This window comes from Streptomyces sp. NBC_01304 (assembly GCF_035975855.1).
Lineage (GTDB): Bacteria > Actinomycetota > Actinomycetes > Streptomycetales > Streptomycetaceae > Streptomyces.
This window is the reverse complement of record NZ_CP109055.1, coordinates 9,682,126-9,906,287: the sequence shown is the minus strand read 5'-3', so window position 1 is coordinate 9,906,287 and position 224,162 is coordinate 9,682,126. Positions and strand designations below refer to the sequence as shown.

The 224,162-nt window shown below is 71.5% G+C and carries 213 protein-coding genes and 1 pseudogene (1 of these 214 running past the window's edge); 104 read left to right on the top strand and 110 right to left on the bottom strand.

Annotation, left to right across the window (positions count from 1 at the left end):
• Window positions 1-197: 197 nt before the first annotated feature.
• Window positions 198-635 (top strand): hypothetical protein, encoded by a 438-nt coding sequence (locus tag OG430_RS44200; protein ID WP_327358323.1) that lies wholly within the window; start codon window positions 198-200, stop codon window positions 633-635.
• Window positions 636-659: 24 nt separating this feature from the next.
• Here the strand turns inward: OG430_RS44200 and OG430_RS44195 are convergent, their stop codons facing one another.
• The 3 genes from OG430_RS44195 to OG430_RS44185 form a co-directional block, all read right to left on the bottom strand.
• Complete coding sequence (locus OG430_RS44195) at window positions 660-2,339, bottom strand: alpha,alpha-phosphotrehalase (RefSeq protein WP_327358322.1); 1,680 nt, start codon at window positions 2,337-2,339, stop codon at window positions 660-662.
• Window positions 2,336-3,799 carry a PTS trehalose transporter subunit IIBC gene (gene treB / locus OG430_RS44190; protein ID WP_327358321.1) on the bottom strand — a complete coding sequence of 488 codons (1,464 nt, stop codon included), beginning with the start codon at window positions 3,797-3,799 and terminating at the stop codon, window positions 2,336-2,338. Before treB ends, OG430_RS44195 begins: the two co-directional genes overlap by 4 nt.
• Window positions 3,800-3,947: 148 nt before the next feature.
• Entirely contained in the window at window positions 3,948-4,790 is an 843-nt protein-coding gene (locus OG430_RS44185; protein ID WP_327358320.1) for a helix-turn-helix transcriptional regulator, read from the bottom strand.
• A gap of 313 nt (window positions 4,791-5,103) precedes the next feature.
• On the opposite strand from OG430_RS44185, the gene OG430_RS44180 reads away from it, so the two are divergent.
• A complete protein-coding gene (locus OG430_RS44180; protein ID WP_327358319.1) occupies window positions 5,104-6,048 on the top strand; it encodes an SDR family oxidoreductase in 945 nt (314 codons plus the stop codon).
• On the opposite strand, the gene OG430_RS44175 is transcribed toward OG430_RS44180, so the two are convergent.
• Entirely contained in the window at window positions 5,961-6,587 is a 627-nt protein-coding gene (locus OG430_RS44175; protein WP_327358318.1) for a helix-turn-helix domain-containing protein, read from the bottom strand. The two genes, OG430_RS44180 and OG430_RS44175, sit on opposite strands and share 88 nt — an antisense overlap.
• Window positions 6,588-6,684: 97 nt before the next feature.
• Between OG430_RS44175 and OG430_RS44170 the strand changes: the two genes are divergently transcribed.
• Window positions 6,685-7,845: a pyridoxal phosphate-dependent aminotransferase gene (locus OG430_RS44170; protein WP_327358317.1), complete on the top strand. Its 1,161-nt coding sequence runs from the start codon at window positions 6,685-6,687 to the stop codon at window positions 7,843-7,845.
• Between the two features lie 119 nt (window positions 7,846-7,964).
• On the opposite strand, the gene OG430_RS44165 is transcribed toward OG430_RS44170, so the two are convergent.
• Window positions 7,965-8,288: a protease inhibitor I42 family protein gene (locus OG430_RS44165; protein WP_327358316.1), complete on the bottom strand. Its 324-nt coding sequence runs from the start codon at window positions 8,286-8,288 to the stop codon at window positions 7,965-7,967.
• Between the two features lie 158 nt (window positions 8,289-8,446).
• Here OG430_RS44165 and OG430_RS44160 point away from each other — a divergent pair, with 158 nt between their 5' ends.
• Together OG430_RS44160 and OG430_RS44155 are read left to right on the top strand one after the other, a co-directional pair.
• Complete coding sequence (locus OG430_RS44160) at window positions 8,447-10,753, top strand: C1 family peptidase (RefSeq protein WP_327358315.1); 2,307 nt, start codon at window positions 8,447-8,449, stop codon at window positions 10,751-10,753.
• A gap of 393 nt (window positions 10,754-11,146) precedes the next feature.
• Window positions 11,147-12,007 carry an SDR family oxidoreductase gene (locus OG430_RS44155; RefSeq protein WP_327358314.1) on the top strand — a complete coding sequence of 287 codons (861 nt, stop codon included), beginning with the start codon at window positions 11,147-11,149 and terminating at the stop codon, window positions 12,005-12,007.
• A gap of 97 nt (window positions 12,008-12,104) precedes the next feature.
• Here the strand turns inward: OG430_RS44155 and OG430_RS44150 are convergent, their stop codons facing one another.
• The 5 genes from OG430_RS44150 to OG430_RS44130 form a co-directional block, all read right to left on the bottom strand.
• Window positions 12,105-12,869, bottom strand: a complete 765-nt coding sequence (locus OG430_RS44150; protein WP_327358313.1) for a maleylpyruvate isomerase family mycothiol-dependent enzyme — start codon at window positions 12,867-12,869, stop codon at window positions 12,105-12,107.
• 198 nt (window positions 12,870-13,067) lie between these two features.
• Entirely contained in the window at window positions 13,068-13,340 is a 273-nt protein-coding gene (locus OG430_RS44145) for a hypothetical protein (RefSeq protein WP_327358312.1), read from the bottom strand.
• A 27-nt stretch (window positions 13,341-13,367) separates the two neighbouring features.
• Window positions 13,368-14,315, bottom strand: a complete 948-nt coding sequence (locus OG430_RS44140) for a hypothetical protein (protein WP_327358311.1) — start codon at window positions 14,313-14,315, stop codon at window positions 13,368-13,370.
• Window positions 14,316-14,664: 349 nt separating this feature from the next.
• Entirely contained in the window at window positions 14,665-15,033 is a 369-nt protein-coding gene (locus tag OG430_RS44135; protein WP_327358310.1) for a VOC family protein, read from the bottom strand.
• Window positions 15,034-15,301: 268 nt separating this feature from the next.
• A complete protein-coding gene (locus OG430_RS44130; RefSeq protein ID WP_327358308.1) occupies window positions 15,302-15,610 on the bottom strand; it encodes a hypothetical protein in 309 nt (102 codons plus the stop codon).
• 379 nt (window positions 15,611-15,989) lie between these two features.
• Here OG430_RS44130 and OG430_RS44125 point away from each other — a divergent pair, with 379 nt between their 5' ends.
• From OG430_RS44125 to OG430_RS44105, 5 genes are all read left to right on the top strand, one after another.
• Window positions 15,990-16,268 (top strand): hypothetical protein, encoded by a 279-nt coding sequence (locus OG430_RS44125; protein ID WP_327358307.1) that lies wholly within the window; start codon window positions 15,990-15,992, stop codon window positions 16,266-16,268.
• A 417-nt stretch (window positions 16,269-16,685) separates the two neighbouring features.
• Window positions 16,686-17,633 (top strand): aminoglycoside phosphotransferase family protein, encoded by a 948-nt coding sequence (locus OG430_RS44120; RefSeq protein WP_327358306.1) that lies wholly within the window; start codon window positions 16,686-16,688, stop codon window positions 17,631-17,633.
• The gene (locus tag OG430_RS44115) at window positions 17,630-18,097 is read left to right on the top strand and encodes an NUDIX domain-containing protein (protein ID WP_327358305.1); all 468 of its coding nucleotides are present in this window, start codon (window positions 17,630-17,632) and stop codon (window positions 18,095-18,097) included. Before OG430_RS44120 ends, OG430_RS44115 begins: the two co-directional genes overlap by 4 nt.
• A gap of 23 nt (window positions 18,098-18,120) precedes the next feature.
• Window positions 18,121-20,085 carry an ABC transporter ATP-binding protein gene (locus OG430_RS44110; RefSeq protein WP_327359471.1) on the top strand — a complete coding sequence of 655 codons (1,965 nt, stop codon included), beginning with the start codon at window positions 18,121-18,123 and terminating at the stop codon, window positions 20,083-20,085.
• A gap of 136 nt (window positions 20,086-20,221) precedes the next feature.
• On the top strand, window positions 20,222-21,736 hold the full coding sequence (locus OG430_RS44105; RefSeq protein ID WP_327358304.1) for a methyltransferase domain-containing protein: 1,515 nt from the start codon (window positions 20,222-20,224) through the stop codon (window positions 21,734-21,736).
• A 159-nt stretch (window positions 21,737-21,895) separates the two neighbouring features.
• Here OG430_RS44105 and OG430_RS44100 read toward each other — a convergent pair whose 3' ends face one another.
• Window positions 21,896-22,696 (bottom strand): ABC transporter ATP-binding protein, encoded by an 801-nt coding sequence (locus tag OG430_RS44100; RefSeq protein ID WP_327358303.1) that lies wholly within the window; start codon window positions 22,694-22,696, stop codon window positions 21,896-21,898.
• Between the two features lie 2 nt (window positions 22,697-22,698).
• Window positions 22,699-24,516, bottom strand: coding sequence for a 2-isopropylmalate synthase (gene leuA / locus OG430_RS44095; RefSeq protein ID WP_327358302.1), 1,818 nt, complete (start codon window positions 24,514-24,516; stop codon window positions 22,699-22,701).
• 191 nt (window positions 24,517-24,707) lie between these two features.
• On the opposite strand from leuA, the gene OG430_RS44090 reads away from it, so the two are divergent.
• Window positions 24,708-25,397 (top strand): FadR/GntR family transcriptional regulator, encoded by a 690-nt coding sequence (locus OG430_RS44090; RefSeq protein WP_327358301.1) that lies wholly within the window; start codon window positions 24,708-24,710, stop codon window positions 25,395-25,397.
• 32 nt (window positions 25,398-25,429) lie between these two features.
• Here the strand turns inward: OG430_RS44090 and OG430_RS44085 are convergent, their stop codons facing one another.
• Complete coding sequence (locus tag OG430_RS44085) at window positions 25,430-26,164, bottom strand: SDR family oxidoreductase (RefSeq protein WP_327358300.1); 735 nt, start codon at window positions 26,162-26,164, stop codon at window positions 25,430-25,432.
• 234 nt (window positions 26,165-26,398) lie between these two features.
• On the opposite strand from OG430_RS44085, the gene OG430_RS44080 reads away from it, so the two are divergent.
• On the top strand, window positions 26,399-27,085 hold the full coding sequence (locus OG430_RS44080) for a DUF899 domain-containing protein (protein WP_327358299.1): 687 nt from the start codon (window positions 26,399-26,401) through the stop codon (window positions 27,083-27,085).
• 332 nt (window positions 27,086-27,417) lie between these two features.
• On the opposite strand, the gene OG430_RS44075 is transcribed toward OG430_RS44080, so the two are convergent.
• Complete coding sequence (locus OG430_RS44075) at window positions 27,418-27,591, bottom strand: hypothetical protein (protein WP_327358298.1); 174 nt, start codon at window positions 27,589-27,591, stop codon at window positions 27,418-27,420.
• On the opposite strand from OG430_RS44075, the gene OG430_RS44070 reads away from it, so the two are divergent.
• The 6 genes from OG430_RS44070 (at window position 27,563) to OG430_RS44045 (ending at window position 33,953) form a co-directional block, all read left to right on the top strand.
• Entirely contained in the window at window positions 27,563-28,690 is a 1,128-nt protein-coding gene (locus OG430_RS44070; protein ID WP_327358297.1) for an MFS transporter, read from the top strand. The two genes, OG430_RS44075 and OG430_RS44070, sit on opposite strands and share 29 nt — an antisense overlap.
• 117 nt (window positions 28,691-28,807) lie before the next feature.
• Complete coding sequence (locus OG430_RS44065; protein ID WP_327358296.1) at window positions 28,808-29,428, top strand: hypothetical protein; 621 nt, start codon at window positions 28,808-28,810, stop codon at window positions 29,426-29,428.
• Window positions 29,429-29,526: 98 nt separating this feature from the next.
• Window positions 29,527-29,997: a GNAT family N-acetyltransferase gene (locus tag OG430_RS44060; protein ID WP_327358295.1), complete on the top strand. Its 471-nt coding sequence runs from the start codon at window positions 29,527-29,529 to the stop codon at window positions 29,995-29,997.
• 180 nt (window positions 29,998-30,177) lie between these two features.
• Complete coding sequence (locus OG430_RS44055) at window positions 30,178-32,043, top strand: membrane-associated oxidoreductase (protein WP_327358294.1); 1,866 nt, start codon at window positions 30,178-30,180, stop codon at window positions 32,041-32,043.
• A gap of 69 nt (window positions 32,044-32,112) precedes the next feature.
• A complete protein-coding gene (locus OG430_RS44050) occupies window positions 32,113-32,778 on the top strand; it encodes a response regulator transcription factor (protein WP_327358293.1) in 666 nt (221 codons plus the stop codon).
• The gene (locus OG430_RS44045) at window positions 32,775-33,953 is read left to right on the top strand and encodes a sensor histidine kinase (protein WP_327358292.1); all 1,179 of its coding nucleotides are present in this window, start codon (window positions 32,775-32,777) and stop codon (window positions 33,951-33,953) included. The genes OG430_RS44050 and OG430_RS44045 overlap by 4 nt, the downstream gene beginning before the upstream one ends.
• A 221-nt stretch (window positions 33,954-34,174) precedes the next feature.
• Here OG430_RS44045 and OG430_RS44040 read toward each other — a convergent pair whose 3' ends face one another.
• Entirely contained in the window at window positions 34,175-34,453 is a 279-nt protein-coding gene (locus OG430_RS44040) for a hypothetical protein (protein WP_327358291.1), read from the bottom strand.
• Window positions 34,454-34,789: 336 nt separating this feature from the next.
• Here OG430_RS44040 and OG430_RS44035 point away from each other — a divergent pair, with 336 nt between their 5' ends.
• Complete coding sequence (locus OG430_RS44035; protein ID WP_327358290.1) at window positions 34,790-35,068, top strand: hypothetical protein; 279 nt, start codon at window positions 34,790-34,792, stop codon at window positions 35,066-35,068.
• Window positions 35,069-35,168: 100 nt separating this feature from the next.
• Here the strand turns inward: OG430_RS44035 and OG430_RS44030 are convergent, their stop codons facing one another.
• The 3 genes from OG430_RS44030 to OG430_RS44020 all read right to left on the bottom strand — a co-directional run bounded on the left by OG430_RS44030 (window position 35,169) and on the right by OG430_RS44020 (window position 38,365).
• The gene (locus OG430_RS44030) at window positions 35,169-36,089 is read right to left on the bottom strand and encodes a carbohydrate ABC transporter permease (RefSeq protein WP_327358289.1); all 921 of its coding nucleotides are present in this window, start codon (window positions 36,087-36,089) and stop codon (window positions 35,169-35,171) included.
• Complete coding sequence (locus tag OG430_RS44025; protein WP_327358288.1) at window positions 36,086-37,000, bottom strand: carbohydrate ABC transporter permease; 915 nt, start codon at window positions 36,998-37,000, stop codon at window positions 36,086-36,088. Before OG430_RS44025 ends, OG430_RS44030 begins: the two co-directional genes overlap by 4 nt.
• 72 nt (window positions 37,001-37,072) lie before the next feature.
• The gene (locus tag OG430_RS44020; protein WP_327358287.1) at window positions 37,073-38,365 is read right to left on the bottom strand and encodes an ABC transporter substrate-binding protein; all 1,293 of its coding nucleotides are present in this window, start codon (window positions 38,363-38,365) and stop codon (window positions 37,073-37,075) included.
• A gap of 266 nt (window positions 38,366-38,631) precedes the next feature.
• Here OG430_RS44020 and OG430_RS44015 point away from each other — a divergent pair, with 266 nt between their 5' ends.
• On the top strand, window positions 38,632-40,662 hold the full coding sequence (locus OG430_RS44015) for an NPCBM/NEW2 domain-containing protein (RefSeq protein ID WP_327358286.1): 2,031 nt from the start codon (window positions 38,632-38,634) through the stop codon (window positions 40,660-40,662).
• A gap of 28 nt (window positions 40,663-40,690) precedes the next feature.
• Here OG430_RS44015 and OG430_RS44010 read toward each other — a convergent pair whose 3' ends face one another.
• Window positions 40,691-41,650 (bottom strand): ROK family protein, encoded by a 960-nt coding sequence (locus OG430_RS44010; protein WP_327358285.1) that lies wholly within the window; start codon window positions 41,648-41,650, stop codon window positions 40,691-40,693.
• A gap of 178 nt (window positions 41,651-41,828) precedes the next feature.
• Here OG430_RS44010 and OG430_RS44005 point away from each other — a divergent pair, with 178 nt between their 5' ends.
• Entirely contained in the window at window positions 41,829-42,893 is a 1,065-nt protein-coding gene (locus tag OG430_RS44005) for a LacI family DNA-binding transcriptional regulator (protein ID WP_442816772.1), read from the top strand.
• A 187-nt stretch (window positions 42,894-43,080) separates the two neighbouring features.
• Window positions 43,081-44,268 carry a serine hydrolase domain-containing protein gene (locus OG430_RS44000; protein ID WP_327358284.1) on the top strand — a complete coding sequence of 396 codons (1,188 nt, stop codon included), beginning with the start codon at window positions 43,081-43,083 and terminating at the stop codon, window positions 44,266-44,268.
• A gap of 30 nt (window positions 44,269-44,298) precedes the next feature.
• Here the strand turns inward: OG430_RS44000 and OG430_RS43995 are convergent, their stop codons facing one another.
• The 7 genes from OG430_RS43995 to OG430_RS43965 all read right to left on the bottom strand — a co-directional run bounded on the left by OG430_RS43995 (window position 44,299) and on the right by OG430_RS43965 (window position 51,161).
• Window positions 44,299-44,664, bottom strand: a complete 366-nt coding sequence (locus OG430_RS43995; protein WP_327358283.1) for an iron chaperone — start codon at window positions 44,662-44,664, stop codon at window positions 44,299-44,301.
• Window positions 44,665-44,684: 20 nt separating this feature from the next.
• Window positions 44,685-46,424 (bottom strand): serine/threonine-protein kinase, encoded by a 1,740-nt coding sequence (locus OG430_RS43990; protein WP_327358282.1) that lies wholly within the window; start codon window positions 46,422-46,424, stop codon window positions 44,685-44,687.
• Window positions 46,425-46,539: 115 nt separating this feature from the next.
• The gene (locus OG430_RS43985) at window positions 46,540-47,835 is read right to left on the bottom strand and encodes a DUF6986 family protein (RefSeq protein WP_327358281.1); all 1,296 of its coding nucleotides are present in this window, start codon (window positions 47,833-47,835) and stop codon (window positions 46,540-46,542) included.
• Between the two features lie 184 nt (window positions 47,836-48,019).
• Window positions 48,020-48,982 (bottom strand): electron transfer flavoprotein subunit alpha/FixB family protein, encoded by a 963-nt coding sequence (locus OG430_RS43980; RefSeq protein WP_327358280.1) that lies wholly within the window; start codon window positions 48,980-48,982, stop codon window positions 48,020-48,022.
• 60 nt (window positions 48,983-49,042) lie between these two features.
• Window positions 49,043-49,828, bottom strand: coding sequence for an electron transfer flavoprotein subunit beta/FixA family protein (locus OG430_RS43975; protein WP_327358279.1), 786 nt, complete (start codon window positions 49,826-49,828; stop codon window positions 49,043-49,045).
• A 196-nt stretch (window positions 49,829-50,024) separates the two neighbouring features.
• On the bottom strand, window positions 50,025-50,543 hold the full coding sequence (locus OG430_RS43970; RefSeq protein ID WP_327358278.1) for a flavin reductase family protein: 519 nt from the start codon (window positions 50,541-50,543) through the stop codon (window positions 50,025-50,027).
• Between the two features lie 210 nt (window positions 50,544-50,753).
• Complete coding sequence (locus OG430_RS43965; protein ID WP_327358277.1) at window positions 50,754-51,161, bottom strand: thioredoxin family protein; 408 nt, start codon at window positions 51,159-51,161, stop codon at window positions 50,754-50,756.
• A 75-nt stretch (window positions 51,162-51,236) separates the two neighbouring features.
• Here OG430_RS43965 and OG430_RS43960 point away from each other — a divergent pair, with 75 nt between their 5' ends.
• Both OG430_RS43960 and OG430_RS43955 read left to right on the top strand, forming a co-directional pair.
• Window positions 51,237-51,674: a DUF4395 domain-containing protein gene (locus OG430_RS43960; protein ID WP_327358276.1), complete on the top strand. Its 438-nt coding sequence runs from the start codon at window positions 51,237-51,239 to the stop codon at window positions 51,672-51,674.
• 192 nt (window positions 51,675-51,866) lie between these two features.
• On the top strand, window positions 51,867-52,595 hold the full coding sequence (locus OG430_RS43955; RefSeq protein WP_327358275.1) for a lysophospholipid acyltransferase family protein: 729 nt from the start codon (window positions 51,867-51,869) through the stop codon (window positions 52,593-52,595).
• A gap of 15 nt (window positions 52,596-52,610) precedes the next feature.
• Here OG430_RS43955 and OG430_RS43950 read toward each other — a convergent pair whose 3' ends face one another.
• The 7 genes from OG430_RS43950 to OG430_RS43920 form a co-directional block, all read right to left on the bottom strand.
• Window positions 52,611-53,312, bottom strand: coding sequence for a B3/B4 domain-containing protein (locus OG430_RS43950; RefSeq protein WP_327358274.1), 702 nt, complete (start codon window positions 53,310-53,312; stop codon window positions 52,611-52,613).
• A gap of 13 nt (window positions 53,313-53,325) precedes the next feature.
• Window positions 53,326-53,922 carry a transglutaminase-like domain-containing protein gene (locus OG430_RS43945; protein WP_327358273.1) on the bottom strand — a complete coding sequence of 199 codons (597 nt, stop codon included), beginning with the start codon at window positions 53,920-53,922 and terminating at the stop codon, window positions 53,326-53,328.
• Between the two features lie 86 nt (window positions 53,923-54,008).
• Window positions 54,009-55,094: a threonine aldolase family protein gene (locus OG430_RS43940; protein ID WP_327359469.1), complete on the bottom strand. Its 1,086-nt coding sequence runs from the start codon at window positions 55,092-55,094 to the stop codon at window positions 54,009-54,011.
• A gap of 5 nt (window positions 55,095-55,099) precedes the next feature.
• Entirely contained in the window at window positions 55,100-55,900 is an 801-nt protein-coding gene (locus OG430_RS43935; protein ID WP_327358272.1) for an SDR family oxidoreductase, read from the bottom strand.
• Window positions 55,897-57,297 carry a DUF6421 family protein gene (locus OG430_RS43930; RefSeq protein ID WP_327358271.1) on the bottom strand — a complete coding sequence of 467 codons (1,401 nt, stop codon included), beginning with the start codon at window positions 57,295-57,297 and terminating at the stop codon, window positions 55,897-55,899. Before OG430_RS43930 ends, OG430_RS43935 begins: the two co-directional genes overlap by 4 nt.
• Window positions 57,298-57,378: 81 nt before the next feature.
• On the bottom strand, window positions 57,379-58,338 hold the full coding sequence (locus OG430_RS43925) for an alpha/beta hydrolase fold domain-containing protein (RefSeq protein ID WP_442816771.1): 960 nt from the start codon (window positions 58,336-58,338) through the stop codon (window positions 57,379-57,381).
• Window positions 58,339-58,532: 194 nt separating this feature from the next.
• Window positions 58,533-59,708, bottom strand: a complete 1,176-nt coding sequence (locus OG430_RS43920) for an LLM class flavin-dependent oxidoreductase (protein ID WP_327358269.1) — start codon at window positions 59,706-59,708, stop codon at window positions 58,533-58,535.
• 155 nt (window positions 59,709-59,863) lie between these two features.
• Here OG430_RS43920 and OG430_RS43915 point away from each other — a divergent pair, with 155 nt between their 5' ends.
• The 3 genes from OG430_RS43915 to OG430_RS43905 all read left to right on the top strand — a co-directional run bounded on the left by OG430_RS43915 (window position 59,864) and on the right by OG430_RS43905 (window position 61,700).
• Window positions 59,864-60,466 (top strand): PadR family transcriptional regulator, encoded by a 603-nt coding sequence (locus tag OG430_RS43915; RefSeq protein ID WP_327358268.1) that lies wholly within the window; start codon window positions 59,864-59,866, stop codon window positions 60,464-60,466.
• 342 nt (window positions 60,467-60,808) lie between these two features.
• Complete coding sequence (locus tag OG430_RS43910; protein ID WP_327358267.1) at window positions 60,809-60,931, top strand: hypothetical protein; 123 nt, start codon at window positions 60,809-60,811, stop codon at window positions 60,929-60,931.
• Window positions 60,932-61,016: 85 nt separating this feature from the next.
• Window positions 61,017-61,700: a glycerophosphodiester phosphodiesterase gene (locus OG430_RS43905; protein WP_327358266.1), complete on the top strand. Its 684-nt coding sequence runs from the start codon at window positions 61,017-61,019 to the stop codon at window positions 61,698-61,700.
• 6 nt (window positions 61,701-61,706) lie between these two features.
• Here the strand turns inward: OG430_RS43905 and OG430_RS43900 are convergent, their stop codons facing one another.
• Complete coding sequence (locus OG430_RS43900) at window positions 61,707-62,318, bottom strand: GNAT family N-acetyltransferase (RefSeq protein WP_327358265.1); 612 nt, start codon at window positions 62,316-62,318, stop codon at window positions 61,707-61,709.
• Window positions 62,319-62,367: 49 nt separating this feature from the next.
• Between OG430_RS43900 and OG430_RS43895 the strand changes: the two genes are divergently transcribed.
• Both OG430_RS43895 and OG430_RS43890 read left to right on the top strand, forming a co-directional pair.
• Window positions 62,368-62,754, top strand: coding sequence for a VOC family protein (locus OG430_RS43895; protein ID WP_327358264.1), 387 nt, complete (start codon window positions 62,368-62,370; stop codon window positions 62,752-62,754).
• 136 nt (window positions 62,755-62,890) lie between these two features.
• Window positions 62,891-64,198, top strand: coding sequence for a cytochrome P450 (locus OG430_RS43890; RefSeq protein ID WP_442816665.1), 1,308 nt, complete (start codon window positions 62,891-62,893; stop codon window positions 64,196-64,198).
• A gap of 99 nt (window positions 64,199-64,297) precedes the next feature.
• On the opposite strand, the gene OG430_RS43885 is transcribed toward OG430_RS43890, so the two are convergent.
• The 7 genes from OG430_RS43885 to OG430_RS43855 all read right to left on the bottom strand — a co-directional run bounded on the left by OG430_RS43885 (window position 64,298) and on the right by OG430_RS43855 (window position 72,299).
• Window positions 64,298-65,134 carry an ABC transporter ATP-binding protein gene (locus OG430_RS43885; protein WP_327358262.1) on the bottom strand — a complete coding sequence of 279 codons (837 nt, stop codon included), beginning with the start codon at window positions 65,132-65,134 and terminating at the stop codon, window positions 64,298-64,300.
• Between the two features lie 240 nt (window positions 65,135-65,374).
• Complete coding sequence (locus OG430_RS43880) at window positions 65,375-66,724, bottom strand: ABC transporter ATP-binding protein (protein WP_327358261.1); 1,350 nt, start codon at window positions 66,722-66,724, stop codon at window positions 65,375-65,377.
• A 94-nt stretch (window positions 66,725-66,818) separates the two neighbouring features.
• Entirely contained in the window at window positions 66,819-67,694 is an 876-nt protein-coding gene (locus OG430_RS43875) for an ABC transporter permease (protein WP_327358260.1), read from the bottom strand.
• Window positions 67,691-68,641 carry an ABC transporter permease gene (locus OG430_RS43870; RefSeq protein ID WP_327358259.1) on the bottom strand — a complete coding sequence of 317 codons (951 nt, stop codon included), beginning with the start codon at window positions 68,639-68,641 and terminating at the stop codon, window positions 67,691-67,693. The genes OG430_RS43875 and OG430_RS43870 overlap by 4 nt, the downstream gene beginning before the upstream one ends.
• Entirely contained in the window at window positions 68,641-70,269 is a 1,629-nt protein-coding gene (locus OG430_RS43865; RefSeq protein WP_327358258.1) for an ABC transporter substrate-binding protein, read from the bottom strand. Before OG430_RS43865 ends, OG430_RS43870 begins: the two co-directional genes overlap by 1 nt.
• 12 nt (window positions 70,270-70,281) lie before the next feature.
• On the bottom strand, window positions 70,282-71,262 hold the full coding sequence (locus OG430_RS43860) for a nitrilase-related carbon-nitrogen hydrolase (protein WP_327358257.1): 981 nt from the start codon (window positions 71,260-71,262) through the stop codon (window positions 70,282-70,284).
• A gap of 5 nt (window positions 71,263-71,267) precedes the next feature.
• Window positions 71,268-72,299 (bottom strand): agmatine deiminase family protein, encoded by a 1,032-nt coding sequence (locus OG430_RS43855; protein ID WP_327358256.1) that lies wholly within the window; start codon window positions 72,297-72,299, stop codon window positions 71,268-71,270.
• Window positions 72,300-72,504: 205 nt separating this feature from the next.
• Here OG430_RS43855 and OG430_RS43850 point away from each other — a divergent pair, with 205 nt between their 5' ends.
• A complete protein-coding gene (locus OG430_RS43850; protein WP_327358255.1) occupies window positions 72,505-73,080 on the top strand; it encodes a TetR/AcrR family transcriptional regulator in 576 nt (191 codons plus the stop codon).
• Between the two features lie 104 nt (window positions 73,081-73,184).
• Here OG430_RS43850 and OG430_RS43845 read toward each other — a convergent pair whose 3' ends face one another.
• Window positions 73,185-73,484 (bottom strand): hypothetical protein, encoded by a 300-nt coding sequence (locus tag OG430_RS43845; RefSeq protein ID WP_327358254.1) that lies wholly within the window; start codon window positions 73,482-73,484, stop codon window positions 73,185-73,187.
• 140 nt (window positions 73,485-73,624) lie between these two features.
• Window positions 73,625-74,188 (bottom strand): DUF5134 domain-containing protein, encoded by a 564-nt coding sequence (locus OG430_RS43840; protein ID WP_327358253.1) that lies wholly within the window; start codon window positions 74,186-74,188, stop codon window positions 73,625-73,627.
• A gap of 205 nt (window positions 74,189-74,393) precedes the next feature.
• Here OG430_RS43840 and OG430_RS43835 point away from each other — a divergent pair, with 205 nt between their 5' ends.
• The 6 genes and pseudogenes from OG430_RS43835 to OG430_RS43810 all read left to right on the top strand — a co-directional run bounded on the left by OG430_RS43835 (window position 74,394) and on the right by OG430_RS43810 (window position 78,409).
• Entirely contained in the window at window positions 74,394-75,329 is a 936-nt protein-coding gene (locus OG430_RS43835; protein WP_327358252.1) for a M56 family metallopeptidase, read from the top strand.
• Window positions 75,330-75,467: 138 nt separating this feature from the next.
• A pseudogene (locus OG430_RS43830) lies at window positions 75,468-76,136 on the top strand (phosphatase PAP2 family protein); the annotation flags it as partial.
• A 188-nt stretch (window positions 76,137-76,324) separates the two neighbouring features.
• Window positions 76,325-77,020: an HAD family hydrolase gene (locus OG430_RS43825; protein WP_327359468.1), complete on the top strand. Its 696-nt coding sequence runs from the start codon at window positions 76,325-76,327 to the stop codon at window positions 77,018-77,020.
• A gap of 39 nt (window positions 77,021-77,059) precedes the next feature.
• A complete protein-coding gene (locus OG430_RS43820; protein ID WP_327358250.1) occupies window positions 77,060-77,371 on the top strand; it encodes a hypothetical protein in 312 nt (103 codons plus the stop codon).
• Window positions 77,372-77,471: 100 nt separating this feature from the next.
• Window positions 77,472-77,654, top strand: a complete 183-nt coding sequence (locus OG430_RS43815; RefSeq protein WP_327358249.1) for a hypothetical protein — start codon at window positions 77,472-77,474, stop codon at window positions 77,652-77,654.
• Between the two features lie 107 nt (window positions 77,655-77,761).
• Window positions 77,762-78,409, top strand: coding sequence for a hypothetical protein (locus tag OG430_RS43810; protein ID WP_327358248.1), 648 nt, complete (start codon window positions 77,762-77,764; stop codon window positions 78,407-78,409).
• Between the two features lie 103 nt (window positions 78,410-78,512).
• Here the strand turns inward: OG430_RS43810 and OG430_RS43805 are convergent, their stop codons facing one another.
• Window positions 78,513-78,788 carry a hypothetical protein gene (locus OG430_RS43805; RefSeq protein WP_327358247.1) on the bottom strand — a complete coding sequence of 92 codons (276 nt, stop codon included), beginning with the start codon at window positions 78,786-78,788 and terminating at the stop codon, window positions 78,513-78,515.
• A 90-nt stretch (window positions 78,789-78,878) separates the two neighbouring features.
• Between OG430_RS43805 and OG430_RS43800 the strand changes: the two genes are divergently transcribed.
• The gene (locus OG430_RS43800) at window positions 78,879-79,439 is read left to right on the top strand and encodes a hypothetical protein (RefSeq protein ID WP_327358246.1); all 561 of its coding nucleotides are present in this window, start codon (window positions 78,879-78,881) and stop codon (window positions 79,437-79,439) included.
• A 7-nt stretch (window positions 79,440-79,446) separates the two neighbouring features.
• On the opposite strand, the gene OG430_RS43795 is transcribed toward OG430_RS43800, so the two are convergent.
• Entirely contained in the window at window positions 79,447-80,088 is a 642-nt protein-coding gene (locus tag OG430_RS43795; protein ID WP_327358245.1) for an RBBP9/YdeN family alpha/beta hydrolase, read from the bottom strand.
• Window positions 80,089-80,270: 182 nt separating this feature from the next.
• Between OG430_RS43795 and OG430_RS43790 the strand changes: the two genes are divergently transcribed.
• Window positions 80,271-81,251 (top strand): LysR family transcriptional regulator, encoded by a 981-nt coding sequence (locus OG430_RS43790; protein ID WP_327358244.1) that lies wholly within the window; start codon window positions 80,271-80,273, stop codon window positions 81,249-81,251.
• Here OG430_RS43790 and OG430_RS43785 read toward each other — a convergent pair.
• Entirely contained in the window at window positions 81,227-81,901 is a 675-nt protein-coding gene (locus OG430_RS43785; protein WP_327358243.1) for a class I SAM-dependent methyltransferase, read from the bottom strand. The genes OG430_RS43790 and OG430_RS43785 overlap by 25 nt on opposite strands.
• Window positions 81,902-81,968: 67 nt before the next feature.
• Here OG430_RS43785 and OG430_RS43780 point away from each other — a divergent pair, with 67 nt between their 5' ends.
• Window positions 81,969-82,922 (top strand): D-alanyl-D-alanine carboxypeptidase family protein, encoded by a 954-nt coding sequence (locus OG430_RS43780; RefSeq protein WP_327358241.1) that lies wholly within the window; start codon window positions 81,969-81,971, stop codon window positions 82,920-82,922.
• Between the two features lie 421 nt (window positions 82,923-83,343).
• Here OG430_RS43780 and OG430_RS43775 read toward each other — a convergent pair whose 3' ends face one another.
• Window positions 83,344-83,838 (bottom strand): DUF4188 domain-containing protein, encoded by a 495-nt coding sequence (locus OG430_RS43775; RefSeq protein WP_327359467.1) that lies wholly within the window; start codon window positions 83,836-83,838, stop codon window positions 83,344-83,346.
• 193 nt (window positions 83,839-84,031) lie between these two features.
• Between OG430_RS43775 and OG430_RS43770 the strand changes: the two genes are divergently transcribed.
• Entirely contained in the window at window positions 84,032-84,676 is a 645-nt protein-coding gene (locus OG430_RS43770) for a MerR family transcriptional regulator (protein ID WP_327358240.1), read from the top strand.
• Between the two features lie 54 nt (window positions 84,677-84,730).
• Here OG430_RS43770 and OG430_RS43765 read toward each other — a convergent pair whose 3' ends face one another.
• The gene (locus tag OG430_RS43765; RefSeq protein ID WP_327358239.1) at window positions 84,731-85,189 is read right to left on the bottom strand and encodes a GNAT family N-acetyltransferase; all 459 of its coding nucleotides are present in this window, start codon (window positions 85,187-85,189) and stop codon (window positions 84,731-84,733) included.
• 80 nt (window positions 85,190-85,269) lie between these two features.
• Here OG430_RS43765 and OG430_RS43760 point away from each other — a divergent pair, with 80 nt between their 5' ends.
• The 3 genes from OG430_RS43760 (at window position 85,270) to OG430_RS43750 (ending at window position 87,756) form a co-directional block, all read left to right on the top strand.
• Window positions 85,270-86,133, top strand: a complete 864-nt coding sequence (locus tag OG430_RS43760) for an alpha/beta fold hydrolase (protein ID WP_327358238.1) — start codon at window positions 85,270-85,272, stop codon at window positions 86,131-86,133.
• 64 nt (window positions 86,134-86,197) lie between these two features.
• On the top strand, window positions 86,198-87,277 hold the full coding sequence (locus OG430_RS43755) for an NAD(P)H-dependent amine dehydrogenase family protein (protein ID WP_327358237.1): 1,080 nt from the start codon (window positions 86,198-86,200) through the stop codon (window positions 87,275-87,277).
• Entirely contained in the window at window positions 87,274-87,756 is a 483-nt protein-coding gene (locus OG430_RS43750; protein WP_327358236.1) for a carboxymuconolactone decarboxylase family protein, read from the top strand. The genes OG430_RS43755 and OG430_RS43750 overlap by 4 nt, the downstream gene beginning before the upstream one ends.
• Window positions 87,757-87,958: 202 nt before the next feature.
• Here OG430_RS43750 and OG430_RS43745 read toward each other — a convergent pair whose 3' ends face one another.
• Window positions 87,959-89,611 carry a GMC oxidoreductase gene (locus OG430_RS43745; RefSeq protein ID WP_327358235.1) on the bottom strand — a complete coding sequence of 551 codons (1,653 nt, stop codon included), beginning with the start codon at window positions 89,609-89,611 and terminating at the stop codon, window positions 87,959-87,961.
• A gap of 168 nt (window positions 89,612-89,779) precedes the next feature.
• Between OG430_RS43745 and OG430_RS43740 the strand changes: the two genes are divergently transcribed.
• Complete coding sequence (locus OG430_RS43740) at window positions 89,780-90,769, top strand: sigma-70 family RNA polymerase sigma factor (protein ID WP_442816664.1); 990 nt, start codon at window positions 89,780-89,782, stop codon at window positions 90,767-90,769.
• A gap of 84 nt (window positions 90,770-90,853) precedes the next feature.
• Window positions 90,854-91,510, top strand: coding sequence for a CatB-related O-acetyltransferase (locus OG430_RS43735; RefSeq protein WP_442816663.1), 657 nt, complete (start codon window positions 90,854-90,856; stop codon window positions 91,508-91,510).
• A 113-nt stretch (window positions 91,511-91,623) separates the two neighbouring features.
• On the opposite strand, the gene OG430_RS43730 is transcribed toward OG430_RS43735, so the two are convergent.
• The 6 genes from OG430_RS43730 to OG430_RS43705 form a co-directional block, all read right to left on the bottom strand.
• Window positions 91,624-92,859, bottom strand: a complete 1,236-nt coding sequence (locus OG430_RS43730) for a cytochrome P450 (protein ID WP_327358233.1) — start codon at window positions 92,857-92,859, stop codon at window positions 91,624-91,626.
• 560 nt (window positions 92,860-93,419) lie between these two features.
• A complete protein-coding gene (locus OG430_RS43725; RefSeq protein ID WP_327358232.1) occupies window positions 93,420-95,117 on the bottom strand; it encodes a PucR family transcriptional regulator in 1,698 nt (565 codons plus the stop codon).
• Window positions 95,118-95,279: 162 nt separating this feature from the next.
• The gene (gene menC / locus OG430_RS43720; RefSeq protein ID WP_327358231.1) at window positions 95,280-96,386 is read right to left on the bottom strand and encodes an o-succinylbenzoate synthase; all 1,107 of its coding nucleotides are present in this window, start codon (window positions 96,384-96,386) and stop codon (window positions 95,280-95,282) included.
• Window positions 96,383-97,255, bottom strand: coding sequence for a GNAT family N-acetyltransferase (locus tag OG430_RS43715; protein WP_327358230.1), 873 nt, complete (start codon window positions 97,253-97,255; stop codon window positions 96,383-96,385). Before OG430_RS43715 ends, menC begins: the two co-directional genes overlap by 4 nt.
• Window positions 97,252-98,340, bottom strand: coding sequence for a M20/M25/M40 family metallo-hydrolase (locus OG430_RS43710; RefSeq protein WP_327359465.1), 1,089 nt, complete (start codon window positions 98,338-98,340; stop codon window positions 97,252-97,254). The genes OG430_RS43715 and OG430_RS43710 overlap by 4 nt, the downstream gene beginning before the upstream one ends.
• A gap of 120 nt (window positions 98,341-98,460) precedes the next feature.
• On the bottom strand, window positions 98,461-101,781 hold the full coding sequence (locus OG430_RS43705; RefSeq protein WP_327358229.1) for a serine hydrolase: 3,321 nt from the start codon (window positions 101,779-101,781) through the stop codon (window positions 98,461-98,463).
• Between the two features lie 435 nt (window positions 101,782-102,216).
• On the opposite strand from OG430_RS43705, the gene OG430_RS43700 reads away from it, so the two are divergent.
• Window positions 102,217-102,945: an alpha-isopropylmalate synthase regulatory domain-containing protein gene (locus tag OG430_RS43700; RefSeq protein ID WP_327358228.1), complete on the top strand. Its 729-nt coding sequence runs from the start codon at window positions 102,217-102,219 to the stop codon at window positions 102,943-102,945.
• Window positions 102,946-103,101: 156 nt separating this feature from the next.
• Complete coding sequence (locus OG430_RS43695; RefSeq protein WP_327358227.1) at window positions 103,102-105,021, top strand: TerD family protein; 1,920 nt, start codon at window positions 103,102-103,104, stop codon at window positions 105,019-105,021.
• A gap of 53 nt (window positions 105,022-105,074) precedes the next feature.
• Here the strand turns inward: OG430_RS43695 and OG430_RS43690 are convergent, their stop codons facing one another.
• Both OG430_RS43690 and OG430_RS43685 read right to left on the bottom strand, forming a co-directional pair.
• Window positions 105,075-105,551 (bottom strand): hypothetical protein, encoded by a 477-nt coding sequence (locus tag OG430_RS43690; RefSeq protein ID WP_327358226.1) that lies wholly within the window; start codon window positions 105,549-105,551, stop codon window positions 105,075-105,077.
• 79 nt (window positions 105,552-105,630) lie between these two features.
• Window positions 105,631-106,410 (bottom strand): GntR family transcriptional regulator, encoded by a 780-nt coding sequence (locus OG430_RS43685; RefSeq protein ID WP_327358225.1) that lies wholly within the window; start codon window positions 106,408-106,410, stop codon window positions 105,631-105,633.
• A 314-nt stretch (window positions 106,411-106,724) separates the two neighbouring features.
• Here OG430_RS43685 and OG430_RS43680 point away from each other — a divergent pair, with 314 nt between their 5' ends.
• On the top strand, window positions 106,725-107,984 hold the full coding sequence (locus tag OG430_RS43680; RefSeq protein WP_327358224.1) for a PTS transporter subunit EIIC: 1,260 nt from the start codon (window positions 106,725-106,727) through the stop codon (window positions 107,982-107,984).
• A 208-nt stretch (window positions 107,985-108,192) separates the two neighbouring features.
• Window positions 108,193-108,741: a hypothetical protein gene (locus tag OG430_RS43675; RefSeq protein ID WP_327358223.1), complete on the top strand. Its 549-nt coding sequence runs from the start codon at window positions 108,193-108,195 to the stop codon at window positions 108,739-108,741.
• Here the strand turns inward: OG430_RS43675 and OG430_RS43670 are convergent.
• On the bottom strand, window positions 108,716-109,276 hold the full coding sequence (locus tag OG430_RS43670; RefSeq protein WP_327358222.1) for an HIT family protein: 561 nt from the start codon (window positions 109,274-109,276) through the stop codon (window positions 108,716-108,718). The two genes, OG430_RS43675 and OG430_RS43670, sit on opposite strands and share 26 nt — an antisense overlap.
• A 134-nt stretch (window positions 109,277-109,410) precedes the next feature.
• On the opposite strand from OG430_RS43670, the gene OG430_RS43665 reads away from it, so the two are divergent.
• Together OG430_RS43665 and OG430_RS43660 are read left to right on the top strand one after the other, a co-directional pair.
• Window positions 109,411-110,019, top strand: a complete 609-nt coding sequence (locus OG430_RS43665; protein ID WP_327358221.1) for a Type-2Aa cytolytic delta-endotoxin — start codon at window positions 109,411-109,413, stop codon at window positions 110,017-110,019.
• Between the two features lie 19 nt (window positions 110,020-110,038).
• A complete protein-coding gene (locus tag OG430_RS43660) occupies window positions 110,039-110,695 on the top strand; it encodes a M15 family metallopeptidase (RefSeq protein ID WP_327358220.1) in 657 nt (218 codons plus the stop codon).
• 37 nt (window positions 110,696-110,732) lie between these two features.
• Here OG430_RS43660 and OG430_RS43655 read toward each other — a convergent pair whose 3' ends face one another.
• Window positions 110,733-112,220: an MFS transporter gene (locus OG430_RS43655; RefSeq protein WP_327358219.1), complete on the bottom strand. Its 1,488-nt coding sequence runs from the start codon at window positions 112,218-112,220 to the stop codon at window positions 110,733-110,735.
• 208 nt (window positions 112,221-112,428) lie between these two features.
• Here OG430_RS43655 and OG430_RS43650 point away from each other — a divergent pair, with 208 nt between their 5' ends.
• Window positions 112,429-113,406 carry an Lrp/AsnC family transcriptional regulator gene (locus OG430_RS43650; protein ID WP_327358218.1) on the top strand — a complete coding sequence of 326 codons (978 nt, stop codon included), beginning with the start codon at window positions 112,429-112,431 and terminating at the stop codon, window positions 113,404-113,406.
• 3 nt (window positions 113,407-113,409) lie between these two features.
• On the opposite strand, the gene OG430_RS43645 is transcribed toward OG430_RS43650, so the two are convergent.
• From OG430_RS43645 to OG430_RS43635, 3 genes are all read right to left on the bottom strand, one after another.
• Window positions 113,410-115,035, bottom strand: coding sequence for a helix-turn-helix domain-containing protein (locus OG430_RS43645; protein ID WP_327358217.1), 1,626 nt, complete (start codon window positions 115,033-115,035; stop codon window positions 113,410-113,412).
• Between the two features lie 115 nt (window positions 115,036-115,150).
• The gene (locus OG430_RS43640) at window positions 115,151-115,363 is read right to left on the bottom strand and encodes a hypothetical protein (protein ID WP_327358216.1); all 213 of its coding nucleotides are present in this window, start codon (window positions 115,361-115,363) and stop codon (window positions 115,151-115,153) included.
• 98 nt (window positions 115,364-115,461) lie between these two features.
• Window positions 115,462-115,950, bottom strand: coding sequence for a glutathione peroxidase (locus OG430_RS43635; RefSeq protein WP_327358215.1), 489 nt, complete (start codon window positions 115,948-115,950; stop codon window positions 115,462-115,464).
• 95 nt (window positions 115,951-116,045) lie between these two features.
• On the opposite strand from OG430_RS43635, the gene OG430_RS43630 reads away from it, so the two are divergent.
• Both OG430_RS43630 and OG430_RS43625 read left to right on the top strand, forming a co-directional pair.
• Window positions 116,046-116,816, top strand: a complete 771-nt coding sequence (locus tag OG430_RS43630) for a GNAT family N-acetyltransferase (RefSeq protein ID WP_327359464.1) — start codon at window positions 116,046-116,048, stop codon at window positions 116,814-116,816.
• 131 nt (window positions 116,817-116,947) lie between these two features.
• Window positions 116,948-118,204, top strand: coding sequence for a M20 metallopeptidase family protein (locus OG430_RS43625; RefSeq protein WP_327358214.1), 1,257 nt, complete (start codon window positions 116,948-116,950; stop codon window positions 118,202-118,204).
• Window positions 118,205-118,241: 37 nt separating this feature from the next.
• On the opposite strand, the gene OG430_RS43620 is transcribed toward OG430_RS43625, so the two are convergent.
• Window positions 118,242-118,592 carry a DUF190 domain-containing protein gene (locus OG430_RS43620; protein ID WP_327358213.1) on the bottom strand — a complete coding sequence of 117 codons (351 nt, stop codon included), beginning with the start codon at window positions 118,590-118,592 and terminating at the stop codon, window positions 118,242-118,244.
• A gap of 196 nt (window positions 118,593-118,788) precedes the next feature.
• On the opposite strand from OG430_RS43620, the gene OG430_RS43615 reads away from it, so the two are divergent.
• Window positions 118,789-119,772, top strand: coding sequence for an aldo/keto reductase (locus OG430_RS43615; RefSeq protein ID WP_327358212.1), 984 nt, complete (start codon window positions 118,789-118,791; stop codon window positions 119,770-119,772).
• 73 nt (window positions 119,773-119,845) lie between these two features.
• On the opposite strand, the gene OG430_RS43610 is transcribed toward OG430_RS43615, so the two are convergent.
• Window positions 119,846-121,075 carry an acyl-CoA dehydrogenase family protein gene (locus OG430_RS43610; protein WP_327358211.1) on the bottom strand — a complete coding sequence of 410 codons (1,230 nt, stop codon included), beginning with the start codon at window positions 121,073-121,075 and terminating at the stop codon, window positions 119,846-119,848.
• 170 nt (window positions 121,076-121,245) lie between these two features.
• On the opposite strand from OG430_RS43610, the gene OG430_RS43605 reads away from it, so the two are divergent.
• Window positions 121,246-121,899, top strand: coding sequence for a TetR family transcriptional regulator (locus OG430_RS43605; protein ID WP_327358210.1), 654 nt, complete (start codon window positions 121,246-121,248; stop codon window positions 121,897-121,899).
• 74 nt (window positions 121,900-121,973) lie between these two features.
• On the opposite strand, the gene def is transcribed toward OG430_RS43605, so the two are convergent.
• Window positions 121,974-122,564, bottom strand: a complete 591-nt coding sequence (def, locus tag OG430_RS43600; protein WP_327358209.1) for a peptide deformylase — start codon at window positions 122,562-122,564, stop codon at window positions 121,974-121,976.
• Between the two features lie 138 nt (window positions 122,565-122,702).
• Here def and OG430_RS43595 point away from each other — a divergent pair, with 138 nt between their 5' ends.
• The 4 genes from OG430_RS43595 (at window position 122,703) to OG430_RS43580 (ending at window position 126,958) form a co-directional block, all read left to right on the top strand.
• Entirely contained in the window at window positions 122,703-123,950 is a 1,248-nt protein-coding gene (locus tag OG430_RS43595) for a Mur ligase family protein (RefSeq protein ID WP_327358208.1), read from the top strand.
• Window positions 123,951-123,982: 32 nt separating this feature from the next.
• Window positions 123,983-124,711: a type 1 glutamine amidotransferase gene (locus OG430_RS43590; protein ID WP_327358207.1), complete on the top strand. Its 729-nt coding sequence runs from the start codon at window positions 123,983-123,985 to the stop codon at window positions 124,709-124,711.
• A gap of 158 nt (window positions 124,712-124,869) precedes the next feature.
• Complete coding sequence (locus tag OG430_RS43585; protein WP_327358206.1) at window positions 124,870-125,895, top strand: 6-phosphofructokinase; 1,026 nt, start codon at window positions 124,870-124,872, stop codon at window positions 125,893-125,895.
• A 103-nt stretch (window positions 125,896-125,998) separates the two neighbouring features.
• On the top strand, window positions 125,999-126,958 hold the full coding sequence (locus OG430_RS43580) for a cytochrome c oxidase assembly protein (RefSeq protein ID WP_327358205.1): 960 nt from the start codon (window positions 125,999-126,001) through the stop codon (window positions 126,956-126,958).
• 61 nt (window positions 126,959-127,019) lie between these two features.
• On the opposite strand, the gene OG430_RS43575 is transcribed toward OG430_RS43580, so the two are convergent.
• The 6 genes from OG430_RS43575 to OG430_RS43550 form a co-directional block, all read right to left on the bottom strand.
• Entirely contained in the window at window positions 127,020-127,178 is a 159-nt protein-coding gene (locus tag OG430_RS43575) for a hypothetical protein (RefSeq protein WP_327358204.1), read from the bottom strand.
• A 131-nt stretch (window positions 127,179-127,309) separates the two neighbouring features.
• Window positions 127,310-127,708, bottom strand: coding sequence for an SSI family serine proteinase inhibitor (locus OG430_RS43570; RefSeq protein WP_327358203.1), 399 nt, complete (start codon window positions 127,706-127,708; stop codon window positions 127,310-127,312).
• A 905-nt stretch (window positions 127,709-128,613) separates the two neighbouring features.
• Window positions 128,614-129,579 (bottom strand): ABC transporter ATP-binding protein, encoded by a 966-nt coding sequence (locus tag OG430_RS43565; RefSeq protein WP_327358202.1) that lies wholly within the window; start codon window positions 129,577-129,579, stop codon window positions 128,614-128,616.
• Entirely contained in the window at window positions 129,576-132,305 is a 2,730-nt protein-coding gene (locus tag OG430_RS43560) for an ABC transporter permease (protein WP_327358201.1), read from the bottom strand. The genes OG430_RS43565 and OG430_RS43560 overlap by 4 nt, the downstream gene beginning before the upstream one ends.
• Window positions 132,302-135,643 (bottom strand): ABC transporter permease, encoded by a 3,342-nt coding sequence (locus OG430_RS43555; RefSeq protein WP_327358200.1) that lies wholly within the window; start codon window positions 135,641-135,643, stop codon window positions 132,302-132,304. Before OG430_RS43555 ends, OG430_RS43560 begins: the two co-directional genes overlap by 4 nt.
• 197 nt (window positions 135,644-135,840) lie before the next feature.
• A complete protein-coding gene (locus tag OG430_RS43550) occupies window positions 135,841-136,581 on the bottom strand; it encodes an ABC transporter ATP-binding protein (RefSeq protein WP_327358199.1) in 741 nt (246 codons plus the stop codon).
• Window positions 136,582-136,836: 255 nt separating this feature from the next.
• Here OG430_RS43550 and OG430_RS43545 point away from each other — a divergent pair, with 255 nt between their 5' ends.
• The 3 genes from OG430_RS43545 to OG430_RS43535 all read left to right on the top strand — a co-directional run bounded on the left by OG430_RS43545 (window position 136,837) and on the right by OG430_RS43535 (window position 139,203).
• Window positions 136,837-137,562, top strand: coding sequence for a lysophospholipid acyltransferase family protein (locus OG430_RS43545; RefSeq protein ID WP_327358198.1), 726 nt, complete (start codon window positions 136,837-136,839; stop codon window positions 137,560-137,562).
• Window positions 137,563-137,624: 62 nt separating this feature from the next.
• The gene (locus OG430_RS43540) at window positions 137,625-138,674 is read left to right on the top strand and encodes an NAD-dependent epimerase/dehydratase family protein (protein ID WP_327358197.1); all 1,050 of its coding nucleotides are present in this window, start codon (window positions 137,625-137,627) and stop codon (window positions 138,672-138,674) included.
• Between the two features lie 55 nt (window positions 138,675-138,729).
• Window positions 138,730-139,203 (top strand): YbaK/EbsC family protein, encoded by a 474-nt coding sequence (locus OG430_RS43535; protein ID WP_327358196.1) that lies wholly within the window; start codon window positions 138,730-138,732, stop codon window positions 139,201-139,203.
• Window positions 139,204-139,314: 111 nt separating this feature from the next.
• Here the strand turns inward: OG430_RS43535 and OG430_RS43530 are convergent, their stop codons facing one another.
• The 9 genes from OG430_RS43530 to OG430_RS43490 all read right to left on the bottom strand — a co-directional run bounded on the left by OG430_RS43530 (window position 139,315) and on the right by OG430_RS43490 (window position 148,314).
• Complete coding sequence (locus OG430_RS43530; RefSeq protein WP_327359463.1) at window positions 139,315-140,880, bottom strand: alpha/beta hydrolase; 1,566 nt, start codon at window positions 140,878-140,880, stop codon at window positions 139,315-139,317.
• Between the two features lie 203 nt (window positions 140,881-141,083).
• Window positions 141,084-142,691 carry an FMN-binding glutamate synthase family protein gene (locus OG430_RS43525; protein ID WP_327359462.1) on the bottom strand — a complete coding sequence of 536 codons (1,608 nt, stop codon included), beginning with the start codon at window positions 142,689-142,691 and terminating at the stop codon, window positions 141,084-141,086.
• A 165-nt stretch (window positions 142,692-142,856) separates the two neighbouring features.
• The gene (locus OG430_RS43520; protein WP_327358195.1) at window positions 142,857-143,663 is read right to left on the bottom strand and encodes an urease accessory protein UreD; all 807 of its coding nucleotides are present in this window, start codon (window positions 143,661-143,663) and stop codon (window positions 142,857-142,859) included.
• Window positions 143,660-144,346 (bottom strand): urease accessory protein UreG, encoded by a 687-nt coding sequence (ureG, locus tag OG430_RS43515; RefSeq protein ID WP_327358194.1) that lies wholly within the window; start codon window positions 144,344-144,346, stop codon window positions 143,660-143,662. Before ureG ends, OG430_RS43520 begins: the two co-directional genes overlap by 4 nt.
• An 82-nt stretch (window positions 144,347-144,428) precedes the next feature.
• Window positions 144,429-145,103, bottom strand: coding sequence for an urease accessory protein UreF (locus OG430_RS43510; protein WP_327358193.1), 675 nt, complete (start codon window positions 145,101-145,103; stop codon window positions 144,429-144,431).
• 107 nt (window positions 145,104-145,210) lie between these two features.
• The gene (locus OG430_RS43505) at window positions 145,211-146,932 is read right to left on the bottom strand and encodes an urease subunit alpha (RefSeq protein WP_327358192.1); all 1,722 of its coding nucleotides are present in this window, start codon (window positions 146,930-146,932) and stop codon (window positions 145,211-145,213) included.
• A complete protein-coding gene (locus OG430_RS43500) occupies window positions 146,925-147,236 on the bottom strand; it encodes an urease subunit beta (protein ID WP_327358191.1) in 312 nt (103 codons plus the stop codon). Before OG430_RS43500 ends, OG430_RS43505 begins: the two co-directional genes overlap by 8 nt.
• A 16-nt stretch (window positions 147,237-147,252) precedes the next feature.
• On the bottom strand, window positions 147,253-147,555 hold the full coding sequence (locus OG430_RS43495; protein WP_327359461.1) for an urease subunit gamma: 303 nt from the start codon (window positions 147,553-147,555) through the stop codon (window positions 147,253-147,255).
• 132 nt (window positions 147,556-147,687) lie between these two features.
• On the bottom strand, window positions 147,688-148,314 hold the full coding sequence (locus OG430_RS43490; RefSeq protein WP_327358190.1) for a TetR/AcrR family transcriptional regulator: 627 nt from the start codon (window positions 148,312-148,314) through the stop codon (window positions 147,688-147,690).
• 134 nt (window positions 148,315-148,448) lie between these two features.
• On the opposite strand from OG430_RS43490, the gene OG430_RS43485 reads away from it, so the two are divergent.
• Window positions 148,449-149,498 (top strand): ABC transporter permease, encoded by a 1,050-nt coding sequence (locus OG430_RS43485; protein WP_327358189.1) that lies wholly within the window; start codon window positions 148,449-148,451, stop codon window positions 149,496-149,498.
• 165 nt (window positions 149,499-149,663) lie between these two features.
• Here OG430_RS43485 and OG430_RS43480 read toward each other — a convergent pair whose 3' ends face one another.
• Window positions 149,664-149,945: a type II toxin-antitoxin system Phd/YefM family antitoxin gene (locus OG430_RS43480; protein WP_327358188.1), complete on the bottom strand. Its 282-nt coding sequence runs from the start codon at window positions 149,943-149,945 to the stop codon at window positions 149,664-149,666.
• A gap of 70 nt (window positions 149,946-150,015) precedes the next feature.
• Between OG430_RS43480 and OG430_RS43475 the strand changes: the two genes are divergently transcribed.
• The 4 genes from OG430_RS43475 (at window position 150,016) to OG430_RS43460 (ending at window position 152,520) form a co-directional block, all read left to right on the top strand.
• Window positions 150,016-150,675, top strand: a complete 660-nt coding sequence (locus OG430_RS43475) for an ATP-dependent Clp protease proteolytic subunit (protein WP_327358187.1) — start codon at window positions 150,016-150,018, stop codon at window positions 150,673-150,675.
• Window positions 150,676-150,682: 7 nt separating this feature from the next.
• Entirely contained in the window at window positions 150,683-150,991 is a 309-nt protein-coding gene (locus tag OG430_RS43470; RefSeq protein ID WP_327358186.1) for a hypothetical protein, read from the top strand.
• Between the two features lie 565 nt (window positions 150,992-151,556).
• Window positions 151,557-152,030 (top strand): C40 family peptidase, encoded by a 474-nt coding sequence (locus tag OG430_RS43465; protein WP_327358185.1) that lies wholly within the window; start codon window positions 151,557-151,559, stop codon window positions 152,028-152,030.
• A 97-nt stretch (window positions 152,031-152,127) separates the two neighbouring features.
• Window positions 152,128-152,520: a VOC family protein gene (locus OG430_RS43460; protein WP_327358184.1), complete on the top strand. Its 393-nt coding sequence runs from the start codon at window positions 152,128-152,130 to the stop codon at window positions 152,518-152,520.
• Window positions 152,521-152,554: 34 nt separating this feature from the next.
• On the opposite strand, the gene OG430_RS43455 is transcribed toward OG430_RS43460, so the two are convergent.
• On the bottom strand, window positions 152,555-153,184 hold the full coding sequence (locus tag OG430_RS43455; protein ID WP_327358183.1) for a LysE family translocator: 630 nt from the start codon (window positions 153,182-153,184) through the stop codon (window positions 152,555-152,557).
• A 73-nt stretch (window positions 153,185-153,257) separates the two neighbouring features.
• Here OG430_RS43455 and OG430_RS43450 point away from each other — a divergent pair, with 73 nt between their 5' ends.
• On the top strand, window positions 153,258-154,172 hold the full coding sequence (locus OG430_RS43450; RefSeq protein ID WP_327358182.1) for a LysR family transcriptional regulator: 915 nt from the start codon (window positions 153,258-153,260) through the stop codon (window positions 154,170-154,172).
• Between the two features lie 389 nt (window positions 154,173-154,561).
• Here OG430_RS43450 and OG430_RS43445 read toward each other — a convergent pair whose 3' ends face one another.
• The gene (locus OG430_RS43445; protein ID WP_327358181.1) at window positions 154,562-154,993 is read right to left on the bottom strand and encodes an ATP-binding protein; all 432 of its coding nucleotides are present in this window, start codon (window positions 154,991-154,993) and stop codon (window positions 154,562-154,564) included.
• Window positions 154,994-155,291: 298 nt separating this feature from the next.
• On the opposite strand from OG430_RS43445, the gene OG430_RS43440 reads away from it, so the two are divergent.
• Together OG430_RS43440 and OG430_RS43435 are read left to right on the top strand one after the other, a co-directional pair.
• Window positions 155,292-156,164, top strand: coding sequence for a helix-turn-helix domain-containing protein (locus OG430_RS43440; RefSeq protein WP_327358180.1), 873 nt, complete (start codon window positions 155,292-155,294; stop codon window positions 156,162-156,164).
• A gap of 9 nt (window positions 156,165-156,173) precedes the next feature.
• Window positions 156,174-156,443, top strand: coding sequence for a DUF397 domain-containing protein (locus tag OG430_RS43435; RefSeq protein ID WP_327358179.1), 270 nt, complete (start codon window positions 156,174-156,176; stop codon window positions 156,441-156,443).
• 59 nt (window positions 156,444-156,502) lie between these two features.
• On the opposite strand, the gene OG430_RS43430 is transcribed toward OG430_RS43435, so the two are convergent.
• A complete protein-coding gene (locus OG430_RS43430; protein ID WP_327358178.1) occupies window positions 156,503-157,666 on the bottom strand; it encodes an 8-amino-7-oxononanoate synthase in 1,164 nt (387 codons plus the stop codon).
• A 172-nt stretch (window positions 157,667-157,838) separates the two neighbouring features.
• On the opposite strand from OG430_RS43430, the gene bioB reads away from it, so the two are divergent.
• The 5 genes from bioB to OG430_RS43405 all read left to right on the top strand — a co-directional run bounded on the left by bioB (window position 157,839) and on the right by OG430_RS43405 (window position 162,477).
• Window positions 157,839-159,098 (top strand): biotin synthase BioB, encoded by a 1,260-nt coding sequence (bioB, locus tag OG430_RS43425; protein WP_327358177.1) that lies wholly within the window; start codon window positions 157,839-157,841, stop codon window positions 159,096-159,098.
• Window positions 159,091-160,404, top strand: a complete 1,314-nt coding sequence (locus tag OG430_RS43420) for an adenosylmethionine--8-amino-7-oxononanoate transaminase (RefSeq protein ID WP_327358176.1) — start codon at window positions 159,091-159,093, stop codon at window positions 160,402-160,404. Before bioB ends, OG430_RS43420 begins: the two co-directional genes overlap by 8 nt.
• 157 nt (window positions 160,405-160,561) lie before the next feature.
• Entirely contained in the window at window positions 160,562-161,269 is a 708-nt protein-coding gene (bioD, locus tag OG430_RS43415) for a dethiobiotin synthase (RefSeq protein WP_327358175.1), read from the top strand.
• 98 nt (window positions 161,270-161,367) lie between these two features.
• Complete coding sequence (locus OG430_RS43410) at window positions 161,368-161,712, top strand: VOC family protein (protein WP_327358174.1); 345 nt, start codon at window positions 161,368-161,370, stop codon at window positions 161,710-161,712.
• 69 nt (window positions 161,713-161,781) lie between these two features.
• On the top strand, window positions 161,782-162,477 hold the full coding sequence (locus OG430_RS43405) for a class I SAM-dependent methyltransferase (protein WP_327358173.1): 696 nt from the start codon (window positions 161,782-161,784) through the stop codon (window positions 162,475-162,477).
• A 22-nt stretch (window positions 162,478-162,499) separates the two neighbouring features.
• Here OG430_RS43405 and OG430_RS43400 read toward each other — a convergent pair whose 3' ends face one another.
• Together OG430_RS43400 and OG430_RS43395 are read right to left on the bottom strand one after the other, a co-directional pair.
• Window positions 162,500-162,838, bottom strand: a complete 339-nt coding sequence (locus tag OG430_RS43400; RefSeq protein WP_442816770.1) for a fic family toxin-antitoxin system, toxin component — start codon at window positions 162,836-162,838, stop codon at window positions 162,500-162,502.
• Window positions 162,839-162,867: 29 nt separating this feature from the next.
• On the bottom strand, window positions 162,868-163,149 hold the full coding sequence (locus tag OG430_RS43395) for a toxin-antitoxin system HicB family antitoxin (protein ID WP_327358171.1): 282 nt from the start codon (window positions 163,147-163,149) through the stop codon (window positions 162,868-162,870).
• A gap of 178 nt (window positions 163,150-163,327) precedes the next feature.
• Between OG430_RS43395 and OG430_RS43390 the strand changes: the two genes are divergently transcribed.
• Both OG430_RS43390 and OG430_RS43385 read left to right on the top strand, forming a co-directional pair.
• Window positions 163,328-164,248, top strand: a complete 921-nt coding sequence (locus OG430_RS43390) for an ABC transporter ATP-binding protein (RefSeq protein ID WP_327358170.1) — start codon at window positions 163,328-163,330, stop codon at window positions 164,246-164,248.
• A gap of 7 nt (window positions 164,249-164,255) precedes the next feature.
• Window positions 164,256-166,820, top strand: coding sequence for an ABC transporter permease (locus OG430_RS43385; RefSeq protein WP_327358169.1), 2,565 nt, complete (start codon window positions 164,256-164,258; stop codon window positions 166,818-166,820).
• A gap of 101 nt (window positions 166,821-166,921) precedes the next feature.
• Here the strand turns inward: OG430_RS43385 and OG430_RS43380 are convergent, their stop codons facing one another.
• Window positions 166,922-168,829 (bottom strand): serine/threonine-protein kinase, encoded by a 1,908-nt coding sequence (locus OG430_RS43380; protein ID WP_327358168.1) that lies wholly within the window; start codon window positions 168,827-168,829, stop codon window positions 166,922-166,924.
• A 163-nt stretch (window positions 168,830-168,992) separates the two neighbouring features.
• Between OG430_RS43380 and OG430_RS43375 the strand changes: the two genes are divergently transcribed.
• The 5 genes from OG430_RS43375 (at window position 168,993) to abc-f (ending at window position 174,658) form a co-directional block, all read left to right on the top strand.
• On the top strand, window positions 168,993-169,883 hold the full coding sequence (locus OG430_RS43375) for an LLM class F420-dependent oxidoreductase (protein WP_327358167.1): 891 nt from the start codon (window positions 168,993-168,995) through the stop codon (window positions 169,881-169,883).
• A 75-nt stretch (window positions 169,884-169,958) separates the two neighbouring features.
• Window positions 169,959-170,384: a GNAT family N-acetyltransferase gene (locus OG430_RS43370; protein WP_327358166.1), complete on the top strand. Its 426-nt coding sequence runs from the start codon at window positions 169,959-169,961 to the stop codon at window positions 170,382-170,384.
• 197 nt (window positions 170,385-170,581) lie between these two features.
• Window positions 170,582-172,003, top strand: a complete 1,422-nt coding sequence (locus OG430_RS43365) for a hemolysin family protein (protein ID WP_327358165.1) — start codon at window positions 170,582-170,584, stop codon at window positions 172,001-172,003.
• Window positions 172,000-173,013: a hemolysin family protein gene (locus OG430_RS43360; RefSeq protein WP_327358164.1), complete on the top strand. Its 1,014-nt coding sequence runs from the start codon at window positions 172,000-172,002 to the stop codon at window positions 173,011-173,013. The genes OG430_RS43365 and OG430_RS43360 overlap by 4 nt, the downstream gene beginning before the upstream one ends.
• Window positions 172,979-174,658, top strand: coding sequence for a ribosomal protection-like ABC-F family protein (abc-f, locus tag OG430_RS43355; protein WP_327358163.1), 1,680 nt, complete (start codon window positions 172,979-172,981; stop codon window positions 174,656-174,658). Before OG430_RS43360 ends, abc-f begins: the two co-directional genes overlap by 35 nt.
• Here the strand turns inward: abc-f and OG430_RS43350 are convergent.
• From OG430_RS43350 to OG430_RS43320, 7 genes are all read right to left on the bottom strand, one after another.
• Window positions 174,655-174,900, bottom strand: coding sequence for a holin (locus OG430_RS43350; RefSeq protein WP_327358162.1), 246 nt, complete (start codon window positions 174,898-174,900; stop codon window positions 174,655-174,657). The genes abc-f and OG430_RS43350 overlap by 4 nt on opposite strands.
• Window positions 174,901-175,209: 309 nt before the next feature.
• Window positions 175,210-175,767, bottom strand: a complete 558-nt coding sequence (gene mug, locus OG430_RS43345; RefSeq protein ID WP_327359460.1) for a G/U mismatch-specific DNA glycosylase — start codon at window positions 175,765-175,767, stop codon at window positions 175,210-175,212.
• On the bottom strand, window positions 175,764-177,200 hold the full coding sequence (gene purB / locus OG430_RS43340) for an adenylosuccinate lyase (RefSeq protein WP_327358161.1): 1,437 nt from the start codon (window positions 177,198-177,200) through the stop codon (window positions 175,764-175,766). The genes mug and purB overlap by 4 nt, the downstream gene beginning before the upstream one ends.
• 206 nt (window positions 177,201-177,406) lie before the next feature.
• Complete coding sequence (locus OG430_RS43335; RefSeq protein ID WP_327358160.1) at window positions 177,407-178,234, bottom strand: SGNH/GDSL hydrolase family protein; 828 nt, start codon at window positions 178,232-178,234, stop codon at window positions 177,407-177,409.
• A gap of 41 nt (window positions 178,235-178,275) precedes the next feature.
• Window positions 178,276-178,719: a hypothetical protein gene (locus OG430_RS43330; RefSeq protein ID WP_327358159.1), complete on the bottom strand. Its 444-nt coding sequence runs from the start codon at window positions 178,717-178,719 to the stop codon at window positions 178,276-178,278.
• Between the two features lie 97 nt (window positions 178,720-178,816).
• Entirely contained in the window at window positions 178,817-179,554 is a 738-nt protein-coding gene (locus OG430_RS43325) for an ABC transporter permease (protein WP_327358158.1), read from the bottom strand.
• Between the two features lies 1 nt (window position 179,555).
• Window positions 179,556-180,518 carry an ABC transporter ATP-binding protein gene (locus tag OG430_RS43320; RefSeq protein ID WP_327358157.1) on the bottom strand — a complete coding sequence of 321 codons (963 nt, stop codon included), beginning with the start codon at window positions 180,516-180,518 and terminating at the stop codon, window positions 179,556-179,558.
• A gap of 107 nt (window positions 180,519-180,625) precedes the next feature.
• Here OG430_RS43320 and OG430_RS43315 point away from each other — a divergent pair, with 107 nt between their 5' ends.
• The 3 genes from OG430_RS43315 (at window position 180,626) to OG430_RS43305 (ending at window position 183,882) form a co-directional block, all read left to right on the top strand.
• Complete coding sequence (locus tag OG430_RS43315; RefSeq protein ID WP_442816662.1) at window positions 180,626-181,891, top strand: sensor histidine kinase; 1,266 nt, start codon at window positions 180,626-180,628, stop codon at window positions 181,889-181,891.
• Window positions 181,892-181,905: 14 nt separating this feature from the next.
• Complete coding sequence (locus OG430_RS43310; protein WP_327358156.1) at window positions 181,906-182,556, top strand: response regulator transcription factor; 651 nt, start codon at window positions 181,906-181,908, stop codon at window positions 182,554-182,556.
• Between the two features lie 168 nt (window positions 182,557-182,724).
• Window positions 182,725-183,882, top strand: a complete 1,158-nt coding sequence (locus OG430_RS43305; protein ID WP_327358155.1) for an ROK family transcriptional regulator — start codon at window positions 182,725-182,727, stop codon at window positions 183,880-183,882.
• Between the two features lie 308 nt (window positions 183,883-184,190).
• Here the strand turns inward: OG430_RS43305 and OG430_RS43300 are convergent, their stop codons facing one another.
• Window positions 184,191-184,949 (bottom strand): GntR family transcriptional regulator, encoded by a 759-nt coding sequence (locus tag OG430_RS43300; RefSeq protein ID WP_327358154.1) that lies wholly within the window; start codon window positions 184,947-184,949, stop codon window positions 184,191-184,193.
• A 455-nt stretch (window positions 184,950-185,404) separates the two neighbouring features.
• Window positions 185,405-186,289 (bottom strand): RNA polymerase sigma-70 factor, encoded by an 885-nt coding sequence (locus OG430_RS43295; protein ID WP_327358153.1) that lies wholly within the window; start codon window positions 186,287-186,289, stop codon window positions 185,405-185,407.
• A gap of 115 nt (window positions 186,290-186,404) precedes the next feature.
• Between OG430_RS43295 and OG430_RS43290 the strand changes: the two genes are divergently transcribed.
• The 4 genes from OG430_RS43290 (at window position 186,405) to OG430_RS43275 (ending at window position 191,314) form a co-directional block, all read left to right on the top strand.
• Complete coding sequence (locus tag OG430_RS43290) at window positions 186,405-187,058, top strand: NADPH-dependent F420 reductase (RefSeq protein WP_327358152.1); 654 nt, start codon at window positions 186,405-186,407, stop codon at window positions 187,056-187,058.
• A 148-nt stretch (window positions 187,059-187,206) separates the two neighbouring features.
• The gene (locus tag OG430_RS43285; protein WP_327358151.1) at window positions 187,207-188,046 is read left to right on the top strand and encodes an alpha/beta fold hydrolase; all 840 of its coding nucleotides are present in this window, start codon (window positions 187,207-187,209) and stop codon (window positions 188,044-188,046) included.
• Between the two features lie 200 nt (window positions 188,047-188,246).
• Complete coding sequence (locus tag OG430_RS43280; RefSeq protein ID WP_327358150.1) at window positions 188,247-189,833, top strand: alkaline phosphatase D family protein; 1,587 nt, start codon at window positions 188,247-188,249, stop codon at window positions 189,831-189,833.
• A gap of 98 nt (window positions 189,834-189,931) precedes the next feature.
• A complete protein-coding gene (locus tag OG430_RS43275; RefSeq protein ID WP_327358149.1) occupies window positions 189,932-191,314 on the top strand; it encodes a GNAT family N-acetyltransferase in 1,383 nt (460 codons plus the stop codon).
• Between the two features lie 60 nt (window positions 191,315-191,374).
• Here OG430_RS43275 and OG430_RS43270 read toward each other — a convergent pair whose 3' ends face one another.
• Window positions 191,375-192,616, bottom strand: a complete 1,242-nt coding sequence (locus OG430_RS43270; protein WP_327358148.1) for a trans-sulfuration enzyme family protein — start codon at window positions 192,614-192,616, stop codon at window positions 191,375-191,377.
• A 59-nt stretch (window positions 192,617-192,675) separates the two neighbouring features.
• Here OG430_RS43270 and OG430_RS43265 point away from each other — a divergent pair, with 59 nt between their 5' ends.
• Both OG430_RS43265 and OG430_RS43260 read left to right on the top strand, forming a co-directional pair.
• Window positions 192,676-193,200, top strand: a complete 525-nt coding sequence (locus OG430_RS43265; RefSeq protein ID WP_327358147.1) for an Lrp/AsnC family transcriptional regulator — start codon at window positions 192,676-192,678, stop codon at window positions 193,198-193,200.
• Between the two features lie 41 nt (window positions 193,201-193,241).
• Window positions 193,242-194,939 carry a DUF885 domain-containing protein gene (locus OG430_RS43260; protein ID WP_327358146.1) on the top strand — a complete coding sequence of 566 codons (1,698 nt, stop codon included), beginning with the start codon at window positions 193,242-193,244 and terminating at the stop codon, window positions 194,937-194,939.
• Between the two features lie 89 nt (window positions 194,940-195,028).
• On the opposite strand, the gene OG430_RS43255 is transcribed toward OG430_RS43260, so the two are convergent.
• Window positions 195,029-195,391 (bottom strand): ArsR/SmtB family transcription factor, encoded by a 363-nt coding sequence (locus OG430_RS43255; RefSeq protein WP_327358145.1) that lies wholly within the window; start codon window positions 195,389-195,391, stop codon window positions 195,029-195,031.
• A gap of 97 nt (window positions 195,392-195,488) precedes the next feature.
• Between OG430_RS43255 and OG430_RS43250 the strand changes: the two genes are divergently transcribed.
• Complete coding sequence (locus tag OG430_RS43250) at window positions 195,489-196,469, top strand: quinone oxidoreductase family protein (RefSeq protein ID WP_327358144.1); 981 nt, start codon at window positions 195,489-195,491, stop codon at window positions 196,467-196,469.
• Window positions 196,470-196,474: 5 nt separating this feature from the next.
• Complete coding sequence (locus OG430_RS43245) at window positions 196,475-197,452, top strand: 2-dehydropantoate 2-reductase (RefSeq protein ID WP_327358143.1); 978 nt, start codon at window positions 196,475-196,477, stop codon at window positions 197,450-197,452.
• A gap of 22 nt (window positions 197,453-197,474) precedes the next feature.
• Here OG430_RS43245 and OG430_RS43240 read toward each other — a convergent pair whose 3' ends face one another.
• Genes OG430_RS43240 through OG430_RS43230 form a run of 3 tightly spaced genes read right to left on the bottom strand, consistent with a single transcriptional unit; the run spans window position 197,475 to window position 200,073 of the window.
• Window positions 197,475-198,320, bottom strand: coding sequence for an SDR family oxidoreductase (locus tag OG430_RS43240; RefSeq protein WP_327358142.1), 846 nt, complete (start codon window positions 198,318-198,320; stop codon window positions 197,475-197,477).
• 10 nt (window positions 198,321-198,330) lie between these two features.
• Complete coding sequence (locus OG430_RS43235; RefSeq protein ID WP_327358141.1) at window positions 198,331-199,167, bottom strand: MOSC domain-containing protein; 837 nt, start codon at window positions 199,165-199,167, stop codon at window positions 198,331-198,333.
• A gap of 9 nt (window positions 199,168-199,176) precedes the next feature.
• Entirely contained in the window at window positions 199,177-200,073 is an 897-nt protein-coding gene (locus OG430_RS43230) for a bile acid:sodium symporter family protein (protein ID WP_327358140.1), read from the bottom strand.
• Window positions 200,074-200,276: 203 nt separating this feature from the next.
• Here OG430_RS43230 and OG430_RS43225 point away from each other — a divergent pair, with 203 nt between their 5' ends.
• Together OG430_RS43225 and OG430_RS43220 are read left to right on the top strand one after the other, a co-directional pair.
• The gene (locus OG430_RS43225; protein WP_327358139.1) at window positions 200,277-201,110 is read left to right on the top strand and encodes an ABC transporter ATP-binding protein; all 834 of its coding nucleotides are present in this window, start codon (window positions 200,277-200,279) and stop codon (window positions 201,108-201,110) included.
• A gap of 3 nt (window positions 201,111-201,113) precedes the next feature.
• Window positions 201,114-202,454: an FtsX-like permease family protein gene (locus OG430_RS43220; protein ID WP_327358138.1), complete on the top strand. Its 1,341-nt coding sequence runs from the start codon at window positions 201,114-201,116 to the stop codon at window positions 202,452-202,454.
• Between the two features lie 96 nt (window positions 202,455-202,550).
• On the opposite strand, the gene OG430_RS43215 is transcribed toward OG430_RS43220, so the two are convergent.
• Entirely contained in the window at window positions 202,551-203,045 is a 495-nt protein-coding gene (locus OG430_RS43215) for a rhodanese-like domain-containing protein (protein ID WP_327358137.1), read from the bottom strand.
• Between the two features lie 94 nt (window positions 203,046-203,139).
• Between OG430_RS43215 and OG430_RS43210 the strand changes: the two genes are divergently transcribed.
• Complete coding sequence (locus OG430_RS43210; protein ID WP_327358136.1) at window positions 203,140-203,586, top strand: Lrp/AsnC family transcriptional regulator; 447 nt, start codon at window positions 203,140-203,142, stop codon at window positions 203,584-203,586.
• Between the two features lie 4 nt (window positions 203,587-203,590).
• Here the strand turns inward: OG430_RS43210 and OG430_RS43205 are convergent, their stop codons facing one another.
• From OG430_RS43205 to OG430_RS43195, 3 genes are all read right to left on the bottom strand, one after another.
• Complete coding sequence (locus tag OG430_RS43205; RefSeq protein WP_327358135.1) at window positions 203,591-204,361, bottom strand: hypothetical protein; 771 nt, start codon at window positions 204,359-204,361, stop codon at window positions 203,591-203,593.
• Window positions 204,362-204,561: 200 nt separating this feature from the next.
• Window positions 204,562-207,561, bottom strand: coding sequence for an SMC family ATPase (locus OG430_RS43200; RefSeq protein ID WP_327358134.1), 3,000 nt, complete (start codon window positions 207,559-207,561; stop codon window positions 204,562-204,564).
• Window positions 207,558-208,724 (bottom strand): exonuclease SbcCD subunit D, encoded by a 1,167-nt coding sequence (locus OG430_RS43195; RefSeq protein WP_327358133.1) that lies wholly within the window; start codon window positions 208,722-208,724, stop codon window positions 207,558-207,560. Before OG430_RS43195 ends, OG430_RS43200 begins: the two co-directional genes overlap by 4 nt.
• A 147-nt stretch (window positions 208,725-208,871) precedes the next feature.
• Here OG430_RS43195 and OG430_RS43190 point away from each other — a divergent pair, with 147 nt between their 5' ends.
• A complete protein-coding gene (locus OG430_RS43190; RefSeq protein WP_327358132.1) occupies window positions 208,872-209,621 on the top strand; it encodes a hypothetical protein in 750 nt (249 codons plus the stop codon).
• Window positions 209,622-209,624: 3 nt separating this feature from the next.
• On the opposite strand, the gene OG430_RS43185 is transcribed toward OG430_RS43190, so the two are convergent.
• Together OG430_RS43185 and OG430_RS43180 are read right to left on the bottom strand one after the other, a co-directional pair.
• Window positions 209,625-210,251 carry a YigZ family protein gene (locus tag OG430_RS43185; protein WP_327358131.1) on the bottom strand — a complete coding sequence of 209 codons (627 nt, stop codon included), beginning with the start codon at window positions 210,249-210,251 and terminating at the stop codon, window positions 209,625-209,627.
• Between the two features lie 37 nt (window positions 210,252-210,288).
• Window positions 210,289-211,779, bottom strand: coding sequence for an MFS transporter (locus tag OG430_RS43180; RefSeq protein WP_327358130.1), 1,491 nt, complete (start codon window positions 211,777-211,779; stop codon window positions 210,289-210,291).
• 68 nt (window positions 211,780-211,847) lie between these two features.
• On the opposite strand from OG430_RS43180, the gene OG430_RS43175 reads away from it, so the two are divergent.
• Together OG430_RS43175 and fusA are read left to right on the top strand one after the other, a co-directional pair.
• Window positions 211,848-212,489, top strand: a complete 642-nt coding sequence (locus OG430_RS43175; RefSeq protein ID WP_327358129.1) for a TetR/AcrR family transcriptional regulator — start codon at window positions 211,848-211,850, stop codon at window positions 212,487-212,489.
• Between the two features lie 570 nt (window positions 212,490-213,059).
• Window positions 213,060-215,156 (top strand): elongation factor G, encoded by a 2,097-nt coding sequence (gene fusA / locus OG430_RS43170; RefSeq protein WP_327358128.1) that lies wholly within the window; start codon window positions 213,060-213,062, stop codon window positions 215,154-215,156.
• A gap of 25 nt (window positions 215,157-215,181) precedes the next feature.
• Here fusA and OG430_RS43165 read toward each other — a convergent pair whose 3' ends face one another.
• Genes OG430_RS43165 through OG430_RS43155 form a run of 3 tightly spaced genes read right to left on the bottom strand, consistent with a single transcriptional unit; the run spans window position 215,182 to window position 218,585 of the window.
• Window positions 215,182-216,402, bottom strand: a complete 1,221-nt coding sequence (locus OG430_RS43165; protein ID WP_327358127.1) for a damage-control phosphatase ARMT1 family protein — start codon at window positions 216,400-216,402, stop codon at window positions 215,182-215,184.
• Window positions 216,403-216,433: 31 nt separating this feature from the next.
• On the bottom strand, window positions 216,434-217,162 hold the full coding sequence (locus tag OG430_RS43160) for a transporter substrate-binding domain-containing protein (RefSeq protein WP_327358126.1): 729 nt from the start codon (window positions 217,160-217,162) through the stop codon (window positions 216,434-216,436).
• Between the two features lie 10 nt (window positions 217,163-217,172).
• Window positions 217,173-218,585, bottom strand: coding sequence for a glutamate decarboxylase (locus OG430_RS43155; RefSeq protein WP_327358125.1), 1,413 nt, complete (start codon window positions 218,583-218,585; stop codon window positions 217,173-217,175).
• Between the two features lie 168 nt (window positions 218,586-218,753).
• Here OG430_RS43155 and OG430_RS43150 point away from each other — a divergent pair, with 168 nt between their 5' ends.
• The 4 genes in view from OG430_RS43150 to OG430_RS43135 are tightly spaced (at most 53 nt apart) and all read left to right on the top strand, a layout consistent with a single transcriptional unit that may run on beyond the window.
• Complete coding sequence (locus tag OG430_RS43150; RefSeq protein WP_327358124.1) at window positions 218,754-219,161, top strand: CoA-binding protein; 408 nt, start codon at window positions 218,754-218,756, stop codon at window positions 219,159-219,161.
• Between the two features lie 53 nt (window positions 219,162-219,214).
• Entirely contained in the window at window positions 219,215-221,503 is a 2,289-nt protein-coding gene (locus OG430_RS43145; RefSeq protein WP_327358123.1) for an ATP-binding protein, read from the top strand.
• Complete coding sequence (locus tag OG430_RS43140; RefSeq protein WP_327358122.1) at window positions 221,500-223,785, top strand: WD40 repeat domain-containing protein; 2,286 nt, start codon at window positions 221,500-221,502, stop codon at window positions 223,783-223,785. Before OG430_RS43145 ends, OG430_RS43140 begins: the two co-directional genes overlap by 4 nt.
• Window positions 223,785-224,162, top strand: partial view of a serine peptidase gene (locus tag OG430_RS43135; protein ID WP_327358121.1) — the 5' end (the start) only. The gene runs 588 nt beyond the window's last position; the window shows 378 of its 966 coding nt (coding positions 1-378); it begins with the start codon at window positions 223,785-223,787; the stop codon falls past the right edge of the window. The genes OG430_RS43140 and OG430_RS43135 overlap by 1 nt, the downstream gene beginning before the upstream one ends.

Below are 224,162 nucleotides of genomic sequence, written 5' to 3'. Positions count from 1 at the left end.
CCTGTGCGGCGCAGGGTGTTTGAGGCGTTCGTGGCAGAAGGTGCGCGCCGGGGCGGATGCCGGGGGCGGCGTCCACGCGTGCGCCCATCCGTGCGCGGGGTGTGCGCTCCCCATGGGCGGGTTCGGCGTACGCGCCGGTGGCGGTATGTCTGAAGGCGACGTCGTTCGGCGAACGTGTCTCGCGAAGGAGTACCGCTATGGCAACCGTGGACTCGGGTCGGCTGTGCGCCATCGTCAAGATCTTGGACCAGGCGAGCATGCACCTTCGCCTGGCAACGCGCGAGCAGACAACCGCCGCGCAGTCGGGGCGGGTCGCCGCCGCGCTGCCTCCGGACCCGACCGCCTGCACGATCGCGTCCCTGCTCGGCATCTCCGAGACCGCGGCCGCCTGTGTGCGGCGTGCCCTGGTCCACCTGAGCGACGGCGAGCAGCAGCGTGCCGTCGAAGCGCTGCGGTCGGTCGGCACCCACGCGCAATGGCGAGCTGCGGCCCAGACGGCGACAGGGCGCATGCTGCCGCACCGCGTGACCACGGCGGTGCGGCTGATGCGCGGCATCAGGGGGCTGTTCACCGTGGAGACGGAGCAGGCGCTGGGCCGGGTGCTCGACCCGGCAGGTCATGCACTGGGCTGGTAAGTGACCGGCCGGGCCGCTCGCGCCTCAGGCGCTGCGCACCCACATTCCCGCCTGGTAGGGCCGCAGCGTCCCGGACGTCGGCGTACCCATGGAACGCGGGTAGTTGGTGAGCAGCTGCTGCCAGCCGCCGCCGTCCAGCTCGGCCGGCCGCTCCCACGGGCAGGGTCGGTCGGAGAAGTTGGCGACTACCAGGAGCTCGTGCGTGCCGTGGCGGCGTACGTACGCCCACAGCTTCGGGTCGTCGGGGGCCAGGTCCGTGTAATCGCCGTGGACCAGTACGTCCAGCTCCTTGCGCAGGGCGATCAGGCGCTTGTACGTGTGGAAGACGGAGTCCTCGTCCTTGCGGGCCGAAGTCGCGTTCACAAGAGCAGAGTTGGCCGCCGTACGCAGCCAGGGCGTGCCGGAGGTGAAGCCCGCGTTCGCCGTGTCGTCCCACTGCATCGGTGCCCGGCTGTTGTCCCGGGACTTCGCCGCCAGCACGTCGAGGATGTGCGTCTCGTCGAGCCCGGCCTCGCGCCACTCCTCGTACAGGTTGAGCGACTCGACGTCCCGGTAGTCGGCGATCGAGCGGTAGTCCGGGTTCGTCATGCCGAACTCCTCGCCCTGATAGACGTACGGAGTGCCCTGCATGCCGTGCAACACGATGGCCAGCATCTTCGCGCTCGGCGTGTGCAGTGCGCTGTCGCCCGCGCCGAAGCGGGAGACGATGCGCGGCTGGTCGTGGTTGCACCAGAACAGCGCGTTCCAGGCCTGCCCGTGCATGCCCTGCTGCCAGTGCGCGAACAGGCGCTTGAGCTCGATCAGGTCGGGCGGGGCGACCGTCCACTTGTCGCCGCCCGGGTAATCGACCTTCAGGTGATGGAAGTTGAAGGTCATGGACAACTCGCCGCCCGAGGCATCCGCGTACCGGCGGCAGTGGTCGAGGGTCGTGGACGACATCTCTCCGACGCTCATCAGGCCGTGGGGGCGCAGCACCTCGCGGCTCAATTCCCGCAGGTACGTGTGGACTTCGGGGCCGTCCGTGTAGAACTCCCGGCCGTCCGTGCCCGGCGCGTCCGGCAGGCCCGGCGTCTTGGAGATGAGGTTGACCACGTCCAGGCGTACGCCGTCCACGCCCTTGCGGGCCCAGAAGTGGACGACGTCCTGCGCGGCCGAACGCACCCTGGGGTTCGACCAGTTGAGGTCCGCCTGCTCCGGCGCGAAGAGGTGCAGGTAGTACTCGCCGGACTTGGGCTCGTAACTCCAGGCGCTGCCGCCGAACTTGGAGCGCCAGTTGTTCGGCGGGCCGCCGTCCGCGGCCGGCGCGCGCCAGATGTAGAAGTCGCGGTACGGGCCGTCCGCGTCCTCGACGGCCGAGCGGAACCACAGGTGCGCGGTGGAGGTGTGGTTGAACACCATGTCCATCACGAGCTTCATACCGCGCGCGTGCAGGGCGCTCACCAGGTCGTCGAAGTCGGCCATGGAGCCGTACGCCGGGTCGATCGCGCAGTAGTCGGAGACGTCGTAGCCGTTGTCGACCTGGGGCGAGCGGTAGACGGGGGTGAGCCAGACCGCGTCCACGCCGAGTTCGGCCAGATGGTCCAGGCGGCGGATCACGCCGCGCAGGTCGCCGGTGCCCGAACCCGTCGTGTCCTGGAAGGACTTGGGGTAGATCTGGTAGACGGTGCCGCTCTGCCACCAGGCGGTCGTGGTGGGGGTCGTCATGCGCTCGCCCCCTCGGCCTCGGCGAGCGCCTCACGGGCCGCGGCGCGGCGGGAGAACACCAGGGTGAGGGCGAGCGGCACGGCGATCGCGACCGCCATGGCCAGGGAGTACACCGCCCAGTACTCGTGCTTGATGGAGAGGATGCCGGGCAGTCCGCCCACCCCGATGCCGTTGGCCATCACTCCGGCGATCCCGCAGATCAGGGCCGCGCACGCGGAGCCGATCATCGCGGCGAGCATCGGGTACTTGAAGCGCAGGTTCACGCCGTACATCGCGGGCTCGGTCACACCCAGGTACGCGGACACGGCAGCCGGCACGGCCAGTTCGCGGGTCTTCCCGCGCTTGGCCACGACGATCATGCCGACGACTGCGGAGGCCTGAGCGATGTTGGACAGGGCGATCAGCGGCCAGATCGGGGTGCCGCCGATGTCCTGCATCAGCTGCAGGTCGACCGCGTTGGTGGTGTGGTGGATGCCGGTGATGACGAGCGGCGCGTAGAAGAAGCCGAAGATCACCGCGCCGATGGGTGCGAAGCCGCCGGTCAGCATCGCCTTGGCGCCGTTGCCGACGAGGTCGCCGAGCTCACGGCCGAGCGGGCCGAGCACGACGTGGGCGAGCAGCACGGTCGTCACGAGCGCGACGAACGGCACGACCACCTGGTACAGCGCGTTGGGCACGATCTTCTTCAGCCTGAGCTCGATGAACGCGAGCGTCAGACCGGCTAGCACGGCCGGGATGACCTGTGCCTGGTAGCCGACCATGGGGATCTGCGCGAAGCCGAAGTCCCAGACCTTGGGCGTCTCCTGGCCGATCGCGTACGCGTTCATCAGCTGCGGTGAGACGAGCGTGATGCCGAGGACGATGCCGAGGATCTCGGTGCCGCCCATCTTCTTCACGGTCGCCCAGCACACGCCGACCGGCAGGAAGTGGAAGATCGCCTCACCGAGCAGCCAGAGGAAGTCGTACGTCCCCTGCCAGAACTGGCTGGACTCCGCGAGGGTCTGGTCGCCGAACTTGATGTCGCCGATGACATTGCGGGCGCCGAGGATCAGACCGCCGGTGATGATCGCGAAGAGGAGGGGCACGAAGATCTCGGCGAGGTGCGAGATGCCGCGCTCCCACCACTTCATGTTCGCGCGGGCCGCCTTCTTGGCCTCCTCCTTGGAGCCGGCGGACTGGTCGCCGAGGAGCGCGGTGAGCTCCTTGTGGAAGTCCTCGACCTCGCTGCCGATGACGACCTGGAACTGTCCGCCCTGGTTGAAGGATCCCTTCACCGAGGGCAGCTTGCCGATCTTCTCGGTGTCGGCGAGCGACGGGTCGTTGAGGACGAACCGCAGCCGGGTGAGGCAGTGGCTGACCGTGGCGACGTTCGAGGCCCCGCCGACCAGCTCGACCAGCTCGCGCATCTGCGCGGTGACATCCGCTGCCGGGGCCGAGGCACCCTGCTCCGCTACTGCCATCGCTCCACCCTTGTCCTCTCCTACAGGCACACAGAGGGCTCGGATAAGCCCTGCGTAAAGCCTTGAGTAGGCAGGGGGTGAAGCGGGGAGGGCGATGGTCCTGAGTTGGCGGGTACTTGGTCGCGAAAAGGGGTGCGGGCGTGGCAGCTCAGCGCAGCGCCTGCGTGCCCACGACGGACAGCAGCTGCAGCTTTTCGTGGCTCTCGCTGCCGGGGACGGCGGTGTAGACGAGCAGGTGGTGCGACTGGCTCGGTTCGAGCAGTGTCTGGCAGGTCAGCTCCAGCGCGCCGACTTCGGGGTGGACGAAGTGCTTGACCTCGTGGGGGCGGATGCCGACCTCGTGGTCGTTCCACACCTGGCGGAACTCTTCGCTCTGCGACAGGAGCAGGTCGGCGAGGTGCGCGGCGCGGGAATCCGGGCCGCGCAGCGTGACCACGCCCCGTAGACCCGAGGCGAACATGCGGGTGAGGAAGGGGTGTTCGTCGGGGGCATAGAGCTGTCGCGTCGCCGGGTCGGTGAACCACCGGTAGCCGAGGCTGCGGGCCGGGCCGCTGTAGGCGGTCAGGTCGCCGGTGAGCGCGACGCCGAGCTCGGTCTGCCGCAGCGTCTCGCCGAGTTCCGTGACGATCTCCGCGGGGGTGTCGTGCAGGCGGTCGAAGATGCGCAGCAGGCCGGGGCTGATGTGCTCGCCGGCCGCGCCCCGCGCGGGCGGGTTGTGTCCGGCGAGCCGGAACAGGTGGTCACGCTCGTCAAGGGAGAGATGGAGTCCCTGCGCGATCGAGGCGATCATCTGCTCGGACGGCTGGGGTCCGCGCTCCCGTTCCAGGCGCGCGTAGTAGTCGGTCGACATGTGGCACAGCGCGGCCACTTCCTCCCGCCGCAGGCCGCTCGTCCGGCGGCGTCGGCCGCGCGGGAGGCCGACGTCCTCGGGTTGCAGCGACTCCCGGCGCCGCCGGAGGAACTCCGCCAGACCCGTCCGGTCGATCACCACGGGTGCCTCCTTCGTCGCTGTCTGGTGCCGGCCTCATTCCTACCGCCCGCCGCGCCACGTATCCACGCCCTACCGATCCCCCCTTGCCGAGCGTGTCGCTGTACCGGCAGGCGACGGCCGACCGGTGATCCTTCGAGAGCTCCACGGCAGGCTCCCACCTCCCCCGACCTCGCCCTACACGGCTCCGGCTCCGGCTCCGGCTCCGGCTCCGGCAGCAACGACGGATTCGGTATCAGGGGATCGAGCGGCCCTGGATAGCACCGCCGGCCTCCACGACGGTGGAGGCAAAGACACCGCCACGAGGAGTGCCCCCATGCCACGCCGCCCCATCGACATCACCGTCCCCGACCTGTCCGGCAAGCGCGCCGTCGTCACCGGAGGGAGCGACGGCATCGGCCTCGGACTCGCCACGCGCCTTGCCGCGGCAGGGGCCGAAGTTCTGCTGCCGGTACGCAATCCGCGCAAGGGCGAGGCGGCCATCGCCAAGATCAGGCAGGCGCACCCCACCGCGAACGTGTCGCTGCGCGAGCTCGACCTGTCGTCGCTCGACTCCGTCGCGGCACTCGGCGAGGCCCTGCGTGCGGAGGGGCAGCCGATCCGCATCCTCATCAACAACGCCGGCGTGATGACCCCGCCCGACCGGCAGACGACCGTCGACGGGTACGAGCTTCAGTTCGGCACCAACCACCTCGGCCACTTCGCCCTCGTGGGCCACCTGCTGCCACTGCTGCGCTCCGGCCACGCACGCGTGACCTCCCAGATCAGCGTCTCGGCGAACCAGAACTCCGTCAACTGGCAGGACCTGAACTGGGAACGCTCCTACAAGGGCAGCCACGCCTACAGCCAGTCGAAGATCGCGTTCGGGCTCTTCGGCCTCGAACTCGACCGGCGCAGCCAGGCACACGGCTGGGGCATCACGAGCAACCTCTCCCACCCCGGAGTCGCCCCCACGAGCCTGCTCGCCGCGCGCCCCGAGATCGGCCGCGACCGGGACACCCTCGGCGTGCGGCTCATCCGCGGCCTGTCCGCGCGCGGCATCCTGCTCGGCACCGTCGAGTCGGCGAAACTCCCGGCTCTGTACGCCGCGACGGCTGCCGACGCCTTGGGCGCCCGCCTCTACGGGCCGAACGGCCCCGGACATCTGGGCGGCCCGCCTGCCGAGCAGAAGCTCTACTCCCGCCTGCGCAGCGCCGAGGACGCCCGGCGCGTCTGGGAAGTCTCCGAAGAGCTCTCGAAGGTCTCCTTCCCCAACGGCTGAGGTGGCTGTGGCGGTGCGACGCGTGCCGGATGGCGCACGGTGAGGACGGCCTCGACGGCACCGGAGACCGCGCCATAGGTGTGCGGGATGTCGGCGCGCCAGTGGGCGTGTTCGCCCGGGCCCGCCTCGACCGGGGCCGAGGCCGCGCCGACGCGTGCGGTGCCGGACAGGACGATGAGGTGCTCCTCGGTACCCGGCAGGTGGGCATCCGATTCCTGGACGGCACCGGCCCGGATGCGTATGCGGTAGATCTCGGTGACGGCGGCCGGATCCTCGTACCGCTCGACGAGGACCGCGTCCACGGCGCGGCCGGACAGTGGTGCTCGCGTCGGCTCGGGCCCGATCACGGCGCTGAGCGGTGCGCCGAGCCCCGTCGCGAGCGCGTAGAGCGTCTCCAGTGTGGCGTTGCGGCGCCCCGCTTCCAGCTCGGAGAGCGTGCCCTTGCCGACGCCGGACCGGCGTGCCAGCTCGGACAGGGAGAGGCCGCGCTCCACGCGCAGTTCACGCAACCGGCTACCCACCTGCTGGGCCAGGTTCACATCTCCCGCTCTCCGTAAGGATGTTGGCGATTTCGGGTTCCGCCCCTAGTGTTCCACGAACGGAACGTTCTGTTTACGGAACAAGGTGAGGACCCTCATGACCGTGTCACGCCTGCAGCACATCCCCGGCATCGGAGTGGACCTCGTGGGGGCTGCCGCCGATGCCGCTCACGACCCCGACATGCTGCGGCTGGAGAATCTCGACACCGACCTGCGGCCACCGCAGATCGCCCTCGACATCACGCGCCGGGCGATCGACGACGACGCCACGAACAGCTACCTGCCCTTCCAGGGCCGGCACGACCTGCGCGAAGCCGCCGCCGCCCATGTCGGCCGGATCGCCGGCCGCGACTACGACCCGGCAGCGGGCTGCGCCATCGTCGCGGGCGGCCTCAACGGCGTACTGAACACGCTGCTCGCCACCGTCGAGCCGGGGCAGGAAGTGGTGCTCGGCGACCCGGTCTACGCCGGACTCGTCAACCGCGTCCGACTCGCGGGCGGTGTCCCGAGGCATGTGCCCTGCCGTCCGACCCCCGAGGGCTGGCGCACCGATCCGGCCGAACTGGCCGCCGCCGTGGGCCCCGACACCGCCGCGGTCCTGGTGATGTCCCCAGCCATGCCCACCGGCGACCTGCTCGGCCATGCGCACTGGGACGCCTTGGCGCCTGCGGTGGCCGAGCACGGCTGCTGGGTGATCTACGACGCGGCCATGGAGCGCATCCGCTTCGACGGGAAGGCCCCGGAGCATCCGGCCGCGCATCCCCAACTGGCCGACCACACCATCACGGTGGGCTCCGCGTCCAAGGAACTGCGGCTCATCGGCTGGCGGGTCGGCTGGGTCGTCGGTCCGCCGCGCATCATGGCCGACATCACGCTGGTCGGCATGGCCAACGTGGTCGCCCCCGTGGGCATAGCCCAACAGGCCGTGGCCGCCGCCCTCGACGCCCCCGAGGCGGACGCAGACGTGGCCGCGGCCACCGATACCTGGCGGCGGCGCTGCGACCTGGTCCTGTCGGAGCTGGCCGACTACCCGTGCCTGCGGCCGCACGGCGGCTGGTCGCTTCTCCTCGACACCGCCGCCCTGGGCCTCTCCCCCGCCGAGGCATCGGAGCGGCTGTTCCGGTACGGGAAGGTCGCGGCGACCCCGATGACCGGCTGGGGCCCACAGGGCCGCGACCACCTGCGGCTGGTCTTCGCGAACGAGCCCGCCGAACGCCTCGCCGGACTGCGGGAACGCGTCGCGGCCGCCTTCGGCTGAACGCCGAGGGCGAATCCCGTCTGCTCGATTCGGAGCGTGATGGCGATGTGCGGCCGGTTCGCTCGCGCGAGCAAGAAGGTCACAATGCGCCGGTCCTGCCCTCGCCCAGAGCCGCAACCTCAACTCACCAGCACAGCAAGCGCAAACCGCGCGACGGGCGCGCTCGCGTCCCGCCCCGGTCGGCACAGCTGGAGATCGAGGTTCGCGCGGCCGGCGGCGTACGCCCGGAAGGTGAACGTGCGTGCTCCGGCGGCGCCCGGCGCGGTGGTGTCGCCCGGCGAGAACTGGCCCCCTTGCCCGGCGAGTACGTCCGAGGCACCGGGGGCGAGCAGCCACAGGTGGCCGGTCGTGGGGTTCTCCCGCAGTGTCACCACCACCAAGTCCCCCACCTGTACGCGGATTTCACGGCCGTGGTCGCTCTCGGTGCAGGTCACCTGTGGCACAGCGTCCTCCTCACCCCGGGCAGGCCCAATAGCACGGACCGGCACCGGACTTGAGGCCTCTTTCCGGTCATTGCCGTGCAAGGGCTGGTCGACTCGGACACAGCGGAGCAAAGTGACCACTCTCAATGGCGGCCCGTCCGGCTTCTCGGGGGAACAGAATGGCACCGCAACCGCAGCACGTGGAAGAGATCCAGCAGGCCATCGCCCGCAACAACGCCGACTGGCAGGCCGAAAGCAATCCACTGACCCGGCTGCCGCTCGAAGAGCAGCGCCGCCGCCTGGGCTTCGTCCCCGGCCCCAACGACCCGTCGCTGGCCGAACGCGAAGCGGTGGCCCTGCGCAATCAGCCGGGCCCGGGAGGTCCGGAGTCCGCCGCCTTGGGCGTGCCCGGCGCGTACGACCTGCGCGACGTGGACGGCCAGAACTACATCACGCCCGTCCGCAACCAGGGCAACTGCGGCTCGTGCGTGGCCTTCGGGACGCTCGCCGCCGCCGAGGGCACCTTGCGGGTGGCGCTGAAGAACCCGGACCTGGAGATCGACTACTCCGAGGCGCACCTCTTCTACTGCCACGCGCGCAGGGAAGGCCGCAACTGCGACAACGGCTGGTGGGTGGACCGCGCGCTCGAGGCCATCAAGAACTCCGGTGTCGTGGACGAGAACTGCTATCCGTACACGGGGGGCGACCAGAACTGCTCCAACCTCTCCGACAGCGCTCCGTCCCGGCTCACCTACATCGAGAACTGGCGCCGCTACGTCACCCCGGCCTCCATGAAGATCTGGCTGGCCGGTGAAGGGCCGCTGATCGCCTGCTTCACGGTCTACGAGGACTTCATGTACTACGGCGGGGGCGTGTACCGGCACGTGTGGGGCGAGCGGCTCGGCGGGCACTGCGTGTGTGTCGTCGGCTACGACGACGAGGGCGGCTATTGGATCTGCAAGAACAGCTGGGGCGAGGACCGGGGCGAGAGCGGGTTCTACCGCATCGGCTACGGCGAGGTCGGCATCGACGCCGAGATGTGGACCGTCGAGGGCATCCGCAGTCCCTTCGCGGTGCGCGACGCCGCCTTCGTGTCGCAGTCCGTGCCCACGGCGATGACGCCCGGACAGCCGTACGACGTCGCCGTCACGCTGCGCAACACCGGCATCCAGACCTGGACGCCGGGCCACAACTACCGCCTGGGCTCGCAGAATCCGCAGGACAACACGGTCTGGGGGCCCGGCCGCGTCGACGTACCGCAACAGGTGCCGACGTGGGGCGAGGCGACCTTCGCGTTCCGCGTCACGGCACCCGCGCAGCTGCCCGCCCACCATCAGTGGCGCATGGTGCAGGACGCCGTCGAGTGGTTCGGCGAGTTCACTCCGGACGTCCTGGTGGAGGCGGCCGGCGTGACCGTGCGCTACGGCTCCACGCTGCGCGTGCGGCACGTCGTGACGTGGGCCAATCTGCACTCCCACCCCCATCCGTACGGTCACCCGGGCTCGTCGGGGCAGCAGCAGGTCACCTGCTACGACGGGGCCGACGACAACGACCTGTGGATCGTGAAGGGTCCCGACGGGGCACCGCCGGACCACCGCGTCGGACAGCAGGTCGCACACGGCGACCTGGTGCGCCTGGAGCACGCGGCCACCCGCCGCAACCTGCACAGCCACGCCGGCATCCCCTCCCCCGTCACCGGGCAGCAGGAGGTCACCTGTTTCGGCGAGGCCGGGCAGGGCGACGGCAACGACACCTGGCGGGTGGAGATCGAGGGCGGCGGCACCTGGCAGGCGGGCCGGCAGATGCGCCTGATCCACGTCCCGACCGAGCACGCCCTCCACTCCCACCAGGGCTACTCGCATCCGGACTGGACGATGGGCCAGCAGGAGGTCACCTGCTTCGGCGAACGCGACGCCAACGACCTGTGGTTCGCCTCCGACTTCCGGGCGCGCGACGCGCGATTCGTCTCTCAGCTGGTGCCCACCACCATGGTGCGCGGCCAGGGCTATGACGTGAGCGTGACGATGTGCAATGTCGGCACCGAGACCTGGACGGCGGCCGGCGCCTACCGGCTGGGCTCGCAGAGTCCGCAGGACAACACGGTGTGGGGCCTCGGCCGCGTCGAACTGCCCCGCCCGGTCGCCCCCGGCGAGCAGGTCACCGTCCCGTTCCACGTGACCGCGCCCGCCACCACGGGCGTCACCCACTTCCAGTGGCGGATGCTGCGCGAGGGCGTCGAGTGGTTCGGCGCGCTCTCGGCGCACACGGCCGTACGCGTCTACACGACGCTGGAGGAGACGACGGTCCCCGATGCCACCGGCCTCGGCCGCAGCGCGGCAGGCAACGCGATCCGCTCCGCGGACCTCGTGCCCCACTTCAGCGGCGCCCAGGGAGCCCGGGTCGAGGTATGGAGCCAGGACCCGGAGCCCGGGGCCCAGGTACGGCGGGGCAGCACGGTGACGCTGAGGATGGTTCGCAGCGACTAGGGCCTGTCCGGCGGATCTTCGCGGACTAGCCCGCGGCGTCTGGTGCGTGCTCTCGGCGTGCGCCCGGATCGCCCTCGTACTGGACGTACTTGGGTGATTCGGGCGTGCGGCGAGAGGGCGTGCCAGGCGTCGTGGGCCCGCGAAGATCCGCCGGACAGGCCCTAGTACAACGGCATGGAATCGATCAATACGTCGGCAGGGAGTGGTTCATCCGCGTCAAGATGACCCTCTTCCGGACATTCACGGCAGCCTTTACAGTGCGAGCGCCATGTCGGCGCGGACTCTTCGCTGCGCGAACACCCCTGCTCAGCAAGGGAATTACGGGTTCCGCCGGAGTCATGCCGCAGTCACGCCTCAATGCACCATCGCCATGAGAGCGAGAGGACAACAGTCGTGATTCTTGTTACGGGTGCCACCGGCACCGTCGGTTCCTTACTCGTCTCCGCCCTCCGGGCCCAGGACCGGCAGGTCCGTGCCCTCGTCCGCAATCCCGCCAAGGCACCGGACTCTTGGGATGCGGGCGTGCAACTCGCCACCGCCGACTTCGAGGACCCCAAGTCGCTGGACGCGGCGGTCGACGGGGTCGAAGCCGTCTACGTACTGTGTGGCACCCATCCACAGATGGCCGAGTACGAGCGCCACGTGTTCGATGCCGTCATACGTTCCGGCGCCGGCCCCAAGGTGGTCCTGCACTCAGTCGTCGGCGTCGACCAGGGCCCGCCCAACGGCCGCTTCGCGGTGGCCCATGTGACGGCCTTCGACCATCTGAAGTCCTCGGGTGTCGCCGACTGGACGGTGCTCGCGCCGGGCACGTACTTCCAGAACCTCATCTCCCTTGCCTCTTCCATCAAGGCCGGTGTGCTCGCCGTGCCCGGCGGCGACGGGGCCGTCTCGTACGTGGACGGCAGCGACATCGCCGACGTGGCCGCGCACGTCCTGACCACCGACGGCCACAGCGGCCAGGTCTACACACTCACCGGCCCCGAGGCCGTCACCCACGCACAGATCGCGGCCGGTCTGGGCAAGGCGGCAGGCCACGAGGTCAGCTATCGCGATGTGGCGCCCGAACAGGTCCGCGAGGGGATGCTCGGCGCGGGCGTCGACGCCTGGACGGTCGACGGACTCCTGGAGCTCTACGAGATCTACCGGGCCGGCCACGCCTCCCGCGTCTCCGACGCCGTCCCCCGCCTGCTCGGCCGCCCGGCCCGGGGCCTCGACGACTTCGCCACCGCGCACAGCGCCGTCTTCCGCTGACCGGCGACCGGCCGTGCCGTCCCTCGTCGGCATCGTCGGCCTCGGCGGCGCGGCCGACGTGCGGCCGGTGTTCGCCGGGGAGTTGTGCGTCAGCAGTTCACTGGCTCGCCACGACGATGCAGCGCCGCAGCTCCTCGATCGCCTCGGCGGCGCCCACCACCGTCACGCCGGACGGCTCGCCTGCCGCTTCCCGGTTCCACGCCCAGCGCAGCACGTCCGCCGGCGAGCCGCTCACCGTCACGTCCGGGGCTGCGTCGCCGGGCCCGTCCTCGACGGTGAACAGGCCCGGGCCTGTGCGTATCCGCCACGCCGCTTCGGCGGCACGGATCGTGTACGTACGGCCGGGCGACGCTCCCAGAATGTCGGTGAAGTAGTCGCCCCACTCGGCGACGCTGTACGCCACGAAGACCTTGAACAGCTCGTCGATGCCGTCGACGGCGAGATCGGCCGGCACCGGCGCGACCGGCTCCCCGGTGCCGAGCTCCGCGTCGATCCGGTGGATGACCGTCTCCTGGGCCATCCGCCGGATCCAGAACCCGACGGTCGGGTCCGGGGTGTACCAGGACCCGGCCGGGTCCTGCGGTTTGCGGGCAGCGAACTCCGCGATCAGCCCGGCGTACGTACGGTCGAGCAGCGCGAGCGGTTCCTCGTCCGCCAGTTCCCGCGGCGGCCACGGGTCGGGCTCGGCGCCGTCGCGCATCGACAGGGTCTTGTGCAGATACACCTGGCCCACGTGGCGGGCCAGGTCGCCGACGGTCCAGCCAGGACAACTCGGCACCGGGGCCGTGAGGTTCGTGGCGGCGACGGCCCGCAGGCGGGCGAAGTCTGCGGCGAGGCAGTCGAGGTGGCGCGAGTTCTCCATGCCGCAGAGTTCAGCACGTGCGACCGGTCATCGTCTCCCCGATTTGGCGTACGTTTCCCGAAGCGCGGCCACGCAACAACGCCGAATTACCCGCCCTGCGGCACGCGACCGGACGGTCGGCACCTTCGTACGGCAAGGCACCGACCGTCCATCACACGGGAGTTGCCGACGGAAGTCGTCAGTCGGCGTGCGGTGCGGTCACCGCTCCGACCGGGACGTCACGGCGTACCGAAGGGCGTGCGCTCCGGTGGCCGCACCCGTGAGCCACAGCGCGGCGCTCGACCAGGCCGCGGCCGGCTCCGCGTGCTGCGTCACGGCGAGGATGCCCACGACGACCGCGGCGACGGCCCCGATGCCCAGCGCGACCGGGTCGCGCCGCAGCGGCAGAACCGGCCGCCCCGCCACCATGAGGGCGAGGGCCGAGAGGAGGACCGCTGCGGCTCCGGAGTACACGAACCACATACCGTTCATTGCCAAGTGCCTTTCCGCGCCGAGCGGTTACTTGCAGTATCCGCCGGAGTACTGGTCGGGCAGGAACAGACCTGCCGCAAACTTGATCTTGATGCACCGCTTGGCGTTCTTCGCCTTGACGGCCGTCGTCGTGATGGCGGCGGCGTGCGCGGAGACGTACACGTTCAGGCCGGGCGGCAGGGCCCAGGTGCCCATGGCCGCGAGCGCACCGTTGTCCGCGATCTTCTTGGTCTCGCCCTTGCTGAAGTACGCGGTACCGGTCACGATCCCCCAGGTGAACTTGGGGTCGGCAACGACCGGGAAGGCCGTGCCTTCGTTCGCCTCGACGGTCTGGACGATGCCGTCCCCGTCGAGGCGGTAACTCGTCTCCACGGGCTTGCCGTTGGCGTCCTTGGCCCAGGGCGCCTCGACGGTGCCGACGGTGACGCGCACGCCCTCGTCGACCTCCCGGGTGATCTCGTAGCCCCCGCGGCCGTCCTCGGACAGGTCGGCGCCGTCGGGCAGGTGGACGGTGAAGCGGTGGGTGGTGGGGGCGGCCTGGTCCTTGAGGGTGACCAGGGTGCGCGCACCGCCGTCGACGGTGGGCTGGATCGCGAGGTCGGTGGACCGGCCCGCGTCGGGGTAGACGACGGTGCCCGAACCCGCCTTGACCGCCCGCACGCCGTCCGTCACCGGGAGACCGAAGCCGAGCCGGGAGCCGTCCTTCGCGCCGGCCGTCAAAGTGCCGTCGGCCTGCTCCGGGGCAGTGACGGTCACGGCGCCACCGGGCGTCTGGATCACGGACTTCGCAGGGGTGCCGGCCGCCGGGGCCGAGGGTGCTATGTCCCCGGTGCCGGTGGCCCTCTCGACGATGTCAGCGGCCGCGGCGGCGGATCCACCGTCGGCGGGGGCCGCGGAGGCCCCGGTGGTGGCGAGGCCGAGGGTGAGGCCGGCCATGGCGGTCGCGGTGGCGATCCGGATGGTCTTGTGGTGCACGTAAACTCTTCCCTTGCGTGATACGCCAGGGGGTTGAGGCACTCATCGACGCGGCACGGCCGGAGGCGTGGAAACTTACGGCCCCCCGTCGGCCTCTTCCCCCTGTATGAACTCTCCTCATTCCGACGCCGGTTGATCACCCCGGGCCGGATGTATGGGACGTTATCGGACTGATCCACTTCTGTTCAAAGTTGAACCCTGTGTCCATGATCACCATTGATGGTGGTTTCGTTCCGCTTGCTCACGCTTCGGAATGACGGTTACGCAGCGTCAATTGCCTTCGATCCAGCGACAGAGCGGCAACCGCACGGCTCGCGCCGCACGCGCCGATGACGGCCCCGGCACGGCGTCACCGGACCGGGATCGGCTGAGTGAGGTTCACCGGATTGCCGTCGGGGTCCTGGATGTGGGCGACGCGCTGTCCCCACGGCATGTCGTTGGCGCCGCCGCCGACCGAGCCGCCCAGCGCCTCCACCCGGCCGAGCGTCTCGTCGACGTCGTCGACACCGATGCTGAGCAGGATCCGCGACACCGCCCCGGTCCCCGCGTCCGCCTTGGCCACCAGCCCGAGATCGGTGTCACCGATGCGCAAGCCGACGTAGAAGGCCGGGCCTTCCTCCGGCACCCGGAAGATCTCCTCCGCGCCGAACAATTTCGTGTAGAAGCCGAGCAGAACGTCGTGGTCGGCGGTCACGATCACTGGCTGGATGGTGGACATGGCACTCCTGTCGCGAACGGTCGTGTCGCTGGGTAGACCGGTCGAGGACGGTGAACTCATCGGCAGGACCACGCCGCCGGACGAATTGAAGCGGCGAGGAGAGCAAGTGGCCCATCCGATCAGGGCTGTTGATGTCCATCCGCTGGCGGCCCTGACCAGCTCTGTCGTCGTCTCCATCGGCGTATTGCCCTGTGCACGGTCAGCTCGCTCCATGATCCCCAGCGATGGGTGCTTCCAGCGGCCCCTACGTCGATCATGTGGCGCGTGATCACCCGGGCAGATCCTCGGTGACGCGCTCGCCCGTCACCTTCAGCCGAAGCTCAGCGCGTCGAGCCAACACGACACAGACCCCGGAGCCGGCCACGGCAGCAATCATGACCGCGTGCCACCACAGTTCAATCACGCGCACCACCGTGCCGTCTTTAAGAACACACGTCGCGTGCGGAGGGAACCAGCCTTCCTCCCAGCGGCCTGCGATCGGCCTCGCCGAATCGTCCGACAGCGTGCCGAGGGCACACATCTCGTCCATTTCGCTGGGGATCATCAAAGCGAGAGCGGCCAAGGCGTAGAAAACCATTGCGGCAACGAACAACAGTCCCGCGGCCGTCCACAGCCGGACTATCCGTCTCTCCACTGCACGACTCATTGACACCCCATCCCGCAGCCCGGATCGCTGCGCCGCCAGGTCAAGTTCCGCCGCCCCGAGTGAGAAGCTACATCGCCATGTACATGAGATGCTCCGGGTCTGGAGTGACGCTGTGGAATGGACAACTCTCGTTGCCACGCTGCTGGGTGCCGCGATCGCGATGAGCACCGCGCTCTTCGTGGAGATCCGTAAGGACCGGCGCGACACCGAGTCCGAGTGACTGAGAACGCGACGTGAGATATACGCCGACTACCTCACCGTGCTCTCCCAGGCGAGGTGGGAGCTCTCAGGGGTCGCGGGCAACCGCGACTTGGCAGACGCAGCTCGCCGCGCTGCGGCCAATGAGATCTTCGCGCGCTGCTACCAGATACGGCACCGCCTCGAGCTCTACTCCCCCGGCAGCGTGTCAGGGCCGGCGCTGACCTACTTCCGCACCCTTCGCGCCTTCCGCAACGCCATCCGCGACGGGCTGCGTGACGACGAACCCGACTCCGACCGTTACGACGCCCATGTGCGGGCGGCCAAAGAAGAGTTCGGACGGTGTCGCGATGCGATGCGGGCCGACATCAATCCGCATGGACCATCCTGAATCCGACGTCGGCCCTCGCCGGCAACCGGCGCACTCACCCACCCTCACCGCGTTCACCGCGTTCGCTGCCCCGTCTCCGCAATCCCCCATTGGGCGTACCCAAACCCACATGAGTGATCGAACGCAGCATCACGGCACGGCACCCGCAGCCACATCAAGGGCCACCGCCCTATTCGAAATCCGGTTCTAGATTTCGCCCCCGCGCACCCGTGACGGTGACAGGAAAGACCCCGTTACCCGATCACCTGTCCGCATCGCGCCCCGAGGAGCACCACACATGTACCGCTTGCATCGCCCTGCGCTCGTTCATCCTGCGTTCGAAAATGTCGCTCCTCGCTCGCGTACCTCCGCTCGCCCTGCTCACGTCTGCACCGGGTTCTTCGCCGACGGGTCCCGACCGGATACGAGGTACCTGGCATGACCGAATTCGGGAGCCTTCCCTCGCCACTGGACCGCTGGGTGGCATCGGTCCTGGGGCCGATCCACGTCGTACGCGATGCCTCCCACGCGCGGACGAACTCACAGGTATGGGAGGTGGGAAACCGCACCGTCCGCCACTTCGTGAAGGTGGCGCCTCAACCGGTCCTCTACACCCGCGAAACGCGCGCCTACCGCGAGGCCGTCCCCCGACTCGGCTACGCCAACGCCCCCTCTCTACGGGAGAGTTCGGCCGATCACCTCGCCCTGATCCTCACCGCCGTGGACGGGGAACCCCTCGACAACGAGACCTCAGACGAGATCTCGCCCGCCCGCCGCCGTGCCGCCCACGAACAGGCCGGCCGACTCCTGCGCCGCTTGCACGACGCGCTGCCCCACCACCGGGCCGAAGCCGACCCCGACCCCGTTCCCGGCACCAGCACCAGCACCGGCACCAGCACCAGCACCAGCACCAGCACCGTGAACGCCGCCGAGGCCACGGTCAGCAGCCTCGAGCAGCACATCACCGCAGCCGGCACCCAGCTCCCCACCCCCGAAGCGGACCTGCTCCGCCGCATCGTCAGCACCCTCCCCACCCTGGGCCCGCTCCCCGCCGGGCTTCGCCACGGTGACTTCCGGGAGCGCAACATGCTCTGGAACGGACATCGTTGTGCGCTGATCGATTTCGAGCGCAGCACCCCCGGGCCGCTCGCGGCCGACTTCGTGCACCTCGCCACCGACGTATGGCCGGAGCACCCCGAACTGCGGGCCGCGCTGTTCGCCGGATATGGACGCCGCCTCACCGCCCGCGAGGAACAGGCACTCCTGGCGTTCACCGCGGCGGACGCGGCCGGCGCCCTCGCCCACGGCCCGCGTCTCGGCGACGCGTGCGTGACGGCTCGCGGGCGGCGCACCGTTCAGCGGCTGACCGAGGAGGGGAGGCGATGAGCATGGACCCTCACCTGCTGATCGCGGACGTCGCCCAGGTTCTGCTGCGCCCGAGCGGAGCCGCGCTGTGCGTACGCCGCAAGCCCGATGCGGAGCTTGCGCCGGGGCAGTTGACCGTAGTGGGCGGCCACCTCCAGGCCGGCGAACCACTTGACCGCGCCGCACGGCGTGAGGCGCAAGAGGAGACCGGGGTCCATATCCGGGCCGACCAGCAGGAGTTCTGCGGGCTCGTCCATCACCACACCCTTGAGGGAAGGGACCGGATCACCGCCGTGTTCGTGGCGCAGTCCTGGACCGGTGAGCCGTACAACGCCGAACCGCACAAGCACGAAGGGTTGTTCTGGGTGTCGATGGAGAAGCCGCCACGGGACTGCCACCCGTACACCGCCGCCATCTTCCAGATGCTCATCGAAGGCCCTTCGTACCGGGCGCTGAACTGGCCGAGTGTCGGAGGCGCCCTGTGAAGAGGTTCTTCGGACGGGTGCGGATGGCCGAACCCCAGATCTCCGACGCCGAACGGGAGTTGTTCGGCGGACCGCTGCGGTACGACATGGGCTGGTCCCAACACGAGCACGCCACCCTCGACTTGACCATGATGTCCGCGCTGCGCTCGATGCCGAGCCTGGTCGGCGCGACCTTGCGCATCGCGTGGACGGCCGACCGCCGCGCCCTCGTCGCGGTCACGGTCAGCGAGATCGGTCAGGGCATCGCCGCGGCCGTCGGCCTGCTCGCCATCAACGCCGTGATGCACGCCCTGCTCGGCGGAACCGGCAGCACGGCCCAGCGGCTGCACGACCTGCTGCCCGGTCTGCTCGCCGTCGGCGCCGTCGCCGTCGTCAACTCCGCCCTGGCCGCGTGGTCGACCGCCCGGGCCGGGCGTCTGGAGCCGCTCGTCGAGCGGATCGCGACCACGCAGTATCTGGCCGCTGCCGTCTCCGTCGAGCTGGAGGCCATCGACGACCCCGACTTCCGCAGGCTCGTCGACATCGCCCAGTACGGGCCGACCTCCGCCCGCCGCATGATCGGGGCCTGTGTCGCCGCGCTGAACGGGACCATCTCGTTGATCACCACGGCCGGTGTGCTCACCGTGCTGCACCCGGCCCTGCTGCCGCTGCTGCTCCTGATCGCCGCCCCGCGCGGCTGGGGCGCCATGCGGGTGGCACAGGAACGGTACGTGTCGGTGATGAGCTGGGTCGAGCATGTGCGGGCCAGTCGCCTGATCGGCAACCTGCTCACCGAGCGCTCCGCCGCCCAGGAAGTGCGCCTGCACGCCGTCGGCAGCTTCCTGCTCGGCCGCTACCGGCGGATGGCCGAGAGCGCCGAGGCCGAACAGGAACGGCTTGCCTCCAGCAAGGCCCTGACCGAGTGGGTCGCCGCCGCACTGTCCGGACTGGCCATGGCAGCAACGTACGGAACCATGTTCTTGCTGATCATGAGCGGGCACATGAGCCTCGCCGTGGCCGGCACCGCGGTCATCGCCGTCCGCTCCGGCTCGGCCGGCCTGGGCGCCCTGGTGATGAATGTGAACCAGCTGCACGAGGAGTCCCTGTACGTACGCGATCACGGACGCTTCCTCGCCCAGGCGGCCCGGCGGGCCATCCCCGAGGGCGGAGCCCAAGTCCCCGGTCGGCTCGACCGGATCGTCCTTGACCAGGTCACCTACCGCTACCCCGACCGCGACCGCCCGGCTCTGGACGACGTGTCGCTCACGCTGGCGATGGGCTCGGTCACCGCCGTGGTCGGTGAGAACGGCTCCGGCAAGAGCACCCTGATGAAGGTCCTCTCGGGCCTGCTGCTGCCCCAGAGCGGGACCATGCGATGGGGCGACGAGGACGTCGCGGGCCTGGACCGCGCCCAGGTCTTCGAGCGCGTCACGCTGCTCACCCAGGACTTCCAACGCTGGCCCGTGACCGCCGCGATGAACATCCGGCTCGGCCGGCCCTCGCACGCCCCCTCGGCCAAGGACCTGGAGGCGTCCGTCGACTACGCCGGAGCCGGCCCGGTCATCGCCCAACTCACCGACGGCTTGCGGAGCTTGCTGGCCCGCATGTTCCGCGGAGCCGTGGAACTCTCCGGCGGTGAATGGCAGAAGGTCGGACTGGCCCGCACCCACTGGCGCAGCACCACCTCGCAGGCGGACAGCATCCTCATCGTGGACGAGCCCACCTCCGCGCTCGACCCGGAGGCCGAGATCGAGGCGTTCAATCGGATCCGCCAACTCGCCGCCCCCAACCGGGCCGTGGTGCTCGTCACCCACCGCATGTCCGGCGTCCGGCACGCCGACCGCATCTACGTCCTCACCCGGGGTCGCCTCGCCGAGCACGGCACCCACGACGACCTCATGGCCGCCCGCGGGCGCTACGCCGCGATGTTCACCGCTCAGGCCGCGCAGTACGCCCCCACTCCGGGCATTCCCCGTCCCGCGTCCCCCACCATGGCGGACCCCGCGTGACCTCGCCGGAAGAGGGTCGTGAGGTATGCCCGCACTGCTGCGGAGACCATCCCTGCTCCTGCTCGCGCCACGCCCCGACCACCCCTCACCTCTGCCTGTACGAGGCAACCGCTACCGGGAAGGACGTGCCCCTGCCATGGTCACCACGCAGGACGACTGGGACCGCGGCTACGCCGACGGCCACCGCTACCGCCCGCTCGGCGACGACGAACGGTCGCTGCTGGCCACGCATGTGCCGCCGCCTGTCGAAGGACGGGCCCTCGACGTCGGCTGCGGGGTGGGGGAACTCGCCGCCCATCTGTCCACGCTCGGCTACACGGTGGACGCCGTCGACTGGTCCGAGACCGCTCTGGCCGAGGCCGCTGCCGAGCACGGCACGACCGTCCGGTGGCTGCGCTGCGACGTCGGAAGCGAGGACTTCGAGCCGCCGCACGCCGACGGCTACGACTTGATCACCCTGCGGTTCGTCTACCCCTTCCTCCACCACCGCGATCAGACGGTGCACGCGCTGGGGCGTCGCCTACGCCCCGGTGGCGCCCTCGTGATCATCACGCCGCTCGCCGCCGACACCCCGGCCGAACGGCGCGAGATCGCACTCGACGAGGACGAACTCGCCCAGCTCCAGGACCGCTGGGCGAAGGCCGAGCGCCACGACACCGAAGGGCTGGCCTTCGTGGTCCTGCGGGGCCCGCACCGGTCCGGGCCCACACCACGGACCGGCCGCTCGACCGCCGGTTCACGACCCGTGCCGGCCGATACGTACGCCGTCCCCCGGCACCTTGACTCCACCTCGGCCAACGCGCCCCGGCAGCACCGCTTCAACCTGCTCACGCACTACTACGACCAGGTGGAGTCGGGACGCAAGACGATCGAAGTGCGCGTCGCCAACAGGAAGAAGAGTGACGTCGGAGTCGGGGACACGATCGTCTTCCGGGACCACTACCAGGGCGGCGGTCGCGAACTCGACGTCGTTGTCCAGCAGATCACCGCGTACGCCTCCTTCGACGACCTTCTCGACGTGGAGGATCCTGCACGCGTCGACCCTGACGCCTCCCGCGCCGAGCAACTCGTCAGCCTCCGGCGCATCTACCCGCCGGACAAGGAGGCCCTCGGCGTCCTGGCGTTCGCATTCGATCACCGGGCCGGGCGGCGCGGCCGGCCCCTCCCGATGGCACCCGCCGAGTACGTGCAGACCGTGCCCCATCACACGGTGTACGGCTGCCTGTATATCCGCGACGAGCACGACCGGCCGGTGCAGTTGCGCTCGGTGTACGGCAACCGCCTGTGGCAGTTCCCCGGCGGCAACACCGACGTCGTCGGCGAGGATCCCTTGGACACAGCGCGCCGCGAAGCAGTCGAGGAGACCGGACTCGAACTCGGCCACGGCACACCGCGCCTGCTGCTGACGCACTACCTGCATCCCGGGCCCCGCGTACCCCTGGGCAAGATCGGCTTCATCTTCGACGGCGGCCGCCTCACCGCCGAACAGCTGAGCCGGATCCGCCTCGATCCGTCCGAGCACGACCTCTGGGCCATCCACGACCTCAGCGAGTGGCGGCGACTGATGGGCGAGGCGGCCTTCGCCCGCTTGGACGCCGTCGAGCGAGCACGTCGCGGCCGAGGCCCGCGCTACTTCGTGACCGGCCAATAGCCCCGGCATGCGGGGGCCAATCCACTTACCGGCAAAGGGAGTTCTCGTGTCCGCCGAAGACCCCGACGCCGCCCGCTGGACCCGTCTACGGCCAACGTCAGCTGAACCGTGAGTTCATGCTCGCCCGGTGACCTCGGGACCTGCCTGAGGCCGGCCACCTCACAGCCGGCCCGGGCGCCCCGTCCGTACGCTCCAGCGCCCTTCGCTTCGGGCGACCCGGATCGGGTGGTCGAAGCACTTGCCCAGCTGGTCGTCGGTCAGCACCGTCTCGACGGGGCCCGCGGCCAGGGCGCGCCCGTCGCGCAGCAGCAGCGCGTGGGTCGTCCCGGGCGGCAGTTCCTCGAGGTGATGGGTGACCAGCACCGATGACAGCTGCGGGTAGGCGTGTTGGAGCAGGTCCATCCGGTCGACGAGCTGTTCCCGGCCTGGCACGTCCAGGCCCGTCGCCGGTTCGTCGAGGAGCAGCAGGCGTGGACGCGGCATGAGCGCTCGTGCGATGAGGGCCCGGCCTCGCTCTCCCTGCGAAAGGGTCGGCCAGCGTGCCTCGCGCCGCTCGCCCAGGCCCAGCAAGGTGATCAAGTGCCCGGCCCGTGCGGTCTGTTCGGCCGTGGGATGCCATCGGGGGACCGGCTCGACGGTGTTCGTCGCGCCGGTGAGGACGACGTCGCGGACGCGCAGGGGCGAGCGGAGCGGGTGACGCGGGTCCACATGGCCGACGTACGACCGGAGTTGGCGCATGTCGACCCGGCCGAGCTCGTGTCCCAGGACCCGTACGGTGCCGTGCGTGGGGTGGGCGAGCGCGCCGAGCAGGCCGAGGAGCGTGCTCTTGCCCGCCCCGTTGGCGCCGAGCAATGCCCAATGCTCCCCGGGGCGGACTGTCAGCGACACTTCCTGGAGGATCGGACGGCCCGTACGGATGACGCTCACCCGGTCGGCGTGTGCCACTGCGTTCGCGGGCACGGTCAGGCCTGCCGGGCACGGTTGACGGCTGCCAGGACGGCCTGGACCGAGGCCGCGAGGATGGAGGTGTCGAGCCCGGCGCCCCACCAAGTGGCCCCGTCCACACGGCATTCGGCGTAGGCGGCGGCCGGACTGCCCGGGCCGGTGCGGGTGGAGTGCTCGGCGTAGGTGACGATGTCGAGCGCGATGCCCGCCGTGCGGAGCGCGTCCGTGAGCGCCGCGAGTGGGCCGTTGCCGGTGCCCCGGTGGGCGCTCTGCCGGCCGTCGGCATTCAGGGTGCAGCTGAACTCGTGTACGCCGGGGGCGGTTTCGCCGGTGCTCCAGGCCGTCAGGGTCAGCGGGCCGCCCCCGGAGGGCGCGATGTACGTCGCGTGGAAGAGCTCCCACAGGTCCTTGTGCGTCAGCTCCTGCCCGCCGGCGTCGGCGGAGTGCTGCACCGTGCGGGAGAAGTCGGGTCGCATCGTGGCAGGCAGGTCCAGGCCGTGGTGTGTCTGCAGGAGGTGCGCCATCCCGCCCTTGCCGGACTGGGAGTTGACGCGGATGACCTCCTCGTACGTACGGCCGATGTCCGCCGGGTCGATGGGCAGGTACGGCACCTCCCACGGAGCCTGCCCGGGCGGTACGTCCGCTGCGGCGGCCCGCTCGGTGTGGTGGGCCAGGCCCTTGGAGATCGCGTCCTGATGGGTTCCGGAGAACGCCGTGTGGACGAGGTCGCCGGCGTAGGGGTGGCGCGGGTGGACCGGCAGCCGGTTGCAGCGCTCGACCACCTCGCGTACGGCGTCGATGTCCGAGAAGTCGATCATCGGGTTGACGCCCTGTGCGTACAGGTTGAGGGCCAGCGTGACCAGGTCCACGTTGCCGGTCCGCTCGCCGTTGCCGAACAGGCAGCCCTCGACGCGCTGCGCCCCGGCCAGGACGGCGAGTTCGGCGCAGGCGACGCCGGTGCCGCGGTCGTTGTGCGGGTGGACGGAGAGGATGACGGCGTCACGCCGGGCCAGGTGGCGGTGCATGTACTCGATCTGGTCCGCGTACACATTGGGGGTGGCGATCTCCACCGTGGCCGGCAGGTTGTGCACGACGGGCCGGTCCGGGCTCGCCTCCCACAGGTCGGTGATGCTGTTGCAGACGTCGAGCACGAAGTCGGGCTCGGTGAGGTTGAAGACCTCGGGCGAGAACTCGAAGCGGATGTCGGCGCCGGGACGTTCCTCGGCGCGCCGCACCAAGTGCGTGGCGGCGTCGAGGATCAGGCGGTGCAGCTCGCCGCGGGAACGGCCCAGGACGACATCGCGCCAGGTGGGGGCGGTGGCGGTGTAGAGGTGGACCAGCGTGCGGGGCAGCCCCTCGATCGAGTCCATGGTCCGGTCGATCAGATCCTGGCGGGCCGCGGTGAAGACCGAGACGGTCACGTCGTCGGGCACCGCGCCGCTCTCGGCGAGGTGGCGTACGAAGTCGAAGTCGGTCCGGCTGGCGGAGGGGTAGCCGACCTCGATCTCCTTGAAGCCCATGGTGACCAGGAGGTCGAACATCCGGCGCTTGCGCGCGGTGTCCATGGGCTCGGCCAGCGCCTGGTTGCCGTCGCGCAGGTCGACGGGGACCCACAGCGGAGCCTGCTCGAGGCGGTTCTCCGGCCAGGTCCGGTCGGTCAAGGGCAGGGCGACCCGGTCGTGCGCGGGCCGGTAGCGGTGGTGCGGCATGGCGCTGGGGCGTTGCGGATTCCACTGGGGCGCCGTGGCGGGGACGGCACCGGACGGAGTGCGCAGGGTGGGAAACGCCGCCGCAGCCGGAGAAGTTGGAGATGTCGGAGATGCTGGAGAAGTCATGAGCGGTACAACCTTCAGTCGTCCGTACGACGACCGGCGCAGCACGGCACCCGCTGCGGGGTGCCGGTCCGGTCAAGCCCCGCAGCGGCAGCCGAGAAGAAGCTGACGTGGCGACATGCCGGTACAGTAACCACAGCTCAGGTCCTCAGACAACCTGAGAAGTAAAGAAGAAGCGAAGAAGGTGTACGTCGATGCCACTGGGCTCCTTGCGGCCAACTCCCCTGGTTGAGCAGGCCGTTGACCGTCTGCGCGAGCAGATCACCCACGGCGAATGGGCCGTCGGCACCAAGCTCCCCGGTGAGAACCAGCTCGCCCAGATCCTCGGCGTGGGGCGTTCCACGGTCCGCGAGGCGCTGCGGGCGCTGGCCGAGGCCGGTCTCGTACGGGCGCGGCAGGGAGCCGGCGTGTTCGTCATCGCGACCAAGCCCAAGGAGAGTTGGTCCGCCGAGCTCCGTCAGGCGGCGGTCGCCGACGTCTACGAAGTGCGGATGATCGTCGAGGTCGAGGCCGCCCGCCTGGCGGCTCAGCGCCGCACGGACGAGGATCTCCCGGTGCTGGGCGCGGCCCTGAAGGCGCGCCGGGCGGCGGGCGCCGGCAGCACACCGGACTTCGTCGACGCCGACATCGCGCTGCATGCCGCGGTGGTCGGCGCGGCCCACAACCCGGTCCTCACCTCGTTGTTCACCGAGTTCGTGCCGGTACTGCGCGAGGGCCTGATCGACCTGGTGGAGCTGCTCGACCTGCGCGCAGGCGACCCCCAGCACGGCGACGACGGGCACGCCCTGCTCGTGGACAGTGTCGTCCGGGGCGATGCGGAGACGGCCGGACACACGATGCGTGACGAGCTCACGCAGACCCTGGCCCGGCTGCGCTCCCTCTGACGCGGCAGCTGAGCGGACGTCCACACCGGCATCTACCCCTGCATCTGCTCGAAGTGGAAGGAGCGGATGAAGCAGTCTCTCGGCTGGCCGATCGCGAACAGGACGCAGTCGAGCACGGATTGGGCGGTCAGCGGGTCGCCTGCGGTCCGGGAAGTCTGGTCCCAGGTGGGGTGGAGCGGGTCGCCGTCCATGAAGTCCGGCGGGTAGAGCGAGATGACGCGGATGCCCTCGGGGCGGAGCCGGTGGGAGAGGATGTCGGCGAAGCCGGCCTGGGCGGCCTTGGCCGCGTAGAACGCGGCGTGTGCCTGGGAGCGGTGGTTCCGGGCTTCCGCGGCCGAGGAGACCAGGTTGACGACGTCCGCCCCGGCAGAGGCGCGGAGCAGCGGCAGGAAGTGCTTGACCGTCAGCAGTGTGCCGGTGGCTCCGGAAGCGATGGTGTCGGCGATCGCGTCGTCGTCGGCGTCCCACAGGTCGGGACCTTCCAGGTAGCGGGCGCCATTGTTGATCAGCACGTCCACGCGGTCGGTGTGGGCGGTGACTCCCTCCGCGAAGGCCCGTATGGAGGCCGGGTCGGACAGATCGCAGGCGAATGCTTCGGTTTTCGCCCCGCAATCGGTCGCCACCTCATCGGCGACTCCCTGTGCTGCGGCCGGCGACCGCGCGGACACGAAAACGCGCGCACCCAGCCGACCTGCCTGCAAGGCCGCCGCTCGCCCGAACCCACGCCCTGCTCCGGTGACCACCACCGTGCGCCCGGTGAGATCCACGCGCACACCTCCTTCTGCTGCTCGTGACCGGTGTTGATCACCGTCGTGAGCGTAGCCGTGCTGTCCGGCGTGCTGCCCCTCAGCCGAAGGCCGACGCACGACGCTGGGAGCTCGAAGCTCGAAGTACGAGCAGGGACAGCCACGACCCGACGGAGTTGGCCGCAGAGCGATGAGTTCGACGAAAGCGCACGGTCTACACGTACACGCCGTAAACCGTGCACCAAGGAGGACCTCATGACCGCCAAGGCGCTACCGCCCGTCGTCGATGCCAAGACCTGGCAGGGCGAACTCGACGACCTGCGCGCCCGGGAGAAGGCCGCGACCCGGGAACTCGACGCGATCGCCGCCCAACGCCGCCGCCTGCCAATGGTCGAGATGCCCGAGTACACCCTCGAGGGCGAAGAAGGACCGGTACGGCTGGCCGACCTCTTCGGCGACAAGCCCCAGTTGATCGTCTACAACCACATGTGGTTTCCCGGCAAGGAGTGGCAGTGCCCGGGCTGCACCGGCTTCACCTCGCAGTTCACCCGGCTGGATTTCCTGCAGGTCTACGACGCACGGTTCGTCATCGTCACCCAGGGCCCCCTCGACGAAGCCATCGCGTACAAGCAGCGCGTCGGGAACAAGATGACCTGGTACTCCACCGCGAACAGTCCGTTCGGCACCGACGTGGACGCACCGCCCGGCGGCGGATTCGCGGTCAACGTCTTCCTGCGCGACGGCGACACCGTCTACCGCACCTGGCACACCAACGGCCGGGGCACCGAGCAGCTCAGTCACAGCTTCGCGCTGATCGACCTGCTGCCGTACGGGCGGCAGGAGGAGTGGCAGGACTCCCCCGAGGGCTGGCCGCAGTCACCCACCTACAGCCGGTGGGCCGGCTCCGAGGACATCGCCGGGCTCTACGGACCGGGTGCGTGAGGCAACGCCGACAAGACCAGCCCCGAGGGACATCGCCCGACCCGGGCGGCCGGCCGGCCCCGGCATCCGTAAGCGGCGGATCTCGGGGCCTGGTCATCGCAGCACTGCGGTCGTGGTCGGCGAGGCCGCCTCACCTCTGACAGAACGCCGCGCTCCCGGGGCGCCCGGGGCTGACGCCGCCGATCGTGATGTTGCCGTCCCCCGGCGCGGCTCGCAGCCGCTCGATCTCCTCCGCCACCCGCCGCAGGGACTTAGAACTCAGGGTTACGTCGCATGCCTGCCAGCCGTAACTCAGCCATGCCTGCTGAACTCGTCACACAGCGAAAGGCCCTTCAGAGGACGGACTTCATGGCGGAATTCATGGCCCCGACAACCACTGCCGCCGCCCGCACCGGCGGAAGCGGATTACCGACCCGATCGTCATCGTCATCGCCATCGCCATCGCCACTGCTCGGCTGGCCGGCCGTCGTGTCGGTGATGCTGGGGATCTTCTCGATCGTGACCACCGAGATCCTGCCGATCGGCCTGCTCACCTCGATCGGGTCCAGCTTCACCATCTCGGACGGGATGGCAGGCCTGATGATGACAATGCCCGGGTTCCTCGCGGCGATCTCGGCGCCTCTTGTCACCATCGCGACCGCACGCATCGACCGGCGGCTGATGCTGTGCGTATTCATGGCCCTGCTGGCCCTGGCCAATCTTCTGGCCGCGGTTGCCCCCGACTACTGGCTCGTACTGGTCTCCCGGGTCATGGTGGGCGTCACCATCGGCGGCTTCTGGTCGATCGGAGCCGGGCTGGCCGAACGCCTGGTCCCCGCAGAGTCCGTCGGGCGCGCCACGGCGGTGATCTTCTCGGCCGTCCCCCTGGGCTCCGTGCTCGGTGTACCGGCCGGCACCCTGATCGGAGACGTCGCAGGCTGGCGTATGGCGTTCGTCGTCATGGGCGCCCTCAGCGTCGGCGTGCTGATCATGCTGCTGATGGTGGTACCGCCGCTGCCCTCCGTCCGGGCCACCCGTCCGGATGTGTTGCGCGGCATGTTCCGCAGCGTGAGCACCCGCTTCGCGCTGGTCCTCACCTTCCTCATCGTCCTGGCCCACTTCGGGACCTACACCTATGTGACCCCCTTCCTCGAGAAGGTCACCCACGCGAGCGCCCCATTGATCACTGTTCTCCTCCTGGTCTACGGAGCGGCGGGAATCGCGGGCAACTTCCTGGGCGGCGCCATGGTCGCCCGCAGGCCCCGTCTGACGTTCGGCCTCGCCGCCGGCCTGATCGCCACAGCCACCCTTCTGCTGCCCGTACTCGGCCGGGGGAAGATCGGCGCGGCCGCCCTGCTGATCATCTGGGGCGTCGCCTATGGGGCAGTGCCGGTCTCGTCCCAGACGTGGTTCGCCAAGGCCGCCCCCGGCTCGCCCGAGGCCGCCTCCGTCCTGTTCACCGCTTCCTTCCAGGCAACGATCTCGTTCGGCGCGCTGGCAGGCGGGGTTGTCGTCGACCGCACCTCCCCGTCGGCCGTCATGACGCTCGGCGGGATCACGGCCATCCTCATGGTCATGGCTGTACTGGTCCACTTCGCGCGACGTCCGACCTGGGCGGAGTCGTGACGCGCCGCCCATTCGCCGCCCCCTCCCCACCCGACCTGCGGACGACAACCAAAGCTGTCATACGCAGGTTTGACAGTTTCTCTTGTCAATATGCCTCACGACAGGGATACTTGTCGCATGGATCTCAGGGCGATACCGGCGATACCCACCCCGGACCGGACCGACGGCGATTTCTGGACCAGCGTCATGACCATGGTCGAGCCCGCCTGGAGCGAGCTCGACGAGCGCGACTCCTTCGCCATGGACGACGACGTACTGGACGCGGTCCGCCCGTTGGCCGAGCGGATCTCGACACGCGCCCAGGCGTACCGCGCCGCCGGCAAACCCTTCGACCCGGCCCTCACCCCCGCCCCCGACGTCCAACTCGCCCTGTTGCGCGCGCTGTACGAGGCCAAGTGCGCCGTCGACCGTCTCGCCGAAAGCGCCGCCACCGTCGCCGGCCGCAGCGGTGCGAGCTACACCCAGCTGGGCGCCGCCTGGGGCGGCATCAAGCGCCAGTCCGCCCGCCTCAAGTGGCCCCACGCCGTGACCAAGAAGCCCGCCGGTGAACCGATCCCGCTCACCTATGCCGGCGGAACTGCCGCCATCCACCACGACATCGACGCCGACGCCTGGTGGTACACCGCCACCGCCGCCGACCTGCAGTACGCGGAGTCCGAGGCCGTCCACGGCACCTCTGCCGAAGCGATTGCCACGGCGACCGAGTTCCTCCTCTCCCACGCCCAGCCCGCCGACTGACCACCGCCTGGACCGACCCGGAGCGGTCCTACCGCCACACACGGCAACTCACGGAATCCGCGTGCGGCCACAGCGCGTATCTGCGAGCATGCGCCGCTGTGGAGATCAACAACCTTGCCGTCCGCCGTGCGACCGACTCCGATGCCGCTGCGGTGGCCGAGGTATGGCTGCGTGCGTTTTCCGCGGCGCTTCCGCAGGTACGCCGCGCGCATACGGACGAACAAGTCCGCTCGTGGTTCCGGGAAGTGGTCGTGCCCGGCCAGGAGACCTGGGTGGCGACAGTCGAAGGCGCGGTCGTCGGACTGATGGTGCTGGACGGCGCGGACCTGGAGCAGCTCTATCTCGATCCTCCGTGGCGCGGCCACGGCATCGGCGACCGTCTCGTGGAGCTGGCCAAGCAGCGCCGTCCGGCCGGATTGGCTCTGTGGACGTTCCAGGTCAACGCCCCCGCATGTCGCTTCTACGAACGGCACGGCTTCGTCGAGGCGGAGCGCACCGACGGCCGGCGCAACGAGGAACGGGAGCCGGACGTCCGGTACGTATGGCGTCCGGGAAAGCAAGAGCCCTAGGGAAAAGCAAGAGCCCTGAGGACGTTCAACGCCGCCTCGGCCGAGCGGCATCCGCCGACCGGACCCGCCTCGCCCCGCAGGAAGCCCCCGCGACTGCCGAGAGACAGGCCCATCGAGCCCCGAGCCGTTGCGGTCGGGCGTCTGCGCGTCCAGCCACACCGCGCATCCGGCGGCGCCATCATGATCGCCGGAGGGCCGGTCGAGCTGCTGCTCGGCGTGAACGCCGAAGGCAAGTCCCTGGAGGAAGTGGCGACCCCGCTGACCGCCGTCGAGGCTTCCAAAGGGTGCTGCTGGAAGGACAGTTGCATCGGGCACGCCGGGCCGCGAACCGCAGCCCCGTTGACAAGAACCGACCCGCGTGGCCACAGTCGCGCGATGGAGATCGACGAGCTGACCCCGGCCGAACTGCAGGTCTGGCAGGCGTTTCCGCGCGGGACCGAGGTCGACTTCCGTACGGCCCCCGGCGAAGAAGCCACCGCCGGGAGTACCTGGGGACCCGAACGCACCCTGCGCGCCGAGGTGTTGCGCACCCTGCTGCTCAACGGGCCCCGCACGGCGGGCGAAACCGCCGTCCTCAAGGTGACGGGCGCCAGGATCACGGGCCGGCTCGACCTCCAGTACGCGACCGTCGACTGCCCCGTCCACCTGTGGGCGTGCTACTTCGAGGAGGAAGTCGACCTGTACGGCGCCCAGTTGCGCCGGCTCAGCCTCGGCGTCTCCGTCCTGCCGTCGCTGCATGCCACCTCGCTCAGGCTCGATGACTCGCTGCGTATGACCCTGTGCCGGGTGCGCGGCCCCGTACGTCTGGCCGGGGCGCGGATCACGGGCGCGGTGTTCCTGGACCGTGCCCGCATCGGCGAGCCCGCTCAGGAGTCCGACGACGCACCCGCCCCGCCCGGCACGCCCGCCCCTCCTGCCCCGAACCGACGTCGCGAGGACGTCCTGCAGCTCAACGGCGCCGTGATCGAGGACCATCTCTCGGCACGCGGCCTGACCGTGCACGGCACCTTCCGTGTGCACGGCACGAGCATCGCGGGCACCCTCGACCTCGACGAGGCGCGCCTCGACTGCCCCGCAGGGACGGCCCTGCGCGGCACCCGCCTGGCGGTCGGCTCCGACCTCAAGGCCCGGTACCTGACGGCCAACGGCGAACTCTGCCTCAAGGGAGCGGCCATCGCGGGCACACTCGACCTGAGCGACTCCCGGCTCGACAACCCCACCGACACCACCCTGCACGCATCGACCCTCAGCGTCGGGGCGGATCTGCACGCGATGCGGCTCGTCTCGAACGGCCGGATCAATCTGCGCGGTGCCCGCATACCGGGCCAGCTCAATTTCGCCCACGCATCGCTTGCGAACCCGGGCGGCATGGCTCTGCGCGCCAGCAGCCTGGTCGCCGGTGAGCTCTGGTTCCGCGAGGCCCGGCCCATCCGGGGCACGGTCTCACTGCGCCGCGCCCAGCTGGATCTGCTCCACATCACCCCGGCGACCTGGCCCGACGAGGTACGGCTCGACGGCCTGACCTACACCACACTCGCCCCGCACGAGCCGGCCGAGCGACGACTGGCGTTGCTGTGGCGGGACAAGGACGGCCACATCCCGTTCTCGTACGAACAACTCACCACGGCCTACCGCCGCATCGGCGACGACGGCGCGGCCCGCACGGTCCAACTCGCCAAGCAGCGCCGGCACCGCTCCACTCTGCCGCCCTACGCCCGCCTGTGGGGATACGTCCAGGACGCCGCCGTGGGCTACGGCTTCCGCCCCGTCCGCGCTGCCGCCTGGCTGTTCTCGCTCCTGCTGATCGGCACGCTCGCCTACACGGCCGAGCACCCCCGCGCCCTGAAACCCGACGAGGCCCCGGCCTTCAACGCGCTCGTCTACACACTCGACCTGCTGCTGCCGATCATCGACTTCGGCCAGGAAAGCGCGTACACGCCGACCGGCACGGGATTCCAGTGGCTGGCCTACGCCCTGATCATCACGGGCTGGGTCCTCGCGACGACGATCGCGGCGGGCGTCACCCGCACGATCAGCCGCCAGTGATCAGGAACGTCGCGCATGCCCTCGTCACGTAACAGCGACGAAAGGTGCATATCGGGTAGACAGGGCCTCATGCGAGTACTGGTTGTGGAGGACGAGGCATTTCTTGCCCAGATGATCGCCAAGGGGCTGCGCCGGGCCGCGCTGGCCGTGGATGTCGCGGGCGACGGCCGCGAGGCGCTGCGCAAGCTCGAGTTCGGCGCGTATGACGTGCTGGTCCTCGATCGCGATCTGCCGGGTGTGCACGGTGACGAGGTGTGCCGGCAGGTCGTGGAGCAGCGGCTGCTCACCCGGGTGCTGATGCTGACGGCCGCCTCCGCCGTGCGCGAGCGGGTCGAGGGTCTCGGGCTCGGCGCCGACGACTACCTCACCAAGCCGTTCGCGTACGACGAGTTGCTCGCCCGCGTTCTGGCCCTTGGCCGGCGCGCCCGCCCGGCACTGCCGCCGGTTCTTCGGCGCGGCGGTCTGACGCTGGACACCGGCCGCCGCAAGGCCACCCGCGAGGGCCGTGAACTCCCCCTGTCACGCAAGGAGTTCGCGGTTCTGGAGGCCCTGATGCGGGCCGACGGCGGAGTGGTGAGCGGTGAGGATCTGGTCGAGCAGGTCTGGGAGGAGGACACCGGCTACCGCACCAACGCGGTCCGGGTCACCCTCAGCAAGCTGCGCGCCAAGCTCGGGGAGCCCCCGGCGGTGGAGACCGTGCCGGGCGCGGGGTACCGGATCGGGGACGGGGCGTGAGGGGGCGCGGCCTCACCGAGCGGGCCCGGCTCACCGCCTTGTACAGCGTGCTGCTCGCGCTCTCCGGTGCGGCTCTGATCGGCGTGGTCTATCTCGTCGTGCGCCACGGCCTGGACGCCCAGATCAACGCCGCCGTCACCAAGGTGGTGCCGAGGGACGGCACGGCCCAGACCGAGCCCGGTTACACGGTTCCGCCCCAGCCCCGCTCCGACGGGACCCACGACGGGGTCCAGGACTCCGCCACGCTGATCAGCGCCGCCGCCCGGGCCGCCCTCGGCCGTCTGCTCACCGTGTCCCTGCTCACACTGGCCGCCTTCGTCATCCTCTCCGTGGCCCTCGCCTGGTGGATGGCGGGGCGGGTGCTCCGCCCGGTCCGGGTGATCAGCGCGACCGCACGCCGGCTGTCCGGCGAGAACCTGCACGAACGCATCGCGCTGTCCGCACCCCCCGGCGAACTCAAGGACCTCGCCGACACCTTCGACGCCATGCTCGGACGGATGGAGGAGCTGGTCACGGCCCAGCAGCGGTTCGCCGCGAACGCCGCGCACGAGCTGCGTACGCCGCTCGCCGTGCAGCGGGCCGCAGCAGAGATCGGCCTCGCGGATCCCGACCCGGCGAATGTCGCGGAGATCCGCACGAAGCTGATCGAGACCGCCGACGAGAGCGAGCGGCTGATCGAGGGGCTGTTGCTCCTGTCGGTCGCCGACCAGGGGCGGCTCGAGCGGTCCGAGGCGGTGGCGCTCGTCGGAGTCGTCGAGTCGGTGGTGGCGGGGCTCGCGGACGAGGCACGCCGGTACGAGGTCTCCGTCGCGGTCGACGTACACGGGAAGCCGTACGACGTGGACGGGGACCCGGTCCTCGTCCACCACCTGGTGCACAACCTGGTGGCCAATGCCCTGCGCCACAACCGTCCGGGCGGCACGGTCTCGCTCACCCTCACCCCTGCCGAGCTGGAGGTTTCCAACACCGGACCGCTGGTCCCGCCGGATGTCGTGCCCCGCCTGTTCGAGCCGTTCCACCGCCTCACGGAGCGTACGCATCAGCCGGGCGAGGGGGCCGGTCTCGGGCTGTCGCTCGTGGCGTCGATCGCGCGGGCGCACGGGTGGACGCTGTCGGCCTCGGCGAACCCGGGCGGTGGGCTGACGGTGCGGGTGCGGACGGGGCCGCGATGGTAGGCCCGGGCACCGGGGGCGCCCGCGGCGGCGAGGCGCGCGGTGAGTTCGGCGGCGCCCGGCGGGGCCGCGGCGCGCCATCGTTCCAGAGGTGTGGCGAGGACCAGCGCGAGGAGATCCTCCGGGGCCACGTACGCGTGCGTCATTTCTCGTGCTCCTCTCGCGCGCTCCGTGTCGGTGGGGGGCCCGTGTCGGCACGGGCCCCCCACCGATGCCGCCAGGTGCTACTTCGACGCGTCCACGCGGCCCGCGTCGATGTGCGGGGTGTTCGCATCGGCCTTGATCGTCTGGCTGTACTTGTTGTCCTTGGAGGCGGGCTGGATCTTCTTTGCCGGCACGCTCTTCGTGCCCGCCGGCGCCTCGACGGTCTTGCTGTGCTCGGTGCGCTTGTGGTCCTGGTGACCGGCACCCGCGCCGTTCGCCGCCTGCGCGACACCGCCGAGGGCGAGGGAACCGAGCAGCACGGCACCCGAGGCGATCGCGATGCGCTTGTTGAGCTTCATGGGGGTCTCCTTGGTTCGGGCCTGATTCGGACTTGATTCGGCGTTTTTCGCCGACACCAGAACCGTAGATTTTGAGGGCATTTCCTTTCCCTCTCCCTTGTGGCCGCTCAACCGGCCGTCGCTGACGCACCGCTTACGCCCATGCGCATGCCCATGCCCATGCCGCCGATCGGGCGGTAGGGCAGTCGCGTCGCCGCGTGAAGTGGGTGGCCAGGCGCTCCGTATGACCATATTGCCGGTGTCGAATGGTGGGCCGAGCCGCGCATGCGAGCAGGCGCCCGCCTGCCTCCGCGCTCACGGACACCGCGGGCGCCCTTGAAAGGAACCCCTGGTCAAATGCGTATGCTCCGCGCCGTGATCCTGGCCGGCGTGCTGGGATTTGCCGTGCTCTCCCCCGCCGCGCCCGCCGCCCTGGCCGCTCCACTGCCGAACGACTGCCCCGCCTGTGGCGGCTTCGCCGGACTGACGTGCCCGCCGGGCTTCGTCTGCATGGATGACCCCCGAGACGAATGCGACCCCGCGAACGGCGGCGCCGACTGCATGGGCGTGTGCGTACTAGAGGGCCTTGTCCAGGGTCCGGCCCCGCAACAGGGCACGCGGATCTCGATCGCCTAGGTCGGCGTCTGGCCGTCGTGCCGCTGTGCGCGCACGGCAATGCCGTGCGCGCACAGCAATGGGGACTGGAACAGTTCGCGTTCGGCGAAGGCCCTGAGCCCTACCCCTTCGTCGACCCGAGCGTCAGCCCCGCGATGAAGTGCCGCTGCAGCACCAGGAACACGATGATCGTGGGCAGCGCCACAAGCACCGACCCCGCGGCCAGCAAGTTGTAGTCCGTAAAAAATTGGCCGCGCAGATTGTTCAGGGCCGAAGTGACCGGCAGCTTGTCGCCGTTGGAGATGAAGACGAGGGCCCACAGGAAGTCGTTGTACATCCAGGTGAACTGCAGCGTGCCGAGCGCGGCCAGGGCGGGGCGGCACAGCGGCAGCGTGATGCGCCAGTACTGGGTCCACACGCCGGCTCCGTCGACGACGGCCGCCTCGATGATCTCCTGGGGCAGGGTGCGCATGAAATTGGCCAACACGAACACGCAGAAGCCGAGTTGGAAGCCGACCTGGGCCGCGAGGACCGCCCAGTAGGAGTCGAACATCAGCATCGAGTCGGACATCCAGTAGGGCAGGTCGATGCGGTTGAACACCACGTACAGCGGGGTGACGATGACCTGTTGCGGGAGCAGGTTGCCGGCCGTGAACACCATCACAAGGACGATGCCGCCGCGCATCCGCAGCCGCGAGACGGCGAAGGCCACGAACGAGCCGAGGAAGAGCACGATCAGCACGCCCGGCACGGCGATGATCAGCGTGTTGAGGAAGTACTTGGTCATGCCGGATTCGCTGAACGCCTGCTGGTAGTAGTCGAAGGACAGGTTCTTCGGCCACGAGAAGTAGCCGTGCTCCGACGTTTCCTCGTACGGCCGCAGGGAGGCGTAGACGGCGAGCAGCAGCGGCGCGAGGAAGGCGAGGGAGACCGTCATCAGGAACAGGTGCACCCCGAAGCGGCCTGCCCGCGGGCGGCGCCGGGACGGGTCGGTGGGCGGTGCGGTGGCCGTGGTGGGCGCGGGGGCGATGCCGACGCTCATCGGTTCTTCTCCCCTCGGAGCTCCTGGACCAGGTACGTCACGACGAATCCGAGCGAGACGACGAGCAGCACCACGGCGATGGCCGAGCCGAAGCCGATGCGGCTGGCCTCGCCGATGATGTTGTCGGTGACCAGGACGGAGAGCAGTTCGAGGCCGTTTCTGCCCTTGTTGACGGCGTAGACGATGTCGAACGCGCGCAGGCCCTCGATGACGGTGATGACCATGACGATGATGTTGACCGGCCGCAGCGTCGGGAAGACGACGCGGAAGAAGGTCTGACGGGCGCTCGCGCCGTCGATGGCGGCGGCCTCCTTGAGGGACTGGTCGACCGCCTTGAGCCCGGCCAAGTAGAGGATCATGACGTAGCCGGTGTGCCGCCAGGCCGCGGCGAGCAACACCATCCAGATGTTCAGGTCTGGGTCGCCGAGCCAGTCGACGGGGTCGTCCTTGTTGGCGAGGATCGCGTTCAGTGCGCCCTGGTCTCGGGAGAAGACCAGTTGGGCGATGAAGCCGACGATGGCCAGGGAGAGGACGACCGGCATGTACAGGGTCGACTGGTAGAAGCGGCTGAAGCGCACGCCCCGGTCGATGATCACGGCGAGCAGCAGTCCGAACGGCGTGGCCACCAGGCCGAGGAAGGCCAGCCACATCAGGTTGTGCCGGACGGCGGGCCAGAACTGCGGGTACTCGGTGAAGAGGTTCTTGTAGTTGTCGGTGCCGACCCATTTGATGTCGCCGATGCCGTCCCAGCTGGTGAAGGACAGGGCGACGGAGGCGAGGGTCGGGCCCCAGATGATGAAGACCTCGATGAGGATCGGTATGCCGAGGAGCACACCGAGGACGACGAGGTCGCGGGCGGTGAACCGCCGTAGACCTCGCCGTCGGGTGCGCCGCGGGGTGGTGAGCGACACGGGCACGGACTCCCAGGGCGGGTGGGTGGGTTGAACTGCCTCAGGGACGCGGTCAGTCGGAGGCAGGGAGAGTCAGTCGGAAGCGAAGATGGTCTTCTTCTGCCGTTCGATGTCGTTGACCAGTCCGTCCACGTCGTCCGGGTCGCCGATGAACTTCGTGATGGCCGGGATCATCACGGTGCTGGAGAAGTCCGGCCGGGTGTCGCGGTCCAGGAACTGGGAGATCTGCTTGGCGCCCGACACCAGCTCGACCGCCTTCTTCTGCAGCGGCGAGTAGCCGGAGGTGTCGGCGTCCTGGTGCACGGCGATGTTGTTCGGGTCGTACTGGAGGTACGTCTCCTCGGCCTTGGCCGTGCCCAGGAACTTGAGCAGGTCCCTGGCCGCCTCCCGGCCCTTGTCGGTCTTGAGGTTCTTGCCCCTCTTCGCCATCAGGAAGCCGTCGATGGGCGCCTCGACGGCGTCCTGGCCGTGCTCGGGGTTGATGACGGGGAAGGGGAAGAAGTCGAGGTCGTCCTGCTCGTCCTTCGGGAACTGCTGGCCGGGGTGCGGCAGTCCGAACACCACCATGCCGGTCTCGCGCTTCTGCAGGCTGGTGGCCGCCTCCTGCCAGGTGCGTCCGTTGGCGCCCTTCTGGCTGTACGGCATGAGCCTGCGCCAGGTGTCGAAGACCTCCTTGACCTGCTTGCCGTTCCAGGCCTCTTCGCCGGCCATCAGGTTCTTGTGGAACTCGTATCCGTTGATGCGCATGTTGAGGTAGTCGAAGGTGCCCATCGCGGGCCAGCCGTCCTTGTTGCCGAAGGCGAAGGGGACGAGCTTGTCCTTCTGCATCTGCTTGGCGAGCGCGACGTAGGCGTCGAAGGTCTTCGGGGGCTCGTACCCGTACTTCTTGAAGACGCTCTTCCGGTGGAAGACGGCCCACGGATAGTAGTAGTACGGCACGAAGTACTGCTTGCCGTCCTCGCCCGTCGACTGGTCCTTGAGGGCCCCCGAGAAGCCCTTGAAGTCGGCCCATACGTCGCTGATGTCGTGCAGCAGTCCCTTCTTCGCGAAGAACTGCATGCGATATCCCGCGAACCACATGAAGACGTCGTCGGGCGTGCTCTGCAGATAGCGGTTGATGTTCTCCTGGAACGAGTTGTGGTCGATGGTGTTGACCGCGACGCTCCGGTCGTCCTTCGACTGTTTCTCGTACGCCTTGAAGGCCGCCCCGAACGCTTTCTTCGGCACGGGGTCCGAGGCGTTGGAGCCCATCGCGACGGTCTTGCCCCCGTTGCCCGGGCCGTCGCCGCAGGCGCTCAGGAGGGCGGGAAGGGTGACCGCGCCGGCGCCGATCGCCGCGCCCCGCAGCAGATTCCGCCGGGACATCCGATGTCCTGTCGCGCTTCCTGGCGTGACCGACCCACTGAACGATGACTGCGCCATGTCCCCCTCCTCGGAGTACAACCCAACACAACCGAACGCGAGGTTGGATCCCACTCCCAACCAGCAACAACGTCAAGGGTTCTGACGGGATATCGGACAACCGTTACCGCTTCTCTTCCAACAGACTCCAACACGGCCTACCGTAAACGCGCGTCCATGATGTGAGCACGTAAAGACCCCACCTTTCGCGATCACGGAGGAACGTAACGATGCGTCACCTTCCCGTGCGAGGCGCCCGACGAAGAGTCGTCGGAGCGCTGGCAACAAGCCTCTTGTGCACGATGGGCCTCGCGGCCCCGGCGATCGCCCACGCGCCGGACTCCCCCACGGGCACACCGGCCCCACGGCTCGACGCCGGGCCCGCCCTCACCCCGCCCATGGGGTTCAACAACTGGAACTCCACCCACTGCAGGGCCGACTTCAACGAGGCGATGGTCAAGGGCATCGCCGACCTCTTCGTCGACAAGGGCCTCAAGGACGCCGGCTACCAGTACGTGAATCTCGACGACTGCTGGGCGCTGCCCGAGCGCGACGCGAACGGCAAGCTGGTGCCCGACCCGGTGCGATTCCCCAACGGAATCAAGGCAGTTGCGGACTACGTACACACCAAAGGCCTGAAGTTCGGCATCTACACCAGCGCCGGCACCAAGACCTGTAACTCGGCCGGATTCCCCGGCGGCCTCGGCCACGAGGAGAGCGACGCACGGCAGTTCGCCGACTGGGGCGTCGACTACCTCAAGTACGACAACTGCAACAACCAGGGCGTGGACGCCAAGCAGCGCTACATCAAGATGCGCGACGCCCTGAAGGCCACCGGCCGGCCCATCGTCTACAGCATCTGCGAATGGGGCGAGAACAAGCCCTGGGAGTGGGCGGCGGACGTCGGCCAGCTGTGGCGCACCACCGGTGACATCAGCGACAGTTGGGGCTCCATGGTGTCGATCATGAAGCAGAACCTGCCGCTCGCGCAGTACGCGGGCCCCGGCCACTGGAACGACCCGGACATGCTCGAGGTCGGCAACGGCGGCATGACCCCGACCGAGTACCGCACGCACTTCTCCATGTGGTCGATCATGGCGGCCCCGCTGCTCATCGGCTCCGATCTGCGCAAGGCGGACGCGGACACCTTCGAGATCCTCGCCAACAAGGAAGTCATCGCGGTCGACCAGGACCCGCTGGGCAAGCAGGGCAAGGTCCTGTCCAGCCAAGGCGGGCGCTGGGTCGTCGCCAAGGAGATGAAGGACGGCAGCCGCGCCGTCGCCCTGTTCAACGAGTCCGCGACGGCACAGCGCATCGCGACCACCGCGAAGGACGTGGGCCTGCCGGCCGCCGACGCCTACTCGGTGCGCGACCTGTGGCAGCACAAGAGCTACAACACCGCGGGCACCCTCTCCGCGACCGTCCCCGCGCACGGCACGGTGCTGCTGCGCGTCGCGGCGGACGGCAAGTGGGCGTCGTACCCTCCGGCGACCGAACTCGCCCTGGAGGGCAGCCCGTTGGTGGAGGCCGGGAAGACGGCGAAGGTGACCACGAAGGTCACCGATCTGGGCCGCACCCCGGCCCGGCAGGTCTCGGTCGCGCTGACCGGCCCGTCCGGCTGGCAGATCAAGGCGACCTCGCCGACGACCGCGGACTCGGTGAGCACCGGCAAGTCGCTGAGCACGTCGTGGACGCTCACCGCACCCGCCGGTACGCCGACGGGCTCGTATGCCCTCACGTTGAAGGCCGCCTACCGGTCATCTTCGGGCACACGGGTGGAGAGCACACTCCCGCTCACCTCCCATGTGGTCGTCCCACCCCCGGCCGGCGCCTCACAGCTGAGTGAGCTGCCGATGCTGTCGGCCACCAACGGCTGGGGCCCGGTGGAGAAGAACACCAGCAACGGCGAGTCCGCGGCAGGCGACGGCAATCCGCTCACCCTCAACGGCACCGTCTTCGCCAAGGGACTCGGCGTACACGCGGACAGCGCCGTCGAGTTCTACGCCGGTACGCGCTGCTCCAAGGTCACCGCACAGGTCGGCGTCGACGACGAGAAGAGCACCAACGGCAGCGTCGCCTTCGAGATCTGGGCCGACGGCCGTAAGGCCGCCTCGACCGGCGTGCTCACCACGCCGGACGCCGCGCAGGCGATCAGCGCGGATGTCAGCGGGGCACAGCTGGTACGCCTCGTCGTCACCGACGGCGGGAACGGGGTCGACTCCGACCACGCGGACTGGGCGGAGGCGACGATGACCTGCTGAGCCCAACGGCCGACGGGTGAGGGTGAGTTCAGAGGGAAGCGGCCGCCGCGGCCGGAGCGCCGATCGCCGCGGCCGCCGCCCCCACCAGCCCCGCATCCGTACCCGTCATCGCGGGCACCACCGCCAGATCCCGTACGAAGGACAGCGTGGCGTAGTCCCGCAGGGCGCGGCGCAGCGGCGTGAAGAGTACGTCGCCCGCCTTCGCCACTCCCCCGCCGATCACCGCGATCTCGACCTCCACGAGCGTGGCCGTGGCCGCGATCCCGGCGGCGAGGGCCTGCGCGGCCCGCTCGAACGAAGCACGCGCGATCGCATCCCCCGCCCGGGCAGCCTCGGCCACGGCGATGGCCGAGGTGTCGCCGTCGGGGCCGGGCCGCCAGCCGTTCGCCAGCGCGCGCCGGGCGATGTTGGGGCCGCTCGCGATGCGCTCCACACAGCCGCGGGCCCCGCACGGGCAGGGGTCGCCGTCCAGGTCGACGCTGATGTGGCCGATGTGCCCGGCGTTCCCGGTCGGGCCGGGGTGCAGGGCGCCGTTCAGGACGAGGCCACCGCCGACACCCGTCGAGACGACCATGCACAGGGCGTTGTCATAGCCCTGGGCCGCGCCCTGCCAGTGCTCGGCCGCGGTGATCGCCACGCCGTCGCCGATGAGCTGGACCGGCAGCCCGCCGCTCGCCGCCTCGGCGCGCTCGACCAGCGGAAAGTCGCGCCAGCCCGGCACGTTGACGGGGCTGACCGTGCCTTTGGAAGCATCGACGGGACCTGCGCTGCCGATGCCGAGAGCTCGCGCCCTGTCCCACATCGGGGCCACCGAGAGTTCGCCGAGCACGCTCTCCACGGCGCGCATCACGCTCTCGCCGTCCTCCTGCGCGGGGGTGGGGCGCTGTGCGCGGACCAGGATCCGGCCGTGGCCGTCCACCAGGGCACCGGCGATCTTGGTGCCGCCGATGTCGAGGGCGGCGACGATCTTGTCTGAGGCGCTCTGCATCTGTGTCGGATCTCCTGGTGAGAGGGACGTCCCGGTGGACGGTCCCACGGGCGGCCCGATGGAGTGTTCCATGGACGGCCCGGTGGGGCGCTGAACAGTCTCTCCGCAACTGACAACGTTGTCTAGGCTCTATGCTCGACGCCACATCCCCTTATCGATCGTGGACAGGACAGCATTCGTGGCCGAGCCCGCAAGGCGCCCCTCGGGGCCCGAGAACCTGTCGTCCCGCTACGGCAACCGTCCGACCATGAAGGACGTCGCCGCGCGGGCCGGTGTGGGCCTCAAGACGGTCTCCCGCGTCGTCAACGGCGAGGCCGGGGTCACGCCCGACACCGAGCGCCGGGTGCAGGAGGCGATCGAGGCCCTGGGGTTCCGGCGCAACGACAGCGCGCGAGTGCTGCGCAAGGGACGTACCGCCTCCATCGGCCTCGTCCTGGAGGACCTCGCGGACCCCTTCTACGGCCCGCTGAGCCGCGCCGTCGAGGAGGTCGCCCGCGCCCACGGGGCCCTGCTCATCAACGGCTCCAGTGCCGAAGACCCCGACCGCGAGCAGGAGTTGGCGCTCGCGCTGTGCGCGCGGCGGGTCGACGGGCTCGTGGTCATCCCGGCCGGCGACGACCACCGCTATCTGGAGCCGGAGATCAGGGCGGGCGTCGCCACGGTCTTCGTGGACCGCCCCGCCGGGCAGATCGACGCGGACGTGGTGCTCTCCGACAGCTTCGGGGGCGCGCGCGACGGCGTCGCCCATCTGATCGCGCACGGGCACCGGCGGATCGGCTTCATCGGCGACCAGCCCCGCATTCACACGGCCGTGGAGCGCCTTCGGGGATATCGCGCGGCGATGGAGGACGCGGGCCTGCCCGTCGACGACGCCTGGGTCTCGCTCGGCTCGACCGACCCCGAGCGGGTCGCGGGCGCGGCCGAGACGATGCTCGCCGGGACCTCGGCGGCGGCTCCGGTGACCGCGGTGTTCGCGGGCAACAACCGCGTGACGGTCACGGTCGTACGTGTCCTCGCCGGCCTCTCCCGGCCCGTCGCGCTCGTCGGGTTCGACGACTTCGAGCTGGCGGACCTGCTCAGGCCGGGCGTGACCGTGGTGGCGCAGGACGCGGCGCAGTTGGGGCGGGCGGCGGCGGAGCGGCTGTTCCGGCGCCTTGACGGGGCGCCGCTCGACCCCGAGCGGATCGAGCTGACGACCCGGCTGATCGCACGGGGGTCTGGGGAGATTCCGCTGGCGGATTAGCAGCAGGCCAAGGGTGAACTTCGGTATCCGCACGGGGTCAACTGCCGCTCCTGGTACGGGGGTTAACCCCAGACACCGCCTGGGGCAGGCAGCGACCGCACCTGGGGACAGCTGGATGGGCCGAGCCCACTTCGACTGCTGGGATGGTCCCGACCAGCAGGCAATGTACACAGAAGTGGGGACCACCATGCGCGTGTCCGGACGGCGGCGACGCACCTTGCTCACCCAGACCACCCTCGCCGCAGTTCTCCTGACCACGTCGGCCGGACTGGCGACAGCGTCGGTCGACACCGACGGCAACGCCCGGTCCGGGTCGGCGGCGGGGCCGCGCCCGGCCGATCCGCTCCAGCAGGAAGTAAACGCGATTCACGACACCGGGACGGTCGGGGTGCTCGCCGAGGTGAGGTCACCGGGCGCACGTCGCCACGCCCGCGCCGGGACGGCCGAACTGGGCACCGACAGGCCGGTCCCACGGGACGGCAGGTTCCGGATCGGCAGCGCCACCAAGACCTTCACCGCCACGGTCGTGCTGCAACTCGTGGGCGAGGGGCGAGTATCCCTCGACGACACCGTCGAGCACTGGCTGCCCGGAGTGGTCCGGGGCAACGGCCACGACGGCAACCTGATCACCGTCCGGCAGCTGCTGCAGCACACCAGCGCCCTACCCGACGTACTGGAAGACATCCCCGCGCTCAACAGCGCGGCCGGCTACCGGGCCGAGCGGCTGCGCACCTACACCCCGAAGGAACTGGTGGCGCTGGCGCTGCGGCACACCACGACGATCGAGCCTGGCACCTGGTCGTACTCCAACACCAACTACATCCTCCTCGGAATGATCATCAAGGAGGTCACCGGCCGCAGTTGGGCCGAGGAGGTGAACGCCCGGATCATCCGCCCGCTGAGGCTGCACCGCACCATTGCGCCCGGCACCGCCCCGTCGATCCAGGGCCCGCACGCCCACGGCTACAGCGCGTTCGGTACCGACACGACCGTCGACACCACGGAGTTCAACCCGAGTGCGGTCGACGCCTCAGGGTCGATCATCAGCACCACGCAGGACCTGAGCCGGTTCTACGCCGCGCTGCTCGGCGGCCGACTGCTGGCTCCGGCCCAGCTCGACGCGATGACGACCACCGTGCCCGCGCCGGAACTGGGCGGGGAGTACGGACTCGGCCTGGGCAAGCTCCCGTTGACCTGTGGCGGCAGCTACTTCGCCCACGCGGGCGGGGTGTCCGGCTATCAGACCTGGGTCGGTGTCACCCCGGACGCGAGCCGGACCGCCGTGGTGCTGGCCACGGGCGACGGGGACGAGCGCACCCTGGGGGCCAGGGGCAGGCTCGTGGACCAAGAGCTGTGCCGCGGCAAGCGGCGGTAGCCGGCGAGCCGGTCGTGGAGTCTCGTGGAGTCAGCAGATCCTGCCCGGCCCCGCGACAACCGCCCTGAGCAGGTCCCGCAGCAGATCGAAGTCGATGGACTCGGGCTTGCGGAAGCGCAGGCAGCCCTTGCCCATGTCCTGGCCGGCCAACTCCTCGGTGAAGGCCTCGCGGACGTCGCTGCGCATCAGGTAGAAGGAGATGTACTGCTTCTGACCGGCGAACGCGATCTCCGCGACGCCCGCCCGCTCGTAGGCGGGCATCCCGTACGCCATGACCTCGTCGAAGCCCTTCAGCTCCGCCCGGCACAGCTTCCGCAGCCTGGTCAGGGCGTCCCTGCGTGCCTCGGGCACCTCGGCCAGGTAGTCGTCCACGCTCTTGGCTTCGCTCTGCACCATCCCGTGAGGATATGTGCGGCTCAGCAGACCGGCAGCCCCGGCAGCGGCTGGTCGTTGTCGCCGCCCTTGATGTAGACGTCGCTGATGAAGACGTTCGTGTTGCCGCTGTCGTCGTCGGTCTTGGCCCACCACACGTTGGTCCACTGGCCGTACGTCTCGCGGCGGCCCAGGTTCTGCTGGCAGTAGAAGTAGTTGGTGCCCGCGTTCAGCGTGCCCGCCTCCGCGCCGGAGGCGGTGTAGGACTTCGAGGTCTTCCAGACGTCGCAGTTGTACTTGCCGCCGCCGATGGAGTGGCAGACCGGGTCCGGGGTCGAGCCGCCGCCGGAGCCGCCCGAGTTGCCGCCCGTGGTGGTGGTGCCGCCGTCGGAGCCTCCGGAGGTGCCGCCGCCGTCCGAACCCCCGCTGTCGGAGCCGCCGTTCGAGCCGCCGCCCGTGGTGGTGCCGCCGTCACCGGCGGGCTTGGACGCACCGCCCGACGGCTTTTCGTCACCGCCCTTGGTCGGCTCCTTCGAGGCCTCGGAGGGCTTGCCGCTCTTTCCCTGTTCGGACGGGGTGGGGCCCTTGGTCGCCTTCCCGCTCTCCGGCTCCGGGGTGTCTCCCCCGCCCGCGCCCGGCGACTGACCGCGGCGCGCCTCCGGCCCGGAGCCGCCCGGCCCGCTCAGCAGCGCATAACCGACACCCCCCGCGGCCAGTACGGCGGCCACCGCCGCGGCGACCACGAAGGTGCGGCGCCGGTGGCGCAGGTTCTGCGTCTGGGCGGTGCCGACCAGCGGCCCGTCGTGGGCGACCAGCGGGGTCTCGGTGTCGGGGGTCGGCACGGGCGCCGGGTTCGCAAAGGACGGCACGGGCGGGGCCGTACGGGGCGCGGGGCGCAGCGCCATCGTCTCGGATCCGGATCCCGCGGCGCCGGTGGCGACTTCCTCGAGCAGTTGCTTGGCGCGGTCCGCGTCGGGCCGTGCGTAGGGGTTCTTCTCCATCAGGGCCCCGAGCACGGGGGCCAGCGCGCCCGCCCTGACCGGCTCGGGCAGCGGGTCGCTGATGATCGCGGTGAGCGTCGTCCACGTCGACGTACGGCGGAAGGGAGGCGATCCCTCGACGGCGAAGTGCAGGGTCGCACCGAGCGCCCAGATGTCGGAGGCGGGCCCGGGCTCGTGACCCTGGGCGCGCTCGGGCGCCAAGTAGTCGAGGGAGCCGACGAGTTCGCCGCTGCGGGTGAGGTTGACCGAGGCGCCGTCGCCCGGGTCGTCCATCGCGGCGATGCCGAAGTCGGTGAGGACGACGCGGCCGGAGTGCTCCAGGAGGATGTTGCCGGGCTTGACGTCGCGGTGCAGGACGCCCGCCTGGTGGGCGGCGGCGAGGGCGTCCATCACCTTGGCGCCGATGGCGGCGGCCTCGCGCGGCGGCAGGGTGCCGCGCTCGCGCAGGACGTCGTCGAGGGACGGGCCGTCGACGAGCTCCATGATGATCAGGGGGCGGCCGTCGACCTCGGCGACGTCGTGCACGGCGATGACGCCGGGGTGGCGCACCCGGGCCGCGGCCCGGCCCTCGCGCTGCATGCGCAGGCGCAGCGCCGCGAGTTCGGGCGCGGCCGCGTCCGTGAACGTACGCAGTTCCTTGATCGCGACTTCACGGCCGAGGCTTTCGTCGACGGCGCGCCACACCACGCCCATGCCGCCGCGTCCGAGCTGCTCCTGGATGCGGTAGCGCCCCGCAAGGAGACGGCCGATGCCGCCTGTCTGTTCGTTCTCCCCCGAAGACACCGCTGCCCCGTTCCGTCCGTACGCAATTGAAGTCGCGTACAGACTACGGGGCAGCGGTGACGTGCTTCGACGGCTGTCGGCTCCTGTTACTGAGCCGAGTCCGTGAAGAAAGTGGCTACTTCGCGGAGGCGGTCAGGTCCGCGCGGCGCGGGCCCGAGTAGCTCTGCAGGCGGGCCAGGGTGAGGCCGGTGAGGCGGCCGACCTCGCCGGAGTCCAGGGCGCCGCAGTCCAGGCCGCGCAGCAGGTAGCCGGCCAGGGCCTTGGCGGTGGCGGGCTCGTCCATGACGTCGCCGTCGACGTGGTTGGCGTAGGCGGCCAGGCGCTTGGCGGCGGCCTCGAAGCCCTCGCGGTAGAAGGCGAAGACGGCCGCGTACCGGGTCGGGATGTGCGCGGGGTGCATGTCCCAGCCCTGGTAGTAGGCGCGGGCCAGGGCGCGGCGGGTGAGGCCGTAGTGCAGCTTCCAGGCCTCGTGGACGTGCTTGGTCTCGCCGATGGGCAGCACGTTGGTGGAGCCGTCGGAGACGCGTACGCCGGTGCCCGCGGCGGCGACCTGCATGATCGCCTTGGCGTGGTCGGCGGCGGGGTGGTCGCTGGCCTGGTAGGCGGCGGAGACGCCGAGGCAGGCGCTGTAGTCGAAGGTGCCGTAGTGCAGGCCCGTGGCGCGGCCCTCGGCGGCGTCGATCATGCGGGCGACGGCGGCGGTGCCGTCGGCGGCGAGGATGGACTGGCTGGTCTCGATCTGGATCTCGAAGCCGATCCGGCCGGCGTTCAGACCGCGGGCCTTCTCGAACTCCTCGACCAGGCGCACCATCGCGGTGACCTGCTCGGTGTACGTCACCTTCGGCAGGGTCAGCACGAGGCCGTCGGGCAGGCCGCCGGCCTCCATGAGGCCGGTGAGGAAGACGTCGAGGGTGCGGATGCCGCGGTCGCGGACCGGGGACTCCATGCACTTCATGCGGATGCCCATGTACGGGGCCGCGGTGCCGTTCTTGTACGCGTCGACGATGATCCGGGCGGCGCGGGCGGCGTCCTGGTCCTCGTCGGCGCCCTTGTAGCCGTCCTCGAAGTCGACCCGGAGGTCTTCAATGGGCTCGCGCTCCAGCTTGGCGCGGACGCGGTCGTAGACGGCCTCGGCGAGGTCGTCGCTCAGGCCGACGGCCTTGGCGAAGGTCTCGGCGTCGGGCGCGTGCTCGTCGAGCGCGGCGAGGGCCTTGTCGCCCCAGGTGCGTATGGTGTCGGCCTGGAACTGCTCACCGGGCACGTAGACCGTGTGCACGGGCTGGCGGGTGCCGGGGTCTCCGGGGTAGCGGCGCTCCAGCTCCGCGTCCACCGGGGCGAGCGAAGCACTGATGCCCTCGCTGATCGCGCCCGCGAGGCTCGTCGCCACCTGCTCCTGCTGACCCTGACCCATCCTGGACCCTCCGCCTGTTCGTTTTTCCGCTTCACGGAATCAACAATCCGCATAGCGAAGTTAATCGGCTCGACGACTTGCGTCAATGGTCTCCTGAAACGCCGCGGGGCCGCGCGGTGAAGATCACCACGCGGCCCCGGGCCTTCAACATCCCCGCAGGTCAGCGCCTGCGGTCCGATTCGGGTCAGCCCTTGCGGGTCTTGACCTCTTCGGTGAGCTGCGGGACGACCTCGAAGAGGTCGCCGACCACGCCGTAGTCGACCAGGTCGAAGATCGGGGCCTCGGAGTCCTTGTTGATGGCCACGATGGTCTTCGAGGTCTGCATGCCGGCGCGGTGCTGGATCGCACCGGAGATGCCGGAGGCGATGTACAGCTGCGGCGACACCGACTTGCCGGTCTGGCCGACCTGGTTGGAGTGCGGGTACCAGCCGGCGTCGACCGCGGCACGCGAGGCACCCACGGCCGCGCCGAGGGAGTCGGCGAGCGCCTCGATGATCGAGAAGTTCTCGGCGCCGTTGACGCCACGGCCGCCGGAGACCACGATCGCGGCCTCGGTCAGCTCGGGGCGGCCGGTGGACTCGCGCGGGGTGCGGGCGGTGACCTTGGTGCCGGTGGCCTGCGCCGAGAAGGAGACCTCAAGGGCCTCGACGGCGCCTGCGGCCGGGGCGGCCTCCACGGCGGCCGAGTTCGGCTTGACCGTGATGACCGGGGTGCCCTTGGACACACGGGACTTGGTGGTGAAGGACGCCGCGAACGCGGACTGCGTCGCGACCGGACCCTCGTCACCGGCCTCCAGGTCGGTGGCGTCGGTGATCAGACCGGAGCCGATGCGGACCGCGAGGCGGGCCGCGATCTCTTTGCCCTCGGCGGAGGAGGGGACGAGTACGGCGGCCGGGGACACGGCCTCGTACGCGGCCTGCAGCGCGTCCACCTTCGGTACGACGAGGTAGTCGGCGTACTCGGCGGAGTCGTTGGTGAGGACCTTCACCGCACCGTGCTCGGCGAGCGCGGCGGCGGTGTCGGCGGCGCCGTTGCCGAGCGCGACGGCGACGGGCTCGCCGATGCGGCGGGCGAGGGTCAGCAGCTCGAGGGTGGGCTTGCGGACGGCGCCGTCCACGTGGTCGACGTAGACCAGAACTTCAGCCATGGGACTTCAATCTCCTGCGGTTGCGAAGAAGTTGGGCGGTTGTGAAGGGGTGACTGAAGCTCAGATGAACTTCTGGCCCGCGAGGTACTCGGCGAGCTGCTTGCCGCCCTCGCCCTCGTCCTTGACGATCGTGCCCGCGGTGCGCGCGGGGCGCGCGGCGGCGGAGTCGACCGCGGTCCAGGCGCCCTCCAGGCCGACCTCTTCGGCGTCGAGGTCGAGGTCGGAGAGGTCCCAGGACTCCACCGGCTTCTTCTTGGCGGCCATGATGCCCTTGAAGGACGGGTAACGGGCCTCGCCCGACTGGTCGGTGACCGAAACGACGGCCGGCAGCTGCGCCTCCAGCTGCTCGGACGCGGAGTCGCCGTCGCGGCGGCCCTTGACGACGCCGTCCGCGACGGAGACCTCGGAGAGCAGCGTGACCTGCGGAACGCCCAGGCGCTCGGCCAGCAGCGCCGGGATCACACCGGCGGTGCCGTCGGTGGAGGCCATGCCGGAGACGACCAGGTCGTAGCCGGCCTTCTCGATCGCCTTGGCAAGGACCAGGGACGTACCGATGATGTCGGTGCCGTGCAGATCGTCGTCCTCGACGTGGATGGCCTTGTCGGCGCCCATCGAAAGCGCCTTGCGCAGCGCGTCCTTGGCGTCCTCGGGGCCGACGGTCAGCACGGTGATCTCCGCGTCGTCCGCCTCGTCGGCGATCTGCAGGGCCTGCTCGACCGCGTACTCGTCGAGCTCCGACAGCAGGCCGTCCACGTCGTCACGGTCGACGGTCAGGTCATCGGCGAAGTGCCGGTCGCCGGTGGCGTCGGGCACGTACTTCACGGTGACAACGATCCTCAAGCTCACGCCGGCTCTCCTACTGCATCGTCATTTCTGGGCTGCTGCCTTATGCCAGGCAGCATAGGCGCCTGAAGAGGCGGATTCCGGTCGGGGCGACCCGCGCTCCGATCGGAATGTTACTAGCCAGTACACCCAGTACGTACCCAGTAAGCAAGCGCTTGGAACTGTGACGTTGCCAACGCTGCGTAGTCATTCCCTGCCGTCATTCCCTCAGGGAACCGAACCGGCCCTGGTGGTAGAGCAGCGGGCGACCGCTCGCGGGGCCCGTCCCGTCGGGGTCGCCGACGACGACCTCGGCGAGCACCAGGCGGTGGTCGCCGGCCGGGACGCGCGCGACGATCCTGCAGACCAGCCAGGCCAGGACGCCGTCGAGGACCGGTACGCCGTGCGGGCCCTGGTGCCAGCGGGTGGGCTCGGCGAAGCGGTCTGCGCCACTGCGCGCGAAGGTGGCGGCGAGGTCCTGCTGGTCCTCGGCGAGGATGTGCACGCCGACGTACTCGGCCTGGGAGATCACCGGCCAGCTGGACGAGCCGGTGCCTATGCCGAAGGAGACCAGCGGGGGCTCGGCAGCGGCCGAGGAGAGCGAGGTGGCGGTGAAGCCGACCGGCCCGAGACCTTGGGCTGTGATCACCGCTACACCCGCCGCGTGCCGGCGGAAGCTGGCGCGCAGCAGGTCAGGTGAGGCGAGACGAGGGGCCGAGAGGTCGGGTGTGGCCGTCATGGAGTTGTCCTTCTGCCGATGCCGTGTGTGCGAGGTCCGTGGCTGCCCAGTGGCGCGGACAGCGCGCACTCGCATGGCGGGCGAGGTCCACATGGACGCGCTCGTACAGAAGGATTTCCGGCGGCATGCGCTCAGGCTGACGATGAGTGCTGCCTGCAGTCAAGTGCGTACCGGGATATGGGAGATGATTCACGGGCGCCCCCCGGGCGATCACACGGCCTCCCCCAGTGCGGCGATCACATCGGCCTTGCGGGGCTGGCCCGCGGCCCGGCGCACGATGCGTCCCGCCTTGTCGAGGACGAGCACGGTCGGGGTCTTCAGGATGCCGAGTTCCCGTACGAGCGCCAGGTGCTCCTCGGCGTCGATCTCGATGTGCGCGACCCCGGGGACGAGGCCCGCCACGTCGGCGAGGACCCGGCGGGTGGCCCGGCAGGGCTGGCAGAACGCGCTGGAGAACTGCACCAGGGTGGCGCGCTCGCCGAGCCGGTCGCCCAACTCCCGGGCGCCGAGCACCTTCTCGCCGTCTTGCACCTTCACCCTCCCGTCGCGCCGCTGCCGCAGCAGCCCGAACGCGCTCGCCGCCGCGAGCACCACCGCACAGACCACGAGTCCCGTCATCGCCTGCTGCAGCGTTCACGAGACCGCAAAGATTCCCGGGGTCCGCGGGCGGCTTTCGCCGGGGATGCTGAGGGTGTGAACGCAACCGACATCGCAGCCGACATCGATGTGCGCGGTCCGCGCTTCGGGGCGGCCGTGACGACCGCCGTGCTCTCCCTCGTGCTGATCACCTCCAGTTTCTGGCTGCTTGCCTGGCAGGCGCTGTGTTTCGCGCTCGGCGCGGTGGCCGGGGTGCAGCGCTCGCCGTACGGGTGGCTGTTCCGTACGGCGCTGCGTCCCCGGCTCGGCCCGGCCGTGGAGCGCGAGTCGCCCCGGCCGCCGCGGTTCGCCCAGGGCGTCGGCCTTGCCTTCGCCCTGGTGGGGCTCGCGGGGTACGGGTGGGGGCCGCAGTGGCTCGGGCTCGCGGCGACGGCCTGTGCGCTGACGGCCGCGTTCCTGAACGCGGCGTTCGCCTACTGCCTGGGGTGCGAGATGTATCTGCTGCTGCGCAGGGGGCTGCCCGGGCGGGGGTGACAGGGTGGCAAAAGGGCGGCAAAAACCCCACGTCACGGCCGTACGTGACGAGAATCTCCCGGTTCGCGGACGTCAGGGGTGGCTACTCGGCCCGCCATGGGGCACGATCTGCCCATCGCCCTAAACCTACGGGCGCGTAACTTACCGCTCGGAAACTTACACTCCGGGCGCAGAGAAGGGTCATCGCCGCCCATGGCAGAACTCGTCTACCGTCCGGTCATCGGTGCAGCGCTCACGCTCTTCAAGGCGCTGGACCTGAAGATCGACCTCAAGGGCACGGAGAACATTCCGCGTTCGGGCGGGGCGGTCCTGGTGAGCAACCACATCAGCTACATGGACTTCATCTTCGCCGGGCTCGCTGCCCGGCCGCAGAAGCGTCTGGTGCGCTTCATGGCCAAGGAGTCCGTGTTCCGGAACAAGATCTCCGGCCCGCTGATGCGCGGCATGAAGCACATCCCGGTGGACCGCAACAACGGCGAGGTGGCGTACAAGCACGCCATGGACTCGCTGCGCTCCGGCGAGATCATCGGGGTCTTCCCGGAGGCCACCATCTCGCCGTCGTTCACGCTCAAGAGCTTCAAGTCGGGTGCGGCCCGGATGGCCCAGGAGGCGGGCGTCCCGCTGATCCCGGTGGCGCTGTGGGGCACCCAGCGGCTGTGGACCAAGGGGCGTCCGCGCAACATCAAGCGCGAGCACATCCCGGTGACGATCCGCGTCGGCGAGGCCATCGAGGCGCCCCGTGACCAGTACGCGGGTGCCATCACGCGGCGGCTGCGCCAGCGCATGGAGGAGCTGCTCGAGACCGCGCAGCGCGCCTACCCCGGCCGCCCCAAGGGCCCCGAGGACTCCTGGTGGCTGCCCGCCCACCTCGGCGGTACGGCCCCGACCCCGGCGCAGGTGCGCGAGGCCGAGGCCGGCTGAGCCGCACGCCGGTGACTACTCCGGGGCGCGGACGGTGATCTGCGCCCCGGGGCTGAACTTCGCGAGCAGCTCGGCGAGTTCGGCCCCGGCCTGCTCCAGTTCCGCGACCGGCATGGGCGCGAGGGACTCGAGCAGGAAGATGCCGCTCGTGGTCTCCTCGGTGAGCCGGGTGCGCGGGCCCTGGCGCCAGTTCCAGCGCCGGCAGGTGACGCCCGCGTCGTCGCGCCAGACGATTTCCCCGGCGTCCGGGTGCTCGACGACCTGCTCCCCCGCGGCGACCGTGACGAAGTCCTCCTCGCCGCTTGCCACGACGAGCCGCATGTCGCCCTTGATGTGGTCGAGGTCCTCGCCGCCCACGGGGATCAGGTGGGCCACGCTGATCGCGTTGTAGAGGTCGACCAGCAGGTTGATGCGCGGCAGCCCGCCGACCCCTCCGTCTGCGAGCGCCCGCTTGGCGAGCGCCTCCGCGGAGTTGCGGGTGCGGTTCGGCTTGGAGCCGAAGGCGGTGTACGCCTCGCGCCAGGCCGCGATGTGCGCGTCCTCGTGCGGCGCACGGCCCGCCAGGCGCTCGGCCAGCCGCTTCGCCGCGTCGTCGAGGAGCGCCGAACTCGCCTCGCTGCTGGGCCCGTTGACGAGCCCGTGGGCCTCGATCGCGAGGTGGGTGAAGCCGGGGACGAGGGCGCGGACCTCGTCGGACACGGTCAGCTGGAGGGTCATGGTCCGTCGTGCCTCACAGTTCCGAGGGGTAGATCTGCCACAGGTGCGGCCGGTCGCGGGCCTCCTTGAGTGCGCGGAGGGCAACCGGGCTAGGTTCAGCGTACAGGACTGGATAGTCCACTTCATTGGACTCAGGATCCACGGGCCAGGCCAGCCGCTCCTCACCGAGGCGGAACTGCGCATCGACGCCCTCCGGGAGGTTCCCGCGCGGGTCCTGCCGGTGCCAGGCGCCGCCCAGGCGTACGGCGACCAGGCCGTGCAGCGAGTATCCGCTCGTGTTGTCGTCCCGCAGCCGCTGGTAGCAGAACGCCGTCGGAATGTCCTCGGCCCGCAGCAGGGCGGCCAGGGCATGGGACTTGGCGGTACAGATCCCGGTGCGCTCGCGCAGCACGTCGGAGGCGCGCCAGGTGACCTCCATCCGGCCCGAGTCCTGCGAGTGCGGGACGGCGTCGCGCACGAAATCGAAGGCCGCGTGGGCGTATTCATAGGAATCGGCGGATGACTTTGCAAGACCCGCCGCCGTCTCACGGACCAGCGGATGGTGGTGGTCGATGACATCACTGGCGGCCAAATACGCCGACAGATCAGGGTTTTCCTGGATCAGCTGCATGACGAGTGAGCATAGGAAAGCGACCGACCGGGAGTCAATGACTTTACGATCGATCGCATACCTATGCACTGCAGGAGAGTCGACGGCTACCGGGCCATCTCCTCCTTGAGCGCCGCCACGAACCGGTCCACGTCGTCCTCGGTCGTGTCGAAGGAGCACATCCAGCGCACGTCGCCGGCGGCCTCGTCCCAGAAGTAGAAGCGGAAGCGCTCCTGCAGGCGCTCGCTCACGTCGTGCGGAAGGCGCGCGAAGACGGCGTTGGCCTGCACCGGGTAAAGGATCTCCACGCCGTGCACCGCGCGCACGCCCTCGGCCAGGCGCTGGGCCATCTCGTTGGAGTGGCGGGCGTTGCGCAGCCACAGGTCCTTGGCGAGCAGCGCCTCCAACTGCACGGACACGAAGCGCATCTTGGAGGCGAGCTGCATGGACAGCTTGCGCAGATGCTTCATGTGGCGGACCGCGTCCGGGTTCAGGACGACGACCGCCTCGCCGAACAGCATGCCGTTCTTGGTGCCGCCGAAGGACAGCACGTCGACGCCCGCGCGGGTGGTGAAGGTGCGCAGCGGGACGTCGAGGGCGGCCGCGGCGTTGGCGATCCGGGCGCCGTCGAGGTGCACCAACATGCCGTGTCCATGGGCGTGTTCGCAGATCGCGCGGATCTCGTCGGGCGTGTAGAGCGTGCCCAGTTCGGTGTTCTGCGTGATCGAGACGACCTGGGGCATCGCCCGGTGCTCGTCGTCGAAGCCGTACGCCTGCCGGTCGATGAGCTCGGGCGTGAGCTTGCCGTCCTCGGTGGGCACGGTGAGCAGCTTGAGGCCGCCGACCCGCTCGGGGGCACCACACTCGTCGACGTGGATGTGCGCCGACTCCGCGCAGATGACCGCGCCCCAGCGGTCCGTCATGGCCTGCAGCGCGGTGACGTTGGCGCCGGTGCCGTTGAAGACCGGGAAGGCCTCCGCGGTGGCGCCGAAGTGGCCGCGGATCAGCTGCTGCAGGTTCGCGGTGTAGTCGTCCTCGCCGTAGGCGACCTGGTGGCCGCCGTTGGCGAGGGCGAGGGCCGCGAGGATCTCGGGGTGGGCGCCCGCGTAGTTGTCGCTGGCGAAGCCGCGTACTTCTGGGTCGTGATGCCGCTTGGCATCCGTCTTCGGCGGATTGACGGCTATCTGGTTCAAAGAGTTCACGGCTTCTCGGTCAGCCACAGACGGGTTCCGTTCACTTCCCCGGCGGGCCGCTCCCAGACGCCGGCGACGGCCTCGGCCAGCTCCTTGACGTCCGTGAAACCCGCGAACTTCGCGTTCGGCCGCTCCGCGCGCATCGCGTCGTGGACCAACGCCTTGACCACCAGGATGACAGCCGCCGACGACAGCTCCTCGGCACCCTCGGCCTTGGCGGCCTTGCGGAAGGCGTCGCCCAGGGCCAGCGTCCAGGCCTCGGCCGCGGCCTTGGAGGCGGCGTACGCGGCATTGCCCGCGGTCGGCTTGCTCGCTCCGGCGGCGGTGGTCAGGACGTAGCGGCCGCGGTCGCTGCGCTGCAGGCCGTCGTAGAACGCCAGCGAGGTGTGCTGCACGGTGCGGATCAGGAGCTTTTCGAGCAGCTCCCAGTCGGCGAGGTCGGTCTCGGCGAAGGACGCCGAGCCGCGCCAGCCACCGACCAGGTGGACCAGGCCGTCGATGCGGCCGAATTCCTTCTCGGTGCGCGCGGCCCAGTCGCGGGCCGCGGCCAGGTCGAGGAGGTCCACGGTGTCGCCGGTGACCGTCGCGCCGCCGTGTGCGTAGCGGGCCGCGTCCACGGCTTCCGCGAGGCGTGCGGCGTCCGCGTCCGAGGCGACGACGATCGCGCCCGCCTCGGCGAGCCGGAGCAGCGTGGCCCGGCCGGCGGGGCCTGCGGCACCCGCCACCGCGATCACGGCGCCGTTCAGTGCGCCGCCGTTTCCGGTCTGCGTACCCATCGTGCTCACCTCCGTGCCACGGTGGCTCATGCGGCCACCCGCTCGGCGTTCGAAGCGGTGATGCCCTTGGTCGCGGCGATCACGTTCTTGAGCTTCTTCGAAAGGGCCTCATAGAACATGCTCAGCGGAAACTCGTCCGGAAGCACCTCGTCGACGAGTTTCCGGGGCGGCAGCGACAGGTCCAGGGCGTCGGGGCCCTTGGCCCAGCGCGATCCGGGGTGCGGGGAGAGATAGGTCGAGACCAGTTCGTACGCGGCGAACCAGTGGACCAGCTTCGGGCGGTCGATGCCGGCCCGGTAAAGGTCCTCGATCTCGGCGCACAGCTGGTTGGTGACCTGCGGGGCGCGCTCCCAGTCGATCTTCAGGGTGTTGTCGGTCCAGCGCAGCACGTCGTGCTTGTGCAGGTAGGCGAAGAGCAGCTGACCGCCGAGGCCGTCGTAGTTGCGTACGCGCTCACCGGTCACCGGGAAGCGGAACATGCGGTCGAACAGCACCGTGAACTGCACGTCGCGGGCCTGGGCGACGCCCTCGGCCTCCAGCTTCACGGCCTCCTTGAAGGCGGTGAGGTCGCAGCGCAGCTCTTCGAGACCGTACATCCAGAACGGCTGGCGCTGCTTGATCATGAACGGGTCGAAGGGCAGGTCGCCGTGGCTGTGCGTGCGGTCGTGGACCATGTCCCACAGCACGAAGGCCTGCTCGCAGCGGTCCTGGTCGGCGATCATCTCGCGGATGTCGTCGGGCAGTTCGAGCCCGAGGATGCTCACCGCGGCCTCGGTGACCTTGCGGAAGCGGGCGGCCTCGCGGTCGCAGAAGATGCCGCCCCAGCTGAAGCGCTCGGGGGCCTCGCGCACGGCGATGGTCTCCGGGAACAGGACGGCCGAGTTGGTGTCGTAGCCCGGGGTGAAGTCCTCGAACTTGATGCCGATGTAGAGCGGGTTGTCGTAGCGCGTGCGCTCCAGGTCGGCCAGCCAGTCGGGCCACACCATGCGCAGGACGACCGCTTCGAGGTTGCGGTCCGGGTTGCCGTTCTGCGTGTACATCGGGAAGACGACCAGGTGCTGCAGTCCGTCGGCGCGGTGCGCGGCGGGCTGGAAGGCAAGCAGCGAGTCGAGGAAGTCCGGGACCTGGAAGCCCTCGTCCGCCCAGCGGCGCAGATCCGCGGCGAGCGCGCGGTGGTAGGCGTCGTTGTGCGGGAGCAGCGGGGCGAGCTGCTCGATGGCGGATATCGCCCGGTCCACGGCCAGTTCGGCCACCGACCTGGAAGGGGCGCCCTCGGCGGTGAAGTCGATCGACCCGTCCTTGGACTGCCAGGGCCTGATCTCCTCCACGGCATCCTTGAGCACGGGCCAGGCCGGGTGCTCCACGACCCGGGTGCTGCCGGGAGGAATCGTTTCCTCGGTAGCGGCCTGCACAAGAATTTCCGTCATGACACTTCCTCCACGGGAGAACCTCGCGTAAAGACACCGTATGCATGCGAGGTTCTCCGCCACAAGAGGGGCCTCGGGAAATTATCCTGCGCTACCCCCTGGTTCACCGCCGTTTTTCCTGTCGGTAGCCGTTGCCGCGACAGTCTCGACCACTTCCGCCACTGCGGTCGCCGCATCCTGCAGTACCTGCGGGAAGCCGAAGAATCCGTGGAACATCCCCGGGAAGTGCCCCTCCGTGACCGTCACTCCGGCCTCGCGCAGTTTCGCCGCGTAAGCCCGGCCCTCGTCGCACAGCGGGTCACAGCCGGCCGTCACGATGTGTGCGGGCGGCAGGCCGGTGAGGTCACCGCGCAGGGGCGAAACGCGGGGGTCGGTGCGGTCTGCCGCCGGGTCGCCCAGGTATTGCGCCGCGAACCACTGCATGTGCGGGGTGGACAGGAAGAACCCGGTCCCGTTCGTCTCGTACGAGGGCCACTGCTGCACCAGGTCGACGGCGGGGTAAATGAGCACCTGCAGGGCCGGCGCCGGCCCTCCCCGGTCGCGGGCGCTCTGGGCGGTGACGGCAGCGAGGTTGCCGCCGGCGCTGTCGCCCGCGACGACCAGGGCGTGCAGGTCGCCGCCGAGCTCGGCCACGTGGGCCGCGGCCCAGCGGAAGGCGGCGTCCGCGTCGTCGACGGCCGCCGGGAAGGGGTTCTCCGGGGCGAGCCGGTAGTCGACCGAGACGACCGCCGCGCCGGCGCCCCGGCAGAGCGCGCGGGCCGTGCCGTCGTGGGTCTCCAGGTCGCAGATCGCCCAGCCGCCGCCGTGGTAGAAGACGACGGTCGGCCGTGGGCCGGTGGCCTCGGCGGGGTCGGGCAGGTAGATCCGCACCGGTATCTCGGGCGCCCCTTCGGGGCCGGGGATGGTGCGGTCCTCCACGGAGCCGACCGCGGTCGGCTCCCACGGGGGCTCGGGGGTGGCGGCGAGGACGCGGCGGGCCTCGGCGGCGTCCGTGACCGTGCCGCCGAGGTCGGGGAAGACGGAGGTCAAGAGGTCGACCATGGCGCGGGCTTCGGGGGTCAGGCGGTCGGGTGCGCCGGGCGGCGGAGGGGCGGCTTCGGCGGGCTTCGCGGGGGCGGCTGCGGCTCCGGCCGGTGTCGCGGGGGCGGCTTCGGCGGGCTTCGCGGGGGCGGCTGCGGCTTCGGCGGGAACCACCGGGGCGGCTTCGCCGGGTGTCGCGGGGTCGGCTTCCAGGCTCATCGGGCTTGCTCCTCCTGCTCGTTACGGGAGTGCGAGTCGTTGCGGGAGTGCGAGTCGCCCCGGAAATGCGGGATGACCTTCTCGCCCCACTGCCGGATCGTCTCCAGGCAGGCCTCCTGCGGCACCGTGCCCATCTGGATCAGGCACATGATCTCGTCGGCGCCCGCGTCCCTGAGCTGCTCGACGTAGGCGATGGCGTCATCGGCGGTGCCGTAGGCGTGGTCCGCGTTGAAGGTGGCGGTCGAGGTGGGGCGTACCGGAATGTTGTGCTCGTGCAGCCGCGCGACCGTCTGCTCGGCGGCCTTGCGCATCTCGGCGGCCTCGTCCGTGCCCTCCACGACGGCCTCGTCCGGGATGCCGGCGCCGCCGTACCAGTGGCCGATGGACTGGGCGAAGAACCGCTGGCCTCGGATCCCGATGCGCTGCGCCTCGTCACGGTCGTCGAGCACGATCGTCGGACAGAGTACGGAGAAGTGGTCGTTGATGACAGAGGAGACGAGCCGCTCTCCGGTACGGGCCGCGATCGAGGCGTCGTAGGCGGTGCGCATCTCGGTGATCGACTCGGGGCCCGCGAAGCCCATCACGAGGGCGCCGATGCCGAAGTCGGCGGCCTGGGTGAGGGTTTCGGTGCGACTGCAGGCCAGGAACAGCGGGGGGTGCGGGGTCTGCTTCGGGCGGGGCAGGATCGGGTGCGGGTCGATGTCGATGAGCTCGCCGTGGTACTCGAGCTCGTCCTCCTGCCAGGCCTTGCCGATGATCCGCAGCGCCTCTTCGACCTCCTGGGTCGTGCGCTCCTTGTCGACGCCGCACAGCGAGGTCTCCTGCGCGGTGCCGCCGCGGCCCGCGCCCAGGTCGAGACGGCCGCCGGAGAGCAGGTCGAGCATGGCGGCCCGTTCGGCCACGCGCGCGGGGTGGTTGAACTTGAACGGCATGCAGACCACGCCGTGGCCTATGCGGATCGTGCTGGTCTTCGCCGCGACCCAGGTCAGGAAGATCTCCGGGGCACTCATGTGCGCGTACCACTTGAGGGAGTGGTGCTCGACCGCCCAGATCCGGTCGAAGCCCATCTGTTCGGCGAGTATCGCCTGTTCGACGCTGTCCCGGATGACCTGGTGCTCGCGCTCGACGGTCGGATCGGTCAGCTGGGCCTCGAAGATGACCGAGAACTTCACGGTGCCTCCTGGGAGTTGGGGGTCGCATGCGGGTTCCGCGCTTTATTTCAATTAGCCATATGACTAGTCGTCAGATCTCGAAGTGGCAAGAGATGCGGCAAGAGATGTGGCGAAGGGGATTGCGCGGGCCGTGTCCGCCCGCCTTCAATGCGGCCATGAGTGATCGCCGGACAGCACAGCGCCAGGACGCCGACGGCGGGGACGGCCCGGGGGCCGGTCTTCCGCAGACCGCGTGGGCCGTGCTCGGCCTGCTCTCCTTCCCCGGCGAGCGGACCGGGTACGAGCTGAAGAAGTGGGCGGACGCCTCGCTGCGGTTCTTCTACTGGTCGCCCGCCATCAGCCAGATCTACGCCGAGCTGCGCCGCCTGGAGTCCCTGGGCTACGCGACCTCGCGCCGCTCGGGCCCGGAGGCACCGCGCACCAAGCGGACGTACGCGATCACCGATGAGGGACGTGCGGCACTCGCCGCCTGGGCCGGGTCGGGGCAGGACGTGGGCGCCCCGGTGCTCAAGCATCCGCTGCTGTTGCGGGTGTGGCTCGGGCATCTGGCGGCGCCGGAGGATCTGCGGGCGCTGGTGACGGAGCATCTGGCGCGCACGAAGGGCGAGTTGAAGGAGGTACGCGACGCGCTCGCGCAGGCCGGGGGCGTCGAGGCCTGGAGCCATCCGCAGATCGCGCTGCGCTGGAGCGAGCGGCGGCTCCTCTCGGAGCTGGAGCTCGGTGAGGGGATGCTGGCGGATCTGGACGAGCTGGGCTGACCGCTCCGCGTGAGCGCTTCGCTGGAAGGCCTGGTGCGGGGTCAGCGGGGCGCCCGCAGGCCATGGCGGATCTGCGGGCCGTCGGTGGCCGGGCGCGCAGTTCCCCGCGCCCCTTGCGGGGCCTCTCGGCGGCTGCCGGTTTCAGAGCCCGCGCCACCGGCAGGACGGTTCAGAATCTGCGGGCCGTCGGTGGCTGGGCGCGCAGTTCCCCGCGCCCCTTGCGGGGCGCGTCAATCCTTGCCTGACGCGCCCACGCACGAGTGAAGAAGCTCGCGGGCCGGGTGCCCGGAACGGTAGGACGGGCGGGGTCCGTTGCCGTCCGCCAGTTGGAGCAGTGTCGAGTTGAGCACCCGTGCCGTCCTTGTCGCCGCCGTCATCACCGGGTTGATCCTCGGCATCGTCGGGGCCCGAGCGGAGCGCTCCGCTTCCTCGGAATCCACCGGTTCGGTGCGGGTCCATCGCTGACCGGGACCATTAGGCTGCGGCCTTGTCCGCGTGGCGCAGGGACCGCACCGCGCGGGGAGCCGCCGTCGACGGAAGCGAGTGAACCTTGAACTTCCTCACCATCGGTCATCGCGGGGTCATGGGCATCGAGCCCGAGAACACCCTCCGTTCCTTCATCGCCGCGGAACGGGCGGGCCTCGACCTCATCGAACTCGACCTGCACCTGAGCAAGGACGGCGCGCTCGTCGTCATGCACGACGCACAAGTGGACCGCACCACCGACGGCAAGGGCCCGATTGCCGAGAAGACCCTCTCCGAGCTGCGCGAGCTGGACGCCGGGCGCGGCGAGCGCATCCCCGTCTTCGAGGAGGTCCTGGACGCCGTCAGGCGCCCGCTGCAGGCGGAGATCAAGGACGTGGCCGCCGCCAGGGCGCTGGCCGAGGTGATGCACCGCCGCGACCTGGTCGCCCGCGTGGAGGTGCTCTCGTTCCACGACGAGGCCCTCGGGGAGATCAGCCGTCTGGTGCCGGGCGTACGCACCGCGCTGGTCGCCAGCCGTTACGGCACGGACGTCGTGGAGCGGGCGACGGCGGTGGGCGCCACCACCCTGGTCCTCAACATCCGCCGCATCACCCTGGAAGTCGTCGAGGCGGCCCGCAAGGCCGACCTGCGGATCATCGGCTGGGTCGTCAACACCCAGGAGCACCTGCGCCTGGTCCGTGCCCTGGAGCTGGACGGGGCCACCACCGACTACCCGGAGATCAAGCGGACCGGCCGCTTCACCGCCTGACCCTCCTCAGTCGAGCGGCTTGACCAGCAGCTCGAACTGCAGGTCGTCGCGCAGCGGCACACCGAAGCGCTCGTCGCCGTACGGGAACGGGACCATCTGTCCCGTACGGCGGTAGCCGCGCCGCTCGTAGTAGGCGATCAGGTCGTTACGTAGCGAGATCACCGTCATGTGCATCTCGCGCACGCCCCACTCGGCACGGACCCGGCGCTCCGCCTCCGCGATGATCACCTTGCCGAGGCCGGCGCCCTGCAGGGCGGGCCGGACCGCGAACATCCCGAAATAGCCGGCCCCGCCGCGGTGCTCCACCCGGCAGCAGGCGACGAGCTCGCCGCCCTGCCACACGGTGAGCAGCCGGCTGTCCTCCTGCTTGACCGCCTCGCGTACGGCCTCGGCATCGGTGCGCTGGCCCTGGAGGATGTCCGCCTCCGTGGTCCACCCGGTCCGGCTCGAATCACCGCGGTAGGCCGACTCGATGAGTGCGACGAGGGCGTCCACCTCGGTGTCGGCGTCCGTGGCGTCGCGGAAGGAGAGTTCGGGGGTGGCGGGGGCGGTGTCCATGGCGGCGCGGCCTTTCGATCGCTGGAGCGAGGGTGGCCCGACGAGCCTAGCGCCGCTCATGGGGGCCCTGGTATGTCCACGGGACCCCTGAGTCCGGGACCATGGTCCGATGGTTCACGTACTGAGCAGTCGTACGCTCCTGCGCCCCGTCGACCCGGACCGCAGCCGCGCCTTCTACGGCGAGGCGCTGGGGCTCGCCGTGTACCGCGAGTTCGGCACCGGGCCGGAGCGGGGCACCGTCTATTTCCTCGGCGGCGGGTTCCTGGAGGTGTCCGGGCGGGCCCCGGCCCCGCCCGAGGCCGGAATGCGGCTCTGGCTCCAGGTGGCGAACCTCGCGGCGGCGTACGAGGAGCTGCGCGCGCGGGACGTCCCCGTGCTGCGGGAGCCAACACTCGAACCCTGGGGTCTACTGGAGATGTGGATCTCCGACCCCGACGGCGTCGAGATCGTCCTCGTCGAGGTGCCCGCGGAGCATCCGCTGCGCTACCGTCCCTGACCGGGAAAAACGGACGTGCGTGCCGTGACCGGCACAAACCCCTGACCTCGGTCGACACGCCGATCACCCGGCACCTTATGCTGACCGCTCCGCCACGACCGCACAGCCCTGTTAGCGGTTGGCTGTACGACAACCCATGGAGCTCACGTTGAGGGCGAATCTCCGTTCCCGCATCGCCGCGCGGCTCGGGCGCAAATACCTCGCCAGGATCCAGAAGCACGGGATCGGTTCGACCACCATCTCGCTCCTTCCCGAACCCCTGGTGCGGCCGCTGCGCAGGGACGGCCTCGACCCGGTGGCGGAGCTGGCCGAGGCGCGGCGCACGACGCCGGTCTCCAAGGTGCCGCTGCCGTTCGCCCTCGACGCCTGGGTGGTCACCGGGTACGACGAGGTGAAGGAAGTGCTCGCCGCCACGGACGGGTTCAGCACGGACTTCACCAACCTCGCGGGCAACGCCGGCCTCGGCGAGGAGCACAACCCGGGTGGTCTGGGCTTCGCGGACCCGCCGGTGCACACGCGGCTTCGGCGCATCCTGACGCCGGAGTTCACCATGCGGCGGCTGCGCAGGCTCACGCCGCGCATCGACGCGATCATCGAGGAGCGGCTCGACGCGATGGCGAAGGCGCCGGGTCCGGTGGACCTGGTGGAGGCGTTCGCGCTGCCCATCCCGTCGCTGACGATCTGCGAGCTGCTCGGGGTGCCGTACGAGGACCGCGACGACTTCCAGCGCCTCAGCATGGCGCGCTTCGACCTGTCGGACGGCGCGGTCGCCGCGTTCGGTGCGACCTCGGACTCGCTCGACTACTTCCGGGACGTCGTCAAGAAGCAGCGGGAGAACCCCGGCGACGGACTGCTCGGCATGATCGTCAAGGAGCACGGGGACTCCATAGGCGACGACGAACTCGCCGGCCTCGCCGACGGGGTGCTGACCGGCGGCTTCGAGACGACCGCGAGCATGCTGGCGCTCGGCGCGCTGCTGCTCCTGAAGGACCCGGAGACCTTCGCCCTCATACGTGACGCGGAACCCGACTCCGACACGGTGAACGTCTTCGTCGAGGAGGCGCTGCGCTACCTGACCGTGGTGCAGCTGGCGTTCCCCCGCTTCGCCAAGGAGGACATCGAGGTCGCCGGGGTGCTCATACCCAAGGGCGACATGGTCCTTTGCTCGCTGAGCGCCGCCGACCGGGACGAGGTCCTCACCGGCGACGAGGGCGACTTCGACCCGCACCGCAAGTCCTCCGGGCACCTCGCCTTCGGCTACGGCATACACCGGTGCATCGGGGCGGAGCTGGCGCGGATGGAACTGCGGGCGGCGTTCCCGGCGTTGGTGCGGCGCTTTCCCGAGATGCGGCTTGCGGGGGCGGAGGCGGATCTGGCCTTCCGGAAGCTGTCGATCGTGTATGGGGTGGAGTCGCTGCCGGTGCATCTGGAGGGGCGCAGCTAGCCCCGGGGCTGCATCGGCCTCCCGCCTGCCGCATCAGACTCCTGTCTGCCACACGAGTTCGGCGACCGGAGCCAGGCATCACAAGTGCGGCGACCGACGCTAGGCATCCAGCGCCCGCCGCGCCGCCCCGATCCGCTCCGGCTCCCACCCGGGCCGGGGCAGCGAGGCCAACAGCAGCCGGGTGTAGGGGTGTTGGGGTTCGCTCAGCAGCTGGGCGGTCGGGCCGCGTTCCACGATGCGGCCCTTGCGCAGCACCACGGCGTCCTCGGTGACGGCGCGTACGACGCCCAGGTCGTGGGTGATGAACAGGCAGGCCACGCCCGTCTGTTGGCGGATGTCGGCGAGCAGATTGATGATCTGGGCCTGTACGGAGACGTCGAGGGCCGCGACCGCCTCGTCGAGGATCAGCACCGCCGGCTCGACGGCCAGGGCGCGGGCGATCGCCACCCGTTGGCGCTGACCGCCGGACAGCTGCCGGGGCAGGGCCGAGGCCTCGCGCGCGCCCAGGCCGACCTGGTCGAGGAGTTCGGCCGCGCGGCGGCGGGTGTCCACGTCCGGGAAGTGCAGGCGCACCGTCTCGCGCAGGGCGGCGCCGACGGGGACGCGCGGGTCGAGCGAGGAGTAGGGGTCCTGGAACACCATCTGTACGTCCCGGGCTCTGCGCAGCCGCGCCGCCCGGCCCCGACCGAGCCTGGCCCGGTCCCGGCCGCGCACCAAGACCCGTCCTGCGTCGGCTCGTTCGAGCCCGGCGATGATGCGGGCGGTGGTGGTCTTGCCCGACCCGGACTCGCCCACGACGCCGAGGGAGCCTTTGGCGGGCAGGGTGAAGGACACGTCGTCCACGGCCTGCGTGGCACCGAAGGCACGGTGCAGGCCGGTGACTTCGAGTACGGGGGCGGGCGGTGGCCCGGGGGCGGTGTCGTCGGCTTCAGTCATGGCGGTGCCTCTCTGCGAATGGTCCACGGTGGAGCTGCGCACGCCATGGGTACCGGGGCGCGGTGAGGGGACGGCGGCACGCCTGCGGGCACCGCGATCGGCGAATGCCGTCGGGCCGCTCAACTCGACGGGTAACAGGACGGGTTGGGGCGCGGGTCCCGGGGCGGGCCGGATCCCGGACGTGACCTCGGGGCCGGTTGACCCTGGTGCCGGAACGGGCCGGCCCCCGGCGACGGGGCATCAAGGCGTCGCTCCTTCCCCGAGCGTCAGCTCCGCCGCGTGATGGCAGGCCACCACCGTGCCCGCGTCCAGGGGGCGGAGCGCGGGCGTCTCGGTGCCGCAGCGGTCCGTGGCGTGGGCGCAGCGTGGGGCGAAGGCGCACCCCGGCAACTCGGTGCGCAGGTCCGGTGGGCGGCCCGGGATCGCCGGGAGGTGGCCGGGCGGCGCTTCGAGGCGGGGCGTGGAGGAGAGCAGGGCCGCCGTGTAGGGGTGGCCCGGTGCCCCGAACAGGGCGCCGGCGGGGCCGGATTCGGCGATGCGGCCCGCGTACATGACGTACACCCGGTCGCTGATGGCCGCCGCGAGCTCCAGGTCGTGGGTGACGAACAGCAGGCCGGTGCCGAAGCGTTCGCGCAGGCCGGCGAGGAGGGCCACGATCTCCGCCTGGGTGGTGACGTCCAGGGCGGTGGTCGGCTCGTCGGCGAGGAGCAGCCGGGGGCCGGCCATCAGCGCGCCGGCGATCATGACGCGTTGCAGCATGCCGCCCGAGAGCTCGTGCGGGTAGCGGCGCATGACCTGTGCGGACAGCCCGACGGCGTCCAGGAGTTCGGCGGCCCGGGCATCCGGGTCGGCGCCGCCCTGCAGCGGTGCGCGCTCGCCGCGCCCCGTGTCCGCCCGCATCCCTTCCAGCAGGAGTTCGGGGGCCCGAGCGTCCGAGCCGGCACTCCCCTGCCGCTGCGTACGCTCGCCTCGCCCCGCGTCCGCCCGTACCCCCTCCGGCAGACGTCCCGCGACCCGAGCGTCCGAGCCGGCACTCCCCTGCCCCCGCGAACGCTCACCGCGCCCTGCGTCCGCCCGCATCCCCTCCGGCAGGAGTTCGGCGGTTCGGGCATCCGGACCGGTGCCGCCCTGCCCCTGCGGGCGCCGCCCCCGTCTCCCGTCCGCCGTCAGGAGGCCGCCGCCCCGGGCACCCGTGTCGAAGCCACCCCGGCGCTCCGCGCGCCGCGCCCGCCCCGCCTCTGCCCGCAGCCCCTCCGTGAGGAAGTCGCCGATCCTGCGCAGCGGGTTGATCGCGGCCCGCGGGTCCTGGAAGACCATCGCGGCGGTCCGGGCCCGTACCCGCCGCAGCCGCTCCGCGTCCATGGCGAGGACGTCGTCGCCGGCGACCCGCACCGCGCCCGAGGTCACCGCGCCCGGCGGCAGGAGGCCGAGGGCTGCCCGTGAGGTGAGGGTCTTGCCCGAGCCCGACTCCCCCACCAGGGCGACCGTCTCACCGGCCGCGACCGTCAGGTCGACCCCGTCCAGGACGGGCCGGGCGGCGCCCGGCAGCGACAGCCTCAGCTGCTCGATCTCCAGCACGGAAGCCGTCATCGGCCCCTCCTCTCGATCCGGCGGACAACGCATTCCCTTTCCATGGCCACGGCGAGCCCGACCGCCGCAACCGCCTTCCGCAGCCCCGGCCGCCTCATCGGCCTCTCCCCGCGACCCGGTCGGCGAGGCGTTCCCCGACGACGTTGAAGGCGACCACCGTGAGCACGATCGCGGCGCACGGCAGGACCGCGCACAGCGGGCGGCCCTCGAGGATCGCGGACTGCCCCTCGTTGACCATGGCGCCCCAGTCCGGGGTCAACGGCGGTACGCCCAGGCCCAGGAACGACAGGGCGGCCAGATCGAGCAGGGCGTAGCCGAAGTTGACCGTCGACTGGGCGAGTACGACGGGCAGGATGTTGGGCACCAGGTGGCGCACGCAGATCCACGGGCCGGCGAAGCCCTGCACCCGGTACGCCGCCAGATAGGGCCGCTCCCGTTCGGCGAGGGCCAGGCTGCGGGCGAGGCGGCTGACGAAGGGGGTGTACGCGAGGGACAGGGCCACGACGGGCGCGAACAGGCCCTGGCCGTACAGCGCGACGAACAGCATCGCGAGCAGCAACCCCGGGAAGGCGAGCAGGAGTTCACTGCTGCGGGAGAGGGCCGTGTCGAGCCAGCCACCGCGCCAGGCGGCGGCCACGCCGATCACCAGGCCGAGCAGGGTCGAGAACGCGACGACACCGAGCGGCCCGAGCAGCGACGTACGGGCGCCGTGGATCAGCCGGGACAGGGTGTCGCGTCCGGAGATGTCGCCACCGAGCAGGTGGTCCGCGCCCGGCCCGCTCAACGCGGCGCCGAAGTCGACCGAGTTGGGGTCCAGCGGCGCCAGCCACGGCGCGGCGAGGGCGACCGCCACGACGAGTGCCGCGATGCCAAGACAGCAGCGGAAGAGCAGGCAGCCGCCCCCGGATCGCAGGCGGGAGAGGCCCGGACGGCGCACCGGAGCGGCGGCGGGAACGGTCTGCAGGGTCATGCCGCGCTCCTCGTGCCGAGAGCCACCCGTGGATCGAGCCAGGGATGGACGAGATCGATGACCAGGTTGACCAGCACGAACAGCCCGACCACGAGCAGCGAGACGGCCTGCACCACCGGGTAGTCCTTGACGGTGACGGAGCGGGCCAGGAACTCGCCGAGTCCGCCGAGCCCGAACGCCGACTCGACGAGGATCGTGCAGATGACCAGGCCGGAGAGGGTGAGCCCGCCCTGGGTGACGACGGTGCCGAGCGCGTTGCGCAGCACGTGCCGGCGGATGACGGTCCGCTCGGGGATGCCGCGGCTGCGGGCCACGGCGACGTGTTCCCGGCCGAGTTGTTCGAGCATGGCGGCGCGGGTGACGCGGGCGAGGACGCCGACGAAGGGCAGGGCGAGGGCGATCGAGGGCAGGGTGAGGTGGTAGAGCATGTCGAGCGGGCCCGCGCCGCTGCCGAGGGTGGGGAACCAGCCCAACTGCACGGAGAACACGGCCAGAAGCACGATCGCCGCGACGAACGACGGCGTGGCGACCGCCACCGACGTACCGACGAGGACGGCGGAGTCGAGGGCTCCGCCGCGCACCGCGCCCACCCAGCCGAGGACGAGCCCCACCACGATCACGAGGGTCGCGGCCATCGCGATGAGGACGAGCGTGCCCGGCAGCCGGGCCCCGACCAGCCCCAGTACATCGCTGCGGTACTGCACGGACTGCCCGAAGTCGCCGGTCAGGGCGGAGCCGAGCCACTTGGCGTACTGCACGGCGAAGGGTTCGTCGAGGTGGTACTGGGCCCGGATCGCCGCCAGCGCCTCGGGGTTGGCGCCGCGCCCGCCGAGCAGGAAGGTCTCGGGCTTGCCCGGCGCGAGGAAGACGGAGCCGTAGACGAGGAACGACGCGGCGAGGAGCGTCAGGACCAGTTCGGTGAGACGCCTGAGCAGGAAGCGGAGCATCAGCCTCTCGCCCCCACATCGGCCGCCCAGGGGTAGTAGAGGTAGGAGACGGTGGTCGGCGCGCCGGTGATGCGCCGGCTCTGGAAGACGGCGTTCGGGTACTCGGCGACGGGCAGGCAGATGGCCTTGTCGAGGGCCAGCTTCTGTAGCTGGGCGGTGATTCGGCCACGCTTGACCGGGTCGTACGTCGCGCTCGCCCGTGCCTCGACCCGGTCGTACTCGGGGTCGCTGAAGTGCGCGTAGTTCTCGAACTGGCCGGTGCGGAAGTTGGTGTAGATGCCGAGCGGGTCGGTGATCGACAGGTAGTAGGTGTACGGGAAGAGGTCCAGGCCCTCGCGCGCCTTGGCGTCCGAGAAGAGCGCCGTGAAGGCGTCCGGGGCGATGGTCTTCAGCTCGACGTTCAGGCCGATTCGGGTGCCCGCGTCCTGGACGGCGAGGGCGAGCAGGGAGACGTCGGGGCCGATGGGGCTGGTGGCGACGGTGAGCTTCTTGCCCTCCGCGCCGGCCTGCCGGATCAGTTTCCTCGCCGTCTCCAAGTCCCGTTTCACCGTCGGTAGTTGGCGGTAGGCGCGGTCGGTGATGCCGCGAGGTATGCCGCGCCATGCCGCGCGTGGGGCCGGCGCGCTGGTGGGGGTGGCCGAGCCGCGCATGGCGGCGCGTGCGAAGCCCTCGCGGTCGAGGGCGAGCAGGAGGGCGCGGCGTACGCGGACGTCCTTGAGGGTGCCCTTGAGGCTGGCCACGTTGAGGTTGACGGTGGTCAGTCCCTCGCCGAAGGAGAGGGTGCCGCTGTCGCTGGAGCGCAGCCGGGCGAGGCTTTCGGGCGGGACGCCGAAGGTGCCGTCGACCTCGCCGGTGAGCAGGGCGTTGGTGCGGGCCGAGCTGTCCGGCAGGAAGGTGAAGGTGACGTGGCCGGCCTTGGCGCGACGGCCCCAGTAGCCGTCGAAGCGGTCCAGGCGCAGCGACTGCCCGCGATTCCAGCGGCCCAGCTCGAAGGGGCCGGTGCAGTCGAGGCCGCCGTCCGCGGTGCCGAACTTGCGCCCTTGCGCCTTGATGCTGCGCGAACTGGCCACGGTTCCCGCCGAGTTGGCCATGGCCTGCGGGAAGAGCGCGTCAGGCCGCTTGAGCCGTACGGTCACCTGCAGCGGCCCGGTCTTGTCGATCGAGGCCACATTGGCGAAGTCCTCGTTCCAGTACGAGCCGAGCTTCGGGTCGAGGTGGCGGCGCAGGCTGTACACCGCGTCGTCGGCGGTCAGCTCGCCCCCGCCGTGGAACTTCACGCCCGCCCGCAGGTCGTACACCCAGGTCTTCGGGTCGGGGTTGCTCGCCTTGCGGGCGAGGCCCGGCTCGGTGGTGAGGCCGGGCGTCCAGCGCATCAGGGACTCGCAGACGTTGGCGAGGACGGTGTTCTGCGGATAGTCGAAGGCGTACAGGTAGTCGAGGACGGGCGGCTCCGCGTACAGCGCCCAACTGAAGCCGGATATCTCGCCCTTGGGCCTCGGCGTACCGGCGGAGAGCCGGTAGTCGGCCGCGCCCCGGGACCCCGCCGGCGTGCCACAGGCCGTGAGGACGAGGGCGAGGGCGAGCAGCAGGGCACCGGCGGCCGCGGCCCGGCGCGGGATCTTCGCCATGCGGCACGCTCCTTATGTGGTCACGGGCTCGATGAGCTGCCCGTACAGCTCGGGGCGGCGGGTCTGCAGCAGGCCGAAGTCGAGCCAGTCACGGCGCTGGTCGAGGTCGAGATCGGCGACGAGCACGGCGGGGCGGTCGCGCGGCGCCCGGAGCATCACGCGGCCGTAGGGGTCGGAGATGAAGGAGGACCCGTAGAACTCCGTACGCCCCTCTGTGCCGACCCGGTTGGGCACCACCATGAACAGCGCGTTGGCCAGGCCGTTCGACGAGATGGCCTGCTCCCACATGGGCCGGGTGTCGAACTCGGGCATGTCGGGCTCGGATCCGATCGCCGTCGGATGCACGAGGATCTCGGCGCCGCGCAGGGCGTAGGTGCGGGCCAGCTCCGGAAACCACTCGTCCCAGCAGGTCGGGAACCCGAAGCGGGCCGCGCCCGCGATCTCGACGACGGGGAACCCGCTGTCACCGGGCCGGAAGCAGAGGTCCTCGCGGTAGCCGGGGAAGGCCGGGATGTGGTTCTTGCGGGTGCGGGCCAGGAGCGTCCCGTCGGGGCCGACGCACACGGCGGTGTTGTAGCCGAGGCCGCCGTCGGCCGCCCGCTCGTACAGCGAGGCGTGCACGGTGATGCCGAGTTCGGTGGCGAGTTCGGTGATCAGGCGGGTGGTGGGCCCGTCGGGGATGTCCTCCAGGTGACGGACCGCGTCCGCGGCCATGGCCTCGTCGGCGGCGAAGTAGGGGCTGCGGGTCAGCTCGGGCAGGCAGACCACGGTGGCGCCCCGGGAGGCGGCGAGGCGGATCCCGGCGCGCAGCGCGTCGTCGTGGGCGTGCTCGTCGGACTGCCGGCGCATCTGGACAAGTCCCGTACGCAGGAAGGGGCGTTGGGGAGGTTCGAGGCGGGCCGGGGAGCCGAGGGGCGATCCGAAGGAGGTGAGCAGGTCGTACGTCACCGAGTTCTGGTTCTGGTTCTGGTTCTGGTTCTGGTTGTACGTCATGCCTCTCACGCCCCCACGCCCGGCAGGGCCTTCGGCAGCTGCTGGGTGATGCAGTGCACTCCCCCGCCGCCGTACGCCAGCGTCGGTGTGCGGACCCCGACGACCTTGCGGCCCGGGAAGGCGGAGGCGATGACGGCGAGCGCGGCGTCGTCGTCCGGGGCGCCCGCGACCGGGACGACGACGCCGCCGTTGGCGACGTAGAAGTTCAGATGGCCGACCTCGATCGGCTCGCCGCCGGTCGCCTCCGCCCCGCCGACCGTGCCGTACGCGGTCTGCGGGACCTCGATGATCTCCAGGCGGCGGCCGCGCGCATCGGTGACCGCCTCCAGGACCGCGCGGTTGGCGCGCATCCGGGCATGGTCGGGGTGGGCCGGGTCGGCCGGGAGCTGGACGATCACCTTGCCGGGGGCGACGAAGGCGCACACCCCGTCGACGTGCCCGTCGGTCTCCTCGTCCTCGAAGCCGCCGTACGGCAGCCAGATCACCTTGGTCACGCCCAGGCGGTGCCGCAGTTCGCGCTCGATGTCGGCGCGGGCCATGCGGGGGTTGCGGTTGGGGTGCAGCAGGCACTGCTCGGTGGTGATCAGGGTGCCCTCGCCGTCGACGGTGAGCGCGCCGCCCTCGAGGATCATCGGGGAGTGGTGGCGGTCGACGCCGAGCCGGTCCAGGAGCAGCGCGGCGAACTTGTCGTCGGCGTCCCACGGGTAGTGCTTCTCGCCCCAGGCGTTGAAGCGGAAGTCCACACCGGCGCGGGTGCCGTCCTCGCCCAGGACGAAGATCGGGCCCGAGTCGCGCAGCCAGGAGTCGTCGATCGGCAGCTCGATCACGCGTACGCCGTTGCCGCAGGCCGCCTCGGCCTCCCGGCCGGCGCCCGGCGCGGCCACCATGATCACGGGCTCGAACGCGGCGACGGCCCCGGCCACGGCGGCGTACTCCCGTTTGGCGGCCTCGAACTGTGTGCCCCACAGTTCCCGCCGGGTCGGCCAGGCCATCAGGCAGGCCTCGTGCTCGGCCCATTCGGCCGGCATGCGCATCATCTGGATCTCCCTTTCGGGCTGGAGCAGCAGTATTGATCGCCGCTCTTGCCCGCACTTGTCCTGAGATAGTCCCTGGCTGAAAATTCAGTCAGCCTCGGTGGCGGCTATCCTGGATGCTGACTGAAATTCCAGTCAAGGCCTGGAGAGGGCCGGATTTCGACCGCCCCCAACAGGGCGCAGACCTCAGGGAGTTGAGCGGCACCTCATGTCCGACCGCCAGGAGCTGATCATGGAAGCGGCCGTACGCGTCATCGCCCGCAGCGGCGTGCGCGGCCTGCGGGTCGAGAAGCTGGCCGCCGAGGCCGGGGTGTCGACCGCGCTGATCTACTACCACTTCAAGGACCGCGCGGGCCTGATCCGCCGCACCCTGGAGTTCGTCAGCGACCGGGCCGGCGCCTACACGGACAAGGCGATCGCCACCGCCCGGGACGCCCGGGGGGAGCTGGAGCAGATGCTGCTCATGGAGCTCCAGGAGACCGAGCAGGTGCGCGAGAACAGCACCGCCTGGGGCGAGCTGCGGGCCAGCGCGGTCTTCGAGACGGAGCTGCGCGAGGCCCTGGCCACCTCGACCCGGACCTGGACGGACGAGGTCGCCGAGACGATCCGCGCCGCACAGGACGCGGGCTGCGCACGACCCGAGACCGACTCCGAGGCGGCCGCGCAGCGGCTGACCGCGCTGGTCGAGGGGGTCAGCATGCGCTGGCTGAGCGGGTCGCTCACGTTGGAGCAGGCGCGTGAACTGCTGCTCGGGGCCATCGAGTTGGAGCTGGGGGCGCGCTAGGCGCCACGACGGGCCTGCGGCAGGGAGGGCGACCGGGCCGCCGGCTCACCTCACGCAGGCGTGTGACCCCTGGCTCGCAGGCCCGGGGCCACACGCGGCGCGGCTCAGACGGTGTACGCCGTCCAGCCGACGGTCTCGGTCGCGTGCTTGCCGTCGGCGGAGATGCCGCCGCCGTAGATCTCGTTCAAGCGGACCTTGAAGCCGGTGTTGCTCACTTCGTGGAGCCGGATGCCCGGTGTCTCGGGCCCGTTGAAGGTCTGCACCGTGACCTGCACGATGACGTCCGTCCCCGCAGGGAACGGGGTGGGGAAATCGACCCGCTTGAAGGTGTCGGTCTTGCCGCCCTGTGTCTCGGTGGAGTGCGCCGAGTCCAGGTTCACCTTGCCGCTCTGGACCATGCTCATCGCGCTGTCCCTTCCTCCGTGGCCTGCGCAGGCGCCCACAGGCGACCTGCTTGCCCCCGTCGGACAGCGATTCAAGCGCCGCAACGGCACCCCCGTACAGCCACTTTTCCGACACATCCGCACAGGTATGAGCAGGCGGCTCACATCGTCAGAAGCATGGCGCACATGCCGATCCCCATCGAGAGCCGGCACGCCAGCGCCAGCTCGACCCGGTCGCCCCAGGCCTGCCCGCCTCCGCCGCCCACCCCGGCCGTGCCCGTCGCGGTCGCCGGTGCCAGGCGGGTGCCCGAGTGCAGGACGTACGCCGCGAAGTACACGAGCAGCAGCCCGGTGACGAGCGGCACGCCCGCCGGCCCGCCGTGCCCCGCGTGCCCGCCGGGGACCACTGCCATCGCCACCGACATGTAGACCATGGCGAGCGCACCCACCAGGTGGTGCAGATGATGGGCCGACCGGCGCGCCGACCAGAGCGCGCGCAGCGCCGCGGCGCCGAACACCACGGCGTACCCGAACCAGGCCCAGCGCGGCGGTCCGGCCACCGCGGCGGGCACGGCCATCAACGCCATGCCGAAGCCCATCAACGCCTCGCCACCCGCCGTGTCCCGCTGCTGTGCGAGCGAACTGCGCATCCGCAGCAGGCAGTACGCCCCGGTCGCCGCGCACAGCGCGACGAGCAGCCACCCGGCCAGTGCCGGTCCGTGCACGGCGCACCTCCCCCTTCGACGGTTCGACGCTGTAGCTGAGAACGGTGTCGATGAGGTGATGCCCGCCAGGGTCGGAGCGCACGCGGCGCAAGGGTGTACGAGGGGGAGCATGCGGTCGCCGCCGGGCCGCACCGCGGCCGTGGCGTGCGTCACTTGACGGGCAGGCCCATACCGTCGGGTAGCGCCGCTACATAGGCTTGGGCGCATGTTGGTCCCCGTCGCCCTGCTCCTGCTCGGCGCGCTGACCGCCGTCGTGGCCCCCAGACTCCTGGCACGCGCCGAGTGGCCCGAGCGCGAACCCGTCGTCGCACTGTGGATGTGGCAGTGCGTCGTGGCCGGTGTGCTGCTGTGCTGCGCCCTGTCGATGACACTGAGCGCCTCCGCCGCCTGGCAGGCCGTACGCGGCCGGGTGTTCGCGCCCGCACCCAGTGATGTGGTCGAGGCGTACGCGCTCGGGGCGTCCGGGCCGTGGGCCGCGGCGACCGCGCTGGCGCTGGCCGCAGGGGCGGTGTGGACCGGGGCGATGCTGACCCGCGAGATCGTGCGGGCCCGCGCGCGGCGCCGCCGCCGTCGGGCCGAACTCCTCGTACGCTCCCCGCTGCTGCCCGGCGAGGAGCCCGGCACGGACCGGCTCGTCGTCCTCGAAGGTGAGCGTCCGGACGCCTGGTGGCTGCCCGGTGCCGCACCCCAACTGGTCATCACCACCGCCGCGTTGCGCCGCCTCAAGGGCCGCCAGCTCGACGCGGTCCTCGCCCATGAGCAGGGGCACGCGCAGGCGCGGCACGACTGGCTGCTGCACTGCTCGGGCGCGCTGGCGGGCGGGTTCCCGCAGGTCCCGGTCTTCGCCGCGTTCCGCGACGAGATGCACCGCCTGGTCGAGCTGGCGGCCGACGACGTGGCCTCGCGGCGCTTCGGCCGGCTGACGATCGCGCTGGCCCTGGTCGAACTCAACGAGGACCGCGGCGTGTTCGGCCCCTGCCCGACCCCGCACGCCCAGGTCCCCGAGCGGGTGCACCGCCTGCTCACCCCCGAGCCCCGCCTCACCGCTGGACGCAGGCTCCGCCTGACGGCGGCCGGGGCCCTGGTGCCCGTGGTTCCGGTCCTCGTGGCGTTCATGCCGGGGCTCAGCACGCTCGGCTAGACCCTCGGCCGCCCCCCCTACCGCCCCGGCGTACGACGCTCGTACGGGGCTGCGAGCCGGGGCCGCCCGTCGGAGCCGAAGCCCCGCCTCCGTGCGCCACTCTGGCCCGCGCACCCCGACGTCGGCGAGGATCGGCCCATGCACCCGGCACCACTGGACACCCCGCCCCGCCCGCCGTCCGCCACCTTCGGCACCGCCGCCCGGACGGCGCTCGTCCTGGCCGCGCTCTCGGCCCTGCTGCTCGCTCTGGTCGCCTTCGAGTGGCGCCCGCTCCTCGGCCTCGACGAGGACATCACCCGGGCCGCGCACCGCTGGGCCCTGGACTCCCCCGCCCTGACCCACACCCAGCGCGTGCTCAGCGACTGGGTGTGGGACCCCTGGGCGATGCGCCCCCTGTGTGCCGTGATCACAGGGTGGCTGTGGTGGCAGGGCGCACGGTGGCTCGCGCTGTGGGTGGCGGCCACGTGTGCGCTCGGCACACTGCTGCAGCAGGGCCTCAAGGCGGCGGTCGACCGCGACCGTCCGGTGTGGACCGACCCCGTGGACAGCGCGCAGTACGCGGCGTTTCCGTCCGGGCACGCGTTGACCGCGACGGTCGTGTGCGGGCTGCTGGTGTGGCTGCTCCGGGCGTACGGTGCCGGGCGCGGGGTCCAAGGCGTGGTGGGCGCACTCGCCGCGCTGTCGGTCCTCGGCGTCGGCGTCACGCGCGTATGGCTGGGGGTGCACTGGCCCACGGACGTGCTCGGCGGCTATCTCCTCGGCGCGTTCATGGTGTCGCTGGCCATGTGGACCTACGAGCGCCGGCACGGGACGTACCCGCGCCGGAACGCGACGGCGGCAACGTACGGAAACGCCCCACGGACGACACCCCCACCCGACGCACCGCCGCCACCCGGTCGCGGCAACCACGACGGCCGACTCCTTGAGCGTGCCGCCGAACCGGGGCTCCTTGACCGGGCCGCACCGGGGCACCGAGGATTTCCCTCATGACGATCATGACGATCAAGGGCGTGCTGTTCGACTTCTCCGGCACTCTGCTGCGCATCGAATCCGCCGAGTCCTGGCTGCGCGCCGTCCTCACCGAGGCCGAACTCACCCTGCCCGAGCCTGAGTTGCAGCGCCTCGCGGCGGCCCTGGAGACCGCGGGCGCCCTGCCCGGCGGCTCATCCCCCGCCTCGGTCCCCGACCAGCTGGCCGACCTGTGGACCCACCGAGACGTGGACGCGACAGGACACCGCGCGGCCTTCACCGGTCTGTCCCGCCAAGTCGAACTGCCCGACCCGCGATTGCACGACGCGCTGTACGAACGCCACATGACCGCGGCCGCCTGGCAGCCCTACCCCGACGCCCATGAGGTCCTGGCCGAACTGCGCGAGCGCGGCATCGGCGTCGCGGTCATCAGCAACATCGGCTGGGACCTGCGGCCCGTGTTCCGCGCACATGGCCTCGACGCCCATGTCGACGCGTACGTCCTGTCGTACGAACACGGCGTCCAAAAGCCCGCACCCGAACTGTTCGCGGCGGCCTGCGACGCCCTGGCCGTCGCACCGGAGCACGTCCTCATGGTGGGCGACGACCGGCGCGCGGACGCCGGGGCCGCCCAAATCGGCTGCCAGGTGCACTTCGTGGACCACCTGCCGACGGCGGAGCGCCCCGACGGACTGCGCCCCGTGCTGAATCTCGTCAAGTGAGAGGGAAGCACTCCGCTCGGGAGCCGCTACAACGGTGCCATGAAGAACAACAAGGAAAAGACGAAGAAGCGGCAGTCCTCACTGCACAGTTCGGGCATCGTCAAACGCCTCGTCCCGCTCGGCGGATCGCTCGTCATCGCCGTCGTGACCCTGCCCGACGGCACCGAGGAGAGCGCCTACCTGCCCGAACACGGTCCCCGCAGGCAGGCCAAGGTGCACGAGGGTTCGGCGGTGTGGCTGCGCACGAGCCACAAACTCATCGAGGGACGCCCCATGCGCCGGGCCCTGCCGCGCCGCGACGCACCGCCGGTGAGGGACGCGGCTCCCCCGGATCGCTTGAAGAAACCGTAGGAGAATCCTCGAGGTCCACCCGCAGTGCCGCTGGAGGACCACTTGAAGTACAAGTCAGCCCTGTGGCATGGATGTTGTAATGCGTTTACCCTTCGGTGCTATGCCACTGACCGTTCAGACCCGCGAATTCATGCGGCCCGCCACCGAGGTGAACGCGGAGATCCGCGCCCTCTGGGCGAGCAACGACGGGCGGCTCTCCCCGGAGCAGCGGACTCTCTATCTCCGCTTGGTGACGGAGTGGGCGGCGGCGGTACGCAGCGAGATCGTGGTGACGGCTGCCTGAGGGCACTTCGGGCGAGAGTGTCACCGGGCCGGGCCGGGCGCCGCTCAACGGAACGGGACCCTGCCCGGAACGGACCACTGTCAGTGCCGGGGCATACGGTCCCCGGCATGGGATTCACCTCTGCCTGGGCGATCTCCGCCCATGACGACGCCTTCGTCGCCCGCCTCGCGCCCCGCATGCTGCCGCTGCTCAGGGCCGACCACGACGATCCGCTCGCCCAGGCACGCCGGCGGCGGTGGCAGGCCCGGCCGCTGCCCGATTACCGGACCTGGTGGCGCCCCTTCGGGAACGGCAACGACCAGGACGCCGAGGACTTGACCTCATTCCGGGATCTGACCTGCCCCGGGGACCGGACGGACGAGATGTACCAGGGCGGGCCTGACGACACCGACTTCTACCTGCCGGACGACGTGTGGCAGGAGGCCGCGGACACGGACCGGATGTTCCTCTCCATCCACAGCAAGGAGTACGCGGTCGCCTCGCTCTTCCACGCCATCGGACCACGCCGCGCCGCACTGCTGCCCGGCTGGTGCGGCAACTTCCTGCTCGACTCCGCACAGTTGCGCCAGGCCCTGCCGGCCGTGGAGGAGGCGCTCACCTTCCGTCCCGAGGAGCGCGCGGCGGCCGAGGAGCAGGACTGGCTCGACTACTACGGCGACGACGAGGAGCGCGTAGTCGACGGTCCGCTCCGACAGTTGCGCGAGGCAGCCGAGGCCGGCCTGGGCGTGTGCGGGGTCTCGGTGCACATCTACTGATCGGCACACGACTGGTGGGAGGCGCGCAGTTGGTGGGCGACGCGCAGCTGGTGAATGGAGCGCAGCTGATGATGTGCGCTCATCCCGTGATCCGCCCACGCGCTCAGCTGCCGGACTGCTCCTCGGAGCGCGCGGCCGAGCGTTCGGCTACATGCTGCTCCAGCTCACGCACCTGCCGTTCCAGCTCCTGGGCCTTCGCCTCGTGCTGGTCGGCGAGGGCGTTGATGCGGGCGGTGCCGTCCTCGATGACGCGGCAGACCACGTCCACCGCCGCGTCCACCTCCTCGGGGGTCGACCGGGCCGCCAGGTCCTTCAGTGCGCTCTCCACCGCGGGCATGCCACCACGCGCGTGAACCTCACTCCAGAATTCGTAGTCCATCCTGCGATGATGCCCGACCCGCTCCTGACCCGAGGACGGATCGGGGGACGTTCACCCCGCGCGAGCCGAGTCCTTGCGAGGTCTTCTCCCATGACGGAACACCGCAGCGATCAGGAGGACCGCGTGCCGCGTGAGGGAAAGTACGCGCGCATCGAGCGCGAGCGACGGTTCCTGCTCGCCGGCGCGCCGCCACCGTCGTCGGTGACCGTCACCCGGTGGATCACCGACCGGTACCTGGAGGGCACACGGCTGCGGCTGCGGCGGGCCGAGTGTGCCGACGGCGGGGGCGTCCTGTTCAAGCTGACACAGAAGGTGCCCGCCGACCGCCCGGGCGCCGTTCAGGGCCTGATCACCAACACCTACCTGTCAGAGGCCGAGTACGCCCTGCTCGCTTCGCTGCCGGCCATGGTGCTGTCCAAGACCCGGTTGAGCGTGCCGCCGCTGGGTGTTGATGTGTTCGGCACCCCGCTGGACGGACTCGTCCTGGCCGAGGCGGAGTTCGCCGACGACGAGTCGGCGCGACTGTTCGTTCCGCCGCCGCTGTGCCGTGCGGAGGTCACCGACGACGCCCGCTTCACCGGCGGACGGCTCGCCGTGGCGGACCGGGCGTGCCTGCTGAACTGGCTTGCCGAGTACGGCATTCATCCGTAGTCACCCCTTACCGGCGCCCGACCGGACCGTCCCCGGACGGGCTCAGGCACCACTCGAGGACAGAGGGCCACGCCCCATAACCGGCATCCGGGTTCAAGTGGGCCTCCCCCACCAGGACGTCGATCGGCAGTCCGAGCGGGGTCGCGTACACCTCGGTGGCGCCCTCGGGGCAGCACGGGTCGTTGTCGGCGGCGACCATACGGGTGTGCCCGGCTGCGGTGGAGAGGCGGAGCTCGCTCGGCGCAGGTGGGGTGAACTGCGCGATCTCGGCGTGCTGTTGGACGAAGGACGGCGACGGCGGAGCGACCAGCAGGACCCGGTCGACCGGGAACGGCACGGCGTCACGGGCCACTGCGTGCAGCCACAGGGTGCAGGCCAGGCTGTGGCAGACGACCGTGGTTCGCGCCGCCCCGCGCAACGCTTCGAGCCGGGCGGTCAGTTCGGCCAGCCAGTGGTTCAGGTCCGGGGCGTCGGGGGCGGGCAGCTGAGGGTAGGCGACGGTGTGGCCGAGCGCGGCCAGGCGGTCGGCCAGCCAGTGTTGCCAGTGCTCGGCGGGGCGATGGTTCTGCCAGCCGTGGAGCAGCAGGAAGGCTTGGGCGGGCTGTTCGCCGCGCGCCTGGCCGGTCGGGGACTGCGGGGTTCGGGGCATGGTGGGCTCGGGCTTTCGCGGTCGGCGGGAGGGAGCGGGGGCGCGGCACCGCGCAGACGCTAGGTCACGTTATTTACGGCGCGAATCGCACCGAGAGTTCCCTCAGCGACAGGCAGGCAGCCCGGGTGGCTACGCGCCATCCTGAGCCCGGCCGATCATGCAGGTCCAGTTAATCTCTCTCGATGGAACCGGTAAGCAACTCCTTCACAGTGGACCTGCGCCGCCTCGGCGTACTGCGGGAGCTGGCCCGCCGCGGCAGCCTGGCCCGCACCGCCGCGGCCCTGCATCTGACGCCTTCCGCGGTGTCGCAGCAGCTGACGGCCCTGTCCCGGGAGGTGGGCGTACCCCTGATCGAGCGGGCCGGGCGCGGGGTGCGGCTGACCGGGCAGGCGCGTGTGCTGCTCGAGCATGCCGATGTGATGGCCGCACAGTGGGAGGAGGCCCGCGCCGCACTCTCGGCCTGGCAGGAGGGGCGCCGCGGCGAGGTGACCGTCGGGGCGTTCTCCAGTGCCATCACCGGGCTGCTGCCGCACGCCCTGCGTCCGCTGACCGAGCAGCACCCGGACGTCCGCATCACAGTGGTCGAGGCGGAGCCGCCGGACCTGTTCACGCGACTCGACGCCGGCGAGGTCGACCTCGCGATCGCCGTCGACTTCGCCGCGGCCCCACCGCACACCGACCGCCGCTACACCCGTGTCGATCTGTTGGTGGACACGCTCGATCTGGCCCTGCCGGCCGCCCACCGCCTGGCCCGGGAGCAGGACATCCCGCTGCGCGATCTGGCCGGCGACACCTGGATCGTGGGCGATCCGCGCAGTTGCTGCGGCGCCATCACCCGGTCCCTGTGCGCGGCGAACGGCTTCACCCCGGACATCCGGCACGCCGTCAACGACTGGCAGTCCCTGGCCGCCCTCGTCGAGGCGGGTCTCGGCGTCGCCCTCGTCCCCCGCCTGGTCCAGCCATTGCACCGCCCCGGCCTGGTGCTCCGCTCCCCCGCGGGGCCGCCGCCGACCCGGCATGTCTTCGCTGCCGTACGCGCCGGATCGGACGGCGACCCGATCCTGAGCGCCGTCCTGGAACAACTGCGGGCGACGGCCGCACGGATCAACCCGTACCCGCCCTCATCCCGTACGAGCCCTCAGCCCCTGCGCGCCAGCAGATAGGCCCGCCGGGTCTCGGCCTCCGCGGCGTAATGCGTGCGCTCCATCCGCATCTCCACCGCGAAGCCCGCCTCTTCGAGGAGTTCGGCGATGCGCGCGGGGTCGAGGAAGCGGAAGTCGACGTCCACGTCGTGGCCCCACCACTCGTCCAGGTGCCGGACCTCGGCGCCCATGTGGAACGCGACGAGGAGGAGCCCCGAGGGACGCAGCACGCGGTGCGCCTCCGTGAAGGCGCGGATCAGCTCCTCCGGCCCGAGGTGGATGATCGTGTAGAGGGCGACGGCGGAGGCGAACTCGCCGTCCTTGGCGGGCAGTTCGAGGAGGTCGCCCTCGCGGAACTCCACCTCCGGAAACCGTCGGCGGCCTTCGGCGACCATGCCCGCCGACAGGTCGATGCCGACCGTACGGGCCCCCTGGGCCGCGAGCCAGGCCGCCACGTGCCCGGGCCCGCAGCCCAGGTCGGCGACCGGGCCGGCCGGCTCCGTCTGCTCCAGGAGCGCGGTGAGCAGCGCGCGGTCCAGCGGTTTGCCGTCGAGCTCGTCGTGCAGCCGCGTCGCGTACTCCTCGGCCACGGTGTCGTAGCTGACCCGGACCGCCGCGTGGTCCGCCAAGTGTTCCGTACGTGCCGCCTGATCCCCCATGCGGATCAGCATGCCACGCAGCACCCCACTCGGCCCACGCCCGCCTGCGCCGTGCGGCACCCCCGCCTACGTTGACTGAATGAGCGTCAGATGGCTTGTCCGGCCCCTCCTTTGTGTGGCCCTCGTCCTGGCCGCAGGCCTGGCCCCGCTGCTCGTGGCGCCTGTCGCCGCGTCAGAACCGGTGCGGGCGGCGTCGATCGAGGGTGCCGCCGTCCCCCGCCTGCCCCGTCACCTGTCGGCCCGCGCCTGGCTGGTGGCCGATGCCGACACCGGCGAGATCCTGGCCGTGCACCGGCCGCACAAACGCCTGGCCCCGGCCAGCACCCTCAAGACGCTCTTCGCCCTGACGGTGCTGCCCCGCCTGGACGGCCGCACCCGGCACCGCGTCACCGGCCGGGATCTCGCCGGGATCGGCGCCGGCAGCAGCGTGATCGGATTGCGGGTCGGGCGCAGCTACCGTGTCGCGGACCTGTGGCGCGGCACCTTCCTCAAGTCCGGCAACGACGCCGTGCGGGTGCTGGCCCGGATGAACGGCGGCTGGCGCAGCACGGCACGACAGATGCAGGCGAAGGCGAGGGCGCTCGGGGCGCGCGACACGCGGGTGGTGTCGCCGGACGGGTACGACGCGCCGGGCCAGTTCTCGTCGGCGTACGACCTGTCGGTCTTCGGGCGGGCCGGGCTGCGCGATCCGCGCTTCGCCCGCTACTGCGCGACGGCGTCGGCCGGATTCCCGGCCCACCGCTCGCGCTTCCGCATCCGCAACACCAATCGGCTGCTCAGCGGCACCCACGGCGTACACCGCTACCCGGGCCTGATCGGCATCAAGAACGGCTACACCAGCCGGGCCGGGAACACGCTCGTCACCGCCGCGCGCCGGGGCGGCCGTACGGTCCTGGTCACCGTGCTGAACCCGCGCTCCGGCGTGCGCAACGGCGTCTACAAGGAGGCCAGGTCGCTCCTCGACTGGGGCTTCGCCGCGCGCGGCCGGGTCAAGCCGGTGGGGCAGCTGGCGCCCCGGCGCACCGGAAGGTAGGCCGGGGCCGCACGGCCAGGGCCTGTCTCCCCGATCTCTGTGGATCAGCCTGCGGCGTCTGGTGCGTGCTCTCGGCGTGCCGGGCGGAAGGCCCCGTCGATGGGCCGGACGTACTTGGGCTTTCGCCCGGTGCGGCGAGAGGGGGTCCCCCCTGCTCGAAGAGCTTGGGGGAGCTTGCCAGGCGTCGCGGGCCCGCAGAGATCGGGGAGACAGGCCCTAGGGCCTATCTTCAAACTCCCGTCGTCGCCCGAAGGGCGGCCCCGCGGCGTCTGGTGCGTGCGCTCGGCGTGCCGGGTGGAAGGCCCCGTCGATGGGCCGGACGTACTTGGTCTTTCGCCCGGTGCGGCGAGCGTGCGCCCGCTGCGGCAGCAGCTGATGTCACTGCGGCGTCGCGGGGCAGGCGGGAGTTTGAAGACAGGCCCTAGCGGCTGCCGGCCGTCTCCCGGGACGACCGGTGCGCGAAGCGGGCGGCCGCGGTCCGGCCGCGCCGCTCGAGGGGAAGTACGCCGGTGGCCGCGGCCAGGCCGACGGGCGGCATGTCGCCGTAGACCGTCTCGTACGAACCCTCGGGCACGGTGTACGACTCGTGCCAGATGCCCACGTGCTGACGGTTCTTGCCCTTGCGCACCTTGCCGTTGATGATCGCCCAGGCCTTGTGGTGGAGGGTGTCCGAGGCGTGGGCGTAGGCGTACAACTTCTCCTGGGACTCCCAGTACTGGACTACGTAGTACGTGCGCGGCGAGCCGGTGAGCAGGGTGTAGCCGAGCAGCCCGCGGCTCTTGTCCTTGCCCAGCGCGCGGAGCATGCGCGGCATGCTGACGAGGACCGGCAGCCAATGGTGCACGCCCCAGAAGTGGTTGATGCGCATGCCGATGAGCAGCACGGTCACCTCGCCCTCGGCGGCCGCGGTGGTCATGCCCGGTATGGGCTTGCCGGACGTGACGAGCGCCTCGGACGGGGCCGGTTCCCCGGGCAGGGCCGGCTCGGCGGACTTGTCTGACTGTGCGGCCATCGTGACTCCCGAATCTCCGGTGCACCTCGTTGGATACGCACGCTATCCAACTCGCGCATGATTGGATAGTGCCGCTGTTCAAGGAAAGGCACATGCGATGCGACTGGCGGAGTTGAGCGAGCGGAGCGGTGTCTCCACCGCGACGATCAAGTACTACCTGCGGGAAGGGCTGTTGCCCGCGGGCCACCGGGTCAGCGCGACGACGGCCGACTACGACGAGGGCCATCTGCGCCGACTCCGCCTGGTGCGTGCGCTGTTGCAGGTCGGCGGGCTCTCGGTGGCCACGGCCGGTGAGGTGCTGCGGCACATCGACGACGACTCACTGGGCCGCACCATCCGTCTCGGCGCGGCCATGTGGGCCCTGCCCGGCCCGCCCGAACCCGATCTCGCGGACGACGGCGACATGGAGGCCGCCCGCGTGGAGGTCGACCAACTCCTCGACGCCCTGGGCTGGCAGACCGCCCATGACCTGCGGACCATCTCCCCGCCCTACCGCTCCCTGGTGGTGGGGGTGGCCACTCTCCGGCGGCTCGGCTACGACTGGGACGCGGCGCTGCTTCGCCCCTACGCCGACCTCATGCACCAGGCGGCCGTCCACGACCTGGACATGACGGAGAGCCAGCCGTCGGAGGCGGAGCAGGTCGAGACGGCGATCGCCGGAACGGTCCTTCTCGATCCGATCCTGCGGGCGCTGCACCGGCTCGCCCAGCAGGAGGAGACCGCGCGGCGCTACGGCCTGTGACGCGCGGCCGGCCGCGGCCGCGGCCGAGGTCAGCTCAGCTCAGCTCAGCTCAGCTCAGCTCTCGAGCCTCAAGTCGATGTAGGGAATGGTGTCGCCGGGCAGCACATACGTCTCGATCTCGACGAACCCGCGCCGCTTCGCGAACCGCAGCCCCTCCGGGTTGCTCCCGAGGACATTGGTCTCGATCGACTCGGCGCCCAGCTCCCGCGCCCGGGCCAGCCCCCGCTCGTACATCTGCGTACCGAATCCCCGCTCCCGGTACGCGGGCAGCACCCGCGCGATCACCGTCGCCGCCGGCGACTCGCTCGTGGGCGGGCGCACCGTGGAGCAGCCCACGAGGGTGTCGCCGAGGTAGGCGACCTCCAGGTGGTTGCGGGTTGATCGCTCGCGCACGTCGTCGAGGGAGAGGAAGTGCGGCGGGATGATCAGGTTGTGGACGTGCTGCCAGTCGCGGACCAGGGCGTCCTGGACCGGGGCGGCGGCGCCCACCGTTTCAAGGCGGAGGCTGGACATCGGCCCAGCAAACCCGGGCAAGTCGCGCCTCGTCAACCAAGTACTTGCCATGATCGCCGCCGCGCGGTGAGGATGCCCGCATGACCACGTTCACCGCGCCCGACGGAACCCGCCTCGCCTACCACGTGTCCGGGGAGGGCGAGCCGCTGCTCTGCCTGCCCGGCGGGCCGATGCGCGCCTCCGCCTACCTCGGTGATCTCGGCGGTCTGTCCGCGCGGCGCCGCCTGATCATGCTCGACCTGCGCGGCACCGGCGACTCCGCGGCGCCGGCCGACCCGGCGACGTACCGCTGCGACCGGCAGATCGAGGACGTCGAGGCGCTGCGCGGCCACCTCGGCCTGGACCGCATCGACCTGCTCGCGCACTCGGCGGCCGGCGATCTCGCCCTGCTCTACGCGGCCCGGCACCCCGGGCGCATCCGCTCCCTGACCCTGATCACGGCCCGTGCCCGCGCCATCGGCGTCGACTTCACCGAGGAGCAGCGCAGGGAGGCGGCCGCACTGCGCGCGGGCGAGCCGTGGTTCGCGTCCGCGCTGGAGGCGTACGAGCGGATCCTGGCCGGGACTGCCGCCGACGCCGACTTCGACGCCGCCGCGCCCTTCTTCTACGGCCGTTGGGACGCGACGGCGAAGGCGCACGCAGCGGCCGACCTGGAGCAGACCAACGAGCAGGCCGCCGATGCCTACGCCTCCGCGGGCGCCTTCGCCCCGGACGCGGCCCGCGCCGCCCTGGCCGCGCTCGACGCCCGCATCCTGCTGCTCGCGGGCGAGCGGGACAGCGGGCCGCGCCCCCAAGTCGCGGCGGACATCGCCCGGTTGCTGCCGGGTGCGGAACTGCATGTGCAGCCGGGCGCGGGCCACTTCCCGTGGCTGGACGACCCGAACGGATTCACCCGGACCGTTACAGAGTTCCTCGGCAAGGACCAGGCGCCATCGGCGATCTGACGCCCAGTCATTTCCCCCGCGCACAGCTCTAGGAACCTATGGGCCGTCTCGCTACCCTCCGCCCATGATTTCCACGGTTGTCTGGGGTACCGGCAATGTCGGCCGCGCGGCGATCCGTGCCGTCGACGCCCATCCCGCACTGAAACTCACCGCTGTCCTCGTCCACGATCCCGCCAAGGTCGGCCGTGACGCGGGCCATCTGGCCGGGCTCGACACCGAGTTGGGGGTGGCCGCGACCGACGACATCGAAGCGGTGCTCGCCGCCGGGCCCCGGGCCGTGGTGTATGCCGCGTCCGGGGACATCCGGCCCGACGACGCGATCGCCGACATCGCGCGGGCGATCCGGACCGGGGCCGTCGTCGTCTCCCCCGCCCTCTATCCCCTCTACGACCATCGCAGCGCCCCGCCCGAGTACCTGGACCCGATGGTCGCGGCCGTCGCGGAGGGCGGCGGTTCACTGTTCGCCTCCGGAGTCGATCCGGGCTGGGGCAATGACGTACTGCCCCTGCTGATCAGCGGACTCGGCTCCACCGTCGACGTGATCCGCTGCCAGGAGATCTTCGACTACTCGACGTACGACCAGGAGGACTCGGTCCGGATGCTGGTCGGCATGGGCCAGCCGATGGACTACGACCCGCCGATGCTGTGGCCGGGCGTACCGGGCATGGTGTGGGGCGGGCAGGTCCGCCTGATGGCCCGGGCGCTCGGCGTCGAACTCGACGAGATCCGCGAGACCTTGGACCGCCGGGCGCTCGATGCCACGGTCAGCACCAAGACGATGGGCGACTTCGAGGCCGGCACCCAGGGCGCCGTCCGCTTCGAGGTGCAGGGCATCGTCGACGGCGAGCCGGCCCTCGTCATCGAGCACGTCACCCGCATCCACCCCTCCTGCGCGCCGGACTGGCCGACCCCGCCGGACGGCGTCGGCGCGCATCGCGTGATCATCGAGGGCCGCCCGCACATCGAGGTCACCGTCGAGGCCACCGACGAGGGCGGCAACCGCTCCGCGGGCGGCAACGCCACCGCGGTCGGCCGCCTGGTCGGCGCCATCGACTGGCTGGTGGAGCAGGAACCCGGACTGTACGACGCGCTGGATGTCCCGCTGCGCCCCGCAGTCGGCAAACTCGGAAGGAAGCAACGATGATCATCGACATCCCCGAGGGCCAGGAGCCGATCGGGTACGTGTGGGGCGACATGGTCCCCGAGATCGGGATGGCCGCCGCGAACTTCTCGCTGTCGGTGTACTCCCACACCAAGCTCGGGCTGCGCGAGTTCGAGGCCGCGCGCCTGGTGATCGCGAAGATCAACGGGTGCCAGTTCTGCCTCGACTGGCGCACCGAGCGGGACGACGGCGAGAAGGTCGAGGAGTCCTTCATGGAGGCCGTGGACGAGTGGCGCACCACCGACGCCTTCGACGACCGCGCCCGCCTGGCCGCCGAGTACGCCGAGCGGTACGCGCTCGACCACCACGGCCTGGACGACGAGTTCTGGGAGCGGATGACCGCGCACTACAGCCAGGCCGAGATCGTCGAGCTGAGCATGGACATCGGGTCGTGGCTGGCCTTCGGGCGGCTCAACCACGTGCTCGGGCTCGACAGCGTCTGCGTACTGCCGACGCATTGACCTGCGTACTGCCGACGCATTGATCTACGTACTGCTGACGCATTGATCTACGTACTGCTGACGCATTGAGCTGCGTACCGCCGGTGCTTTCAGCGGTACGCGGACGGGGCCGACCGGGTGCATCCGGTCGGCCCCGACTGCGTACCGGCCCCGCACAGGCCGGTACCGGAGAAGGTCACTCAGGTGACCTCGCAGCTGTCGCTCACAGATCAGTAGCGATGATCTTCTCGATGTTCCGCTCCGCGAGCGCCGTGATGGTGACGAACGGATTGACGGTGGTGTTGCCGGGGATCAGCGCGCCGTCGATGACGTACAGCCCCTGATATCCGCGCAGCCGCCCGTAGTTGTCGGTCGCCTTGTCCAGGACCGCGCCGCCCAGCGGGTGGTAGGTGAGGTGGTCGCCCCAGATCTTGTTGCTGCCGAAGAGGTCGGTCCGGTAGATCGTCCCCTCCTTGCTGTTGATCTTGTCGAAGATGGACTTCGCCATGTTGATCGAGTCCTGCTTCCAGGCGGTCTGCCAGGACAGGTCGACCTTTCCGGTGCCCGCGTTGTAGCTGAAGTCGGCGCGGCGCGTGGTCTTGGTGATCGACAGGTAGAACGAGGCGAAGGTCTCGATGCCGGTCGGCAGCGGGGCGACCTCGGCGAACGCGCCGCCCGCGTCCCAGTTGTCGATGCCGGAACAGGGGATCGTCGACTGGACGTCGCCGGTCGCGTCCCACACGTGGTTGGCCCGGCCGCACATCACGTTGCCGTTCTCGCCCCAGCCCTTGCCGACCTCGGCGCTGAGGCCCGGCAGGGCACCGGTGGCCCTGAGCTTGACCAGGAGCTTGCTGGTGCCGACGCTGCCGGCCGCGAAGAACACCTTCGCCGCCTGGACGGTCTTGGTGGCGACGGTGGCGCCGTCCGTGTTGATCTGCTTCATGGTGACGAGGTAGCCGCCGCCCGAGGCAGGAGCAACCGAAGTGACCTCGTGCAGTGGGGAGATGGTGACCTTGCCGGTGGCCTTGGCCTGGCCGAGGTAGGTCTTCGGCAGGGTCTTCTTGCCGTAGTTGTTGCCGTAGAGGATCTCCTGGGCGAGTGCCGACTTGGGGACGGTGCCGTTGTCCTCGGCCACCATGTAGGGCCAGTCGTATACGTCCGGGACGAACGTCCAGGCGAAGCCGGAGCGTTGGGCGTGCTTGCGCCCGACCCGCGAGTACTGGTAGTACGACGTCCGCTCGAACCAGGCAGGGTCGATCTGGCCGACACCGAGGCCCGAATTGGCCCTCGGGTAGAAGGTGTTGTACATCTCGTCCGCGTTGACCGTCGGCAGCACGGAGGCGAAGTTCTGCCGCTTGGGCGTGACGGCCATACCGCCGTTGACCAGCGAGCCGCCGCCGACACCGCGCCCCTGGTACACGGTGATGCCGGCGAAGTCCTCGGCGTCCAGGATGCCGGCGTACTTCGGTACGTCCTTGTCGATCGGGAAGCCGAGGAAGTTGCTGAGCGGCGCCTTGGTTCTGGTGCGCATCCAGAACGAGCGGTAGTCGGGACTGGTGACCTTTGGGTGGATCTTGCCGTCGGAGCCTGGGGTGACCCAGTCCTGGCCCATCTCGACCATCTGCACGTCGACGCCCGCCTGGGCCAGGCGCAGGGCGGCCACGGAGCCGCCGTAGCCGGTGCCGATCACCAGGACGGGGACGTTCGCGCCGTTCGCGATCAGGGACGCCGCGGCCGAGGCCGAACGAGTGGGTGCCTCGGCCGCGCCCGCCTGACCGGCCAGCACAACGGCCCCGAGAATAGAACCAGTTCCAGCGATGAAGCCTCGACGGGAGAAGCCCTTGGAGCCGCTATCATGCATGGTGGTGCCATTCATGTGACGTTCCTCACTCTCGATGGAATGGGAACAGGTTCTACTGGGGTTCGCGTGTTAAGTCACCAGTTACCCGAGGTAACTTGTCTGTAACTTCTGCCCGATCTTGTACCAGTGGCACCATTGAAGATCGCCGCCTAGCATGGCCCGGCGACAGTGGATCTTGTGTCAATGGGGGCTCGCGTGACGGAGTTTGAGGCGCTGACCGGCTCGATCGAGGAATTGCGCGGCGGACTCACCGGCTACTGCTACCGGATGCTCGGTTCGGCCTTCGACGCCGAGGACGCGGTGCAGGAGACCATGGTCCGCGCCTGGCGCAACGCCGCGCGTTTCGAGGGGCGTTCGTCGCTGCGTACGTGGGTGTACAGCATCGCCCACCGCGTCTGCCTCGACGCGCTCGCCGGCCGCGGGCGCCGGGCGACGCCCATGGACCTGTCCGGACCGACCAGCGGCGCGACCGGGCCGGGCACCCCGCTCGACGCCTCTCGGTGGATCGAGCCGTGCCCCGACGGCCGCACCTCGGCGGCACCCGCCGATCCGGCCGAGGTGGTCACGGACCGCGAGTCCATCCGCCTCGCGTTCGTCGCCGCGCTGCAGCACCTGCCGCCCAAGCAGCGCGCCGTCCTGCTCATGCGGGAGATCCTGGGGCTCTCCGCGGGCGAGGTGGCCGAGCTTCAGGACACCTCCGTCGCCTCGGTCAACAGCGCGCTGCAGCGCGCCCGTTCCACGCTCGCCGCGCACCGCACACCACCGCAGGCGGAGCGCGAGCCGGTGGCCCCCAGCGACACCCAGCAGGTACTCGCCGACCGGTACGCGGCCGCCTTCGCCGCGTACGACATGGACATGCTGGCGATGCTGCTGCACGTCGACGTCACGCTGTCGCTGCCGCCCTACCCGATGTGGATGCGCGGCTTCGACGACGTCGAGGCGTGGCTGACCGGGCCCGCGATCGGGTGCCGGGGCTCGCACCTGGTGCCGACGATGGCCAACGGGGTGCCCGCGTTCGGCCAGTACCGGCCCTGCGCGGACGGAACGGGCTTCGAGCCGTGGGCACTTCAGGTCCTCGACATCGCGGACTCCCGGATCCGGGGCATCAGCTTCTTCCGCGACACCGAGCGTCTGTTCCCGCTCTTCGACCTGCCCGACCGGGTGGCCGCCTAGGCTCGCCCGGGGCCGCACTGCGGTCGAAGCCGTCCGTCCGCACCCGGCAAGTCCGTCCGCATCCAGCAAGGGAGTCGAAGCACCATGCCCGCTCTGCCCGGCCCGCCCGCCGACCCGAACGTGCTGCACCCGATGCCCGACCAGTCGCGCGTGGTGCTGCTGCGGCCGCTGGTCAAGTCACCGTTGATCGAGGTCGGGGAGTTCTCGTACTACGACGACCCGGACGACCCGACCGCGTTCGAGACCCGCAACGTGCTCTACCACTACGGTCCCGAGCGGCTCGTCATCGGGAAGTTCTGCGCGCTCGGCACGGGCGTCCGCTTCATCATGAACGGCGCCAACCACCGCATGGACGGCCCCTCGACGTTCCCCTTCCCCATCATGGGCGGCTCGTGGACCGAGCACTTCGACCTCATCACCGGCCTGCCCGGGCGGGGCGACACGGTGGTCGGCAACGATGTGTGGTTCGGCTACCGGACGATGGTCATGCCCGGCGTGCGCATCGGCCACGGTGCGGTCATCGCGTCCGGCTCCGTGGTCGTCGACGACGTTCCGGACTACGGCATCGTCGGCGGCAACCCGGCGAAGCTCATCCGCCGCCGCCACAGCGACGAGGACATCGCGCGGTTGCTCGAACTCGCCTGGTGGGACTGGCCGTTGGACCACCTCACCGCGCATCTGCGCACGGTCATGTCCGGCAGCGTCGACGCGCTCGCGGCGGCGTCCCCGAAGCAGCCGTAGCCGCTTCGGGGACGCACGAGGGGAATGCGCGAGGGGGCAGGTGCGAGGGAGCAGGTGCGAGGGAGGCAGGTGCGAGGCGCGCCTGCTTGACGCGCCACAGCGACGCCGCGCGCTCAGACGCCTGATTCCCATCCGACCTGCAGCGCCTGCGGACCCCGGATCAACGCCCGCCGCCGCCACGGCACTTGCTCGGCCGGCACCGCGAGGCGCAGGCCCGGCAGCCGGTCCAGGACCGCGTCCATGAGCAGGTCGATCTCCAGGCGGGCGAGCAGGCCGCCGACGCAGTAGTGGGTGCCGTAGCCGAAGGACACATGGGGGTTGGGGGCCCGGTCGAAGTCGATGTGCTCCGGGTCGGGGAAGACCTCCGGGTCGCGGTTGGCGGCGAGGTAGGAGACGTAGACCGGATCGCCCGCCGTGATGCGGTGGCCGCGCAGGTCGACGTCCTCGGTGGCGATGCGCGCGAGGCCGACGGCGCTGCGGTGCGGGATGTAGCGCAGCAGTTCGTCGAGGGCCCGGGGCCGCAACTCGGGCTCTGCGGTGAGCCGTTCGAGCAGCTGGGGGCGGGTCAGGAGCAGGTAGAGCATCTGGCCGACGTTGTTGGTGACGGCCTCGCCGCCGATCTGCAGCGGTCCGGCCACGCCGACCGCCTCGTCCTCGCTGAGGTCGCCGCGGGCCACGCCCGCGCCGAGCAGCGACAGGATGTCCTCGCCGGTGCTGCCGCGCCGGGCCCGGATCGCCTCGCCGAGCCAGCCGTACAGCCGGTCCTTCACCTGCCCCGTGGTCTGCGCGTCCTGCGACGGGAAGACGATCTGGTCGGTCCACTCCTTGAGCTGCGGCCGGTCGGCGACGGGTACGCCCATGACCTCGCAGACGACCTCGACGGGGAACGGTCCGAGGACGCGTGTGGTGAGGTCGGCGGGCGGTCCCTCCGCGAGGAGGGCGTCCATCAGGCCGTCCAGGACCTCCTGGGCGCGGCCCCGGAAGCGCTCCACGCCGGCCGCGGTGAAGGCCGGTGCCACGACGCGGCGCAGCCGGTGGTGGTCGGAGCCGTCGGCGAAGGCGAGCGAGCCCGGCTTGGGCTTGAAGTGCGGGGCGAGCCGGGTGATCTGCCGTTCGGTGATCTCGTGCCGGGTGAAGCGCGGGTCGTTCGTGATCATCCGTACGTCGTCGTAGCGGGTCGCCAGCCACGCCCAGCCCTCGCCGTGCGGCAACTGGATCCGGTGCATCGGCCCCTGCTCCATGAGCTCGGTCAGGACCGGGTCGAAGTCGGTGCCGGTCAGGTCCTGGGCGGGCCACTCGCGTACGGGGGGTGTGGCCGGGCAGGTCCGTTCCGGGGCGTCCTCGATCATGTGGCTGTCTCCGTCCGTCCGGGTCTGGGGCGTCGCCGGCCGGCAGTGCCGCGCGGCTCGGCTGAAGCCGTCGCCGGTGCCGACTCCCCTTCACCGTCACGCGGGCGGCGCGGCACCTCGCGCTGGGCTACGCCGGATGGGCGCGGGCGGGGCCGGGGAGGGGGGCGGGCGGGACCGGGGATGGCGGGGCGGAACCAGGGAAAGGCCGAGGCGGGATTGCGGAGAGGCGGGGGCGGAACCGGGGAGAGGCCAAGGCTGAACCAGGGAGAGGTGTGGGCGGGATTGGCGAGAGGCGCGGGCGGGACCAGGAAGAGGCAGGGGCGGTCTCGGGGTGAGGTGTGGCGGTCTCGGGGTGAGGTGTGGCGGTCGCGGGGTGAGGTGTGGCGGTCGCGGGGTGAGGTGTGGCGGTCGCGGGGCCGACGGCCCGTCGGTAGCGCCCGATGAGCGCCGCTCCCCCGCGTTGTCCCCCCACCACGGGGCTGCGGGCCGTGCCCGTCGGCCTGCCTACCCGGAGTTGGCGGTACGTCGTGGCCGCTCCGGCCGCTCCGGCCGCGTCGGCATCACGCCGGCGCGGCCGGCGACGCGTCCTCGGCGAGCGGCGCGGTGGCGCCGGGGCTCTCCTGCCGGGGCAGCATCCGCAGCTGGAGCATCAGCGCGAACCGGGCGTCGGGGTCGGAGAGGTCGATGTCGCCGACCTCGGTCACCCGGCGCAGCCGGTAGCGGAACGTGTTCTGGTGCACGTACATCGCCGTGGCGGCGGCCGCGACGTCGCCGAACGCGTTCAGCCACGCGCGTACCGTCTCGACCAGGCACGAGTCGTGCTCCCGGTCGTAGGCGAGCAGCCGGGCGAGCGGGCCGGTCGGCCGGTCGCCGCGCTGGGCGGCGAGGTCGCCGAGTTCGAGCAGCAGTGCCTCGACGTGCACGTCGGCCATGCGGGCGACGTGGCGCGTCCCCGCCTTGGCGCGCAGGACCCGCAGCGCGCGGTCGGCGCCGCCCCGGGAGCGCGCAAGAGCGGTGCCGTCCGGGGCGGCGGGGCCGATGCCGATCAGCGGCTTCCGGCGTTCGCCGATGCGCTTGAGGAAGTCGGCCCCGACGCGCGCCGCCCGCTCCTCGGCGTCGTGCTGGTGCCGGGCCACGGGCAGGATGCCGTACGCCACGTCGCCGATGAGTGCCGCGGCGGCGCGGGGGTGGACGGCACTCAAGTGCATGGCGAACGCGTCGGCCAGGCGCTGCCGTTCGGCCGTGTGCCGCGCGTGCAGGGCGGCCGAGGCGGGCTCCTGGGACGGGGAGCGGTCGGGTGCGGCCAGGGCGAGGACGACGCCCGCCTGGTCCGCCAGGCCGAGCCGGTCCAGGGCCTCCGCCGCGCCCGGCCCGCCCTCGAGGACGGTGCCCACCAGGTCGGCGCGGAGCCTGCGCTCCACGTCCGCCCCCGCGCGCTGGCGGAGCATGTGCAGCGCCACCAGCTTCGCCGCGTCGCACAGCGCCTGGGTGCGCTCCGCGCTCAGCGGCGCGTGCACGGCGGCCCAGATCGAGCCGAGGATCTCGTCCCCGGCGCGCACCGCGATGGCGACCCGCGGCAGGTTGAACTCGTCGCTCCCGACAGGGTCGACCTCGACGGGCTGATCGCTGCGGTACAGCGACCGGAAGACGCCGCGGTCCTCCAGCATCCGGGTCAGGCGCTCGGGCACCTGGCGCCCGAGGATCGTCTCCACCCGGGAGGGGTCGGCCTCGTCCTGGCGGCCGGAGAAGGCGAGGACGCGGGAACTGCGGTCCTCGATGGTGACCGGTGCGTCGAGGAGCGCGGCCACCGCGTTGGCCAGGGCGAACAGGTCGCCCGACGGCATGCCGCCCAAGGTCTGCGCGCCCACCTCGCCGACATCGCCCTCGGCGAGCAACGACCGCAGCAGAGAGGCGAGTTGCGCCCAGGACGCGCCACGGGTGAGGGCGAGGAGCGCGACCCCGGCCCGCTGCGCGGCGGCCGTGACCGCCGCGTCGCAGGGGGCGGGCGCGCGCACCACCAGGGCGGCGGCGCCGGCCGCGCCGAGCTCGGTGAGCAGCCGGGCGGTCTCGGCCCCGTCGTGCACGCCGACGCCGAGGACGAGCGCCTGGCGGGGCAGGACGGGCTCGTCGAGCGGATCGTGGATGACGACGCCGCCGATGGCGTCCGCCTTCTCCGGGTCGCCGCAGACGAGGTCGAGCAGGGTGGTGCCCAGATCGTCCAGGACGCGGCCGAGGCCCGCTCGTGGTCGTTCGGTCACGGTGGCACGCTCCCCTCCGGCCTCAGGTGCGGCTGTCACGGCCGTGGTTCGTCGGCCAGGACGGGATTGTGGCCATGGTTCGTCGGTCAGGACAAGGGTTCGACGGGGACGGGATGTGCCGGGCGTCCGCCGCGGTGAAGTCGTGGACGCGGCGGCCGCCCGTCACAGGGCGATCCATTCCGTGCTCACCGTGACCTCTTCGAGCACCTCCGGTACGGGTTCCACCCCGAGCCCGGGCCCGCTCGGCACCACGAGATGCCCGTCGTCCAGGACGAACGGCTCGGTGATGTCGGTACGGAAGTAGCGGCCGGACGCGGAGGTGTCGCCGGGCAGGGTGAAGCCCGGCAGCGCCGCCAGGGCGACGTTCGCGGCCCGGCCGAGGCCCGTCTCCAGCATTCCGCCGCACCACACCGGCACACCGTGCGCGACGCAGACGTCGTGGATGCGGCGGGCCTCCAGATAGCCGCCGACGCGCCCCGGCTTGATGTTCACGATGCTGCACGCGCCCAGGGTGATCGCGGCCGCGGCGGCCCGGGCCGAGGTGATCGATTCGTCGAGGCACACCGGCGTCTCGATCACCTTCGCCAGCTCGGCGTGGCCCAGGATGTCCTCTTCCTCCAAGGGCTGTTCGATCAGCAGGAGTCGGAAGGGGTCAAGCCGGGCCAGGTGCCGTGCGTCGGCAAGGGTGTAGGCGGTGTTGGCGTCGACCTGCAGCAGCAGGTCGTCCCCGAAGTGCTCGCGCACGGCCCGCACCGGCTCGATGTCCCAGCCGGGCTCGATCTTCAGCTTGATGCGCCGGTACCCCTCCTCGACGTACGAGGTCACCGCGTCGATCAGTTCCGGCAGGGAGTCCATGATCCCCACCGAGACCCCGCACGGCACGCGGTCGTGCACCGCGCCGAGCTCACGGGCCAACGGCACGCCCAGCGCCCGCAGTTCGGCGTCCCACACCGCCATCTCCAGCGCGGCCTTCGCCATCCGGTGGCCCTGGAACGGCGCGAGGGCCGGGGCCACCGCGTGCACGTCCAGGCGCTCGCACGCGCCCAGTGCCGGGACGAGGAAGCGGCGCAGCACGTCGGCGCAGCCCGCGGCGTACTCGGAGGAGTAGCGCGGGTCGGCCATCGCCACGCATTCGCCCCAGCCCTCGGATTCGGTGCCCACCGCGCGCAGCAGCAGCGCGGCGCGTTCGGTCTGGGTGGCGAAGGACGTGCGGAAGGGTGCCACCAACGGCAGCCGGATCTCGCGGAGTTCGATTCCGGTGAGCTTCACTGGACTTCTTCCTTTCGTACGAGGACGTACCATCCGGCCCGGTCGAATCCCGCCACCCGCCACCCCTCGGCGAGCAGCCCGCCCAGGGCCTCCCGCAGCGCGGAGCGCCAGTCGGCCGCGCACGCGGGATCGCTGCGCCGCAGTTGCTCGATGTCGTGGGGCACGGCCACCAGGACCCGCGATCCGTCGGCGCGGCCCGGTGCGGGCCTGCCCTCGGCCGTGACGCCCAGGGCGACCGCGGCACCGGGGGCGGCAACCGTCCGCGCGGGACTCCCGTGGCAGGCGGCGGCGACCTCGGGGGCGGGGAGTCGCCAGGTGACGAGGAGGCGGTCGGTGTCGTCGGCGCCGTTGATGCCGTCGTTCATCACGCCGTAGAAGTTGGGCAGGTACTCGGCGGGTTCGGCGGCCAGCTTGCCGATGTTGAAGTAGGCGTTGCGCCGCACCAGCGGGTCGAAGGTCCAGGACACCTGTGTCGTGCCGCGCCGCAGCGCCCAGGAGCGCTGGTGCACCTTGAGCGCGAAGCCAACGCTGCGGCCGCGCGTCTTGCCCGCGACGCCCGCGATGTGGCTGTGCAGCGCCCCGTGCGGCGGCGGTCCGAAGAAGCCGATGCAGGCGCCGACCAGTTCGTCGTCGTCGAAGGCGGCGGCGACGTAGTTGCCGGCTTTGGTCATCGCCCGCAGCAGTTCGGTCGTCACCAGGGGGTTCTCGCCGCCCGGCTGCCAGATCCCGGCGAAGAGGCGGCATACGGCGTCGAGGTCGGCGAGTTCGGCGATGGTGCGGACAGTGCAGCCCGCCGCGCGGGCGGCCGATGCTGCCGCCGTGGCGGCGTCGTCCGTGGGGCGGGGCACGGCGAGCGGGGTGTCCGTCATCGGGCGGACCCGCCGAGGAGGTCGTCGACGAGTGCCGCCAACAGGGCCGTACGAGCGGGCAGTTCGGCAAGCAGGACATGCTCGTCGTCCGCGTGCGCGCCCCCGCCCACCGCCCCGAGCCCGTCGAGCGTGGGGGTGCCGACACCGGCGGTGAAGTTGCCGTCGGAGGCGCCGCCCACTGCGGCGGCGGTCAGCGGCCGCAGGCCGAGCCGGCCGGCCAGTTCCTGTGCACGCTCGAAGAGCGCCGCCGAGGAACTCGCCGACAGCGGCGGCCGGTTGGGGCCGCCCGTCACCTCGACCACCGCACCCTCCACGGCCGGCCGCAGCGCGCGCAGGGCGTCGTCCACCCGTGCCTGCTCGGCGGCATCACGGATGCGTACGTCCACGGCGAACTGTCCTTGCGCGGGAACGGTGTTGGTCGTGGTCCCGGCGCCGAGCAGGGTGGGGGTGACCGTGGTGCCGGCGGCCGGGTCGGCGAGCGCGGCGACGGCGAGGATCTGGTGGGCGGCCTCGACGGTGGCGTTGACCCCGCGTTCCGGTTCGAGGCCCGCGTGCGCCGCCCGTCCCCGCACCCGTACCTCGTAGCGCGAGACGCCCTTGCGTTCCGTCTTCAGGGCGCCGCCGTCCGCCGACGCCTCCAGCACCAGCGCGGCGACGCAGCCGGCCGCCTCCGCCTCGATCAACTCCCGCGAGGACGGCGAGCCCAGCTCCTCGTCGCCGGTGACGAGCACGCTGACCCCGTCGACCGCGCCGAGGGCCGCCAGGGCGTGGAACGCCATCACGAGTCCGGTCTTCATGTCGAAGCAGCCGGGCCCGCGCAGCACACCGTCGCGCACCGCGCAGGGATGCGTCGCGAGCGAGCCGAGCGGCCACACCGTGTCGTGGTGCCCGAGCACCAGGACCCGCCGCGGGCCGTCACCGAGGCGCCACCGCAGATGCGTACGGCCGTCGAGGACGATCACTTCCGGAGCCGCACCGAGATGCGCGGTGCCCATCGCCGCGACCACGGCCGCGCTCGCCGCCACCGCGTCGAGATCGGCCGACGGCGACTCGGCCCGTACGAGCCGCTCGATGTCGGCGGTCATCGCGGGCAGCGCGGCCTCGAACCGCGCCACGGACAGACCCTCCACGTCCTCCACCGAGGAACCCTTCACGTGCAGACCTCTCATGTCATTTCGCCTTCGACCCACGTCAGTTGACCCACGTCAGTTGACCTTCGGCGTCGCGCGGACGCCGTGGTGCAGATATCGCTCGCCGGTCGGCAGGCCGTAGAAGGTGACGGGAATCCAGCTGCGGGTGCCCGGCGGGCGCACCGCGAACCGGCCGTCGGCGACGGGCACCAGGTCGAACTCCTGGACCGGCTCCGGCATCAGGTGCGCGAGCGGCCCGGTGACGGTCTGCCGCAGCCGGGGCCCCTCGGCGCCGGCCAGGATGTCGATGCGGGTGCCGGCCCGCTCGTAGTGGCCCAAGTGCCGCTCCACGTCCACCTCTACCGGTTCTGCGGGCGGCTCCAGCGGGGGCGGCATGTCGACTCCGGCGAGGTCCGCGAAGATCTCGCGGAAGAGTTCCAGGTACAGGTCGTGGGTGGCGCCGCCGTTGGTGAGGAGCACGACCGCCAGGTCCTGGTCGGGCAGCAGGCGCAGGAACGCGGACTGGCCCAGGGTGTTGCCGTCGTGGCCGATGAGGCGGTGGCCGTCCCAGTCGAAGCGGATCCAGCCGAGTCCCCAGGAGTCGCCGAGGGTGTGGGCGTCCGGCAGGTCCACCTCCCGGCGGGTCATCGCCTCGGTGCCGGACTGCGACAACACGCCCTGGCCACCGGCCAGATGCATCCGGGCGAACGTCAGCACGTCGGCCGCCGAGGCGGTGATCAGGCCCGCGGGTCCGGCGGAGCGCGGCAGGCCCCAGGCCGGGACCGGCCGCGGGTCGGCGTCGCCCTGCGCGTCGTGCCCCATCGCGGCGCGGAAGCGCAGCGCCTCCTCCGGCAGAGTGGTGGTGTGCGCAAGGCCCAGTGGCTTGCTCAGCCGCTCCTGCAGGGCGCGGTCCCAGCTCAGGCCGGTGAGCTTCTCGACGATCCGGCCGAGGAGCACGTAGCCGGAGTTGCAGTACGAGAACGTGGCGCCCAGCGGATGGTTCTGCGCGGCCCGGCCGAGCTGGTCGACGTAGCGTTCCAGGCAGTCGTCGCCGCGGCCGGTGTCGGTGAAGATGTCGCCGTCGATCCCGCTGGTGTGCGTGAGCAGGTGGCGTACGGTGACCTGCTTCGCGGTGGCCGCGTCGGCGAGCTCCAGCCCCGGCAGTACGTCGGCGACCGGCGCGTCGAGGTCGAGGAGCCCCTCGTCGACGAGCTGCATCACGAGCGTCGCGGTCCACACCTTGGTGATCGAACCGATCTGGAAGAGCGAGTCGGCGGTGGTCTCGACGCCGGTGTCCTTGTTCAGCACCCCGTGCGCGGCAAGAACGGTCTCGTCGCCGCGCGAGATGCCCAGGACCGCGCCCGGCACCCGGTGCCGGTCGGCGAGTTGGGCGAGCCTTCGTTGCCAGTGCGCGGTGTCCGACGGGGCGGGCCCGGGTTCACCGGCGTACTGCTCGACCCAGTCCGTGATGCGGCGGTTGAGGTCGATGCGGTGGGAGGGCGGACCGTTGAGGAGGAACAGGTGCGAGCCGCCCGGGTAGAGCACCAGGCGGGTGGGGACGCCGCGTTGGCGCAGTGCGGTGAACCACTGCTCGGCCTGTCCCGCGGGGCAGAGGTCGTCGGCGGCGCCGTGCAGGATCAGCGTCGGGGTGCGGACCTGGTCCACCTGGCTGTACGGGGAGAGTGCGGCGTAGCGTTCCCACTTCTCCCAGGGGAGGCCGCCGAGTTCGGCGACGGCCAGCGCGTGGGCCTCGTCGGAGGTGCCGCACATGCTGGTCAGATCGCTGACGACGCCCCCGGCGACGGCCGCCGCGAAACGGTTGTCGCGGCTGGTGAGGTAGCAGGTCATGAAGCCGCCGTAGCTGTATCCGGCGACCGCGAGCCGTTGCGGATCGGCGATTCCCTCGGCCACCAGCGCGTCCAGCGGCTCAAGGAGATCAGGGGCATCGGCTGTCCCCCAGGCGCCCACGGCGGCCGTGAAGAACTCCTCGCCGTAGCCGTCGCTGCCGCGGGGGTTGAGCAGCAGCACCGACCAGCCGCGTGCGGCCAGCACCTGGTGGTAAAGGTGGATGGAGTCGGCGGCGGCGTTCCAGGCGTTGTGGGGTCCGCCGTGAATGTCGAGAAGGAGCGGCGCGGGATAACCCGTACGAGCCGGATCGCGCAGCAGCCACCCCTGCACTGTCGTACCGTCCGAGATCGTGAACTCCCGCTCCTCGTGCGCGAAGAGCTCCACGTCCGACAGCCGTCCGCCGTGCGCGGTGTGCACCTGCTCGGTGCCGGTCGCGAGGTCCACGGTGGCTATTTCGCCGTACGAGCCGGGCGTGGCCAGCACGAGCGCGGCGGTCCGGCCGGACACGGAGAGCCCGGAGACCACACGCCCGGCGCCGGCGGCCAGCGGACGAGGAGCACCGTCCCCGTCCTGCGTCGCGTACAGGTGCGTACAGCCGCGGTCGCGGACGCAGAACAGCACCGTGCCGTCGGCGGTCGCCCGGGGCAGGGCGCCCGGGTAGCCGAGGCCGCCCGGCATCACATTGCGGTCGAGTGCGGCGGCGAGATCGACGGCCGGTCCGCCGTCGAGCGGGGTGCGCAGCAGGCCCGCATGCCCCACCTCGGTGTCGGCACGGCCGACGACAAGCAGCGCGCCGCCGTCGCCGGTCCAACTCACGGCGTACGCCATGCCCTCGCCGGTGCCGACGCGTCGCGGCTCGGCCCCCGGGCTCGCGACGTCGACCACGTACGCGGCCGAGCGCAAGGTCAGATCGGCGTCTTCGTCGCGTGCCGCGGTGAACGCCAGGCTGCGTCCGTCGGGCGACCAGGCGGGGGCGCCGGCCTGCCAGTCGCCGCGGGTGATGCGGCGGACGGTGCGGGCGGCGACGTCGAGGACGTGCAGATGGCTGCGTACGGCACGCAACAGGCCTGAGCCGTCGGCCTTGTAGCCCAGACGGTCGGCGACGACCGGCGCGTCTGCGGCGGCCTGGGCAGCGCCTTCGACCGGGGCTTCGTCGTCGACCGGTGCCGTGAAGGCGATCGCGGCGCCGTCCGGGCTCCACACCGGCGCCCCGGCACCCAGCGGCAGGCTCGTCACCTGCTCCGGCTCACCGCCGTCGGCGGGCAGCAGCCACAGCTGGGCCGGGCCGTCGTCGCCCCGTCCCCTCAGGAACGCGGTCCACCGGCCGTCCGGCGACCAGGCCGGCGCGGTGTCGGCGGTGCCTCGGGTGAGGGGGCGGGCCGCTCCCCCGCCGGTCGGCACCGTCCACAACGCGCAGTGGTCCCGGTCGTCTTCGCGGTCGGCGCTGCGCAGCACGTACACGATGCGCGTGCCGTCCGGGGACAGGGACGGCTGTTCCGGCAGGTCGAGGGCGTACAGGTCGTCGATGCCCAGGCGTCGGGTGGTCACGGTGTGCGGTCTCCTTACTGATGCGTCGAGTCCGGCGTCGTTTCGGCGCGCAACCCCCACATGCTCACTCCCCACTTCGGACACCGAACCGCTCATGTCTGGAAGGTAGGGCAGGCACTCCGGCACCAGCTTCGTCGTGGGCGACAAGGTGGGCGGGGCGAATTCGTCCGGGATGACGAATCAGGGGGGCATCACCCGGCCTGGACATCGTGTCCGCAGTGTGAGACGGCGTTGCCCTGGCCCTGACACCGTGCCAACATCCGCGCCATGCAGCGTCGGCTCATTATTAGCGGCAGCGTGCCGGCACCGAGGTGACCTGGAGGCGACCCCTCCCAGGCGGCCCACCGCCCGCACGCAGACCTCTCGCATTCCGCGAGGGGTCTTTTTGTTTTCGTCGTACGGTCGGCGACCTGGACAGGACAGGAAGCATCACCCATGACAGACAACGCCGTTCACGCCACGGGCCGCCAAGGCGCCCTCTTCGAGCTGCTGTCCTGGCGGGTCATCACGGAAGACGGCCCTGACACCTCGGGATGCGCCGAGGCGACGGTGAAGCTCCAGGCCCGGGGCAAGCGCGCCATGGCCACCGCGGAGGGCAACGGCCCGGTCAACGCCCTCGAGCACGCGCTGCGCCGGGCGTTGCAACCCGCGTATCCCGAGGTGTCACGCTTCGAGTTGGTCGACTACGACGTCCGCATCGTGGAGGGCAGTGGCGGTGGCGGCACCGCGGCGAAGACCGGTGTCCGGGCCGGTTTCAGCGACGGGCGGCGCGTATGGCAGGCGGAAGGCGCCTCGCACGACCTGCTCGCCGCGTCGTGCGACGCCCTCAAGCAGGCCCTCACATATGGGTTGTTGAGCACTCGACGCGGGGCCGGCGGGCTCGATGCGGCCGTGCTCCCTGATGTCTCAGCGCTCCCTCCGGCGCCGCTCGCACAGCAGGCGACCTGCACGCTCACCGTGACGCTCCGGGACAGTCGAGCAGCGCTCGGCAGGATTGCCGCCACGCTGCGCAGCGTGCCTGTCATGGCGCTGACGTACGCGGGTTCGGAGGCCGCATGGGCCGTCGTGGAGGTGCAGGTTCCAGGGGCCGAAGCGGCACGTGCGTGCGCCAGGCTTCGACGTATGGTCGATGTCCTGACCGTCACGAGTTCCGGCTCCGGCTGAGCTTGTGCGGCCTGGAAGGCTCCCCCCCCCGGATCCCGATCCCCGATCCCCGATACCGCGCCGGCCGCTCATGCGGGGCGAGTTGGCGGTGACAGTGTCAGGTCAAATCGGCATACAGCTTGAAGCAGGCCCTCATAGCGGACCATTCTTGACACCATGAGCCTCGCCTCCGCCTCCTTCGACATGCCCGCCACGGGTGACTACGCCCGCGATTGGGCATTGGTCGATGTGGAGACCTCCGGGCTGATGCCGCGGCGGGACCGGGTGCTGTCCGTCGCGGTGGTCACGATCGGGCCGGACGGCCGGCAGACCGGGGAGTTCTCCACGCTGCTCAACCCGGGATGCGATCCGGGGCCGGTGGAGGTGCACGGGCTGACCGTCGAGAGGCTGCGGGGCGCGCCGACCTTCGACCAGGTCGCCGGGCGGATCTCGGAGATGCTCCAGGACCGGGTCCTGGTCGCCCACAACGCCCAGTTCGACTACGAGTTCCTGGCCCACGAGTTCGCCCGTGCGCGGAGGTGGCTGCCGGTGTCGCAGCGGCTGTGCACCCTGGCCCTGAACCGTCAGGTGGATCCGCCCACACGTGACATGAAGCTGGGGACGCTGGCCGCCCACTACGGCATACCGCAGCAGCGGGCGCACGATGCGCTGGACGACACCCGGGTGCTGGCCGGGATCCTGCGGGCATCGCTGCGCGCGGCGGCGCGGCTCGATCTGCCGCTGCCCCTGGTGAGCTGCCCGCCGCGGGCAGAGTCCGCGTTCACGCCGCAGCCGCCCAAGACGCCCTGCGCCTACCGCAATCCGGGACGGTTGACTCCTGGTGGACCGCTGCGGCAGGGCATGAAGATCGCGATCACCGGAGATACCGCCCTCGCCCGGGCGGAGCTGACAGGGCGAGGCGTCGCCGCCGGGCTGAACATGATGACCTCCGTCAGCCGGTACACCAGCGCGCTGGTCACCAACGCGCCGGCATCCGGTTCGGCGAAGGCGCGGCGCGCACTGACTGAAGGCGTGCCGGTCATCGACGAGGACACCTTCCTGCGCCTGCTGTCCGACGTGCAGGACGGGACGGCCCATGAAGCGACAGCCGCCGTCGTGGTCGCCCCGGCGATCGAACCGGACGAAGGGCGAGCCGGGCCCGTCGGGCCCTCGTCCCTCACGGCATCCGGCGCACCCGCCGCACCCACCCCGGCAGTCGCCGCTCCGACCACGGCCGCGCCCGTCGTGCCCCTGCCCGCCCCGCGCCGGGCAGAGCCTGCGGTCGCCGCCTCGGACGAGCCCCTGTCCGGGCATCGGGTGCTGGTGCTTGGCGGCGTCCATGCCGATGCTGTGGCGGCCCGTACCCGCGTGGTCGAACTGGGCGGGTCAGCAGCCATCAACCTGTCCGCCAGCGTCACCGATGTCGTGCTCCTGCCTCGCGGGGAGGACGACCGGCGCATGAACCGCATCACCGCCATTGAACTCCCCGTGCACGACCGGGACTGGCTCACGTCTCCGACCACCGCCGACCAGGACGCCGTGGCCGTCCGGGCGAACGAGCCGCACGTGATGCCGAGGGGCGGCGTCATCGACCTGCCCCTGCCGCACGGCGCCCACGCACCCGAGTGGTACGTCACCGCGAGCTGGGCTCCGCAGGCCGACTGCGAGATCGACGTCGTCTCCTTCCTCCTCGACGAGGACGAACAGGTCACCGCCGACGAGGACTTCACCTTCTACAGCGCCCCGGAGAGTCCTGACGGAACCGTGCGCCTCCTCACCGGGGGCCCCGCCGAACAGACCATCGCCATCGCTCTGGCCTCGCTGCCGCCCGCGACCCGCAAGGTCGTCGTGGCAGCGGCCATCGACGGCGCCACTACGTTCGGGACGGTGGGCGCGATCCAGATCGGTGCGGCCCTCGGCAGCAGCGGATCCCCCCTCGCCCGGGCCACCCTGGACGCCGCGACCACCGAACGCACCATGCTCCTCGCCGAGATCTACCGCAGAGGCCCGGTCTGGCGCCTGCGTGCCATGGGCCAGGGCTACGACCACGGCCTCGACGGCCTCGCGCGCGGATACGGGGTCGACATCACCGACTGAGGTATGGGGTCGACATCGCAGACTGAGGCTCCTGTAGCACGAACCACAACCGACTACATGGCGGCGCAATGCCGCGCCGCAGCGGCCACAAAGGACTCCATCGCGGTTCGGGAGGCCTCCCCTCTCCGATGCAACTCTCCTGTGTCGGACGCCTCTTCGATGACGATGGAGACCTCGAAGGCATCCGTTGCCAGGCGCACGACGGCGTCGGGAACACCGGCGAGCCGGAGCCGCAGGAGGCGGGATCTGCTCAGGGTGCGCGCTTCGAAGCAGGCGTCCTTCGCCTCGCGATAGATGTCATTACCCGTTCCGTAGTCACGTCTGGTGGACCAACGCCATATCTGTCGGCGGCGGAGCTCGACCAGGGCCTCCGCAAGATCGCAGATGGCCTCCTTCTGTTCTTGCCGATGATGCTCCTGGCGTGCGAGTGCGGCAGCACGGTCGGCGTGCCGGCGCTGGAGGACTCCTGTGACGATGGATCCGCCCAAGGTCCCGAGGACAGCGATCAGCGCAACAAGGACAGCATCCATGGCAGCAAGTGCAGCACCCTGAGCCCCTCCTGACGAGACCACGTACCATCGCCCCGCACCCGCCGAGCCGTTGGTACGCCTAAGCCCGGCCCCGCCCGCCGGCAGTCGGCAATTCCGCGTGGAAACGGAACCGGTCCGCACGGTAGACCGCCCGGTTCAGATCGCAGGGCCACCCCCGCCCATCGGAATGCAACGTATCGGTGTGCAACACCGGTGCCCCCTGCCCCAGTTCGAGGAACTCCGCGTCCTCAGGCGTGACCAGCGCCGCGTACACCGCGTGCCGGGCATGCCGTGGCGCGGCGCCGCGCTCCGCGAGTGCCTGGAAGAGGGAGGCCGAGGTGAAGTCCAACTCGTCCAGGCCCGGGGCGAGTCGGGCCGGTACCAGGCTGTGGCTGCGGCTGACCACCAGGCCGTCGAGGCTGACGACGCGGTCGAGTTCGAAGATCTCCGCGCCCGGCTGGATCGCCAGGCGTTCGGCCTCCTCGAAGGACGCGGGCCGCAGTCGGGCCAGGAGCACCCGGGCGGTCGCGGTGCGGCCCTGGGCCTTCGCGTGTCCGGAGATCCCCTCGAACGTCTCGGCGGGGTAGCCCAGCGTCGACGGGTCCGGCACGACATGCCATCCCGCGCGTTCCGCCGACGTGACGACGCCCTCCGACTCCAGGACGTGCAGGGCCTTGCGCAGGGTGACCCGGCTGACGCCGAGCCGGTCGCACAGGTAGCGCTCGGAGGGCAGCCGGGCCCCGGCGGCGAAGTCGCCGCTTTCGATGGCGGCCGCCACCGCGGCGCGGGCCTGCTCATGGACGGGCCGTGAGCCGTCCCGCACCACACGCGGCAGGTCCGGCGAACCGGTCGCGGTCATCTGCTCACCATCCGAAGAAGCCGGCCAAGCCAAGGAAGCCAGAGAAGCCAAAGAGGAATGCGCTGGTCCAGTATCGGCCCCTGCCCGCCTCCAGGCCTTTCGACCCGGCAATCGAAGCCTCTGCGACACTCCCACCTACGGACCTTCGCCCCATATTGGCCCGCCACCTAACAAAAGCAGACATCCCACCTACTCATCTCGGACTTATTGGCGTATATCTGGTTCAGGTCTGGTCTACATCTGGTGCAGGCCGACCCGGACGCCGCCCACCCCCTCAGTCCCCTGGCGGCGCCCATGCCACCAGGAGGAAGTCAATGAGTACGGCCACGACAGCCGGCGCCCCCGCCCCCGCCCCCGCGAGGAAGAAGCGCGGCTCCGGATTGATGCAGGGCATGCAGAAGGTCGGTCGCAGTCTGCAGCTGCCGGTTGCCGTGCTGCCCGCGGCGGCGATCCTGCTGCGGCTCGGCCAGGACGACGTGTTCGGCAAGAACGGGCTGCACTGGGGCAAGGTCGCCACCGTGTTCGCCACGGCCGGTGACGCGGTCTTCGCCAACCTGCCGTTGCTGTTCTGCGTGGGTGTGGCGATCGGCTACGCGAAGAAGGCGGACGGATCCACCGCGCTCGCCGCGCTGGTCGGCTTCCTCGTCTACAAGAACGTACTCACCGCGTTCCCCGTGGCCGGCTCGGTCACCGAGGCACTGCCCAAGGGCACGCCCCAGGATCCCGGCGTGCTCGGCGGCATCCTGATAGGCCTGGTCAGCGCGATCGTGTGGCAGCGCTTCCACAAGACCAAGCTGGTCGACTGGCTCGGCTTCTTCAACGGCCGCCGGCTCGTCCCGATCATCATGGCCTTCATCGGCACCTGTTTCGGCGTCCTGTTCGGTCTGGCCTGGGGGCCTGTCGGCAGCGCGCTCGGCTCGTTCAGCGAGTGGCTGATCGGCCTCGGCTCGCTGGGTTCGGGCATCTACGGCGTGTTCAACCGCGGTCTGATCCCGGTGGGCATGCACCAGTTCCTCAACACGTTCTTCCAGCAGCAGGTCGGCTCGTTCGCCAAGGGCGACGGCTCGATCGTGCACGGCGAGATCCCGCGCTTCTTCGCCGGTGACCCCACCGCGGGCCAGTTCATGTCGGGCTTCTTCCCGATCATGATGTTCGGCCTGCCCGCGGCCGCCATCGCCATCGCGCACTGCGCCAAGCCGCACCGCCGCAAGGCCGTGCTCGGCATGATGGTCTCGCTCGCGCTCACCTCGTTCATCACCGGCATCACGGAACCGATCGAGTTCACGTTCCTGTTCATCGCCCCCGCCCTGTACGTCGTCCACGCGGTCCTCATGGGTCTGTCGATGGCGATCACCTGGGGCCTCGGGGTCCATGCCGGCTTCGGCTTCTCGGCCGGCGCGATCGACTACGTACTCGGCTGGAGCCTCTCCACCAAACCCTGGCTGATCGTCCCGATCGGCCTGTGCTTCGCCGCCGTCTACTACGTCGTCTTCCGCTTCGTCATCACCAAGTTCGACCTGCCCACACCGGGCCGCGAACCCGAGGACGAAGAGGCGGGCAGCGCGGCCGCATAGCGGCCCGACAGACCGCCCCGGCCGGCCCTCTCGTACGGGAGGACTCTGGACAAGTGGGACCGCACGAGGCCCAAGGACCGGTCGAGGCGTACGGACACCCCAGCGATGGGCCGCTGGGGTGTCCGCGCTTTCCGCCCCGCACGAACGGTGGACGTCACACCCCGACCCCTCTTTTGAACACGTTCAAGACAGGGGTAATGTGCAGCTCATGAGCGAGCAACGCGCCCTCCTGCGGCGTATCCGCGTCTGGTTGGTCTTCTTCGTCGTGTGCCTGGCACTGAGCGGAGTGACGGCGTTTCCCCTGGTCCATGAACTGCACTGGACCGAGGACCTGTTGAACGCCACCGGAATCGGCGACCAGCTGCCGGGGCTGCAGACCTGGATCGAGCGGGTGCGCGCCGGTCTCGACAGCGCCGACGCCGACTACCCCTTCCTGCTGTACGGAACGGACTGGCTGGCCTTCGCCCACCTCGTCATCGCGGTCGCGTTCTACGGCCCCTACCGCGACCCCGTACGCAACATCTGGGTCGTCGAGTTCGGGATGATCGCGTGCGCGGGCATCATCCCGCTCGCCCTGATCTGCGGGCCGATCCGCGGCATCCCCTTCTGGTGGTCGGTGATCGACATGTCCTTCGGGGTGTTCGGAGTCGTGCCGCTGTACATCCTGCGCCGCAAGATCAAGCGCCTGGAAGCGTTGACGGGGGCGTACGCGACACCGGCCCAGCCCCCGCTCACTCCGCAGCCGAGCGCCCGCTGACCCCGGCGCCGGTCCCACCGATCTCGCCGGTCCCACAGATCCCACCGGACCCTCTGATCGCGCCGAGCCCGTCCAGCTCGGCGCCGATCGCGTCCCGCAGATCGTCGTGGCGCGGGCCCAGCGCGAACTCCTCGTCGGACCAGCGCTCTTGCGGGTACCACCACACGGGCCCGCGCACCACGTCGGCGGGCTCCCAGGCGTAGCGCGGCCACACATGGGCGTGCAGAAACCCGTCCCTGTTGCCGAGGATCTCCAAGTTCACCCGCAGGAACGCCGGATCGAGCCGTCGGCAGGCGCGCTCCACCGCCTCGCCGAGGCGGTCCAAGTCCGCCAGGAACGCGAGGCGCCGGGCCCTCGGCAGGTCCGAAAGGCGCTCCACCCGCGGGTCGTCCGCGAGCAGCAGCGCATAGCCGGGCAGGAACTGTACGTCGCCGATCACGGCGAATCCCGCCTCAAGTCGCCTCAGTACACGGGGGTTCTCACCCCGCAGCGCACTGCCGATCCGGTCCGCCCGCCAGCCCTGGGTCTCGGTCATGGTGCCCAGCATGGCCGTATCGCCATACGGGCGAGATCAACGGTCCTGCCCGCGAAAGGCATACTGGCGCCTTTGGATTGATCATGCGGGCCGGCCGTGCGGACCGGTCCTCGGCGATGTGTGCAGGAGGAAGCGTGGTGGACCAGGCAGCCGCGACGACGGCCGGCTTCAAGACGGTCTTCGAGGTGGGCGCTCAGTGCGCGGACCAACTCAGGCTGATCGAGGCCGACTTCCAGGAGGCGATCGCGCCGGCCGCCGCGGACGGCTTCGCGTTCGGGCGGATACAGGCCGCCGCGACCGGTGTTCCGGACGGCACCCTCGTCCGGATCATCCCCGGCTTCGGGCTGCAGGAGACCGCGCGGCCGCACGTCATGGTCCTCACCCTGACCGAGGCCGTACGCCAGGCCCTCAACCAGCCGTTCGCCAACGCCGCGTTCTGGGACAAGGCCGACGAGGCGCTGCGCGGCGCCTTCCTCGGCCTCGGCGACCAGGTGGGTGCCCCGCACTTCCTGCCGCGCCCCGCGGCGGACACCGCCGAGCCCGCGGAGACGTCGTACGACTACAACTTGCTGTTCGCGCTGCAGGACGAGGAGACCGAAGGGCAGCTGTACGTCATCGCCTTCTGCATCCACGTGACGCTCGGCCGCACCCTCGACGAGGTCCTGAACCTGACCCCCGACGACGTGTCGCGCTGCACGCTGCGCCTTGACGCGTTCAGCGTGCGCCAGGCGGTCGTCTCCTGATCATGGGCATGATGGCCTCATGACAGAGATCATCTTGATGTCCGACGCGCGGGTCGCCGCCGTGCCCGTCCAGGAGTGCGGCGAGCCCCTCGTCGATCTGCGCGCCGAGGGGTCGCTGCTCGTCGACACCCGTCAGCCCGCGGACGAGGCGGGCTCCTTCGCCTTCCTGCGGGAGGGTGTCCTCGACCGCCTCGTGAAGGCCGAGGCGGAACTGCCGGACGGGCTGCGGCTGCTGTTCGTCGAGGGCTACCGGCCGCTGTCCCTGCAGCGCAGGTACTTCGAGGAGTACGCGGCCACGCTGCGCGGCGAGCACTCCGACTGGCCCGGCGAGCAGGTGCACGCGCAGGCCAGCCGGTATGTGTCGCCGCCCGAGATCGCCCCGCACAGCGCCGGCGCGGCGGTCGACCTGACGCTCGCCGACGCACAGGGACGCGAACTGGACCTGGGCACCCGGATGAACGCCACTCCGGAGGAGAGCGCCGGCGCCGTGTACACGGGCGCCACCAACATCAGCACGCGGGCACGGGCCAACCGGGAGATCCTGGGGGCCGCACTGCACTCGGCGGGATTGGTCAACTATCCGACCGAGTGGTGGCATTGGTCGTTCGGTGACCGCTACTGGGCGCTGCAGACCGGGGCCTCTGCCGCGCTGTACGGGCCGCGCGAACTCGACTGAGCCCGCACGGCCCGGGGCCGTCGGCGCGTGGGCGCCGCTATCGCGTGGCCGCCGCCGCCTCGGGCCGTGCCACCTCGCTCGCCTGCTCGGCCGCGCGCCGGGGACGTACCAGGATGAGCACCGCCACCGCGGCGAGCAGGCCGATCACGCCTGCCAGGAGCGCGGCCCCGTTCAGCCCGGAGGCGAAGGCGCCGCGCAGGGCGTCTTCGGGGACGCCCGCCCGCCGCAGCTCACCGGCGCCGCCGCCCGCGAGGGCGTGGGCCTGGCCCTGGGTGAGGCTGTCCTGCATCCGGGCGGTCAGGACCGAGCCGAAGATCGCGACGCCGAAGGCATAGCCGAGCTGGCGGAAGGTGTTCATCGCGCCGCCCGCCATCCCCGCCCGCTCGGCCGGCACCGAGGACAGCGCGGCGCCCGCGAGGGCCGGGGCGACCAGTCCGATGCCGACGCCCGCGAGCACCAGGCCCGGCAGCAGCGCGGTCCACGAGGAGCCCGCACCGAGGACGCCCTGAGCGAGGGTGCCCGCGCCGATCAGGGCCAGACCGCCCCCGATGCTCAGGCGCGGCTGCACGCCGTGCAGCAGTCGACCACCAACTGCCGACGCCACAAAGGCCGTTGCGGCCAGCGGAAGCACCGCGAGGCCGCCGTGCACCGGGCTCATCCCGAGCACCGTCTGCAGCCACACCGAGGTGTACGGCAGCACGGCGAAGGCGGAGGCGTTGTAGGCGAGCGCGGCCGCCATCACGCCCACGAAGGCGGGCGTACGGAACAGCGAAAGGTCGATCAGCGGCTGGGCCGCCCGGCGCTCCACGAGCACGAAGCAGAGCAGCGCGAGGGCGGCGAGCGCGAAGGTGGTCAGGGTGCGCGTCGAGGTCCAGCCGGCACTGCCCGCCCGCACCACGGCGTACGTGGTCAGGCCCGCGAAGCCCGCGAAGGCCACGGTGCCCGCCCAGTCGATCCGGCCGCCGCGCGGCGCCCGCGACTCGGGCACGGTGCGCCGGGTCAGCCAGATCGCGGCCACGCTCACCGGCAGATTGACGAAGAAGATCCACCGCCAGCCGGGCCCCTCGGCGAGCAGCCCGCCGACCACCGGGCCGAGCGCGGCTGCGGCTCCGCTGACCGCACCCCACAGGCCGAGCGCCACCGAGCGGTCCTTGCCCTGGTAGACCGAGCCGAGCAGCGGCAGCGTCGTCGCGAACATCCCGGCCGCGCCCAGGCCTTGGACCGCGCGGGCGGCCACCAGGGCCTCGGGCGACGAGGCGAGCCCGCACGCCAGCGAGGCCGCCGCGAACAGCGCGACCCCGGCCACATGCAGCCGGCGCCGCCCCAGCAGATCGGCGGCCGCGCCGGTCCCGAGCAGCAGCGCGGCAAGCGCCAGCGCATAGACGTCGATGACCCATTGCAGCTCGGACAGCGACGCGCCGAGCGCGTGCGCCATGTCCGGCAACGCCACGATGACGATCGTGACATCCAGCAGCAGCATGAATGTCCCCAGGCAAACCGCGGTGAGCGGCCCCCACTTGCGCATTGTCTTCTCCCTGTACGGCGACACGTATGTCTCGGTCGGTAAGGCGATACGTCGGTCGGTACGGCCCGGCCGCCCGCCGAGGCCCGGCCACCGAAGTCCGGCCACCGAGGCCCGCCCGACCACTCCCGTACGATCGAATGCGTACGACCCTTCTCCCCAGCCAGCAGCGCCCCAGCGACGGAATCCGACATGAGAGGTGGTCCACGGCGTGGAATCCAACGGATTCGATGACCTCGACCTGAGGCTGCTGCACGCCCTGGAGGTCGATGCCCGTGCCTCCTTCAGCAAGATCGCCGGTGTGCTCGGTGTCTCCGACCAGACCGTCGCGCGGCGCTTTCGCAAGCTGCGGAGCGAGGCCGGGCTGCGGGTGGTGGCCGTGCGCTGCGCCTCCGCGCGACCCGGCAACGAGTACTGGATGCTGCGGCTGCGCTGCACCCCGGAAGGCTCGACGACGATCGCCGAGGCACTGGCGCGGCGGCCCGACACGACCTGGATCGGGCTGACTTCGGGCGGCACGGAGGTGGTCTGCACCACCCGGGCCCGAAGCCGGGACGACACCGACGAGCTGCTCCTGGGCAAGCTGCCGCGTACCCCGCACATCGTCGAGATCCGCGCCCACCAGATGCTGCACCGCTTCTACGGCGGCCCGTCCGGCTGGTTGGCGAAGACCGGTGCCCTCACCAAGGACGAGGCCGCCGAGCTCTCCCCCGGGCCGCATCCTCAGGCAGGGCCCGCGGTGATCGCCGCGCAGGACGAGTCGCTGGTCGCCGCGCTGGAGGAGGACGGGCGGGCCACGTATCCGGAGTTGCAGAAGGCGACGGGCCGCTCCGAGTCGGCGGTCAAGCGCCGGCTCGCCCAACTGATCGGCTCGGGCGCGATCTTCATCGATGTCGAGTTCAATACCGAGTACTTCGGCTTCCGCACCTCCGCGATGCTGAGCATCACCGCCGCGCCGCGCTTCCTGAACACGGTGGGCGAGGCGCTCGCCCGGCACGAGGAGATCGCCTACGCCGCGGCGACCACGGGCCCGTCCAACCTGATGGCGGTCGTGGTCACCCGGGACTCCGCGCACCTGTACGAGTATCTGAGCGAGCGGCTCGGGATGCTCGAAGGGGTCGAGCACGTCGACACGATGCCGTTCCTGCGGCGCGTCAAGCAGTTGACGTACCGGCAGTTCCGCGGCTAGCGGTCAGGGCTGGCCGGCCGCCGCTTCGGCGTCCGCGGTGGATCCCGTCCCTGCCGTGTCCGCGGCGTAGACGTCCTTCACCTTCACCTCGGTGACGCCCCGGCCCTCCGGGAACACGGCCCGCCAGTCGCCGATGACGTGCAACTCGTCGGTGCCCATGGCGCGTACGACCGTGAGGCCCTCGTCGTATGCCTTGTACGCCTTCATCCAGAGGTTGGCGAACGCCTGGGAGCGGATGATGTGCATCCAGTCCGGCCGGTACAGCTCACGGTTGTAGTTCGACTCCCCCATCGTGGAGACGAACTTCGAGTACATCGCCTTCACGTACTCCAGCGTGACGTCGTCGCCCTCGGCGAGGGCGCCCTCGCGGGCGTCGCGCAGCGTCATGCGGAACTTCTCGAGCAGGCCCTCGGTGGAGCCCGAGGTGTACGACTCGTGGATCACGGGCGCATCGCACAGCCCGTACTTCGCCGTGGCCAGGCGCTGCAGCAGTCGCAACGTGGGCTCGGTGACCCACAGCGGGCCCGGCTCGTCGCGGGCGCCGATCGGGTTGGGCAGGATCGCGTCGTGGTCCCAGTCGGGCGGCGTGATCAGGTGGAGGCCGGCGCGGCGGCGGTCGAATTGGTTGCCGACCGTGTGCTCCAGGGCGCCGAGCGGCAGGTGGGTCTTGAGGGCCGACAGGTAGGCGCCGTTGATGTCCAGGGCGGTGATCTCGTGGGCGCCGGGCGGGAGTTCGGGCCGGGTCCACTTGGGCCGGGCCTCCCAGATCTCGTCCGGGCCCTTGGCGGACTTCTTGCGCACGATGTCCGGCATCGGGGGGTGGGCGATGATGTCGTAGCGGGCGCCCTTGCGGCAGGCGTCGAGCAGGATCATCGCGTCCGGGATCGCCCGCTTGACCAGGGCGGCGGTGGCCGCCTCCACCTCGCCCTCGTGCTTGGCCAGGGCCGCTTCGACCGCCTCGCCGATCAGGTCGGGCATGTCGGAGGAGGCCTGGAAGGCGCGGCGGGAGGGGGTCGGGGCGGGCTGGTCGGGGCGTTTGCGGGAGGGGGGCGGGCTGGCCGCCGAGGCCTGGGCGGGCTGCTTCGGGGGTTCGGGCGTGGCGGCGACATGCTCAGCACCGGCTCCAGCTCCCGCACCAGCACCAGCACCAGCACCAGCACCAGCACCAGCAGGTGCGATGCCCGATGCGGCGGCGCACTCGTCGGACGTCAGATGCTGGGGGAACCCCTCGACCTGGTCCACGGCTGGTTCCCCGCACAGCACGCACGGCGCCGCCGCTGCCGCACCCTCGGGGGCCGGTCCCGGTACGGCGCCCTGGCCCGCCCGCCCGCCGACTTCGGCTTCCGCTTCCTCTTCCGCTTCGCCTTCCGCGCTGTCCGGCGCCTCCGGCCGCAGCTTCGCGCGCAGTCCGTCCAGCAGGTACGCGTACTTGGTACGCACCTCACCGCTGGGCTCGCGCCCCGACTCCCAGCCCGCCAGGGTCTTCGCGTTCACGCCGAGCACCTGCGCCAACTGGGCCTGGGAAAGCCCCGCTTCGAGACGCAGTGAGCGCCGCTCCTCGGCGGGAGGCAGCGGCTCCTCCTTGGACACCGAGGCCAGCAGCGCGTCCAGTGCGCTGAAATCCGTCATCGGCTCGTCCTGTTCCTCTCGCCCTGCGGGCACGGTCGGCCCGCCACCAGGGCGAGCGTATCCCCCGCACCGCACACCTCCGGTGTGGCCACCGCGAGCGTCGCCGGGCCGGCTCCTACTCGCCGCCGTCGGCGCTCCCGCTGCTGCTCCGGCTCTTGCGGGAGCTGCTCGCCAGCGCGCCCGCGACGTGCGTCACGACCGAGGCCACACCGAGCGTCCCGGCCGCGACCAGACGGACCCAGCGAGGGCCCCCGCGCTTCGCCCAGAGCACGCAGACACAGCCGGCGACGGTGAGGGCCAGGACGGCAAACAGCACCAGAACAGTCATTTTCCCTACCCTTGAGCACGTACGAATCTCGTGATCATCTCAGACCGGGAAGACGACGGTTCCGGTGCTGCAGTTCCGTTGCTGGTGCCGCAGTTCCGTCAGGCGGGCAGGTTCTCCTCGATCGCGGCCACCAGCTCGGCGGCCTCGGGCTCGGTGCGCGGCCGGAAGCGGCCCGCGACCTCACCGGCGGGGGTGAGCAGGAACTTCTCGAAGTTCCACTGGATGTCCCCGGCCTCGCCCTCCGCGTCCGCCTGCTGCGTCAGCGCGGCGTACAGCGGGTGCCGTCCGGCGCCGTTGACGTCGGACTTCTCCAGCATGGGGAAGGTCGCGCCGTACGTCGCAGAGCAGAAGGTGGCGATCTCCTCGGCGCTGCCGGGCTCCTGCCCGCCGAACTGGTTGCAGGGCACCCCGAGCACGGTGAACCCGCGCTCGGCGTACTGCTGTTGCAGGCGCTCCAGGCCCGCGTACTGCGGGGTGAGACCGCACTTGGAGGCCACGTTCACCACGAGCACCGCCTTGCCCTTGTAGGCGGCGAGCGACGTGGGCTCGCCGTCCAGGGTGCGCAGCTCGATGTCGTACAGGCTCATCAACTCTCCTCGGTCGGGCGGTCCGGCGTTCTGCGTTCGGCCGTTTCCAGTGTGCCTCGTGATGTGATCGGTCCATGCAATCACTGCTGGCCGCCATGGAGCAGAACCTCGCCCACCACGCCTGCCATCTGCACGAGCGGCTGCCGGGCGCGCGCGTCGACCGGGGCGATGACCTGCTGATCGCCGACAGCGGGCTCGCCGACGACACGTTCAATGTCGTCGCGGCCGCCCGGTTCGCGCCGGACATGGCAGGGGCGCGGATCGACGAGACCGTGCGTCGGGTGCGCGCCACCGGTCGGCCCTTCTCCTGGTGGGTGGGCCCCGCCTCGGCCCTGGCGGACCTGTCCGCCCGGCTGGCGGACGCCGGACTCCCGGCGTCCGAGCACGAGACGGCGATGTGGGCCGAGCTGGCGGACGACGCCGTCCCGCCGCGCCCCGACGTCGAGGGTCTGAGCATCGAGAGGGTGCGCTCACTGGATCAACTCGCCGACTACGCCGCTGTGTTGTCCGCCAACTGGGACCCGCCCGCGGCCACCGTCCGGCGCTTCTTCGCGTACGCCTCCGAGGGGGCGCTGGCCGCCGGGTGCGCGGCCCGCCACCTCGTGGGGTACGTCGGGCGGCGCCCGGTGGCCACCGCGGAGGTGTTCGTCTCCGCGGGCGTCGCGGGGATCTACAACATCTGCACCCTCGCCGGACAGCGCCGGCGCGGCTACGGCGGCGCCCTGACCCTGGCCGCGCTGCACACGGCGCGGGAGCTGGGTGTGCGTACGGCGGTGCTGCAGGCCTCGGCGGACGGCGAACCCGTCTACGAGCGCCTGGGGTTCCGGGCCTGCGGCCGGTTCACCGAGCACGCACTGCTGCCCTGAGCCGTGCCGGGAGGCGGGGGCGGACCGGGCGGACCGGGCGGACCGGGCGGCGCCATGGTGGTGGGGCCGGTTCTCTGTCACCGTGGCGTCGTCCGCGCCGCCCGCCGCGACCCGACCCCGGAGGCCGTACGGTGACCACCCCAGGCATCCCCGCGACCACCCCAGACACCCCCGCCCCGGAGCAGGACGACCTGCTCGCCGACGCCCGAGGCCTGCTGCCGGGCATCGTCGCCGTCCGCCGCACCCTGCACCGGGCCCCCGAGCTGGGCCTGCACCTGCCACGGACGCAGCGAACCGTGCTGGACGCCCTCGAAGGGCTGCCGCTCGCGATCAGTAAGGGCAAGGGCCTGACATCCGTCACCGCCGTCCTCGACGGTGCCCGCCCGGGGCGGACGATCCTGCTGCGCGCCGACATGGACGCGCTGCCCCAACACGAGGACACCGGCCTGGAGTTCAGCTCGGAGGTGCCCGGTGCCATGCACGCCTGCGGGCATGACGCGCACACCGCCATGCTCGTCGGTGCCGCCCGGCTGCTCGCGGCCCGGCGGGAGCGGCTCGCGGGGCGCGTCGTGTTCATGTTCCAGCCCGGCGAGGAGAGCGGGGGCGGGGCCCGGCACATGATCGACGAGGGCGTACTGGGTGACGAACCGGCCGCTGTGGACGGGGCGTTCGCCCTGCACATCAGTTCGCGGCAGGACAGCGGCACCCTCGGTCTGCGGCCGGGCCCGGCCCTCGCGTCGGCCGACCTGGTGCGCCTCACCGTGCACGGCGGTGGCGGGCACGCCTCCGCACCGCACCTGGCCCTCGACCCGATACCGGTCGCCTGCGAGATCGTGCAGGCCCTGCAGACGATGATCACGCGTACGGTGAGCGTCTTCGATCCGGCGGTGCTCACGATCACCCGGATCCAGGCCGGCACCACGACCAACATCATCCCCGAGACCGCCGAACTCCTGGGCACCCTGCGCACGTTGACCCCGGACACGCGCAGCACCGTGCGCGGGCGCATCGCCCGGCTCGCCGAGCACATCGCCGCGGCGCACGGCGCCACGGTCGACATCGACCTGACCGAGGGCTATCCCCCGCTAGTCAACGACGCGGGCTTCACGACGCTCGCCACCGAGACCGCGACCGCCCTGCTCGGCGCGGAGCGCGTCCATCACGTGGCCGATCCGGTGATGGGCGCCGAGGACTTCAGCTACGTCCTCGAACGCGTCCCCGGCACCATGGCGTTCCTCGGCGCACGGCCACCGGGCCGGACTCCGGAGCAGACCCCGGACCTCCACTCCAACCGGGTCGTCTTCGACGAGGACGCCCTGGCGACGGGGGCGGCGGTGCACGCGGCGGTGGCACAGGCCTTCTTCGCGCAATCAGGCCATCCCAAATAGGGCCATCAGGGCTGTACAGCAGCCGAGTTGACCGGCCTCAAGGGCGTCCACGGGCCGTGCTGTGGTGGCGTACGACATCGATGGACACCGCGGCCCGCGCATGCTCGAGGACGTCCTGCACGGTCCCCAGGAACTCGCGCAGCTGCTGCTCACCGTCGACGATCAGGACGGAGCACGGCCCCCGCGGGGCGAAGTGTGCGGAGTCCGCATGGTGGAGGCCGCCGCCGGGCCCGGAGCCCTCGAAGTCGTGGAAGACACTGGCCCCGGCCAGACCCGCGCGCAGGGCGCGGTGGACGAGTTCGGCGTACGCGGGCCGGTCCTGCCAGAGCGTTGCGCCGTCGAGCCGGACGGTGAGCCGGGCCACCGCGTCGTCGTCGCGCCTGGGCATCGGCCACCTCCTGACGCAGGTCAACGTACTGCCGCCCGAAGCGAGCGAACAGCGGCCGCGTACACAGCAACACCCAATCTGCACAGGCCTGTTGAGGCTCTACCCACCCAGGTAAATCCTTGGATCAGCGCCCGGCTCCAAGGCACCATGGCCCCCGCACCGCATTCCACACGGCACCCATCAAGGGAGATGCAGGATGAGGTCGAACCAGCTCGGGCGGAGCACGGTCCAGGTCACCGAGCTCGGCTTCGGCGGCGGCCCGCTCGGCGGGCTCTTCGCACCGCTCGACGACGCCACCGCGGCCGGCGCGCTCGACGCGGCCTGGGAGAGCGGCATCCGCTACTTCGACACCTCGCCGCACTACGGCATAGGCCACTCCGAACGCCGCACCGGCGAGCTCCTGAGCGGCAAGGCCCGGGCGGACTTCACGCTCTCCACGAAGGTCGGCCGGCTCCTGGTCCCGCAGGACCCGCAGGGCCGCAGGGACGAGTCCTTCGAGGTGCCCGCGACGCATCGCAGGGTCTGGGACTTCAGCCGCGACGGCGTCCGGCGCAGCGTCGAGGACTCCCTGACCCGGATGGGCGTCGACCGCATCGACCTGCTCCTCCTGCACGACGCGGAACGCCACTTCGAGGACGCGCTGCGCGAGGGCCACCCCGCGTTGGCCGAACTGCGGGCCGAGGGCGTCGTCGGCGCCATCGGCGCGGGCATGTACCACCCCGGCCAACTCGCCACGCTGGTCAAGGAGTCGGACGTCGACGTGGTGATGCTGTCGGGCCGCTACACCCTCCTCGACCACAGCGCACTCGACGAGCTGCTGCCCGCGTGCACGGACCGCGGGGTGTCGGTGCTCGCGGCGTCCGTCTTCAACTCCGGGCTGCTCGCCACGGACCGGCCCGCGAAGGACGCCCCCTTCGACTACGCACCCGCCGGCCCGGAGCTGGTGCGCCGCGCCCATCGCCTCGCCGACGCCTGCGAGGCGCACGGGGTGACACTGCCCCAGGTGGCGATGGCGTTCCCGCTGCGGCATCCGGCCGTCGCCGGGATCGTGGTCGGGATGCGGACCGCGGACGAAGTCCGGCGCAATGTCGCGGCGTTCGGGGCGCCGGTCCCGGACGGGGTGTGGGACGACCTGCGCGGCGAAGGGCTCCTCGACGAGCGGGCCCCGGTGCACGGCTGAGCACGCGAAGGGGCCGCCCTGCCCGGCAGGACGGCCCCTTCCCAGGCTCTAAGGCCGGGCGGACTGCGTACGACTAGCGGATCGGCATGCCCGAGAGCGTGCGCGCGATCACCAGGCGCTGGATCTCGCTGGTCCCCTCGAAGATCGTGTAGATCGCGGCGTCACGGTGCATGCGCTCGACCGGGTACTCACGGGTGAAGCCGTTGCCGCCGAGGATCTGGACCGCCTGGGCGGTGACCTTCTTGGCGGTCTCGCTCGCGAACAGCTTGGACATCGAGCCCTCGGCCGACTCGAACTTCTTCCCCGTGGTCGCCATCCAGGAGGCGCGCCACACCAGGAGGCGGGCGGCGTCGATCTGGGTGCGCATGTCGGCGAGCTGGAAGGCGATGCCCTGATTGTCGATGATCGGACGGCCGAACTGCGTACGGGACTTGGCGTATTCGAGGGCGTAGTCGTACGCGGCACGCGCGGTGCCCACCGCCATGGCGCCGACGGCCGGGCGGGAGGCCTCGAAGGTGGCCATCGCCGCGTTCTTCACGCGCTCGCCGCCGCCCGCCTTGGCCTTCTCGCGGGCCCGGGCCAGGCGCTCGTCGAGCTTGTCCTTGCCGCCGAGCAGGCAGGAGCCGGGGATGCGCACGTCCTCCAGGACGACCTCGGCGGTGTGCGAGGCGCGGATGCCGTGCTTCTTGAACTTCTGGCCCTGGGACAGGCCGGGGGTGTTCGGCGGCACGATGAAGGAGGCGTGGCCCTTGGAGCCGATCTCGGGGTCGACCACGGCGACGACGACGTGGACGTTGGCTATGCCGCCGTTCGTCGCCCAGGTCTTGGTGCCGTTGAGGACCCACTCGTCCTTGGCCTCGTCGTAGACGGCGCGGGTGCGCATGGCCGCGACGTCGGAGCCCGCGTCGGGCTCGGAGGAGCAGAAGGCGGCGACCTTCACGTCGTCGGCGTCGCCGTACATCTCGGGGATCCAGGTGCCGATCTGCTCCTCGGTGCCGTTGGCGAGGACGCCGACCGCGGCGAGGCCGGTGCCGACGATCGACAGGGCGATGCCGGCGTCGCCCCAGAACAGCTCCTCCATCGCCATCGGGATACCGAGCCCGGTCGGGTCGAAGAACTGCTGGGCGTAGAAGTCCAGGGAGTAGATGCCGACCTTCGCGGCCTCCTGGATGACCGGCCAGGGGGTCTCCTCGCGCTCGTCCCACTCGGCGGCCGCGGGGCGGATCACATCGGCGGCGAATCCGTGGAGCCAGTCCCTGACTTCCTTCTGCTCGTCGTTCAGCTCCATGATGAACTCGGCCATGACGGTCCCCTCCAGCACTTGCACCTTGTTACTTGCGGTAACGCGAGTCTGTTACCCGCCAGTAGCGGATGTCAACTCCCGGTCGCGCGTTCGATGAGTTCGATGGAGAAGCGGTGAAGGGTGTTACGTTGCGCGTGCGTCACGGAATCAGCAGGGCGGGGAGAAGTGCAATGGACACGACACAACGGACCGATCAGGAAAGGTCGGCCGAGCGTCGTCGCCGCGAGCTGCTCGAAGCCGCGGACCGCGTGGTGCTCCGCGACGGCCCCGGCGCCTCGATGAACGCCATCGCCGCGGAGGCGGGCATCACCAAGCCGATCCTCTACCGCCACTTCGGCGACAAGGGCGGCCTGTACGCGGCCCTCGCCAAGCGCCACACCGACGCACTCCTCGACTCCCTGCGCGCCGCCCTCGACGCCCCGGCCGAGCGCCGCGAGCGCGTGGAGGCGACCCTCGACACCTACCTCGCGGCGATCGAGGGGGCCCCGCAGGTCTACCGCTTCCTGATGCACCCGGCGGAGGGCGCCTCACAGTCCGAGCAGAACGAGCAGGGCTTCGACGTCGGCCTGCACTCCGCTCCCCTGCTGCGCCGCCTCGGCGAGGAGCTCGCCAAGGTCATCGCCGAACGGGTCGACCTCGGCCCGTCGGGCGAGCAGCTCGCGCGGGTGTGGGGCCACGGCATCGTCGGCATGATGCACGCGGCGGGCGACTGGTGGCTGGGCGAACGCCCCTGCTCCCGGGCCGAGTTGGTGAACAGCCTCGCGGATCTGCTGTGGGGACGCCTCGCGGCGGCCGGGGACATCGCGGGCGGTCCGGGCTTCTGATCCGGGGCTGTTCGGGGCGAGTCCCGCCTCAGGCCGGCACGTACCGGATCACGCGTCTCGTACGGCCTCTTCTTCTACGTTCCCGAGTCGGCTTCTTCTACGTTCCCGAGTCGGCGTACGTCGATGTCCGCGCCCCACTCGGTCTTCCGCGCGGCCCGCAGCACCCTGCCACGCCGCCAGGAGCCCAGGCGTTCCGGGTAGATCCGCCCGTCCAGGTGGTCGCACTCGTGCTGCAGGCAGCGGGCGAACCAGCCCTCTCCCACGATGCGTACCGGCTCCCCGAGCAGGTCGACGCCCTCCACCACCGCGTGGTCGAAGCGCGGCGTGGCCGCCTCCAGGCCCGGCAGGGAGAGACAGCCCTCGGGGCCGCGCACCGTGAAGCCGTCCGCCTCGACCAGGCGGGGATTGATCACATGCCCGAGGTGGCGTCGATCCTCGTCGTCGGGGCAGTCGTAGACGAACACCCTGAGCGGAACGCCGACCTGGTTCGCGGCGAGGCCGACCCCCGGGGCCGCGTACATCGTCGCGAACATGTCCTCGACCAGGCGGGCCAGGGACGGGCCGAAGTCGGTGACCTCCTCGCACGGTGCGTGCAGCACGGGGTCGCCGAGCAGGGTCATGGGCCGTACGTGTCCCGAGCTGCCCGGGATGGAGCCTTGTCGCATGGCCGTAAGGGTACGTTCCGGACCTCACTCGGCCACTGGGCGGTGCCGCGGTTCGGGCGCCGCCCGGGACCTCGATAGGCTGAGGTCACACCAGTGCCGGGCAGGCGCGGCGCCGGAACGCAAGGAGGAGCTGGAACGATGGCAGGACACCCTGGCAGTGCGGACCCGCTGTCGCCGCGGGCCAAGCTGGCCGTGACGGCAGGCAAGGCAGCCGCGGCGGTGTCGCGCGCCGCGGGACGCGGCAGCGGATCGGTGATCGGCGGCCGGGTGGCGCTCAAGCTCGACCCGGACCTGCTCGGCCGGCTCGCCCAGCACCTCGACGTGATCCTGGTGTCGGCGACGAACGGCAAGACGACCACGACGCGACTGATCGCGGAGGCGCTGCGCGCCGCGGGCCCCGTGGTCTCCAACGCGCTCGGCGCGAACATGCCGGCCGGCATCACCTCGGCGCTGGCCGGTGGCTCGGACGCCAAGTACGGCGTGATCGAGGTCGACGAGAAGTACCTGGCCGGAGTGGCCCGCGACGTCGACCCCAAGGCGATCGCGCTGCTCAACCTCTCCCGTGACCAGCTCGACCGGGCCGCCGAGACGCGCATGCTCGCCGAGAAGTGGCGCGAGGGCCTGGCCGGTTCCAAGGCCGTCGTCATCGCCAACGCGGACGACCCGCTGATCGTGTGGGCCGCCTCCTCCTCGCCGAACGTGGTGTGGGTCGCGGCCGGTCAGGAGTGGAAGGACGACGCCTGGTCCTGCCCGTCCTGCGGTGGCGTGATGCAGCGCCCCGGCGACGACTGGTTCTGCGGCGACTGCGGCTTCCGCCGTCCCGCCCCGAGCTGGGCGCTCAGCGGCGACCACGTGCTCGACCCGCACGGTTCGGCCTGGCCGATCCACCTTCAGCTGCCGGGCCGCGCCAACAAGGCCAACGCCACCAGCTCGGCCGCCGTCGCCGCCGTCTTCGGGGTGCCGCCGCAGGTCGCCCTCGAGCGCATGTACCAGGTGCAGGCCGTCGCCGGACGCTATGACGTCGTCCAGTTCCAGAACCGCGATCTTCGTCTGCTGCTGGCGAAGAACCCGGCGGGCTGGCTCGAAACGTTTTCCCTGATCGACCCGCCGCCCACCCCGGTGATCCTTTCGGTGAACGCGCGCGGCGCCGACGGCACCGACACCTCCTGGCTGTGGGACGTCGACTACACGCGGCTCGCCGGGCACCCGATCTTCGTCATCGGTGACCGCCGGCTCGACCTGGCCGTACGCCTCGAAGTGGCCGGCCTGGACTTCCGGGTCTGCGACACCATCGACGAGGCCGTACAGCTGGCGCCCCCCGGGCAGATCGAGCTGATCGCCAACTACACCGCGTTCCAGGACGTCCGCCGCCGCGTCGGCAACTGACGTGTGACTGACAGGGTTAAGGACACATGAGCATGAGCGACAACAGCCTGCGTCTGGTCTGGGTCTACCCCGACCTGCTGAGCACCTACGGAGACCAGGGCAACGCCCTCGTCGTGGAGCGCCGGGCCCGCCAGCGCGGCCTCAACGTCGAGCGCTACGACGTACGCAGCGACCAGGCGATCCCCACCTCGGGCGACATCTACCTGATCGGCGGCGGTGAGGACCGCCCGCAGCGCCTGGCGGCCGAACGCCTGCGCCGCGACGGCGGGTTGAGCCGCGCGGTGGCCAACGGCGCGATCGTCTTCTCGGTGTGCGCGGGCTACCAGATCCTCGGCCACGAGTTCATCAACGACCTCGGCCAGCGCGAGCCGGGCCTCGGCCTGCTCGACGTGGTCTCCACGCGCGGCGAGGGCGAGCGGTGCGTCGGCGATGTCCTGGCCGACATCGACCAGCCGCTGGGCCTGCCTCAGCTGACCGGCTTCGAGAACCACCAGGGCATCACCCATCTCGGCCCCTCCGCGCGCCCGTTCGCGCACGTGCGGCTCGGCAAGGGCAACGGCACGGGCGACGGCACCGAGGGCGCGTACAACGACACCGTCTTCGGTACGTACATGCACGGCCCCGTCCTCGCCCGCAACCCGCAGGTCGCCGACCTGCTGCTCAAGCTCGCGCTCGACGTGAACGCGCTGCCGCAGGTCGACGACCGCTGGTACGAGGCGCTGCGCGGCGAGCGCATCGCGGCCGCCACTCAGCCCGCCTAGAGCGGGCCACAAGTGAGCTGAGGCACGCTCGTACGGTCCTCCAAATCCAGGGCCTGGACTGCGATTCGGCCCCGTCACTTCGCACTAGTAGGGTGACGGGGTCTTCGCCGGACGACGTGGTCCGGTACATCCGCCCACGTTGCAAAGGTTCTTGGGCCATGCGTATAGGCGTCCTCACCTCCGGCGGCGACTGCCCCGGCCTGAACGCTGTCATTCGGTCGGTCGTGCACCGCGCCGTGGTCGACCACGGCGACGAGGTCATCGGCTTCCACGACGGGTGGAAGGGCCTCCTCGAGTGCGACTACCGCAAGCTCGACCTCGATGCCGTCAGCGGCATCCTCGCCCGCGGCGGCACCATCCTCGGCTCCTCGCGCGTACAGCCCGCGCATCTGCGGGACGGCGTCGAGCGCGCCAAGGGACATCTCGAAGAGCTCGGCCTGGACGCGATCATTCCGATCGGCGGTGAGGGCACCCTCAAGGCCGCCCGCCTCCTCTCGGACAACGGTCTGCCGATCGTCGGCGTCCCGAAGACCATCGACAACGACATAGCGGTGACGGACGTGACGTTCGGTTTCGACACCGCCGTCGGTGTCGCCACCGAGGCGCTCGACCGTCTCAAGACCACCGCCGAGTCCCACCAGCGCGTCCTGATCGTCGAGGTCATGGGCCGGCACACCGGCTGGATCGCCCTCAACTCCGGTATGGCGGCGGGCGCCCACGCCATCGTCGTGCCCGAGCGGCCCTTCGACATCGACGAGCTGGCCAAGAAGGTCGGCGCCCGCTTCGAGGCCGGCAAGAAGTTCGCGATCGTCGTCGCCGCCGAGGGCGCCAAGCCCCGCGAGGGCTCCATGGAGTACGACGAGGGCGGCAAGGACATCTACGGCCACGAGCGCTTCGCCGGCATCGCCCGCCAGCTCTCCATCGAGCTGGAGCAGCGCCTCGGCAAGGAGGCCCGCCCGGTCATCCTCGGCCACGTCCAGCGGGGCGGCACCCCGACCGCGTACGACCGTGTCCTCGCCACCCGCTTCGGCTGGCACGCCGTGGAGGCCGTGCACCGCGGGGAGTTCGGGATGATGACCGCACTGCAGGGCACCGACATCGTGATGGCGCCGCTCGCGAAGGCCGTCGAGACCCTGAAGACCGTGCCGGACGAGCGGTACGCCGAGGCCGAGTGCGTCCTGTAGTACCCGATCCACCTGAGCAGTTCGAACCGCCCCCGGCCGAAGCTTCGGCCGGGGGCGGTTCTACTCTGGGTCCGGACAACCGGCACGAATCAGGAGTCAGCGGATGGATCACAGCGGGCACGGCATGGACATGGACATGGATCTGCCGCCGTTCACGCTGGGGCGGGGCCTCGAACCGTCCATGGACGCCTTCTTCCTGATCGGCTGCCTCGCGGGGCTCGCCCTCTACGGGTGGGGCGTGGTGCGGCTGATCCGCCGCGGCGACTCGTGGCCGGTCGGGCGGAGCATCGCCTTCGTCATCGGCGTGCTGACCATCGCGCTCGTGATGTGTACGAAGCTCAACGACTACGGCATGGTCATGTTCAGCGTGCACATGGTGCAGCACATGGTGATCAGCATGCTGTCGCCGATCCTGCTGCTGCTCGGGGCGCCGATCACGCTGGCGCTGCGGGCGATGCCGGTCGCGGGGCGGGGGCGCCGCAAGGGGCCGCGCGAGCTGCTGTTGATGCTGCTGCACAGCCGCTACATGAAGATCGTGACGCATCCCGCGTTCACGATCCCGATGTTCATCGCGAGCCTGTACGGCCTCTACTTCACGCCGCTCTTCGACTTCCTGATGGAGTCCAAGCCGGGGCACATCTTCATGATGGTGCACTTCCTCGCGGTGGGCCTGGTCTTCTTCTGGCCGATCATGGGCGTGGACCCGGGGCCGCACCGGCCCGGCTATGTGATGCGGATGCTGGAGCTGTTCGCGGGCATGCCGTTCCACGCGTTCTTCGGCATCGCGCTGATGATGGCGACCACGCCCATGGTCGGCACGTACATGCACCCGCCCGCCTCGCTCGGCATCGACCCGCTCGCCGACCAGGAGGCGGGGGGCGGCATCGCGTGGGCCTTCTCCGAGATCCCGTCCGTGGTCGTGCTCGTGGCGCTGCTGTTCCAGTGGCGCAAGTCCGAGGAGCGCGAGGCACGGCGCTCGGACCGCGCCGCGGACCGCGACGGCGACAAGGAGCTCGAGGCGTACAACGCCTATCTGCAGTCGTTGCACGCCCGCGGGCAGTAGGCGCCTGCTGGCAGTGGGCACCTACGGGCAGTAGGCGCTCAAGCAGGCTCGGCGGGGCGGCTCAGGCGGGCTTGGACAGGGCGATGGCCGCCGTGATCAGCCCGAGCACGACCCAGCCGAACCACAGCCAGCCGTTGCTGCCGAGCGCCACCGTGTAGGCCGTCACCACGACGAGGCCCCCGACGGTGAGCACCCCCATCGTCTTCGTAGAACCGGGCATCGCGACACCCTCCTCCCACCGGTCGGACACCTGCGTGCCCGCACCGCGACCAGGAGTTCATCGTCCCTCGCGAAGACCCACTTCCGCTAGCGTCTGCGCATTTCCACGATCCGAGAACGACCGGAACGCGATCAGAACGCGAAGACCGGGCCGGTGGCGGCGGTCATCGCGCAGGCGTTGGGGAACGTCTTGTGCCAGGCCAGCGGGCGTCCGCGATGGGTGCCCGAGGCACTGACCGTGACCGGGTCGAGCTGCAGCGTGCAGGCGCCCGGGGCGAGGGGCAGCTTGTCGAAGTCGCCGCGTACGGCGTCGAGCGCGGCGCAGGCCTGCGCGGCCTTCGGGTGCGGGGTCGGGTTCGGCGGGCAGCGCAGGAGGACGCCGCGGATCCAGGTGTTCTCCGACCCGGACACGGTCAGGAACAGGCCGCCGCCTCGCGGGGCGGCGTCCGCCTGGGCGGGTGCGGCGGGCACCAGGGCGATCAGGGCGGTGGCGGCGAGCGTGGCTAGAGCCGAGTGGGCTGAGGGGCGCATCCGAACCTCCGGGGTCGTGCGTGTACCGGAGGCCAGGCCACCCCTGACCCCACGGGTCGACAAGGTGACGCGCCGGGGTGTCCGTCGTACGGGGGCGGGGTGAGGGCCGGACGGACCGTGTCGGGTGGGGCCGGGCTGTGGCGGGTGAGGCTGTGCGGGACCAGGCTGCCGGGTGAGGCTGTGCGGGACCGGGCTGCACGGGTCCTGACTGCACGGGAACGCCACGTGGGGCCGGGCCGCACGGGACGGCTCGCTATGCAGGGCCACGCCGCACGGGACCTGACTGCACGGGAACACGCCGCATGGGGCTGGGCCGCGCGGGACCAGGCCGTACGAGGTCGGGCTGCGCGGAAAGGCCACACGGGACCGGACTGCACAGGATCGGACCGTACGGAACCGGCTGCACGGGACCAGGCCGTACGGGAAGGCCGCACGGGACCAGGCCGTACGAGATCGGGCTGCGCGGAAAGGCCACACGGGACCGGACTGCACAGGATCGGACCGTACGGAACCGGCTGCACGGGACCAGGCCGTACGGGAAGGCCGCGCGGGACCAGGCCGTACGAGATCGGGCTGTGCGGGAAGGCCACACGGGACCGGACTGCACAGGATCGGACCGTACGGAACCGGCTGCACGGGACCAGGCCGTACGGGAAGGCCGCACGGGACCAGGCCGTACGAGATCGGGCTGTGCGGAAAGGCCACACGGGACCGGACTGCACAGGATCGGACCGTACGGAACCGGCTGCACGGGACCAGGCCGTACGGGAAGGCCGCACGGGACCAGGCCGTACGAGATCGGGCCGTGCGGGAAGGCCACACGGGACCGGGCTGCACGGGATCGGGCAGTGCGAGAGCGGCTGCGCGAGACCGGGCCGTGTGGGGGCCGGGCGTGTGGATTCAGGTCACGTCTGTTCTGTCGTGTCGTCCGGCCAGATTCCGATGTGGTCGGGCTCCAGCTCCAGCATGACGCGGTCGTGCATGCCCAGCGCCTCGGTGTAGTCGGCGGGGAGCTGGAGGCGGCCGGCGCGGTCCAGCATCGCGTACTCCCTTGCCACCACCGCCTCCTGGCCCGTCGTCGCGTCGACCTCGGTGCGGCGCAGGGTCTCGGTGGAGGTGCGGCCGTCGCGGATGGCGACCGTGCGGCGGACCTCGGTGGCCACCTCCTGGTCGTGCGTGACGATGACCACCGTCGTGCCCAGCTCCTCGTTGGCCGTGCGCAGCGCCGCGAACACCTGCTCCGCGGTGTGCGAGTCCAGCTCGCCGGTGGGTTCGTCGGCGAGCAGCACCGACGGCTCGTTGGCCAGCGCCACCGCGATCGCCACACGCTGCTGCTGGCCGCCGGACATCTGGTGCGGACGCCGGTCGCGGCAGTCCGCGACGTCGAGGAGCGCGAGCAGCGACTCGGCCCGCTCGGCCTTCTTCTTGGTGCGGCCGCGCAGCTGCATGGGCAGCGCCACGTTCTGGACGGCGGTCAGATACGGCAGCAGATTGCGGGCCGTCTGCTGCCAGACGAAGCCGACCACCTCCCGCCGGTAGCGCAGGCGATCCTTGGCGCCCATGGCGAGCAGGTCGCAGCCGGCCACCTTCGCCGCGCCGGCGGTGGGTTCGTCCAGTCCGGCGAGGATGTTCATCAGGGTCGACTTGCCACTGCCCGACGCTCCGACCAGGGCCATCAACTCGCCCTCGCGGACCAGGAGGTCGAGGCCCTGCAGGGCCTGCACCTCCACGCCGTCGGTGGAGAAGATGCGCACCAGGCGGTCGCAGGTGATCAGCGCGTCGTGGCCGTACGCGGGCCGGTCGCGGCGGGCGGCCGCCCGGCGCTCGAGGTCGCTGAGGGTGACCTCCGGTGAGGACACGGTCTCGGTCATCGGGTGTCTCCTGCCCTGAGTTCGGTCGTTGTCGTACGCCGGGTGGTGACCCAGGCCTGCACCGTGGCCACCGCCGACGCGATCACCACCACGGCGAGCGCGGGCAGCAGCAGGCTGAGCAGGTCGGCGCGCAGCTGTACCGGGCCGAGTGAGGCGAAGCGTCCCGGGGCGGACAGGGCCAGGCGGTCCAGCTGGATGCCCGGCGCCATCAGCCGGATCGCCGCCCAGCCGACCAGGGCTCCGCCGCTCGCGGCGAGGAGCGTGCGCGGCAGGTTCTCCAGGACGAGCAGGCGGCGGCCCTGCCGGCCGGTCAGGCCCATGGTCCGCAGCCGTCCGAGGAGCGTGGTCTGCTGAGGACCGGCCTGCAGCAGCGAGAGGAGCAGCGCGAGGAGCGCGTATCCGGCCCCCGCGACCACGGCCAGTGCGTAGATCCGTTCGGCGCCGCTCTGCACGGGCGAGGCGACGAAGCCGGCCCGCTCGGCGGCCCGGGTGGTGACGCTGACCGGGACACCGGCCTTGCCTGCCGCCGTCCGCAGGGCGTCGACGGACACCGAAGGGCCGGAGATCAGGAGCGTGTTGGGGCTGCTGTGCGGCACTCCCGCGGCGTCGACCACCAGGAACTCGCCGCCGTCGGCCAGCCCCGGTGTGGTGTCACGGACGGACCGCACCCGCACGTCGAACTGGCCGGTCCCGGGGCCGACCCTGGCCTCCCGGCCGCCCAGCCGCTCGGCGACACCGGGCGAGGCCAGCGCGGGCAGCGCCCCGGAGGACCTGCGCAGGTCCTCGGCCCGGAAGGCGCCGAGGCCGGTGCTGCGGGCGAGCCGCGCGTACGAGGCCGGGTCGACGGCGAGGAGCGTGACGGTCTCGGTGCTCGCATCCCCCAGGTCCAGGGTGAAGTCGCGATGGAGGGGGGCCACGTCGTCCACCCGGGGCAACGCCCGCACCTGATCGGTCAGCTTGTCCGGCAGCGGATCGGCCGAGCCGATGCGGGCGTCGGCGCCCACCGCGGTCAGCGATGCCCGGTCCCGGGCGTCGTCGATCCCTGCCAGCACCGAGCCGCCGAACGCCGCGGTGGTCAGGGCAAGCAGCAGCGCGAGGAGCGGCAGGGCCGCGGCGGACGGGGAGCGGCCCGCACGGGCAAGGGACAGGAAGCCGATCGCCCCGCGCCGACGCGCCACCGGAAGCGCCGCAAGACGCAGGGGCAGCGGATACAGGCGTACGAGCACCAGCGCGGCGATGATCCCCACCAGGACGGGCGCGGCACTGAGGAGTTGGTCCACCTCGCCCTCCGCCACACCCCGGCGGCGCAGTGCGGCGACCGCGGCCACCGTCAGCACCAGGACCGTCACCTCGGCCACGATGCGGCGGCGCGAGGGCCTGGCGCGTACGAGGTCCTCGCGCTCGCCGTGCAGCCGGGGCCTGCGGTGCAGCACGGCGGCCCGAACCGGCAGCGCGGCACAGGCCACGAACGCCACCGCGGCAGAGGCGAGCAACGGCGGCAGCGTCCGGCCCTCGGACGTGGCCACGAAGGCGAGGAAGCAGCCGACGGCCGCGGCGGGCAGCACGGGCACGGCGGTCTCCGCGAGGAGCCGTCCGGCGATCCCCGCGAGCGAACCGCCGCGGGAGCGCAGCAGGGACAGCTCCGTGTGCCGTCGCGCGGCGGCCAGACCGCCGGCCATGAGCAGGACGACGCCGGCGACGCTGCCGACGCCGAAGGATCCGACGGCGACCACCGGCCGGATGGCGGAGACGACGTCGTCGAATTCGACGAGGGTGTTGTCCAGGCTGGTGTCGGTCTCCAGGCCCGGTGAGACGGCGGAGCGCAGGCGGGCCTGCAGCGGCCCGTTCTCGAAGGAGGCGATCGCCGACTTGATGCGGGGCACGTCGGTGACACCGAGTCCGGACGGATCGGGGGCGATGCGCCAGTACACCTCGGTCTGCGACATCACCGACAGGAGTACCGGTGCCGCCCCGGACGGCAGGAGCAGCGCTCCGTGCCAGTACGGCATCGGCGGCTGCCCCGGCGTGTGCAGTTGGACGGGTGCGCGCAGGACCGGCTCGACGGCCCAGTAGCTCTTGGTCGGGTGCACGGGTTCGACGATGCCCGTGATCTTCACGGTGAGCGGGTCCGGGGTGCCCTCCCGTGGCACGTGGATGGTCGATCCGACCTTGATGTGGAGGACCTTGGCGGTGGCCGAAGTGACCGCGGCCTGCACCTCGTTGGTGTCCGGGCCGACGGAGCCCGCCGCTGCCGTGGGCAGGCGCCCCGACTTCAGCGTGGAGTGTGCGGCGAGCCCGGCCGGGGCGCTGAGCGTGAACACCGGGGATCCGCCGTCGAGGGCGGGCAGCCACGTGTCGCTCGCTTCCGCGGGGTCCGGGATCCGCACGCCGAAGGTGGACTGCGCGGAGTCGGCACGCAGGGCCGCTGGCAGCCGGTCGAGGATCTTGCGGTAGCGCTCGTTCAGATTCCGCGGACGCAGCGCGTCGATCTGCTCGTTCGGGTCGGCATCCAGGTCGTTCAGCGGCTGGTCGGTCAGTTCGATGACGCTCTGCTTCGGTGGCGCGACGCGCACTTCGTGGCGCAGGCCCCGGCTTTCGTACGTGTCGACCGCACGCGGGAACGCCGCGGCGAGGAACGAGGTGACCAGGACCAGGAGCATCAGTGCGGCGGTGGGCCCGGGGGCGGTGCGCAGCCGGGTGCGGACCCAGGGAGCAACAGCCTTCATCGCTCGCCTCCTTGGACGCGCAGCGCCGTCGCGGGATCGCCGCGGCGCAGGGCGAGGACGGCCACGATGAGCGCGGGCGCCGCGGCAACTGCTGCGAGCAGCAGGGCGACCCGGCCGACGGGCAGTTCGACGAGCACGCCCGGTACCGGCTGGGCGGCCTGTCCGGTGAGCACGATCAGCGGTACGACGGCCCGGGTGAGGACCGCGCCGAGGGCCACCCCGATCACGAGCGCGAGCCCGATCAGGAGCGACTGTTCGGCGGCGAGGAGCCGGGCCAGCTGCCGTCGTGGGGTGCCGAGCGCCCGGAGCACCGCGAACTCCGCCGCGCGTTCCCGTACGGCGCCTGCCGTACTCACCGCGAAGCCCACCGCGGCCAGTGCCGCGGCGACCAGGGCGACGGCGAGCAGGGCCGTCTGTGGGCCTGCGCCCAGCGGATCGTCATGCAGCTCCTCGGCGATCTCGTCGCGTACCTGGATCTGACCGGGGTCGATCTCGGCGCGGTCCCGCAGCTCCGCCGCGACCTGTGCCGCCTTGCCGGGCTTGGTGAACAGCCACCACTCGGTGGGCGTGACCACGGCGTCGGGGCGGGTCTCGCTCAGCACCCGGTTGACGGCCCGGAGATCGAGCAGCATGGCGCCGCCGTCGGTCGTGGTGGCCTTGGTCCCGGCCGGATCGGGTCGTCCGAGGCCGGGCCCGGTCGTCGGGACGCCCTGCAGGACGCCCGCGATCTTCACCTTGACGGGCTTGCCGGACAGCGGGACTTCGACGACGGAGCCGGTCTTCGCACCACTGGATTCGAGGAAGCGCGGCGTCACCAGCGCGGCCGGCACCACGGGTTCGGCCCGCGCGGCGGCGACCCGGACGGTGACGGTGCGCTCGGCGTCCCACCGTTCGTCGGAGATGCCCGTACCTGTGTGGTACTTGACGTCCAGCGGCGTGCCGGGCGTGGCACGTACGTCGGTGACCTTCGGCGCGATCTCGTCCCCGCCCAGGGAGTTCGGCTCCGGGCTCACCGTGGCCTTCCCGTGCCAGCGCGCATCCTTCGGCGTGGACACCTTCTGCGCGCTGCCGTCCGCTCCGATGGCACGAATCTCCCCGATGGTGAGCCGCTTGGGCAGCACCCGTTCCGGATAGCCGGCTTCCTCGAACTCGATCGCGGTCAGCGTCAGCGGACCGGCGGGCTTGCCGACCGGGGCGTCGGCGGCCGCGTCCAGGTCCAGCGTCAGCGTGTGCGGCTCGCCGTCCGGCGTCAGGCCGTCCGCGAACAGCTGGTAGGGCACTCCGTAGCGGTCCTCGGCGGTCACGGTGAGGCCGTTGCCGGCCCTGACGCCCGGGTCCTCGTCCGGGCCGCGCAGGGTGATGTCGAGGTCGAGGCGCGCCGTGTCGGCGGGCAGCAACAGCCCGGTGGGCGCGGCCTTTTCGGGGCGCAGTGCCGCAAGCAGCCTCGCCTGGTCGCCCTGGGCCAGATCGTCCCGCATGCGCAGGTGCGGCCCGGCGGTCGTGGTGTCGAGCGCGAGCAGGGTTGCCCGGCGTCCGCCGGACAGCCCCACCTCGCTGCGGGCGGCGGGCGCCGCGGCCCGCAGGCCCGCCAGCTCGTCGTACGCCCCGCCCTGGCCGAACGCGGCGCCGCTGCTGCCCAGCACTCGCACCGGGGCGCCCGCGCGGAAGTCCGCCTGGTCGTCCTGCGAGCGGTCCCAGGACGCGCCCTGGCCGAGGGCGAGCATGCCCATCGCGACGGCGAGCACGAGCAACAGCACCGTGCCCGCGCCGCGCAGCGGTCTGCGGCTGAACTGCCAGCCGGCCAGCGAGACGGTGAGGCCGCGGCCGCCGACGGCGTGCCGCTCGGCGAGCTTCGCGGCCGGCGGGAGCAGTCGCAGGGTCAGCACGGTGCCGGCGAGCAGGGCGAGCGCGGGAGCGACGACGAGCAGCGGATCGATGCCCAACTCGCCCTCGCGGTCGCCGCTCAGCGCGCCGCTGTCCAGTGTGCGCCGGTCGAGCTGCCAGTAGGCGACGGCGGCGATGACCAGGAGTCCGACGTCGGCTCCGGCCCGCAGCGGTGCGGGCAGCGCCCGGGTCCGGCCGTGGCCGGACCGGGCCGCGGTGAGCGCCGGACCCACCACGGCCAGCGCGCAGGCCAGCGAGGCCAGTACGCCGACCAGCCAGACCTGCGCGGTCAGCGAGGTGTCGAGGTGCAGCCCGATCCGGGCCAGGAGGCCCTGTCCGGCGAGCAGCCGGGTGAGCGGACCGGCGAGCAGGGGCGCGCACACTGCCGCGGGCAGGGCGAGGAGCAGCGCCTCGACTGCGGCGAGCCCCGCGATCCGGCCGCGCGAGGCGCCTCGGGCCAGCAACACCTCGTTCTCGCCCGCGCGTTCGGTGCTCAGCAGCCGGGCCACGAGCAGCAGCGCGTACGCGGCGAGCAGCACCAGCTGCAGCGAGACGATGAGCAGGGTGGCCCGCGACACGAGCAGGGCGCGTTCCAACTGGTCGAGCACTGCGGGGAGTTGGGTGGTGGCGGAGACGCTGCCCTTGAGCGCGGGCTGCGCGTCGAGGAACTTCAGGCCCTTCTTCGCGGTGTCGCGCAGCGCGTCGATCCGGCCGGCGCCGAGCGTGCCGTAGTCGGCGGTGGCCAGCCAGGCCGATCCGGCGTGGCTGATCCGGCCGGAGTCGAGGACGGCGGGGTCGGTGAGCAGCGGCCCGTACAGCGTGAAGGAGTCCTTGCCCACGCCGCGTCCGCCGAGCTCGTCGAGCTGCCAGTACGGATCGTTCCGGTCGGCCGGGCGGTAGGTGCCGGTGACGCGGATCCGTACCGCGGGGCCGTGCAGCCGGTCGGTGAGGCGCAGCACTCGCGGACCCGGGGTCAGTTTCAGCGCTTTCGCGGCGGCCTCCGGCAGGGCGACGCCGAGGACGCCGTCGGGGGCCGAGGTGGGCCACTCGCCTGCCGACAGGCGGACCTTCGAGCGGTCCGCGACGGCGAACTTCGTCAGGTCCGGTTCGCCCTTGCGGGCGGCGGCCGTCTGCAGCGCGCGGGGCAGTGCGTACGGCCCCGAGGTGTCGAACTCCTTGAGTGACACCGGGAGTTGGTCGAAGGTCTGGCGCGCTCCGTGCTGTGCGGCCCGGGTGGCTTCGGCGCGGTCCGCCTCGGCGTTGTCGGAGGTGATGACCAGCGAGGCGGCCGCGGCGTTCCGGGTCTGCAGGGCGTGCCGCAGCCCGGCGTCCCCCACGGATCCGGCGAAGGCGGCGAGGGTGGCGAGTACCGCCGTGGTGAGCAGCACGGCCAGCAGGGCCGCCGTGAGCAGCAACCGGTGTCCGCGTGCGCGGAGGAACACAAATCCGGTCACCGGTCTCCCCCGAAATATCCCTGTGGGCGCGCCCCCGAAAGCCCTTTCGGTCGGGATGTTTTCAGACACGACCGGCGGAAGACACCGCTCCGCCCGATGACTTGATCGAATTGTGACCGGATTCCGGTGCTGCCGTTCCGGAATCCGGCTGCCGTGTCGGCCGCGCTTCCGGCGCGTTGGAGGCCCCGGACCGCTGGTCAGGAGTGCTCGACGATGACCCCGTCGTTGAGCTCGAGCACCCGGTCGGCGAGGCCCAGGAGCTGGGTGTCGTGCGTGGCCACCAGCGCCGTCACGCCCTCGCTGCGCACCACGGCGCGCAGCAGCTCCATCACGGCGAGGCCGGTCTCCGCGTCGAGCTGACCCGTCGGTTCGTCGGCGATCAGCAGGGCGGGCCGGTTGGCGAGCGCCCGGGCGATGGCGACGCGCTGCTGCTGGCCGCCGGAGAGCTCGCCGGGCCGCTGAGCCGCCTGATCGGCGAGGCCCACCAGGGCGAGGAGCAGTTCGACGCGCTGTTCGCGCTCCTTGGGATCGGTCTTGCGCAGCCGCATGGGTACGCCGACGTTCTCGGCGGCCGACAGGATCGGGATCAGGCCGAAGGACTGGAAGATGAAGCCGATCCGGTCGCGGCGCAGCTCCAGGAGACCGTCCTCACCGAGCCCGGCCAGATCGGTGCCGTCGACGGTGATGCGGCCCCCGTCCGGGGTGTCGAGCCCGCCGACCAGATTGAGGAGCGTCGTCTTGCCGGAGCCCGACCTGCCCTTGAGCGCGATCAGTTCGCCGCGCGGGATCTCGAAGGAGACACCCCGCAGGGCATGGACCGCGGCGGCTCCGGCACCGTAGGTGCGGTGCAGATCCGTCACCCGCACCATGGGCTCGGCCGCCCTGTCCGCCGTGGCGGTCGCTCCGGCTGCGGTCTGTGCGCTGGTGTTCTCGCTCATGAACGGCCCCCCATGCGGAAATCGATGCGGATCAGTATGTGCAGGCCCGGGCCGCCGGGCAATGGCCGGTGATCAGGGCCGTTGGCAGAACAGCTGGGGAATCACGGGACTTGGTCCGGCAGGACACGGTTACAGGCACCCGCACCTGCGCCTACACTGGCGCCCTCAGATCCCCCCTTGACCTGCGAGAACACCGCAGTTGAGCCGGTGCGACAGAGTTTCGGCACAGTGTTGGCCGAGTGAGGAGCGACTCCCGTGTTCTATTACGTGCTCAAGTACGTACTCCTTGGTCCGCTGTTGCGGCTTATGTTCCGGCCGAGGATCGAAGGGCTCGAGCACATCCCGGCCACGGGTGCGGCCATCGTCGCCGGCAATCATCTGTCGTTCTCCGACCACTTCCTGATGCCGGCCATCATCAAGCGCCGCATCACCTTCCTGGCGAAGGCCGAGTACTTCACCGGCCCCGGCATCAGGGGCCGGCTGACCGCCGCGTTCTTCCGCAGCGCGGGGCAGATCCCGGTGGACCGCTCGGGCAAGGAGGCCGGGCAGAACGCGATCCGCGAGGGGCTCGGGGTGCTGCGCAAGGGCGAGTTGCTCGGCATCTACCCGGAGGGCACCCGCTCGCACGACGGGCGCCTGTACAAGGGCAAGGTCGGCGTCGCCGCGATGGCCATCAAGGCGGGCGTGCCGGTGGTGCCCTGCGCGATGATCGGCACGTTCGAGGCGCAGCCGCCGGGGCAGAAGATCCCGAACTTCCGGCGGGTGACGATCCGGTTCGGCGAGGCGCTGGACTTCTCCCGGTATGCGGGCATGGACAACGAGAAGGCGGCGCTGCGGGCCGTCACCGACGAGATCATGTACGCGATCCTCGAGCTGTCCGGCCAGGAGTACGTCGACCGGTACGCGGCCGTCGTCAAGGCCGAGGAGCAGGAGGCGAAGGCCGCGCAGGCCAAGAAGTTCCCCAAGCTCCCGCTGAGTTGATCCGCGCAGAGCGAAACGGAACGGCCTGGTGAGGGCCTGCCCCGTCGTCGTACGGTCCGGTCATGAGTCATGCGGTGGTCATCGGAGCGACGGGGCAGATCGGGCGGGCCGTGGTGGCGGCCCTGGCGGCGGACGGCTGGGAGGTGACGGCCGCCTCCCGCGGGGGCGGCCGCAACGCCGAGTGGCCCGACGAGGTGCGGGCGGTGCGCCTGGACCGGGCGGACGACGCGGCGCTCGCCGAGGTGATCGGCGCCGGCTGCGACCTGCTCGTCGACACGGTCGCGTTCGGCGCGGACCACGCCCGGCAGCTGCTCGCCCTCGCCGACCGGATCGGGTCGGCCGTCGTGATCTCCAGTGCGGCGGTGTACGAGGACGCCAAGGGCCGCAGCTTCGACACCCAGGCCGAGCCCGACGGATTCCCCGAGTTCCCGGTGCCGATCCCGGAGACGCAGCGCACCGTGGCCGCGTCCGACGCGACGTACGGCACCAGGAAGGTGGCCCTGGAGGAGGCGCTGCTCGCGGCCGGCGACCGGCTGCCGACGACGCTCCTGCGGGCCGGGGCGGTGCACGGTCCGGGCTGCCGAACCCCGCGTGAACTGCACTTCGTCAAGCGGGCGTTGGACGGTCGGCCGGTACGGATCCTCGCCTTCGGCGGGGAGTGCCGGTTCCACCCGATCAGCGTCCTGAACATCGCCGAGCTGGTGCGCCTCGCGGCCCGCAGGCCGGGGTCGAGGGTGCTCAACGCCGGGGATCCCGAGGCGCCGACGATCACCGAGATCTCGGCCGCCGTGGACGCCGTGCTCGGCGTGGAGAGCGAGCTCGTGCTCGTCGACGGCCCCGCCCCCGAGCCGACGGTCGGCGATACGCCGTGGAGCACGGCCCATCCGCTCGTGCTCGACATGAGCGCCGCGGAGCGGGAGTTGGGCTACCGGCCGGTGACCGGGTACGTGGAGTCGCTGCCCGCGACGGTGGCCTGGCTGGCGGCCGAACTGGGCGGCAGGGGCTGGCGTGAGGCGTTCCCGAAGATGGCGCAGAGTTACGATCCGGACGGAACCCACGATCTCTTCGACTATGCCGCGGAAGACGCCTGGCTGGCGCGGCGGGAGGCCTGAGTTGAGCGCGCAGGAGCAGGGGCCGGGACAGAGGCAGGAACAAGAACAAGAACATGTGCAGTACGCGAAGCTGATCGGCCTGCTCGACGAGCGTGGTGCGCAGTACCGCCTCATCGACCACGAGCCCCAGGGCGCCACGGAGGCGGTGAGCGCGCTGCGCGGCAACGAGATCGCGCAGGCCGCGAAGTGCATCGTCGTCCTGGTGAAGGTCACCAAGAAGCAGAAGAAGTACGTGCTCGCGGTGGTGCCCGGCGACCGGCGGGTCGACCTGGGCGCGCTGAAGGGCCTGTACGACGGCGTCTACGCGGGATTCGCCACGCAGGAGATCGCAGAACGGCTCGCGGGGAGTGTGAGCGGGACGATCCTGCCGTTCTCCTTCGACCCGGAGCTCGAACTCGTCGTGGATCCCGCACTGTTGGAGCACGAGGAGCTCTTCTTCAACGCGGCCCGCCTCGACCGGTCGATGGCCCTGCGGACCTCGGACTACACGGCGATCGCGGAGCCGCGCACGGAGTCGATCGCGGGCTGAGGCATCCGCGTACGGGATCGTGAGCAGGTACGCGACGAACGTGAGCAGATACGCGAAGGGGGCGGCCGGTGCGAAACCGGCCGCCCCCTCGTCATGCGTACGCCTCGATCGCTACGGCGCCGGGGTGGCGTGCGGCTCGCACGTCACGTCGCGGCTGTCCGTCTTACCCGTGAGCAGGTAAGTGTCGACCTTGGTGTTGACGCACGGGTTGACCAGGCCGGTCACACCGTGCGAACCCGCGTTCTTCTCAGTGATCAGGCGCGAGCCCTTGAGCCGCTTGTGCAGCTCCACGGCACCCTCGTACGGGGTCGCCGCGTCACGCGTCGACTGCACGATGAGCACCGGCGGCAGGCCCTTGCCGGACTTCACCTGAACCGGGGTCTGCTGCTTGACGCCCCAGGTGGCGCACGGCAGGTTCATCCAGGCGTTGGCCCACGTCATGAACGGGTGGTCCTTGTGCAGCGCCGTGTTGTCGCGGTCCCACTTCTTCCAGCTGGTGGGCCACTTGGCGTCGGTGCACTCGACCGCCGTGTACACGGCGTTGCTGTTCTCCGACGCCGCGTTGCCCGCGGTGTCGGACATGTCGGGCGCTGCCGCGTCGACGAGCGCCTGGGTGTCACCCGCGAGGTACTTGCTCCATACGTCCGCGGTCGGCACCCACGCCGAGTCGTAGTACGGCGCCGACTGGAAGAACGCGATGAGCTCCGCCGGACCGACGACGCCACCGAGGGGGTTCTTCTTGGCCGCGGCGCGCAGCTTGACCCACTGCGCCTCGACCTTCTCGGGGGTGTCGCCGATGTGGAAGGTCGCGTCGTTCTTGGCGACCCACTTCGTCCAGTCGTCCCAGCGCATCTGGAAGGCGACGTCCTGGTCGAGGTTGGCCTCGTACCAGATCTTCTCCCGCGACGGGTTGACCACACTGTCGACGATCATGCGGCGGACGTGCGTCGGGAAGAGGGTCGCGTAGACCGCCCCGAGGTACGTGCCGTACGAGACGCCGAGGTAGTTGAGCTTCTTCTCGCCGAGCGCGGCCCGGATGACATCCAGGTCGCGCGCGGTGTTCGGCGTCGTCATCTGCTGGAGCATGGCGGCGCCGGTGCGCTCCTTGCAGCCGTCCGCGTACTCGGCGGCGAGCTTGCGCTGGGCGCGCTTGTCGGCCTCGGAGTCCGGCACCGGGTCCTGCTTCGGCGCCTTGACGAACTCCTGCGGGTCGATGCAGGAGATGGGCGCCGAGTGGCCGACACCGCGCGGGTCGAAGCCCACGAAGTCATAGGCCTTCGCCGTCTTCTCCCACAGCGGGGCCTTGGTGGTGACCCGGCGCGGGAAGCGCATGCCCGAGGCACCCGGGCCGCCCGGGTTGTAGACGAGAGCGCCCTGGCGCTCTTCCTTCGTGCCCGTGTTGCCGATACGGTCGACGGCAATCTTGATCTGCTTGCCGTACGGCTTCGCGTAGTCGACCGGAACGCTGACCCAGCCGCACTGGATGGGCTTCTCGAAGCCCCAGTCCGCGGGACAGTCCTTCCAGTCGATACCCGTCTTGGCCGCGCGGGCAGCCGCGATGGCTGCGCCGTGCGCTGCGGGGTCCGTGCGGTGGCGGGTGTCGGCCTGCGCCGACGGGATCGCCATCGCGCCCGCTATGAGGGTCCCCGCGAGCAGAGTGCCGGCCGAGCCGAGCACTGCAGAGCGTCTCAAGAGGTACCTCCCTCAGATCGTTTCGGATGATTCACGGGATCCTTTCGTCTGCGGGGTACCTGACAACAGAGCGGGCTGGGGTTCTTTGCCAATCCGATAACCGGAGGCAGGTGTCGCGCTCAGCGGGCAGTGCACCGGCCGTGCGGCGATCGGGGCCGGGAGTCCGGGCTCAGGGAGCGAATCCGCGTTCAGGGAGCGAACGAGTCCGCGTCGGCCCGTTCCCAGTCCCGCGCCCAGGACTCGGGGGCGTGCTTCAGGAGTTGGCCGTCCTCCAGCCACTCGTACAACTCCTCGTAGGAGCGCACCTCGCCGGAGGCCTGGATGCGGCGCAGCAGCATGTGGGGGCGGAGCCCGGCCGGGTCGTCCACGCCCATCGCGGCCATGATCTGCTGCGCGCTGCGTACGGTGGCGTGCTGGTAGCGCTCGACGCGCAGCGACTTCTCGCCCACGTCGAGGGCGCGGACCCGGCGCGGGTCCTGGGTGGCGACGCCGACGGGGCAGGTGTTGGTGTGGCAGGACTGGGCCTGGATGCAGCCGACGGCGAACATCATGGCGCGGGCGGCATTGGTGAAGTCGGCGCCCTGGGCGAGGCGTCGGACGATGTCGGAGCCGGTGGCGACCTTGCCGCTGGCGCCGATCTTGACGCGGTCGCGCAGCCCGGTGCCGACGAGCGCGTTGTGCACGGCCATCAGGCCCTCGGTGAGCGGGGTGCCCAGGACGTCGGCGAACTCCAGGGGCGCGGCCCCGGTGCCGCCCTCGGCGCCGTCGACGACGACGAAGTCCGGGGTGATGTCCTCGGCGAGCATCGCCTTGCACAGGGCCAGCACCTGGACCCGGGTGCCGACGCACAGCTTGATCCCGGTGGGCTTGCCGCCCGCGAGCTCCCGCATCCGGGCGATGAACCGGACGAGTTCGCGCGGGGTGGCGAACACCCGGTGGTACGGCGGGGAGATCACCGTCTCGCCCTCGGGCACGTCGCGGATCTCGGCGATGGTGGCGTCCACCTTGCCGGCCGGCAGCACACCGCCGATGCCGGGCTTGGCACCCTGGGAGAGCTTGAGGGAGACGCACTTGACGTTCGGGTGGGCGGCCTTCGCGGCGAACTTTTCCGGGTCGAAGTTCCCGTCCTCGGTACGGCAGCCGAAGTAGCCGGTGCCGATCTCCCAGATCAGGTCGCCGCCGTGCCGCAGATGGAACTCGGAGATCCCGCCCTCGCCCGTGTCGTGCGCGAACCCGCCCGCCGCGGCGCCCTTGTTGAGCGCGAGGATCGCATGCGAGGACAGCGCCCCGAAGCTCATGGCGGAGACATTGAGCAGGGCCATGTCGTACGGCTTGGTACAGCCCGGCCCGCCGACCCGCGCCGTCGGCTGCCGCTCGGGCAGGGGCCTCGGGACCATGGAGTGCGTGAGGAACTCGTAGCCCTCCTCGTAGAGGTTGCGCTCCGAGCCGAACGGCTCCTCCGCCTCGATGCCCTTGGCCCGCTGGTAGACGGTGGAGCGCACGTCGCGGTCGAAGGGCCGCCCGTCGTGGTTGCGCTCGATGAAGTACTGCTGGAGCTCCGGTCGCAGGTCCTCCAGGATGAAGCGGGCGTGCCCGACGAGGGGATAGTTGCGCAGCACCGAGTGCCGGGTCTGCGCGAGGTCCCAGGCGCCGAGCGCGGTCAGCACCAGGGCGGGCGCGGCGAGCAGCCACCACCAGGGGGACAGCGCCACGGCGAGACCGACGACGGCGAGGGCGATGACGACGACGACGGCGAGGAAGCCGAAGCGGCCATATCGGAGAATCTTGCGGAACATGGTCATGGTGCGTCCGAGCATGGCGCCGCCCGCCACGCCCCCGTCGGCGCGGCCCGCGGCGGGGCGGGGTCCCTTCACCTGTTCGGCGGGCGGGACCGTTGCCCAGTACCCGGCCGGGCGCCGCCCATTCCGCCGTCACGCCGCTCGGAGCCCGTTCAGCGGCTCTCAGCAGTGCAGGGTGCGGGCCGCCTCGTCGAGGACCCGGCGCAGGCGCAGCGCGTCGGGGGCGACGGCCGTGACCAGGGCGGCGGGTCCGGCCAGCGGGGTGAGGGACGCGGTGTCGCCCAGCGGCCGGCCCTGCGGCGGCGCGTCTTCGAACTCCGGCTGTACGACGACGAGTTGGCCCACGGCTCGATGCCCGGCCAGGACGGCCGAGCCGTCCCAGCCGCCGGGTGCGCCCGGCCCGCAGGCCAGCTCCTGGTCGAGCAGCACCCGTCCGGCGCCGCACAGGGTGAGGCGGCTGGTGAGGGTGCCGGGGGCCTCGCCGGTGCGGCCGAGCACCTGCTCCTCGCGCAGGACCAGCCGGGCACCCTCGGCCAGCTCGACCCGTGTCGTCACCTGCAACTCGCTGCCGGCCGCCGAGATGAGCTGCTCCGGCATCCAGTGCAGTTCGGCTCCCGCACCGACGTACAGCCGTACGTCGTAGTGGGCGGGTGCGCCGTGCTGTCCGGGCAGGGCGATGGTGGCGGCCGCCGAGCCGATCCGCAGCCGGGCCCCGGCCTCGACCCGCACCTCCACGCGCAGGCGGTCGCCGCCGAGCGGCGCGCTCATCGCGCCGACCAGCATGACGCGGGCCTGCCCCGCCTCCCCCCGGGTGCGGCGCACCGCGAGCGGACCGGAGCTTTCGAGCACGGGCAGGGCGGTGCCGCCGCGGCCGTCGGGGCGGGCGGTGATGCGGGCGGTGGCGGCGATCCCGGGCGAGGCGGCCGGCACCAGAGCCTCGCTGTCGGCCAGGACCGTGCCGGCACTCACGCGGCGGTCCAGGCGGCGAGCCGCTCCCGCACCCAGGCGGCGACCTGACCCACGCCGTCCTCGGACCTCAACGACTGGAAGACGACCGGGAGTTCGGCCCGCTGCTCCTTCGCGTCGCGCGCCATCCGCTGCAGGTCCGAGCCGACGTACGGCGCGAGGTCGGTCTTGTTGACGACCAGCAGATCGGCCGTGGTCACGCCGGGCCCGCCCTTGCGCGGAATGTCGTCGCCGCCCGCGACGTCGATGACGAAGACCTGGGCGTCCACGAGCCCCTTGGAGAAGGTCGCGGTCAGGTTGTCCCCGCCGGACTCCACGAGGATGAGGTCGAGCGGCCCGGCCTCCTCCTCCAGGTCCTCCACGGCCTCCAGGTTGGCGGAGATGTCGTCGCGGATCGCGGTGTGCGGGCAGGCGCCCGTCTCGACGGCGGTGATCCGCTCGGGTGGAAGGACGGCCTCGCGCAGCAGGAACGCGGCGTCCTCGCGGGTGTAGATGTCGTTGGTCACGACGGCGAGCGACAACTCGGCCCGCAGGGCCCGGCAGAGCGCGGCCACGGTGGCGGTCTTGCCGGATCCGACGGGCCCGCCGAGCCCGATCCGCAGGGCGCGCCGGGTGCCGTCGGCGCGCAGTGCGTCGGCGCTGTGGGTGTGGCGCTGGGGGTAGGTGGTGGGGTGGTCGAGGTGCATGGTGCGACTCCCGGGTGGTTCGGTGGTGCTCGGGGTGTACGCCGGTGAAGTTCAGGTCCTACAAGGCGACTTGCGAGGCGTTCTACGAGGCGAAGAGGCGTACGGCCCAGGCCGCGTGAGCCTCCGCACTCACTTCGAGGAGGGGTGCCGAGGCGGCGGGCAGGACGTCGACGCCTTCGGACAGGGCCCGCCGCGCGGCGTCGGCCGCGCGCTCCGCGACGAGGTCGAGCTCGGGGGCGAGGCGGGCGAGGACGGCCGTCGCGTCGAAGGGGTCCAGGCCGAGGAGACGTACGGTCGCCGTGGCCGGACCGCTGACCGCCTCGTAGACCGAGGCGTACGCGGCGTCCAGGGCGTCAAGTCCCGCCGCCCGCGCGGCCGTTCCGAGCACCACGGGCTGATGCGCCCCGCGGGGCCGGGCGGCGGCCAGCGCGTCCAGTTCCGCCGAGGGCCAGGCGGACCGGGCGGCCCGCATCATCTGGCGCCCCAGCTTCCGTCCCACGACGCGCAACGCGGCCGACGGGGTGCGTGCGTCCGCGGCCGCGTCCACCTCCAGCGGGTCGACCCCTGCGGCGGCCGCCGCGGCCAGGGCGGCCGAGACCAACCCCGCCGTGTGCAGCCGCCCCCGGCTGAACGCCTCCAGGCTCGCCGCGTCCGTGATCCGCCCCGCGGCCACGGCGGCCTCGGCCCCACCGGAGTGGGCGTGCCCACCGGCGGGGAAGCGGCCGTCGGCCAGGACGAGCAGTGCGGCTCTGCTCATCGGCGTACTCGAAACTCGTCGACGCAACAGTCGACGTAAAACCCGGCGGCGTACGCGCTTCGCTCGCGGTACTCGTGCACAGAACTCATCGCCATGGTCCGCCGCTCTCAGAAGAGGAAGTAACGCTGGGCCATGGGCAGTTCGGCGGCCGGAGCCGGTTCGACGAGCTCGCCGTCGATGGTGACGGCGAAGCTGTCGGGGTCGACGAGGACCCGCGGCAGCGCATCGTTCTCGCGCATGTCGGCCTTGGTGACCCCACGCGTGGACGAGATCGCCCTGAACTGCTTGCCGAGGCCGAGGCGTTCGGGCAGGCCGTCGTCGAGGGCGGCCTGCGCCACGAAGTTGAGGGAGTTCGCGGCGGGCGCCCGGCCGTGCGCGCCGAACATGGGGCGGGGCAGCACGGGTTGCGGGGTGGGGATGGAGGCGTTCGCGTCGCCCATCTGCGCGTACGCGATCTGCCCGCCCTTGATGACGACCTGCGGCTTGACGCCGAAGAACGCCGGGTCCCACAGGACCAGGTCAGCGAGCTTGCCGGTCTCGACCGAGCCGATCTCCCGGTCCATGCCCTGCGCGAGTGCGGGGTTGATCGTGTATTTGGCGACATAGCGACGGGCCCGCAGGTTGTCCGCGTGGATGTCGCCGGGCAGGAAGCCGCGCCGCTTCTTCATCACGTGCGCGGTCTGCCAGGTCCGCAGGATGACCTCGCCGACCCGCCCCATGGCCTGCGCGTCCGAGGAGATGATCGAGACGGCGCCGAGGTCGTGCAGGATGTCCTCGGCCGCGATGGTGGAGGGCCGGATCCGGGACTCGGCGAAGGCCAGGTCCTCGGGGACGGCGGGGTTGAGGTGGTGGCAGACCATCAGCATGTCGAGGTGTTCCTCGACGGTGTTGACGGTGTGCGGGCGGGTCGGATTGGTGGAGCTGGGCAGGACGTTGGGCTCGGAGACGACCGTGATGATGTCCGGCGCGTGCCCGCCGCCCGCCCCCTCGGTGTGGTACGCGTGGATCGAGCGTCCGGCGATGGCCGCGAGGGTGTCGGCGACGAAGCCCGCTTCGTTGAGAGTGTCCGTATGGATGGCGAGTTGGGCCCCGCTCTCCTCGCACACGCCGAGACAGGCGTCGATGACGGCGGGGGTCGCCCCCCAGTCCTCGTGAATCTTGAACCCGAGGATGCCGGCGCGCAGTTGGTCCCGCATCGAGGCGCGCGACATGGTGTTGCCCTTGCCGAGCAGACCGATGTTGAGCGGCGTGGAGTCGAGGGCCTCGAACATCCGGGCAAGGTGCCAGGCGCCCGGCGTGACGGTGGTGGCCTTGGAGCCCTCGGCCGGTCCGGTGCCGCCGCCCACGAGCGTGGTGATGCCGGCCGCGAGGGCGGTGTCGGCGATGGTCGGCGAGATGAAGTGGACGTGCGCGTCGACGGCGCCGGCGGTGAGTATCTTGCCGTTGCCCGCGATGACTTCGGTCTCCGGGCCGATCACCAGGTCGGGGTGGATGCCGTCCATGGTGTCGGGGTTGCCGGCCTTGCCGATGCCGGTGATCCGGCCGTCGCGGATGCCGATGTCGGCCTTGACGATGCCCCAGTGGTCGAGGATCACGGCGCCGGTGATGACGGTGTCGGGGGTGCCCTCGGCGCGGGTGACGCAGGACTGGCCCATCGACTCGCGGATCACCTTGCCGCCGCCGAACACCGCCTCGTCGCCGGAGCGTCCGGGGCCGCCGCAGCGGTCCTCCTCGACCTCGATGAGGAGCGAGGTGTCGGCGAGGCGGATGCGGTCGCCGGTGGTGGGGCCGAACAGATCGGCGTACGCGGCACGGGTCAGTTCAGCCATCGAGGGCACCTCCGGTCTCACCGCGCAGGCCGGGGACCAGGCGAAGTCCGGCCAGGGGTATGAGTTCTACGTCGACGGGGATGCCGGGCTCGAAGCGGACGGCGGTGCCCGCGGCGATGTTCAGGCGCTGCCCGCGGGCGGCGCCGCGGTCGAAGTCCAGGCCGGGGTTGGCCTCGGCGAAGTGGTAGTGGGAGCCGACCTGGACGGGCCGGTCGGCGGCGTTGAGGACGGTGAGGCGGGTGACGGGGCGGCCCTCGTTGATCAGGACGGGCGCGTCGGCGAAGAGGATCTCTCCGGGGATCATCGGCAGGACTCCCCCGTCAGGCGATCGGCTCGTGGACGGTGACGAGCTTGGTGCCGTCCGGGAAGGTGGCCTCGACCTGCACGTCGTGCAGCATCTCGGGTATGCCCTCCATGACCTCGTCACGGGTGAGCACCTTGCGTCCGGATGCCATGAGTTCGGCCACGGTGCGGCCGTCGCGGGCGCCTTCGAGAATGTGCGACGTGAGGAGCGCGACGGTCTCGGGGTGGTTGAGCCGCAACCCCCGCGCCCGTCGCTTCTCGGCCACATCTGCGGCCACATGGATGAGCAGTCTTTCCTGCTCATGCGGGGTCAGTTGCACGGCGTGCACCTCACTGTCGGCGTCACTCATCGGACGCAGCGGGACAGTAGTCGGCATCAAGGCGCCTTTGACCTGACCTTTTCCGTCCCACCGGAAGACATTGCACGCTAGTGCCGAAGTTTTTCCGGCACGTTAACTTGCCTTGGGCTCCTTCATAGAAATCAGGCCCCTCAGCCCCTCCTGCAACAGCTCCACCGGCGCCTCCCCGAACAGCGCCTGCTGGGCGGCGAATCCCTGCGCCACGGCGATCATCGTGCGGGCCACGCTCTCCGGGTCGACGTCGTCCCTCATCAACCCCGCTGCCTGATAAGCCCGGACGATGCGCACCCAGGCCGCACGCACCTTGTCGAAGCCCTCGCGAATCACCGCGGACAACTCGTCGTTGCGCAGCGTCTCGGTCCACACCTGGATGATGAGCCGGGGGAATCCGGCCTCCCCCTCGTACTCCATGCCGCCGCCTTTGCCGAGGACTTCGCTCATCACCCGGCCCAGGAGGACGTCCGGCGGCGGAGGCGGGCTCTCCTCGGCGGCGGCCGCGAAGGCCCCTTCGATGAGGCCGAGCACTTCCTCGACGATGGCCCGGATCAACGCCTCCTTGCCGCTGAAGTAGCGGTAGACGGCGCCGGCCGAGAGGTTCACCTCGCGCAGGACGTCCTGCATCGACGTGGCGTGGAAGCCGCCCCGCGCGAAGCAGCGCGCGGCGCCGTCGAGGATCTGGCGGCGGCGGGCGTCGAGGTGTTCCTGGGATACACGAGCCATGCGCTCAACGTAAAACGAACATTCCTTCTTGACAAGCGAGCGGGGCCGAAGCACAGTGTCGGCACGACATAAAACGAACGATCCTTCGCTATAAAACCCTCGCAGCCCACGCGCTCAGTACTTGGAGAGGCGTCATGTCTTCCGCAACATCCGCACCCCCGGCAGCCCGGCGCATGGCCGCGGTCGTCGTGCTGGTCCCCGTCATCGTGGCGTTCGCCCTGTGGGCCTTCGCCTGGCCCGCCGCACGTACCGCGCCCCGCGACCTGCCGCTCGGCGTGGCCGGGCCCGCCGCGGCGGCGAGCGGGGTGCAGCACGGGCTGGAGGAGCGGGAGGGCGCGTTCGAGATCCACCGGTACGCCGACGAGGCCGCCGCCCGCGACGCGATCGAGGACCGGACCGTATACGGCGCGATCGTCGTCACCGAACGCGGGCCGAAGCTCCTCACCGCGACGGCCGCGAGCCCTCTGGTCGCCCAGCTCCTGCAGCAGGCCGTGAGTGCCCAGGCCACCGACGGGGCCCCGGTGGCGACCACCGATGTCGTGGCCGCCCCGGCGAAGGACCCGCGCGGCGCGGTGCTCAACTCCAGCCTGCTGCCGATGACTTTGGCCGGGATCGCGGCCGGCGCCGTCGTCACCCTCCTTCGGCTGCGCGGGCTGCGCGCGGCTCTCGCGCTGCTCGGTGCGGCGGCCTTGGTCGGCATCGTCGCGGCCGCGCTCACCCACAGCTGGCTCGGCGCGCTGACCGGCAACTGGTGGGCCGAGGCCGGGGTGCTCGGCCTGACGACGCTGGCCGTGTCCGCCACGGTGGCCGGGCTCGCGGCCCTGATCGGGCAGGCGGGGATCGGGGTCGGCGCTGTGCTCTGCATGCTGCTCGGCAACCCGTTCTCCGGGATGACCTCCGCACCCGAGCTGCTGCCGGCACCGGGCGGGATGATCGGTCAGTGGCTGCCGCCGGGCGCGGGCGGCTCGCTGCTGCGGTCCGTTTCGTTCTTCGACGGGGCCCGGGCCGGGGGGCCCGCGCTCACGCTGGGGCTGTGGGCGGGGGTCGGCCTGGTGGCGGTGCTGGTGGGCGGGGCGCTCGGGCGGCGGCGGGCGGCGGCCACCTCGGCATCGGCCGCTGACTCCGATGCCGCTTCGGCCCCCACGTCCGCCTCCGCCTCCGCGGAGCGCGCATCGGTGGGCTGAAGCCCGCGGGTCATGGACCGGCCGTGCGTTCCCCGCTGTAGCGGACGGGGGCGCACGGCCTTCTTGTATATGCGGCGCCCCTCTTTATGCGCGGCGCCGCTCCTTGCACGCCGCCGCCGGGATCACCGCAGCGCCGCCGCGAGGAGCCCCCGGATCTCTCCAGCCCTACGAGGCGTCCGGCCCCCGGTGCTCCGCCGCGATCCCGAAGCGCTGGCGCCGTTCGCCCGCAGCGGACGGCGCCGAGCCGACCGTCGACACGGCGCTGATCACCTGGTCCTCGACCGGCTCCGCAGCCTGCTCGAGTCGTTCCAGGTCAGCGGCCGACACGAGGGCCACGAGCGGTTTGCCGTGGCGGGTGACGACCACTCGTTCATTGCCGTACACCACGCGGTTGATGAGGTCGGCGAGCTCTGCTCGTGCTTGCGTCACCGGAATCTCGTAGGCCATGCTCCCCATCATAACGTCATGTACGTCCTGTACATTTTTTACAGAGCTCGACCGAGAGGAGCAGCACGCCATGAACCGCCCCCCGCGAGCCGCACACCAGGGCCCCTCCGCCCGCTACGTCCTGCCCGAGTTCTCCGAGCGCACCAGCAGCGGACTGCGCACCCTCGACCCGTACTCGAAGCTGCTCGACGAGCGCATCGTCTTCCTGGGCACCCCGATCGACGACACCTCGGCGAACAACGTGATGGCGCAGCTCATGCACCTCGAACACGCCGCACCGGACCGGGACATCTCGCTCTACATCAACTCCCCCGGCGGCTCCTTCAGCGCGATGACGGCGATCTACGACACGATGCGGTACGTCAGTTGCGACGTGGAGACGATCTGCCTGGGCCAGGCCGCCTCCGCCGCGGCCGTCCTGCTCGCGGCCGGCACCCCCGGCAAGCGGCTCGCCCTGCCCGGCGCCCGTGTCCTGATCCACCAGCCCGCGTTCGCGGAGCCGGTGCAGGGCCAGGCCGACGACCTCGCGATCCAGGCGCATGAACTGCTGCGCACGCGCGCCCTGTTGGAGGAGATGCTGGTCCGGCACACCGGCCAGTCCCCGGAGCGGGTCACCGCGGACATCGAGCGGGACAAGATCCTCGACGCCCAACAGGCCAAGGAGTACGGCCTGGTGGACCGGATCGTCGAGAACCGCAAGTCGTCCGGCACGCTCCTCGGCTCGAAGTGAGGCGTCGATGCTGCCACCGGAACTGCCCGATCTGCCCGCGCTGACGCGCGCCGAGGGCGACGTGGTGGACCGCTACCTCGAAGTGGTCGACCTGCTCGGCAGGATCAACCCCGCGCGCGGCCGCGACACCTACGGCGGGCTGCGGGCGGCCCAGGCCCTGGTCGCCAAGGCCACCGCCCTGCGGGACGCGCTGACCCTGATGCATCAGCGGGGCGAGGCCGAGGTGCACGCGCCGACGCTGGCCCGGGCCATGCGGGTACTCGACGGGGAGCGCCGGGCGGAGCGGGTCATGGTGCCGCCCGATGCCGCGAGTTGAGCCCCCGATGCCCCCAGTTGAGCCCCGGCCGCTCCTTCTGGGGCGACTCCGCCGTCCGCGACCCGGCCCGGAGTGACCAGTTCGGCTCGCTCGTATGGCGTAGTCGATGATCTCCCGGCGAGCGCAGCGGAGTTGCGCCGGGCGCGTACGCAGCGGGCGGAATGGGACGTTCCGCTGCAGGTGCAGCCGTCCTCCGACCCCCTCACCCAGGGGGCAAATCGCTGTTGTCCACCCGAACAGGTCAGCCGTGAGGAGCCTCACATAGCGCCGATTCGGCTCGGAATTACCGGCACTGTTGCGTCAAGATCCCTTCCGACGACAAGCCCCCGCCACAGCGGCGGGGCGGTCCGGGCGGACGCCGAGTCCTGCCGCCGCCCGGATGCCAGGTCGACACGGTGGACCGGCAGGAGTGGAGGACCCGAGCACGACGGGGCGCAACCGGCCCCTTGGGGTGAAGTCGCGTGCACGGCCCGGCAGTTGCTGCCGGGGCGGGGACGCGGCCGGGCGACTTCGTAGCCCGAATCCGACAGGTCATCCTTCACAGGCGGTTGACGAAGGGTTGCGCATGACTGCGCTGAAGTGTGTCCCGTCGCTGCTGACCAGGGCCGGCACCGCGTCCGCCCTGACGCTTGTGGCGGTGGGCAGCACGATCGTGGCTCCTGGCCTCGCGGCCGACGCCGAGGCGGCCTCACCGGCCGGCAGGGCCTTGCAGATAGCGGCATCGAAGAAGGGATCGCCCTACAAGTACGGCGCGGAGGGCCCCCGGCGCTTCGACTGCTCGGGGCTGACGCTCTACTCGTTCAAGAAGGCCGGCAAGAAGCTCCCACGCACCGCGGCCCAGCAGTACAACAAGACCAAGCACATCTCGAAGGGCAATCGCCAACGCGGCGACCTGGTCTTCTTCCACTCGGGCCGCAGCGTCTACCACGTCGGCATCTACGCCGGTAAGGGCAAGATCTGGCACTCCCCGAAGCCCGGTACACGGGTCCGCCTGGAGAGGATCTGGACCAAGAGCGTCTGGTACGGCAGGGTGCGCTGACCAGCGCGAACCACCCGCTCCGGCCTGGCCAGGGCTCCTCGGCGGCACTAGGTTGACCAACCGTCAGCCCGCTTCTCAACGAGCCCTGCGAGGCCCCATGTCCTACCTGAACCCGGTCCGGCACATCACCGTCGACGCCCATGACCCGTACACCCTCGCGCAGTTCTGGTCCGCGCTTACCGGATACCGGATCACGGACGACGACGAACCGGGGGACGCGGAGGTGCTGCTCGAGTCCGGGCAACCGGGCGTGCCGGGGCTGCTGTTCATCCGCGTACCGGAGGACAAATCCGCGAAGAACCGGCTCCACCTCGACATCCAGCCGCCCACGGGCACGCGGGATGCCGAGGTGGAGCGCCTGACCGGTCTCGGCGCGAAGATCTTCGAGGATCACCGCACCGCGGACGGACTGGGCTGGGTCACGATGACCGACCCCGAGGGCAACGAGTTCTGTGTCGAGCGCAGCGCCGTGGAGCGCGGACTCGCCTGAACCCTCCCTCGTGGGCCGTCCCGGCGGGCCTCCTTCAGCCGAGCAGCGGGGCGATCAGGAGGGACGCACCCAGGGCGACGAGCGCGGTCCCGCTGAACGCCTCAATCGCGCGGGCGGTACGCGGCCGGCGCAGCCACCGGCCGAGGCGGTCCACCAGGAGCGCCACCGCCTGGAACCACACCGCCGCCAGCCCGACGACGATCGCCGCGAGCAGCAGGGTGCGCGGCAGGGGCGGGCTGCCGGCGGGCACGAACTGCGGCAGCACGCTCAGGAACGTGATGGACGCCTTCGGGTTGAGGGCGTTGGTGAGAAAGCCCTGCCGCAGACTCAGCGCCGCGCCCAGCGGCTCGCCACTCACCTCGAAGGCCCCGCTCTCCCGCTTGCGCAGTGCGGACTGCAGAGCTCGCAGCCCCAGGTAGAGGACGTACGCCCCACCGATCAGCTGCAGCGCGCGGAACAGCGTGGGCACCGCCGCAAGGACCGCCGCGACCCCGCCGACGGCCAGCGCGGTGTGCACCAGGAGCCCGGCCGCGATCCCGGCGGCGCAGGCGGCGCCCGCCCGCCGCGAGACGAGGGCGTTGCGCACGACCACGGCGAAATCCGCACCCGGCATCGCGACCATGCTCAGGGAAATGCCGGTGAAGGCGAGAAGTTGGGCGTCCATGCCTTCGACTCTGCCTGCTGCGAGCCTTCAGCAGGTATTTGCGATCTTGAGGGTCTGCCTAAAGAATCTCTTTATGTACGATCCCACGCGCCTTGCCGCGCTCGTCGCGGTCGCGGAGGCCGGGTCCATCACGCGGGCCGCGCAGCGCCTCGGCTATACGCCGCCCGCGCTCTCCCAGCAGCTGGCGAAGCTGGAGCGGGAGGCGGGGGCCGCGCTGCTCGTACGGCATCATCGCGGGGCGCGGCTCACGGCCGCGGGCGAGCTCTTGGTGGCGCGGGCCCGGACGGTCCTCGACGAGATGGACCGGGCGCGGCACGAGCTGGCGCGGCTGACGGGGCTCTCCGGGGGCCGGCTGCGGATCGGCACGTTCCCGACGGCGGGGATGCATCTGCTGCCGCCCGCGCTGAGCGCATTCCGACGGGCGCATCCCGACGTGGAGTTGGCGATCAGGGAGTACGAACCGCCGTCCGGCGTCTCGGCGGTGGCGAGCGGCGAGTGCGATCTGGCGCTGACGCACGCGTACGAGCCGGGCGAGCCGGAGCCGCTGCCGGCGGCGGTCGCGGCCGAGGTGCTCCTGGTCGAGGAGCTGGTCCTGGTGACGGCGCCGGGGCACGCCCTGGCCGCCGGTACGGGCCGCCTCCCGCTCGCGGACCTGGCCGGCCAGCCGCTGATCAGCATGGCCCCCTCCCACCCCCGACGCCGGGGCGTGGAACGGGCGTTGGCGGAGGCGGGGGCGACGCCGTCGGTGGTCGTGGAAACGCCGGGCTACGCGGTGGTCTGCGCCCTGGCCAGCGCGGGCCTCGGCGTCGCGGCAGTCCCCGAGATGGTGGCCCGGATGGCAGTCGCCCCGGTCGGCGTACGCCGCCTGGCGCCCGGCGACCTGCGCCGCACGATCTCCCTCGTCCGCCGCGCCGACGCCCCGAGCCCGGCCGCGTCCACCCTCCGGGCCCTACTCCGGGGAGCGTTCGGCCGCCCGACGGGGGCCTAACTCGCCCCGTGGGCCGCTAAGTGGGGGAAACGGGGCACCAAAACCGGGACAAACCAGACGCAAAAGTGCCCCTTATCCCCCACTTGACCATCACCCGCCCTCCGCCGGTGCCGCCGGCCGGCCGTCCCCTCGCCCGCCGACCCCCGGCCGCCCTCGGTCGCCCGCCGCCCCCGGCCGCCCCCGCCGCCCGCTCCCGCCTGCCCGCCGCCCGCCGCCCGCCGCCCCGCCCGCCGACGGCCTCCGCCCCGCCAGCCGCCTCCGCGCCCCGGCCACCCCGGGCCGCCCCCGGCCACCCCGGCCTCCGCCCCTCCAGCCTCCGCGCCACCCCGCCCCAGCCGCCCCAGCCGCCCAGCCGCCGCCCGCCGCCGCCCTCCGGAACCCCCGCCCCCTCACCCCTGAACAGGCACCGACCAAGGCAGCGCGATCCAGACGGTCTTCCCGCCCTCCGGCGTCGCCCGGACCGACAGCTGCCCGCCGCACTCCTTCGTGAGCCAGCGGATGATCACCATTCCCCGGCCGTTGTCCTGCTGGACCGCCGCGGGCAGCCGGCGGGGGAAGCGCGGATGGCTGTCGGTGACGCCGATCCGCAGCTGCTCGTCGCGGTCGAGTTCGAGGTCCACGGTGAACGTGGGCGACTGGCCCAGGGTGTGCTGGACGGCGTTGGTCGCGAGTTCGGAGACGATCAGCCTTACCGTGTCGGCCACTTCGGCGTCGTCGGGCAGTCCCCACTCCGTGAGCACTCCGCTGACGTATTTCCGTGCCGCGGACACCGAGGCGGCATCGCTCGGCAGAGTGACGGATGCTTCCTGATGATCTGCCATGGCGACGCTGTCCCTTTCCCACCGGGGCCGGGCTCCGGCAATAGCCGATGAACGAGCAACCACGGACGGCCCCGGACTGGTGCTTCGCGCCAGACTGCCACTACCTAGTCGGTCACGGTGGCCGATCCCCCAAGATATGCATATATCTGTCGCTCGAAGCGGTGAACTCTGCTACGGAAGACCGTATTTGCGAGGCAGACTGACCCATCGAAGTTCCACCGACGCTTCAACGATGCTTCAACGACGCATCAACGACGCATCAACGACGTTCACAGCCTTGACCGGAAGGAGCCAGGGCATGCAGTACGGTCCCGCGGTACGCCGTCGCAAGCTGGGTGCCGAGCTGCGTGCACTGCGCGGACGCGCGGGGCTGACCAGCGGCGCGGCCGCGGAGTTGGTCGGCTGGCACCAGTCGAAGGTGAGCCGGATCGAGACCGGGCGCAGCGCGGTCAAGTCCGCCGATGTGCTGTTGCTGCTCGACGCGTACGAGGTGAGTGATCCCCAACTGCGGGCGCTGCTCGAGGCGTTGGCGGGCGCGGACGGCGACAGTGCGGCCCGGCATCAATGGTGGCACGCCTACAAGGCGTTACTGCCGCCCGCTTACCGGGACTTCATCAGCCTGGAGGCGCAGGCCTGCCGGATGCGCACCCTGGAGACCTCTGTCGTGCCGGGCCTGCTGCAGACCCCCGACTATGCGCGTGCGGTGACCCGGGCCGCGCTGGACGGGATGCCGCAGGACCAGGTCGACTCACTGGTGGAGGTGCGGATCGCCCGGCAGGAGGTGCTGCGCACGGATCGCCCGGATCCGCCGCTCGAACTGGCGGCGATCCTGGACGAGGCGGTGCTGCGGCGGCCGGTGGGCGGGTACCGGGTGATGACGCGGCAATTGCACTCCCTGGTCGAGGCGGGACGGCTCCCCCATGTGCGGCTGCACGTGCTGCCCTTTGCCGCCGGGGCCCATATCGGCCTCACGGGGCCTTTCGTAATCTTCTCCTTTCCGAACATTGCTGATCTGGATGTGGTTGTTCTAGACCACTTGACGAGTAGCCTCTACCTCGAGCGGAAAGAAGACCTCAAGGACTACAGCGAGGCCTTCACCTCCCTTCAGGAGCACGCTCTTTCGGCCGAGGACACGTTGGATTTCATCGCCGGGATCGGAGACGGCGCGTAAGGAGGCACCATGTATGCACTGCCTCGGTACGTACCCTCAAGCACTTCCCTGAACGACTCCAGCACTTCTCTGAACGAAACGACGCACAGCGCCTCTTGGCTGCGCAGCAGCCGCAGCACAGGAATGAACAACTGCGTGGAGGCCTGCGGCCTGCATGCGGGCCCGCTGGCCGGGCTGCTCGCGGTACGCGATTCGAAGCGCACCACGGGGCCGGCCCTGCTCTTCCCGCCCACGGTCTGGAACGCCTTCCTCGACGCCGTCCGAGGCGAGGAGTTCTGAAAGCTCCCAGAGCTCCCAGAGTTCCGGGAGTTCCCAGAGTTCCGAGCGCAAGGTGACGCCTACGGGGCGGTGCGGACGATCGTCCGCACCGCCTCTGCGATCTGCGCCTCCGTGAGGTCCGCGCGGGCGGTGAGCCGGAGCCGGGAGATGCCGTCGGGCACGGACGGCGGCCGGAAGCAGCCGACGTAGAGGCCTGCCGCCCGGCAGTCGGCCGCCCACTGCACGGCCTGCTCGGGCGAGGGCGCGCGTACGGAGACGACCGCGGCGTCGGGACGTACCGCCTGGAGCCCTGCCGCCGCGAGCTGCCCGTGCAGCGCCGCCGCCACCTCGCGGGCCCGCGCCGCCCGCCCGGGCTCGCGGCGCAGCAGGCGCAGGGCGGCGAGGGCGGCGCCGGTCGCGGCCGGGGCCAGGCCCGTGTCGAAGATGAAGGTGCGGGCCGTGTTGACCAGGTGCTGGATCACCTTCGCGGGGCCGAGGACCGCGCCACCCTGGCTGCCGAGGGACTTGGACAGGGTGAGCGTGGCGACCACGTCCGCGTCGCCCGCGAGCCCCGCCGCGTGCGCCGCGCCCCGGCCGCCCTCGCCGAGGACGCCCAGGCCGTGCGCGTCGTCGAGGAGCAGCCCGGCGCCGAACTCCCGGCAAGTGGCGGCCAGTTCGGGCAGCGGGGCCGCGTCGCCATCGACGGAGAAGACGGAGTCGGTGACGGCGAGGGCGGGCCCGCGGTGACCGTCGAGGGCCTTGGCGAAGGCGTCGACGTCGGCGTGCGCGGCCACCGAGGTGGCTGCGCGCGCGAGCCGGCAGCCGTCGATGAGCGAGGCGTGGTTGCCCGCGTCGGAGACGAGCAGCGAGCCGTGCGGGGCGAGCGCGGTGACGGCGGCGAGGTTGGCGGCGTACCCGGAGGAAAGGACCAGGGCCGCCTCGAAGCCGCAGAACTCGGCCAGCTCCCGCTCGAGTTCGGCGTGCAGCTCCGTGGTGCCGGTGACCAGACGGGAGCCGGTCGCGCCCGCGCCCCAGAGCCGGGCGGCCCCGGCCGCGCCCTCGGTGACCTCGGGGTGGTGGGCGAGGCCCAGATAGTCGTTGCTCGCGAGGTCCAGCAGGTCCGAGGCTGCGGGGCGCGGGCGCAGGGTGCGGACCAGGCCCGCGCGGCGGCGCTGCTCGGCCTGCTCGTCGATCCAGCCGAAGGGGGCCTCGGCGGGTTCCTGGTCTGTCGCCTCGCGGTGCATCGGCCGTCCCTCGGGTCCTGGTGCCTGATGAGCACGTGCTTTTGTCGGCAGTCAACAGACCCTAGCGGCGCGACCGCCTGGTCAGGGTGTGGCGATACCCACACCTCGGACGCGATCTCTTGTGAGGTTCCCACTTGGCCGGGGGCGGGGACGTAAGCCAGGATCTGACCTCATGGACCTGCTGAACACGCTGGTGGACAAGGGGCTTCGGCGCGAGCTGCCGACCCGCGCAGAGGCGCTCGCCGTGCTGGCGACCTCCGACGACGAGCTGCTCGATGTGGTGGCCGCGGCCGGGAAGGTGCGCAGGCAGTGGTTCGGGCGGCGGGTGAAGCTGAACTACCTGGTGAATCTGAAGTCGGGGCTCTGTCCCGAGGACTGCTCCTACTGCTCGCAGCGGCTCGGGTCGAAGGCCGAGATCCTCAAGTACACGTGGCTGAAGCCGGACGAGGCGTCCAAGGCCGCGGCCGCCGGTGTCGCGGGCGGCGCCAAGCGGGTCTGCCTGGTGGCGAGCGGGCGCGGCCCGACGGACCGCGACGTCGACCGGGTCTCCAAGACCATTGAGGCGATCAAGGAGCAGAACGAGGGCGTCGAGGTGTGCGCCTGCCTCGGTCTGCTCTCCGAGGGCCAGGCCGGCCGGCTGCGCGAGGCCGGGGCGGACGCGTACAACCACAACCTGAACACGTCCGAGGGGACGTACGGGGACATCACGACCACGCACACCTATGCGGACCGCGTGGACACCGTGCACCAGGCGCAGGCCGCGGGCCTGTCGGCCTGCTCGGGTCTGATCGCGGGCATGGGCGAGAGCGACGACGACCTGGTCGACGTCGTGTTCTCGCTGCGCGAGCTCGACCCCGACTCGGTGCCGGTCAACTTCCTCATCCCGTTCGAGGGCACGCCGCTCGCCAAGGAGTGGAACCTCACGCCGCAGCGCGCGCTGCGCATCCTCGCGATGGTCCGCTTCGTCTGCCCGGACGTGGAGGTACGGCTCGCGGGCGGGCGCGAGGTCCATCTGCGCACGCTGCAGCCGCTCGCGCTGCACCTGGCCAACTCGATCTTCCTCGGCGACTACCTGACCAGTGAGGGCCAGGCGGGCCAGGCGGACCTCGACATGATCGCGGACGCCGGGTTCGAGGTGGAGGGCGCGGGCACGGTGACGCTGCCCGAGCACCGGGCGGACGCGATCGCGGCGGCCGGGTGCGGCTCGCACGAGTCCGGTGCCGGGTCCGGTGGCTGCGGTTCGCACGAGAGCAGCGGCTGCGGTTCGCATGCGGGCGGGGGCTGCGGGCCGTGCGGTCCGGGCGCCGCCGACGAGGATTCCGCTTCGGCCCAGGACGCGGCCCCGGCCCCGGCCGAGGTGCCGGCCGCGCGGACGGACCTGGTGGCGGTACGTCGCCGGGGCGCGGGAACGGACCTCGCACCCAATGCCTGACCAGCTCCCCGCACAGCACCTTCCCGGACTGCCTGGGCTGCCCGTGCACGACCTGCTCGCCCTCGACCGCAAGCACGTGTGGCACCCGTACGGACCGATGCCGGGCCGGCAGGAACCCCTCGTGGTCGATTCCGCTTCCGGGGTGCGGCTGCGCCTCGCGGACGGCGCCGAGCTGGTCGACGGCATGTCGTCCTGGTGGTCGGCCATCCACGGCTACAACCACCCCGTGCTCAACGACGCGGTCCGTGGCCAGCTGGAGAAGATGAGCCATGTGATGTTCGGCGGGCTCACGCACGAGCCCGCCGTGCGGCTCTCGAAGCGGCTTGTCGACATGTCGCCGGACGGCCTGGAGCATGTCTTCCTCTGCGACTCGGGGTCCGTGTCGGTCGAGGTCGCCATCAAGATGTGCCTGCAGTACTGGCGCTCGCTCGGTCGGCCCGAGAAGAAGCGCCTGTTCACCTGGCGCGGCGGCTATCACGGCGACACCTGGCAGCCCATGTCGGTGTGCGACCCCGAAGGCGGCATGCACGAGCTGTGGTCGGGGGCGCTGCCCCGGCAGGTGTTCGCCGACCCGCCGCCCGCCGTCTTCGACGAGGCGTACGCCGAGCTGCTCCGTGAGCGGATCGGGCGGTACGCGGACGAGCTCGCGGCGGTGATCGTGGAGCCGGTCGTGCAGGGCGCGGGCGGGATGCGCTTCCACTCCCCCGAGTACCTGCGGGTCCTGCGCGAGGCGTGCGACGCACACGACGTGCTGCTCGTCTTCGACGAGATCGCGACCGGTTTCGGCCGCACGGGCGCGCTGTTCGCGGCCGACCATGCGGCGGTGAGCCCCGATGTGATGTGTGTGGGCAAGGCCCTGACCGGCGGCTACATGTCGTTGGCCGCGACCTTGTGCACGTCGCGGGTCGCGGACGGCATCTCGCGGGGCGAGGTGCCGGTCCTGGCCCACGGGCCGACGTTCATGGGCAATCCCCTGGCGTGCGCGGTCGCCGACGCCTCGCTCGGCCTGCTGCTCGCCCAGGACTGGCAGACCGAGGTCAAGCGGATCGAGACCGGCCTGCGCGACGGGCTCGCGGAGGTCGCTGAGCTGCCGGGGGTCGCCGATGTGCGGGTGCTCGGCGCGATCGGCGTGGTCCAGCTCGACCACCCGGTGGACATGGAGGCGGCCACGCGGGCCGCGGTGCGCGAGGGCGTGTGGGTGCGGCCGTTCCGCGATCTGATCTACACGATGCCGCCGTACGTCACCGGGGACGGGGATCTGGCACGGATCTGCCGAGCGGTGCGCTCCGCTGCCGTGCGAGGTTGAGTCGGTCTTTCCCGGCTTCCGGAACCGGTTCAGGACTCGGTTCAGGACTCGGTTCAGGACTCGGTAGTTCGTCATCTGCAGGCCGGTGGGGGCCGTTCGCGCAGTTCCCCGCGCCCCTGCGGGGCACGGGATACGGCAGCTTTACGAAAGGCAGGACATGGCAGTACTCGTGATCAGCGGGACCGGGACCGAGATCGGCAAGACAGTGACGACCGCCGCGGTGGCCGCGGTCGCGCTGCAGGGCGGGAAGTCCGTGGCCGTGGTCAAGCCCGCCCAGACCGGGGTGGCGCCCGGCGAGCGCGGGGACGCGGAAGAGGTGGTGCGGCTCGCCGGGGCGGTCACGACGCTTGAACTCGCCCGCTACCCCGAGCCGTTGGCGCCCAACACCGCGGCCCGGCGCTCGGGCATGGCACCGGTCCGGCCGCAGGACATCGCCGACGCGGTGGCCGAGTTGGCCGCCTCGCACGATCTCGTGCTGGTCGAGGGCGCGGGCGGCCTGCTCGTGCGGCTCGACGACGAGGGGGCGACGCTGGCGGACGTGGCACGGCTCCTCGACGCGCCGGTGCTCGTGGTGGCCGCGGCCGGCCTGGGCACGCTCAACATCACGACGCTGACCGCGGAGGCCCTGCGGGCACGGGGCCTGCGCCAGGCGGGCGTCGTCGTGGGCAGCCTGCCCGCGGCACCGGGGCTCGCCGAGCGGTGCAACCTGGAGGATCTTCCGGTGGCGGCAGGGGCCCCGCTCCTCGGCGCACTGCCCGAGGGCGCGGGATCCCTGGACCCCGCGGACTTCCGGGCGCGGGCGGGCAGTTGGCTCGGGGCGGAGCTGGGCGGGAGCTGGGTCCCCCTCAGCCCGTCCGGCGTTTGAGGACACCGCCCGCAGGGCGGAAGGGGGCGCAGCCTTACGGGAAGGGGCGGGGAGGGGCAGAAGAAGGCACCGACCCCCGGCCACGTACCCTCAACGCCATGCGAGCCCGTATCGACGAGATCGTCTTCGACTGCGCCGACCCCGCAAAGCTGGTCCGCTTCTGGGCCGCCCTCCTCGGCGGCACCCCCGTGGACCGCAGCGCCGACTGGTCGTACGTCGACGTGGAGGGCTTCACCCGCCTGGCCTTCCAGCGCGTCCCCGAGGGCAAGACAGTCAAGAATCGCGTGCACCTCGACCTGGACGCCGGAGACATCGCCGCGGCCGGCGCCGAAGCCGTCGCGCTGGGCGCGGAGTTGACCGGCGGCGTCGTCACCGATGCGCAGGGGTCGTTCCAGGTGCTGCGCGACCCCGAGGGCAACGAGTTCTGTTTCGTTGCCGTCTGACGGGTCATGAGGTCCCGGGCGCGGGCACAATCGCGGTATCCGCCCCGCCCGCGCAGGAGGGACCAGCACATGTCGCCACGCAGCCCCAAAGTCCCGAGGGACGCCGTCCACCACCCGCTGTTCGCCCGCTTCTACGCCTGGCAGAGCGCGAGCGCCGAGAAGGTGATCGGACGCCACCGCGAGGAGCTCCTCGCCGGGCTCAGCGGCCGGGTCATCGAGATCGGCGCGGGCAACGGACTCAACTTCGCCCACTACCCGTCCGCCGTGTCCGAGGTCGTGGCGATCGAACCCGAGCGGATGCTACGGCAGTTGGCGGTGGAGGCCGCGTCGCGCGCCGAGGTGCCGGTCGATGTGGTGCCGGGCGCGGCGGAGGCCCTGCCGGTCAAGAGCGAGGCGTTCGACGCGGCGGTGCTCTCCCTGGTGCTGTGCAGCGTGCGCGATGTGTCGCGGGCCCTGGCCGAGGTGCGGCGGGTGCTGCGGCCGGGCGGTCAGCTGCGCTTCTTCGAGCACGGCCGGGCCCCGGCGGGCCGGGGGATGATCGCCGCGCAGAAGGGCCTGGACCGCACGGTGTGGCCGCTGCTGTTCGGCGGCTGCCACGTGGCGCGGGAGCCCCTCGACGCGATGGAGGCCGCGGGGTTCGGTCTCGGCGACTACCGGCGGGTCATGGTGCCGGAGAAGGGCCCGCGGCTGCCTTCGTCGTTCTGCGTGCTCGGCTCGGCGATCCGACCGCCCGAAGCCCGGGAGACCGAGGTCCCGAAGAGCTAACAGCGCCCTGGAGCCCCGGACCTCAAAGGCTCCACCTCCGCAGCTCCGCCGCGATCTCCCGCACCCCCGCCGCGCCGTCCTTCACCAGGCGGGCCAGCTCCCGCACCTGCTCGGGCGTCGTGGCGACCTTGAGGCCGCTGGCGACGAGATAGGCGTACGCGACGGCCGAGGCGAACATGGCGTTGGAGCGTTCCAACGCCGGGATGTGCAGCAGTTGTTGCAGCAGGGCGGCGGCCCGCGTGTGCGGGTCGTCGTAGACGGGGGTCCCGAATATCTCCGCGTCGTGTCGGCTCACGGCGGCCACCAGCGAGCCCCAGTCGGTGACTTGAGGGTCGGACGGTGTCTTCTGCTCGGCGATCATGAGGAGCCAGGCAAGGTCGATCTTCAGATTCAACGCCGGCCCTCGCGCGGCGCCCGCTCGGGGCCGACCGGCGACCGCCCAGGCCGGGCCGATGGCGGCTCCGCCTCCGCGAACTCCTCGGCGAAGACCGTCTCGTACTGCTTCATGAAGTCCGCGGCAGCGTCGACGAACGTCTGTCCCAACTCGCCAACGTCCTGCCGGACGAGCTCCTCGATATAGCGGTTCACACTCATGCCCCGCGCCAGCGCGCGCTCGCGGGCCGCTCTGGCGGTCTGTTCGTCGACGCGTACGTTCAGCTGAGTCTTGGCCACACTCTCAAGCTAGCGCCGACGCGCTAGCACCGGCAAGGGCAGCCCGGAACGGGATCCGGGTGCCCCTTACACGCGTCTCAGGGTACCGACCTGGGAGGGATACCGGTGGACCACTGGATCCCTCTACTCTCTCTGCTTGTACGGGAGTTGGGACGGCCTGGAACCAGGGGAGGCGGCCTTGTCCACACCTGCTGCAGAGAGTACCGGCGGCCTTGCCGGGGCCAATGGGACAGCGGCGCGAGCCCGAGGGCTCACCAAGGCGTACGGCACCGGTGAGACCACCGTGCTCGCGCTGGACGCGGTCGACGTGGACATCGCGCGCGGCCGGTTCACCGCGGTCATGGGGCCCTCGGGCTCGGGGAAGTCCACGCTGATGCACTGCCTGGCCGGGCTCGACTCGGTGTCCGCGGGGCAGGTCTGGCTGGGCGACACCGAGATCACCGGGTTGAAGGAGCGGCAGCTGACGCGGCTGCGCCGGGACCGGATCGGCTTCATGTTCCAGGCCTTCAACCTGCTGCCCACGCTCAGCGCCGCGGAGAACATCACGCTGCCCATGGACATCGCGGGCCGCAAGCCCGACCAGGCGTGGCTGGAGCAGGTCATCGACACGCTCGGCCTGCGCGACCGCCTGAACCACCGGCCCGCCCAGCTCTCCGGCGGCCAGCAGCAGCGCGTGGCGTGCGCGCGGGCGCTCGCCTCGCGGCCCGAGCTGATCTTCGCGGACGAGCCCACGGGAAATCTCGACTCGCGGGCCGGCCTGGAAGTGCTCGGCTTCCTGCGCGAGGCCGTCGACCAGTTGGGCCAGACCGTCGTCATGGTCACCCACGATCCGGGCGCGGCCGGTCACTCGGACCTGGCGCTGTTCCTCGCGGACGGGCGGATCGTCGACGAGATGCACCGTCCCACCGCCGAGGCGGTCCTCGACCGGATGAAACGCTTCGACAGCCTGCACGCCGCGCCGCCGCACCAGCGCGACGGCACGCCCCTCGAAAAGCCCGCCCCGCCCGCCGCGCCGGTCGGGCCCACCGCACCGGCCGAGGCCGCCAAGCCCACCGAACCAGCCGAATCCACCGGGCCCGCCGCGAGCGACGAGAGCTGAGGCCGGCGTGCTGAAGGCAACCCTGCGGAGCTTCTTCGCGCACAAGGGGCGGCTGATCCTGTCCGCCCTCGCGATCATCCTGTCGGTGGCGTTCGTCGCGGGCAGCCTGATCTTCTCCGACACCGTGAGCCGCACCTTCGACCGGCTCTTCGCCTCCACTTCGGCGGATGTGGCGATCGGCCCGAAGGAAGGCATCAAGGAACAGATCCCCTCGGGCATCACCCCGACCGTCCCGGCGTCCCTGGCCGAGCGCGTCGCCGACGTGGAGGGCGTCGCCAGGACGGAGATCGACGCGGGCGTCGAGAACCTCACCGTCGTCGACAGCGAGAACGAACCGGTCGGCTCGACCACCGGCGCCCCCACCATCGCCACCAACTGGAACGTCACCGAGCGCAGCCCGGTCAAGCTGACGGACGGTCATGAACCGCGCGGCGAAGGCGAGGCGCTCCTTGACGCCGACACCGCGGACAAGAAGCACGTGGACATCGGCGACACCCTGACCGTGCTCGCCAAGCCGGGCTCCTTCAAGGTCGAGATCGTCGGCATCGCCACCTTCACCACCACCAACCCCGGCGCGGCCCTGGTCTTCCTGGACACCCCGACCGCCCAGACCAAACTCCTGGGCAGCACGAAGAAGGCCACCAGCATCGCGGTCGAGGCCGCACCCGGCGTCAGCGACGAGCAGCTCAAGCAGAACCTCGCCGCCGAACTGGGCGCCGAGTACAAGCTGGAGACCGCCGACGAGCAGGCCGAGTCGGCCGCGGCGGACCTGGGCAGTGCGCTGGACGTCATCAAGTACGTGATGCTCGGCTTCGCCGGGGTCTCGGTCCTGGTGGGCATCTTCCTGATCGTCAACACCTTCTCGATGCTGATCGCCCAGCGCACCCGCGAGTTGGGCCTGATGCGGGCCCTGGGCGCCGACCGCCGCCAGGTGCGCCGTTCGGTGCTCACGGAGGCGCTGCTGCTCGGCGCGGTGGGATCGACGCTGGGTCTGGCCCTGGGTGTCGGTCTCGCGCTCGGCCTGATCGAGCTGATGGGCCTGGTCGGGATGAACCTGAAGTCGACCGAGATGGTCTTCGGCTGGGTGACTCCCGTCGCGGCGTACGCGGTCGGGGTCGGGGTCACCTTCGTCGCGGCCTATCTGCCGGCCAGGCGGGCTGCCCGGGTCTCCCCCATGGCGGCCCTCGCCGACGCCGAAGTCACCGGTATCGGACGGCCGTTGACGGTACGCGCGATCGTGGGCGGCGTCGTCGGCGCTGCAGGTGCCGCCGCCCTGGTGGGCTGCGCGGCCAGCGACGACACCTCCAATGCCGCGTCCCTGCTCGGCCTCGGGGTCGGCCTGACCCTGATCGCCACGGTGATCGCGGGCCCGCTCCTGGTACGCCCGGTGATCAAGGTCCTGGGCGGGGCGTTCCCCGCGCTGTTCGGCTCGGTCGGCCGGATGAGCCAGCGCAACGCCCTGCGCAATCCGCGCCGCACGGGCGCCACCGCGGCGGCGCTCATGGTGGGACTCGCCCTGGTGGGCGGCCTGTCGATCGCGAGCGCGTCGATGTCGAAGTCCTTCGACCAGCAGATCGACCGCACGCTCGGCGCCGACTTCGTGGTGCAGAACCAGAACTTCATGCCCTTCCCCGCCGAGATCGCCGACAAGGTGAAGGGCGTCGACAGCGCCGGCCTCGTCGTGCGCCAGCGTTTCGCGCCGGTCGAAGTGACGCTGCCCGACGAGAAGAAGGTGCGCTCGGCGGCGGGCGCGTTCGAGAAGGGACTCGACGACGTCGCGAAGATCACGTACGTCGACGGGAGCACCCGGGCCGTCCTCGCGCCCGACCGGATCGGCATGGACCGGAAGTTCGCCACCGAGCACGGCGTGCAGATGGGCGACGTCCTGCCCGTGGAGTTCCCGGGCAAGGTGAAGGCCAAGCTGACGGTCGCCGCGCTCACCGACAACGGCATGGCGAGCGGGCCCGGCACCGACGGCGGGTTGTTCGTCGGGCTCGACACCGCGCGGAAGTACCTGCCGGACGGGCAGGACTCGGCGCTGTACGTGAACGCCGCGGACGGCGTCCAGGCGGACGCCCTGCGCAAGGACCTGGAGCAGGTCCTCGACCCGTATCCGCAGGTCCAGGTGCGTGACCAGGCCGACTACAAGGAGCTGATCCGCGGCCAGATCGCCGTGATGCTCTACCTCGTGTACGGCCTGCTCGGCCTCGCCATCATCATCGCCGTGCTCGGGGTGGTGAACACCCTCGCCCTGTCGGTGGTGGAGCGCACCCGGGAGATCGGTCTCCTTCGCGCGATCGGCCTGGCCCGGCGGCAGTTGAGCTGGATGATCCGCCTTGAGTCGGTGGTGATCGCCGTGTTCGGCGCGGTGCTCGGCCTCGGGCTCGGGCTGGTGTGGGGCTTCGCCATCCAGCAGGTGCTCGCCCTGGAGGGCATGACGGCGCTGGCCCTGCCGTGGACCACGATCATCGCGGTGGTGCTCGGCTCGGTCGTGGTCGGATTGGTGGCGGCGCTGCTGCCGGCCGCGCGGGCGGCGCGGATGAACGTGCTGGTCGCGATCGCGCACGAGTAGACGGACAAGGGCATACGTGAGGGGCGTACGGCAGATGTGATGTCTGTCGTACGCCCCTTGCGCATGCGGTCAGTTGAGGGCCCGCCGCAAGAACGGACCGGCTACTGCTCGGGCTTCCACAGCGTCGCCGTCGTCAGATAGGTGGGCAGCGCGCTCCCCTTGGGGCCGTCCACGTTGATCTGCCGGATCCACAGGTGCGCCACCGACTTGTCGGCGGTCTCGATGCACAGGCCCATGTTCTGCTTGAGCACCGAGTTGTCGCGGAGCTTCTTCAGCGGGATCGGGTTGGGCAGGGTGCTCGCACGGGCGGTCTTGCGGCACTCACCGGGGGTGGGGAACTCCTCGGTGGTGGTGTTCATGATGTTGCCGTTGGTGGTCTGCAGACCCTCGAGCTGATCCGGGACCTCGCAGGCGTGGTAGGCGAGGGCGCCCAGGAATTCGGCGGCACTCATGTTGCCGGGGTGCGTCACCTTGAAGTCGTTGTCCACGTCGATGATGTACGTGTCCGCCTTGGCGTCGCACTTCATGTTGTAGCCGCCCGACGCGGGCTTGGGGCCCTGCAGCGTGACCGAGGTGTCCTGCAGGGTCAGCCGCCAGCCCTCCTCGGTCTTCACGTCGCCCACGGGTTCTTCCGTGGGGTCCTGGTTGCCGCCGGCGGCCGGGGTGGTGGGGGCCTGGCCGCTGCCGGGCGACTTGTCTTCGCCCGGCCGGGTCGTGGCGTTCTGCTGGTCCGCCGAGTTGTTCTTGTCGTCGGATCCGCCGTCCTCGGCCAGCATCTTGTAGCCGAACACGGAGCCGCCGCCCACGACGAGGACACCGGCCACGGCCGCCGCGACGAGCACGCCGGTACGGCGGGGCCTGGGCGCGGCCGTGGAGGTGGTGGCCGCGCCCGCGGCGGGGCCACCGGGGGGCGGGGCCGGGGAGTAGGCGGGGGCCGCGGGCTGGGCGTAGGGCTGGGCGGGATGCGCGTACGCGGCCGGAGCCCCCTGGCCCGGTACGCCCTGACCCGGAGTGCCGGGTCCGAACGCCGGGGCGCCGGGCGGCTGTTGGGGCGGAGTGCCCGGGGCGGCCGGGGACGCCTGCGTCGGCAGCCGTGCCTGGTCGGCCGCGGCGGCGTGCAGATGCATGGTCTGCTCCTGCTCGGCCACCTCCTGCGCGACGCCCGCCGGCAGCCACCAGCCGTCGCCGCGTGCGAGGCCGCCCGCACCCGCCACCGCGTGGCAGTGCTCGACGATCTCGGCGGGGGTCGGCCGCGCGGCCGCGTCCTTGGCCAGGCACGACTCGACCAGGCCGCGGATCTCCTGCGGACAGCCGCTCAGCTCGGGCTGGTTGGCGACGATGCGGTGCAGGATCGCCTGCGAGGGCCCGTCGCCGTACGCGTGCTGGCCGGTGAGCGCGAAGTGCACGATGAGGCCGAGCGCGAAGACGTCGAGGGCCGGGGTGATCTCGCCGCCCATGGCCTGCTCGGGCGCCATGTAGGCGGGGGTGCCGAGGGCCACGCTGGTACCGGTGAGGCCGGCGGCGTCGGCGGCACGGGCGATGCCGAAGTCGATGACGCGCGGGCCGTCCGCCGCGAGCAGGACGTTGGACGGCTTGAGGTCGCGGTGCACCACGCCGGCACCGTGGATGGTGACCAGGGCCTCGGCGATGCCGCCCATCAGCTTGAGCACCGACGCGAGGGGCAGCGGACCGTGCCGGCCCACCGCGACGGAGAGCGGCGGCCCGGGAACGTACGCCGTGGCGAGCCACAGTTCACTGCCGTCGGTGCGGCTGTCGAGGACCGGCGCCGTGTAGGGCCCCTGGACCCGGCGGGCGGCCGCCACCTCCTGGGTGAACCGCTGCTGGAACAGCGGGTCCTGCGCGTACTCGCGGCGCACGACCTTCAGGGCCACGGGCTGGCCGCCCCGCGTGTGCGACAGATAGACCACGCCCATGCCGCCCTGACCGAGACGTGCCTGGAGGCGGTAACCGGCTATCTCCCTGGGCTCGTCCGGAGCCAGTTCTTCCATGGGTGTGGGCCTCCCCGCTCGTTGGAGTGGACATGATACGAACCGCAGTCCCAGGCGTCACAGGCGCCTCACCCACCCCGTGCGGGGACCGCGGCACGATGGCAGGATCGGGGGACAGAAGCCTTCAGGGGACACTCAATTCACGTACGGGCAGGGAGAGTTCATGCCGCGACCGTTCCGTTTCGGGATCAATATGCTCAACGCGTCGACCGAGGCCGATTGGCGGGCAAAGTGCCGCAGGGCGGAAGAACTCGGCTATGACGTGATCCTCGTCCCGGACCATCTGGGGATGCCCGCGCCGTTTCCGGCGCTGGTGGCCGCGGCCGAGGCCACCGAGCGCCCGCGGGTCGGCACCTTCGTGCTCAACGCCGGATTCTGGAACCCTGCTCTCCTGGCCCGCGAGGTGGCCACCACGGACGCGCTCACCGGCGGCCGGCTCGAACTGGGCCTCGGCACCGGTTACGTCCAGGCGGAGCACGACAGCGCCGGGCTGCCCTGGGGAACGCCGGGCGAGCGGGTCACCCATCTGCAGCGCACCATCGAGGAGTTGGACCGGCTGCTCGGCTCCGACGAGCACCGGCCGCAACCGGTCCAGCGGCCCCGTCCGCCGCTGCTCATCGGCGCCAACGGCGACCGCATGCTCAAACTCACCGCCCGGCACGCACAGACCGCCGCCTTCCCGGCGGCGCGCACGGACGGGCCCGGCGGGAAGCTGATCCCGCTCAGCCCGGAGGAGCTGGACGAACGCGTCGCCCGCTACCGGGAGTTCGAGGCGGCGGCCGGGCGCAGCGAACCCGCCGAGCTGAATCTGCTCCTCCAGTTCGTGGCGATCACCGACGACCCGTCCGCGGCGGTGGCGGATCTGGCGTCCAGACTGCCGGACCTGACCACGGAGGAGGTCCTCGCCCTGCCGCTCACCCTCGTCGGCACCCGGGACGAGGTCATCGACCAGGTGCTGACGCTGCGGGAGCGCTACGGATTCTCGTACCTCACCGTGCTAGACGACTTCATGGAGGCCTTCGGCCCGGTGATCGAGGCGCTGCGCGGCAAGTGAGCGTCGAGGCCGGGGGTCGTGTCCGCATACCGGAAACCCGCGCCGCGGCCCCCGGCCCGGTGATGGGATGAGCGCATGACAGATCTGCGCCTGCGTTCCGCCACCCCCGCCGACCTCGACGCCGTGCTCGCCTTCTGGAAGACGGCCGCCGAGGGCACCAGCATCAGCGACGACCGCGACGGGGTGGAGCGGCTGGTCGCCCGCGACGCCGAGGCGCTGATCCTCGCCGAGCGCGACGGTGAGCTGGTCGGGACGGTCATCGCCGGGTTCGACGGCTGGCGCTGCTCGCTCTACCGGCTCGCGGTCCACCCCGGCCACCGCCGGCAGGGCATCAGCCGGGCGCTGCTCACCGCGGCGGAGGAGCGTTTCGTACGTCTCGGCGGGCGGCGCGGCGACGCGATGGTCCTGGTGGACAACGAGACGGCGCACCAGGCCTGGGGGGCCGCCGGCTACCACCCCGAGGAGCACTGGCGGCGCTGGGTGAAGCCGCTCACCGACTGAGCGACACCGCGCCCACCGACCCTCGCGCCCCGGGGCCGGCAAAATTGGGCGCACTCTACTTTGCCCACCCTTTACCATGGTGGGACCAGCATCCTTACCAATGAAAGGTGTGAGCGTCCGCCCATGGGCGAGCCTCCCAGTACCCGATATCGCGCACTCACCCCCGCCCTGGCCGATCATGGGACGGAGGTGACCCGATGACCGAAGTGCTTCTGCTCGCTCTGGCTCTGCTCCTGACGCTGGCCTGCGGCATCTTCGTGGCCGCCGAGTTCTCCCTGACGACGGTCGAGCGCTCCACCCTGGAGCGGGCCGCCGCCGAGGGCGAGCGGGGCGCCGACAGCGCCCTGAAGGCCGTGCGCAGCCTCACCTTCCAGCTCTCCGGCGCCCAGCTGGGCATCACCGTCACCGGCCTCGTCATCGGCATGCTCGCCAAGCCCTCGCTCGGCAAGATGCTGGCGGGGCCGCTGGACGCGCTCGGCATGTCCCGCTCCACGGCCGAGTCGGCCGCGCTGATCCTCGCCACCGTGCTCTCCACCATCATGCTGATGGTGATCGGCGAGCTGGTGCCGAAGAACTGGGCGATCTCCTCGCCGCTGGCGGTCGCCAAGCGGGTGTCGACGGCGCAGCGCTGGTTCAGCGCCGCCTTCCGCCCGCTGATCCGCCACCTGAACAACACGGCGAACCACACCGTGCGCCGCTTCGGCATGGAACCCGCGGAGGAGCTCGCCTCGGCGCGCGGCCCGCAGGAGCTGGCCGCGCTCGCCCGGCACTCCGCCAAGGAGGGTGCGCTTGAGGCGGACACCGCCGAGTTGTTCGTACGCACCCTGAATCTGGCCGACCTGACCGCGGAGAACGTGATGACGCCGCGCGTACAGGTGATGGCGCTCGATGTGCAGGCCACCGCGGAGGACGTCGCCTCGGCGACCCGCGCGACGGGCCTGTCCCGCTTCCCGGTGTACCGGGGCAGCCTCGACTCGGTCGTGGGCGTCGCCCACATCAAGGACGTGCTGGCCATTCCCGCCGAGCGCCGAGCCCGCTACCCCGTCTCCGAGCTGATGCGGGAGCCGCTCCTGGTGCCCGAGTCGCTCACCGTGGACCGGTTGCTCGACCGCATCTCCGGCAAGCGCACGATGGCCGTGGTCATCGATGAGTACGGCGGTACGGCGGGCGTCGCCACCCTCGAGGACATCGTCGAGGAGGTCGTGGGCGAGGTCCGCGACGAGCACGACCCGCACGAGACGCCCGACCTGGCCCCGGCCGGTGAGGACGCCGAGGGCCGCCGCCTCTATTCGGCGGACGGCGCCGCCCGTACCGACCAGCTGGAGAAGATCGGCCTGCGCGCGCCCGACGGCCCGTACGAGACCCTCGCGGGTCTGGTCGCCGCCGAGCTGGGCCACATCCCCGCCGTCGGGGACGGGGTCGAGGTGGCCGGCTGGCGCCTGGACGTCGTGGACGCCTCCGGCCGACGCGCGGCCCGTGTGCTGCTGCACGCACCGGCCCCCGAGGACGAGGACGTACAGGAAGAACACGGCAGGCAGAGCAGGCGCGAGAAGAGGAACGAGAGCAAGAACGCGAGCAAGAGCGAGAACTCGGACGAGAAGAAGGAGGGCAAGCGATGATCGCCATGCAGTTGCTGATCGGCCTGGCGACGCTCGTCGTCAACGCCTTCTTCGTCGGCGCCGAGTTCGCGCTGATCTCCGTACGCCGCAGCCAGATCGAGCCGCACGCCGAACAGGGCGACCGGCGGGCCACCAGCGTGATGTGGGGCCTGCAGCACGTGTCGCACCTGATGGCGGCGGCCCAGCTCGGCATCACGCTGTGCACGCTGATCCTCGGTATCGTCGCCGAGCCCGCGATCGCGCATCTCCTGGAGCCCGCCTTCCACGGCATCGGGATGCCCGAGGGGCTGATCCACCCGATCTCGTTCGTGATCGCGCTCGCCGTGGCGACGTATCTGCACATGCTCCTCGGCGAGATGATCCCGAAGAACATCGCCCTGGCCGAGCCGGTCCGCAGCGCGCTGCTGCTCGGCCCGCCGCTGGTCGCGGTGACCCGGGCGCTGCGCCCGGTGATCTTCACGATCAACGCGTTCGCCAACGCGCTGCTCAAGCTGCTGCGGGTGGAGCCCAAGGACGAGGTGGAGGCGACCTTCTCGGACGACCAGCTCGCCCGCATGGTCAAGGACTCCTCGGACGCGGGCCTCATCGACGACCGCGCCCAGGAGCGGCTGCACGACGCGCTGGAGCTGGGCCGGCGCCCGGTCAAGGACGTCGTCCTGCCGCTGGAGCGCCTGGTGTACGCGCGGGTCGGGGTGACGCCGGAGCAGCTGGAGGAGCTGTCGGCGCAGTCCGGGTTCTCCCGCTTCCCCGTCGTGGACGACGGCCGGCGCATCGTCGGCTATCTGCACATCAAGGACGCCCTGGAGGTGACGCCGCGCGATCTGCCGTTCCAGGTACGGGACATGCGGCCGATCGCCCGGGTGCGGGAGGCCACGCCGCTGGACGACGTGCTGACCGCGATGCGGCGCAGCCGGACCCATGTGGCGGCGGTGCTCGGCGAGGACGGCCGGCTCGCCGGTCTCGTCACCATGGAGGATGTGCTGCGGGAGCTGTTCGGACAGCCCGCCTGATCGGACCTGTTGGGGGTGGACCGCCTTGAGTCAACTCGTGCTGCGCGAGGTGTCGTTCGGCTATCCGGAGCGTCCCGTGCTCGAGCATGTCTCGCTGTCGGTGCGGCCGGGTGAACACGTCTGCGTCATCGGCGAGAACGGCTCGGGCAAGTCCACGCTCCTCGACCTGATCGCGGGCCGTGCCGTGCCCGCCGAGGGCGAGGTGGCGGTGTCCGCGGACGGCGGCACCGGCCATCTCGCCCAGACCCTCGCGCTGCCGCCGCATGCCACGGTGCGGGACGCGGTGGACGAGGCGCTGGCCGAGCTGCGCGACCTGGAGCGGCGGATCCGGGCGGCCGAGGAGTCGCTGGGCTCGGCGTCCGCGCGCCAACTCACGGAGTACGGCGATCTCGTGGCGGCCTTCGAGGCACGGGACGGCTATCGGGCGGACGCCCGCCTGGACGCGGCACTGCACGGTCTGGGCGCGGGACATCTGGGGCGCGAGCGCAGCCTCGGCTCCCTGTCCGGAGGCGAGGCGGCACGTCTCGCCCTCGCCTGCGTCCTGGCTCCGGCGCCCGAGCTGCTCCTCCTCGACGAGCCGACGAACCACCTCGACGCGGCGGCCGTCGGCTGGCTGGAGGAGCGGCTGCGCGGGCACCGGGGCACGGTGGTCGCGGTGACCCACGACCGGTTGTTCCTCGACCGGGTCGCCGGCGCCATCGTGGAGGTCGACGGCGACCGGCGGACGGTGGCCCGGTACGGCGGCGGCTGGTCCGGCTACCTCGCCCAGCGCACCGCCGAACGGCACCGCTGGGAGCAGCGCCACCGCGAGTGGTCCGACGAGGTGGCACGCCAGGAGCGGATCGCCGAGAGCTCGTCCGCGCGCCTCGCCACGGGCTGGCGGATGAGCGAACGGACCGCGTTCACCAAGCACCAGCGCTCCGTGGAGGGGCAGATCTCCGGCGTCGTGCGCAACGCCCGCGAGCGGCTGCGCAGGCTGCACGAGGACCCCGTCCCCCGGCCGCCCGACCCGCTGCGGTTCGCCGCCGATGTGGAGGGCGGCGCGCATCCCTTCCTCCGGCCGGTCGAGCTGACGGACATCGCGGTGGGCGAGCGTCTGGCCGTGGCCGCGCTGCGCCTCGAACCGGGTGCGCGGCTGCTTGTCACGGGGCCGAACGGAGCGGGCAAGTCGACGCTGCTCGGCGTACTCGCGGGCACGCTGGAGCCGGACCGGGGCACCGCCCAACTCCCGGTCCGGGTCGGCCATTTGCCGCAGGAGGTGCCGTACGAGGACTCCCCCTCGCCCCTCCTTGACGCCTTCGCGGCGGGGCTCGGCGGGCTGCCCGAGGACCATGCCGAGCAGTTGCTCGCGCTCGGGCTGTTCCGCGAGGAGGACTTCACCGTCCCGGTCAAGGGCCTCTCGGTGGGCCAGCGCCGCCGTCTGGCACTGGCCCGCCTGGTGACCCGCCCGGCCGACCTGCTGCTCCTGGACGAGCCGACGAACCACCTCTCCCCCGCCCTGGCGGAGGAGCTGGAACAGGCACTCGCCTCGTACGCGGGCACGCTGGTCGTCGTGTCGCACGACCGGAGGCTGCGGGAGCGATTCCGGGGCGAGCGGCTGGAGTTGGCGGGCGGGCGGCCCGTGCGCGGCCAGACCCTCCCCTAGGGATTGACCGCCCCTCCCGTGGTCGCCCCTCCGGCCGGCTGCGGCTCGGCCGCCTTGCGCGCGCTGAGGCCGATCGCCGTCAGGACGGCGAGCAGTGTGGCCATGCCTGCCGTCGAGAGGGCCGCGACCCAGTCGACGTCGAGGAGGTTCGTCGCGCCCGCCGTCAGCACGGCGACCAGTGCCTGGGCGAAGGTGCGCACGGCACGCTCGGCCGTGTCCTTCCAGAATGCGGCAGTCCACATGGCGGGCCCCTCTCACTCGGCACCCGCGCCGTGCGGGCCTGCCTCCGGCATACCGCTGGGGCAGGCCGCTGCACAGGGTGGCGTCGCCAACTGGGGGTACGGCACGCGCTGTTGGGGCCAGGGCGTGTCCGGCGGATCTTCGCGGAAGAGCCCGCGGCGTCTGGTGCGTGCTCTCGGCGTGCGCCCGGATCGCCCTCGTACTGGACGTACTTGGGTGATTCGGGCGTGCGGCGAGCGGGGGCACCCCCGGCCGGAGGCTGGGGGCGCGTGCCAGGCGTCGTGGGCCCGCGAAGATCCGCCGGACAGGCCCTAGGGGGCGTCTTGCGCCTGCGCCGCGACCCGTAGCCGCGCGTACTCCTCGGCCATCGTCGCGGCCGTCCAGTGCGCGTTCAGGCCGCTGGGGTTGGGCAGCACCCAGACCCGGCTGCCGCCGACGGTGCGCTCCTGCGGGCCGATGCCCGCCTTCTTCTCGCCGAACGCCGCGCGATAGGCGGTGATGCCGACCACCGCGAGCCATTCGGGCCGCAGGCGCCCGACCTTGGCGTCCAGCAGACGGCCGCCCTCGACGTACTCCTCGGCGCTCAGCTCGTCGGCGCGGGCGGTGGCGCGGGCCACCACGTTCGTGATGCCGAGGCCGTACGCCGGCAACTCGTCCTGTTCCGCGGGCAGTAGCTGCCGTGGCGTGAACCCGGACAGGTGCAGGACCGGCCAGAAGCGGTTGCCGGGGCGGGCGAAGTGGTGGCCCGTGGCGGCGGAGAGGAGGCCCGGGTTGATGCCGCAGAACAGGACGCGAAGGCCGCCCGCGACCACGTCGGGGATGACGCGGTCGCGGGCGGCCTCGAGTTCTTCGCGAGTGAAGCGGGTCAGAGGATCGCTCCGGGTGTGTAGGCCGCGGCCTCCGGGTACTGCTTCACGATCTCCTCGATGCGCGCGACGACGGCCGCGACCTGGCCGCCCGCCGCACCCGTGAAGGACAGCTTGTCGGCCATGAGGGCGTCCAACTGGGCGCGGTCCAGCGGGATGCGCTCGTCGGCGGCCAGCTTGTCCAGGAGCTCGTTGCGCTCGGCGCCCTGCTCGCGCATGGCGAGGGCGGAGGCGACGGCGTTCTCCTTGATGGCCTCGTGCGCGACCTCACGGCCCACTCCGCCGCGTACGGCGCCCATCAGGACCTTGGTGGTCGCGAGGAACGGGAGGTAGCGGTCGAGCTCGCGGGCGACGACGGCCGGGAAGGCGCCGAACTCGTCGAGCACGGTGAGGAAGGTCTCGAGCAGGCCGTCGAGCGCGAAGAACGCGTCGGGCAGCGCGACCCGGCGGACCACCGAGCAGGAGACGTCGCCCTCGTTCCACTGGTCGCCGGCCAGCTCGCCGGTCATCGAGGCGTAGCCGCGCAGGATGACCATGAGGCCGTTGACGCGCTCGCAGGAGCGGGTGTTCATCTTGTGCGGCATCGCGGACGAGCCGACCTGGCCGGGCTTGAAGCCCTCGGTGACCAGCTCGTGCCCGGCCATCAGCCGGATCGTCTTGGCGAGCGAGGACGGGGCGGCGGCCAGCTGGACGAGTGCGGTGACGACCTCGTAGTCCAGGGAGCGCGGGTAGACCTGGCCGACCGAGGTGAAGGCCTGCGAGAAGCCGAGGTGCCGCGCGATGCGCTGCTCCAGGTCGGCGAGCTTGTCGGCGTCGCCGCCGAGCAGGTCGAGCATGTCCTGGGCGGTGCCGACCGGGCCCTTGATGCCGCGCAGCGGGTAGCGGCCCAGGAGCTCTTCGACGCGGCCGTACGCGACGAGGAGTTCGTCGGCGGCGGTCGCGAAGCGCTTGCCGAGGGTGGTGGCCTGGGCCGCGACGTTGTGCGAGCGGCCGGCCATGACGAGCTCGCCGTACTCGGCGGAGAGCTTGCCGAGGCGGGCGAGGACGGCGACCGTGCGGCCCTGGACCAGTTCGAGGGAGCGGCGGATCTGCAGCTGCTCGACGTTCTCGGTGAGGTCACGGGAGGTCATGCCCTTGTGTACGTGCTCGTGGCCGGCGAGGGCGTTGAACTCCTCGATGCGGGCCTTCACGTCGTGCCGGGTGATCTTCTCGCGCTCGGCGATGGAGGCGAGGTCGACGGTGTCGAGGACGCGGGCGTAGTCGTCGAGGGCGGCGTCCGGCACCTCGATCCCGAGGTCCTTCTGGGCACGCAGCACGGCGAGCCAGAGCTGGCGCTCGAGCTTGACCTTCTGCTCGGGGGACCACAGGGCGGCGAGCTCTACGGAGGCGTAGCGGCCGGCCAGGACGTTCGGGATGCGGGGCTTAGCAGCAGTCACAGTGGGCCAGTCTACTTGGCGGTTTGCGCAGGTCGGCGCGGCGGGTTGTTCGTCGGAAGCTACGAGGGGACCTCCTCCAGCCCGTCCGGCATTTCTCCAGCCCGTCCGGCGTTTGAGGACAGAGGCCGAAGGCCGATCCGGGGGTCCAGGGGCGAAGCCCCGGTCGTCGAAGACTTACGGGAAGGGGCGGGGCGGGGCGGGGAAAATCAGGCCCGGCGCCAGCCAGTCACCGGCCCCGGATCCGCATCGTCGGCCGGAGTGATCCAGAAGCCCTGCCCCGTCGCCGCGTCGAACTGCGCCCCACTGCGCCCGTCCCCCGACGAGCGGCCGGTCAGGCGGCGCCCTATCCACGGGCCGAGGTGCTCCCGGGCGAAGCGGGCGTCGGCTGCCCGGCGGGCCGTCCAGCCGGGGCGGACCGAGGGCGGAAGGGCGGCCCGCCAGTCGTCCTCGGGCTCGTATCCGAGGGTCTCCCAGACCGCCTCGGAGACGCGGCGGTGGCCCTCGTCGGTGAGGTGCAGGCGGTCGACGTCCCACATGCGCTGGTCGCCGAGCACGGTGTCGTACAGGTCGACGACGACCGCGCCGTGCTTGGCGGCCAGCTCGTCGACGTACGAGAAGAGCTCTTCCATACGCGGCCGGAACCGCGCCTGGACCGGGCCCTCCCGGCCGGGGCTGCGCATCAGGACGAGCTGCTTGCAGGACGGGGCGAGCTTCTCGACGGCCTCGCCGAGCAGGGCACGCACCCGGCCCATGTCGCACTTGGGGCGCAGGGTGTCGTTGAGGCCGCCGACGAGGGTGATCACGTCGGCGTTCATCGCGGCGGCGACGTCGACCTGCTCGTCGACGATCTGGCCGATGAGCTTGCCGCGCACGGCGAGGTTCGCGTACCGGAAGCCGGGCTCGACGCGCGCCATCTTGGCGGCGACGAGGTCGGCCCAGCCGCGGTAGGAGCCGTCGGGCAGCCGGTCGGACATGCCCTCGGTGAAGGAGTCGCCGACCGCGACGAGACTGGTGTAGGTGGCATTCATCTGCATGGCGGAGTGATCGTATCCGGTGCGGGTGCCCGGTGGCGGCTTCAGGGCGGGTCGACCGTCGTCGCCACGGCAAGCAGCTGGAAGGGCAGCTCCCGGTCCTGCTGGCCGACGCCGAGGGCTATCCAGCGGCCGTCGCGCTGCCACAGGTGGAGGTTGGCGACGGACATGCTCAGCTCCGACCAGGGGTCGGGTATGTGCTCGCCCGAGGCACTTCGGGTGGCCAGGCTCCAGAGGCTGAAGATGTCCGGGGGACCCCAGCGCTCGGTGAGCACCAAGGCGAGGGCGGTGAGCTCCGCGTCGTACTGCTCCTCGACCTCCTCGACCAGAGTGAGGTCCTCGTCCCAGAAGTCCTCGCTGGTGAGCAGCTCCGCGATCACATAGCCAGGGCCCCACGAACCGGCGGAAGACCTGCCGCGCTCCTCGGGGAGGTCCCGGGTGCGCAGCAGGTCGACTGCGGCTAGGTGATCTGCGGTGGTGCTGCTCATGGCCCCAAGTAAACCGGCTGCCACTGACAATTGGCTGTCCGTCAGGCGGGCTCGGGGCAACGCCCGGTGCTCGGGCGGGGGTTCGGCAGCAGGGCTCTCAGGCGTCGCGGCGGCGCAGCGACCACCAGCCGGCCAGCAGGGCGGCGGCGGTCCAGGCCGCGGTGACGGCCAGCCCGGTCCAGGGGCCGAGGCTGCCCACCGGGTCCTGGTGGAGGATCTGTTGGCCGGCGCGGTCGGGGAAGTAGTCGGCGACGCCGCCCGCCACGTCGCCGACGACGAAGGACACGATCAGGATGAAGGGGATCAGCGTGCTGAGGACGGCGACCCCGCTGCGCAGCACGGTCGTGAGCCCGGCCGCGAACAGGGCCATCAGGGCCAGGTAGACGCCCGCTCCGACGCAGGCCCGCAGCGCGCCCGGATCACCGAGGCCGATGGCGTACTCGCCCATGAAGGCCTGCCCGGCGAGGAACGTGGCGAAGCTGGTGACGAGCCCGACGACCAGGGCGAGCGCGCCAACGACCGCCATCTTGGCCGCGTAGAAGAGCGTTCTGTCGGGGACCGCGGCGAGCGAGATGCGCAGGGCGCCGTTCAGGTACTCGGAGGACAGGGCGGTCGCGCCGAAGCTGATCGCGGCAATCTGACCGAAGTTGAGCGCGTAAAAGGCGCTGAACACGGCCTCGAAGTCGGCGTTGTCGGCCTCCTCCTGTCCGATCGTGGCCGTGGCCAGGACGGTGATGGCCAGCGTGACCGCGAAGACGCAGATCAGCGATCCGGCGGTGGCACGCAACGACTTGAGCTTGATCCACTCGGAGTGGAGCACGGCGGTGGTCGACATCTCAGGCCTCCTGAGCCAGGGCAGCGGTGGTGGGGCGCGAGGCGAACTGCGCCTCGTCGGCGGTCAGCGCGAGGTAGGCCGCCTCCAATGTGGCCTCCTCCGCGGCGAGTTCGAGGATGGGGATGCCCGCGCGGGCGGTGAGTGGGCCGATGTCCTGCACGCGCGCGTTGCCGACGATCCAGCGGCCTTCGTCGTCGCGTACGAGGCTGTAGTCCTGTGCCTCGAGCAGGCGCTGCAGGGCGGCGTCGTCGGAGGTGCGGATCCGGACCCGGGGCTGCACCTGGGCGTCGATGAAGTCCTGCATCGGGGTGTCGGCGAGGAGCCGGCCGCGGCCGAGGACGACGAGGTGGTCGGCGAAGGTGGCCGTCTCGTTCATCAGGTGGCTGGAGACCAGGACCGTGCGGCCCTCGCGGGCGAGGCGGCGCATCAGTTCGCGGATCCAGATGATGCCCTCGGGGTCGAGTCCGTTGGAGGGTTCGTCCAGCATGACCACCTTGGGGTCGCCCAGCACGGCGGCCGCGATGCCGAGACGCTGGCGCATGCCGAGCGAGTACGTCTTGATGCGCCGCCCCGCCACGTCCGCGAGGCCCGCCTCCGCCAGGACTTCGTCCACCCTCCGGAAGGGGATGCGATGGCTCGCGGCCAGCGCACGCAGGTGGTTGCGGGCCGTGCGTGAACCGTGCGCGGCCTGGGCGTCGAGGAGGGCGCCCACGTGGTGCAGGGGCTGGTCCAGCTCGGCGTAGGGGCGGCCGCCGATGGTGACGGTGCCGGACGTGGGGCGGTCCAGGCCGAGGGCGAGGCGCATCGTGGTGGACTTGCCGGCGCCGTTCGGGCCGAGGAAGCCGGTGACCCGGCCGGGCTCCACGGTGAACGTGAGGGAGTCGACGGCACGGGTACTGCCGTACTCCTTGGTGAGTTCACGGACCTCGATGGTGGCGTCGAAGGTGGCGTCGCTGCTTGTCATGGCTTCAGCCTCGCGGCCGGGCCGGGTGCGGGGCCTCCCCCGGCGGTGGAGACCGTTTCCCCCGTGCGGGGGAGCCGGTTGTCAGTGCCCGCTGACAGGATGGACGGATGCCTGACCTGCACCGACCAACCCGGCCTTCGGCACTGCCGCGCAAACTGCTGCGCGCCCTGCTGCGGCCGGTGACGCGCGCCGTCACCTATACGCGGTGGCTGCACATGCTGGTCGGTGTGGCCGTGGTCGTCATCTCCGGGTTCGTCTTTCCCGGCTCCTCACCGGTGAGTTGGATCCTGGCCGCGCAGATCCCGGTCCCGTTGCTGCTGCTCGCGGCGACCGTTCCCGCCATGCGTGTCGCCGAGGGCATACAGGCCCGGATCATGCTGCTGCCCGGCCCGCACGCGCGCGTGCAGGACGGGACGGGCGTGCGGGGCGCCGCCGGCATCGTGGCCCTGCCCTCCGCCTCCTGGCGCGACCGGGCGCGCACCGCGGTCTGGCTGGTGCTGCGCCTCGAAGTGGGCGGCGCCGTCGGCGTCGTCACGGTCCAACTCCTCGCGCTCTCCCTGGGGCTCGTCGGGGCCGCGACCGGTCAGGTCGGCGACACGGCTTCGGTCGTCGATCCGGCCGGAGACCACTGGGCGTACGGCCTGCTCGTCCCCGTGGTCCTGCTCGCCCTGATCCATCTCATGGCCGGCGCGGGCGAGTTGATGACCATGGCGGCCCGCCGTCTGCTCGGCCCCTCCCCCGCCGAGCGCCTCGCCGACCTGGAGGAGCGCACCGAGCAGCTCCTGGAGCGCAATCGCATCGCCCGCGAACTGCACGACTCCATCGGCCACGCCCTGACCGTCGCCGTCGTCCAGGCGGGCGCCGCACGCGCGGCCGGCAGCCCGGAGTTCACGGACCAGGCCCTGGGCGCCATCGAGGAGACCGGCCGGGCCGCCCTGGAGGACCTGGAGCGCGTCCTGCTCGTGCTGCGCGAGGCGGAGCGGCCGCCGAGCAGCCGGCCCACGCTCGCGGACGCGGACCGGCTGCTCGACTCGGCGCGTACGTCGGGCGCGAAGGTCGACGCGGAGGTGTCCGGGCCCATCGAGCAGGTGCCGGGACCGGTCTCCCGCGAGGGCTATCGCATCCTGCAGGAGGCGCTGACCAACGTGCTGCGGCACTCGGACGCCGAGGCGGGCGTACGGGTGCGGATCGCGGTGGCCGACCGCCGCCTCGATCTCCTCGTCACCAACCCGCTCGCCGGGGCCGCCCAGGGGCCAGGCTCCGGCAGCGGTCTGCGCGGCATCCGGGAGCGGGCGGCGCTGCTCGGCGGGCGGGCGCGGACCGGGCCGCACGAGGACGAGTGGCAGGTGCACGTCGAGCTGCCGATCACCTGAACTACGCTTCCGGGGTGCCGGTCACAGTCCTCCTCGTCGACGACGAGCCCCTAGTACGCGCGGGCCTGCGGGCCGTCCTCGACGCGCAGCCCGACATCGAGGTGGTCGGCGAGGCCGCCGACGGGGCCGCCGTGATCCCGCTGGTGCGGCAGCTGCGGCCGGACGTGGTGGCGATGGACGTACGGATGCCGCTGATGGACGGAATCGAGGCCACGCGCGCGGTGCTGCGCACCGTGGACCGGCCGCCGAAGATCGTCGTCGTCACGACCTTCGAGAACGACGAATACGTCTACCAGGCCCTGCGCGCCGGAGCCGACGGGTTCCTGCTCAAGCGGGCCAGGCCCGCCGAGATCGTGAACGCCATCCGGCTGGTCGCCGAGGGCGAGTCGCTGCTGTTCCCGGCCGCGGTGCGCTCGCTGGCCGCCGAGTACGGCAATGCCCGGGCCCGCGCCGACATGGACCGGGCGGCGCTGACCGACCGGGAAGCGGCCGTGCTGCGGCTCATGGCTCGGGGCCTGTCCAACGCGGAGATCGCCGGGCAGCTCGTGGTGGGCACCGAGACGGTGAAGTCCCATGTCAGCGCGGTCCTGGGCAAGTTGGGGGCGCGGGACCGGACGCAGGCGGTCATCGCCGCGTACGAGTCTGGGTTCGTGTCGCCGGGCTGAGGCGGCTCCGTCATCCGGGCGCGCGGGTGTGTGGCGCGTACGGAGCCGCTGTGCGCGGCCGGTGCGAAACGGAGCGCCCGGCCCCGCTCGCCCCACCCGGCACTCGCCGCAGCCCCGTGCGGCGAGTACGATCCGCCCCACACGCACGCGAGCTGGGAGGACGGGACGTTGGGGCGGTTGACCGGCGGGGATCCCTCTCTGCTGCGGCGGATCAATTCGGCGGTGGTGCTGCACGCACTGCGCGGCGCCGACTTCGCGACGCTCACCGAGATCACCCGGATCACAGGCCTTTCCCGGCCCACCGTGGAGGGCGTGGTCGAGGGGCTCATCGACGCCGGGCTAGTCGTGGACAGCCCCGCCGAGGAGGGCACCGCCCGGCGGCAGGGGCGGCCCGCGCGAAGGTTCCGGTTCCGCGCCGAGGCCGGTTATCTGCTCGGCCTGGAGATCGGGCCGCATCGGGTCGCCGCGGCCCTGTCCGACCTGGACGGACGAGTCCAGGGCACCGGACAGCGCGAGGTCGACGAGACGGCGTCCGCGGACGAGCGGCTCGACCGGCTGCGCGGCGTCGTCGCCGATCTGCTGCGCCGCGCCGGCATCTCCCGCGACGCGCTGCGGGCCGTCGGCGTCGGCACCCCCGGCATCGTGGAGGCGGACGGCACGGTACGCCTCGGCACGGCGCTGCCCGACTGGACGGGGCTGGCCCTGGGCGAACGGCTGCGGCGGTCCTTCAAGTGCCCGGTCCTGGTCGAGAACGACGCCAATGCCGCGGCCGTGGCCGAGCACTGGAAGGGCGCGGCCACCGAGTCGGACGACGTCGTGTTCGTGCTCGCGGGCCTGAGCCCGGGTGCCGGCGCGCTGATCGGCGGGCGCCTGCACCGCGGCTACGGCGGCGCGGCCGGCGAGATCGGCGCCCTGCACCTGCTCGGCCGCGAGGTCACCCCGGAGTCGCTCCTCTCGACCACCGACGAGCCGCTGCACCCGCTGGACGAGCAGGCCGTGACGGAGGTCTTCGCGCACGCGCGGGAGGGCGACGAGCGGGCCCAGGCGGCCGTGGAGCGCTACATCCAGCGCCTCGTCCACGACGTGGCGGCGCTGTCGCTCGCCCTCGACCCGGAGCTCGTCGTCATCGGCGGCTGGGCGGCCGGCCTCGACGGCGTACTCGAGCCGCTGCGCCGCGAGTTGGCGCGCTACTGCCTGCGCCCGCCGAGGGTCGCCCTGTCCCGGCTCGGCGAGGCCGCGATCACGATCGGCGCGCTACGCCTCGCCCTCGACCACGTCGAGGAGGAGCTCTTCGCAGTGGAGGGCTCGGTCACCGGCCGCCGCTGACGCGTCGGTTGGCGAGTGGGGGGAAAGGGGCACATTTGCGCCCGATTCGCCCCGCTATATCCGCCCGCTTTCCCCCACTTGCCGATTTAGAGGCCGGTCCCGGCTCCGCTTCCCGGCCCGGCCCGGCTCGGCCCGGCTTCCCGGCCCGGCCCGGCTCGGCCCGGCTTCCCGGCCCGGCTCCGCTCCCCGGCACCCCTCGGCCCGGCCCGGCTCCCCAGCTCCGCCCTCCGACCCTCCCGGCCCGACCCGCCCCGGCCCGACCCGCCCGGACCCGACCTGCCCGACCTGGCCCGCCCGACGCGCCCCCCTCAGGAAGCCCGCCGCTCCTGCCCGTGGTCGATCTGCACGTCCCCGCTGTCCCCGAAGGTCAGCCGGCAGGTGTCCGCGCGGTACGTCGCGACCGAGACGGCCGCGGTCCGGCCCTGCGCGAAGTACCGCGTCGTGACGAGGAGGACGGGGGCGCCGGGCAGCCGGTCCAGCTGCTTGGCGTCGTCCGCCCGCGCCGAACCCAGCTCGACCGCGCGGTCCTCGCCCTCGAGCCCGAGGCGTCCCAGCTCACGAAGGACGGCACGCGCGCGTGCGGGTCCGCCGGGCGTCTCTATGGCCGAGAGCTCGGGCACGGAGGCGGCGGGAACGTACAACAGCTCGGCGGCGACGGGCTGTCCGCCGCTGACGCGGGAGCGACGGACGGCGTGCACCGGCTCCTGCGTGCCGCAGCCGAGGAGCTTGGCGACCGCGGCGGGCGGCGCCGTCTGCACGCAGTCGGCGGGCTGCCAGTCGTCGGTCTCGCCCGGCCAGGCGTTCTGCGCCGGGCCGACCTCGACGCCCATGCGCGGCGGCGCGACCGTGGTGCCGACGCCGCGGCGGCGCTGCAGCCGGCCCTCCAGCTCGAGCTGTTCGAGAGCCTGGCGCAGGGTGGCCCGGGCCACGCCGAAACGGGCGGCGAGGTCACGCTCGTTCGGCAGGATCTCCCCCACCGTGAACTCGGAGTCGAGCGCTTCGCCGAGAACGGTCTTGAGGTGCCAGTACTTCGGCTCCGGCACCGATTCGAGCTGCGTGGTCCCCACCCTTGCCTCCGCAATCGCCGTGCATCCATGGGCAGAACAGCCCGGCGGCTTTTTACGTGCCCTTGTTTATTAAAGGTTCCTGCACTATCTCAGCGACGATAGGGCCGCCCAACCCCTTGGTCAAGACCAATCCTGGGTCCGATGCGCGACATGAAGACACTCTGTCGCAAGCCATTCACGGAGTGTTCTTACGGCCAACGCGCATGAGGCCCCCACCGGGAGCGGTGGGGGCCTCATGTGCATCTGCCGCGCAGGCGCGGCCAGTTGGGCTGCCGGGGCTAGGGCGTGTGTCGGAAGTCCCTCCTGCCCCGCGACGCCCGGCACGCACTCTCGCCGCACCGGGCGAAAGCCCAAGTACGTCCAGTACGAGGCCTTCCGCCCGGCACGCCGAGAGCACGCACCGGACGCCGCAGGGCCCGCCCTCCGGGCGGACGGAGGGACTTCCGACACACGCCCTAGTGGGGCACGAGGGACTGCAACTTGTCCGGGTTGCGCACGATGTACAGGCTTTGGATCTGGCCATCGACGACGTCCACCTGGAACACGCTGTCCGGGCGGCCCGCGGAGAGGACCAGGATCGCGGGGCCGCCGTTGAGTTCGACGAAGCGGATCTCCATGTCGGGGATGGGCTTCTGGGCGGCGCCGACCAGGAAGCGGCCCACCTTGTCGGCGGACTCGATGACGCGCAGCGGGGCCTTGGACTTGCCGCCGCTGTCGCCGACGAGCCGTACGTCGGGCGCGAGCAGGGACATCAGCCCTTCCAGGTCGCCCCCGGAGGCCGCGACGAGGAACCGCTCGGTCAGATCGCGGCGTTCGGCCGGGTCCACGTCGAAGCGCGGCTTGCGCTCGTCGACGTGCTTGCGGGCCCGGCCCGCGAGCTGCCGCACCGCCGCCTCGCTGCGGTCGAGGGTCGTGGCGATCTGCGCGAAGGGGAAGCCGAAGGCCTCGCGGAGCACGAACACCGCGCGCTCCAGGGGCGACAGGGATTCCATGACGACCAGGACGGCGAGCGAGACGGACTCGGCGAGCACGGCCTGCTCGGCGGTGTCCGGCACGGTGTACCCGAAGTCGGTGGCGAGCGGCTCGGGCAGCCAGGGTCCGACATAGGCCTCGCGCCGCGACTGCACGTGGCGCAGCCGGTCGATCGCGAGCCGCGTGGTGATGCGCACCAGGTACGCGCGCGGTTCCTTGACCTCCTCGCGGTCGGCGGCCGACCAGCGCAGCCATGCCTCCTGTACGACGTCCTCCGCGTCGGCCACGCGGCCGAGCATGCGGTAGGCGACGCCCGTCAGGACGGCACGGTGTTCCTCGAAGGCATCTGTCACGCTGTCGGTTTCCACCGTGCCATCCCAGCCGACGATCCCCCGCTCTGTCCAGGCGGAATGAGTGCGTCCCGGAGCACAATGGCCGCGTCGGGCCGCCCGACGGGCGGCACATCCCGGTGCGGAGGTGGACATGCGGTACGCGGTTCTCGGCACGGGCCAGGTCGGATGCACGCTCGGCTCCAAGCTGATCGAGCTGGGCCATGAAGTCACCATGGGCGCACGGCAGAAGGACCACGAGGGGGCGTTGGACTGGGTCGCCCGCAGCGGGCCGCGGGCGAGCTGCGGCACCTTCGCGGACGCCGCCGCCTTCGGCGAGGTGGCGTTCCTCGCGGTCGAAGGACGGTTCGCCCTGGACGCACTGCAGGACGCGGGCGAGGGGAACCTGGCGGGGAAGGTGCTCGTCGACGTGACGAATCCGATCGTCGTCGACAGGAGGGGGCTGCACATCTCGCCCGTCGAATCGGACAGTGCGGGCCAGCAGGTACAGCGGGCCTTCCCGCAGGCGCGCGTGGTGAAGGCGCTGAACACCGTCAATCACCTGATCATGGTCGATCCGGCCCTCGTTCCCGGTGAGCACCAGCTGTTCGTCTGCGGGGACGACACCGCGGCCAAGGAGCAGGTCACGGCGCTGCTCGGGGAGTTCGGGTGGCCGCCGCACCGGGTGCTCGACCTGGGCGGCATCCGGCATGCGCGCGACACCGAGATGATGATGCGGGTGTGGCTCTCGCTGATGGAGAGGTTCGGGCACGCGGAGTTCAACTGGGAGGTCCGGCGGGCTCGTTGAGGCCGGGTTCCGAACAGGGGGCTCGTTGAGGCCGGGTTCCGAACAGGGGCTACCGGACGGTAACGGTTACTGACAAGCTGTCTACAACGGTGCCGTCCGCCCGGCGGTCCCCGTCGCCCTGCCCGAGTCCCGCTCATCGAGGAGCAGCATGCCGCCCACCGCTTCCGTCAGCTCCTTCGAGATCGACACCCCGCGCGGGAAGCAAACGGCGTCCGTCGCGTATCACCGCGCGGGCCTCGGCGAGCCACTGCTCCTGCTGCACGGCATCGGCCACCACCGGCAGGCCTGGGACCCGGTCTTCGGCATCCTGGCGGCCGAGCGGGACGTCATAGCCGTCGATCTGCCCGGCTTCGGCGAATCCCCCGCACTGCCCGACGGAGTGGCGTACGACCTGTCGACGGTGGTGCCCACACTGGCCGCGCTCTGCAAGGAGCTGGGCATCGAACGGCCGCACGTGGCAGGGAATTCACTGGGCGGGCTGCTGGCCCTGGAGCTGGGCCGGGAGAACCTGGTGCGGTCGGTGACCGCGCTCTCACCGGCCGGGTTCTGGACCCGGGCGGAGCGGCGGTACGCGTTCGGGACGCTGCGCGGCATGCGGATCGGGGCGAGCTCGATGCCGCTGCCCCTGGTCGAGCGGTTGTCCCGCTCGACGGCCGGGCGGTTCGCGCTGACCAGCACCATCTACGCCCACCCGGGACGGCGTTCACCCGAGGCCGTCGTCGCCGAGACGCTCGCGCTGCGCGAGGCGACGGGCTTCGAGCAGACCCTCGCGGCCGGGCGCGACGTGCTCTTCCGCGACGACGTTCCCGGCATCCCCGTCACCATCGGCTGGGGCACCCGGGACCGGCTGCTGCTGCGCCGCCAGGGCGTTCGGGCCAAGCACATCATCCCCAAGGCGCGCCTCGTTCGGCTGCCCGGCTGCGGGCATGTGCCGATGCACGACGATCCGGCGGCGGTGGCGCGGGTCATCCTCGACACCTCCAAGTAGGGCCTCCCCGTAGGACCTCCCAGTAGGTCGGCGCGCGGCCCGACGGGTGAACGAGCCGTGCGACGGGTTCCCTTGAGTGCGGGGGCAGTTGTTCACTTGGGGTTTGCGTGCGCGCCGTGGCGCATCGTTAAGTGTGGTCCGGCACGCCTGTCCCACCCGCACTACCGAGCCCGCCCCGAGCCGTCCCTGGAGGCGCATCCATGTCCGCAGGCCCCAAGCCGAGCCCGCACCCCGCCCGCCGCTCCGTGCTGCGCGGCTCGCTCGCCGCGTCCGCCGCCCTCGCCCTGCCCGCGCTCGGCGGGGCGGCCGCGCCGGCGCTGGCCCTGTCGGGTCGGCCGAGGGCCGAGTGGGGCGTACAGGCCGGTGATGTGACGGCGCATTCGGGGCTTGTGTGGGTGCGCTCGGACCGGCCGGCCCGGATGGTCGTGGAGACGTCGGCCACCGAGTCCTTCCGGAATCCGACGAGATGGCAGGGGCCGCTGCTCGGCCCCGGCACCGACTTCACCGGTACGACCCGGCTGCGCGGCCTGCCGCCCGGCGAGCAGATCCACTACCGGGTCAGGCTCGCCGACCCGGACGACCCGCGCCGCACGGGCGAGCCGGTCACCGGCACCTTCCGCACCACGCCGGTCAAGCGCGGCGAGGGCGTCAAGTTCCTGTGGTCCGGGGACATCGCGGGCCAGGGCTGGGGCATCAACCCCGACCTCGGCGGCTATCGCATCTATGAGGAGATGCGGAAACTGAACCCCGACTTCTTCCTGTGCAGCGGGGACAACATCTACGCCGACGGCCCGATCCAGGCCAGTGTCACGCTGCCCGACGGCCGGGTGTGGCGCAACATCACCACTGAGGAGAAGGCGAAGGTCGCCGAGACCCTCGCGGAGTTCCGCGGCAACTTCCGCTACAACCTCCTGGACGACAACCTGCGGCGCTTCAACGCCCAGGTCCCGTCCATCGTCCAGTGGGACGACCACGAGGTGAAGAACAACTGGTACCCCGGCCAGATCCTCACCGACGACCGCTACACGGAGAAGGACGTCGACGTCCTCGCGGCCCGCTCGCTGCGGGCGTTCGGCGAGTACTTCCCCGTCTCGACCCTGCGCAAGGGCGACAAGGACGGCCGGGTCTACCGGGTCCTGCGCCAGGGCCCGCTGCTCGATGTCTTCGTGCTCGACATGCGCACGTACCGCAACGCCAACTCCCCCGGCCGGCAGACCGACGACCCGGTCGGCATCCTCGGCGCCGAGCAACTGGCGTGGCTGAAGCGGGAGCTGAAGCGCTCGCGGGCCGTGTGGAAGGTGATCGCCTCCGACATGCCGCTCGGCCTGGTGGTGGGTGACGGCGCGACGAACTTCGAGGCGGTCGCGCAGGGTGATCCGGGCGCGCCGCTCGGCCGTGAGCTGCAGCTCGCGGAGCTCCTTCGGCACATCAAGCACGAGCGGATCACCGGCACGCTGTGGCTGACCGCCGATGTGCACTACACCTCGGCGCAGCACTACGACCCGTCGCGGGCCGCGTTCAAGGACTTCGCGCCGTTCTGGGAGTTCGTGTCGGGCCCGCTCGCGGCGGGCGGCTTCCCGGCGGTGAAGCTGGACGGCACCTTCGGGCCCGAGCAGTCCTTCATCAAGGCGCCGACGCGGGCAAACGTTTCGCCGATGGAGTCGCCGCAGTACTTCGGCGAGGTCGACATCGACGGCGGCAGCGGGGAGCTGACGGTGCGGCTCCGCCAGGAGGGCGGGGGCGTGCTGTTCACGAAGGTGCTGCAGCCGGGCCGCGTAGGGCAGTAAGTGAACGGCAAACATTAAGAAACCGGACAGATGACCTCTTAACCGATCAGTCACAAAGCGTTCGTGATCACGCAACACCGATCGATCAGAGTGCGTCTATGACTGATGTGACGTCTCTGAAGAAGCAGCACCGCCACCACTGGCGGCGGGACCTCGTCGAACTGGCCGCCCTGTTCACGGCCGTCTCGGTGGCGGACACCCTCGCCAAGACGGTCGTACGGGGACCGAGCGGCCCCGTCATGCTGGTCGCGTCCGCGATCGCCCTGCTGTTCACCGCCGGGTTCCACACATGGTGGGCCCGGCGCCACAGCCATGCCCCTCCGGCCGATCCCGAAGCCCTCAAGCCGCCCGTGGTCGCATCTGCCACCGGCGCGACGACGCTGTGGCGGATGCGGACCACGGTGCGCGACGAGCCGGGCTCCCTGGCCGCCCTGTGCGCGGCCCTGGCCGGTCTCGGCGTCGACATCCTGAGCCTGCAGACCCATCCGCTGGCCGAGGGCACGGTCGACGAGCTCCTGCTGCGCGCCCCCGAGGACCGCGGCGCCGCCGACCTCACCCGGGCCGTCGCCGCCGCGGGCGGCAGCGGCACCTGGATCGAGCGCGGCGACGCCCACGACCTGGTGGACGCCCCCACCCGCGTCCTCGGCCTCGCCACCCGCACCGCCCTGGACGCGGCCGAACTCCCCCTGGCACTGCGCCAGTTGCTGGGCCGCTGCACCATCCGCTCACTGCCCGCGACCTCCCCGACGGGAGCGCGGCGCCCCGACGGGAGCGCGCCGGTGGAAGGCGTTCTGGACGGTACGTCGATGAAGCTGAGGGACCCCGCGGGCGGCACGATCACCGTGGAACGGCCCTATCTGCCGTTCACGCCCACCGAGTTCGCGCGCGCCCGCGCCCTGGTCGAGCTGGACGCCCGGCTCGGCCCGCGCATCCCCCGCAGCCAGGACATCCTGTCCCTGCCCGAGGGCCCCGACATCACGGTCCGCCGCGCCGACACCGCGGACGTCCGGGCGGCCAAGGCGATGCACGAGCGCTGCTCCCGGCGGACGCTGAGCCTGCGCTACCACGGCCCCGTGGGCGACGCCGACCGCTACCTGGGGCATCTGCTGAGCCCCCGCTACGGCCGCACCCTCGCCGTCCAGACCGCGTCCGGCCGCATGGTCGCGCTCGGCCATCTCTTGTGGGACGGCGACGAGACCGAGGTCGCCCTGCTCGTCGAAGACGAGTGGCAGCGCCGTGGCATCGGCACCGAACTCCTGGGCCGGCTGGTGGCGTTGGCCGTGGAGGCGGGCTGCGACAGCGTGTACGCGGTCACGCAGGCGGCCAACACCGGGATGGTGGCCGCCATGCGCGGACTCGGGCTGCCCCTCGACTACCAGATCGAGGAGGGCACCCTCGTCATCACGGCCCGGCTCGACGGGGCCGGGGCCCCGGCCGCCCCCGCCCCGGCCGCGTACGACGGAACGTACGAGAGCAATTGACGGCGACGTACGGGATGAGCCGACGTACGAGATGAACTGACGTACCCGGTGAACTGACCTCTAGGAGAAGCCGAGCGCCCGGTCCAGATCGCCCCACAGGTCCTCGACGTCCTCCAGGCCGACCGACATCCGCAGGAGCCGGTCGCTCACGCCGGACGACCTGCGGTCCCCGGCGTCCACGATGCGATGGCTGATGGACGCCGGGTGCTGGATGAGCGTGTCCACGCTGCCGAGGCTGACCGCCGGGGTGATCAGCCGCACCGCGGCGATCACCTCGTGCGGATCGCCCGCCACCTCGAAGGCGATCATCGCGCCGCCCAGCTTCGGGTAGTGCACCCGGCTCACGCGCGGGTCCACGGCGAGGCGTGCGGCGAGGTCCGCGGCGGTCGCGGAGGCGGCGCGCATGCGGACCGGGAGGGTGGACAGGCCGCGCAGGAGCAGATAGCCGGCGAGCGGGTGCAGGACGCCGCCGGTCGCGAAGCGGACCTGGCGCAGACCGCGGGCAAGCTCCTCGTCGCAGGCCACCACGCCGCCCAGGACGTCGCCGTGGCCGCCGAGGTACTTGGTCGCGCTGTGCAGGACCAGGCGAGCGCCCGATTCAACCGGGCGCTGCAGCACGGGAGTTGCGAAGGTGTTGTCGGCGAGCAGGGGCACCGAGCCGCAGGAGTGGGCGACGGCCCTGAGGTCGAGCTCCTTGAGCGTCGGATTGGCCGGGGACTCGACGACGACCAGGCCGGTGTCGGGGCGGATCGCGTCCGCGATGCCGGCCGGGTCGACCCAGGTGACCTCGGTGCCGAGCAGGCCCGCGGTCAGCAGATGGTCGCTGCAGCCGTAGAGCGGGCGGACCGCGACCACATGGCGCAGGCCGGCGGCGGCACGTACCAGCAGGACCGCCGTGAGCGCCGCCATGCCGCTGGCGAACGCGACTGCGGACTCGGTGCCCTCCAGGCGGGCGAGCGCCGTCTCGAAGCGGGCGACCGTGGGGTTGGAGAGGCGGCCGTAGACGGGCGGGCCGTCGTCGAGGGCGCCCGTCGCGGCGAAGGCGTCGATGCGGGCGGCCTCGCCCCGGCTGTCGTACGAGGGGTAGGTGGTGGACAGGTCGAGCGGCGGCGCGTGCAGACCGAGGGAGGCGAGGTCCTCGCGTCCGGCGTGCACGGCCTCGGTGGCCAGCGACCGGGGTGTGGTCGCGGCGAGCGTCGGCCGGTGAGCCTCGGCCGCGGTGTCCGGGACCGTGGCGTCCGGGGCTGCGGCGTCGAGCGAGGCGGAGTCCAGGGCTGTGGAGTCCATGGCTGTGGTGTCCATGGTCAAAGGCTGAACGCAGCACGGGATCCTGGCGCGATATCCCGTGCTAATTTCGGCCAATGGCCGATTCTGTCGAACTGGACCCGGTGGACCTGCACATTCTGCGGCTCCTGCAGAACGACGCCCGGACCACCTATCGCGACCTCGCCGCCCAGGTCGGTGTCGCCGCCTCGACCTGTCTGGACCGGGTGGCGCGGCTGCGCCGCTCCGGAGTGATTCTCGGCCATCAGCTGCGGGTCGATCCGGTGCGGCTCGGGCGTGGCCTGGAAGCGCTGCTCTCGGTGCAGGTCAGACCGCACCGGCGGGAGCTGGTCGGGCCGTTCGTGGACCGGATCAGGGCGCTGCCCCAGTCGCGGGCGCTGTTCCATCTGACCGGGCCCGACGACTACTTGGTGCATGTGGCCGTGGCCGACGCCGCGGAGCTCCAGCGCCTCGTGCTCGACGAATTCACCGCGCACCGTGAAGTGGCGCGCGTGGAAACCCGGTTGATCTTCCAGCAGTGGGACTGCGGGCCGCTGATGCCGCCGGGGGCCGAGGATCGGGAGAGCGCCGACGGCCGAGTTCCGGGGACCGCCGAGAGCTGAATCAAGTGACGCGGAGCCGGTCGTCGTACGAGTATGGCCGCATGTCAGACACCATGCGCAGCCCGCTGCCCCGCCAGGTCGCCGACGCCTACGTCGACGACCTCATCGCCCTCGACCCGATCACCGGCACCTTCCTCGGCGTGGCCGAGAGTTCGGGGAAGCTGCCCGACTTCTCCCCGGCGGGCGCCGAGGCGCTCGCCGATCTGGCCCGCGCCACGCTGGCGCGCCTGGACGAGGCCGAGAAGGCCCCGGGCGGCGACAGCCCGGTCGAGCGGCGCTGCGCCCGCCTGCTGCGCGAGCGGCTCACGGCGGAGCTGGCCGTTCACGAGGCGGACGAATCGCTGCGCGCGGTCAGCAACCTGCACTCGCCCGCGCACGCGGTGCGCGAGGTGTTCACGGTGACGCCGGCCGAGACGGACGAGGACTGGGCCGCGATCGTCGCGCGGCTGCGCGCGGTGCCCGTGGCGCTCGCCGGCTACCGCGAATCCCTCGCCCTCGGCCTGGAGCGCAAGCTGTACGGCAGCCCGCGGGCCACCGACACCTTCGTCGGGCAGCTGGCCTCCTGGTCCGGCGAGGGCTCGGCGGACGGGCGAGGCTGGTTCGAGGGGTACGCGGCGGCCGGGCCCGAGGCGCTGCGCACCGAGCTGGACGCGGCGGCGGGCGAGGCGACCGCGGCCGTGGCGGAGCTGCGCGACTGGATGCGGCAGGTGTACGCGCCGGCGGTGGCGGGCGCCCCGGACACGGTCGGCCGGGAGCGGTACGCGCGCTGGTCGCGGTACTTCAACGGCACGGATCTCGATCTGGACGAGGCGTACGCGTACGGCTGGTCCGAGTACCACCGCATCCTCGGCGAGATGAAGACGGAGGCCGAGAAGGTCCTGCCGGGCGCGGCGACGCCCTGGGTGGCGCTCGCGCACCTCGACGAGCACGGTGCGCACATCGAGGGCGTCGACGCGGTGCGGGACTGGCTGCAGTCCGTGATGGACGAGGCGATGGACGCGCTCGACGGCACGCACTTCGAACTCGCCGAGCGGGTACGGCGAGTGGAGTCCCGCATCGCGCCTGCGGGCGGCGCCGCCGCGCCGTACTACACGCCGCCGACGCCGGACTTCTCGCGGCCCGGCATCACCTGGCTGCCGACGATGGGCGAGACCCGCTTCCCGGTCTACGACCTGGTGTCCACCTGGTACCACGAGGGCGTGCCCGGGCATCATCTGCAGCTCGCGCAGTGGGCGCACGTGGCCGAGGACCTCTCGCGCTACCAGGCCACGGTCGGCATGGTCAGCGCCAACGCCGAGGGCTGGGCGCTGTATGCGGAGCGGCTGATGGACGAGCTGGGCTTCCTCACCGACGCGGAGAAGCGCCTCGGCTACCTCGACGCGCAGATGATGCGGGCCGCCCGCGTCATCGTCGACATCGGCATGCACCTGGGGCTGGAGATCCCGGCCGACTCGCCCTTCCACCCCGGTGAGCGCTGGACCCCCGCGCTGGCCCAGGAGTTCTTCGGCCTGCACAGCGGCCGGCCCGCCGACTTCGTGGAGAGCGAGCTGGTCCGCTACCTGTCCATGCCGGGGCAGGCCATCGGCTACAAGCTGGGCGAGCGGGCGTGGCTGCTCGGGCGCGCCAACGCCCGTGCCGCGCACGGGGATTCCTTCGACGCGAAGGCGTGGCACATGGCGGCGCTCTCGCAGGGGTCGCTCGGGCTCGACGATCTGGTGGAGGAGCTTTCGGCGCTCTGACGCACACCTGGGGCCCGCTCCGGATCCGGCCGATCGGCCGGGTTCGGGGCGGGCCCTTCGTCATGCGCGAAGTCGCGGGTACGCAGCCGCTAGCCGACGTCGTCCGCGCGCAGAACCAGAGCGAGCAGCCCAGGGAACCGCGCCTCGAATTCCTCCGTACGCAGCCGGTTGATCCGCTTGGCCCCTTGATCGCGCTGCTCGACCAGGCCCGCACCGCGCAGCACGGTGAAGTGGTGGCTGAGCGCGGCCTTGCCCACCGGCACGTCGAAGCTTCCGCAGGCCCGCGTCCAGTCGTCGCTGCCCGCCAACTCCCTTACCAGCGTGAGGCGTACGGGGTCGGCGAGCGCGGACAGCGCGGCGAGGAGGGAGACGTCGTCGGGGTCGGTGTGCACCGGAGCGACGCGATGCCCGGCGGCCGTGACCGCGCCCTTGCCCTCGGTCTGATTCGCCATGCCTTCCTCCTTGCAGAGTGTTCGATGAGAATCATACACTCCGAGTGTTCGCTTTTCATTGAACACCTGCCACGCCTATCGAGAGGTGCGAACTGTCATGCGCGCAGTGCAGATCCAGGAGTACGGCGGCCCCGAGATCCTCAAGGTCGTCGAGGCCGGGGTTCCCGAGCCCGCGCCGGGCCAGGTCACGATCGACGCCGCCTACGCGGGCGTGAACTTCGCCGACCTCAAGGCCCGCAGCGAGGGATACCAGGTGAAGTCGCTGCCGTTCCGGCCCGGCCTGGAGGTCTCCGGCCGGATCCGGGCCGTCGGCGAGGGCGTGACCGGTCTGCGCGTCGGGCAGGAGGTCGCGGCGTTCACCGGCAGCGGCGCCTACGCCGAGGTGGTGGCCGCCGACGCCGCCGCGACCTTCCCGCTCCCCGCCGGCATCGACCTGCGCACCGCGGCCTCACTGCCCACGGTGCTGCCCACCGCGCACGCCCTGCTGCACGAGATCGGGCGGCTGCGGGCAGGTGAGACCGTCCTTGTGCAGGGCGCGGCCGGCGGTGTCGGCACGGTCGCCGGGCAGTTGGCCCGGGCGGCGGGCGCGGGCGCGGTGTACGGCGTGGCCTCCTCCGCGGCCAAGGCGAAGTACGCGCTGGAGCACGGCTACGACGAGGTCTTCACCGCGGACACCTTCCCCGAGGAGGTGCGCCGCGCCACCGGGGGCCGTGGGGTCGACCTGGTCCTCGACCCGGTGGGCGGCGACACCTTGCGCCAAGGCCTGGACGCGCTGGCGGTGTTCGGGCGTCTGGTCTCGTACGGCAACGCGAGTGGTGCCGAGCCGTGGCAGGTCGGCCGGCCCGAGCTGTACCCGCAGGGGCGCTCGGTCGCCGGGTTCTCCATTCTGACGCTGGCCCAGGTGGCTCCCGAGGCGCTGCGGTCGCTCGCCGAGCGTGCCTTCCGCACGGTCTCCGACGGGACGGTGGCGCTGCCGGTGACCGCGGAGTTCGCGCTGGACGAGGCGCCCGAGGCCCATCGCCTCATGGAAGGGCGTGCCTCCACGGGCAAGTTGCTGCTGCGGATCGGCGGCCGATGATGGCGGTGAAGAGGATCCTGGTCGTCGGCGCGGGCGCCACCGGAGGGTTCTTCGGCGCCCGTCTCGTCCAGGCGGGACAGGACGTCACCTTCCTGGTACGTCCCCGCCGGGCCGCCCTGCTGCGGGAGCGGGGCCTGCGCCTCACCGGGCTCGGCGAGGATGAGGTGATCGCTCCGCGCCTGGTCACCGCGGCCGAACTGGATGAGGCCCATGACCTGGCAGAGCCACGTGACCTCGCCGACCCCTACGACCTGGTGCTGCTCTCGGTGAAGGCCACCGCCCTGGAGCAGGCCATGGACGACATCGCACCGGCGGTCGGCCCGCGCACGGCGATCGTGCCGCTGCTCAACGGCATGGCTCATCTCACCGCGCTCACCGCACGGTTCGGCGCTTCGTCGGTGCTCGGCGGCGCCGCCAAGATGATCACGACGGTGAACGGCGACGGGGACATCGTGCGCCTCGCCCCCTTGGCCGTTCTGGACATCGGCGAACAGGACGGTCGCCCGTCGCCGCGCACCGAGGAGATCCGCACGGTGTTCGCCGATGCGGGGATCGAGGCGGGCGTGGCGGCGGACATCGTCGCGGCGATGTGGCACAAGTGGGTGTTCATCACCACCGTCGCCGCCGTCACTTGTCTGATGCGCGGCACCGGCGACGACATCGGGGCCGTCCCGGGCGGTGCCGACTTCGCGGCCGGTGTCCTGGCCGAGTCGGCGGCGGTGGCAGGTGCAGCCGGTTTCCCCGTACCGGAGGAGCAACTGGCCGCCACCGCACGGACGGTGACCGGCAGGGGGTCGTCGCTGACCGTGTCCATGCATCGCGATGTGACGGAGGGCCGCCCGACGGAGGTCGAGCACGTCCTCGGCGACTTCCTGGCGCACGCCCGTACCCACTCGGTCGCCACACCGCTGCTCGACCTGGCCACCCTGCACCTGCGCGTCCACCAGCACCGCGTGGAGCGGAGCACGCCCGCGCGGGCGTGAGCCCCGCCCCTCCTGCAAGGGCTCAGCGCCGGAAGCCGCCCTCCGAGTCCAGTACGTTCCCGGTCAGCCACTCGGCCTCGTCCGTGGCGAGCCAGGCGATCAGACGTGCCGGATCGTCCGGCATCCCCCACCGCCCGGCCGGGAACATCCCCGCGATCCCGTCGTACGCGTCCCCCGACAGGTAACCCGTGTCCACGGGGCCCGGGTTGACCGTGTTCACCGTCACCGCGAGCTCCGCGAGGGCCGTGGCGAGGGTGCGGGTCGCCGAGGCGAGCGCGCCCTTCTGGAGTGCGTACGCGATCTCGCCGGGCATGCCGCCCGCGATGTCCTGCCCGGACGTCATCATCACCACCCGGCCGCCCGGCGTACGGGGCGGGAGTTGGGCGCGCAGCCGGGCATAGGCCTGGACGAGGAGGATCACCGAGCGGGTGTCGACGTCCCAGTGGCGGTCGAGCATCTCGGCGTCGATCGCGTCGAGTTCACCGTCGGAGCCGCTCAGCGCGTGGTTGGCGACGAGGATGTCGATGCGCCCGCCGAGCGCCTCGGCCGCGGTGGCGACGAGCCGGGCGGGTTCGTCCGGGTCCGCCAAGTCGCCCGGTCCGTCGAGGACTTGGGCCCCGGGAACGGCGAGCGCCTCGCGGACCGAGGCGACCACGTCGTGCGGTGTGTCGGCGCCCCACGGCTGGGCGGCGTCGTGCGGGACGTGGTGGTGCAGATAGACGCTCGCCCCGTACGCGGCGAGCCTGCGCGCCACGGCGTGCCCGATGCCGTCGCGCCGGCTGGCACCGGTGACGAGGGCGGTGCGGCCGCGCAGCGGGTGGGGGTCGCGGCGGAGTTGGTCGGTGGTGGGGTGCGACGGCTTCGGCATGGCGATCATGCTAAGAGCCCGTACCGGTATGCGACTCCCAAGCCGTGACACCCAGTTCGTCCCCGAGTCCCAGCTTCCCCGTCCGCAGCACCGAGAACTTCGAGCCGAAGATCACGCCTTTGTCGGGCCCGCGCCGATAGGTGGCGAGGGTCCGCAGCGGTTCCGGGCCCGGCTTGGCTCCCGTGTCCTGGTCGACGAGGGTGACGGCGCAGCGCACGGCGAGCTTGGCGAAGGCGAGCGCGGTGTCGCCGACCTCGATGTGGCGGGCCAGGTCCTCGCGGTGCGGCTCACTCCAGCCGTCGACCACGATGTTGGGACGGAAGCGGCTCATCGGCAGGGGGTCGCGGCCCGCCTCGGTGATGCGCCGGTTGAGTTCGTCGAGGCTGGCCAGGGAGATCATGTGGAGGGGGCTGCTGTCGGCCCAGCCCGAGGTGCCGGGGGTGAGGCCGTCGGCGATCCGGTCGTGCTCGGGCGGTACGCGTACGAGCCGGCTGTCCTTGCCCAGGAAGTCGGACAGCCAACGGGCGACGGCCGCCCCCTGGTCGATGGCGCGGAACGGCTCGCCGAACAACTCCACGTCGCCGCGCGCCGATTCGAGGTCCACCGCGACTTCCAGGGGTTCCTGCCCCGGCGCCCGCAGCGTGAGCCGCTCGCCGTCGGGGCTCGGCTCGGGCCGGATCAGCGCGAGCCGGGGGTCCCTGCGCTGGCTGCGGAACACTCCCCCGGTGTCGGTGACCATGAAGCTGCGGTCATGCGGCAGCCCGGCCGGGGTGAGCTGGGCCTGGGATACCCGGACCCCCGCGCACCCTTTGACGGGATAGGTGATCAAATCGACGACGCTAGCCATGCGATCACACTAACCGCCGCCCCGCGCCCCCGACTTCTGCCGCTCCCCCACCCGTCGCAGCAGCAACCCGGCCGCCCCGGCGGTGAAGTACATCAGGATCCCGTACACCGCGGCCGGCACCGCCATCTCGGTGCTGTCCAGGAGGGACGGGCTCAGCGCGATGGTCAGGGCGAGGGAGGTGTTGTGCATGCCGATCTCGAAGCAGGCCGCCACCGACTGCGCGTGCCCCGCCCGCGACACCCGGGCCGCGCCGTACCCCGCGGCGAGGGAGACCACGCTGAGCAGCGCCGCCACCGGACCGACCTCGACCGTGTACTCGCCGACATTGCCGCGCTCGGCGAGCAGGGCCGCCACGATGATCACGGCCAGGATGGTCAGGCAGAGCACCTTCACCGGGCGTTCGGCCCGCAACGCGAAGGCCTCGCGGCGGGCGCGTACCCACATCCCCACGGCCACCGGCACCAGGATCAGCGCGAAGACCTGGACGGTCTTGGTGAACTGCAGCCCCACCGAGTCGCCCGACCCCGCCGGGTCGAAGTGGTCGATCGCCAGGTTCACCACCAGCGGCAGCGTGACGACGGCGAGCACCGAATTGATGGCCGTGAGCGTGATGTTGAGGGCCACGTCGCCGCCGAAGAGATGGCTGTAGACGTTGGCCATCGTGCCGCCGGGCGACGCGGCGAGCAGCATCATCCCCACGGCGGGCGCCGCCGCGAGCCCGAAGGCCTCCACGAGGCCGAAGCAGACGAAGGGCAGCAGCACCAGCTGACAGCCGAGCGCGACGGCGACGGTCCGCGGATAGTCGGCCACCCTGCGGAAGTCCGCGACGGTGAGGCTCATGCCGAGCCCGAACATGACCACGGCGAGCACGAGCGGCAGCAGGACGGTCACGAGGGGAGAGTCCACCCGGCACAGCCTGAGGCCGGCCGGCAAAGGAGTCCAGAGCCATGCGCGCAGGAGGCCAGGCCCCCGCGGGGGTGTACCCAGCACCACCCCTGACTTGGGGACGTACGCCCAATGTGCCCGCCCGCCCCCGCCCGTAGCTTCGTAATCGAGGCGCGGACAGTGCCCGGCACCACAGGAAATGCCTGGCAGAGAGGGATGGGACCATGTTTCGTCGATCGAGCAAGAGCGAGCCCGCGAGGCGCAGTTCGGAGGCTCTGCGCCTGGTGAAGGTGAGCAAGACCTATGGCGGCGGGGAGACCGCCGAAAGGGCAGCCAATGCGGTGACCGCGCTGGACGGCGTCACGCTGAGCCTGACCGCCGGAACCTTCACCGCCGTGATGGGCCCGTCCGGTTCCGGCAAGTCGACGCTGCTGCAGTGCGCGGCGGGCCTCGACCGGCCGGACAGCGGCATCGTGGTGGTGGACGGCGAGGAGATGACGGGCGGCAGCGAGGCCGCGCTGACGAAGTTCCGGCGCCGTCGGATCGGCTTCGTCTTCCAGCAGTACAACCTGCTGCCCACGCTCACCGTCGCGCAGAACACCACGCTCCCGCTGAAGCTCGCGGGCCGCCGCATCGACCACGGCCGGGCGCGGGAGATCCTTGCCCAGGTCGGCCTCGGCGACCGGCTCGGGCACCGCCCCGACCAGCTGTCCGGCGGCCAGCGCCAGCGCGTCGCGATCGCCCGCGCCCTGGTCACCGAGCCGAGCGTGATCTTCGCGGACGAGCCGACCGGCGCGCTCGACACCCGTAGTGCCCGCGAGGTGCTTCGGCTGCTCCAGGAGGCGGTGCGGGTGCACGGCCGGACCGTGGTGATGGTGACGCACGACCCGGTGGCGGCCTCGTACGCGGACTCCGTGCTGTTCCTCGCGGACGGCCGGATCGCGGGCGAGATGCACGCGCCGACGGTGGACGCGGTGGCAGAGCGCCTGGCGCACCTGGGCGACGTCGTCGCCGGCCCGCAGGACAGCAACTCCTACGACACCTCGATGGGGGTGTGAGCCATGTTCGCTCTGGCCATGCGGTCCATCCGGCAGCGGCCCGGCCGCTTCTTCGCGACGCTGCTGTCCGCGTTCCTCGGTGCCACGATCATCATGACGTTCAACTCGCTGCACGACACGGCGTCCGGTGCGGGCGTCGACAAGGTGAGCGCGGAGGCGCTGACCACGTCGGCGAGCGTCGTCGGCGGCTACGGCACGCTGCTCGTGTTCTTCGCCGTCGCCTCCACACTGACCGTCAATGTGCGCCAACGCTCTGCCGAGATCGGCCTGTTGCGCAACACGGGGGCGACCCCGGCGCAGATCAAGCGCATGATCGTGGGCGAGGCGGCCGTCGTCGGTCTGGTCGGCGCGCTCCTTGCGATCGGGCCCGCGATGTTCGCCGGGCAGGCGCTGCTCGATGTGTTCCAGGACAGCGGCCAGGTCGCTGCGGGCGTCGACTACAGCTTCGGTCCGATCGCCCTGCTCTCGGGCATCGACGTCACCCTGCTCGCGTCGGTGGGCGCGGCCTTCCTCGCGGTGCGCCGGGCCACGCGGGCGGCGGCCGGGATCCAGGGTCAACAGCGGGGCCGGGCAAGGAAGTTCTTCACCTACTCGGCCCTCGTCGTCGGCGCCCTCGGGGTGTGCTCGACCTTCGCGTTCGACGCCGACTTCGAGGCGCTGATGGCGGCCCCGGCATACGGCACGATCCTGCTCTCCGTCGGCTTCGCCCTGCTCTCGCCCCAGCTCCTGCGCGCACTCCTTGCCCGCCTGGAGGGACCGATCACGGCCCTGGCCGGCGCGAGCGGCTACCTGACCGTGCACAACATGCGGCAGCGGGCCGGGCAGTTGGCGGGTGTCCTGATGCCGCTGATCATGTTCACCGGTCTCGCGACGGCCACGCTCTACATGCAGGCCGTGGAGAGCGACGCGATCAAGGCATCGGGGCTGCCGAAGTCGATCGACGCGAAGAACCTCGAGACGCTCAACTTCGTCGTCGTCGGCATCATCGTCGCCTTCTGCTGCATCATGCTGATCAACACCCTGTACGCCGCCACGTCCTACCGCGGCCGCGAATTCGGCCAGCAGCGGCTGGCCGGGGCCACGCCCGGACAGGTCCTGGGGATGGTGGGCGTCGAGAGTCTGGTGCTGACCGTGACCGGGGTGTTCTTCGGAACGGTGGCCGCGCTCGCGGGGATCCTGCCCTTCACCATGGTGCGGACCGACGCGGTCTGGCCCGGACAGGGCCTCGGGATCTGGCTGACCGTGGTCGCTGTCGCTGCTGCCGCGACGCTGGGCACGAGCCTCGGAACGGCCCGGCGGACCCTGCGTACACCTGCCGTGGAGGCGGTCGCGCTGGCGGCCTAGTGGGACGTACGTACCTGAGGAAGGGCAGCCGCGGCGGGCGGCTGCCCTTCGGTGTGCTCGCTGCACCTCACGCCGTGCGGGGCGTTGTGGCGCATGTCAGCAACCGCAGTTTTCCGAGTCCACGGGGGCGGTCAGCGCGTCCTTCTCGCGCTGGGCCGGGCCCTCCCAGGTCTCGTAGGCGAAGCCCTCACGGGCCCAGTACTCGAAACCGCCGAGCATTTCCTTGACCTGGTAGCCGAGCTGGGCGAGGGCGAGCGCGGCGCGGGTGGCGCCGTTGCAGCCGGGGCCCCAGCAGTACGTGACGACCGGGACGTTCTTGTCGAGGAGCTGCTCGGCCTGCTCGGCGATGAGCGCGGTGGGCAGGTGGATCGCGCCGGGGACGTGGCCCTGGTCCCAGGACTCGGTGGAGCGCGAGTCGAGGACCACGAAGCCCGGCTCCGCGTCGGCGGCGAGGGCGGCGGCGACGTCGGAGACATCGGCGTGGAAGGCGAGCGAGGCGCCGAAGTAGGCGGCGGCCGCGGCGGGCGACGCCGGGGCGACGCGGAGGACGGGGTTCTCGGCGGTGGCGAGCTGCTGTGCGTTGTTCGTCATGCCCATAAATCTATGGCCAGCGATCATCACAGTGAAGGGACGATCCACGGCAGCCCTCTTGCTTCACCGGGGATTCCCCTGCAGTCTCTGCGCCATGACCGCGTATTCCCCTGACGCCACCGACTGGCGCATCCTCGAAGTCCTGCAGCGCGAGGGCCGGGCCAGCTTCGCCGAGCTGGCCCGCGCCGTCTCCATGTCACCGAGCGCGGTGACCGAGCGGGTGCGCCGCCTGGAGGAGGCGGGGGTGATCCAGGGGTACGCGGCGGTGGTCGACCCGGACCGGATAGGCCTGCCCATCCTCGCCTTCGTGCGGCTGCGCTATCCGAACGGCAACTACAAGCCGTTCCACGACCTCGTCGAGGTGACCCCGGAGATCCTGGAGGCCCACCACGTGACCGGCGACGACTGCTTCGTCATCAAGGTCGCGGCGGCCTCGATGAGCCACCTCGAAGAGGTCTCGGGCAAGATCGGCGCCCTGGGCTCGGTCACCACCAGCGTCGTCTACTCGTCGCCGCTGCCTCGGCGGGCGATCGGGCACTAGCCGGCTAGGGGGCGACCACCGGCCCCTCCACCCCACGGTCCGACCGCAACAGCCGCAGGAACGCCTTCAGCCCGGTGATGATCTCCTCGTTGTCCGTCAGCCGGTCCACCGTGTCCTCGAACTTCCTTGTCAGCGCGGTGAAGCGGCGGTCGGATTCGTCGGCACGCTGGTACGCCGTCATCGTCAAGGCGTCGTGGGCGCGGCGGAGTTCGGCCAGGGCGCGGTACTGCTCCTCGGCCTTGTCCTCCAGTGTCCGCAGGCCGGTCAGGGTCTGATCGACCTGTGCGCGGAGCTCGACCACGTCCTCGCGGGGATACTTCACGTCCCGCAGGAGCAGGCCGAGGCGCCGCCTGAGCTGGTCGAAGTAGGCGCCGGCCGGGCGGAAAGCCGTACTGAGCAGGAAGAATCCGGCGAACCAGTAGCCGAGGGCGCGTCCGGCCAGGAGCCCGGCGGACAGCGCGGCGGCGGCCGTGACCAGGTGGCCCGCCACGGCGACCCGCAGCATCATGCGGGCGATCCGCCGGGCCTCGACGTCGCGTTCCGCGGAGACGACGAGGCCCTTCTCCCTGCTGATCCCGATCTCGGCGAGGACCGCGTGCGCGCGGAAGTAGAGGTTCCAGGGTGTGGTCAGGAGCAGGAGCAGCCACAGCAGTCCGAGTGCCGCCGCACCCACTCCCAGCACCAACTCGGGCGGCGCCCCCACGGCGTACGCGATCACCAGCGCGACAACCGCGGCCCCCGCGACCACGAACGCCCCCACGACCTTGTTGCCCATGCCGCCTCCCCCGTTCGCCCGATGCTGCGGCCATCGTCCCGTCGTCGGCGGTGTAAGGCATGAGTATCGGTACTCAGCTCGGCCACCGGGCGGGGACGCAGGCACACACGACGCGACGCCCTGCTCCTGCTTGACCTGACCGGGCCTCGGTCGGTCGCACCGCGCCCGGCCGACGGGCCGTGCGGGGGTCCGGCGACGGATCAGGCCCCGGTTTCCCGCTGCCTGACCACCGACCCCGCCCGCCCCTTCACCACTTCCAGCTGCGCGAGGATCCGGCGGCGCAGGTCGGCGACGTGGCTGACGATGCCGACGCTGCGGTCGCGTTCGCGCAGCGAGTCGAGGACGTCCAGGACCTCGTCGAGGGTCTGGTCGTCGAGGCTGCCGAAGCCCTCGTCGATGAAGAGGGTGTCCAGGCGCATGCCGCCCGCCTCGTCGGTGACGACGTCGGCGAGGCCGAGGGCGAGGGCGAGCGAGGCGAAGAAGGTCTCGCCGCCGGAGAGGGTCGCGGTGTCGCGTTCGCGGCCGGTCCAGGCGTCGACGACGTGCAGGCCGAGGCCCGAACGACCGCGTCCCGCGCGGTCGTCGGAGTGGACGAGGGTGTAGCGGCCGGACGACATGCGCTGCAGGCGTACGGTCGCGGCGGCCGCCACCTGTTCGAGGCGGGCGGCGAGGACGTACGACTCCAGGCGCATCTTGCGCTCGTTCTCCGCCGAGGTGCCCGCGGTGAGTGCGGCGAGCCGCGCCACCTGGTCGTGCTCGGCGCGCAGCGGGGCGAGATCGCGGGCCTCGCCGGCCGCACGGCGGGAGAGCTGGTCGAGTTCGGCGCAGCGCCGGGCGGCGGCGTCGCGCGCGGAGCCGGCCTCGCGCAGGCGGCGGTCGGCTCTCTCGGCGGCCGACTGGGCGGCGGCCGGATCGGCGGGCGGGAGGTGGCCCGCGGCCGTGGTGTCGGGTTCGGCGAGGGCGGCGCGTACGGCCGCTTCCTCCTGTTGCCAGGCGTCCAGGCGGCGTTGCAGCTCGCGGTGTTGGTGGTCGTCGAGTACGGCGGTGGCCGCGTCCTCGGGCGTCTCGAAGCCGGCCCGGTAGGCGGCGTCGGCGAGCCGGGAGTCGGCGTCCTTGCGGCGCTGCGCGGCCTCTTCGGCACCCCGTACCGCGTCGGCGGCCTCGGTGAGCAGGGCGGCCTGCCGGTCGAGCTGGTGGGCGCGGGCGGCGACGCTGTCGGCGGCGCCGCGGGCCTGGTCCAACTCGGCCTGGAGCTGGGCCCGTTCGCGGTCCAGCGTCTCGCGCAGGGTGGTGCGGGACGCGGCGCGGGTGGCGGCTTCCTGCTGGGCGGCGAGGCGGCGGTCGCGTTCGGCCTCGGCGCGGGCAAGGGTCTCGCGGGCGGCGGCGAGTCCGGCGGCCAGGCCTCGGACCTGCGCGTGTTCGGTGCTCAACTCCGCTACGGAGGAACCGAGTTCGGCGGTGCCGGCATTCCCCGCAGCCGCGGCGGAGGCGGCGAGGGATTCGCGTACGCCGGCCAGCGCGCGCTCGGCCTCGGCGCGCTCCTCGTCGGCGCCCCGATAGCGGGCGAGGGCGGCCTCCTCGGCCTGCCGGTCGACATGGCCCGGGATCTTCCGGGCGGGCGCGGGGTGTTCGGCTGAGCCGCAGACGGCGCAGGCCTCGCCGTCGCGCAGCCCCTCCGCGAGCTCCGCCGCGATGTGCTGGAGCCGCTGTTCCTTGAGGGCGAGCCAGTGCTCGTGCGCGGCGGCGGCACCCTCGCGGGCCGTGACGGCCCGCTCCTGGGCGGTCTCGGCCTGCGCGGTCAACCGGTCGCGGCGGCGGGCCGCGTCCAACTGCGCCTGCGCCTGGTCCAGTTGGGCCGCAAGGTGCTCGCCGCGGGTGGCCGCGTCCTGGGCCTCCTCGATGCGGTCCTGCAGGGTGCGGCGCGTGTCGTCCCAGCCGTCGAGCCAGGCCCCGGCCTCCTGAAGGACCTCCTGGTCCGCGCGCTCCTGCCGGTCGTGGGCGGCGCGCTCGGCGGCGAGTTCGCCGAGGCGCTGCTCGGCGCGGCGGGCGGACTCCAGCCCGCCGAGCTCCTCAAGTGCCTTGCGGGCGGCGGCAGTCAGGCCCGCCGCCCCCGCCCCGGCGAAGCTGTCGGGCAGCCTGCCGCAGGCGTGCTCCTCAGCGGCGGCCGCCCTGCGGTGCTCCGCCTCGGCGTCGGCGCGCAGCCGCAGCGCGGGCACGACGGTCTCGGCCTTGCGGCCGCGCTCCATCCTGGTCTGCAGCTCCTGCAGTTCACCGGCGCGCTCCTCCAGCCGGGCGGCCCGCTCGCGGGCCTCGGCGAGGCGGCGCTGCAGGCGATGCGTCTCGCGTACGCCGTCCAGTTCGGCCTGCGCCGCCACCTGCGCGGACTCGGCCGCGTCGGCGGCCACACGGGCGACGGCAAGGCGCTCGCGCAGCCCGGACCTGGCCTGCGCGGCCCAGATCAGGACGGCACGGGCGAGGCCGGGTTCGCCGGGCGTGACGTCGGGCAGCGGCAGTTCCGCCGCGTCGCCCGCCGCCTGCTGCATGCGGTGCGCGGCGGCGAGCAGCCGGTCGTCGCCCGCCTTGACCCGGGCCTCGGTGCCCCGGCGCAGCTCGGCGAGCCGGTCCTCGACGGCGGCGAAGCGGCGCGTGTCGAAGAGCCGGCCGAGGAGCTTGCCGCGGGCTTCGGCGTCGGCGCGCAGGAAGCGGGCAAAGTCGCCCTGGGGCAGCAGGACGACCTGGCAGAACTGCTCCTTGCTCATGCCGAGCAGCTGCGTGATCTCCTCGCCGATCTCCTGGTGGGAGCGGCTGAGGTCCTTCCAGGCCCCTTCGGGCGCGTCGTACTCGCGCAGCCAGGACTGTGCCTTCTCGGGCGTGGTGCCGGTGCCGCGCCTCTTGGGGCGCATCCAGGCGGGCTGCCGGGTGATCTCCAACCGCCGCCCGGCGACGGTCAGTTCGAGGCATACCTCGGTGCGGACGTCGACGGCGGCGTGGTCGCTGCGCAGGGTGCCGCCCTGCGTCTGGCGGGCGCCGGGCACGGAGCCGTACAGGGCGAAGCAGACGGCGTCGAGGACGGACGTCTTGCCGGCGCCGGTCGGCCCGTGCAGCAGGAAGATCCCGGCCTCGCCGAGCGCGTCGAAGTCGACCTCCTGAGTGCCGCCGAACGGCCCGAAGGCGGCGACGGTCATCCGGTGCAGCCTCATCGGGCGACCTCGCGCAGGGCCTCGTCGGCGCGTACGGCGTCGAACGCGTCCTGCAGCACGGCCCGTTCGCCCGGCTCGGGCCCGGCGCCGCCGCGCACATGCCCGACGAAGTCCTCGGCGATCTCCTGGTCGCTGCGGCCCTTGAGGCGTTGTGCGTACGAGGCGACCGGGTCGGCGTCGACCCGCTCGGGCTCGAAGGCGAGGCTCAGGACGTGCGGGAAGCGCTCGGCGAGGCGGGCCATGGGATCTGCCGGTCTGGTCGCGTCGGTGAGGGTGGCCTCGACCCAGCTTTCGGTGTGTACGTCGAGCGCCGGGTCGTCGAGGAGGTCCGCCAACTTGCCCGCGATACGGGCGAGTCGGCGGGGCACGGGGCAGTCGACGCGTTCGGCGGCGAGCTCGCCGTCCGGGCCGAGGTCCACGAGCCACATGGTCTTGCGGTGGTGCTCCTCGGAGAAGGAGTAGGCGAGCGGCGATCCGGAGTACCGCACCCGGTCGGCGATGGTCTGGCTGCCGTGCAGGTGCCCGAGCGCGGCGTAGTCGACGCCGTCGAAGATCCCGGCGGGCACGGACTCGACGCCGCCGACCGTGATGTCGCGCTCACTGTCGCTGGGGCTGCCCCCGGTGACGAAGGCGTGCGCGAGGACGACGGACCTGGTGCCGTGGGGACGTACCGCCAGGTCCGCCCGCACCCGCTCCATGGCGGCGCCGAGGACCGCCTCGTGGGAGGGCTTGGCCACCTTGAACTCGTCCTTGACCAGGGCGGGTTCGAGGTACGGCAGCCCGTAGAAGGCCACGTCGCCGTGGGCGTCGGCGAGGACGACGGGTTCGGCGACACGGGCGGGGGACGTCCTGAGGTGGATGCCCGCCTTGTCGATGAGGCCGGAGCCGACGCCGAGGCGGCGCGCCGAGTCGTGGTTGCCGGAGATCATCACGGTCGGCACGCCGAGGTCCGCGAGCCGGTGCAGCGCCTCGTCGAAGAGCTCGACGGCGGCGAGCGGGGGCACCGCCCTGTCGTAGACATCACCGGCGACGAGCACCGCGTCGACCCGCTCCTCGCGCACGACGGCGACGAGGTGGTCGATGAAAGCGGCCTGGGCGTCGAGCAGATTCACTCGGTGAAATGCCCGCCCCAGGTGCCAGTCGGATGTGTGCAGCAGCCTCATGATCCCCGAGAGTATCGGGCCGTACGTCGTGCTCTCAGCCGCATCGGGATTCACGCCCGGGGCGGTGACCACCGTCACCGCCCCGGGGCACCACGCGCGAGGGCATGCCGATTTACGATCGGGAAGCTATTGACCGGGGAGGGTGTTGTGGCGCAAACGACAGGGCCGGTGGGGGCCTGGAAGCCGGATGCGGGTGGTGCGACGCCGGAGCGGGATGCGGGTGGTGCGACGCCGGAGCCGGACAAGGTCCATCGGCGCCAGCGGATCCTCGTGCTGGTGGCACTGGCGACCGCCGTGCCGGGACTCCTCCTGGGCGGCTTCTCGTACTTCGGCGCCGTCCACATCCTCGTCGCGCCGTGGATCGCCCTGCCGCTGGTGACGCGGCAGCCCCGGCGCTTCCGCTCGATCTGCCTGGTCACCGGGCTCGCGCTGATCGTCGTGGGGGTACTCGGGCTGCTCCTGGGCCTCTTCGTCTACGTGCCGGCCGCGCTGGTGCTGCTGTGCGCGACGGCCGATCCACGGAGCTCGCGCGTGCGCTCCCGCATCGCGGTCGGTGTGGCCGGAGGTGTCGCCGCCCTGATCGCCGTGCTGGTCGGCTGGGTGTTGTGGAGCGTCACGCTCCGCGACACCCACACCTTCCGCGCGGAGCTCGACGCGGACGGTGCGGCGGCCCAGGCGAACGGCGTCGGTCCGCCACCCCCGCCGTACGACTACCGCCTGGACACCATCGGGCACGGGGCGAGCAACGTGTACGTGCTGAGCAGCGACGCGGGCTCGTTCCTGCACGTGACCTACCCCGAGAGCATGTCCGAAGCGAAGCAGGACCAGCTCGAACGCTTCCTCGCCGACCTGCCGGGAGTCGCCCACGTCGAGCAGTGCTCACCGAGCGACTGCTGAGCCTCAGACGTCCCCGTACGCCTCCCCGCCGAGCTCGAACTCCGCGGTCCCCGCCGTCGCGTCGGCGAGCCAGCCGCGGAAGGCCTCGACGTCCGCGTCCGGCAACGCGATGTCGATGGCGACGGCCTCGCCGTACCGCACGTCGCGCACCTCGCGCCCGGTCGACCGCAGATCGTTCTGCACCTTGCCCGCCCGCTGGTGGTCGACGGTCACGGTGGCGAGCCGGAAGCGGCGTCGCGTGATCGTGCCGAGCTGGTCGAGCGCTTCGCCGACCGCTCCCCCGTACGCCCTGATCAGTCCGCCCGCGCCGAGCTTGACGCCCCCGAAGTAGCGGGTGACGACCGCGACGACGTACCGCATGTCGCGCCGGGTGAGCATCTGCAGCATGGGCAGGCCGGCGGTGCCGCCTGGCTCGCCGTCGTCGCTCGCCTTCTGTACGGACGCGTCGGCGCCGATGACGTACGCCCAGCAGTTGTGGTTCGCGGACGGGTGTTCCTTGCGGATGCGCGCGATGAACTCCTGCGCCTCCTCCTCGGTGGCCGCCGGTGCGAGGGCGCACAGGAAACGCGAGCGGTTGACCTCGGTCTCGTGCACGCCCTCGCGGGGCACGGTGCGGTACTCGTCCTGCATTCCGCCAGCGTATGCGCACGCGGCGGACCCGCCGACGTCAGTGCGCCATGACCGGACCGGCCGCCGGGTCCGGACGGCCCGCGGGCAGCAGCAGCGCACCGAGCGCGGCCACCGCGGCGGCGATGATCGCGCAGGCGGTGAAGGCGTTGTCGAACCCGCCGGTGCCGACCGCGCCACCGGCCGCCGGGCCCTCCAGGCTCGCGCCCGCGACGGTCGAGATCACCGCGACGCCGAGCGCCGCACCGAGCTCGTGCGCGGTGCCGACGAGGCCCGATGCGAGGCCCATGTCCTGGTGGGGCAGGCCGTTCATCGCCGCGGTGGTGGCGCACACGAAGCCCGTGCCGAGCGCGAAGGAGAGCAGGGCGAAGCCGGGTACGAGCTCCGTCCATACGTTGCTGTCCTTGTCGAGGCCCGTCAGGAGGTACGCCCCCACGGCGGTCAGCGCGAAGGCCGCGGTCCCCGCCGGGCGCCAGCCGAGCCGGCCCACCAGATGGGAGCCGAGGTGGGCGCCGAGCGTGATCGCGACGGCGACCGGCAGGAAGGCGAGCCCCGTCTTGAGGGCGCTGAAGCCGAGCACGTGCTGGAGGTAGAAGGAGGACAGGAAGAAGCTCGCGATCAGCAGCCCGGACGCGGCGAGCATCACCGCGCCGCCGCCGACCAGGGAGCGGCGGCCGAACAGGGCGAGGCGGACCAGGGGTTCGCGGACCCGGCGCTCCACGGCGACGAACGCGAGGGCGGCGAGCGCGGCACCGAGCAGCGGCAGCCATCCGGCGGGCGCGCCGAAGCCGTGGTCACGGGCCTGGACCAGGCCGAAGATGAGCAGCCCCGGCGCGGCGGTGAGGGTGAGCGCGCCGACCGGGTCGAGCCCGCCATGCCGGCCCGAAGGGGCCACCAGGGCGCGGGAGTTGCGCAGCAGCGCGGGCACTCCGAGCAGGGCGACCAGGCCGACCGGCACGTTGATGAAGAACACCCACTCCCAGCCCGGCCCGGACACGAAGGCACCGCCGAGCAGGACGCCCACGGCGGATCCGGCGCCGCCGATGGCGGCCCAGATGCCGAGGGCCTTGTTCCGGTCGGGGCCGCGGAAGAACGTGGTGACGAGCGCCATCGCGGCCGGCGACATCAGCGCCGCCCCGACGCCCTGCACGGACCGGGCGGCGATGAGCGTGCCGCCGCCGGGGGCGAGGCCGCAGGCCATGGAGGCGACGGTGAACAGGGTGAGCCCGGCCAGGAAGGTGCGCTGCTTGCCGAGCGCGTCCGCGAGCCGGCCGCCGAGCAGCAGGAGGCTGCCGAAGAAGAGGGTGTAGGCGGTGACGACCCAGGTGAGACCGGACCCGCCGAGGGAGAGCTCGGCGCCGATGGTGGGGAGCGCGACGTTGATGACGGTCACGTCGGCGATGAGCATGAACTGGGCGAGACAGAGGAGGGCCAACAGCCGCCAACGGTGCGGGAGTTGAGGACTCTCGTCGTGGTGCGCATGCGCGTGAACAGAAGGGTGGGCGTGCTCGGCATCCCGATGCGTAGTCATGAACTGAACAGTACAGTTCAGCTCACATGAACTCAACCGTACAGTTCAGTAATCGGTACGCTGCCCTCATGACGGAGCACATGGCCAAGCAGCCGCCCGCCGGGCCGCGCGCCGAGAAGAAGCGGAAGGCGATCGTCGACGCGGCACGGGAGACCTTCCTCAAGGAGGGGTTCGCGGCCGGCATGGACCGCATCGCCGCGGTGGCGGGCGTCTCGAAGGTGACGGTCTACAACCACTTCGGCAGCAAGGAACAGCTGTTCACGGCCGTGATCGCGGACGCCCTCGATGCACCGGTCGGCGACACCCTGATCACCGCGCTCGACGGCCTCACCGACGCCGACGACCTCCGGGCCGCGCTGGTCGACGCCGCACGGTCCTGGGTGCGCGCCGTCCGCGACAACGACGACATTCTGGCCATGCGCAATCTCGTCGCACGCGAGCTGCACCGCTTCCCCGAGCTCGGCTCGGCCTGGCAGCAGCACACCCCGGGCACCCATCACCCGGAGGTCGCGGCCGCGCTGCAGAAGCTGGCCGACGAGGGCCGGCTCATCCTCCCCGACCTGGAGGTCGCCCTCCTCCAGCTGTATTCGCTCGTGCTCTTTCCGCACCTGGTCTTCAGCGCGTACGGCACCCACATCGACGCCGACCTCACCGACCGGCTGATCACCGGGGGCGTGGACATGTTTCTGGCCTTCTACGGCCCGCGTTGAACAGGACGACGAACGGATCCGTACCCGAGGAGTGACGCGGCAACTGCCGGCTCGGGCCGGACCGGTACAACTCCCCGCTGGACCCTCTCGCCGCGTCTCGCGGAGAGGAGGGACGCACGCCGTTCAGCCGGCACGCTCCGACCGGAGCCGGACCCGCACGGGGGCGGGCCCGGCTCCGGTTCGGCACGTGGTCCCCGCACCATAATTCCCGTGCGCGGCCCGGCGGCTTCTCCCTACACTCGCTTTGCGCACCGCGAATCGGATCCGGTGCCGACCGAAGCGACGCATGCGAACCAGGGGGGCCGAGCCGTGCGAATCCGCGCAGCTGTCCGCGTTCCCCGTTCCGTCGTCCGTGCCCGCTACGACGTGATCCTGGTGTCTTCGTCCGCTCGGCGCCGGCTGCGCGGCCGTCGCTGAAGCTCCGTGACGTACACCTGATTCCCGTCTGACAGTTCCACCGTCTCCGAGGGCCCCTGCGCGCCCTCGTGCGGGAAATCCCGGGAAAGCTCCGTCCGGACATCGCGCTGCCCTTTTCCCGCTCTGCACCATCGCACCGAAAGGCCTCGGGCCGTGCGCACCAACCTCAACCTCCAGCGCCTGACGACCAGTTCCCTCGCGAGCGTCCGGAATCTCGGCATTCTCGCCCACGTCGACGCGGGCAAGACCACGCTCACCGAGCGGATCCTGTACGTCACCGGCACCACCCACAAGAAGGGCGAAGTCCATGACGGCACGACGGTCACCGACTTCGACACCCAGGAGCGCGACCGTGGGATCACCATCTTCGCCGCGGCCGTCAGCTGCGCCTGGGACGGGCATCGGATCAACCTGATCGACACCCCGGGCCACGTGGACTTCGCCGACGAGGTGGAGCGTTCGCTGCGGGTGCTCGACGGGGCGGTCGCGGTCTTCGACGCCGTCGCGGGCGTGGAGCCGCAGAGCGAGTCGGTGTGGCGGCAGGCCGACCGGTACGGCGTGCCGAGGATCGCGTTCGTCAACAAGCTGGACCGGGCCGGCGCCGACCTCGACACGGCGGCCCGGTCGATCAGGGAACGGCTGGGCACGGTCCCGCTGGTGGTGCAGCTGCCGATCGGCCGGGAGGGCGACTTCACCGGCGTGATCGACCTGCTGCGTCTGCACGCCCAGGTCTGGGACACGCAGAGCGGAACGTATGAAGTGACGCCTGTTCCCGAGGAGTTGCGCGAGCAGGCCCGGCAGCGGCGGCACGTCCTGGAGGAGGCGGTGGCGGAGCTGCATCCGGGCGCGCTGGAGGAGTACGTCGCCGAAGGCGCGCTCTCCACCGAGACGCTGGCCTCGGCGCTGCGCGACATCACGCGCGCCGGCGACGGTGTGGTGGTGCTGTGCGGGTCGGCGTACCGCAACTGTGGTGTCGAGCCGCTGCTCGAGGCCGTCGTGGCCTATCTGCCGTCGCCGCTGGACGTTCCGGCGGTGCGCGGCACGCTCGGCGACGCCGTGCAGGAGCGTGACGCCGATCCCGGGGCGCCGTTCGCCGGGCTCGCGTTCAAGGTGAACGCGACGGCGACCGGGCGGCTCACGTACGTACGCGTGTATTCCGGAACGATCAGGAAGGGGGACGGTGTGCTGGACGCGGGTGCGGGGCGCACCGAGCGGATCGGCCGGATTCTGCGCGTACAGGCGGACCGGCACGCGGAGTTGGAGCAGGCGGTCGCCGGGGACATCGTCGCCGTCGTCGGCCTGAAGGGCACACGCGCGGGCAGCACTCTGTGCGCGCCCTCCGCGCCCCTGGTCCTGGAACCGCCCGCGGTGGCCGCCGCGGTGGTGTCGGTGGCGGTGGAGGCGCGCAGGCGGGTCGACACCGGCCGGCTCGCGACGGCGTTGGCGCGACTGGTCGAGGAGGACCCGTCGCTGGCCGTCCGGACCGATCCGGAGACCGGGCAGACGGTGCTCTCCGGCATGGGTGAGCTGCATCTGGAGGTCGCGGTGGAGAAGATCCGCCGTGCTCAGGGTCTGGAGGTCGGCGTGGGACGCCCGCAGGTGGCGTACCGGGAGACGGTCGTCAGCGGGGTGTCCGGTCTGGTGTACCGGCATGTCAAACAGGACGGAGGTGCGGGCCAGTTCGCCCATGTGGTGCTCGATGTCGAGCCGCTGGAGAGCACTTCCGACGGCGCCGCGGAGGGCTTCGAGTTCCGGTCCGCCGTCGTCGGCGGACGGGTGCCGCAGGAGTACGTGCGCGCCGTGGAGGCCGGCTGCCGGGACGCGCTCGTCGAGGGTCCCCTCGGCGGGCATCCGGTGACCGGGGTGCGGGTCACCCTGACCGACGGGGCGACCCATCCGAAGGACTCCTCGGAGATGGCGTTCCGCACGGCGGGCCGCTTCGCGCTGCGCGAGGCGCTGCGGACGGCGGTGACGGAGCTCCTGGAACCGGTCGTCGAGGTCACGGCGACCGTGCCCGACGACGCGGTGGGCGGCGTCCTCGGCGACCTGGCGGCACGCCGCGGCCGGGTCTCGGGGCAGCTGGCCCGGTCCGGCACGGCCGTGCTCACGGCGCGGGTGCCGCTGGCCGAACTGTTCGGCTATGCGTCGTCCCTGCGTGGGCGCACGCAGGGCCGGGGCACCTTCACCACGCGGGCCACCGGGTACGCCTCGGTGCCGGCCGCGGTGGCCGGGAAGGTCCTGGCCCGGTAGGTCCTGACCCGTCAGGTCCCGGCGCTCAGCGTCGCGCCTGGATCAAGGCATGGGTTCCGCTGGTGCGCCAGCGGTTCCCGTGCCGCGCGACGAGCGCGGCCACCGCGCTCGCGTCGAGGCCGACGATCACGTCGGACTTCAGCGTGCGCAGGGCCGCGACCGGGCCCGGGAAATAGGCCGTGCGCGCGGTGAACGGGCTGGTGGGCGGCCAGAGTCGGTCGCCCACCAGGCGCCGGTAGTTGAGGTCGCCCTTCATGATCGTCAGCGTGGCGGCGGCGAAGTCCTGGCGCAGGTCGTCGGGCATCTCCGCGTAGGGCAGGGGTGCGCAGGAGAAGGCGTGCGCGCGCACGGTGAGGCGACCGCTCGCCATGTCCGCCCAGAGCCGCTCGCCGACCGCTGCGGCCGTACCTTCGGCCTGCTTCAGATGGCGCAGGCAGTCGACGACGTCGGCAGTGGTGGCATCGGAGACGTAGTACGGGGACGGCTTGACGTGCAGGACGACCTGCTCGGCGTACTCGTGGCGCAACAGGTGGTCGACGAGGAGCAGATCGGGCACGAGCTCGCGTCCGGCGTTGTCCGCGACCAGGCACACCTTGTTCGGGCCGCCTGCCGGGAGCAGCGACCACAGCACCTCGGAGTCGTCCGCGACCATCGGGAATTCGGCGCCGTCCGCCGCGCCCTCGCCGCCGGCCACCATGCGGAAGCCCAGGTCCGCCCGGTTGCCCCAGAGCGAGCCGTGCAGCAGGGCGCGGGCCTGCTCCGCCTCCGGTCGCAGGGCGAGCCGGTCCAGGGCCGCCAGCTCCGACTCGGCCTCGGGGGTGCGCAGTTCGGCGAGCTTGAAGGGCCGGAAGGGGTCGATGCCCTGCCAGGCGCCGCCCGGCTCGAAGTACCCGACCGCTTCGAGGAGTTTGCGATAGAAGTAGCTCTCCGCCCACAGGAACGGGGCGTCGTACCAGGACCGGCCCAGCCGGCCCCGGTCCCAGGCCGCCCACTGCTCCCGGTCGGGCGCATCGTCCCGCAGGGGCTCCATCACGCCCTCGGTGCCGGACTTGAGCAGGGCGTCGAGCGCCCGGTGCTGCTCGGGGCCGTACGGCTGGGCCGAGCGCACCCGGGCGATGAGCGCGGGATGCCGCTCGGCGAAAACGCCGTGGGCGAAGGACGCGGGGTCGCTGCTGACGATGACGGGGGCGTCGGCCCGGGCATCGGCGCTGTCGGGCACGGCTCGGGCATGGGCGTTGTCGGGCATGGCTCGATCATCTCCCAGGGGCGGTCCGGGCCTACGCCTGTTCGGGCGGTGCGACCAGGGTGCTCGACTGCTGTGCGCGCCGCAGTGACCCGGCGATGAATCCGTCGGCCTTCAACTCCTCGACGACGCCCCTGAGGAACCGCACGGTCTCCGGCCGACGCACCTTGGTCGTGCCCACCGCCTGCCGGATCTGCATGAACCGGTCCTGGATCAGGCGCAGTTCGGGATGCCCGGCCACGTACTCGGTCATCGGCTGCCTGATGCCGGCCGCGACCTCCAGCCCTTGCTCCAGGAACACGTCGACGCCTTCCTCGCCCCGTACGACGCTCGCCCGCTGCAGCGTCCGCGTGAGGAACAGGTCGTAGGCGGACCCGCGCTTCACGCCGATCCGCACCCCCGCGCGGTCGACGTCCGCGGCCGTGGTGAGGTCCGAGCCGCCGGGCACGGCGTACACCCCCTCGATCACGACGTACGGCGCCGTGAAGGCGACCTCGGCCTCCCGCGCGGGGTCGACCGCGAGGAAGCAGAGGTCGGCCTCGCCCTGTGCCATCGCCTCGTACGACTTGCGTGCCGCGTCGAAGCAGAGCAGCTCCACCGGCACGGCGAGGCGGGCGCCGATCTCGCGTGCGATGTCGACGGTCACGCCCGCCGGTTCGGCCGGCGTGCCCTGGGCCAGGACCGGGTTGCCCAGGTTGATCGAGGCACGCAGGGTGCCGGTGGGCGCCAGATCCTCGGCGATGGCGGCAGTGGAGATCGTCATGGGCCGCAGTTTAGAAGGGAGCCTTCCCTTGCGAACCCGCCCCCGGCAGGGGCACCGCGGCGGTGGCGTTGTGCGTGAACCCGCCGCCGTCCTCGCTGGTGAGCGGCGTCTTGGGCCGGTGTGCGGCGAGGTGCTGCAGGCCGCGGTCGACGTCGGCGAGGAACAGATCGGCCATGTCGTGCGTGAAGCCGTGCCGCAGGACGGCCCGCATGATCGTCTCGTCGCCGCGGTCGTCCGGCAGGGGGTAGGCCGCGACCAGCCAGCCGCGCGCCCGCAGCCGGTCGGAGAGGTCGTACAGGCTGAAGTCCTGCCCGCCCGCGAGCCCCCAGGAGACCGCGGTGATGCCGCGCTGCGGATCTCCGTCGTGGATGACCTCGAAGGGGCCGGCCTGGGCGATGCCCTGGGCCAGGTGCCGGGCGACCGAGTAGATGGCCGTCTGCAGGCGGGTGTAGCCGATGCGGCCGAGCCGGATGAACTCGTAGTAGGAGGTGATGGCCTGGCTGCCGGGGCGCGAGAAGTTGAGGTTGAAGGTGGCCATGTCGCCGCCGAGGTAGTTGACGTTGAAGACGAGCTCTTCGGGCAGGTCGGCGGCCTCGCGCCAGATCGCCCAGCCGGCGCCCAGGGGTGCGTGGCCGGTCTTGTGCCCGGAGGCGTTGATGGACTTCACCCGGGGCAGCCGGAAGTCCCAGGCCAGATCCGGTGCCGTGAACGGGGCGAGGAAGCCGCCGCTGGCCGCGTCGACATGGATGGGGATGTCCAGACCGGTGCGGCGCTGCAGTTCGTCGAGGGCGGCGCTGACCCCGGCCACGTCCTCGAACAGGCCGGTGAAGGTCTGGCCGAAGGTGGGGACGACCATGATGGTGTTCTCGTCGCAGTACGCCGCCACCTGGTCCGGATCCATCGTCAACCGGTCGCCGGACAGCGGGATCTGGCGGATCTCCACGTCGAAGTAGCGGGCGAACTTCTCCCAGCACACCTGCACCGGACCGCACACGAAGTTCGGCGTGCCGGTGCCGCCGCGGGCGCGCCAGCGGAACTTGGCGGCGAGCCCGCCGAGCATCGCGGCCTCGCTGGAACCCGTGGTCGAGGTGCCGCGGGTGCTCGCCGGGTCCGGGGCGTGCCACAGGTCGGCGAGCATGCGCACACAGCGCTGCTCGAGTGCGGCGGTCTGCGGGTACTCGTCCTTGTCGACGATGTTCTTGTCGACGGTCTCGGCCATCAGCCGGCGTGCCTTGTCGTCGATCCAGGTCGTGCAGAAGGTCGCCAGGTTCATGCGCGACACCCCGTCCAGCATCAGCTCGTCGTGGACCAGCTGATAGGCGACGTCGGAGAACATCTCCTTCTCCGGGAAGCCCTCCTTGGGCGCGCCCCCTCCCATGGCGGGGACGGCAAAGATGTCCTCCAGGCTCGCGTCGTCCGACATGAGGCTCCTCCCGGGAGAATTCTCCGAAGCGCTGCTTTGCCACGTTAAGAGTCCTGAGGTGCGGGCGCATCGCGGACGGCCCGGCCGGGGAATCCCCGGCGCACCCCCGTCGTTCCTCATCACAGCGAGTCCCCGCCTCACGAGTCCCTACCTCATTTGGAGTCAGCCATGTACGGGAGCCCGGAAACGGTCCGCAAGATCCTCACCGACGGGGGCGACACCTGGGCGATCGTCGGCCTGTCGAACAACGAACGCCGTGCCGCGCACGGCGTCGCGGATGTCCTGCAGCGTTACGGCAAGCGCATCGTGCCGGTACACCCCAAGGCCGAGACGGTCCACGGCGAGCAGGGCTACCCCGACCTCGCCTCGATCCCCTTCGAGGTCGACGTCGTCGACGTGTTCGTGAACAGCGACCTCGCGGGTCCCGTCGCCGACCAGGCCGCCGCCATCGGCGCCAAGGCCGTCTGGTTCCAACTCGGCGTCATCGACGAGGCGGCGTACGAACGAACCCTGGAGGCAGGGCTCGACATGGTCATGGACCGCTGCCCCGCCATCGAAATCCCTCGCCTCGGCTGAGCACCCTCTAAGGTCGGAACAGCCCTGCGTGGGCAGGACTGCCGGGGAGGGGGATGGCAGGAACCGTGCTGGACGGAACGGGTCGGACGGCCGGGCCGGGTGCCGAGGGCCCGCATGGCCGGTGGCGCTATGCCGTACTCGCCCTGGGCATCGCGCTCACCCCGGACGAGGACGGCATGTCGCCACGGCTGGGGCTCGACATGCTCGAGGAGGCGCCCGGGCACGCGCAGCGGGTCGCCGATGCCCTCGGCCACTTCCGCTACGAGAACCTCCGGCCCGAGCTCCCCGACCCGGCGGATCACCGGGCGGCGATCGAGGCAGCGGTGACGGCCAAGGACATCGACGTCCTGGTCGTGCACATCGTCGGCCACGGCGAACTCGCCGAGAACCGCAGCGAGAAGCTCTACGTCCTCGACCCCCGGGGCGAACGGCTCACGGTCCCCGTCACCCACTGGATCGAGCTCATCGAGGACCACCCCGGACGCCCCCGGCCGCTGACCCTGTTCATCCTCGACGTCTGCTACGCGGGCCAGGCCGCGGTGGAGTCCTGGCACGCGCGGCAGGACGTGACGGAGCGCCGTGCCTGGGTACTTGCTGCGACGGGGGCGCACGAGCAGGCGTTCGGATACCGGTTGAGCCAGGCCGCGGCGCAGGTGCTGCACCGCTACCGGGCGGGCGAACTGCGGACCGACCCCTCGCTGCCGCACATTCCGCCGAAGACCGTCTATCAGGAGATCGAACGGGTTCTGAGCCGTCTGGTGGACCTGGACCAGGGACCTGTGCAGCGCATCCTCACCAGTCTCGTTCCCAGCCACGTCGACGTCGACCTGCCGTTCTTCCCCAACCCGTCGCACGGGGAGCAGTTACGGCCGGGCGCGGCCGTCCGGCTGCCCGACGACGTGCCGCCCGAGATCGCGCGACTCACCGAATGGGCGGGCGACCCCGAGCACTTCCGGCGCCGGGCGTCCGGCGGCCATCCGGTGGCACGGGAAGGGGAGTACGGCTACTTCTCCGGCCGGGAGCGAGAGGTCGCGGAACTCGCGGAGTGGCTGGATCGTGGCGGCCCCGCGCTGCGGGTCGTCACCGGCAAGCCGGGGGTCGGGAAGTCGGCGCTGCTCGGCGTCCTCGTGTGCGCGGCGCATCCCGCGCTGCGCAAGGCCACCCGGGGGCTCTGGCACCATCTGCGCAGCCGGCCCGGCGAGAACGACCGCCTGCTCGTCGTCCACGCACGGCGGTTGACCCTCGACCAGCTGGTCCGCTCCCTGGAACAGCAGATCCGGGCGGTCCGTCCGGCGGCGGCAGCGACCACGGGGTCCGCCGCCGACCTGGGGCCCGCGGCGTACCTCGCCGGACTCGTCGCCGACACCCGCGACGGCGTCCCGCTGACCCTGGTGATCGACGCTCTCGACGAGGCCGAGGAGCCGCAGGACATCGCGTCCGTGCTGCTCGTGCCGCTGGCCCGGCGGGCCTTGGAGGATCCGGAGCTGCTCCGGATGGTGATCGGAGCCCGCGCCGAGGACGGTCTGCGGGAGCTGTTCGCACTCGCCGGGCAGCGTGGCCTGGTCACCGACCTGGACGCGATCCCGGCCGGGCAGGTACGCGCCGGGGTGCGCGAGTACGTGGAGAGTCTGCTGGAGCACGACACTCCCTACGCGGGAGGCGCCCTGCGCGAGGTGCGCGGCGCGCTGGCCGACGGTGTGGCCCGGCGCCTGACCGCCGGCAAAGCCGCATCGCGCGACCGGTCCGGCTCGGGCCCAGGCTCCGGCTCCGGCTCCGGCTCCGGCTCCGGCTCCGGCTCCGGCTCCGGGCGGGACGACGAGCTGGCGTGGGGCGAGTTCCTCACCGCCGGGCTGTACGTCCACTACCTGTTGGCGACCGGCCAGTTGGGCGCCGGAGACGGGGACATCACGGCGGCCCGCAGACTGGGACTGCGGGCACCGCGCAGTCTGCTGGAGCTCCTGCGACTCGACCTGAGGCGCCACTTAGGCCAGAGCGACCTGCTGCCGGTGCTGACCGCGCTCGCCTACGCGCAGGGGCGCGGCATGCCGGAGCGCGTCCTGGCGGACGCGGCACGGGCCTTCGCACCCGGCCCGGACGACGGTCCGCCGGTGCCGGCCAGGGAGCTGCACGTGCTGCTCGACGGACCGGCCCGCTTCTACCTGAGGCGCGACGTCGACACCGACGGCACCACCCTCTACCGGCTGTTCCACGAAGGCCTCGCCGACCAACTGCGCACGCTGCCCCCCGCGTTCCCCACCCCGGGAGACCGGGGAGAGCCGACGCAACAGGAAGAGCCGCAGGGGAAGCAGGAAGAGCGGCAGGGGAAGGAGGCGTCACCATGACCTCCGCCGACGCCCCGGCCGCCGACCGGCTCTTCCAGCGGCTGCGGCACGTCGTGCCCCGGGACGGGGCGGACCGCCCGCTCTGGCACCTTGCCGATCCCTACCTGCTGCGCCATCTGGCCCGGCATGCCGTCGACGCGGGCAGCCTGGACTCGCTGCTCGCGGAACCCGGATTCCTGCTGCACGCGGAGCCCGAAGCGATCGGCGCGGTGCTGCACGAGGCACGCTCGACGCAGGCGCGGCTCAGCGCGGCCGTCTACCGGCACTCCGCCACCCTGCACGGCGCTCCGGCCGAGCGGGAGCGCAGCCAGCTGCTGACGCTGGCCGCCGAACGCCTCGGCCACCGCGAGCTGCGCGGCGAACTGCCCGCGGACCGGGACTGGACCGTGCGCTGGGCCACCGGGCAACAGGTCTCGACCGCCCTGCTGCGCTCGGTGCCGCTCGGCCCGCTCCGGGTGCGTACGGTCGCCGCGCTCGAGGACCCCGACGGGCGCCCGGTCGCCGTCGCACTCGGCACCAACGGCTCGGTGACGCTCTGGGACCTCGCCACCGGTGCCCCGCTGCGCGAGCGTCCCGGCCGCAACGATGACGCGACGGCCCTGGCCATGGCCGGCCCCTGGGCGGTGATCGGCACCGCGGGCGGCGCGTTGTGGCGATGGGACGTGCACCGGGGAGGCCGGCCCGACCGTCTCGGCGGCCACGAGGGCGAGATCACCCATGTCGCCGTGCTCCCTTGGGAAGGTGACGCTCTCGTGGTCTCCGTCGGCGCCGACGGGACCATGCTCGTGCAACTGCTCGCCCACCGCGCACCGCCCCGCCAACTGCCGGGGCAGGTACACCGGTTGGGGGCGCTGACCGCCTTCGGCCACGACGGCCTGGCATACGCGATGACGTGCACCCTGGACGGTGCCATCACCGTCCATGACCTTCGTACGGGCGACATCAGGAGTACGGCCCGCAGCCGTGGCGGGCCGATCCGGAGCGTCGTGGCAGTGGCAGAGGCAGAGGGAGAGGCGGACCGGCCGCTCGCCGTCGTCGGTTCGGCGGACGGGTCGGCTTCGGTCTGGGACCCGTTCCTGGGCCGACTGCTCGGCGCGCTGCCCGGGTCGGGCGGCGGCTCGCCCGCTCTCGCCGCTCCCGGTGTACGGGGGCAGGCGCTCGCCGCCGCCGGGGGCGCGGACGGTCAAGTGCGGGTGTGGGACGTGTCGTCCGGCCGGTTGCGGCAAGTCCTCACGGGCCACACCTCGGCTGTCCGCGGCATCTCCGCCCTGCACATACGCGGCACCGGGCATCTGGTCACCGGCGGCGACGACGGCACCCTTCGGTTGTGGGACCTGGCGGCGCCGGGACCCCGGAAGGAGCCCTCCGGGCACACGGGGCAGGTACGGGCAGTGGCCGCGTGCCCCGCCTCGGACCGTGCGGTGAGCGCGAGCGACGATGCCACCGTGCGGGTGTGGGAGCTGTCCACGGGCCGCGTGACGGCCACGCTCACCGGACACACGGACTGGGTGCGGTCGGTGGCCCTGACCCGTCTCGACGGGCGTGCCTGCGCGGTCAGCGGAGGCGACGACGGCACGGTGCGGCTCTGGGACCTCGCCGACGGCAGCACGGTGCGCGTGCTCAGCGAAGCCACCGGCGGTGTGCGCCGCGTCGTCGTCGCGCCGGTCGGCGGGCGGCCGTGCGCGGTGGCCGGATGTGCGGACGGGACGATACGGCTGTGGGACCTGGCAACGGGCGTACTACTCAGCGGCATCTCCCCGGGTGCCGGGGCGATCTGGGACGTGGCGGTCGTCGCTGCCGGCGACCGGGCCCAGGTGATCGGCACCCATCTGGACGGATCGGCGCAGGTGCACGACCTCGTGCTCGCGGACACCGGGCACTCCCGACGCTCGCGGCGCTCCCGGCGCCTTCCGGTGCGCGGATGGCCGCGTGTGGTCGCCACCCTGTCCTGGCAGGGACGTCCGCTGGCAGCCGTCGGCTGCCACGACGGCACGGTCCAGGTGTGGGACCTGGCCTCGGGCGAGGCGACGCACCTCCTGTCCGGGCACACCCCCCTCGTGCACACCCTGTCCGCCACCGACGTCGGGGGCCGACCGCTCCTGGTCACCGGGGACGACCGTGCCCTGCGGGTGTGGGATCTGACCGACGGCACCTGTCTGACCACCCATGCACTGCCGGAAGCGGCGTACGCCCTCGACGTCCTGCCGGACGGAACGGTCCTGGTCGGGATGGGCCGTGAGGTGGCCGTCCTCGACATATCCCCTTTGCTGCGGAGGCTTTGATGACCGAGAGTTCCGCCGTCGTTGCTCCGCTGGCCGTGGTGGCGGTACACGGTGTCGGCAACAGCTTCGGGCGTGGCCTGACCATCGCCCAGCGCGAAGAGCGGCGGCGCCTCCGGGCGACGGCCTGGACGGGGCACCTGGCCGCCGGGCTCGACGTCGACCCGGAGCGTCTGGATGTCGACTTCGCCTACTACGCCGACAGGCTCGACGCCGCCACGGGCCCGCCCGCACAAGGGCTCGGCCCCTCCCAGGTCCTGGCGGATCCGCTGGCCCAGGAGATGATGGAGAGCTGGGCCGGTGCGCTGGGCATGAGCCGTCCGCCCGCACAGGGCCATCTGACGCTTCCGGTACGCCAGTTGACGTCCTGGATCGCCCGA

Coding starts and splice junctions, on each gene's coding strand:
- OG430_RS44200 (WP_327358323.1), top strand. CDS start 198: ATGGCAACCGTGGACTCGGGTCGGCTGTGCGCCATCGTCAAGATCTTG.
- OG430_RS44195 (WP_327358322.1), bottom strand. CDS start 2,339: ATGACGACCCCCACCACGACCGCCTGGTGGCAGAGCGGCACCGTCTAC.
- treB (WP_327358321.1), bottom strand. CDS start 3,799: ATGGCAGTAGCGGAGCAGGGTGCCTCGGCCCCGGCAGCGGATGTCACC.
- OG430_RS44180 (WP_327358319.1), top strand. CDS start 5,104: ATGCCACGCCGCCCCATCGACATCACCGTCCCCGACCTGTCCGGCAAG.
- OG430_RS44170 (WP_327358317.1), top strand. CDS start 6,685: ATGACCGTGTCACGCCTGCAGCACATCCCCGGCATCGGAGTGGACCTC.
- OG430_RS44160 (WP_327358315.1), top strand. CDS start 8,447: ATGGCACCGCAACCGCAGCACGTGGAAGAGATCCAGCAGGCCATCGCC.
- OG430_RS44150 (WP_327358313.1), bottom strand. CDS start 12,869: ATGGAGAACTCGCGCCACCTCGACTGCCTCGCCGCAGACTTCGCCCGC.
- OG430_RS44145 (WP_327358312.1), bottom strand. CDS start 13,340: ATGAACGGTATGTGGTTCGTGTACTCCGGAGCCGCAGCGGTCCTCCTC.
- OG430_RS44135 (WP_327358310.1), bottom strand. CDS start 15,033: ATGTCCACCATCCAGCCAGTGATCGTGACCGCCGACCACGACGTTCTG.
- OG430_RS44130 (WP_327358308.1), bottom strand. CDS start 15,610: ATGGTTTTCTACGCCTTGGCCGCTCTCGCTTTGATGATCCCCAGCGAA.
- OG430_RS44120 (WP_327358306.1), top strand. CDS start 16,686: ATGACCGAATTCGGGAGCCTTCCCTCGCCACTGGACCGCTGGGTGGCA.
- OG430_RS44115 (WP_327358305.1), top strand. CDS start 17,630: ATGAGCATGGACCCTCACCTGCTGATCGCGGACGTCGCCCAGGTTCTG.
- OG430_RS44110 (WP_327359471.1), top strand. CDS start 18,121: ATGGCCGAACCCCAGATCTCCGACGCCGAACGGGAGTTGTTCGGCGGA.
- OG430_RS44105 (WP_327358304.1), top strand. CDS start 20,222: ATGGTCACCACGCAGGACGACTGGGACCGCGGCTACGCCGACGGCCAC.
- leuA (WP_327358302.1), bottom strand. CDS start 24,516: ATGACTTCTCCAGCATCTCCGACATCTCCAACTTCTCCGGCTGCGGCG.
- OG430_RS44090 (WP_327358301.1), top strand. CDS start 24,708: ATGCCACTGGGCTCCTTGCGGCCAACTCCCCTGGTTGAGCAGGCCGTT.
- OG430_RS44080 (WP_327358299.1), top strand. CDS start 26,399: ATGACCGCCAAGGCGCTACCGCCCGTCGTCGATGCCAAGACCTGGCAG.
- OG430_RS44070 (WP_327358297.1), top strand. CDS start 27,563: ATGCTGGGGATCTTCTCGATCGTGACCACCGAGATCCTGCCGATCGGC.
- OG430_RS44065 (WP_327358296.1), top strand. CDS start 28,808: ATGGATCTCAGGGCGATACCGGCGATACCCACCCCGGACCGGACCGAC.
- OG430_RS44055 (WP_327358294.1), top strand. CDS start 30,178: ATGATCGCCGGAGGGCCGGTCGAGCTGCTGCTCGGCGTGAACGCCGAA.
- OG430_RS44050 (WP_327358293.1), top strand. CDS start 32,113: ATGCGAGTACTGGTTGTGGAGGACGAGGCATTTCTTGCCCAGATGATC.
- OG430_RS44040 (WP_327358291.1), bottom strand. CDS start 34,453: ATGAAGCTCAACAAGCGCATCGCGATCGCCTCGGGTGCCGTGCTGCTC.
- OG430_RS44035 (WP_327358290.1), top strand. CDS start 34,790: ATGCGTATGCTCCGCGCCGTGATCCTGGCCGGCGTGCTGGGATTTGCC.
- OG430_RS44030 (WP_327358289.1), bottom strand. CDS start 36,089: ATGAGCGTCGGCATCGCCCCCGCGCCCACCACGGCCACCGCACCGCCC.
- OG430_RS44020 (WP_327358287.1), bottom strand. CDS start 38,365: ATGTCCCGGCGGAATCTGCTGCGGGGCGCGGCGATCGGCGCCGGCGCG.
- OG430_RS44015 (WP_327358286.1), top strand. CDS start 38,632: ATGCGTCACCTTCCCGTGCGAGGCGCCCGACGAAGAGTCGTCGGAGCG.
- OG430_RS44010 (WP_327358285.1), bottom strand. CDS start 41,650: ATGCAGAGCGCCTCAGACAAGATCGTCGCCGCCCTCGACATCGGCGGC.
- OG430_RS44000 (WP_327358284.1), top strand. CDS start 43,081: ATGCGCGTGTCCGGACGGCGGCGACGCACCTTGCTCACCCAGACCACC.
- OG430_RS43995 (WP_327358283.1), bottom strand. CDS start 44,664: ATGGTGCAGAGCGAAGCCAAGAGCGTGGACGACTACCTGGCCGAGGTG.
- OG430_RS43985 (WP_327358281.1), bottom strand. CDS start 47,835: ATGGGTCAGGGTCAGCAGGAGCAGGTGGCGACGAGCCTCGCGGGCGCG.
- OG430_RS43980 (WP_327358280.1), bottom strand. CDS start 48,982: ATGGCTGAAGTTCTGGTCTACGTCGACCACGTGGACGGCGCCGTCCGC.
- OG430_RS43970 (WP_327358278.1), bottom strand. CDS start 50,543: ATGACGGCCACACCCGACCTCTCGGCCCCTCGTCTCGCCTCACCTGAC.
- OG430_RS43965 (WP_327358277.1), bottom strand. CDS start 51,161: ATGACGGGACTCGTGGTCTGTGCGGTGGTGCTCGCGGCGGCGAGCGCG.
- OG430_RS43955 (WP_327358275.1), top strand. CDS start 51,867: ATGGCAGAACTCGTCTACCGTCCGGTCATCGGTGCAGCGCTCACGCTC.
- OG430_RS43950 (WP_327358274.1), bottom strand. CDS start 53,312: ATGACCCTCCAGCTGACCGTGTCCGACGAGGTCCGCGCCCTCGTCCCC.
- OG430_RS43945 (WP_327358273.1), bottom strand. CDS start 53,922: ATGCAGCTGATCCAGGAAAACCCTGATCTGTCGGCGTATTTGGCCGCC.
- OG430_RS43935 (WP_327358272.1), bottom strand. CDS start 55,900: ATGAGCCACCGTGGCACGGAGGTGAGCACGATGGGTACGCAGACCGGA.
- OG430_RS43930 (WP_327358271.1), bottom strand. CDS start 57,297: ATGACGGAAATTCTTGTGCAGGCCGCTACCGAGGAAACGATTCCTCCC.
- OG430_RS43925 (WP_442816771.1), bottom strand. CDS start 58,338: ATGGTCGACCTCTTGACCTCCGTCTTCCCCGACCTCGGCGGCACGGTC.
- OG430_RS43915 (WP_327358268.1), top strand. CDS start 59,864: ATGAGTGATCGCCGGACAGCACAGCGCCAGGACGCCGACGGCGGGGAC.
- OG430_RS43900 (WP_327358265.1), bottom strand. CDS start 62,318: ATGAGCGGCGCTAGGCTCGTCGGGCCACCCTCGCTCCAGCGATCGAAA.
- OG430_RS43895 (WP_327358264.1), top strand. CDS start 62,368: ATGGTTCACGTACTGAGCAGTCGTACGCTCCTGCGCCCCGTCGACCCG.
- OG430_RS43890 (WP_442816665.1), top strand. CDS start 62,891: ATGGAGCTCACGTTGAGGGCGAATCTCCGTTCCCGCATCGCCGCGCGG.
- OG430_RS43885 (WP_327358262.1), bottom strand. CDS start 65,134: ATGACTGAAGCCGACGACACCGCCCCCGGGCCACCGCCCGCCCCCGTA.
- OG430_RS43880 (WP_327358261.1), bottom strand. CDS start 66,724: ATGACGGCTTCCGTGCTGGAGATCGAGCAGCTGAGGCTGTCGCTGCCG.
- OG430_RS43875 (WP_327358260.1), bottom strand. CDS start 67,694: ATGACCCTGCAGACCGTTCCCGCCGCCGCTCCGGTGCGCCGTCCGGGC.
- OG430_RS43870 (WP_327358259.1), bottom strand. CDS start 68,641: ATGCTCCGCTTCCTGCTCAGGCGTCTCACCGAACTGGTCCTGACGCTC.
- OG430_RS43865 (WP_327358258.1), bottom strand. CDS start 70,269: ATGGCGAAGATCCCGCGCCGGGCCGCGGCCGCCGGTGCCCTGCTGCTC.
- OG430_RS43860 (WP_327358257.1), bottom strand. CDS start 71,262: ATGACGTACAACCAGAACCAGAACCAGAACCAGAACCAGAACTCGGTG.
- OG430_RS43855 (WP_327358256.1), bottom strand. CDS start 72,299: ATGATGCGCATGCCGGCCGAATGGGCCGAGCACGAGGCCTGCCTGATG.
- OG430_RS43850 (WP_327358255.1), top strand. CDS start 72,505: ATGTCCGACCGCCAGGAGCTGATCATGGAAGCGGCCGTACGCGTCATC.
- OG430_RS43845 (WP_327358254.1), bottom strand. CDS start 73,484: ATGAGCATGGTCCAGAGCGGCAAGGTGAACCTGGACTCGGCGCACTCC.
- OG430_RS43835 (WP_327358252.1), top strand. CDS start 74,394: ATGTTGGTCCCCGTCGCCCTGCTCCTGCTCGGCGCGCTGACCGCCGTC.
- OG430_RS43825 (WP_327359468.1), top strand. CDS start 76,325: ATGACGATCAAGGGCGTGCTGTTCGACTTCTCCGGCACTCTGCTGCGC.
- OG430_RS43820 (WP_327358250.1), top strand. CDS start 77,060: ATGAAGAACAACAAGGAAAAGACGAAGAAGCGGCAGTCCTCACTGCAC.
- OG430_RS43815 (WP_327358249.1), top strand. CDS start 77,472: ATGCCACTGACCGTTCAGACCCGCGAATTCATGCGGCCCGCCACCGAG.
- OG430_RS43810 (WP_327358248.1), top strand. CDS start 77,762: ATGGGATTCACCTCTGCCTGGGCGATCTCCGCCCATGACGACGCCTTC.
- OG430_RS43805 (WP_327358247.1), bottom strand. CDS start 78,788: ATGGACTACGAATTCTGGAGTGAGGTTCACGCGCGTGGTGGCATGCCC.
- OG430_RS43800 (WP_327358246.1), top strand. CDS start 78,879: ATGACGGAACACCGCAGCGATCAGGAGGACCGCGTGCCGCGTGAGGGA.
- OG430_RS43795 (WP_327358245.1), bottom strand. CDS start 80,088: ATGCCCCGAACCCCGCAGTCCCCGACCGGCCAGGCGCGCGGCGAACAG.
- OG430_RS43790 (WP_327358244.1), top strand. CDS start 80,271: ATGGAACCGGTAAGCAACTCCTTCACAGTGGACCTGCGCCGCCTCGGC.
- OG430_RS43785 (WP_327358243.1), bottom strand. CDS start 81,901: ATGCTGATCCGCATGGGGGATCAGGCGGCACGTACGGAACACTTGGCG.
- OG430_RS43780 (WP_327358241.1), top strand. CDS start 81,969: ATGAGCGTCAGATGGCTTGTCCGGCCCCTCCTTTGTGTGGCCCTCGTC.
- OG430_RS43775 (WP_327359467.1), bottom strand. CDS start 83,838: ATGACCACCGCGGCCGCCGAGGGCGAGGTGACCGTGCTGCTCATCGGC.
- OG430_RS43770 (WP_327358240.1), top strand. CDS start 84,032: ATGCGACTGGCGGAGTTGAGCGAGCGGAGCGGTGTCTCCACCGCGACG.
- OG430_RS43765 (WP_327358239.1), bottom strand. CDS start 85,189: ATGTCCAGCCTCCGCCTTGAAACGGTGGGCGCCGCCGCCCCGGTCCAG.
- OG430_RS43760 (WP_327358238.1), top strand. CDS start 85,270: ATGACCACGTTCACCGCGCCCGACGGAACCCGCCTCGCCTACCACGTG.
- OG430_RS43755 (WP_327358237.1), top strand. CDS start 86,198: ATGATTTCCACGGTTGTCTGGGGTACCGGCAATGTCGGCCGCGCGGCG.
- OG430_RS43750 (WP_327358236.1), top strand. CDS start 87,274: ATGATCATCGACATCCCCGAGGGCCAGGAGCCGATCGGGTACGTGTGG.
- OG430_RS43745 (WP_327358235.1), bottom strand. CDS start 89,611: ATGAATGGCACCACCATGCATGATAGCGGCTCCAAGGGCTTCTCCCGT.
- OG430_RS43740 (WP_442816664.1), top strand. CDS start 89,780: ATGGGGGCTCGCGTGACGGAGTTTGAGGCGCTGACCGGCTCGATCGAG.
- OG430_RS43735 (WP_442816663.1), top strand. CDS start 90,854: ATGCCCGCTCTGCCCGGCCCGCCCGCCGACCCGAACGTGCTGCACCCG.
- OG430_RS43730 (WP_327358233.1), bottom strand. CDS start 92,859: ATGATCGAGGACGCCCCGGAACGGACCTGCCCGGCCACACCCCCCGTA.
- OG430_RS43715 (WP_327358230.1), bottom strand. CDS start 97,255: ATGACGGACACCCCGCTCGCCGTGCCCCGCCCCACGGACGACGCCGCC.
- OG430_RS43710 (WP_327359465.1), bottom strand. CDS start 98,340: ATGACCGCCGACATCGAGCGGCTCGTACGGGCCGAGTCGCCGTCGGCC.
- OG430_RS43700 (WP_327358228.1), top strand. CDS start 102,217: ATGACAGACAACGCCGTTCACGCCACGGGCCGCCAAGGCGCCCTCTTC.
- OG430_RS43695 (WP_327358227.1), top strand. CDS start 103,102: ATGAGCCTCGCCTCCGCCTCCTTCGACATGCCCGCCACGGGTGACTAC.
- OG430_RS43690 (WP_327358226.1), bottom strand. CDS start 105,551: ATGGATGCTGTCCTTGTTGCGCTGATCGCTGTCCTCGGGACCTTGGGC.
- OG430_RS43685 (WP_327358225.1), bottom strand. CDS start 106,410: ATGACCGCGACCGGTTCGCCGGACCTGCCGCGTGTGGTGCGGGACGGC.
- OG430_RS43680 (WP_327358224.1), top strand. CDS start 106,725: ATGAGTACGGCCACGACAGCCGGCGCCCCCGCCCCCGCCCCCGCGAGG.
- OG430_RS43675 (WP_327358223.1), top strand. CDS start 108,193: ATGAGCGAGCAACGCGCCCTCCTGCGGCGTATCCGCGTCTGGTTGGTC.
- OG430_RS43670 (WP_327358222.1), bottom strand. CDS start 109,276: ATGACCGAGACCCAGGGCTGGCGGGCGGACCGGATCGGCAGTGCGCTG.
- OG430_RS43660 (WP_327358220.1), top strand. CDS start 110,039: ATGACAGAGATCATCTTGATGTCCGACGCGCGGGTCGCCGCCGTGCCC.
- OG430_RS43655 (WP_327358219.1), bottom strand. CDS start 112,220: ATGCGCAAGTGGGGGCCGCTCACCGCGGTTTGCCTGGGGACATTCATG.
- OG430_RS43645 (WP_327358217.1), bottom strand. CDS start 115,035: ATGACGGATTTCAGCGCACTGGACGCGCTGCTGGCCTCGGTGTCCAAG.
- OG430_RS43640 (WP_327358216.1), bottom strand. CDS start 115,363: ATGACTGTTCTGGTGCTGTTTGCCGTCCTGGCCCTCACCGTCGCCGGC.
- OG430_RS43635 (WP_327358215.1), bottom strand. CDS start 115,950: ATGAGCCTGTACGACATCGAGCTGCGCACCCTGGACGGCGAGCCCACG.
- OG430_RS43630 (WP_327359464.1), top strand. CDS start 116,046: ATGGAGCAGAACCTCGCCCACCACGCCTGCCATCTGCACGAGCGGCTG.
- OG430_RS43620 (WP_327358213.1), bottom strand. CDS start 118,592: ATGCCCAGGCGCGACGACGACGCGGTGGCCCGGCTCACCGTCCGGCTC.
- OG430_RS43615 (WP_327358212.1), top strand. CDS start 118,789: ATGAGGTCGAACCAGCTCGGGCGGAGCACGGTCCAGGTCACCGAGCTC.
- OG430_RS43610 (WP_327358211.1), bottom strand. CDS start 121,075: ATGGCCGAGTTCATCATGGAGCTGAACGACGAGCAGAAGGAAGTCAGG.
- OG430_RS43605 (WP_327358210.1), top strand. CDS start 121,246: ATGGACACGACACAACGGACCGATCAGGAAAGGTCGGCCGAGCGTCGT.
- def (WP_327358209.1), bottom strand. CDS start 122,564: ATGCGACAAGGCTCCATCCCGGGCAGCTCGGGACACGTACGGCCCATG.
- OG430_RS43595 (WP_327358208.1), top strand. CDS start 122,703: ATGGCAGGACACCCTGGCAGTGCGGACCCGCTGTCGCCGCGGGCCAAG.
- OG430_RS43590 (WP_327358207.1), top strand. CDS start 123,983: ATGAGCGACAACAGCCTGCGTCTGGTCTGGGTCTACCCCGACCTGCTG.
- OG430_RS43585 (WP_327358206.1), top strand. CDS start 124,870: ATGCGTATAGGCGTCCTCACCTCCGGCGGCGACTGCCCCGGCCTGAAC.
- OG430_RS43580 (WP_327358205.1), top strand. CDS start 125,999: ATGGATCACAGCGGGCACGGCATGGACATGGACATGGATCTGCCGCCG.
- OG430_RS43575 (WP_327358204.1), bottom strand. CDS start 127,178: ATGCCCGGTTCTACGAAGACGATGGGGGTGCTCACCGTCGGGGGCCTC.
- OG430_RS43570 (WP_327358203.1), bottom strand. CDS start 127,708: ATGCGCCCCTCAGCCCACTCGGCTCTAGCCACGCTCGCCGCCACCGCC.
- OG430_RS43565 (WP_327358202.1), bottom strand. CDS start 129,579: ATGACCGAGACCGTGTCCTCACCGGAGGTCACCCTCAGCGACCTCGAG.
- OG430_RS43560 (WP_327358201.1), bottom strand. CDS start 132,305: ATGAAGGCTGTTGCTCCCTGGGTCCGCACCCGGCTGCGCACCGCCCCC.
- OG430_RS43550 (WP_327358199.1), bottom strand. CDS start 136,581: ATGAGCGAGAACACCAGCGCACAGACCGCAGCCGGAGCGACCGCCACG.
- OG430_RS43540 (WP_327358197.1), top strand. CDS start 137,625: ATGAGTCATGCGGTGGTCATCGGAGCGACGGGGCAGATCGGGCGGGCC.
- OG430_RS43525 (WP_327359462.1), bottom strand. CDS start 142,691: ATGTTCCGCAAGATTCTCCGATATGGCCGCTTCGGCTTCCTCGCCGTC.
- ureG (WP_327358194.1), bottom strand. CDS start 144,346: ATGCACCTCGACCACCCCACCACCTACCCCCAGCGCCACACCCACAGC.
- OG430_RS43510 (WP_327358193.1), bottom strand. CDS start 145,103: ATGAGCAGAGCCGCACTGCTCGTCCTGGCCGACGGCCGCTTCCCCGCC.
- OG430_RS43505 (WP_327358192.1), bottom strand. CDS start 146,932: ATGGCTGAACTGACCCGTGCCGCGTACGCCGATCTGTTCGGCCCCACC.
- OG430_RS43500 (WP_327358191.1), bottom strand. CDS start 147,236: ATGATCCCCGGAGAGATCCTCTTCGCCGACGCGCCCGTCCTGATCAAC.
- OG430_RS43490 (WP_327358190.1), bottom strand. CDS start 148,314: ATGGCTCGTGTATCCCAGGAACACCTCGACGCCCGCCGCCGCCAGATC.
- OG430_RS43485 (WP_327358189.1), top strand. CDS start 148,449: ATGTCTTCCGCAACATCCGCACCCCCGGCAGCCCGGCGCATGGCCGCG.
- OG430_RS43480 (WP_327358188.1), bottom strand. CDS start 149,945: ATGGCCTACGAGATTCCGGTGACGCAAGCACGAGCAGAGCTCGCCGAC.
- OG430_RS43475 (WP_327358187.1), top strand. CDS start 150,016: ATGAACCGCCCCCCGCGAGCCGCACACCAGGGCCCCTCCGCCCGCTAC.
- OG430_RS43470 (WP_327358186.1), top strand. CDS start 150,683: ATGCTGCCACCGGAACTGCCCGATCTGCCCGCGCTGACGCGCGCCGAG.
- OG430_RS43465 (WP_327358185.1), top strand. CDS start 151,557: ATGACTGCGCTGAAGTGTGTCCCGTCGCTGCTGACCAGGGCCGGCACC.
- OG430_RS43460 (WP_327358184.1), top strand. CDS start 152,128: ATGTCCTACCTGAACCCGGTCCGGCACATCACCGTCGACGCCCATGAC.
- OG430_RS43455 (WP_327358183.1), bottom strand. CDS start 153,184: ATGGACGCCCAACTTCTCGCCTTCACCGGCATTTCCCTGAGCATGGTC.
- OG430_RS43450 (WP_327358182.1), top strand. CDS start 153,258: ATGTACGATCCCACGCGCCTTGCCGCGCTCGTCGCGGTCGCGGAGGCC.
- OG430_RS43445 (WP_327358181.1), bottom strand. CDS start 154,993: ATGGCAGATCATCAGGAAGCATCCGTCACTCTGCCGAGCGATGCCGCC.
- OG430_RS43440 (WP_327358180.1), top strand. CDS start 155,292: ATGCAGTACGGTCCCGCGGTACGCCGTCGCAAGCTGGGTGCCGAGCTG.
- OG430_RS43435 (WP_327358179.1), top strand. CDS start 156,174: ATGTATGCACTGCCTCGGTACGTACCCTCAAGCACTTCCCTGAACGAC.
- OG430_RS43430 (WP_327358178.1), bottom strand. CDS start 157,666: ATGCACCGCGAGGCGACAGACCAGGAACCCGCCGAGGCCCCCTTCGGC.
- bioB (WP_327358177.1), top strand. CDS start 157,839: ATGGACCTGCTGAACACGCTGGTGGACAAGGGGCTTCGGCGCGAGCTG.
- OG430_RS43420 (WP_327358176.1), top strand. CDS start 159,091: ATGCCTGACCAGCTCCCCGCACAGCACCTTCCCGGACTGCCTGGGCTG.
- bioD (WP_327358175.1), top strand. CDS start 160,562: ATGGCAGTACTCGTGATCAGCGGGACCGGGACCGAGATCGGCAAGACA.
- OG430_RS43410 (WP_327358174.1), top strand. CDS start 161,368: ATGCGAGCCCGTATCGACGAGATCGTCTTCGACTGCGCCGACCCCGCA.
- OG430_RS43405 (WP_327358173.1), top strand. CDS start 161,782: ATGTCGCCACGCAGCCCCAAAGTCCCGAGGGACGCCGTCCACCACCCG.
- OG430_RS43400 (WP_442816770.1), bottom strand. CDS start 162,838: ATGATCGCCGAGCAGAAGACACCGTCCGACCCTCAAGTCACCGACTGG.
- OG430_RS43380 (WP_327358168.1), bottom strand. CDS start 168,829: ATGGAAGAACTGGCTCCGGACGAGCCCAGGGAGATAGCCGGTTACCGC.
- OG430_RS43375 (WP_327358167.1), top strand. CDS start 168,993: ATGCCGCGACCGTTCCGTTTCGGGATCAATATGCTCAACGCGTCGACC.
- OG430_RS43370 (WP_327358166.1), top strand. CDS start 169,959: ATGACAGATCTGCGCCTGCGTTCCGCCACCCCCGCCGACCTCGACGCC.
- OG430_RS43365 (WP_327358165.1), top strand. CDS start 170,582: ATGACCGAAGTGCTTCTGCTCGCTCTGGCTCTGCTCCTGACGCTGGCC.
- OG430_RS43360 (WP_327358164.1), top strand. CDS start 172,000: ATGATCGCCATGCAGTTGCTGATCGGCCTGGCGACGCTCGTCGTCAAC.
- abc-f (WP_327358163.1), top strand. CDS start 172,979: ATGTGCTGCGGGAGCTGTTCGGACAGCCCGCCTGATCGGACCTGTTGG.
- OG430_RS43350 (WP_327358162.1), bottom strand. CDS start 174,900: ATGTGGACTGCCGCATTCTGGAAGGACACGGCCGAGCGTGCCGTGCGC.
- OG430_RS43335 (WP_327358160.1), bottom strand. CDS start 178,234: ATGCAGATGAATGCCACCTACACCAGTCTCGTCGCGGTCGGCGACTCC.
- OG430_RS43330 (WP_327358159.1), bottom strand. CDS start 178,719: ATGAGCAGCACCACCGCAGATCACCTAGCCGCAGTCGACCTGCTGCGC.
- OG430_RS43325 (WP_327358158.1), bottom strand. CDS start 179,554: ATGTCGACCACCGCCGTGCTCCACTCCGAGTGGATCAAGCTCAAGTCG.
- OG430_RS43320 (WP_327358157.1), bottom strand. CDS start 180,518: ATGACAAGCAGCGACGCCACCTTCGACGCCACCATCGAGGTCCGTGAA.
- OG430_RS43315 (WP_442816662.1), top strand. CDS start 180,626: ATGCCTGACCTGCACCGACCAACCCGGCCTTCGGCACTGCCGCGCAAA.
- OG430_RS43290 (WP_327358152.1), top strand. CDS start 186,405: ATGCGGTACGCGGTTCTCGGCACGGGCCAGGTCGGATGCACGCTCGGC.
- OG430_RS43285 (WP_327358151.1), top strand. CDS start 187,207: ATGCCGCCCACCGCTTCCGTCAGCTCCTTCGAGATCGACACCCCGCGC.
- OG430_RS43280 (WP_327358150.1), top strand. CDS start 188,247: ATGTCCGCAGGCCCCAAGCCGAGCCCGCACCCCGCCCGCCGCTCCGTG.
- OG430_RS43275 (WP_327358149.1), top strand. CDS start 189,932: ATGACTGATGTGACGTCTCTGAAGAAGCAGCACCGCCACCACTGGCGG.
- OG430_RS43270 (WP_327358148.1), bottom strand. CDS start 192,616: ATGGACACCACAGCCATGGACTCCACAGCCCTGGACTCCGCCTCGCTC.
- OG430_RS43265 (WP_327358147.1), top strand. CDS start 192,676: ATGGCCGATTCTGTCGAACTGGACCCGGTGGACCTGCACATTCTGCGG.
- OG430_RS43260 (WP_327358146.1), top strand. CDS start 193,242: ATGTCAGACACCATGCGCAGCCCGCTGCCCCGCCAGGTCGCCGACGCC.
- OG430_RS43255 (WP_327358145.1), bottom strand. CDS start 195,391: ATGGCGAATCAGACCGAGGGCAAGGGCGCGGTCACGGCCGCCGGGCAT.
- OG430_RS43250 (WP_327358144.1), top strand. CDS start 195,489: ATGCGCGCAGTGCAGATCCAGGAGTACGGCGGCCCCGAGATCCTCAAG.
- OG430_RS43240 (WP_327358142.1), bottom strand. CDS start 198,320: ATGCCGAAGCCGTCGCACCCCACCACCGACCAACTCCGCCGCGACCCC.
- OG430_RS43235 (WP_327358141.1), bottom strand. CDS start 199,167: ATGGCTAGCGTCGTCGATTTGATCACCTATCCCGTCAAAGGGTGCGCG.
- OG430_RS43225 (WP_327358139.1), top strand. CDS start 200,277: ATGTTTCGTCGATCGAGCAAGAGCGAGCCCGCGAGGCGCAGTTCGGAG.
- OG430_RS43220 (WP_327358138.1), top strand. CDS start 201,114: ATGTTCGCTCTGGCCATGCGGTCCATCCGGCAGCGGCCCGGCCGCTTC.
- OG430_RS43215 (WP_327358137.1), bottom strand. CDS start 203,045: ATGACGAACAACGCACAGCAGCTCGCCACCGCCGAGAACCCCGTCCTC.
- OG430_RS43210 (WP_327358136.1), top strand. CDS start 203,140: ATGACCGCGTATTCCCCTGACGCCACCGACTGGCGCATCCTCGAAGTC.
- OG430_RS43205 (WP_327358135.1), bottom strand. CDS start 204,361: ATGGGCAACAAGGTCGTGGGGGCGTTCGTGGTCGCGGGGGCCGCGGTT.
- OG430_RS43200 (WP_327358134.1), bottom strand. CDS start 207,561: ATGAGGCTGCACCGGATGACCGTCGCCGCCTTCGGGCCGTTCGGCGGC.
- OG430_RS43195 (WP_327358133.1), bottom strand. CDS start 208,724: ATGAGGCTGCTGCACACATCCGACTGGCACCTGGGGCGGGCATTTCAC.
- OG430_RS43185 (WP_327358131.1), bottom strand. CDS start 210,251: ATGCAGGACGAGTACCGCACCGTGCCCCGCGAGGGCGTGCACGAGACC.
- OG430_RS43180 (WP_327358130.1), bottom strand. CDS start 211,779: ATGACTACGCATCGGGATGCCGAGCACGCCCACCCTTCTGTTCACGCG.
- OG430_RS43175 (WP_327358129.1), top strand. CDS start 211,848: ATGACGGAGCACATGGCCAAGCAGCCGCCCGCCGGGCCGCGCGCCGAG.
- OG430_RS43165 (WP_327358127.1), bottom strand. CDS start 216,402: ATGCCCGACAACGCCCATGCCCGAGCCGTGCCCGACAGCGCCGATGCC.
- OG430_RS43160 (WP_327358126.1), bottom strand. CDS start 217,162: ATGACGATCTCCACTGCCGCCATCGCCGAGGATCTGGCGCCCACCGGC.
- OG430_RS43155 (WP_327358125.1), bottom strand. CDS start 218,585: ATGTCGGACGACGCGAGCCTGGAGGACATCTTTGCCGTCCCCGCCATG.
- OG430_RS43150 (WP_327358124.1), top strand. CDS start 218,754: ATGTACGGGAGCCCGGAAACGGTCCGCAAGATCCTCACCGACGGGGGC.
- OG430_RS43145 (WP_327358123.1), top strand. CDS start 219,215: ATGGCAGGAACCGTGCTGGACGGAACGGGTCGGACGGCCGGGCCGGGT.
- OG430_RS43140 (WP_327358122.1), top strand. CDS start 221,500: ATGACCTCCGCCGACGCCCCGGCCGCCGACCGGCTCTTCCAGCGGCTG.